The organism is Phaeodactylibacter xiamenensis (assembly GCF_965229835.1).
In the GTDB taxonomy this organism is placed as follows: Bacteria; Bacteroidota; Bacteroidia; order Chitinophagales; family Saprospiraceae; genus Phaeodactylibacter; species Phaeodactylibacter xiamenensis.
In genome coordinates this window covers 6944386-7175071 of sequence record NZ_OZ245931.1, presented here as the reverse complement: position 1 = coordinate 7175071, position 230686 = coordinate 6944386, and the positions used below count along the sequence as shown (strand labels likewise).

Below are 230686 nucleotides of genomic sequence, written 5' to 3'. Positions count from 1 at the left end.
ATTTTTTCACCCGATAATACAAGATTCATGAAAAACCTTACCATTCTTCTGGCATTCCTCCTTTCGGTTCAGCTCCTGGCCCACAACGATGACGATCCCGTGATTGGCTTTCAGTCCAGCGAAATCAGCCCGGAAAAAGCGAAAAAACTGGGTTACTCCCTACCCTATGGCAGCCGCGTTGACCGACTCTACCCGGGGACGCCGGCACAGGTGGCTGGGCTTCAGCCCCTGGACTATGTTTATGCTGTTAACGGACAAACCGTCAGTAAGCAAAAGGGCCTGAGTGACCTGCTCGAAGATTTTGTACCGGGCGACAAAGTCAATATTGATTTCTACCGTAAAGGCGAAGCACTAAGCCGAACTTTGTTTTTGAGCCGCCGTGGAGATTTGGATATGCCGCACCAACCAAATTCAGAAGATCCCTTTCTCGGCATCAGCCAGGTTCATGATGAACTTCCAGAGGGCGTAGCCGGTGTGCCGGTCAGCGTAGTGCATAACTCTACCGCTCAGGCCATGGGGCTGGAGCGCGGCGACATCATTACGGCCATTGATGGCAACCCGGTAGCGGACTGGCACGACCTTAGCCCGATGATCGACATGCGGAAGGTCGGAGACCCCATACAAGTGTCTGTTTACCGCAACGGGGATATATTTACCCGCAGCCGCCCCATTAAATCTCAGGCCGCCACCCATGGCAACCACAGCCGGCCTAACGGACCTGAAATCATTCAGCCTCAGGAAGTTGACCTGCCGCCTGTTGCCCGGATTGAGCTTCAGCCTGTTACGCGGCAGGAGGCGACAGTTCTTCCGATCTCCGTGGCGGATAACCCTTCCAACATGAGCCAGACTATTACTATTGCCCCAGAAGCAGAGATTCAGGAACCGGTAGTTCGTAATTTGGCCATTGAAGCCCTGAATATCTTCCCAAATCCCAATACCGGTATCTTCGATATACAGTTTGAGCTGCCTCAACGGGGTGAGACAGCAGTGTACATTTACAACCCGGCAGGACAAGCGGTTTATTTCAATACACTTGGCGAGTTTACAGGGACTTTCAGCGACCGTATCGATATTGCGAACGGCGTCCGCGGAATTTACTTCCTGGAGATCCGGCAGGGACCGCGCTCGCTTACCCGCAAAGTGGTTTTGCAATAAGGCTACAAATAGCACAGGCTCGCCCCGGAACCGGAGCGAGCCTGCTTATCATTCAGACGTTAACTGTTAAAGCTTAGCTTTTCTTGTCTTCGTCTACTTCTTCAAATTCTACATCAGTGACATCATCCGCACCACCGGCATCAGCACCGGCATTGCCTTGTGCCTGATCAGCAGTAGGGCCTTCGGCACCGCCTGCCTGCTGAGTAGCGTTGTAGATATCCTGGCTGGCTTCCTGCCATGCGGCATTCAGCGCTTCGGTTGCTGCGTCGAGGCGGTCCAAATCTTCAGCTTTGTGGGCTTCGCGAACGTCGGCAACTGCTTTCTCGATTTTCTCTTTCTTATCGGCTGGCAGTTTGTCACCGTATTCCTTCAGCTGCTTTTCGGTTTGGAAAGCCAGGTTGTCGGCAGCATTCATTTTTTCGATGCGCTCCTTCGCCTTTTTGTCCTCGTCGGCATTGGCTTCCGCTTCCGCTTTCATACGTGCGATCTCTTCCTGGGAAAGACCAGTGGAAGCTTCGATGCGGATAGACTGTTCTTTGCCGGTACCCTTGTCTTTGGAAGCCACCGTTAGAATACCGTTAGCGTCCATATCAAAGGTCACTTCAATCTGAGGTACGCCGCGTGGTGCCGGTGGAATACCGTCCAGGATAAAGCGGCCTACTGTACGGTTGTCCTTTGCCATTGGGCGCTCGCCCTGTAGCACGTGGATTTCCACACTTGGCTGATTGTCTGCGGCAGTGGAATAGATTTTCGACTTCTTGGTTGGGATAGTCGAGTTGGATTCGATTACCACATCGTACACACCACCCATGGTTTCAATACCCAGTGAAAGCGGCGTTACGTCAAGCAGGAGTACATCCTGTACATCACCGCTAAGTACACCACCCTGAATGGAAGCACCGATGGCGACTACCTCATCCGGGTTCACCCCTTTGTTAGGCTTCTTGCCGAAGAATTCCTCGACCGCCTGCTGAATGCGTGGGATACGCGTAGATCCACCCACCAGGATAACCTCGTCGATTTCACTTTTGCTAAGGCCCGCATCATTCAAAGCTTTCTTACAAGGCTCAAGGGTACGTTGTACCAGTTCATCTGCCAGTTGCTCGAACTTGGAGCGGGTCAGCTTCAGCACCAGGTGCTTGGGCACACCGTCCACAGCCGTAATATAAGGCAGGTTAATTTCCGTTTCGGAAGAAGAAGAAAGCTCAATCTTTGCTTTCTCCGCTGCATCCTTCAGGCGCTGCAGGGCCATAGGGTCTTTGCGCAGGTCGATATTTTCCTGCTCCTTGAAAGAAGCTGCCAGGTGATCAATAATCACGCGGTCGAAGTCATCACCACCAAGGTGCGTATCACCATTGGTAGACTTCACTTCGAAAACGCCTTCGCCCAGTTCCAGGATGGAAATATCGAAGGTACCACCACCGAGGTCGTATACAGCAATTGTGGCATCCTGATCGCGCTTGTCCAGGCCATAGGCCAGTGCAGCCGCAGTAGGCTCATTGATGATTCGGCTAACCTTAAGGCCGGCGATTTCGCCCGCTTCTTTAGTTGCCTGACGCTGAGAGTCATTGAAGTAGGCAGGAACAGTCACGACTGCTTCTGTCACTTCGCTACCCAGGAAGTCTTCAGCTACTTTCTTCATCTTCTGAAGTACCATCGCTGAAATCTCCTGCGCGGTGTACATCCGTCCGTCAATATCTACACGAATGGTATCGTTATCTCCTTTGACAACCTTATAAGAGGAGCGATCTACTTCACCTGCCACCTCGCTATACCGTTGTCCCATGAAACGCTTGATGGAAGAGATGGTACGCTGTGGGTTAGTAATCGCCTGGCGCTTAGCCGGGTCACCAATTTTGCGCTCACCATTATCCATGAATGCAACTACCGAGGGGGTCGTGCGCCGGCCTTCGTCATTCGGAATGACAACGGGCTCGTTACCCTCCATCACAGCCACACAAGAGTTGGTCGTACCTAAGTCGATCCCAATAATTTTACCCATATTATGTGCTTTTGAATTTTGTTCTTTTAGTTTTCAGTCATCGTAACATCAAGCTACATGCCAAGCCGGGCAGCCTGACACTTTCGCTGAAATCATGGGCTTTTTACTGACAAGTATTCCCGCTATGCCCCGGCGGGGACTGACAGAATGACAAAACGGCAGGAAATGGCAGTGACGATTCTCATCTGCCGGGGGCGGAGACCGGCTTATCTTTGCGCAACTTTTAAAATCCGACCTGTATGCTGATCTTCAAGGAATTCACTTTCGATGCCGCCCACTTTCTGCCTAAGGTGCCGCAGGAGCACAAATGCCGCAACCTGCACGGCCACACTTACCGGCTAAAGCTCTTTCTGGAAGGGGAAGCAGACCCGGAAATGGGTTGGGTGGTGGACTTTGGAGACGTAAAAAAAGCCTGGAAAAAGGTAGAACCGCTGGTCGACCATCAATATTTAAATGATGTGCCGGGGCTGGAAAACCCTACTGTGGAAAATATTGCGCCCTGGATTTGGCGAAAGCTCAAGCCCGAGCTGCCCCAACTGGCAAAAATAGAACTTTGGGAAACGCCTACGGCAGGGGTGATTTATGAAGGAGAGCGCTCAAAAGGTTAGTACGTAGCCAATGGCCAATAATAAGGTATAGCTTCCCCACCAACCTACCGGTGTATAAGCTGCCGGAGCAATACCAAAGCGATAGTACAGGTAAAGGCAAAGCAGCAGTTTATCGGCAGTGTAGGCTATGACGGTTGCCCAGGCCACGCCCAAAAGGCCGAAGGGCACCACCAGCCAAAAGCCCAGCGCTACATTCAAGAACAGCTCCACCAGCGAAAAGTAGAAGACCGCCCGGTTGGCGTCCAGCCCAATGAGCACGGTGCGTGGGAAAAGCATCCGGCTGATCAGGATCAGCAGAAAGGTATTGAATACCGGAACACTGTCTTCAAATGCAGCACTGAATACCCAGGTAAACCAGTATGGGCTGCTTAGCATCAATGCCAGGGTAAGCGGAAAAAGCAGATGGTAAAGCCGCAACGACTTCCGGCGCATCACCGGCAGCGCTTCCTGCAAATTAGCGGAGACGGCAGGCAGCATGGCCGTCCCAAAGGCAGCAGCCAGCGCCATGGCGAGCGGCAACTCCCTTGCCCCATACCGAAAAATGGCGAAGATGTCCGGGTCGCCATCAAAATGGTAATTGACCAGCCAGGGGTCGAATGCCAAACTCATTGTGCCCACAGCTGCGTAAAGGACCAATGGCCAGGCGGACCGCAGCCATCTCCTCACCGCTTCCCTCTGCCAGCCCCATTGCCCCAGTTTGCTCAGCCGGATCAACAACCAGAGGAAACGCAACCCGCCCAGCCCTGCCAGCGCCCAGATGGCCGGGCCCAGCCCCCACCCCATCCATGCCGGATAAACCACCACGGCGATTTGTGCAGCATAGGTCAGCCCGGCAAACCAAAGTAGCTCACCGGGGCGGTCCCAGAGCAGGTAAAAATTTTCCAGCAGGAAGGTTGCCAGGTTGAGCCAGAGAAACAATAGAAAAGGAAACAGAAAGGGCAGGTCCGCCTGACCAGTCAGCAGCGGTACCAGCCAATGCCGCCCCCACCAGAAGCCAAGCGTCAGGGCAGCACCGATACTCCCGAAAATCAGGGCTACATTGGTTAGGAAAACTGCCCGCTGTCCTGTTTCCACTTTGCTGAAGCGGGACAGCAGGGCCTGCATGAGCCCCGTTACCCAAAAAGAGGTTAGCACATAGCCCAGGTACAATAACTGCTCGTACCAGCCAATGCTTTCCTTGGGCAGTGCTGTTTTGGCCAGTAGAATAGAGATTAGGATGGCGCTGCCCTGCCGGGACAAAGCATTGCCCTGCATAGCCCTTACGTTATCAATTTGGAACAGCGCCTTCAACATCCGGGCTTAGAGGTCCCGGACCTCATCCTTAAATACCACCCCGAACTGTTCCAGCTCATCCAATACGGGCTCGTATACTTCAGGGATAACGGGGATATTCACGCCTTTGGACTCAATACGGCCTTCCATGACCAGCTTAACGAATATGCCCAGGGGCAATCCTACCAGTTTGGCCATGGCGGTATCGTTGGAATTCGTCCCTTTCATTACCAAAGTGGAGATCAGTTCTTTCTTTTTACCCTCCAGCTCGTATTCAAACTCGTGCTGCATGATAATCATGTCCTTATCCCTGGGTTCGAGCTTCCACTTTTCCATGAGCAGGTTTTCCAGAATCAGCGCCGGCGTCGCGTTAGCCAGCCCTACTTTCTTCTTGCGGAAAAGCCCCAGCCAGTCCAGTTTCTGCATAACCTCATCATCGGGGTCCAGCTTCAGCAGATCAGCAATACGGTCGCGCACGGATCCTGACTTATTCTGAGGGCTGAGATAGCCTTCCATCAGTTCGTGGTAGCTCACCTGCTCACTTTCCAGAATGGGATAAGAACCATCGGTCAGCCCAATCTTCACCAGGGCATTCCATGCATCACAGAACCCCCGGTAGCGGATGGTGCCCCGAAGGATGTTGGGAATATCTGAAAGCCCGTAAACCTCACGGTAGAGCAGGGAATCACGGTTGGCATAAACTTCGAACTCGCCCATACCAGGAATATCAACCACCCGGTATTCCTTAAATAGGCGGTTGTAGGGAATGTACTTGTACTTGCCGTTTTCCAGGTACTGTGCAGTACCCTGCCCGGCGAGGACTACGTTGCGTGGGTTCCATGTAAATTTATAGTGCCAGGGGTTATTGTCGCTTTCGGGCGCAATCAGTCCTCCTGTATAAGACCGGAAAGCCGTGATTTTCCCGCCCTTTTCCTTAATCTCATTAATTTGCCGCATGGCCGACATATGATCGATGCCAGGGTCCAGCCCCATTTCCCCCATGAAGATGAGCTCCCGGTCGCGGGCTTCATCCCCAAGGCGGTAGAGCTCCTGGGAGACATAGGAAGCTGTAATGAGGTGTTTTTTGAGCTTAATGCAATCGTGAGCCACCTCAAGGTGCAGGTGGGCAGGCAGGAGAGAGACCACCAAATCGGCACGCCCGATCAGGTCGCGGCGGTCATTTACTTTGGTAACATCAAGCCAGGCGGGGCGGCCGTTGGGGTGCCCTTTTACCCGCGCCTCAGCCAGCTGCGGGTCTGCATCTGCAACGGTCACAAACCAGTTTTTTTCCAGTGCCTGTCCAAGCACATAATTGATACAGGCACTGGAAGAGCGTCCGGCTCCGATGATCAATATATTAGTCATGGTTGGTTTTTTCTGTTTATTGAGGTAATTTGCCGATTCGCGCAAGATAAAACTTTGCCTGAAACTGTAAAGCGGGTCCTGCCGCTAAATTCCAAATTGTATATAACGCTATGCGACTTCGAAAGCTGGAAACCAATATCCGTATCTACGATAGTGTTGATGAGTTATCAGCAGCAGATCAGACATTGCTGCAATCGGCAGGCCAGGCCATGGATTTGGCTTATGCTCCTTATTCTAACTTTAAAGTTGGTGCCGCTGCACAACTATCCAACGGGACCATCGTACAGGGTGCCAATCAGGAAAACGCGGCTTATCCGATGTGCCTGTGTGCCGAGCGGGTGGCTTTGGGCAACGCCTCCCTCAACTACCCGGAGCAAAAACTGGAAGTCATTGCGATCCGTGTACGCAACGAAAATAAAGCGGTGCCGGAACCCGCTGCCCCATGTGGCTCCTGCCGGCAGGCGATATCTGAAATGGAAGACCGGCAACAGCAGCCCATCCGTATTCTTATGCAGGGTGACGATAGCACGGTTTATGAGGTGGAAAGCGGGCAGGCTCTTTTGCCCCTGGGTTTCAATCGCGATTTTTTGTAGCAGAACCGGGGTAGTCCAGCTGGCCTAAGTGCAACTGATGGTGCCCCCGTTTGCGATCGGTGAAGTAGCGTTGCAAACTAAATATTGAAGAAGTGAATGCGATTTCGTCCCAGGGGATTTCCGCTTCGGTAAATAAGCGTACCTCCAGGCTCTCCTCTCCCACTCCAAAGGCATCCGGTCCTTCCAACTCACCCAGAAAGTGCATATACACCTGATTGATGTGGGGTATACTATATATGGTGTGCATTCCGGTAATTTTCACTTGCGCCCTGGCTTCTTCGCGTACTTCCCGCAGCGCGCCTTCTTCCACCGTTTCGCCATTTTCCATGTAGCCGCTGGGAACATTCCAGTAGCCAAGGCGGGGCTCAATAGAGCGCTTAGCCAGAAGCACTTTGTCTTCCCAAATGGGCAGGCAGCCCGCTACAATTTTGGGATTGGAGTAGTGAATACGGCCGCAGCTGCCGCATACATAGCGTGGGCGGTTATCTCCGTTTGGAATGGTAAACCTTAGCCTGTCAGACCCGCAGTGGCTGCAATAATTCATGCTTCCGTCTCTTTTTCCAGGGCTCGCTCGTACCTTACCCGCTGCAATATAGCATCGCCAAAGATGCTCAGCCCGCTGTTGAAGACCACCAGGGCCAGTGTTCCATAGGCTACCCAATGCCAGGCAGAGGCGCCATCGTATTTATCCATAGCCGCTTCGGCAATCAGACAGGCACCAAAACCAATGAGCACCAATCCGATGGGCGCGCGGAGCAGCCAGCGGCGATAGTATTTTTGTTTATCCATATTAATTGCTTTCGTTCCAAAGGCGTTCGGCAGCTTCCAGGTCTTCGGGGGTGTCTATGCCCACTGTTTCGGTCCGGGTAGTGCCAATGTGAATGCGATAGCCAGCTTCCAGCCAGCGGAGTTGTTCCAGGGACTCCATTTGTTCGTAATGCCCGGGTGGCAGTTGGGCTACCTCAAGCAGTACGGACCGTTGAAACCCGTAAATACCCAGGTGCTTGAAAAAAACACCATGCTCCATCCATTGTTCAGCGGGTACGCCCCTCAGGTAGGGGATGGGCGAACGGCTGAAATACAAGGCCTGCCCGGTAGCGGACTTTACCGCCTTCACGACGTTGGGGTTGTGCAGGGCCTCCGCATCTCTGAGCCGGACGACAAGGGTACTGATATCTGCAGGATCATTGCCCATCAGCGGTGCCACCACGAGATCGATCTGCGCCGGGTCGATAAACGGCTCATCTCCCTGTATATTGACAATCAGGCTACCTTCCGGGTATTGCAGGGCCACTTCCGCACAACGGTCGGTCCCGCTGAGGTGGCTGGCATCCGTCAGTACTGCTTTCCCTCCAAACCGTGCAGCAGCGTCCAGGATACGCTCGTCATCGGTGGCGATGCATACCTCGTCAATTTGGCGGGCCTTTTGCGCCCGTTCGTAGACATGCTGTATCACAGGTTTGCCTCCCAGTAAAGCCAGAGGTTTGCCCGGAAAACGCGTACTTGCGTAACGGGCTGGAATCACCGCTATTGATTTCATATATTTGTTTATATTGCTCTTCTGGTTCAGCAAAATATGAACCCCAAACAGGAAACCTAAACTATGAGGAAAACGACTGGTGCGACTATACTGGCAGGGACTGGCCTTGCCCCATTCACAATTAAAGCCACTGTGCTGTGCGCTTTCCTGAGCCTGCCGCTGCTGGCCAAAGCTACCGGGGACAGCCTCAGTTACCTTACCCCCAAAGATACCATATTTCTGTCGGTGGGCCAGTTTAATGAAAAATACTTCAACCACTACCTGGAGCCAAAGCAGACGTTGTTTTCGCTGGCAAAATTTTACGGGCTTTCCCTTGAGGAGCTCTATTTTCATAACCCGGGGCTTAGCCCTCAGACGATGCGGGTGGGCATGCCGGTCCGTATCCCTATCCCCAAACAGGCCATTGAACAGTATCAGGAGAAGGACATTATACCCGGCCGGTTCGCACCGGTGTACTATGTGGTACGCAAGGGCGATACCCTCTATAAAATATCCAAATCCTACTTTGATATCCCCATGGAGGATATCATGATGCGTAATGGCTTACTGGACCATACCCTGAAAAGCAATCAAACCCTGCATGTGGGGTGGCTGAGCCTCAATGGCATTCCGGACAGCCTCCGTGCCTACGCAGGTGGGGAGCTGGGCAAACGCAACGCTGCCTACCGTAAGCTTTTTCAATATGACATGGCGGGCGAACGGGAGCGGGAGCATCAGGGGGTAGCCTTCTGGCCAAAAGACATGAAGGATGAAACAGACCTCATGGCGATGCACCGAAAGGCAGCAATCGGATCTGTGGTGTCCATCTACAACCCGATGAGCCGCCGTACCGTTTACGCTAAAGTGGTAGGCCGGATACCCGACACGGTTTACAAGGATGATGTGATCGTGGTCGTCTCTCCCCTCGTGGCAAAGTTGCTGGGCGCCATCGACCCCCGATTCTTCGTGAAGGTGAAATACCATCGATGAATTTTATACCTTTGCGGCAAACCAAGTAAAACCCATGGAATACTACGAAAATATCCTGCATACCATTGGAAATACACCGCTTGTCAAGCTCCATAAAGTCGTTAAAGACATCCCGGCAACGGTACTGATGAAAGTGGAGACCTTCAATCCGGGACACTCTATCAAAGACCGGATGGCAATGAAGATGCTACAAGATGCAGAAGCCCGGGGGGACATCAAACCCGGAGGGACCATCATTGAATGTACTTCCGGCAATACGGGCATGGGCCTGGCCCTCGCGGCAGCAGTCAAAGGCTACAAATGTATTTTCACCACCACCGATAAGCAGTCGAAGGAAAAAATAGACCTCCTCCGCGCAGTGGGTGGCGAAGTCATTGTTTGCCCTACTAATGTAGAGGCCGATGACCCTCGTTCTTACTACAGCGTAGCCCGCCGCCTGAGCACGGAAATCCCTAACAGCTACTGGTGCAATCAGTATGACAATCTGTCCAACCGCACCGCTCACTACGAAAGCACCGGCCCTGAAATCTGGAAACAGACCGATGGTAAAATCACTCACATGATAGTGGGTGTGGGCACCGGCGGCACCATTTCCGGCACCGGGCGCTACCTCAAGGAGCAAAACCCGGATGTTAAAATCTGGGGCATTGACACTTATGGCTCCGTTTTTAAGAAGTACCACGAGACGGGCGAGTTTGACGAAAAGGAAATCTACCCTTATATCACAGAAGGCATAGGCGAAGATATTATCCCCGAGAATGTGGACTTCAAAGTAATTGACCGCTTCGAAAAGGTGACCGATAAGGACGGTGCCCTCATGGCCCGGCGCCTGGCCCGCGAAGAAGGCCTACTGCTGGGCTATTCTGCAGGTTCTGCTGTTGCCGGACTGTTGCAGCTTAAGGATGAACTTACGCCTGAAGATGTGGTGGTGGTGGTTATCCACGATCACGGAAGCCGCTACGTCGGTAAAATCTATAATGATGAATGGATGCGGGAACGGGGCTTCCTGGAGCGCGAACTTTGTGTGCGCGACTTGCTGAATATGAAGCATGACGACCGTTTCATTACCCTTAGCGAAACGGATACCGTTCAGGCTGCCTTCAAAATGATGAAGGACCACGATATTTCTCAGTTGCCAGTCATGCGGGAAGGTGAAATGGTCGGCTCGATCACGGAAACTGCTGTCTTGTCCTACTTATTGGAAAATCCCATGAACCACGCTGAGCAAACCGTTGCGGCGATCATGGGCGCTCCGTTCCCACTGGTAGAGGAAGATCTGCCTTTTTCTCAGCTGAGCAAATACGTAGACCGGACTATTCCGGCCGTTATTGCGAAAGACAAGGCGGGCACTCTGCACATTCTGACACAGTACGATATTATCCGGGCAGTGTAAATAAGGTTAGGCAAGGCATTCGCTTTCGGGAGAGGAATGCCTGCTAATCCATCCGGCCTAGAAGAGCTCCACCTGATTAGGGATATGCCCGCTCACCCGGCGTTTCACCTGCTTGGGAGTGGCCTCCGTCTTCAGCATTCTGCGGACGACGCGCAGGCGATGGGTATATCGTTTTTCAGACCGGTCATAAATACCGTAGTGGTCAATCTTATCAATGCGTACGCTACCAAAAGCGTGAATCACCTCCGCATCCGGCAAAATAATACCGCAATGGGTAATCCGGCCGGTACGGTTTTCAAAGAAAGCCACATCACCAGGCATAGACTGCTCCACAAAATCTACGGCTGTACCGATGTAGACCTGTTGGGCTGCTTCACGGGGCAAAGCAATATTGGCAATTTTGAACACCATTTGTATGAAGCCGGCAGCATCTATACCCATGGGGGAACGCCCACCGTGGAGGAAGGGCGCATGCAGATAACGCCGCGCAATTTTGAGGATAAATTCGGCAGAAGGCTTGATGTGCTCCGGAAAAACTGCCTGGCCACTGAAGGTATAGACCGTATTGTCAAGTGCGAAGCGCATGCCATCGAAGTTGGGCAGACGTGCGCCCATAACCACAGGTATCACTTCATTATCCGCCATTAGAGGTTGAAAAAGCTCCAGGCTGTAGGCAAAGTGCTCCCGGAAAACCGACAATTCACTGGGTGTAATGGCTTTGAGCTGATTGGCAGCCACCCAGCCAACGTAATTGTCCCAGATACAGCGTATTTTTGCCCATTGCCGGCCTTTGGTTTCCAGCACCTCAGCCAGCTCACCAAACAGTAGTTGGGACACGATCTCGCTCTTGTCCGAAGAATTGCTCCGGATAGGCACGTTGCTCAATGGGCAAATAGCGTAAGAGGGCATGCATGCGGGTTTACGGAAATCAAGATATTTTCAAAAATAATAAATATCAGCCAATTCCGTTCCTATTTCTGACTTATCAGCGCGAAATACTCGTTTTAGTCCGGCGGCCTGTTTAACTTTGGCCGCACAATCACATGAACCGATTCTATGAAGAAGCTATTCCTGCTCCTTTTTTGTTTTACTTTGCTGAGTGGCCTGCGCCTTACCGCGCAAGACCAGCACTTTACTCAATTCTTCGCAGCACCGCTCACCCTTAACCCGGCTCTGAGCGGCACCTTCAACGGAAAATACCGGGTGGCGCTCGTCTACCGGGACCAAAACCCGTATCAGACTTATGCCGGAGCTGTTGACCTGCGCTTCGGGCTCAACAGCATTGGCAAGCGGTATAAGGATGCCTTTGGTGTGGGTGTGGTTTTTTACAATGATCGGGTGCCCAAATTCGGCTTTTCCAATAATCAGATCAATGTCGCCGGGGCTTTTCACAAAAGCCTGAGCAAATCCAACGATCAGTTCTTAAGCGCCGGCTTCCAGGCAGGGCTGGCACAGCGCAACTTCGGCTACGAGCGCTTCAATTTTGAAGATCAGTTCGGTGGCGATGATGGGTATACCAATCCAAGCGCTGAAATCCTTCCTGCCAATAACTTTGCCTATGGCGATATTTCGGCGGGTATTAATTACACCTATGCGCCCAAGAAAGGAGTTTCTGTCTATGCGGGTGCCGCGATGCACCATATTTTGGAGCCGCAGATCAGTTTCTTTTATAACGAGGATCAGCCCGAACTGGGCAATTCCGACTTTCTGCACCGCAAATACACCGCTTATGTCAATGTGAATATCCCGGTAGGCCTGGGTATTCAGATTCAGCCTCGGGCGCTGCTGTATGCACAGGGCCCTCACCTGGCGGCTAATGCGGGCAGCAATATCCGCTTCCTGATTGATGAAATTTCAGGCGTAGCCCTGCATACCGGAGGCTGGGTACGCCCGGTCCGGGACGAGCTGGATAACTTCATGCTCGATGCCGTTGTGGGCATGGTAGGTATTGAGTTCAGCAACTTCCTGCTGGGGCTGAGCTATGATGCCCGCATTGACGGTATAGGCTCCCTGCGCAAACAACGGGGCGCTTTTGAGCTCTCTCTGGCTTATCTGGGCGAGTACGAGGACGAGGTGGTGCTTTGCCCTAAGTTTTAACCGTAACAGAGGTTGATGCCGGTTACAAATTTGGAGTTCTTACTCAACCGGAAAGGCAAGTGCTGCAGGATGAATGCCGTACCCTCGTCTTCCTGCTGATCGTATTTGACTTCAATTACAGTAGCGGAATCCGTAAAAGGCAGGGCAGGCTCCCGGTGCGCCTGATAGGGCCCGAACCGCAGCCCGGTATCCATTGTGAGCCGGAAAGGCAGCGCGGGTGCCCCCCAGTAAGAACGCTGGTAAGTATTGAACAAAACGGGTTGTAAGTCCAGTCCCTTTCCCAGGGTTTCCCGGCACAGGCTGACCAGCTTTTCCCAGTCCAAAGCACTGTACCTGCCTTCCGGTAAGGGGTAATGCTTTTTCCACCCTACCAGATTGTCTTTGATTTTTACCTCCAGCACCGGATTGCGGATGCAGGAGAAATCGTCCCCGTACCAGCGAAGGCGATACTTCAGGCGTTGGGGCGTACCGGTGACATTATCCTGAAAAGCAGCAAAATCAGGCGTATCAAAATATAAATTATTAATCTGCCGGGGTGGGAACAGCGGCCGAAAGCCCGCCGGGTGCTGCCGGATGACCACCTGGACCACCTGCGGGTGAGCATGCTCTATGCGGTACTTGCGTTCGTACCGCATACCTACATCGTAATATTCTCCACTACTTCCAAACCGTACCCGATCAGTCCCACCCGTTTACGGGGCGTATTGGTGATGAGCCGCAGCTTGGTCACATTCATATCGTGCAGGATTTGTGCACCTACACCAAAGTCCCGCTGGGTCATTTCGGCTCGTTTGCTGAGCTCAGGGTTTTCGCCATTATACTGCCGCTTCTGATAATCTGCAAGGTGGTGAAGAATAGCATCTGATTTCTCGCTGTGGCGCATGTAGAGCAGCAAACCCTGATCTTCTTCAGCAATCATCTCAACGGCTTTTTGCAGCTGTACACCGTAGCTATTGAAAAGACCGCCCAAAATTTCACCAGTTTCGGTAGAGGAATGCACACGTACCAGGACGGGGTCATTTACTTTCCAGTCGCCTCTTTTTATAGCCAGGTGGATATCATCCGTGGTGAGTTGGCGGAATGCGATGACTTCGAAGGGCCCGTATTGGGTATCAATGGAAACAGATAGCTCCCGCTTGATCAGGCGCTCGTTGCGCATCCGGTAAGCCACCAAATCTTTGATGGCGATGACTTTGAGGTCGAAGCGCTCTGCAATTTTCATGAGTTCCGGCAGGCGGGCCATCGTCCCGTCTTCGTTAAGGATCTCCACCAGTACACCTGCTGGCTCAAAGCCGGCAAGACGAGCCAGGTCGATGGCTGCTTCAGTATGCCCGGTACGGCGGAGGACGCCCCCGGTCTTGGCCCGCAGCGGGAAAATATGCCCCGGGCGGGCGTAATCAGTAGACTTGGTAGCCGGGTCCACTAATTTTCGGATACCGGTAGCCCGGTCGTAAGCCGAAATACCTGTAGTACAACCATGCCCAATCAGGTCGATCGATACGGTAAAAGCCGTTTCATGCAGGGCGGTATTGGAAGAGACCATCATTTTGAGGTCCAGCTCATCTGCCCGCTTTTCATCAATAGGCGAACAGATCAACCCACGCCCATGAGTGGCCATAAAATTAATGATCTCTGGCGTCACACACTCGGCTGCACAGATAAAATCGCCTTCATTTTCGCGGTCTTCGTCATCCACCACAATGATTACCTTTCCCGCTTTAATATCACGGATGGCCTCATCAATGGTATTGAGTTGAAAACCCTGTTGCTTAGTTACGTTTAGTTGGTTGCCAGACATTTGAGCGTACTCCTTTAATAAATTTGAAAAAACCGGTAAGCAAAGCCAGGTTCATTGCCAAAAAATAATGGGCACCCCGCAGGGGCAGCCAATGCAAGCCTGCTTTCCGAAGCAGCTGATCCAGGACGGGCACCAGGATGATACCACCCGTCAATACGGCAAACAACCACTGCCAGAATAAGTTGCCCAATGCTGCGAGGACAGCACTGCCCGCCAGGATCAAAAGTAGGAAAAACGGGCCAAGCCACCGAAGGGCTTTATGAGAAAAAAACGCAAACTGCAGCGGATTTACCGGTGGCCACCACAAATGCGGGAATGTCGTCAGGTTTTGAAAATTGCCGGCTGAGATACGGGCTTTCCGGCGGTATTCCTCTTGTATTTCATGAGAAACAGCTTCGTAACAGATGGCGTCCAGTTCGTTAATGGCTAGCCCGCCCTGCTCAAACATACGCATGGTGATGTAAAAGTCATCCACCAGATAGGTTGGAGGCACTCTGCTGAAATAGCGGGCCCGGATCGCATAAAAGCCGCCAAAGGGGCCCATCATTCGACCCCAGACCAGCCCTTCGTAGTGTTTCAGGCGGACCTCACCGGAGATGTAAGTATTCTCCGCTTCGGAAATGCCCTGTTGCTGCATACCCGTATGCAATATGTGTGCATCGACCAGCCCGATTTCCGGATTTTGGAAGTGCTGTACGAGCTTGAACAGCACCTCGGGAGCAGGCATAACGCTTGCATCCGTTACCACAAAAATGGGGTCGATACCGTCTGATGCGAATTGCTGCCGGGCGTACCCTGCCAGTTCATTGATAACTTCGGGCTTGCCCCGCCTTTGCTGAAACGGGAAAAAGTGGATGTGCTTTTTCTCCGCAGCGATGGGCGCAATGATATCATTTGTGCGGTCATCTGAACAGTCCGAACCAATAAAAATGGACAGCCGCCCCTCCGGATAACGAAGGTCAAGCAGGTGAGCCATTTTCTCTTCGATAACTGCTTCCTCATTGTAGGCCGACATGATCACCGCTACCTGCGGCCAGTTAGATTCGGGATGGTAGACATCCTGATTGGGTGATTTCCCGCGTGCCAGCCAGCGCATCAGCGAAGGGTAAATCAGGTATGTATGTAACAGCGCCAGTGCGCTCAGCCCAACCATGATATGTAGCGCCCATTGCCCCATGCATCAGAGCGCTTCAACGCTTAATTCCGCATAAGCCTGTACCAAACGGCGGGCCACCTCCATGCTGTCATACTGCTCCAGTACGAAGCGGCGGGCTTCACGCCCGAGGGTTTCGAGTTCTTTTTGCTCCTGAAGCTTGGAAGCTTCTGCTATCTGCCGGGCGAATTCCTCAGGGCTGTTAGCGATCAGGGCGTGGATACCTGGCTCCGCGCTAATGCCTTCCATCCCCATTTGCGTACTAAGGACCGCTTTGCCCAGAGCCATACCTTCCAGAATTTTGGCACGCATGCCGCTACCGGAAAGCAAAGGCACCACCATCAGGCTGTGCTGATTGATGAAGGCGCTTGCACTTGGGACTTCTCCTTCTACTACGATTCCCGGGCGGTTCATCCGGTATAGCCATTTGGGCGTATTCCGACCGGCAATATGGAGCGTCAGGCCCGGCTGTTGTGCCTGTACCAGCGGCCAGACCTTGTCCAAAAACCACTGCAAACCTTCCAGATTAGGCATCCAGTCCAGAGAACCAATGAAAGAAAGGGACAATGGCTTCTGAAAACTGGAATAGTCTGGCTGATAAGATTGGCTGTCCACCCCGATTGGCGTGATCGTAGCTGACCCCTCGTAGCCCAGTTCCCGGAAACGCTCCAGGTCTCCCCGGGTAATAGCGGCCAGGTGGTCATAGGCTTTCAGTTGGCTGATTTCGTATTGCCGAAGCCGCCCGGTCAGATGGCGGAGGTACCATCGCTTGGGCCAGAGGGCTGTATTTTGGCTGATGCGCTCCCAGATTTCAAATTCTACGTTATGCGCCCGCATGCTCACTACCGCATCCGAATATTTTCGAATAGCCGGAATGTAGGGCGATAAATAGGGTGTTTCAAGCTGTATAACATCGAACTCGGTTTGCCGGAGCAGTTTTACTAGTTTTTTTTCAAAGTCAGAAGAACAAAAACGGGCAATATGATAGGACGCTGTACCCCGAAGGTGCCACAATGCCTGCAGAGGCTTCACCCGGTTGTCGACTTTCACATCGTGAATACTGGCGTAATGATTAAAAGCCTTTGGCAATTTCTCTTTTGGAAAATAGTGCTTGCTCGTATTCATAGCCAACAGATGCACTTCGTGCCCAAGTGCTTTCATTGACCGGCTCAGGGCGGTCACGGCGATAGATTCACCATCTTTTAGCGGAAAAGGAAATTTTTTACACAGCTGAAGAATTCTCATTCATCCTTTTTTTCCGGCGGCTTGACCTGGAATTGATTCGTAAATAGCTCAACATGTGGGGCCTGGCAACAGTGGTGGGCCGACAGCCAGTAAAAATTCAGACTCGCTTCACTGGCGGTCAAAGGTCTGCAAAAATAACGTTTTTTTCCAAAATGCGGGGTGAATATGGCTTGGGCTTTGGGGTATGGATTGCACGCAAAGAAGCGGAGGGGGAGCGCAAAGGGCGCAAAGAGTACAAGAGAAAGGGCTCGCAAAGACGCGAAGAGGTAGGGCAAAGGGCGTAAGCAACAGGACATCAATCGACCTCTTCTGTTTCTGCGGTCCAGGGTGGGCAGACCACGCACCAGAAGTGGAGCGGTTCTTCGCCCGTGTTTTTAATGTATTGCTCAGCGCCGGGTGGAATGAAAATGACGCTGCCTGGTCGGGCTTCCATGATTTGCCCGGCAACGAAGGCCTTGCCCTGTCCCTGCACTATGATGTAAGTCTCTGAACGCCCGTGCAGGACGTGTGGCCGGGAAGCTTCTCCGGGCTGCAAAGCGGCGTGTGCCAGACTGAAGCCAAAGTCAACTCCATCGTTCTTGGGGTGCAGGACTTCCCGGATTTCGGTGTCGTCTCCGGCTGTAAAGGAAGCAATGGACTGTAGCTGCTTATGAATAGGATGCATAGTAAGTAGGGGATAAAACCGGGCGGTTAATGCCACCGCCCGGTGATGGTTTTTTATTCGTCGCTGATCATTTCGTAAGTGTTGTTCTCCCGGTCAATATCGGCCATGCCAAAATCGGGATCGATCACCACCTTTTCGATGTCTTTGGCTTTCACACCCAGGTCCAGCTCATACTGAGGGTGCGTCCATGGCCAGTCTTCAGCCAGCTCCATATCATTCAGTGGTTTGTGGCCACGCATGATACGCAGCGGCACGAGTATCCGCTTGCTCGTGCCATCGGTAAGCACCACTTCCACCTCCACAGGCATAGGCATAATGCCTACCCGGTTCAGTACAGCTACGGCGGTACGCCCATCGACCTTCACGTTCTCAATGCCGTAGTCTATGGTATGTGTGGTGTTAATCCAATATTCGCGGTACCAGTCCAGCTCTATCATGGATTGCTTCTCCATGATACGGATGAAGTCATTGGAGTTGGGGTGCTTGAACTTCCAGGTATCAAAGTAGCGGAGCATGCCCTGATCGAAGGCATCTTCCCCGATGATGTACTTGAGTTGCTCCAGGAAAACAGCGCCTTTGACATAAGAAGCCACGCCGTAAGCGGAATTAGTATTAAAGTGGTCCGAATGGGTGATCAGGGGTTCCTCCAGCCCGCTTTGGGAGAAATTAGCGTAGCCCATGTAGGAGCCCAGGTGAGGATTATCGGAAGCTTCGCCGGGAATCAAACCCTTTTCGCGCAGGTGGTTCATCACATTACTACTGGCCCAGCTGGTGAAGCCTTCGTCCATCCAGGCGTACAGGGCTTCGTTGGTACCCAGCAGCATTTGGTACCAGCTATGCATGAGCTCGTGTACCGATACGCCTACCAGACTGGGCAGGCTGCGCTCGCCGGTAATCAGGGTCGCCATTGGATATTCCATACCGCCATCGCCTCCCTGAATGAAGGAGTATTGTTCGTAAGGGTACTGCCCGTAATTTTCATTGATGAATGCAAATGCCTCGTCCATGATAGCGGGCAGGGCTTCCCAGTTCTCTTTGGTGCGCTCGTTCTCCTGGTAGAAGAAGTGCATCACCATACCATCTTCCCGCTCGTAGGTGGTATGGGTGTAGTCAGGATCGGCACCCCAGACAAAGTCGTGCACATCCGGAGCGACAAAATTCCAGGAAAGTTTTTTGCCTTTTTTCACCTTCACAGCTTTATCGGTATACCCGTGACCGATTTCTTTCGGATTTTGCAGGTAGCCCGTAGCACCGATGATGTACTCGCTGTCGATATGAATGGTCACGTCAAAATCGCCCCAGATGCCGTAAAACTCCCGGCCTACATAGGGATTGGCATGCCACCCCTGATAGTCGTATTCTGCCATCTTGGGGTACCACTGAGCCATGGAGTAGGAAATCCCCTCGGCATTATCGCGTCCGGAACGGCGGATTTGTACCGGCACCTGCGACTCGAACTCCATTTCAAAAACGGCTTTCGAATTAGGCAGAATGGGCTGAGGCAATTGTACTTCCAGGATGGTGCCCACGACTTCAAAGGTGGCCTTTTTCCCATCCACGGTAAGGCTGTTGATTTCATGGTAGCCGATCTCATCCGGCTCCAACTCACCAATCCGGCCTCCTACCCGTGGGTCCGAGTCCTTCAGGTTTTGGGAGCGTACATCCATCATGCTGTTCGGCTGGAACGCATTGAAGTACAGGTGGTAAAAGGCCCGGTGCAGGGTGTCCGGGGAATTATTGGTGTAAACCAGCATTTGCTTACCATCGAACTGATGTTTCTTGACATCAAAGTCGATATCCATCGTATATTTTGCAGCCTGCTGCCATCGGTCGGGTTGTGCCTGCAAAGCGGCCATTGTGATGCAACAGAAAAAAAGAGAATACCAAATTTTCATATAGTCAATTGATTGTGTTTCTAAAGCCTAAGTCATTGGCAAAGGTAACAAGCCATCCCTGATCATCCGGGTGCAAAAATTGGGAGCTATTCCTCAGATTGCTGCTCTTCCGGGTACTCAATGCGCACATGGTGTACACTGCGCATGAGTTGCTGAAAAACCGTTTTGCAGGTTTCCAGCTCAGAGAAGGTCAGCTCAGAGTCTTCCAGTTGCCCCATCGCCATTTTACCGGCTATGATTTTATCGATCAGTTCCAGCAGTGCCTCCTCTGTTGGGTTTTTCAGGCTTTTGCAAGCCGCCTCTATACTGTCCGCCAGCATGAGAATGGTCTCTTCCTTGGTGACGGGCTTGGGGCCGGGATAGCGAAAATCCTGTTCGTCCACTTCCTCGTCCGGATGATCTTTAATGTAATTGCGGTAGAAGTATTCTACCCGGGTCGTGCCGTGATGGGAGGTGATGAAGTCGATTAAAACGTTGGGGAGGCGGGCTTTTTTAGCCATTTTCACGCCCTCTGTGACGTGGCTGATAATGATTTCAGCACTTTCCTTATCAGAAATATCCAGGTGCGGGCTTTTATTACTTTGGTTTTCAATAAAAAAGGAAGGCTGTAGGGTCTTTCCTATATCGTGGTACAGGGCAGCGACTTTCACCAGCAGGTGGTTTGCACCGATGGCACGGGCGGCTTCTTCTGATAAGTTAGCGACCTGAAGGGAATGCTGAAGGGTGCCCGGTGCTTTATTGGCTAACTGCCGGAGCAACGGCCGGTTCATATCAGACAACTCCACCAGCGAGATCGATGAAGTAAAACCAAAGAACCGTTCCAGCAACGGGATGAGCGGATAGGCCAGCAGGGTCATGAACGCGCTGATCGCTAACCAGGACAATACCGACAAGTCAATATCCTGATAATTACCTTCCTGAATTAGTGAGAGCCCGACATATCCGAGCAGGTACACTACAAAAATATACAGGATGGAATAGAAGAACCGGGTCCAGTCCCTCGTGTCCACATCGCTGAGCAGTACGACAATACCGGCAAGAATCTGAAGGAAAGTAAACTCATACCCCAGAGAAGACAGGAAACTCGCCAGTAATATCACTACCAGATGGGTGAATAAAGCCAGCTGCTCATCATAAAAGTTTTTGATGACAATCGGCACGATACAAAACGGGATCATGTAGGTACTGAGCAATGCCACCTGTTCTACTGCGTACACCAGATAACTGAACGCCACCAGCCAGAGCATGATGAAGACCAGCTTATTGAAGCGGGAGAAGACCGCCTGAGCATACAAGCGCACATACAACAGGAAGATGCCAATAATAAGAGTGGACAGCAGGGCGTATCCTGCCAGAACACCAGTATAAGACTGCTCCTCCGTTACTTCCTCCCGGTACTTGGCTTTGAAGGATTGGAGCTTTAGATAGATTTCTTCAGTGATATAGCCGTTTTCGGTTACGATGAGGTCGCCCTTGGATACTCGTCCCCGGTAGAGGCCCACCTGGCTTAGCTCTTCTGCCAGCAAGCGCTGGCTAAGAGTGTCATTGTAGATAACATTGGGAGCGATAGACGACTCCAGCAGGCCGTAGAGAAAGTCAGACTCCGCCAGTTTACTGTACGGCAAGGACTCCGACAGAGAGGCTTCTGCTTCCGGCACCGTAGTCAGGTTTTCCAAAGTCTGGGGGTGAGTGGTATTGCCCCTAAGCACATTCACTACAAAGTCCGCCGGTTTGTCTTTGTGCGCTTTGTCCAGCTCTGCGATGCCTGCCTTATACAAATCCTGCAGCAGGTTTTTGCCGTAGGTACGGTATTTATCCGGATTGCGGGTGACATCCGGAAACTGCTCTTCGTTGATTTCCTCCAATTGCGCCGTAAACCGGTCCTCAAAGCCCGTAATCTGCATTTCAGTGATGGAAGGCAGCTGCTCGTAATAAGGTGAAAAGCTATCCTTTATACGGGCTCTCTCTTGTTCAATTTCCTGGTCCGGTTTGAGAATAGCGAAGTCAAAGGGTGCCCGAAGGTCCTCATAGCGCCAGCGCTGCCCCTTGTCAAATTCGTATTTGAACTTTACATTGTTCGGGAACAGGAAGCTGATGATGGCTACCACACCAGCCACCATGAGGTATTTGACCAATGTAGGAAGCCCTTCTATCGTCGTTTTCCATGCACTCATAGGGGTAAAGATACGGTTTTAGGGCTTATGAACCACGCCTTTGCTCAATGTAGGGCGGCGCGCTCCGGTCAACCTTTTTTACGCGGTGCCCACACCACCTCATCAATCCCTTTGGAGTAGCCAATAAAACGGGCCAGGATAAACAGGTAGTCCGACAGGCGGTTGAGGTACTGCACAACAACAGGCTCTACCCGGGATTCCTGAGACAGGGCTACCACGAGTCGCTCTGTCCGGCGACAGACACAGCGGGCGATGTGCGCACTCGAAACGGCAGGGTGCCCACCCGGCAGAATGAAGTTCTTTAGTTCAGGAAGCACTTCGTCCATTTCATCCATAGCCTTTTCCAGGGCTTCAATATCGGTAGCCTGAATATCGGGCACGGGCATATCTTTATCCGGATCGGAAGCCAGGTTGGCCCCGATGGTGAACAGGCGGTCCTGAATGTCTTTGAGCAATGCCCGTACAGCAGGCTCTGTGAACTGATCCCGGACCATACCAATGTGCGCATTCAGTTCATCAACAGTACCGTATGCTTCAATTCGGAGGTGGCTCTTAGGCAGGCGTTTGCCACCGAAAAGGCCAGTGGTGCCGGCATCACCTGTCTTTGTATAGATTTTGAAACCCATAATTGGTTGTCGTTTTCATGGGTCAACAAGCAGCAGGAGCCGGAGGTTTTAAAAAAATATCATTCTTGGTTGTAGCGGTGGGTAGGATCGCTGGCTTTAACAATATTTTCGTTGCGCTGATCGACTTCCACTTCACCGTCCCGAAGACGGACCATACGATGGCAGTGCTCGGCAATATCAGGTTCGTGGGTGACGAGAATCACGGTGTTGCCCATTTCATGGATGCGCTCGAAGATGCCCATAATCTCAATGGAGGTTTTCGTGTCGAGGTTACCGGTAGGCTCATCCGCGAGAATGATGGAAGGCCTGTTTACCAGCGCCCTGGCAATAGCGACCCGCTGCCGCTGACCGCCGGAGAGCTCATTGGGCTTATGGTCCACCCGGTCGCCCAGCCCTACTTCAGTGAGGACCTCACGGGCGCGGTCAAGACGGGCAGACTTGGATTGCCCGGCGTATACTAGAGGCAGCGCTACATTCTCCAAAGCTGACAATCGCGGGAGCAGGTTGAAGGTCTGGAAAACGAAGCCAATCTCCTTATTACGGACTTCGGCAAGCTCATCATCGTCCATAGTGGATACATTCGTGCTGTTGAGCCAGTATTCGCCACTTGTAGGCGTATCGAGGCAGCCCAGCAAATTCATCAGGGTAGACTTTCCCGAACCGGAAGGCCCCATTAAGGCCAGGTATTCATTGGCTTGGATATCCAGATCTACACCGCGCAGGGCATGGACCTTGGTGGTACCCATGGTATAGGTTTTGGTAAGTCCCTTAACGGCGATGATGGGCTGCATAAATTTTTATTTTTTTGAAGGTATCACTTTGGGTACCCGAAAATACTCGCTGTCCTGATCCGGTGCGTTCCGGAGCGCATCAGCACGACCGGTTTGCCCGCGTACCACATCTTCCCGCAGGACATTTACGTCCTCATTGATGTAGGTCAGGGGCTCAATGCCTTCGGTATCCAGTTCTTCCAGCTTTTCGACCATCTCCAGGATCCGGTTCAAATCCTCCTGAATGGCCGTGCGCTCAGTAGTGGATAATTGCAAACGAGCCAGTTGTTCCAGCTTCAATATTAAGGACTCGTCAATTTTCATGATAAAATATTAGATGTTTGGCGCTAAATCATCGGTAAACAACCATTTACCATCGAAGGAGCGGATTGGTCCCGATTATTTCCGCTATCTTTTATATTTTCGCAGGAAATCCTGAAGAAAATGAGCGAAAACAGCGCGAAGTCGCCGCCAAATATAAAACATATTGCTATAGCGGGTAACATCGGAGCGGGCAAAACCACCCTTTCAGAAAAATTGGGCCATCATTTTGGCTGGGATGTCCACTACGAATCTGCCAACGACAACCCCTACCTGAGCGATTTTTACGAAGACATGCAGCGGTGGTCCTTCAATCTGCAGGTGTTTTTCCTGAATAACCGTTACCAGCAGGTCCTGAAAATCCTGTCCGGTGACCGCACCGTAGTACAGGACCGCACCATTTACGAAGATGCCTATATCTTTGCGCCCAACCTGCACGATATGGGGCTGATGTCCACCCGGGACTTCCAAAATTACTTTGATCTGTTCAAGACCATGTCTTCACAGATTCAGCCGCCAGACCTGCTGATTTACCTTAAAGCCAGTATTCCCACCCTTGTGGAGCATATTCAGGAGCGTGGCCGGGACTACGAAGGCAATATGAGCCTGGATTACCTCAAGCGGCTCAACGAACGCTACGAAAACTGGATCAGCAGCTACAAAGAGGGAAGGCTCCTCGTCATCAACGCTGATCATATTGACTTTATGCGCAATCCGGAGGATATGGGCAATATTGTCAATCAGGTTAACGGAGAGCTGCACGGTTTATTCTAACCAATTGCTTACCTTTGCGGCCTTGTTAAATATTGGGCAGGCGGCGGTAATGCCGGTTGCCAGTTACGTTTACTTTCAATCAAATACAGCATATGGCACTAAAGGCGGGTATCGTGGGGCTTCCCAATGTTGGAAAATCTACCCTGTTTAATGCGCTGACCTCAGCCAAAGCACTGGCAGCCAATTATCCATTCGCAACCAAAGACCCCAACGTGGGCATCATCACTGTTCCTGACCCCCGCCTTGACAAACTGGCGGAGCTGGTCAATCCACAAAAGGTACAGCCTACCACGATTGAGATTGTTGATATTGCCGGCCTGATCAAAGGCGCGAGTCAGGGGGAAGGCCTGGGCAATCAGTTCCTGGCCAATATTCGGGAAGTGGATGCGATAGTGCATGTGGTGCGCTGCTTTGATGAAGGCAATGTGGTCCACGTGGATGGCAATGTAGACCCGGTGCGCGATAAGGAAACGATTGATACTGAGCTGCTGCTCAAGGATATTGAGACTGTCGAAAAACAGGTAGACCGCTTCAAGCGGCAGGCTAAAAGCAATAATAAGGAAGACCTGAGGAACCTGGAAATCAGCCAGAAAATACTGGCCCACCTGGAGGATGAAAAACCTGCCCGGGCTATTGAGCTGGACGAAGCCGGACAAGCCCTGCTGAAGGAGATGTTCCTGCTTACGGCTAAACCTATCCTTTACGTGTGCAACGTGGAAGAGGACGCTGTGAATGATGGCAATGAGCACTCCGAGCGTTTTAAAGCGGCTGTAGCCGGTGAGCCTGCGGAGGTCATTCTCGTCAGTGCGGCTATTGAAGCTGATATTGCTGAACTGGAAACCAAAGAAGAGCGCCTTGAGTTTCTAAACGACATGGGGCTGGACGAGCCGGGTGTTAACCGGGTGATTCGTGCCACCTATAAGCTCCTCAACCTCATCACTTACTTTACTGCCGGTGTTAAAGAAGTCCGTGCCTGGACCATTCAGGATGGCTGGAAAGCCCCACAGGCAGCAGGCGTCATTCACACCGATTTTGAAAAAGGCTTCATCCGGGCCGAGGTTATCAAGTACAACGACTATGTAAGCCTGGGCTCAGAGCAGGCGGTCAAGGAAGCTGGCAAAATGGCAGTGGAAGGCAAAGAGTACGTGGTAACCGATGGCGATGTCATGCACTTCCGTTTCAACGTATAATGTCCGACCTCCGATACTATATCCTTAATAAACCTTACGGGGTGCTCAGTCAGTTTACGCGGGAGCACCCTGATCATCGCGTGCTCGGGGACCTCTATGATTTCCCCGGGGATGTTTATCCGGTAGGGCGGCTTGATAAGGACAGCGAAGGCTTGCTCATCATTACCAATGACAAGGCACTGACCCACCGGCTGCTTGACCCAAAATTTGAGCACCCCCGCACTTACTGGGTGCAGGTCGAAGGTATTCCGGACCGCGAAGCGTTGTCTCAATTGCGAAAGGGCGTTGCCATACGCATCAAAAAGCAAACCCACCGCACGCGGCCTGCCAGAGTAGAGCTTTTCACCTCTCCTCCTCCCCTCCCGGAACGCGACCCGCCCGTCCGATTCCGCAAAACCGTGCCGGATAGCTGGCTGTCCATCCAACTGACTGAGGGTAAGAATCGTCAGGTGCGGCGGATGTGTGCAGCAGTTGGGTTTCCGGTACTGCGCCTTGTCCGTACCCAGATTCAACAGCTGAACCTTAGCGGGTTGGCCCCCGGGCAGGTCAAAGTGCTGGACCACTCTACCATTCTTAGCAAGCTAAAAATCGCTCCGCAGTAAACTCATTTCCTGCAAGGTTTATACTGACGATTAAGTGGTTTGCCCGCGATGTCGCAAATCCAAGATCCCGACATTTATCGTCGGTGACCACTTCGTATTGCGCATAATCATCATGCAACTCGTATACAGACCGTAAATCTCTAAAAAGGATTTGGAAGGAGTCTACACTTGCCCGGATACCGAACGCTCCATGCCTAAACATCTGTAAAAATATCCGAGATAGAATCGATGGATGCCTAACAAGCCAAAAAAATACAAAGGATCGCGACAATCTGACTCCTGCCAGCGAGCGGGTTTATTCGCTGATTCGCCAGTCGACAGGGTTTTTACCTTTCGACTTGAGGTATTCATTGGCTTTGGAAAAGTGGGCGCTGCCAAAGTAAGCACCTCCTGCAAGCGGAGAAGGGTGTGCAGCTTCAAGGACCAGGTGTTTGTCCGCGTCAATCAGCGTTTTTTTCTTGCGGGCAAAACCACCCCACAGCATAAATACCAGCCCCTCGCGCTTTTCTGATAATTTACGGATGACCGCATCTGTAAAATCCTGCCAGCCAATTTTCTGGTGTGCGCCGGCCGTTTTATGCTCTACAGTCAGCATGGCGTTCAGCAGGAAGACGCCCTGCGCTGCCCATGCCGTCAGGTCGCCGTGACTGGGCGGAGCAATGCCAAGATCGGACTGCAGTTCTTTGTAAATATTGCGCAGGGAAGGCGGCACCCGGACGCCTTTAGGCACTGAGAATGACAGCCCCATAGCTTCCCCCGGGTTGTGGTAGGGGTCCTGCCCCAAAATCACTACTTTGACTTTATCGAAAGGCGTGGTATTAAAGGCATTGAAGATGAGACTTCCGGGCGGATAAATCTTTTTCCCGGCGGCCTTTTCCTTTTTCAAAAAAGTGGCAATACTTTGGAAATAAGGTTGTTGGAACTCCTGCTCCAGGACTGCTTTCCAACTTTCTTCGATTTTTACCTGGCTCATGCGCTTAGCTGATCATTGTTTAGTCCTGCACGGAAGATAATCCGTCTATTCCGGCATATTTTCCGGAAGTGATCTGTATAAGTTTCTCCAGCGACTGCTCCAGCAATTGCCGTTTGGTCCAAAGCAGGTCATGCTTGCGCCCCTCCAGCAGTTTGAATTCTAAAAACGACGCATTGACCAGCCGCTCGTTGGCGAATATAGCATTTTCGGGGTAGATGAGGTTGTCGGCATCGCCGTGCAGAATGATAGCTGCGCTTTTAATACGATCCCATAGCCCGGCCATCGAATCCAGCTGCATCTTATGGCTCAGCTTTTCCATGTTTGCCACGTGAATGGAGCCAGGCAAAAGCCAGCGAAATGGCCAGTGCTTAGTGATATGGGTGAAGGTGAAAGTCTTTTCCTTACCGGGCATGAGAGATGCCGATTGCAGCAGAATTCCATCAACGAGGTCCGGGAAATCCATAGCAATACGAGCCGCCACGGTACCACCGTAACTCGAACCATGCAGAATAACCGAGGGATGCTGCCCCCGCTTTTCTCTGATCACTTCGGCGATCAGAGCCGCCTGTTTCTTTACTGATATTTCAGGCTTTCCGTAACCGGAATAACCATAGCCTGGCCGGTCAACTGCCATCAGCTTGGCTTTTGCCAAAAGGCTCGTGTCTTTTAGAAAAGTCCGCCAAAAAGAAGAAGAACTGGGCGCACCGTGAATAAAGACGACTAGGGGCAGAGAGTCCCGCCCAATTTCCAGGTAGCGCAAATCCCGACCTTCGGTGGACAGGGTACCAAACTCCGCCTGCAGACCGAGTGGGTTTTCGGCCAAAATTTTCTGGTAGGTTGGCGTACTGATCCGCATTTCCATAAAGTCATATCCATAAATAAGGAGGAGGAGGAATGCGAAGGAGAAGTAGATTCTTTTCTTCTTGACAATTTTTTTCACGGGATGTCCAATTATGAGCTAATGCATTAACGTACAACCTTATAAACAGATAAGGCCAGTTGATGGTTGCCTCTATTTGCTTTCATCTTGCACTCTAATGAAAAAAACTGTAGCTTTGCAACCGCTAAAAATGGTCCCGTAGCTCCTCCACCTTCGCCTCTCAAATGGCTTCGGCGGACAGCGGGGGATCTCATTTGGCCATAACGGGCAGATTGTTTTTCTTTTTGCCCAATCACTTGGTCCCGTAGCTCAGGGGATAGAGCATCTGACTTTAAGCAGCCTGCCATAAGAGGCGGGCAACAGGAGCCTTTGCGGGGAAACAAAACCTGCAGAGTGGACGCCACTGTATCGGGGAAACCTTCTTTGCTGCGGCAAAATGGCAATCCCGAGGAAACTTGAGGCTTTCTTAGTATTTTTAGTGTTATGTACAAGCATCACACTAAAATCAAAGGAGACCTGGGTATTCTGAAGGCTAAGCTGGATTTATTTTAGCTAGGCTATTTGATCCTTAATCCGGAGACGGAACATGCCCCTTTTGATATCGTTGCCTACAAAGAGGGCATCTTTAAAAGAGTGCAGATCAAATACAGAAAGCTAAAGAAAATGATACTGTTGAAATCACTTTCCGAAGTTCTTATGCATACTCCGGAGGTGCAGTCAACAAGGCAGTAGATAAAAACGAGATTGATATCTATGCAATCTATTGCCCAGAAACGGATCAATGCTACTGCATAGATCCCAGTCATTTTTCCCAATCCGTTTCGCTTAGGGTAGGAATACCTCGAAATAACCAGTCCAATGGAGTGCATTGGGCAGAGGACTTTCGCAAGGTTCCGTAGAGACTATACGTGGCGCGCCTGAAATGGCGAAGAGATAGTCCAGACCACAAATCCTGACATTGATCGTCAGGAGCGGCGAAAGCCGTAGTTGGTAAGCTAATCAGACGGTCGCAGGTTCGAATCCTGCCGGGATCACCAGAGAAAGCAGCAGCCTGTGCCCCAGAGGGGTGCAGGCTGTTGCATTTGGCAGCGGTGCAAAACCCTTTTGCAGGAGCAGACAAATGCAATAGCCTGCATGAGCGCAGCGAGCAGGCTGCAGGTTTTTGACCTTGGAGCCCAAAGGAAGGGCGCAGCCAACACTGCCGGGATCACCAGAGAAAGCAGCAGCCTGTGCCCCAGAGGGGTGCAGGCTGTTGCATTTGGCAGCGGTGCAAAACCCTTTTGCAGGAGCAGACAAATGCAATAGCCTGCATGAGCGCAGCGAGCAGGCTGCAGGTTTTTGACCTTGGAGCCCAAAGGAAGGGCGCAGCCAACCCTGCCGGGATCACCCCTCCTACCCCACGACCGGCAATTTCACCGTAAAAACACTCCCATTGCCTATCTGGCTTTCCAACTCAATGGTCCCATTATGCCGATGGACTATATTCCGGCATATCGCCAGGCCAAGCCCTGAACCCTCGTACTTCGACCGGTCGTGAAGCCGGGTGAACATTTCGAATACCTTTTGCTGATATTGGGGCTCAATACCAATACCATTATCTGCAAACTTCAGGATGTGCCAGCAGCTGCTTTTTTCATAACTCAACTGTACTTCCGGATCAGGAGCCGAATTGTATTTCAGCCCATTAGAAATCAGATTTTTAAACAGGAGAAAGAGTTGAGTTTTATTACCGGTAATGACGGGCAGCTTTTCTGTAGCAACGATCCTACCCGCTGCGGGGTCTCCTTCTCTGACTAAAGTGCTAACCTCCTCCAAAACGGCATGCAAGTCAACCCGTTCTTTTAAATGGTCAACATTAGCCAAACGGCTGTATTCCAAAAGGTCTTCAATCAGGGTGTTCATCCGCTTTGCATTGCTTTGAATGATTTGCAGGTACTCCAGGGCCTCAGCTTTTGGATTAGGCAGGTACCGGCTCAGCAAGCCCGCAAAACTAGATATGTTGCGCAAGGGTTCTTTCAGGTCATGGGAAGCAATGTAGTTGAAACGCTCCATTTCGGCATTCTTCTGCATAAGGCTGCGGTTGTTTTCCTCCAGGGCCTGCGTACGGGCCTCCACCTGCTTCTCCAATTCATCATTTTGTTTTTGAAGCAGCTCGTTTAACTCCTCGATTTCTTCAGTCCGTTGATTAATCTTTGCTTCCAGCCTCGTATTTTGAAGCCTTACATTCCGGTTGCGCAGAAGCACCAGCAGAAACGGCAAAATAAGCCCCACCAAAACCACTAAAAACTGGAATGGACGGCTTTTCCACCATGGTGGAATGACCTTCACTTTCAACTGCCGCCCTTCTCCTGAGCGGTCACCACTGAATACTTCAAAAGTAAATTCTCCATACGGCAGATTCAGATAAGTTACCTGATTTTGCCCGATCATCCGGTTCCAGTCCTCGTCTACGCCTGACAGTTTGTAAATAAAGTTGCGGTAATTGTACTGCTGGAAATTCAGCTCAGAAAAGCCAATAGTAAAGGCATTGTCCGGATGAGATAAGGTAATCTCTTTTTGGTAGGTAATCGAGCTGTCCATAACAGCAGCGCTGTTGGGTATGCTAAAATCAGTCAGCACTACGTTGCCCTTGTAGTGATTGCTGATCAAACTATCCGGGTGGAAGACAATCATGCCAAAGGTCCCTCCAAAAGCAATGCGCCCATCTTCAAGCGCCTGCCCTCCGCAAAAGAAGAAATCTACCACGCCAATACCATCCTCTTTATCGAAGCTGCGAATAGTGTACGTGGAATCGATGCTGAACAGCCCAAAATTAGTACTCCCCCATATGCGCCCCTTCTGGTCCTCAACCAGGGAAAAAATCCGGTTGCCTGGCAGGCCATCCGAAATACTGAAGCGGCGGAAAACCGCAGGCAGCCCGGCCGAATCTCTGGCTATAGCTTTTGCCAGACCGCCTTCAAAAGTACCAACCCAAAGGGCGCCGGAGTGATCTACAAGCAGAGAGGTCACTTCGTTTTTGGGAATCGTGCGCGGGTCTCCCCGTTCTGTTTTCCATACCCGGAACGTCGTATCGCCGGGCAGCAGGCAATTGACTCCTCCGCCCCATGTCCCCAGCCAAAGCCGGTTGTCCGCATCAAAGACCATTGCATTGCTTTGTATGCGGTTATCTGAAAGTGAACCGGGATTGGATGGGTCCTGCTTGTAGTGCTCCCAATACTGTGCCTGCGGGTCGTAGTAATCCAGCCCCTTTTCCGTTCCAATCCAATACCCTTTTCGATAGGGGTCCTTGATTACGCCCTGCACAAAACTACTGCTTAAACCCTCCTGCGTTTCAGTGGCTACCGGGACAGATCCTGGCCTTTCCTCTCCATACTTCCAGCGCAGCAGCCCGTCATCAAAAGTGCTAATCCATAACTCCTGATCAGGGTCCAGATAAAGCTGAGCCACGTCCAACCCTTCCTGCAGCAACCTGATTATTTCAGATTGTTCCGGCTTTTCTGAAGGATTGACATCCCATTCAAACAAACCGCCATTGATCCAGGTACCCAGCCATAACCGGCCATTCGGAGCCTGCACCAGAGACTTCACCCACTTGCCCTGTAAAGCATCCTTTCCGGTATTGGTGGGCACAAAATCGACATTCCTGTTCAAGGTCAGTTTTTTGATGCGCCCCTCACTAAGGGCCACCCAGAGGTTCTCTTCACGGTCCATATAGGCAGAACTGACCTGATAGTCTTCTGTTCCCTTTACAAGTTCAATCTCAAATGCTCCTGATACTGTTTCTCGTAATTGATAGCCCCCCCTCTCCGTTCCCAGCAACAGAAAACCATACGGATGGGCTTCCAGGGAAGTAATGTAATTTTCCGGTGCACGGGGCGAACCGGGGTTCACAAGCCCGCAGTGCTGCATCTCCAGGCTCCCGGGGCTGATCTTCTTTACGCCATACCGGGTAGTTGCTACCCAGACATTCCCAGCCTCATCTTCAGCAATATCATAAATAAAATTGCCCCGCTGCGGTGAATCGCCCGGGCCCGCACAGTCGTATTCCCGCTCAATCTTAGAGGCATTAAGGTCTTTCCGGTTGATATGCCCTTTTATGATGCTACCATCTGTAACGCCTGTCCAAAAGCAGTTGCGGCTGTCTACCATGATGGAGAACAAACGGGTGCCGGCCAATATTTCCAGGGTCTCAAATTTGGGATTAGGCTTACTTTTTTCGCTGGCAGGAAGTATGGATATCCCTCCTCCATTGGTCGCCATCCAAATGTTCCCGTCCTGGTCGATGTCAAGCCCGAAAATATTATTGTTCGATATGGACGTCTCATCATCCGGATCCGCCTGGAAAGACCGAAAGGCTTCTGTTTTGGGATCAAACCGGCAGAGCCCGCCGGCTAAGGTCCCCATCCACATTATTCCGTCATCATCCTGGCAAATCGAATGCACATGATTGGCAGAAATAGAGGTGGAATCATTTGTGATATTAAAAAAAGACTTGACATCAAACCCGTCATAACGAAATAAACCGGCATTGCTGCCAATCCAGATGAACCCGAGGTCATCTTTAAAAATGGTTTGTGCAATCCGACCGTTGAGTGGCCGGAGGTTGACATCATCAATGATAAAATCCTGGTTATAACCTGGTGTATTTGCCCCGCTAAAGACCCATAGAAGGATCATCAAAATAGAGCGGAGTAATCCAGGTTGTTTACCACAGCCTTGCTTCATCTGGAAACGAATATTTCCATAAAACTAAAAAAAACAGCCAAATAACTTTTCAAGTTAGCTGTTTTTCCAGAATCAACAGGTCAATCCGTTTAGCTATTTTTTCACTTCACTCAAAAAGAAAGCAGTATTTTTTTTAGACTAATCTAAAATTTTTATTAAACCAAGCACATATCTTTGTTAGCTTTAGCTAAAAAAAGAGCACAACTGCGAACTCATAGCGCTTTTAAGGTGTAATACCTCGTAAAAAACAGAGAGCAAAATGAATAGATGGATGGGGTTTTGTATGAGTTTTATGCTCCTTGGAGTGTTGTCGGTACATGCTCAGGACAGCCGGGTGTCCGGTACGATTATAACCGGCGACGGACCGCTCGCGGGCGTACAGGTACTACTATTAGGCACTTCCAATGGCACTGTTACTGACGAACACGGCAATTACCAATTGGCCAACCTGCCTGCCGGCCCCGCCCGCCTGCGCTTTTCCTTCCTGGGCTACCGTACTAAAGAGGTGGAGCTATTTCTGGAAAAAGGGCAAAACCAATCCCTGTCAGCAGAGCTGGAAAAGGATGTGCTGCGGCTGGAGGATATCGTTGTTTCCGCTACCCGAAATGGCGTGCCGGCTCACCGCGCGCCGGTTATGGTCAACCGCATCGATGACCGAATTTTTGAACAAACGCAATCGCTGAGCCTGTCCGAAGGGCTGAGCTTTTCGCCCGGGCTGCGGTTGGAAAACAACTGCCAGAACTGTGGCTTTACTCAATTAAGAATGAATGGGCTGGATGGACCGTACACCCAAATTCTCATCAACAGCCGCCCGGTATTTTCCGCACTCGCCGGCGTTTACGGGCTTGAGATGATCCCCTCCAATATGGTTGACCGGGTAGAAGTGGTCCGGGGCGGTGGTTCCGCCTTATTTGGGGGCAACGCGATTGCCGGAACGGTCAATATCATTACTAAAGACCCCACAGACAATACCTTTGAAGCAGGCACAAACCTGGCGCTAATCAATGGTGAAACGCCTGAGTATACGCTATCTGCCAATGGGACTATAGTGGACGAACAACTCAAAAAGGGCATGAGTTTTTTCGCCTTCAACCGCAACCGTGAACCCTGGGATGCCAATGGTGATGGCTTTTCCGAGATTACGCAGCTACAAAACACCACCTTTGGGTTCGATGCCTTCTACAACCCAACCGAGCTGAGCAAAATCAAAGTCAACCTGTTTAATATCAGCGAATTCCGGAGAGGAGGCAACCAATTCGACCTGCCAGCTCATCAAACAGACATCACGGAGCAACTGGACCACCGAATTCTGGGGGGCGGGCTATCGTATGAGCAGTTTTCAAAAGACAAACGGCACAAATTTGCACTTTACGGATCCGCCACCCACGTCAACCGGCAAAGCTACTACGGTGGCGGGGGCCGGGTGCTGGGCCCTCAGGATACGCTGACTGAAAGCGATATTCTGGCGCTCAATGCCTATGGCGAATCGGAGGATCTGTCGCTGGCATCTGGCGTGCAATACACCTACAACATCAGTTCGGAATGGATGCTTACCGCCGGAACCGAGTATCAATACAATGATGTTTTGGACGCCATGCCCGGCTACAGCCGTGAGATAGACCAACAGGTCAGTACCTGGGGTACTTACGCTCAGGTGGAATGGAAGCCTACAGACAAATGGTCGCTGCTGGCGGGGGGGCGATATGACAACCTCCGAATTGACGGTATGTACCGCCTTGGCGTGGAAGACCTGAGGACAGACCAGGACTTCAGCATTTTTGTGCCCAGAGCGACGGCTATGTATTTCATCAATCCGGACCTGAAACTACGGCTTTCCTACGCTCAGGGCTACCGGGCGCCGCAGGCTTTTGACGAGGATCTGCATATTGAAACCGTAGGGGGAGCAGCCCTGTTCACCCGTTTATCCCCAGACCTTCAGGAGGAACGTTCGCACAGCTACAGTGCAGCGCTGGATTACACCTACCGCGCGGGAAGCTTTGAATCCAACTTTGTAGTGGATGGCTTTTTTACCCGGCTGGACAATCCTTTCATCACGGCTAATGCCATGGAACTCCCAAGCGGCGTCGCTACCGTGACCAAGCGCAATGGTGACGGTGCTACTGTAGCCGGAGCCAATTTTGAGGCCAACCTTGCTTTCGGCCCCAAATGGATGCTTCAAATGGGTGGCACCCTGCAAACTGCGCAGTATGACACGCCGGAAGAAATCTGGGCACCGGAAGAAGTCAATGATACCAATCAGGATAGTATAGTCTCCTCCGGATACTTGCTACGTACCCCTGCAGCTTATGGCTATTTCATGGCCAATTACAATCCGGTACAGCCCCTGCAGCTGTCCCTGTCCGGTATCTTTACAGGTACCATGGACGTGCCGCATATCATAAACCCGGAAACTGAATTTACCGTATTGGAAAGCACGCCTTCATTTTTTGAGCTAAACTCCAAGATCACTTACGAACTGAAGCTCGATGACCGCTTCCACCTTGATATTTTCGGGGGCGTCCAAAACATCTTCAACAGCTTCCAGGAAGACTTTGACCGGGGGGCTGACCGCGATGCCGGGTACGTGTACGGACCAGTACGCCCGAGGACTTTTTTTGCCGGTGTAAAGGTGCATTTTGAGTAAGCGCCCCGCCCTAAACCTACAAATGCCCCGGCAGATCTTTGTCTCCCGGGGCATTTGCTGGTATCGAGTACCTGAGAAACCCTATGGATAAACCTTCTCCAGGCTGCCATTCGTATCCCGGACGACATAGGCGGTATTGTAACCGTTAGACTTGACTTGCTGCCAGGCCCGAATAGCCTGCTCCATAGTCGTATACCCTGAGAGATACATGACTGTCAGTCCATCATCTCTTCGGGACTGCCGGATTTCCCCCAGACCACGAACTGTAGCCGGGTCAAACCAGCGGATATCCTGATAGGCGGCCAGTTGGATCATGTAATCACCGGTAGCAGGCCGGGCTTCAGCGGCACGTGCCGGAGGGTTTTGATTATAGGACTGTGGAGGGGTATTTCCTCTTGGGGTAAAGCCCGTACCCGGTGCATCATAGCCTTTGGGACGGATGCTCTGCCCGGTGCCCTGCTCGGTAACGATGAAGGCTTCCTTATAGCCCTCTGTCTTGATAGACTTTAGCGCCTGATCAGCCTGAGCACGGGTGCTGAACACGCCCACTCTGATTTTGTATACGCCATTCTCTACCTTGGAATAGACCTGCCCGATTGAAGTAAGCTCGCTAAACTGATCCAGGCCAGGCTTGCTTAAGGCAGCTACCTGTACCGAAAAGCCACTTGTGGTGGGCAAGGCATCCTCAGGGCCTTCTGCCTGAGTACCCGGGCGGGTATCGATACCGGGCTGCATAGGGGCTGCAGGGGCCGAGTCGGTTGGCAGGATGGAAATAACCCCCAGAATAGAACGGTCATTCCCTTCATTGGTATTGATGTTGCGGTTGATGTCCCGGAAACCAGGCCGGGAGTACCGCACGCTGTAAGCCGAATTAGGGCTGAGTGCCAGGGCATACTCCCCGTTGGCATCAGTCTGTGCTTCCATACTGGTATTAGTGGCCAGATTGGTAGCGGTAACCTGTACGCCAGCCACCGGCATACGCGACTGATAGTTTAGCACCTGCCCCCCGTACTGCTCACCTTGCTTGGCCAGCATAATATCATGCTCCCGGTTTTGGCGTAAGCCTAATGTAGACACCCGAAACACCGCATCGGAGTAACCATCAGCGCGGACTACGATCTCACAGTCCAGCCCTTCGACCGCCTGAAAGCTGTATTGCCCCCGGCTGTCTGCCTTGAAGAGCCCTTCCCCACAATTGATGAAGTCGATAGTAGCGTAAGGGATAGGCGTGCCATCGGAGGCGTTGCGAACTTTCAACACAATATTGTCAGCCGATTTGAAAACTTTATAGATATCCTCATGCCCGCGCCCACCAGGGCGGTTGGACACCATATAGCCCAGGTTGCGGAAACCATCGTAGATGAAGCCATAATCGTCGCGGCTGCTATTGATTAAATTGCCGAGGTGGAAAATCCTGGCATACCGGCCATTGGCTTGTTCAGCACGGAAGATATCGTACCCTCCCATGCCCTGATGGTAGTTGCTGGAGAAGTACAGATAGTCTCCATCATGGAAAGGAGAAATCTCATCGCCGGGCGAATTCACGACCGGGCCGAGATTTTCAGGTGCGCTCCAGGTGTTGCCCATCCGGTAGGAGACGTAGATGTCGAACCCACCAAAGCCATCGGGACGGTCAGAAGCAAAATAAAGTGTATTTCCATCCGGAGAGATGTTAGGCCAGCCAGTGGAGAAGCCCGAGCCGTTGTAGGGAAAAGGAATTTCCTCTGTCCATTCACCATTCTGATTAATGGGCGACATGGCCATGCTTAATTCCAGCCCTCCGGTTGGCATGTGGCGGGTACCATCGATAAAGTTGTTTTTGGTATAGACCACTTCCCTCAATTCAGGGCCATAGGTAAGCGGGCCGAGGTTGACGAAATTTTCCCGCATGCGGCTCTGCAGAGGCACTTCGGCTTCCAGGAAACCGTTGCCCCCCAGGCGGGCCATGTAGAGCTGATTATTAGAACGCCCGGTCCAGGACGCTCCCGGCTGCTGCCGGTTATTGCGCGCGGAAGAAAAAACCACCTGATCGCCGTAAAAGGTTGGTGCAAAATCTGAGGCATTGGAATTGATAAACTCATTGCTTACCAAATAGGAGGAGGACTGCCCGATCTGATTGCGGGCAAAACGGCAACTCTGGGCAAAATGGTTGCCCCGTTCCTGGTCATCTTTATTGGCACGGGCATAGGCAAGGAACCACTGTTCAGCCTTTTCGTAGCTCCCCAGCGCCTTTAGCACCTGCGCATACTGAAACATCTGTTCGCCTTCCAGCCGATGCTCGCGGATGACCTTCTCGAACCAGCTACGGGCTTCTTCCATTTGGTTGAGGTACCGGTAGGAGTCTGCCAGCTTCACCATAGCTTCGTAATTAGCCGGGCGTTTTTCCAGCAATTCCAGGTAAGAACGGACAGCCAGGTTGAAGGCGCCTAATTCGTAGTCTTTGTTCGCCCGCCCCAGTTGTGCCTCTGCCGGCAAAATAGCTGTCAATAAAAAGGCTGCCGTGAGGGCATTGAGCAATAGTTTCATAGTCGTGTGTTTTCAATTTCGGATTTGAGGATGCCGAAAGTCTGCAATCAAAGGTAAAGAAAAATTAAATATCACAATTTGTGCCATATTCCCCCTACTGCTTTTGTTGAACACTTTTTCAAAATGTCGCATTCTAAGCATCAACAGGGGTTTATCGACAGAAATCAGCCCAGCTGCATAACGGCCACCCTTTTTGTTTTGTTGTGTTCACAAAATCTGACTGGCCTATGAGATGCGCCCGGCGCAAAAAAAATTACTGTTTTCTGATCTGTTGCGTGCTATTTGCTTCCGCTTACGGACAGAGTGTGCCCGGTGAACTCATCGTGCAGTTGAACAGCGAAAAGGCCCTGGACAAAGACGCTTTCCCCACAGGCTTCGTTTACAAAAAAACGCTTTCCCGGCGTACTTTCATACACCTGCTGGCTTATGACACCCTGCACTACGGCCCGGCCGAAGCCATTCAGCAGCTCTCCAAATCTCCTGACGTAAACCTTGTACAACTCAACCACCGCTTGCAAATCCGGGACACTATACCCGCTGATCCGTTCTTCCCGCAGCAGTGGCAGTGGCAAAACCTGTCCGCCCAAAACAGCGTGCCCGATGCAGATGTAGACGCCGAACTAGCCTGGAGCCTCCCCTCCTATGGCCCGGCTACAGCATTTGGGGACACCATCGTCATCGCTATGCTGGACGATGGCATTCAGGCCAACCACCCTGACCTTGCCCCTAAGCTATGGCATAACCGGAAGGAAATACCTAATAACCATATCGATGACGACCAAAACGGCTACGTAGACGACTACCATGGCTGGAACCCTGTTTTGGAAAGCGACCACATCCATCAGGGGCACCACGGCACACCGGTAGCAGGTATGATTGGTGCCGCCTGGCAAAATGGCAACGGAGGCACAGGCATAGCTCCTCAGATTAAAATCATGGTGGTAGCCGGCAGCAGCCAAACTGAAGCAGATGCTATCGCCGCCTATGCGTATGTACTGGAACAAAGACTACGCTACAACGAAACACAAGGGGAAGCTGGCGCATTTGTAGTAGCCACTAATACATCATGGGGCGTCAACGGCCTTTCTCCCTCGGAAGCGCCGGTATGGTGTCAGATTTACGATGACCTGGGGGAAGCAGGTATCCTAAATTGTGCTGCTACTTCCAACTCAGGCTGGAACATTGATGAAGTAGGCGATATGCCTACCGCCTGCAGCAGCCCCTATCTGATTACCGTCACTGCTTCTGACCGCATGGATGAATGCACAGGTGCCTATGGCCCGATATCTGTAGACCTGGCGGCACCTGGAAAAGACGTTTTTACTACACACCCGGGCGGAAGTTACGGCTGGAGCTCCGGCACTTCCTTTGCCAGCCCTATCGCAGCAGGCACCATTGGGTTGCTGTACAGTGCCACCTGCCCTGACTTAAGCAGCCTTGCCCATACTGATCCCGGCGCTGCAGCACTGGAAGCCAAGTCTATACTGCTCAACACCACGGATGCCCTTTCATCCATGGCCGGACAAACAGTTACCGGAGGACGGCTTAATACCTTCCGGGCCCTTCAGGAGCTTGCGCTCAACTGTGCCCCTTGTGCTCCGGTTTACAATCTGAACCTTACCCCCAATGGAACACAGGAAGCCCTCGCCCAATGGACTACCGCAGACAGCAGCCTTTCGGTTACCCTCGATTGGCGCCCTGCTGGTTCTGCCGAATGGGAATCAGCCCCTAATGCATCTTCCCCATTCCTGCTGACCGGCCTGGACACCTGCACCGGATATGAAGTCAGGCTGGTCCGCCAATGTACAGACGGCCTGACTTCAGTATCTCCGATAGCTGAGGTACGCACGCTGGGATGCTGCCTTCCTCCTGCCCAATTCACTGCCACATCAGTTGGCAATACCAGTGCCGCCTTAAGCTGGGAAGTTTCTGAAAACAATACGGCCTACCAAATTCGGGTGCAGGATGACTCAGGCTGGATTTTCAACACCACCCACAGTGGGCATAGCCTGCAGCTGAGTGGGCTCTCCCCCTGCACCGCTTACGAAGCCTACCTCACTACAACTTGTGCAGAAGACAGTAACAGCTTTTCCAGTTTGCGTTTTGTGACCACAGGTTGCGGTAGTTGTACCGACTTTGAGTACTGTACTTCCTACGGTGGTACCTCCGGGACGGAATGGATCGATGCGGTGAGTTTCGGTACACAATACCACCACAGTGGGCTGAATGAAGGTAACCCCTTATTTCCGGGAGCAGGCTTTTCAGCTTCACGTGGGCAGATCGTCCCGGTTAGTGTACGCCCGGGTTTTCAGCATATTGCCTATCCGGAATACATTCGGATTTGGATCGACCTGAATCAGGACGGGCATTTTGCACCAACTGCTGAGCTCTTGGTAGATACCATACTACTTCCGGGACATGACAGTCTGGGCACAGAACTGTTTATCCCTGACGGTGCAGCGACCGGCAATACCCGGATGCGTATTAGCCTTAAATGGGCCGGTTTTGGCAGCATGCGCCCCCAGCCCTGTGAGCCTCATATCCACTTTGGAGAAGTGGAAGATTATTGTGTGGATATTCAGGAGCAACCGCTGATCAGTAGTGCAGATGCGCCGAAAAGAACCGGAAATACACTGCAAGCCTGGCCCAACCCCTTTGGAAGCCAATTGCAACTGAAAATTACTACTGCTGCGCCAGAGGCAGAGATACAATTACTCGGTGTGGATGGCCGGCTAATTTTGCAAAGGACAATGCGCCTGCGCTCCGATCAACCGGTCAGTTTATCCATTCCCCCATCTCTGCCCCCGGGCTGGTACCTGCTTCGCGCCAACGCAGGCACCGAGGTCTTCCAGCAGCCAGTCCTGCACCATTTGGCCGAATAAAGTGCCGGGCTTTTGGAGCGTGTCGGGAATTATCGGATATACCGCTGATCCAGCGCAAACTGCTCCGGGTGCTTACCAGAAATATCTTTGTAAAAATCCATGATTTTTTTCAGGTCTGCTTCGATGTCACCGGATGGATAAACCGTGCCGCCAACACCAGCTTCTTTTTTGACATAGTCGAGATAGCCCAGGCATATGGGTGCTTTGGCCTGAAGAGCAGCGTAGTAAAAGCCTGTTTTCCACTTATCGCGCTTTGCGCGGGTCCCCTCCGGTGTGACCATGATGGCAATTTTATCGTGCTTTTCCAACAGCTCTGCCATCAACTGAGTGTAGCTGGGCCGTTCGCCGGAAGCTCCCCGCGGCCGGCGGTCGATGGCTAAACCTCCGAGCGGGCCAATAATCAGGTTGAGCGGAAAACGCATCCACTCCCGTTTGATGGTAAACTTCAGGGGCACGCCCATGACGTAAAAACCCAGCCGGGCATAGTAGATATCCCAGTTGGACGTATGCGGCGCCGCAATGATTATACAATGCCCGACCTCCTCAGGTACAGAAGGGTTTAGGCGCCAGCCGGACAACCCGAGCAAAAATTCTGCAAGTCGCTTTCCCATTTCATTAAGTTCTGCCGCAAATATGGGAAATATTGCTGAACAGGAAACTTATCTCCACAGACAAACGTTTAATGTTAACTGTATGTTAACTTACTATTAATTTAACGTTACCCTGTGGTGTTTTTGGACAGGGCAACGTGTGGAAAAGATGAGAAGAGATGAAGAAACTACTTACCACACTAATATTTGCTGCGTTCTGCAGCCATACTGTACTTCCACAAAGCAACGACTTCAAGAAGATACCTTTTCGCCTGGTCAATAACATGGTCATTGTAGAGGCCCGTATGAATGGAGAAACGGGCAGTTTTATTCTGGATACCGGCTTCCCCCAATCGGTAGTCAACCCCCAACAAGTGAATGGCCTGGTAAGGGTTCCAGCCCAACAGCAGCGGTCTGTGTTTAGCGGTATTCCGGTAAGTGTGGACCAATTTGAATGGGCAGGCATGGAACGTCAGGACATGAAAGCCGTGGCGATGAACATCAGCCATCTTGAGTCAACGGCCAATCAGGAGATCATGGGGATTATCGGGGCAGAGCTGTTGCGGCAATCTGAAGTTATGTTTGACTTCCGCAATCAGGTCGTCCTGCTCTATGACCGCAGGGACACCTGGCTGCACGAACAACACAAACCACAGTTTAGCCTGCCTTTTGACCTTGAACAGGGGCTGCCGGTACTGCAAGCTGAAATTGGTGGGAAAACCTATCGGCTGGGGCTGGACATTGGTGGCCGTTACAACCTGATGCGGGAGCACCTCCTGCCACAACTTCCCAAAGAAGTTTTGGGCCGGGTGACGCAACAAAAGTTGCTGGACTTTGCCAATATGCCGGACTACTTCGACAAAGCACCAGTGTCAGGAATGGAAATCGAAGACCGGCCTTTTGATGCGACCACCTTCGTTTTCGCTACCCTAAAAAAAGGGATATCCTCGAATATTGATGGTATTCTGGGACTGGAGTTTTTGGCACGTTACCGCTTTGCAATCAACTACCACAAAAAAACCATCTACTTCTGGCCCCACGGTTCAGAGATCAATCATCGTCAGATTTAGGAGGCTCCAGCCCAGATGACCGGGCAGCTTCCACGATATCTTCAGGCAGCTGCCGGGAAGTCCGGGCCCCCAGTTCCCGGATGCGTTCTGCCCGGCCTACTAATGTGTCACCGTACTTTTTTGAATCCACGAGTTTGTTCATAGCATCATCGTAGGCGTGTTGTGCCTGTTGAATGCGCTGCCCCACCCCTTTCAGATCATCCACAAAGTTGACAAACTTATCGTAGAGCATACCGCTCTGCCGGGCAATCTCCAACACGCTACTTTTCTGTTTCTCCTGCTTCCAGATATAACTAACGGTGCGCATCGTGGCCAGTAAGGTGGAATTCGATACGACCACCACGTTGGCATCGAGGGCATCCACAAATAGCTGTGGGTCCTGCTGCACAGCCAGGGCGAAAGCTGGTTCTATGGGAATGTAAAGCAAGAGGTAATCCGGTGTGTGGACCTGGTACAGATTGGTATAATTCTTACTGCTAAGGTCACGGATATGGCGCCGTATGCTGTCAATATGGGCTTTCAGATGGCGCTCCCTTTCCTGTTTGTCCTCGGTACTGAAGCAGCGGTCATAGGCTTTCAGGGAAACCTTGGAGTCGATAATCAGGGTTTTATCTTCTGGCAGATTGATAATAAAGTCAGGGCGTTTCGCTTTGCCGTTTTCATCCCGGAAAGTAGGCTGCACCTGGAAGTGTACATTTTTCTGTAGCCCTGCTTTTTCCAGCAGAAGTTCCAACTGTATTTCTCCCCAGTCGCCTTGCGCTTTGTTGTCTCCCTTGAGTGCGCTGGCCAGGTTGTTGGCATCTTCGCTCAGTTGCTGATTGAGTGCCCGCAGCCCTTCAATTTCCTTTTTCAGGCTGATGCGGTCCCGGGTTTCTTCCACGAACCGCTTTTCGATCCCCTCCTCAAAGGTTTTAATACGTTCCCTGAGTGGGGACAGCAACTGATCCAACTGCTGATGGTTTTGTACGGTAAACTTCCGGCTCTTTTCCTCCAGCAGGCGGTTGGCCAGGTTTTCAAATTCAGCCTGGAAGCGTTGCTGCAACTGCACCGACTCTTCCTTTTGGTGGCGAAGGGTATCTTCCAGCTGCAGGTTAGCCTGCTCCAGGCGGGCAGCTTTTTCGGATGCCAGGCGGTAGGCTTCCTGTAGCTCAAACAGGTCTTCCCGTTGCGCATCGGACTGCTGCTCCAGCTGTTGGTACAAGCTGCGATGTACGTATTGCACGTTAATGTCCTCCTGAGAGAAAGTATCGCGCTGAAACCGTAATTTGGCAGCAAGCCAGCCCCCCAGCCCACCAGCAAACAGCCCGATGAGCAAAAACAGAAGGCTCAGCAATAATTCGTCTGGCATAACAATAGGTTATCAACAAAATAATGGAACTCTATCGCCAATAAAGTTACACCATTTGATTAAAACCTGCACCTTTAACCTATCTTTTTGCACCAATTTGCCGCAGCAACCCACAGTAAGGAATAGCTTCCCATCCCCGGTTCTGTTGCAGCTCGAAGCCCAGTTCGTAGAGGTGCCGCTCCAACTGGAAAGTATGCATGAGCAGCTCCCAGTCTTCATCTGAGGATGGCAGGAGCCCGGCCTCCCGGGCCACTGGCAAATACCCTTCCAGGAAGGCACTGTGGATCGCATCATACCAGGCCTCTGCATACGCCAGCAATTGACTTTCGTTGGGCTGCACGGGCTTAATCTGGGTAATCAGAGCGCCCAGAGCAGCATAGTAGAGTGAGCTCGACAGACTGGCCAGGTCACGGACAGGAGACTTCCGGAGCCTAAGTTCGCTAAAGCTGCGCGTCCGGTCCCCTTCAAAATTAAACAGCACAAAGGAATTACCCGTAAACAGGACTTTTTCCAGCTGCAGGTCGCCGTGTACCCGGATTTTTACTGCATCGAGTTTGTGGTCGTAAATCTGGCGCAGCTCGTCTGTGATTCGTTTTTTATGCTCCAGCAGCATGGCCTTTTGGTGGTCGGGCATCCGGTTGGACTTATTCATTAGCTGAAAACCAGACCGCAATTGAGAGTTCCATGCCGAAAACAGCGACCGCTGGTAGTGGAGCGAGAAGGCCTCCGGCTGAAAGTCAGGCAGGTCATTTTCTGTTAGCCCTTTGTGGAAGGCTGCCACGGTTTGCCCCAGCAAGTGGGCGCGGGTCAGGGGGATATCCCCAAAGAATTGTGCCTGAATTCCTTCGTTCAAAGGTGGCAGGTTCTCCTGTTCGACGCTGATGTATTCCAGGAAGCGCCTGGCATTATCATAAAAATACGTCCATGCTGTACCCTGATTGGCTACATAAGGCTCCAGGACCGCGAGGACATAAGGGTGTTTATTTTTGTCCTGATACTCCAGGTGGCTCAGGTAGCCTGGCACCGGCAAGTCAGAGTCATGCCCGTATTTGTTGATTTCCAGTTCCGGGTTGGGCGTGTCTTCCAACCGGCGGAACACCTTCAGGAAGTACTGGTCGCCAAAGGCCAGGGCCCGGTGATTGCTTTGAGTGGCAATGACCCGGGCGGGCGGCAGCGGCTGATCGGAAGTATCGCCATTCAGGCGGTTGCTCAGCTGGAAGCTAAAGCCTTCAGGGAGTTCTGTTTTGCCTTCGAGCAGATAGCGCAGCAGGTAGTTTCGGAAACCGGTGCTCTCATCAGCTTCAAAAATATAGCCTTCCTGCTCCATGCCGGTGAGGCAGCAAAGGATTTGATTGGCTGCCGGAGCGTTGGGCTGCCGCTGATAGTCGCCTTTGCGCATAGCCAGTGGCATGAAGTACAACTCAGGGAAACCTTCCGTGTAGTGGGTCCGCAGAATCATCAGCAGGGAACGGCCACCTTCGTAGCGAAGCGGGTCTACCTTGACGATTTCCACACTGTCCAGCTTACGCCCATCGATGTTGTATTTCTGGGTCCGGCTAAGGAATTTGCGTACCACCTCCCGGAATTCCGGATGGTACTTCTTGTCCTGAATAAAATCCGTCCATCGCTCGGGGCTCCACTGCAGCTCCGGTATTTTAACGTTGGAGCGGCCATTTTGGTAGGCCGGTTCCAATTCAAACCAATAGTAGCCAAATGGCCCGATAGTGAAGCGATTCTGCCCGCGGGTAATGGGCGGGAACTGTGCCTGCCCGAAGGTTTCGATTGGCTGATAGCGCTCAAACTCGGGAAGCTCGAGGTCGACTGCCTGAGCATGCCTCGACAGGTTGGCAATAACCAGCAAATGCTCGTCTTCAAACGAACGGGTGAAAGCCAGCACCTTCGCATTTTCCGGCGAAAGGAATTTGATGTCCCCCCGCCCAAATGCTTTATACCGCCGCCTCACATTGATGATACGGCGCATCCACCACAGCAAGGAAGAGGAATTGTTTTGCTGTACCTCCACGTTGATGGTGGAATACTGGTACTCGGGGTCGTTGATCAGGGGGAGGTAAAGTTTGTGCGGATGGGTATTGGAAAATCCGGCATTGCGGTCCACATTCCACTGCATGGGCGTTCGCACCCCGTCCCGGTCACCGAGGTGAACGTTATCGCCCATCCCGATCTCATCGCCGTAGTAAAGGACCGGCGTGCCGGGCAGGCTGAGGAGCAGGGAATTCATCAGCTCAATCTTCTGCCGGTTGTTGTCCAGCAGTGGGGCCAGGCGGTGACGGATCCCCAGATTGATGCGGGAAGCAGAATCTTTATTGTAAGCCCGGTACATGTAGTCCCGCTCTTCATCAGTCACCATTTCCAGAGTAAGCTCATCGTGGTTGCGCAGGAAAATGCCCCACTGACAGTTTTCCGGAATTTCCGGTGTCTGTTCGATGATATCGATGATCGGATACCGGTCCTCCATCTTAATCGCCATAAACATGCGGGGCATGATGGGGAAGTGGTAGTTCATATGGCATTCGTCCCCATCCCCGAAGTAAGAGGCAGAGTCTTCCGGCCACATATTGGCTTCTGCCAGAAGCATAACGTTGGGGTTGCGGGCTTCAACGTGGGCGCGAAGTTTTTTCAGGAAAACATGGGTCTCCGGCAGGTTTTCGCAATTGGTCCCGTCCCGTTCAAACAGGTAAGGGATGGCATCGAGGCGGAAGCCATCTACGCCCATGTCCGTCCAGAAGTCAATCATCTTAAAGATTTCCCCCTGCACGGCGGGATTGTCGAAATTCAGGTCGGGCTGATGACTGTAAAAGCGGTGCCAATAGTAGGCTTGGGCCTGATCGTCCCAGGTCCAGTTAGACTTTTCAAAATCCTGGAAAATGATCCGGACATCTTTGTACCGGTCAGTCGTTTCGCTCCAAACGTAATAGTCGCGCTCGGGGCTGCCGGCCGGTGCCTTGCGTGCGCGCTGAAACCAGGGGTGCTGATCGGAGGTATGGTTGATGACCAGCTCTGTAATCACCTTCAGCCCGCGTTTGTGGGCTTCATCCAGCAGTGTTTTGAATTGCCGGACCGTGCCGTAGTCGGGATTGATGGAGTAATAATCTGAGATATCGTAGCCGCCGTCCCGTTGAGGTGACGGATAAAAGGGCAAGAGCCAGATAGCAGTAATACCAAGGTCCTGCAGGTAATCCAGCCGCTGTATTAGCCCGTTAAAGTCGCCGATCCCATCGGCGTTGCTGTCCTGAAAGGCTTTAATGTGGAGTTCGTAAATGATGGCGTCCTTAAACCAGAGGGGGTCCTGCGGTGTCTTGTTTTGCTGCGGCATGAAGTTAAATTAGTGCGGTTTTAAGATGGAATTGCCTAAAATCAGAGACCTTTTGGGTACAGGACAGGATAGCACCTGCCCCTTTGCCATCATCAATGATTTCAGTGCGGTCTTCGGATAGGAAACGGCACGCGCACTGTCTTTGTGCAGCTATGCTACCGGATTTCCTGCTTTGGTCTTATGGTAGGGAAAGCGATAATAAGCATATCTGCTGAGAAAAGAAAATCTGCCGCACAGAGATAATGACTAATGCATGCGGTCGCCCCGCAGGTCCAGCTCTTCCATAATCTCTGCTTCGCGCTCCAGGAATTCCTTCCAGCGGGCACGGACCCTGGCTTCATCGCAGTATTGTTTGGCTAAGTCAATAAACAAGCGGTAATGCCCGGCTTCAGCCACCATGAATTTGTGGTACCATTCTTTCAATTCTTCTTCCCGGATGTTCAGGGATAGCAGGCGAAAGCGTTCACAGCTGCGGGCTTCAATCAGTGCGCAGGTGAGGAGTTTATCCAGCAGGCGGTCTTCTCTGCTTCCGCCCTTTTTGTGAAAAGCCAGTAGTTTATTGACGTATTCGTCTTTGCGCTGCCGCCCCAGCTTGAGCCCGCGTTTGTCCAGCTCTTTGAGGACCATACGGAAATGCCCCCACTCTTCGGTAACGATTGGGGCCAGTTCCCGGACCAGGTCCTCATGTTCCGGATAGCCCTGAATCAGGGAGATGCAAGAGGTCGCCGCCTTCTGCTCGCAGTAAGCGTGGTCGGTGAGAATTTCCCCGAGTTCCATTTCCGCCATATTGACCCAACGTGGATCAGTAGGCAGCTTCAGCCCAAGCATTTGCACGGCTCTCAGTTCTTCTTCGCGGGTTCTAACGTCCATAAGCGGGTATCATGATTATTGCGGGATGCAAATATAGCCAATCAGCGGGACTCCAGGCACTGAATCTGATGCATAAACAGACCCGGATGGTAAGTTTCATACTCTTCATAGCCACTGCTCCACCCCAGAATGATCTTATCCAGCTCAAAACGTTTCAGCAAATTCATCTGGCTTTGGTCTATCGGATAGATAACCCGATAGGTCAGCTCACCGGTCTTTTCGTTGAGCACACCACTGCTCCCGTTGCCGGCCAGCAGCTTAACATACTGATTGTTGAGCGTCATCATAACCAGAAAAGAGCTCTTCTGAATCGTACCGTACAACTGTTTGGCATTGTCCATGGCGAAGGTGAAATCCATAGAGATATACCGGTAGCCGCCCAGCTGATTGAAAGCTGCCCGGCAGGTGAGGTACTCCTTTCCTCCCAACACTGGCCGGAGGCGCTCGGTTGGGGTATGGGTAAACAACAACTCTTCCTTTTGGCTGACCTGGTACTTTCCGCCGGAGTTGACGCCCTCAAACTCAAAGACGCAGTTGTAGTCGGGGAATTGCACCACTTCATTGGTATGGCCGAAGGGGCGGTAGTCATCATCAAGCAGTACATTTTCGTAGGAATCCGAAGAGATCACATCCACCCCTTCAAATTGCTGCAGTTCCAGCCTTTTGCGGTCCTGCTCGCGCTGATAAGCTTCCACATAGGTTTGATTATCTCGAATCTGCCTGGCATTAGCGGCTTCCTGCTGTGCCATACGGGCCTCCCTGATGGCAATCGATTCGATTTCCCGGGCATTTTTCAGCCGTTCCTCCAGCTGCAGGATTTGTTCTGTATTATTTTCCCTTGTCATAGCTGAATCCAGCTGCTCCTGAAGAGAAAGGGTATGGTCCCGTGCCTCGTCTGCACGCTGACGGGCGATTGCAGCAGCCTGCTGCGCAAGTTGAGCTTTCCGGTCTGCAATACGGCGCAAATCTTCAGAAGTGATAATTGTGGCTCCGGGCAGAGGAGTTACCTCAACGTCAAGTACAGCATGGTCAGGGCCCACTGCTTCTCCTTCCGGGATAGGCACGAGGTACGCACGTTTGCCTTCCTTATTCAGCACATAAGGCCGTTCTTTTTCATCATATAAAACCTCATCCTGAGCATAAGCATTGCTGATTAGCAGCCCGGAAAACATCAGGATGGCGAAAAATGCTTTAATTTGCATGCTATGAAGTTTTTATGCCGTTGCAAATGGTCTGAAAGATTGGGCTTTCCTCCCTATATTGCCAATAGCGAAACGAGTAAAACGGGCAGGCTACGGCTTTGCTGTCTGCTATGGATGGCCCATGTAGCCCCAATGTTTCAACCGGGTACGAGTCAAGCCCGGGAAACAATCACCAGCCTGCAGCCTGGAAAGCTCAAGATAGCTATTAATTGAGATTCGGGTCAGGCAAAAAGGACAAACCAAAATTATAACCTAATGAAAAATACGGGCTTATTGCTTTTATGTTGCACAGCATTGCTGCTATTTGGTTGTCAATCCAGCTCACCAGATCAGGCTTATGATTTTCCGCACATCCCGGTTAGCTACCCCGATACGCCAAGAGATACAGCCGCGATCAATGATTTTTCTGGTTATAAAGTGCCCGCGCCTTACCAGTGGCTGGAACAATCCGATTCTGCGCAAACGAAAGCATGGACTGCCGCCCAGTCAGAGGTAGCCCGTGCCTATCTCAGTCAGCTACCGGGGCGTGATTTGCTGAGACAGGAAATCGCACAGCTGAGCGACTATACCTCAATCAGCCCGCCCCGGCTTATCAAAGGTGCCTACTATTACCTCAAGTCAGAGCGAGGCGTGTGCAAAGGCCTTTTCCGTAGAGACAGCCTAAATGCTCCGGAAAAACAACTAATCAACCCGCAAAGCCTGGGCTGGCCAACCGCATCTGACATTACCAGCTTTACACCTTCTCCGGATGGCACATTACTGGCCCTGAAGCGGTCCTTAGCCCATTCTGAATGGGAAGACCTTCTCCTGTTCGATCTTGAGCAGGAGAAGTTCATTTCAGACACCCTTCGGTTTGTTCGCCACAGCAATATCACCTGGTACGGCAGCGGTTTTTTCTACAGCCGCTACGCCCGCCCGGGCAGCCCCACCGAGCCTTATCTTTTCCAGCAGGTCTGCTACCATCGACCGGGCACTGACCAATCAGAAGACGAGCTCATTTATGCAGATCGCAGCGACCCCAGGTTCAGGTTTGAGGTGCACCTGAGCCCGGTGCAGGACTACCTGGTACTACTGTCCACTGATGCCGATGGGCATCAGGCGATATACGGGCGGCCTGCCGGGGAAACAGACGCGGGCTTTACAACCATTGCTGAGGGGCTGGAACATCAACTGGAATGGGCAGGAGCTGATGCAGCCGGGTTTTATCTTATTACCAACCTTGATGCCCCGAACCGCCGCCTGATACGGGTTGACCCAGACCTGTCTGCCCCTAACTACTGGGAGACTATTTTGCCGGAAAGCTCCTCACCACTGTCATCCGTGCATTGGGTAAATGGCAACCTTCTGGCTGTATATCAGGGAGAAGCCGGCAGCGCCATGGCGATATACGATACGAAAGGTAAGCTGCTCAAACGCCCGAAACTGCCTGAAAACGGCCATATACTTGATATCAGCAGTCAGTACGATGACCCAAATGTTTTCATTAGCTATGGTAATATTCTGGAGCCGCCTCAGGTTTACCACCTCGATCTTGAAGCAGAACGGATGACGGCTTTCCATACCCCCGTCACTATCCTGAAGCCCGGTAATTTTGAAACCCGCCTGGTGCGGTTGGAAAGTTACGATGGGACACCAATCAGCATGTACGTGATTCACACGAGAGAGCTAAAGCTGAATGGCCAGCACCCCACCCTTATTTTCGCCGGCGGGCGTCAGGAGGGGCCTTTTGCGCCCATGTACAATACGCAGGAACGGCTGATAGCACAGCTCATGCTGAGGCAGGGCGGCATTTGTGCGATTCCCGCCCTCAGAGGGGGCAGTGCACTGAACACCAAACTCCGCCGGGCAGGACAGCGGGAATATAAGCAAAATACGTTTGACGACTTCCAGGCAGCTGCCGAGTATCTGATCGCCAATCAATACACAAAGGCAAGCCGCCTTGGGGTATACGGCGAAGGCCATGGCGGGCTGATTGCCAGTGCAAGCCTGGCGCAACGCCCTGATCTCTTCGGAGCTGTTGCAGGCATTGACGGGCTCTATGACCTGCTCCGTTATCCGGAGTTTGGGTCCGGGTGGAAGTGGCTACCTGAATTTGGAGCCCCCGATGCCCCCAAACAGTTTGATCCTATTTTCGCCTATTCGCCTGTGCATAAACTACCGGCAGACCAGTATCCGGCCACGATGCTCGCTGCACATCTCAACAGTGATGTTGTAATGCCTGTGCATACCTGGAAAATGGGTGCTGCGTTACAGTATCAACAAACTGCCCAGGCACCGGCAATCATTTACCCGGTACCGCAGGCACAAGCATTTGATGAAACAGCAGCAGATATAATGGCGTTTCTATTGTACCACTTGAAAACGCCCGTACGGGATTAAACCGCGTACATGATTTACCTCTTCGATATTGGTTTTTTGCCAGTCAGAATCTGGGATGTGCTCGACATCATCATTGTCGGGTACCTGATGTACCAGATTTACAAGTTGCTGCGCGGCAATATTGCCTTCAATATCTTTGTGGGGGTACTAACCCTGTATGTGGTATGGTGGCTGGTCAATCAGCTGGAAATGGACCTGCTTTCGGCTGTTCTGGACCAGTTTGTGAGCGTGGGCGTCATCATAATCATCATTATTTTCCAGCCTGAGGTGAGGCGCTTTTTGTTATTCCTGGGCAATACCACACTTCGGCAACGCTCTAACTTTCTGGGGCGGATTCTGGATCGCAACCTGGAAAGTACGGAGGAAAAAGTGCGGCAGTTGCGCGCCCTGCGCTCTGCAATAGTGCGCATGAGCAAACGCAAAACAGGAGCACTGATCGTACTGGCCGGCAATCTTGACCTTGACGGGCTGGTCAGCTCCGGAGTGGCTATGGATGCAGATATTACGGAGCCCTTGCTGGAAAGTATCTTTAATAAACACAGCCCTCTGCACGATGGAGCTGTTATTGTGAGCAATGGCCGGCTGCAATCTGCCAGCTGTGTCCTGCCCGTATCCGAAAACCCTAACCTGCCGAGCAGTGCGGGCTTACGGCACCGGGCAGCAGTGGGCATCACGGAGCGGGCGAATGTAGCGGCTTTTATCGTCTCAGAAGAAACCGGGCAAATATCTATTGCCGTAGAGGGCGAGCTGCGCCGCAAACTTGATGAGCAGGAACTGAAATCGTTATTGAGTGAGTACTACTAAATTACCTGAGGGAATACAACTGGAACGGGTGGAAGAGTTTGCGCTGACCAACCTTCAGCATCAGCATATTCAACAGCTGTTGAAGATGGCTTTCCCGGGTTATCCGGACCGGACATTCTACAGGCAGCTGCCTGATTTCCGCTATCTCGGCTATCAGGAAGGTCATTTGATGGCGCACATGGCCGTTGAGCACCGCCTCATGCACAATGCCGGGCAGGTATATCCTGTTTTTGGGGTCATTGATCTTTGTGTGGATCCACTTTTTCAACGCCGGCGCATAGCGAGCTACCTTTTGAATCAACTCTCCGCACTTGGGCAGGCTCATCAGATAGACTTTTTGGTACTGCTAGCCAGTCAGCACCAGCTTTACCTGGACAATGGTTTCCAGCTTGTAAGCAACCCCTGCGTGTGGATGATGATCTCCGGTGAGCAGTCTATGGGGCTGACGCGGCGCTCAGTAAAACACTCCCTGATGGTCAAGCCGTTAGGGGATAAACATTGGAAAGAAGGATTAGTCGACTTTTTGGGCCCTATCTTTTGACCCTTGCTAAATATCAATCTTGGCCACCTGTTCGTGCAGCTCATTGACTTTCATTAAGGCTGCCGAACCATACCAGGGCCGGAGCTCCATGCGCAGCGTCCCTGCCTTGATTGCCGGATCTGTATTGGTCAGCGCCTCCGCTTCAGCAACAGTTCTGACGTCAAATACGTAGATGCCCCGAAGATCCTGCCCATCCATAAACGGGCCGGCCAGGACCAGGTCGCCGGCTTCTGCCATGCGGGTAATATTATCGAGATGGGCGCGCTGCAGCTCAGCCCGTCGCAGGGAATCCAGTCCTGTAGCCTCTCCCCGGTACAGAAAAGCCATCACATAGACCTTCATACCGTAGTCATCCGCACCCAGCTCCTGAGCGAGCAGACTGTCGTAAGCGGCACCCACCGGCCGGTTGGCTTCTTCGGGGCTTGCCGGTGTTTCAGAAGCGGTTTCCACAGGCCCCTGCCCGCAGGATAAAGCCAAGACTAAGAGCAGGGACAGCGAGGGAAGTTGTTTTTTCATCTGCAGTCTTTTTTATTCAGTAAGTTAAGGCTTTTCTTTAATAGTTATATTCAAGCACTTCATCGTACCCTTCCAACTGAAGAAGGACGGTAGAATGCGCCCCGGAGCGAAGAGGCGTCAAGTCAAAAGTCTTGGTGTAGACAAGCAACGCCTCACAGTCATCGTCGTCCTGAAAACCTACCCTGATGAAACGGGAAGGTGGCAGGCTATCACCTTCACCTGTACTGGCAAACAGATGAGCTTCCACTTCTCCGCACCCACCTCCGTATCGGAAGGTCACGTCCAGGCAATCGTCAGAAATGAAGGCGTTGGAAATCATGTGTTCGTCGTCCGGCCCATTCTCATAAAGGTCGTCACTCACCTGCACCTGATCCTCACAGGTCCCCGTTGGGCAAAGGATTAATCCATCGCCCTCTGACTGCTCACAAGCCCCAAAAATGGTGGAGAAGATCAGCACGGCAGTCAAAATTTTTAGGATTTTCATCGGATGATTGTTTTCGTGTACAGACGAAAAGCCAGCCCGGAGGGTTGGGAGTCAATCCGATAAAAACCACTTTCCGGCAAGTTTATGCTGTGGGCACCTCCTTACGGCGCATGACCGGCACATCCTTCACTACCATTTGAATGGTGGTGTCCTTAATGCGTTCTTCCAGCAGGACAATTTTGCCTTTGCGCAGTTCTTCCATAATTGCGGGTTGATGATGCCGGACGGTAATGAGTTCGAGCCCGCGGTCCATCATCACTTTGAAGTCCTGCTCAATGCGCTGGGCGAAACGGTCGGCTTTATCGTCCACATCATTGACGCACAGGCTGAAACTGATGGCTGAGTTTTGCATCATATTCACCTGAATGCGAAGATCAGCGATAATGTTGAACAGTTCCCGGATGTGGTGCTCTGCAACGAAGGAAAAATCGCGGGTGCTGATCTGCAGCAATACCTGATCGCCTTCGATGGCGACCATTGGCGGGTAGTTGTCCTCCACTTCGTCGGAAATGTAGGTGCCCGCGCCTTCCGGGTTGATGTAAGACTTGACCATCAGCGGAATGCTCTTGTTCTGAAGCGGCTTGATGGTTTTGGGGTGAATGACCTTAGCACCGTAGTAGGTCATCTCGATGGCTTCCTTGTAGGAGAGGCGGTCGAGCAGGGTGACATTCTCAAACTTTCGGGGATCTGCCGTCAGGACACCGGGGACATCCTTCCATATGGTCATATCCTGGGCATCCATGCAAAAGCTAAAAATCGCAGCGGTATAGTCGGAGCCTTCCCGTCCGAGAGTAGTGGTGAAGTTTTCAGTAGTACTGCCTATGAAGCCCTGTGTCAGCACAAAGCCCGGCTTTTCCAGCAGTGGGGTTACCAGTTTTGTGGCGCGTTCCTGTGTTTGTTCCCACTGTACCCAGCCTTCCCGGAAGATATCGTCGGTCAGAATCACGTCTCTTGCATCGAGCCAGGCGGTCGGCAATTCCATTTGATTCAGGAAAGCACTCACAATTTTGGAGGAGACCAGTTCGCCGATCGAGACAATCTGATCATACATGTAGTCGTAGTTGTCATGCGGCGGTTCTTCCAGCACCCACTCCACTTCTACGAATACATCATTAACCGCAGCATAGACCTCCTCATTTTGAGAAGGGAAAAGCTCGTCCATAATCCGGTAATGCTGGGCTTTGATTTCGTTGAGCAGATCAAAGGCTTTACCGTTCTGAGCGGCATGGGCTTCGACTACGGTTTCCATGGCATTGGTCGTTTTGCCCATTGCAGAAACCACCACCACCAGGCTTTCGTCTTTAAAGTCACGAAGGATATTAGCTACATTTTGAATAGCCGCTGCATCTTTGAGTGAGGATCCTCCAAATTTAAAAACCCGAACTGGACGCTTCATGATTATCGAACTGTATTAATTGGTTACATCAAAATTTTCAGAAATTGCGCAAGGTAAAAAATATCAGGCAATAGCGTCTGCCTATTTCTTTCACTTCCTCATTTTTTACAACATGCGTACAGAAAAAGAGAAAATGATCGCCGGGGAAATGTATGTGCCCCTTGACCCGATCCTCACTGAAGAACGCCAAAAAGCCCGCCTTTTGTTCAAAGCCCTGAACGAGACCGGGGATAACGAAAAAGACAAGCGTCAGGAAATACTGCAACAACTGCTGCCCAACAGTCAGCCTGACCTCTGGATTGAACCGCCGTTCTACTGTGACTACGGCTATAACATTTATGCCGGCGAGCGGGTCTTTTTCAATTTCAACTGCGTAGTGCTGGATGTGGCACCGGTGTACATTGGCAGCCGGGTCATGTGCGCCCCCAATGTGCAGCTCTACACGGCTACTCACCCGCTGAACGCAGAAGCCCGAAGCAGTGGAAAAGAGTATGCCAAGCCGATCCGTATCGGGGATGATGTGTGGCTGGGGGGCGGTGTTATCGTGTGCCCTGGCGTGACGATTGGCGACCGGGCAGTGATTGGAGCCGGGAGCGTGGTCACCCGTGACATTCCGGCAGATAGCTTTGCCGCGGGGAACCCCTGCCGGGTCATTCGGGCCATTGACCAGCAAGACGACGTATAAAAAATGCCCGGACAACAACAGCGTTGCCCGGGCATTTTATGTTACCCTATAAAAGCTAACTTACTTATCAAAGTAGGCATCCTCAATCGTCTCACCCGCCTGAATGCGGTCGATACGCTCCTTGAAGACGTTGGACTTCTCCAGGTCGTCTTTACGAGCGTAGATTTCCTTGAGGGCGATAAGTGTGTTCAGATCACCAGGGTTGATTGACTCCGCTTTCTGGAAGAATGGCAAAGCGTTGTCAAACTCCTCGAAGATACTCTTTTTGAGCTCTTCGTACTTCTTCAGACCTTCCTTGGAGTAGTCATCAGCGTACTTGTTGAGGTCCTGTGTCATAACCGCTGCCTTGTTGTAGTACAACGCGCCAATACTGTAGATGGCATCAACATAATCGGGCTCTTTGCCTACCGCCTGCTGATAGTACTTCATGGCACTGTTGAAATTCTCTTCTGCGGCTGCTTCGTCATTCGCTTTCAAAGCCTTCTGATACAGGTTGTCATACACATTGCCCAGTGTGGAGTAAAGGGAAACGTTGTCCGGCTCTTTTTCGATAGCCGTTTGCAGCTTGGTAATCAGCACATCGAGTTTACCAATACGGAGGAAGTGGTTGATTTCTGCGAACAGCAGAGATACATCATCCGGGAAAAGCTTACGGCCCTCTTCGAGATAGGCATAGGCTTCATCCATTTTGGACTCATCCGCTGCTGTAATCTTGTACAGCGATTCGTAGATAACCGGCTTGTCATATTTCTTTTCGTAGAGCTGATCAAAGTACGCCTTGGCCGCGTCCATTTCGTTGGCATTAATAGCAGAGAGGCCTGTGATGTACAGCTGATTGAGGTAGTCCTCTTCATTCTTCAGATTGCTGTCTTCCTTCTCATCAGTCAGGACCTTATGCAGATCAAGCACCATTTTGAAGTCATTGTAAGCCTTCTCATAGTTCTGCTCATCCTGGAAAGCCATCACACCGCTGTTGGAAAGGTGGCCCTGAGCCTGCGCCATTCCTTTGGTAGCGTCTTTGGTTTCCCATTTTTTCTCGGCCAGCTCATAAGCCTTAAGGAAAGCTTCAGCAGCGATCATAGCAGGATCGTCAACTTGTGGAAGTTTTTTCGCTGCTACCGTGTCTCCTAGCTGGCTTGCAATCAGATACTGATTCGCGATTTCATTGTAGATCTCACCTTTAGTCAGGAAAGTTTTGGCCTCCTTTGAGGATTCCGGATCTGAAGCGCCCTCCTCGATAAGGTCAATAGCCTCTTGCAGCTTTTCTTTGTTGTTGGTAGGGTCCAGATTAAAAGCACCCAGAGCACTTGATGCCTTACGAACCGCCTTCTTACCGTCCTGTGCCTGTACTGCAAATACCATCAATACAGCAGTCAGTGCTAAGATCAGTTTTTTCATGTTGTATGCAATTTTCATTTTTGGTTTGTATTCAAATAACCCGAAAAACGGGGCTTAAGATCAAAAAAGACCCCAAAATCCCCAATTTTTCACTCTATTAGACGAATTTCCGGAAAGAATCGGTATTTACAAAATGTTAAAACCAGTTCCTATTCCTCTTCATCGAATGCCGGAGGCGTCGTTGGCTCATCTTCATCCTCTGACTTATGAATCACGGCGATATCGGCCATTTCATCGTGCTTATCCAGCTTAATGAGGCGCACACCCTGTGTGGCACGGCCCATCACCCTGATATCGCTAACGGCCATACGAATCACAATGCCGTCACGGGTGGTGATCATCAGGTCACTATCCTCGCTCACTGCTTTGATGGAGAACACCCCACCTGTTTTATCTGTGATTTGCATATTCTTGACCCCCTTACCACCGCGGTTGGTCAAACGATAGTCACTGTACAACGTACGTTTGCCCATCCCCTTTTCAGAAAGGACCATAATGGCTGTTTCGGCTTCTTCCGGATCAATGATGACCATGCCTACCGCGATATCTTTGCCATCTTCATTCAGACTAATGCCCCGGACACCGGCAGCGGTACGGCCCATAGCCCGCACTTTGGATTCTTCAAAGCGGATCGCCCGCCCGGAACGGCTGGCGATAAATACCTCTTGGTTACCGTTGGTTAGTTTCGCCTCTATCAGCTGATCGCCTTCGTTGATAGTAATAGCGTTAATGCCACCTGCCCGTGGACGGGAGTAGGCTTCGACCAGCGTCTTTTTGATCAGGCCATTGCGGGTGCAGAAAACAATATTATTATTGTTGATGAACTCCTCATCCGTCAGGTCCTGAATATTAATATAGGCTTTGATACTATCGTCTTTTGGAATAGCCAGGATATTCTGAATCACCCGGCCGCTTGAGGTCTTATTCGCTTCCGGTATTTCATAGACTCTTAACCAATGACAACGCCCGGACTCCGTGAAGAGCAGCAGGTAATTGTGAGTACTTGCAATGAACAAGTGCTCCACAAAATCCGCATCCCGGGTCTTACTGCCACGGGAGCCACGCCCGCCCGGCTTTGCTTACGGTATTCAGAGACCGGTGTCCGCTTGATGTAGCCTAAACTGGAAATCGTAACCACAACCTCCTCATTGGCAATCAGGTCTTCAATGCTGATTTCGCCATCAGCAGCTGTGATATCAGTACGGCGTTCATCTCCGTATTTTTCTTTGATCTCCTGCAATTCCTCTGCGGCAATTTCACGCTGCAGCTCTTCGCTTTCCAGGATAGATTTCAAATAGGCGATACGCTCCTGCAGTTCATCGTACTCCTCCTTCACCTTATCCCGCTCCAGGCCAGTCAGCTTTTGCAGCCGCATATCCAGAATCGCGCGCGCCTGAGCTTCTGAAAGCGCATTGCCCTCTTCTCTCGGATATTCATCGGTGTCCGCCTGTTCAATTAGCGGGCCAAACTGCTTCCAGAACTTGTCTCTATCCTCAATAAACGCGCCCTCCATCAGGCCATTACGGGCGTCTTCCGGCGTAGCGGAGCCACGGATGAGGTCAATGACCATATCTATGTAGTCCAGCGCAATGAGCAGGCCAACCAGGATATGCGCACGGGCAATCGCTTTGCGCAAATCATACTGTGTACGGCGCACAATGACTTCGATTCGGAACTTGATAAACTCCGAGATGATATCTTTCAGGTTGAGCAGCTCAGGCCTGCCGTTGACCAGGGCCACATTATTCACACCGTAAGAGGTCTGCAGCGCTGTATATTTATAAAGCATGCTCAGCACTACGCTGGCCATAGCATCCCGCTTCACATCCACTACGATGCGCAGGCCATCCCGGTCGGACTCATCCCGGATATCGCTGATACCGATGATCTTTTTGTCATTCACCAGCTCGGCGATCTTGGCGACCAGGTTGGCTTTATTAACCTGATAGGGGATTTCTGTTACCACAATGGTTTCCCGGCCATTATCAGCCACCTGAATCTCGGCCCGTCCCCGGACCACGACCCGGCCACGGCCGGTTTCGAAAGCCTCGCGTACACCACTCGTACCATAGATGATGCCACCCGTTGGAAAATCCGGCGCTTTGATGTACTGCATCAATTCTTCGATGGTAATATCCGGATTGGCAATTTGCGCCACAATGCCATTGACCACTTCCGTGAGGTTGTGCGGCAGCATATTGGTCGCCATACCTACGGCAATACCGGAAGCGCCATTGACCAGCAGGTTGGGGATTCTGGCAGGCAGTACCGTTGGCTCCTTTAGCGTATCATCAAAGTTGAAGGCAAAGTCAACGGTTTCCTTACCGATATCTGCCAGCATCTCATCAGAGATACGCTCCAGGCGGGCCTCTGTGTAACGCATGGCGGCCGGGCTGTCGCCGTCCATAGAGCCAAAGTTGCCCTGTCCGTCTACCAGTGGGTAGCGCAGGGACCAGTTCTGTGCCATACGTACCATCGTATCGTAAACGGAAGAGTCACCATGAGGGTGGTATTTACCCAGCACCTCTCCAACGATACGCGCTGACTTTTTATAGCTTTTGTTGTAGGTTAGCCCTAAATCTGACATACCGTACAGGACCCGTCGGTGCACCGGCTTGAGGCCGTCCCGTACATCCGGAAGAGCCCGTGAAACGATTACTGACATAGAGTAATCGATGTAGGCCGACTTCATTTGGTCCTCGATATTAACGGGGATAATTCGCTGTTTCAAAGACATGTAAGCGGTTTATTCTTGTATTTTCTTGCCCTTTTTTCAAAGACAGGCAAAGATAAGAAAAAAACAGGATTTTGCTTTACTATGACGGCCACTCCCTTCCCAAAATATATCTTTGCAAAAATTTTGAAATTACTATGGCAGAGGAAGTAAAGCCGTATGATCAGTCGGGCAGTAAGAAAGAGCAGGTGTCGAAGATGTTTGATGGCATCGCGCCCTACTATGATTTCCTGAACCGCCTGTTGTCTCTGGGTATTGATGTGTACTGGCGCAAGCGTGCCATTAAGCTCTTGAAGGAGGATGCGCCTAAGATGGTGCTCGATGTGGCTACCGGCACGGCAGACGTGGCACTGGAGACCGCACGGCAATTGCAGCCTGAGAAAATCATCGGCATTGATATTGCCAATGAGATGCTTGAAATTGGCCGGACTAAAATCGATAAACGTGGCTTAAGCACCACCATTGAGCTGCAGCAGGGCGACTCGGAGAATTTGCCGTTTTCAGACAATACGTTTGATGCCATCACCGTTGCTTTTGGTGTGCGCAATTTTGAACACCTGGAAAAGGGGCTCGAAGAAATGCATCGGGTGCTAAAGCCGGGCGGCAAGCTTGTGGTGCTGGAGTTTTCCAAACCCCGGGTTTTCCCGTTCAAGCAACTATACAACTTTTATTTCCGGAACATCCTGCCCACCGTGGGCCGGCTGACCTCCAAAGACCCCAGGGCTTACAGTTATCTTTACGAATCGGTACAGGCATTTCCTGACCGCGAACAGTTTACCGATATTCTTAGCAAAATTGGCTTCAAATCAAATCAATGCATACCACTAACTCTTGGCGTTTGCGCGATTTATTCCGGTGGCAAAGCGTAAGCTTAGCGCTAGCCCTGCTCTTTCAGCTCTCCACACAGGAGGCTTCAGCTCAGGCTACCGGCAACTATAATTTCTTTGACTTCCAGCAGAAGCCTTATTACTTTGGGATTACCCTGGGGTACAACTCCTCCCGGTTCACGCCCTTCAACTCTGATCAGTTCCTGCAAAGCGACTCCATCCGCGTGGTCGAGTCCGCCTCAGGACCGGGCTTCAATCTGGGTATTGTCACCAACCTGAAAATGGGCGATCATTTCGATTTTCGCTTCCTCCCCACCCTATCTTTTGCTGAGCGAACGATTAGCTACACCCGTTTTGGGCGGCGGTCTAATTTTTCTGAACGGCGGGTAGAGTCTGTCCTCGTGGAAATGCCCTTCCACCTGCGCTACAAATCGGCCCCCTACAAGGATATGCGGCTTTTTGTCATCGCTGGTGTAAAGTATGCCTTTGATGTGGCCAGCGATTCGCAAACCCGGCAGGCGGAGACCCTCGTGCGTATCGCCCCCAATGAATTTGCACTGGAATACGGCGCAGGCGTGCAGTTCTTCTTCCCTTTCTTCATTTTCTCCCCGGAGATCAAAATCTCTCATGGCATCGGCAATACGCTGATCTACAATGAGAATATCGAGGAGTCTACCGTTTTGGAAAAGATACTTTCCCGCACCTTTACGCTTTCCTTCCACTTTGAGGGGTAAAAGCTGGTTTCGGGGGCAGTAAAAGCAAGCCTTAGCGATATACGCTCTGTCGGCACAATAGAAAAGGCTGCGGGTACTACCGCAGCCTTTTGCCTAAATATCCATTGAAGGCCCTAAGGCACTTAATTAATCCCGTTCGTGTTGTTATTGTGTTTGAATGTGGTGTTTGTTCATCGGCGATAAACGCCCGTGCATATTCCCCTAATGTCTAATTACCGGGATATGTGTAGTGTTTGTTTTTGGGTGAAAAAGCTACAGCCTTAACAACCCGTTAAAGGCTGTAGCGTAAAGGTTCCCCATAAAATTCTTAAGGCTAAAGGTTAAGTATGCCAACTGCATGGACCTTCTACTTGAAATGGCCCATCTGGGTTTAGCTTCATTAATCGGTAGGTGGGATCGTTTCGATAACTCAAATCTAAAGAAGAAGAGAAAGGGGATTTGAAATATGTGGTGAACGCCATAATATTTGCCGTGAACGATCCATAGCGAGGGGTAAACACTATTGTGACATGCTATTGTGACAAACAAAAGGGGGCAGCGCTCATCACTGCCCCCTTCCGGTATCTTTTGAATGCCGCTGCTGCCTTACCGGCTGATTAGCAACCGCTGTGCGCCCGGCTGCCCGTCAACCTTCAACCAGTATAAGCCATTCGGCAGGCCGCTTACGACCAGCGGATGCTCCGTTAAGCCCACTTCGAGTGCCCATGCCCTCACAGCCCGCCCCAGCCCGTCCATCAGGCGGGCCTGCGCCGGTGCTTCCAGCGGGGCGCCCAGCGATAAAGTAACTGACCGGGAGGCCGGATTGGGCCAAAGCGCCAGCTGCCCTGTGCCAGAAGCACCAGTAAGCTCCATGGCCGGGCTGCCCCCAAATTCGGTGCTGTTAGAAGCGCCTATGGTGCTCACCGGGCCAATAACGGCGGTAGCCGCTCCGCCAGGCGTGCTCGTGAAAGCCCCAAAGCCCACTTCCACGCACTCCTCCAGGTGGTCCTGCATCTGTGTGATCAACTGCCAGCCACTCCCGCCGGGGATGCGGTAGAAAGCCTGCAGCAGGCCGTTGTGCCGCCGCATGCCCAGCGTTACCGGGGTTGCTACCGCCTGAAAGGGCGTAAAGCTCTTGCCGCCGTTCGGCTGCAGGCGGCTCTCCCAGCGCAGCAAAGGCGTCAGGTTGGTGAACAGCCCGGCCATGGGCGACCCGGCCGCGCTGCTGTTGCGCATGAATATGCCCGCATACGTACCCGGGCCCACCGACTGTACCTCCGCGCGGATGCCGGACCCTTCGCACAGCTCCTGCACTACGCCCGCCAGCTGGTCCGTATTTCCGGAAATGGGGTTGTAGCCCGGGCTGTTGAGGGTGAAATGCCCTTTGGACGGGTCGCCCGTGGCACAGGGGTCGTAAGCATAACTGCTGCTGCCCGGCACCATGCCGATATCGGCTGTGCCCCAGGGCGGCGGGATGCTCTCGCTGATGAGCACTTCCACCTGCGCCGTGCAGCTGCTGCTGTTGCCATGTATATCAGAACCCGTCAGCTCTACGCTCTGTATGCCCAGGCCGCTGCAGTCAAAAGCCGTTTGGCTGATCATCAGCGTGCTGTAGTCCAGCCCGCAGTTGTCGCTGCTGTTGACAAAGTCCAGCACCTCGTCGGCCAGCAGCTCCCCGGTGCCGTCGTAGCTCAGGGCTACTTCTACATCAAGGCAGGCCAGCTGCGGCGCTTCCTCATCCGTTACAATGAAGGTGTAGGTGAAATCCTCCGCGTTGCCATAATCGTCTGTGGCAACCACTTCCAGCTCATAGGTGCCCTGAGGCACGGTGAGGTAGAGGGCATACTGCCCGGTGGCCGCATCAATCAGCACCGTTTCCAGCTGCCCGGCCGAGGGGCCGTCCTGGTTTTCCAGGGCAGCCTCTACCGTCACGCCCGAGCAGTCTTCTATGGAAAAAGCCCGCCAGATAGCCGAGTAGTGGCAATCGCCGGGGTCCGTGCCCACTTCCAGCACGCCTTTGCTCGTGAGCGTGTCCCCATTGCTGTCCAGCACGTGCAGGGGCGGCGCTTCGTAATCCGGGAAGCAGGGGTCGAAGGGCGCCGGGTCGAGCGTATTGCACAGCCCGTCCTGATCGCTGTCGATGTCATAGCACAGCTGTGTGGACACCGTGTCCTGCAGCACCTCCGGATAATCGCAGTCCGCGGCCAGGAAGGTGTACGGGTGCGCCCCCCGGAAGGCCGTGTCCTGTGGCGTGATGCCCAGCTGCCCGGCTTCGTCCAGCTCAAAGAAGAAGGGGGAGAAATCAAGCAGCAGCGGCTCGTCCGGGCTGCCCAGCTGCCCGTTGCCGCCAAATCTGAGCGTGACAGGCAAGGTGAAGAGGGCTTCGTGGGCTGCGCTGTAGTAGCGCACCTCCATTTCCCCTTCCGGCATGGCATGGTACACGGTGGCAAAGTAGTACGCCTGCCCGTTGACCAGCTCCGGGGCCGCTGTGCCGCTCAGCTGGCCGTTGATGAAGAAAGCCAGGCGGTCGGCTTCATCGCCCAACGGCAGCCAGGGGGTATACTGCGCCCGGGCAGAGAGGTTCATGCTGAACGGCTGTTGCAAAAGAGGAGTGCTCCAGCTGGCGGGCAACTGTGGCTGGCTGCCTGCCGTAGCCAGTACAGGTGTCAGGCTGTAGTCCAGGCAGGGGCCGCCATAGGCCGCCTCGAAGCCGGGCAGGCTCAGCAGCTCAAAGCCGGCCTGCGGCTCCGCGCTCTGTGTTGGGATATCCTCCCACTGCGGCCCGGCGTAGCCTTCCTCAATGGTGACACTGAGTGCTGCCGTGGCAAAGTAAGCGTTGGCTGTCTGCTCGGTGGCGCGCACTGTGACTGTGGTGGAACCAAACCAGGCGGGGTCCGTTGGGATCAGCGTCAGCTCTGCCCCGTTAAAAAAAGTCAGGACGTGCGGGTTGAAATCCGCCGACCAGGTAATACCGTCGTTGTCCTGCCGCTCCAGGAACGGCAGGAGGCCCAGGGGCGCGAAGGGCACGCCCTGCAAGGTCTGTTGTGCCGGCAATGCCTGAAGCCCGATGGGCGCATCACCGTCCGTGAAGACTTCAATTTCGTAGGGCGCATCAAAACTGCCGCTCACGCCCTGATGCACGAAAGCGTAGGGCTGCTGCGCGATGTAAACAGCATCGGTGGCCGCATGGTAGACCCGCACCTGCAGCTCCTCCCCGGTAGCGGTATTGGAGAAAACCGTAGACAGGTGGAAGACCTGATTTCCTATGCTTACCGGCGTGCTCACGCCCCGCAGCTCCCCGTTGGAGAAGAAAGCGATGAGGTCATTGGCATTCGCCGTCAGCGCTCCATCGATGACCAGGGCTGCATTGATGCTTGCCGAGTAGCCGTAGCCCCCGGGCTCCGGCGCCGCCCAGTCGGGCGGGCCTGCGGATGCCCTGAAGGCAACAGCCATCAATAGGATAATAAATATATATCGCATTGGATTATGCTTTTGGGCTGCTGCCCGCGCAAGGTAACCCCGCGACAGGCAGCAGGCTTATTTAAGGTCGTAGATTCAATTTCGCAGACTGTACCTGGCCATTACCGTGCAGGGTAACGAAGTACAGCCCGGCAGCCAGGTTATTAGGCCGCCATTCCAGCAAGTTGCCTCCGGCAGCAGCTTCTGTCCCGATACGTGCCACTTCCCGGCCCGTTGCATCGCTGACGACCACGATAATCTCAGCAGCAGCAGGTGCATCGAAGCTTAGGTACACCCGCTCTGTGGCCGGGTTGGGGAAGAGCTCGAAGCGGGGCGCCGTGCCGGTAAGGGCCGCAGCGTCCGTCACGCTCTGCAGCGTCAGCGGCTCCGGCAGGTTGACCGTGCCCAGGATGTCGTTCGCAATGAAGACAAAAGACTCTTCCACGGCTTTGATTTCACCGTCTGTACCATCGTAGTACTTGAAGGTGGCCGTGCCGCCCTCGGCGTTGCCGTAGACGGTCATAAAGAGCAGGTAAGCATCCACCGCCTCTACGTAGATCGGCTGCGCGCTGCCGCGCACCTCACCGTTGATGAAGGCGCCGACCTCGTCCCCTTCGTGCAGCAGGTTGCCCGTTTCGGCATCCGTGACCACTGCGATCAGGTTCATGCTGTGCTCATAATCGTGGGGGTCCACTTCCCACTGCGAAGCGCTGCGGCCTTCGATGCCATCCTGATTGCGGAAGGCTTCCTCATTAGGCCCGTTGAAGCTCTCCGGGTAGGTGAGCGTGCCCGCCTCGCCCAGGTTGATCAGGTAGCCGTTCGGCGAGCTCATGAAGTCCAGGTTGCCCACCCAGCCTACGCCGGCCACATACTGCGCAAAGCCAGCCTGGCTTTTGATGATATCGCCATTGAGCGGGCTGAGGGATGCCAGGGCCTGATTGACCGGCATGCCCGCCTGCGGCAGGTAGCCGATCCAGTTCCAGCCCGCGGACAAGCTCATGGGCGTAGCCGGGTCTATCGGGTTGCCCAGGATCACCAGGCTGTCGAAAGCGGTGCCGTTGTACTGGTACATCGTCAGGTGGGACAGCGCCGTAAGCGATCCGGCCCAGACACTGCCGCCGTTGAAGTACTGGCTGAAGCTTGTCTGCCCCTTGATGGTGGCATCTTCCGGGCGCGTCAGGCTCGAAAGGGCCGCATTGATGCTCGGGTCTGGCAGCTCCAGGTTGTAGGAGATCCAGTTCCAGCCCGGGAAGATCGGGATCTTGCGCAGCAGCAGGTTGTTCGTGTGGATGACCTGCGGCACGATGGGCGAACCGATGAGGTCGTCGGCTACAAAATCGAAACTTTCGTTTGTGCTGCCGTAGAGCGTGCACTCCCGGGCATCCCAGATCTGGAAGGTCACCGTCTCCCCAACCAGGTTGTTGCTGTAGATGGTCAGGAAGGCCAGGTGTTTGTCGATCTCGGCTACGTACTCCACGGCTGCCACACCGCGCAGCTCGCTGCCGACAAAGGCGCCGATGAGGTCAAGGTTGTCTGTGGACACCTCTCCTTCAATATTCAGCTCGGCGGTCATCGTCATCGAGTAGGCAAAATTGCCCGGGTTGATCTCCCAGCCCGGCCCTTCACAGGCCACCCGCAGGTCGACATCAATGTCCTTGTTGCCGTCTGTGCCGACCACATTGACTTGAGTTGCATATTCGTTTTGCGGGAGGTTATCTGCAAAAACAAAAGTAATCTCTTCCTGCTCGCCGGGGTCTAGCGTGCCGTCTGTGGGCGCTATGGTCACCCAGGCAGGGATGCTGCCGTAGGAAACTGAGCCGTCCGGGTTGTCGATGCGCGGGCCAGTGATGCTGAAATTCATCGGGGCACCGCTTTGGTTGACAATATCCCGGGTAACGACCAGCCCATTGCCTTCGTTTACGACTTCGTCTATGTCCGAGCCGGCCGTCCAGCGCAGTGGGTTAAGGTCGACGAGAAACTCCCAGGATTCAAAGTTTACGGTCGGGCTGCCGGGAGCGCCGATGGGCACTTCCATGGGGTTGCCGGCCAGGTCCTCGATATCGGTAGCTACCGCACGGAGGGTCTTGCCATTGATAAAGCGGGACTGTATCTCGGGCGTGATGATGATCTTGTCGCCCACGCATTGGCTGCTGAAGGGTACGAGCGCGCCGGTTTCGGTATCGATCAGCGCGATGTTGTTCAGGTTGATATTCGTGCCGATGCCATCCGCATCAAAGACTTTATTGCAATTGATCGGCTCATTGAAGGTGATGGAGATCTCATCGCCACGGCTCAGGATGCCATCGGCGGGCTGTGGCGCGCCGAACAGCTCGGGGGCCTCGGTCTCCTTGACCACCCTGATGACTTCAGAGATGCCTGGCGAAAGGTCGCCGCCTATCGTGCCCCCGCAATCGGCGATTGCTCTTAGCTCGTAGGCGCCGTCCTTCAGCTCCATCATGTCCCACTGCACGATCTTAAAGACCGGGTCATTGGCAAAGCTGTCTGCCGGCAATTCCAGGATATTGACCCAGGAGCCATCGCCCGGGATCGGGCGGTACTGCAGGCGGACAATGTCCAGGTCCGGGTCCTCGTTATCGTACTCGCTCAGGGTGACAAAGAGGTTTTCGTTGCCCGGCGTTACCACATGGTTCTGCAACGGGAAGGAGATATCGATCGGTGAACAAGGCTCGATAAAATACACGTCGAGCTCCAGGGGCAGGTAAAAGCGGCTGTACACCTCCTTTTCCCCATTCGACTGGGCGATGGACTGGTAATCATCGTAAATGAGGAAACCGCCGACCCCGGCATCAAAGCCTACAGACTCGGAGTGGTCTATTTGGCAGGTAGAGGCAAAATACAGCCCCAGGTCTTCAAAGGTGAACTGCCCGGTATTGGGGTATTCCACCGTGACCGTTTTGTTGAAAGACTGATTGCCGATAAACTGGAACTCCACGGGGTTAATCAATGGCTCCCCGTCCAGCTTGATCAATGCGCCATCGGGGTTGCCGCCTTCGTCTACGCCCAGCTCATAAACCAGCCCGTCCGTGCCATTGGGGCCGATGCTGCCCAGGGTCACCTGGAAGACCGCCGGGGTGTTGTCCGGCACATTAATGGCTACGTTTTCGGCCACCTGAATGGATACTTCCTCCCGGTTGCGGGTGCCAGGTATCCAGGGGCACATGGATTCCCCGCCTGCTAGCTTGAACATCGGGGCAGTAGCAAATGGAGCCTTGTTCAGGCTTGATACCTGGTAATTGGTATTAGTGATGGTATTGTCAAATTCATACAAGGTAGAAATCTGGTCTTCCAAAGCATCGACTTCATCCTCCATGGCTTCCAGGTCATCAAACCCGATATTCGGCTGCGGGCCGGATGCAATGCCCACAGAGTAAAAGTCATTCAGGTCATCATCAGCGAGGGTGAAGGAGGTTTCCACGAAGTTGCTGGTAGAGACCCCCTCGGTGGTTTCGTTGGTATGGTTGTAAGCGATCTCTACAGTCCAGTCCACACCAAAGCCTCCCACATCAAAACCAGTTTCATTCTGAACACCTCCACCGCCACCAAGCGTGGTAGTAAACGTATTGGTACCCGTCATCGTACTTGAGGTCGTCTCCGTATAGGTAGTCGCCGCGTCGAATGTGATGTTCCTATCATACTGCGCTTCTCTTTGGCGATAGCGCTTATTGGTTACCTCTGTCACCCACTTGTCTCTCGAAAGCTTTGCCTGATCTCTTTGCACCTGTGGCACGCTTTCGTTGGCAGCGATCGAATCCAACAATGGAATCACTTCAGTCAGGATTTGCCATTCTGAGAACACAAAGTCCGTGGCAAATCCAACAGGTGAAATCGTCAAAATCTGATCGAACGTAAATCCACAATTATCAAAATCATAATCCAAAATATCCCGGGCACCAACTTCGAAGTTCATAGCCGCTCCAAAATACACATCAGCGTACGTACCCCAGATATCGTCCCCATCTGAAGTACTAATCTCTTTAGTTGTGGTGAAACAAAACTCCGCCTCGTTGGAATTCGATTGGCTAGCCTCAAAAGTGCCAGAAATCGTAGTTGTATTTGAGGCTTCGAGGGAGGTGATTACCCCGGCGACTACACCGCCCTTTAAAATCTCTGTTTTCTTCCCTTTCTTAATTGCAACATCTAAACTTCCATTTTCAGTATTGACATTTACGTCTCCCCAGGTCACACAGGTCTCAGTGCCCTGAGTCAGGGTGGCATAGGAACCGTCCCCCGGAGGGTCGTACACAATACCAAAGACTTCTGATGGCCCGGAAGTGGAAATGGTACCGGGCAACTGCCGCTCACCCAATACAATTGCCTGATAGGTTTCTGTAGCCTGCAGCCCATCGACCTCCGTAGTCACCTGTAGGTTTTTGGTGTGAGGGGGCAGCATATTCGGGTTATTGGCATACCACTCGTATACGTAAGTGCTGGTATCGCTTAGGATTTGCTCCTGATCGCTTTCCTGAATGCCATTGTTGATCGTCAGCGCAAACGTATCCAGATAACACTTTCCACCATCATAATCCTGAAAGACCCGAATGTTATTGGAATATAGCTTGGGTGTCGAAAACTCCTGGGAGTCATTGACCAGTGGCAGGTTGCAATCGTTAGCCAGCAGCCCGTCATTGATCTCGCCCAACTCTACATTGGGCGGGCTGATGTACATGAAGTCCACCGTATCCTTTTGCGTATTGCGGAGGTCGACTTCCGTACCGCCCTGTACCTGGAAGTAATTGTAAATTACACTATTGGAGTGCTCGGTCACCGATACGGCAACCGGGATGGGCGGGACATTATCAAACTTGAACTTGCCGTCCACCGTCTGTAGCTGTAGTTCTTCTTCGTAGCAGCCGTTCAATGCGGCCAGCTTGACCTTTACGATGGCGGCCGGGTCGCCATTGCCGTCTTCCGGAATAACAGACTTACGGCAAAGCCCTCCGAACACCTGACCTTCCACCTCCCGCTTGGTCAGGTTTTGGAAGAGCACATTGGCAATGGGCGTATTCAGCTTGCGGGCCTCGAAAAAGGCAGGGAAAAAGCTATGGGCTGTACTATCTTCCCCATACCTTGGTGTCAGCACCACATTGGCACCCGGCTCAAAATCAGCCACAAAGCGGCCTTCTTCATTGGTGAAAATAGGTGGGAAATAGGGTGCCCCGTTAACCAAAATCTCCACGCTGTCCTGAAAGCAGAAGGTATTCTGGAAGCGGATCACCCCAGAGATGGGCACGGTGGAAATGTCCGTAAAGTCCACATCGCTCACGGCCGTCGCACTGTTGTTGATATTCACGAAACGGTTATTAGGCTGGAACTCATGCGGGAACTCCTCCTGCCGCAACGTGATGAAGGAATAGGATGCGCCCTTGATCGCCCCTACTCCGGTAGCCGCCGGGCCGCTGTCAAATACCTCCGTGCCTTCGCTTTCATTGAAGTTGAAGTAGGAAGTCAGGCTGCCGTGGCCTACATCCGTGCCCCCATCGCCAAAGGCGGTAGCGTGCAGCTGTATTTCCTGCAGGGTCAGCAGAGAGTCGGCGTAAAAGGCGACTTCATCTACCAGGCCCGTAAAAAAATCTGTGGGCGTAGTGATATCCCGGGCACCCACCTGCCAGGCTTCTGCTTGCCAGCTTCCGGCCAGATTGCCGTAGCTCAGGCTGGCTTCTTCGTTCCCGTTCAGATAAAACGTCACTGTGCCGGCTGTGCTGTTCAGGCTCAGGGCCAGGTGCTGGTATTCACCAACGGCATCGCCCAGTTCCTGGGTCTCTCCGTTGACCGTCAGCTTGTACTTGCCATTTTCCAGGAAGAGGTTAAAGGCATCACTGCCGCCTTCCACTTTGCTCAAAATACTCTGCGTGCTGTTCAGGTCGAAAGGGTGTACCGTGACTTCAATGTGGCTCGTATCAGACAGGCCAAAATTGGTCAGTACTGCCGAGGACTCATAGGCTGCATTGAATTCCAGCGCATAGTTATTGTAAAACAACTTCGAGGGCCGGGCCGTGAAGTTCTGTTCCTGGCTGTAGTTGATGCCTTCCATGAAGTAAAACCCGGTGCCATCGGTGATCGCTCCATTCAGAATATCCGGCGTGTCATCCGAAAAAGTGGCCCCGTTTAGGGTTCCGTCTATCCCGGTTTTGGAGATATCAAAAACTTTGGAGCCGAGGCCCTCGTCAAATTTCCAGTAGCCGACCAGGCCTTCTGTAAACTTGTTCGCGGTGATGTCTTTGGTAGAGACAATCTCCGTCTGTGTAAGCAAGCGGTTGTAAATGCGGATGTCATCGAGATTCCCTTCAAAGAAGCCCGATTGGTCCCGCCGGCTGCCGATGGAAAACAGGGCGGGTTCATTGACAATAGCCGCTTGTATGGAGCGCTTGAATTTTCCGTCAACGTACAGGATCATGGAGCCCCCTCCGTAAACCACTGCTACGTGGTGCCATTCGTCCCGCTCATCGGTGCCAACCGTATTGGGGTCGTCCTCAAACTCGTATGCCATTTCATGCGCGGTGCCATCGCCAACGCCGGCTACCACGCCTTTCGCCATATTGGACGGGGTGGTATGAATCCAGAAGTTTTTGTTCAAATCACTGCCGAGGTCAATGATGCCGTCTGAGTCGTGGCTGTCCCCGATTTTCACCCAGGCAGATACGGTGAACATATCAGTTGGCAGGGCTTCATCGTAGGAAATGCAGATGTTTTCGCCCTCGCCCCCGAAAGCCAGCGATTGGCCTATGGTGGGCGTCAGGGTTACCATAGCGCCGGGCACCGGATTGCCGTTGGAAGTCTGGATCTTCCCAGAGACCACTCCATTAGGATTGACAAAACCGACGCTCACGCCTGCTACGCCATCGCCAAAGGTGTTTTTACCGATGATTTTGTACTCATAGAACTCACCGGCTTGCACATTGAAGTCAATGAACTGGGAAATACCGGGATCAACGCTAGTCAGATAGGCATCGTCCCGGAGCACGATAAAGCCTTCAGAAGATGTAGGGCCAAGTGGGTCTTCTGACCAGTTGATAAGTACCCGGTCCGGGAAATCCCCCTGTGAAGCCATTACGGCAGGAGCCTGAGGGGGCATCCTCAAGATAGACCATATCCCGTACTCGCTGGTGTAGGGTTGCGAAGTGATGGAACCGACTAGTGGCTGCCCGACAATGATGTCAGATTTGTTGATGTTGCTGAAAGCATTGGTCGTTGTACCGTATATGAAGTTGACTTCCCCTTCAGCTACCGGTAGCCCTTCCAGCGGGTTGCAATCTGTTTCCACCTGAGCATGAAGCCAATGGCTCATCCCTATGCAGCAGAACAGACATAGCAATAGTGTATATCTATAGTTCATGTTTTATTCTTTTGATGTTCCGTCTTCAAACCAAGGCTGATTTGAGAAAGACAATATTGAAAGCCAACCAAGCCACCCTTTGCAGGGCAGAATCCTGGACTCCCGCCTTATTTTTTGATAATGTACAGCACAGCGATGTTCTTGGAGCGGGTTTCGTTGCCGCCACTGCTACTTATGGTGTGCGTGTGTGAACCGGCTGACTGCATGGTGTGAGAGTGAGTACCTGCTGAGGCTGTACTGGATACCCTAGCACCTGCTCCATCTCCTCCATTTCCCTCAGCGCCTTCACCACTGAAGGACATAACCCCATCTGTTCCGTTTAGACCATGACTATGGCTTCCTCCGTCGTTTATGGTATGTGTATGGCCACCTGCAGAACCCATTGTGTGGTTATGGCTTTCAAATTCATCCCCTTGATAAGTACCTACATTATCTCCCGTAGCACCACCAGCAGCAGATGCACTTCTGGAACTGCGATCAGGGTCAGTAGATTCTCCGTTCGCCCAGCCCCGCAAAAAGACGCCGCGGGAGTCCGGTACATTGAAATCCGTATTTCCATTTTGTGAACCAATACCCGTTGTGCCATTGCCCCAGGCGGTGCCAATAGCGGCAAAAAGCTCAGGATATTCGCTACTGCTCAGCGCCCGGCCGTCGCAGGGTATATAATCATCAGGCACCCTGTTAAGCGGGCCGGCAAAAGGCATCATGGAACCGGCAGGCACACCGTTGCCCGCCCGGGCGGCAAATTGTGTATTCAGGGTGTAAGGAGCATAGGTCAGTTCCGTACGCGGGGAAAGCTCCACGCCATTGACCTCCACGCCTACAAATAGAGTTTCCGAAAAATCTGAAGCATCCAAAGCTTCGACGCTGCCCAGGCGGTGGCTGTATACACCACCTGAGACCTGCACATTAGCAGTCTCTTCCCATACGGCTGTACCTCCGGAGTTGGTGTTGTACAGGCGGAAGGTGACATCATAGGCACCATCGTCTACTGCGGAGCTGTTGGCGTCTTTGAGGGTACCTTGTATGCTTATCTTAATATCGCTTTGCGCGAAAGCAAAAACTGCTGAGGCCAGTACAAGAGCCATAGCAATAAAGAACCGAACGGAGTTTTTCATGGACTTCATGATGGAACATTTTTTACAGCGCAGCGGGGTTGTTTTTCCGCATTACTGCCTGGAAAAGAATAGAAGAGTTGATGAATGAATAGTGTGAAAATGAAGATGATTCAAAGTAGAGTGACATCTACATTGATTTAGCAATTGATTGATAAAGTGATCGTAAGTGAAAGATTTGGTGCAAGGGTTGAGGACTGTTTTTCATGAGTATAACTGGTTGTGAATTAAACAAGGGTTTAGCAGGTGTACGATGGTCGTTACCGTACACAAAGGGTTCGTACCGTTGTAGTTATTGGGACGATGCTGCCAGGTATCAACAGCAAGGATTTAGTGAGGGTACACTACTACGCTTGAGTTGAATGGGCAGTCTTAGCTTTTGGGATGAATTTTCTATTGTAAAAGTAGTTTTTAGATATTTAAAAAAACCGTAAATGTGGCGAACGCAGGAAATGCTGTGGTGAACGCCTGCAAACCCGTGGCGAATAAAGTTGTGACAGGGCACGTCGATCCCTACCCGTTTTTCTCTTCTGGTTTTTTCCAGCAAAAGGCCCTATTTTCACCTTCAATAAATGCACTTAAAAATGAAAATCGGAAGGTGGGCCTGCCTCATGGGGCTACTACTTTGGCAGTTTGCGCTGCAGGGGCAAAGCAGCACAAACGCAGCGGACAGCCTGGCGCAGATGCTGCAACAGGCTAACAGCCCTCAGGAGCGGGCCACAGTCCTGCAAAATCTGGTGCAGGCCAATTGGAGCAGTGATAGAGATCAGGCCAAAGCCTACCTCAGGGAGCTGGAAGATGTGGCCGGCCAACTGGAATCAGACAGCATCACCGCTTTTGTGTACCTGCATCAGGGGCACCTCCGCTATCAGGCCGGGGAGTATGAAGCGGCCAGAGCGCTTTACAAGCAAGCCAGCCAGTTGTACGAAAAGTCAGGGCTGCTCTCCCCTGCCCTCCAATGCCAGGCCAGGATGGGCATCATGCATAGCCTGCAGGGCGCCTATTCTGAAGCAGAAGCTCTCTACCGGCCTGCGCTCCGGAAGGCCCGTCAGGTGGGCGCAGCCGATGCAGAGGTTTTTATCATAGCACAACTGGGCACGCTTTTTCACTATCAGGGTGCCTTTGATTCTGCGCAGCAGTACTATAATGCCGCTATTGCCCATTATCGGGAGAGCGGCGACTCCCTGTATATGACCCGCCCGATGTATAATCTGGCGGTTTTACAGATGGATGCCGGCAAATTTGAAAACAGTCTGCAGACTTATACCGCCATTTATGATTTCCAAATGAGCCGAAAGGCTTATGAGGATGCGATGATCACGCTGGAAGGCTTGTCTAAGGTCAATAAAAACCTCGGCCGCTTGAGTGATGCCGCGGACAATTTGCTGGAAGCCTACCACCTCAGCGAACAACTGGGCGACGTCCGTATGAAGGTGCAGGCATTATTGGGCATGGCCCTCATTGAAGGGGAACGCGAAGCTTACGACCTTTGCAAATCCTATCTCAGGGAGGCGCTGAGCCTGAGCCTCAGGCTCGAAAATGCCGATCTGATCATGGCCGCCTATTACCGGCTGGGGCAGTTGTACCATGGGCTGAAGGAGTATGACTCCGCTGCGGTTTATATTACAGAGGCAATCTCCAGGTTGGATGAATTCGGTACACAGCGCTATGCTCCAAGCTTTCTCCTGCAACTCGGGCAGGTTTATGCCAATGCCGGGAAGCTTGAACGGGCAGAGGAGACGGTACGGCAGTTAGGTGCCTATCAACCGTCTACCTTCGAAGGGCAGGATCTTGTTTCCTATTACCGCTTACAGGGTGTCATCAGCGAGGCGAAGGGAGACCATCAGGGTGTCATTCAGTACCTCTCCCCTTCTTATGAAGCTTACCGGAAAAACCGTATCTACGAGCAAGCCAAAGAGGATGCCCTGACGCTTATGAATGCCCACAAGGCACTGGGTCAGACAGATGAAGCCCTGTACTATGCGGAAGCTATCCACGAACTCCGGGACACCCTTGACCAAAGCAAGGACCTGGAGCGCCTGGCCGAACAGCGAAAAGATTTTGAGTTTCAGCTGGAAAAACAAAAACTGGAGGTGGAGCAAGCCAAAGAAGCCGCCATCCTCAAGGCTCAGGCCACACAAAACCTGATACTTGCCATTGGAGGGCTACTGCTTGCCGTGCTTGCCTCCAGCTTTTTCTGGTACACCCGCCGCAAAAATCAGACGATTGAATTGCAAAACCAGCAGCTGCAACAGCTCAACGAGACCAAAGACCGCCTCTTTGCCATCATCGGGCATGACCTGCGCAAGCCGGCCATCGCCTTCCGGGGGATTACCAAAAAGGTCAACTATCTGCTGCGCAAAAAAGACTTCACCACGCTGGAAAGACTGGGGGCAGAAATCGAGCAGGACGCTGCCGGGCTCAGTCAGCTTACCGAAAACCTCCTCAACTGGGCCCTCACGCAACGGGACGTTATGCCTTATCAGCCTACCCAACTGAAGCTGCTGCCGCTGCTGGAAGATACGGCCGCGCCATTCCAAACCGCGCTCCAAAACAAGCACCTGGATTTGGAATGGGCCATACCCGAAGATACGGTCATCTTCAGTGATGCCAATGCGCTGAGCACGATTGTGCGTAACTTGCTCGATAACGCCATTAAATTCACACCGGAAGGAGGCCGGATTACCCTCGAAGGCACCTCCGATGAGGGCTTGTTCCGGCTCAAGGTGCGGGACACCGGAGCAGGCATGCCGCCCGAACAGCTGAAGGAACTTTTCCTGCTCAAAAAAGGCCGCACTCAGCCCGGCACTGCTGGCGAAAAAGGGTCAGGGCTGGGGCTCCACCTGGCCCATGAGCTTTCAAAACTCAACCAATCTACCCTTGGTGTGAGCAGTAATATTGGAAAAGGCACTATATTTACCCTTAGCCTGCCCCTGAAAGCTACTTAACCTAAACACCTGCTATGTCTTTAGCACCTCTTAAAATCCTGATTGTTGAGGATAACCTCTCTTTCGCCCTTGAGCTGGAGATGCTCCTCGATGAAATGGGCTACACCGACACCCTTCGCGCCGACCACTCCGGCACCGCACTCGACTATATCTACAGTCAGGAGCCCGACCTCATCCTGATGGACATCGACATCAACGGCAATCTCAGCGGGCTGCAACTGGGGGAAAAGATCGCCCACCTCGACATTCCCGTCCTCTACATCACTGCCCTGCAGGATGCCCCCTATCAGGAAGCTTCCCGGCAGTCCAACACCATTGGCTATCTGGTGAAGCCGGTACAACCACTGACCCTGCGCTCCGCCATTGACCTGACCATCGCCAAAGTGCGGATGCTGAAAGACAGTGAAAAGAATGACGCTCTTGAGAACCGGGAACACTTTATCACACAGCAGTTTTTCTTCTTCAAAAAGCGGCATATTTACTACAAAGTCGCCATCAATGACATCCTCTACGCACAGTCCGACGACAACTACGTACAAGTGCAGGTGCGCAATGCAGAAACCTTCACCCTCCGCATCACGCTGAAAAACCTGGAGGAACTACTGCCTTCTGAAGCCTTCCTGCGCACCCACCGCCGGTTCATTGTTGCCGTAGAGCATATTGAGGCCATCAACTTTCAGGACAGCACCCTGCTGATTGATGGCATGGAACTCCCTGTCAGCCAAACCAAACGGCAGGAACTGGAAGCCCACATCCAAAAACTAGGCTGAGGGGAAAACAGCGTGTGTACAACAAACTTCACAAAACAGAAAACCATACCACATTTAAGTGCTATGGCTGCTGGGGTAGAGCTTCCCGCTCTGCTCCAGCTTATCCAGGATTTTTAGGCGATGCACCAAAATAGGCTAATAGCAAATGCTGCCAGGCGATAAAGAGCTTGTTGTTATACGCACGAAAACAGCACTATCTACTCTCTGTCCTCACAGGCGCCTTCTTCCCAGTAGGTGACACCACCATAATTTTCGGCATAGCAGGAGTTCGAGTAGGTTTTGCCGTCACAACCACAGACGGGCTGATAGATTTCGATACAGGCAGCTGCCTTGTCGATCTTAGAAGAGTCAACACAATCATCGGCTACAGCACCGTTGCGGTTGCAGGTAGCGCTCATCAGGATTAAAGCCAAAGCTGAGATCAAAAATGAATACTTCATTGGTAATGAGGTTTTGCAAAGAAACGCAGCATTGAGCTTCTGAGTTGCATGCCCGCTACCGGGAATCGCTTTTGGGGCTGCCCAGCGCGCGCAGTATCAGAAAACCCGTCAAGCCAGCAATCAGTGAACCGATCAGGATGCCCACTTTTGCGGAGTCCAGTAGTGCGGGGTTATCCTTAAAGGCAAGGTTGGCAATAAAAATAGACATGGTAAAGCCTACTCCGGCAAGGAAGGACACGCCAAGTATTTGCATCCTGCTCACGCCATCGGGCAGTTTGGAAATACCCAGCCGGAGCGCCAGATTGGACATCAGGAAAATACCAACAGCTTTACCCACAATCAGGGCCAGGGCAATGCCCAGAATGAGGTTCATATTCAAGGCCGTGTCCGTGCTCACTGTGACACCGGCATTGGACAGGGCAAATACGGGCATGATCACGTAAGCCACCCAGTCGTGCAGCTTATGCTCCATGCGCTGCAGGGGCGACTGCACCTCCGTGGTCCATTCATCCAGGTTGTCAATATGCTCTATCTGTGCTTTGGACAGGAGGCCATTTTCCTGACGCGGGGCTTTAATGATCTTTTCCTGCAACTCGTCCAGCGCCTCCATAAACTCAGGTATCTTCACCTTTCGGTGAATGGGAACGGTAAAGGCCAGCAGCACGCCGGCAATAGTCGGGTGGATACCTGCCTTAAGGAACAGCAGCCAGACCACCACGCCCAGCACCACGAGCAGATATTTGGAGTACAAGCCCCGCATGGTCAGCAGGAATAATACCCCCAGAATAGCAAAAGCAATCAGGATCAGCATCCACTTGATGCCCGAGCTGTAGAAAAGGGCGATGATGAGTACGGCCCCCAGGTCATCCACGATCGCAAAAGCCGTGAGAAAGACCTTGAGGTTGAGCGGCACCCGGTCGCCCAGCAATTTCATAATGGCCAGGGAGAAGGCAATATCTGTTGCCATGGGAATCGCCCAGCCGGCCAGGGCCTCCGGGTCGTTATTAGACAGCACAAAGACCAATGCCGGGAAAGCAATACCTCCAATAGCTGCGAATAAGGGGAAAATGGCCTTTTTGGGCGCGTTTAACTCTCCAACGGAAAGCTCCCGCTTAATTTCCAGCCCGATCAGGAAAAAGAAGAGCGCCATGAGCCCATCATTGATCCAGAGGATGACGGGCTTGACCAGCTCAAAGTTGGTCATTTTCACACCGAGCTCGTACCCCCAAACCGCCTGATAGGAGTCGCCGAATGGAGAATTAGCCCAGACTACGGCTATAATCGTCGCTGCAAAGAGCAATACCCCACTGAGGCTTTCAATCTTTATGAACTTCTCCATCGGGGAAGTCAGCAGTTGCTTTAACATGGTTTTTCGTTTTTGGACGAAAAATCAACACGGTTCCGGGCATTGCGTTCGCAGTTTTGGGGGCTTTTTTCAGCTTCCGCGAAGAGATGCCTGCATATCCGATGTGCGATGCGTCAAAACAGCTGGCAAAATCACCTTCCCGGTAAAAACCGATAGGTGCTGTAATACAGGGTTACAAGTTTAAAAAACCGTCTCTGCTACCTGTACGAAATAGAGTGGCCTACCCGCCTTTTAACATCAAATCCATTCTCTAACTAAGGAGAATTGCAGTGCTCCCGACGCTCCATGCATTGCCACATGCTTCAATTTTCCCTACCTTCGTTACAAAAAGTGAGCCCCGGAAAAGTTCTGATATGCTATGACGAAATCGTTTCTTACGCTGGCTTGTTTATGTCTACTGGCTATACCTGCACTGCATGCCCAGACCCTTACGCTGACCAATTCAGCGAGCACTCCACTGCCGGGCGCTACGGTGATCGGGCAGCCCAGCAGTAATTTCGCTGTTACAGACCAGAACGGCCAGGCCGACCTAAGCCTTTTCGCTTCTTCTGACACCCTGTACATACAGCTCCTGGGCTACACGACTCACCGGATACCCTACACAGATGCTCAGGCACAAGGCTTCCGAGTACAACTCGAGATGACCGCCCTGGCACTGGATCAGGTCGTCATTTCCGCCAGCCGCTGGGCTCAAAATGCCAGCCGCGTCCCCAACCGGATTTCCGTCATCCAATCGGAGGAAGTGCTGCTGCGCAATCCGCAAACTGCTGCCGACCTGTTGGGCAGCTCGGGCGAAGTGTTCATTCAAAAAAGCCAGCAGGGAGGCGGCAGCCCGATGATCCGGGGCTTCGCTACCAACCGGCTGCTGATTGCTGTGGATGGCGTGCGGATGAATACGGCTATTTTCCGAAGCGGCAACCTGCAGAATGTGATTTCCCTCGACCCCTTCGCCACCGAGCAAACGGAATTGCTCTTCGGGCCCGGCTCTGTGCTCTACGGCAGCGATGCCATCGGGGGCGTTATGGCCTTTTACACCCTCACCCCTACCCTTGCCGATAGTCAGGAACGGCAGTCTTCGGGTAGCGCCGCCCTGCGCTATGCTTCCGCCAATGAGGAGCTGACCGGGCACTTCGACATCAATATCGGCGGGCAAAAATGGGCAGCAGTGAGCAGCTTTTCCCACAACCGCTACGGTGATCTCCGGATGGGCCAAAATGGGCCCGAAGATTACCTGCGGCCTTTTTATGTGGAACGCATTGATGGCATTGACCGGGTGGTTTCCAACGCCGACCCGCTGTTGCAAACGCCTACGGGGTACGAACAGACCAACCTGATGCAGAAGGTGCGGTTCCGCCCCAATGCTGCCTGGGACTTCACCTACGCCTTTCACTATTCTGCCACGACTGATTATGCCCGGTACGACCGCCTGGTCCGAGACCGCAATGGCGTGCCCCGAAGTGCGGAATGGTCCTATGGCCCACAGATATGGCAAATGAATCAGCTGCAGGCTTCACATACCGGGCAAAATACGTTTTACGACGAAGCCCGGCTAAGCCTCGCCCATCAGTTTTTTGAGGAAAGCCGTATTGACCGGGATTTTGGCGATCCGGTCCGGCGCACCCGCACCGAAGCGGTGGATGCGCTTTCGGCCAATCTGGATTTCACCAAACGTCCCGGGCGGCACCAACGGTTGCTATACGGATTCGAAGCCCTTTACAACAAAGTGGCCTCAGAAGGGCAGCTCAATCATCTGGACACAGGAGCGGAAGATGCCGGCCCGGCCCGGTATCCTCAGGCCAACTGGCAATCCTATGCGGCCTATCTGACGTATCAGCTTGAAGTAAACCCTAAGCTCCGTTTGCAGGCTGGGGCACGTTACAACCACTTTCTGCTTGACGCTGATTTTGATACCACGTTTTTTCCCTTCCCCTTCACCAACGCAAGCCTGAATAACGGAGCCCTTACCGGCAGCCTGGGTGCGGTGTGCCGGCCCGCGCCATTGTGGGGGATACGTGCCAACCTCTCCACCGGGTTCCGTTCGCCCAATGTCGATGATATTGGCAAGGTATTTGACTCCGAACCCGGCTCTGTAGTCGTGCCCAATCCCAACCTGGGGGCGGAATATGCCTACAATGCAGAGCTGGGCTTTTCCAGAGTGATTGGGGATGGCATACAGCTCGACCTTACAGGCTATTACACGTTGCTGGACAATGCTTTAGTTCGTCGGGATTTTTCACTTTCCGGACAAGACAGTATTTTTTATGATGGCACCTTAAGCCGGGTGCAGGCTGTGCAAAATGCCGCACAAGCAAGGGTTTACGGACTACAGGCAGGGGTGGACGCGCAGTGGGCTAACGGCTTAGGCATGCACGCCCGCTTCAACGTTCAGGAAGGGGAGGAAGAACTGGAGGAAGGGGGCACCACCCCGCTGCGCCATGCGGCACCCTGGTTCGGGGTATTCCGGTTGCAATACGAGCAGGAGGCCTTCCGGTTGGAACTGAACGCGCAGTACCACAGTGCTTTCGATTTCGAAGACCTGCCGCTCACAGAGCAGGATAAGCCGTACTTATACGCCGCTGATGCTAATGGCAATCCTTATGCACCGGCCTGGTACACGCTGGACTTCCGGGCGCTTTACCGGATCAGCGAGACCTTTACCCTCAGTGCCGGAGTGGAAAACCTGACCGATCAGCGGTACCGGCCTTACTCTTCAGGGCTGGCAGGCGCCGGACGGAATGTGGTGCTGAGCGGGCGGGTTGGGTTTTAGGAGGGTGTACCGCCTATAGTCAAGCCTGCCTATTCCCGGAAAAAGGCGGGAAGGATGGAAAATGGCTTTATTTTTGAGCTATCCTCCTGCCCCAACCTACCCACTTTGAAAACTCATGATCCATGGTTGCAACACCTCACTTTAAATCTTTTGAGCGGCAGACAGAACAGCTGCGGGCAATTGCCCATCCGGTACGGCTCGCCATACTCAACCTGCTCCACCGGCAGGCGCCCCTTACGGTAACCAATATCCACGAAGCCCTGAGCATTGAGCAGGCCACGGCTTCCCACCACCTGAAGATTTTGCGGCAGGCGGGAATACTGCGTCCACGGCGGGACGGGCGCTATGCGTACTATGAACTCACAAGCGATGCCATGGGGGAAATCCTGGAATTACTGGAAAACTCATGATTTGTTCCTATTTTTGCGCACGCAAAAATCAAGGACGTTATGCTCACCGCTATTTCCCCTGTCGACGGGCGCTATGCCGCCAAGACTCAAGATCTTTCTCATTTTTTCTCCGAATTTGCCCTGATCAAGTACCGGGTGCTGGTGGAGGTTCAGTATTTCACGGCACTGGTCAACCACCCGCTGCCCCAGCTGCAGGACTTCCCAACAGCCAAGCTCGATGACTTGCTGCGGATGGCCAACCGGTTCTCCATGGAAGACGCGGAACGCATCAAGGCCATCGAAAAGGTCACCAACCACGATGTCAAGGCGGTGGAGTACTTCCTCAAGGAGCAATTTGATGCGCTTGGGCTGGAAAAATACAAAGAGTTCATCCACTTTGGGCTGACCTCTCAGGATATCAACAATACGGCGACCCCCCTGATGATCAAGCACGCCCTGTATCAGGTATGGCTGCCGGCGCTCAAGGAGGTCCGTAGCCAACTGTCGGGCCTTGCAGAAGAATGGTCGGGCATCCCCATGCTGGCGCGCACCCACGGGCAGCCCGCTTCCCCCACTGCCCTGGGTAAGGAAGTTCAGGTGTTTGTAGCCCGTATTGATGAGCAACTGGAGCAGCTGGACCGCATCCCGTTCAAAGCCAAGTTTGGGGGCGCTACCGGTAATTTCAATGCCCACTATGTCGCTTATCCGGATATCGACTGGCACGCCTTTGGGCACGCTTTTGTGGAAGAAGCCCTGGGCATCCACCGGGCTTTCCCCACCACGCAGATTGAGCATTACGACAACCTCGCTGCCATTTTCATGGCTCAAAAGCGGATCAACACCATCCTGCTCGACCTTTGCCGGGATATCTGGACGTACATTTCCATGGACTACTTCGGGCAAAAGGTGGTGGAAGGCGAGGTCGGCTCCTCGGCTATGCCGCACAAAGTCAACCCCATTGATTTTGAGAACGCGGAAGGCAATCTGGGCATTGCTAATGCGCTGTTCACCCATCTGGCGGATAAGCTACCCGTTTCCCGTCTGCAACGCGACCTGACGGACAGCACCGTACTGCGCAACGTTGGAGTACCCTTTGCGCATGCCCTGATTGCGTTCAAGTCCATCGAAAAAGGCCTTGGCAAGCTCCTCCTGAACCGCGCCAAACTGGAGGCCGACCTGGAGAAAAACTGGATGGTCGTTGCTGAAGGCATCCAAAACATCCTGCGCCGGGAAGGCTACCCACAACCCTACGAAGCCCTAAAAGCCCTGACCCGGGGCAAGACGGCCATTAGCAAAGCAGATATCCACACCTTCGTGGACGGGCTGCAGGTAGCTGATGCCATCAAGGCGGAGCTGAAGCAGATTACGCCACAGAATTATGTTGGGAAATAAGCTTAAAGGGTGTGGCTTCGCCTGTTAATCTGCTCTTCGTGGCACCGCTTTTATACGGACTGGGCTTTGCTGTATTCCTTGGAGTGATGCACATTACGTACCTACGGCGCGGGGAAGCGGCAGCAGATTGGAGGGTTACCCACATACAGCTCCTAACGGAGCTCCAAAGGGTTGCCTACACCTTCTCTTCTCTTGAGCCTTGATAGCGGACTAAAGCTGTATACTGCTTTGTGTACAACTCAGCCATCCCGGCCCCAGTGCCCCATTAGGGGCATAATGTGGGTAACTCCAAGAGATCGAACTGGCTCCGCGCCGTAGGTGCGGGATGTGAACTACTCAGAGCGGCTAGCCTGGAAACGATGCGCTATCGCTTACGTTTGACACCGAACCTTTTGACATAGGCACATTGCGCACCTACGGCGCGGAGAAGCGGCAGCAGATTGGGGTTACCCACATACAGGTCCTAACGGAGCTTCAGGGGTTGCTTACAAGTTTCCTTGAGCCTTGATAGCGGACTAAAGCTGTATACTGCTTTGTGTACAACTCAACCATCTCGGCCCCAGTGCCCCATTAGGGGTATAATGTGGGTAACTCCAAGAGATCGAACTGACTCCGCGCTGTAGGTGCGGAATGTAACTTGAATCTTTTTGTCGTAAAAGAACGAAATGGTTGGTCTGCTACCTCCTGTTCAGTTGAGATAAATTGGGAGGTAGAGCTTATATTTGTCAGGTAACCTCTTTCTTAACTTTTGCTAATCCCCCTAAACCAATGCCAAATACCTACACACAAATTCATATACAATCCGTCTTTGCCGTACGCTATCGTCAAGCTGCCATACAAAAAGAATGGCAGGAAGAATTATATCGTTACATCACCGGCATTGTACAAAACCACAACCATAAGGTTCTTCAAATTGGAGGTATGCCAGACCACGTACACCTGTTCTTTGGCATGCGCCCTACTCAATCTCTATCTGACCTGATGCGGGATGTTAAAGGAGAGTCCTCGGAATGGATAAACAAGAGCGGTTTTTGTAAAAATTATTTTTCCTGGCAGACCGGTTATGGCGCGTTTTCTTATGCCAAATCCCAAGTGCCGAGGGTAATCCGGTATATCCAAAAGCAAGAGGAGCACCATCGGAAAAAGACTTTTCTGGAAGAGTATGAAGACTTCCTGAAAGCCTTCGAGGTGGAGTATGATGAACGTTTTATCTTTAAACCCTTGGAGTGATGCACATTACGCACCTACGGCGCGGGGAAGCGGCAACAGATTAGAGGGTTACCCACATACAGCTCCTAACGGAGCTCCAGGGGTTGCTTACACTTTCCCTTGAGCCTAAATAGCGGACTAGAGCTGTATACTGCTTGGTTTACAGCCCAGCTATAGCTACCCCAATGCCCCATTAGGGGCATAATGTGGGTAACTCCAAGAGATCGAACTGGCTCCGCGCCGTAGGTGCGGAATGTGAACTACTCAGAGCGGCTAGCCTCGAAACGATGCGCTATCGCTCACGTCTGGCACCAAACCTTTCCACATAGGCACATTACGCACCTACGGCGCGGGGAAGCGGCAACAGATTAGAGGGTTACCCACATACAGCTCCTAACGGAGCTCCAGGGGTTGCTTACACTTTCCCTTGAGCCTAAAATAGCGGACTAGAGCTGTATACTGCTTGGTTTACAGCCCAGCTATAGCTACCCCAATGCCCCATTAGGGGCATAATGTGGGTAACTCCAAGAGATCGAACTGGCTCCGCGCCGTAGGTGCGGAATGTGAACTACTCAGAGCGGCTAGCCTCGAAACGATGCGCTATCGCTCACGTCTGGCACCAAACCTTTCCACATAGGCACATTACGCACCTACGGCGCGGGGAAGCGGCAACAGATTGGAGGGTTACCCACATACAGCTCCTAACGGAGCTCCAAAGGGTTGCCTACACTTTCCCTTCAGCCTTGATAGCGGACTAGAGCTTTAACTGCTTTGTGTACACCCAGGTATAGCTGCCCCAATGCCCCGCTAGGGGCATAATGTGGGTAACCCCTAGGCATCGCGCTGGCTCCGCGCCATAGGTGCGGAATGTGAACTACTCAGGGCGGCTAGCCTGGAAACGATGCCCTATCGCTTACGTTCGGCACCAAACCTTTCCACATAGGCACATTACGCACCTACGGCGCGGGGAAGCGGCAGCAGATTGGGGTTACCCACATACAGCTCTTAACGGAGCTTCAGGGGTTGCTTACAAGTTTCCTTGAGCCTAAAATAGCGGACTAGAGCTGTATACTGCTTGGTTTACAGCCCAGCTATAGCTACCCCAATGCCCCATTAGGGGCATAATGTGGGTAACTCCAAGAGATCGAACTGGCTCCGCGCCGTAGGTGCGGAATGTGAACTACTCAGAGCGGCTAGCCTCGAAACGATGCGCTATCGCTCACGTCTGGCACCAAACCTTTCCACATAGGCACATTACGCACCTACGGCGCGGGGAAGCGGCAACAGATTGGAGGGTTACCCACATACAGCTCCTAACGGAGCTCCAAAGGGTTGCCTACACTTTCCCTTCAGCCTTGATAGCGGACTAGAGCTTTAACTGCTTTGTGTACACCCAGGTATAGCTGCCCCAATGCCCCGCTAGGGGCATAATGTGGGTAACCCCTAGGCATCGCGCTGGCTCCGCGCCATAGGTGCGGAATGTGAGCTACTCAGGGCGGCTAGCCTGGAAACGATGCCCTATCGCTTACGTTCGGCACCAAACCTTTCCACATAGGCACATTACGCACCTACGGCGCGGGGAAGCGGCAGCAGATTGGGGTTACCCACATACAGCTCTTAACGGAGCTTCAGGGGTTGCTTACAAGTTTCCTTGAGCCTTGATAGCGGACTAGAGCTGTATACTGCTTTGTGTACAACTCAGCCATCCCAGCCCCAGTGCCCCATTAGGGGTATAATGTGGGTAACTCCTAGGCATCGCGCTGGCTCCGCGCCGTAGGTGCGGGATGTGAACTACTCAGAGCGGCTAGCCTGGAAACGATGCGCTATCGCTTACGTTCGGCACCAAACCTTTCCACATAGGCACATTGCGCACCTACGGCGCGGAGAAGCGGCAACAGGTTATCGATCGTTGCCCTTGACCATACATCCAGCTTTTGATTATGACTCACGGCTTTCGGCAGAGAAGCCCCGCCAAACCCTCCTTAACGTTTCATTAGGAAGGCAGACTAAGCAATTGTCCCAAATACGCGTTAACTTAGGACAAATATTTTCCAAGTTATGCGTGGATACTCCGGATTACTGGCAGCTTTGGTGCTGGGGCTTATGGTTAGCTGTTCGCAGCCTGAACCTGAGGCGGCGGCAGCTGGTCAGGCCGGGTCTTTGCCCATACACGAGGCGCCCGTTGCACCAAGCGACTACCGGGTTCAGTGGGGGGCTTTGAGCATCCCGCTGTCCAAATTCGCTAATCCGGAAGTTTACAAGGGCGAGGCAGCACTTCCGCTGGATGAGTTTAAAATGCTGATCGGGCAGCCGCTAAAGGTTTTCAGGGAAGCCCGGTCGCTGCCCTTTGAAGTGGTACAGCTGCACCGGGAGCCTTATCAGCGGTTTGGGCCCTTCTGGTTTTCCTATCCTGCTTATTCCCCTCAACAGGGATTCGATGCATCGGTGGTGTCTGCTTATCAAAATGGCATTCGCCCGGGAGATATTATCAGCCTGCGGATTGATGTTGCAGACAGTATCCGGATCCAATCCCTGCACATCCGGGTCATTGACCCCATGCTGCCGTACAGTCCTGCTGTAAAGGTCCCGCACCCCCGGCATACACAGGAAGCTTTTGGGTTTCAGGTGATACAGGAAACCGGGCAGCGCCCCATCCTCCGTATTGATACTTCCGCAACCGGAACCCGACATATTTATGAGCTGTACCAGCAAAACGCCCTTTACAAAATCATTCACATACCAGGCTTCCGGACTTACAACCGCTTACTGGCCGACCGCGATCAGCTCTTTTCCACACAGGAAATCCGGCGTACGACCACGCTTACAGAGCCATTGGACTGGAAAGCCCTGCCCGATTATATGGACTACCGCGGGCCTGAGGTAGAGCTACGCTGGGGGCCACTAAGCGCCAATCCGATGAGCACGAATTATCATCTTTGGCAAATTGAAGGACAGTTGGCAGAGCCTGTTCGACTGTTTGTAGGGGCTGAAGAGCTACCCATTCACAGTTTTCAGATGATCATTGCGGGCACCTCCCAACAACCGGAGATGTGGGTCGCCAACAGCCTGCAGCAGTCTGAGCTGGCTAAGCGGCTCTGGCAGTTACAGCCGGCCCAGACCATCTATTTCAACCGAATGATCGTAGAGCCTGAACCCGGTTGCCTGCAACTTTTCCCGCAGGCTTTCGCCTTCAATATTGAATCTGCCCGGCCCTTCCGGCTCACAATAAAGGAGACCGGTGCCGCTCAGCCCTTCTTTGTTTCCGGCCAGGATACAACCGAATCCCCGGTTCGATTGTCTGTTATGGGAATGCGGCTTTCAGAAGTCCTGCCGAAACTGCTGGAAGTGGATAGCAATCAAGTGCACTGGAGTGGCCTGTATCAGGATCCCCGGCTCGACATAATCTTTGCTTCAAGCCGGTACTCCCTTTCTGACGGAAAAGCGATGATCCTGGAGCAACTGGAAGAAGCATACCGGTTGGAAATCGACTGGCGGCCTACGCCTCCGCAGTATGACTTGCAACTCAAAGACAGCCTGCTGCTGCAGGAGCACCTGACCACGGAAGACCCCGGGCGCATCATCTGGGACCAGCAGGAACGAACGGCACTGGTCCTGCGGGCACCGCTTTCGGAAGTCCTGCAGCTGATGCAGCGCGAGTTGGGCGTACCGGTGCACAACAACCTGTCTGTTTCGGAAAGGGCGCTGTTACGGGGGCATCTGGATTTTAGCAGCATAGCGGCCGCCCGGTCTTCACTGGCGCAATTTGGGTTGTCTTTGCAACGTTCGAAAGCCTGTTCGCAGGTCGTCATCCGACAAAGGCCATTGCAATAGAGCTTTCAGGGCGGGCTTGCGGTCATTTTTTTATAGTTTTGCGGACTAAAATTTGAATGCTATGTCGGTAGTGGTGCAGAACCTGACCAAGATATACGGGGAACAAAAGGCGGTCAATAATATTTCCTTCGAGGCGAAGCCCGGGCAGGTTCTTGGTTTTCTGGGCCCCAACGGTGCCGGAAAGACCACCACGATGAAAGTGCTGACCTGCTATATCCCCCAAAGCAGCGGTCAGGCAACCGTTTGCGGGTACGATGTGCAGGAAGCGCCCATGGAGGTCCGCAAAAATATTGGCTACCTGCCGGAGCACAACCCGCTTTATCTCGACATGTACGTGCGGGAATACCTCCGGTTTATTGCCGGGCTCCACAAGATCAGCAAACCCAATCAGCGCATCAGCGAGATGATTGAAATGACCGGGCTGGAGCGGGAGCAGCGCAAGCCTATTGGTGCGCTTTCCAAAGGCTACCGGCAACGGGTAGGCCTGGCGCAGGCCCTGCTGCATGACCCGCAAGTGCTGATTCTGGATGAGCCCACCGCCGGGCTTGACCCCAATCAGCTGGCTGATATCCGGGCGCTGATCAAACAACTGGGCGAGGAGAAAACGGTGATTTTTTCCACCCACATCATGCAGGAGGTTAAAGCCATCTGCGACCGGGTGGTGATCATCAACCGGGGAAATCTCGTAGCAGATGACACCATCGACCACCTGCAGTCCGTCACTACCGGAGAGTCGGTGATTACGGTGGAGTTCCAGAGCAAAATCCCGCAGCAGCAGCTCAAAAAGATCAACGGCGTTAAGGAAGTCCGCCAACTTAATGGCTATCGTTATCAAATCCTGGCGGATGCGGAGGAGGACCTGCGGGCATCCGTCTTTGATTTCGCGGTAGACCAGAAAGTAAAGCTGCTGGAAATGCGCAAAGAAGTATTTGAGATGGACGAGGTATTCCAGCGCCTCACAAAGTAACCCCTATGCCTGTACTACAACGACTCCTTATTGGTTTGCTGCTTGCACTGCCTGTCTGGGTAGGCGCCCAGGCAGACTCTGCCCAGCTCAAGGCGGCTTTCCGGTTTCAGGATGGGGCCTACCTTACCCTGGAAGCCCTGCGTAACAATCAGCCCGACTACCTTTGGAGTGACCTTAATGCAAAACTGGCTGCCAATGCGGAATCTTACCGGGCACAGGCCGAATATATCCGCTCTAAAGACGGTATGGAGCTACCGGAAGAGCTCTGGGGAATCGTACTCGATGGACTGCCTTATATCAAGTTACCGAATGAAATCATGAAAGATACGGCAGTACTGCACTTCGCCGGTTTGCGGGTGCGGGGCCGTATTTGCTATTACGAATTCGAGCGCGAAGAGGAGCGATTAGTAGAAATCAAAGCCTACAACCCACTGACCGGGCGCCCGTTCCGGCGGGGCAATATTTCCAAGCGGGAAATCATCAATGAGGCGCGTATCCTGCACCTGCTTTCCGGGCAGCACGGCCCGCTCGATCAGCCTACCCTGATTGGCATGATTGGGGATGATACCAAGATGTACCGAACGGTTGATGAGCTGCCTGAGACGGCAAGTACCGACATGCTCTACAAATGTGTATTGATTTATGATGATCGCAATCCGGTTTATATCCCCGTACCGGAAGAAGAAGCAAAAAAATCCAAAAAGTAAGCCTACATGCAAAGTATTTTCCTAAAGGAAGTCAACGCATTTTTCAGTTCCCTGATCGGCTATATTGTCGTTGGGGTTTTTCTGGTCATTACCGGGCTCATTTTGTTTGTCTTCCCAGACACGAGCCTGTTGAATGTTAATTATGCCAGCCTGGGGCCACTTTTTGAAATCGGCCCGATGGTGTTTCTATTCCTGATCCCTGCTGTGACGATGCGGTCTTTTGCAGAAGAATACCAAAGCGGCACCATAGAGCTGCTGGCGACCCGGCCTATTACCAGCCTGCAGATTATCCTGGGCAAATATCTGGCCTGTATAGTGCTGGTGCTTTTTGCCCTCATCCCCACCCTGCTGTACTATTACACCGTTTACCAATTGGGGTCTCCGGTTGGGAATATTGACGGCGGTGCGGTGCTGGGCTCTTACATCGGGCTGTTCTTCCTGGCAGCTGCGTACGTGGCTATCGGGCTATTTGCATCTTCCCTGTCTAACAACCAGATTGTCGCCTTTCTGCTGGCCACCTTCCTGGCCTTCTTCCTGTACTACGGCTTTGATTTCCTGAGCCGGCTTCCAGGCCTGGTAGGAAAAGTGGACGACGTGGTGCAGATGTTTGGCATTGACTACCACTACCGGTCTATCAGCCGGGGGTTAATCGATAGCCGGGATATCGTCTACTTCCTTTCGGTCATTGCCTTGTTCCTGGGGCTTACCCTGTTTTCCATGGAACGCCGGAAATGGTAAATCAACAAAAGGCAGGATTCACGTGCTCAGAGGCAACCCTCGCACAGTTCTGATTGTATCATAGACTCAAGATCGTAACCTTTACGCTCCAATGGCTAAGCAACAACAAAAGACACAATTCGTCCTTCAGCTCCTGCTGTTCTTCGGCATTCTGCTGTTCCTCAATATCCTGGCTAATGCCCGGATAGCCGGTAAGCCTTTATACAGCTTCCTGGATATGACGGAGGAGAAACGGTTTACCCTCACCGAGCCTACCCGTGAACTACTCGAAGGCCTGGATGATGTAGTGTACATCCGGGTATTGCTGGAAGGGGAATTCCCCGCCGGGTTTAAGCGTTTACGCAATGCTACGCAAGACCTCCTGGACGACTTCCGGGGCGTCTCCGGCTATGTGGAGTACGAATTTGAAAACCCCAACCGGGGCACGACCCAGGAAATCAATGAGCGGCGGCAAAACCTTCGTGATCAGGGCATTACGCCCACTCAACTGACCGTAAAGGGCGTGGAAGGCACCGAGCGTAAGATGATCTATCCCTACGCTATCATTTTCTACAAAAACCGGGAAATAGCGGTCAATCTGCTGGAAAATGAAGTGCCGGGCATGCCGCAGGAGCTCACCCTCAACAACTCAGTGGGCCTGCTGGAGTATAAGCTGGCCAATGCCATACAACGGCTGGGCAGTACAGTGCAGCCCAACGTGCTGTTCACGACCGGCCATGGCGAGCTGGAACGCATCGAAACCGCCGATCTGCAGAAGACGCTGGAGGGGTACTATGAGTTTGGGCGCGTCAATCTTGACAGCGTTGTGCACATCGGTGAAGCAGCCGACTTGCTGATCGTAGCCAAGCCTACCCGCCCCTTTTCCGAAAAGGACAAATTTAAAATTGACCAGTACGTGATGCAGGGCGGCAAGGTCCTGTGGCTACTGGACAAAGTGCGGGTAGACCTGGACAGCCTGCAGGGCCGGGCACAGTACTATCCCAACGAATATGATCTCAACCTGGATGACCTGCTGTTTCGCTATGGCATCCGTATTCAGCCCAATCTGGTCCTTGATTTGCAGTGTTCCAGCATCCCGTTGGTGGTAGGCATGCAGGGCAATGCTCCGCAGTTTGACAACTTCCGGTATCCTTACCATCCGGTCGTCGCCCCGAAAGCGGACCACCCCATCGTCAACAACCTGGGGCTGGTTAACTTCAAATACCCCAGTACTGTCGACCTGGATGTGACCACCAAGACCGAAGTGGAAAAGATCCCCTTACTGCAGTCTTCCGATAATACCCGGGTGCAGTACATCCCGGTGGAGATGAACTTTGAATTCCTGCGCTACGACCTGGACCCCGACAAGTTCAATGCCGAGCCCCAAACGCTGGGGCTTCTGCTGGAAGGTACTTTTCCTTCCTTATATGAGAACCGGGTGACCGAGAGTATGCTGCAGGGCATGCGAGACCTGGGCCTGGAGTTCCGCACCCAAAGCGAACCGACCAAAATGGTGGTGATCGCGGATGGCGATATAGCCCGTAATAAAGTTGGCCGGGATGGCAAACAATTCAGCCCGCTGGGCTTTAATGAATTTGATAAATACCTTTTTGCCAACAAAGATTTGCTGGTCAATACTCTGGAGTACCTGATCAATGAGCAAGGGGTCATTCAGGCCCGGGGCAAAGAAGTGAAACTCAGGCTGCTGGACACTGTTGAGGCCCAGGAGCGCAAGGGTTTTTGGCAGTTTTTAAATATTGGAGTGCCGCTGTTGTTTCTGGCACTTTTCGGATTTGCATACAACTTGGTACGGCGGCGCCGGTTTGCAGCTTAATAAAACTCAGAGATGAAAAGAACTTTAATTTTGCTGGTTGTTTTCCTGCTGCTCGGCGGCGGGGCTTTCTGGTACCTTTCTACGGATGATGAACGCAATAAAATGACATTGGCAGGCTCCGACCGGGATTTCGCCCTGGAAGACATGAGCCAGCTGCACAAAATCTTTATTGCTGGCCGGAAAGGCGAACGTTCGACTCTGGTGCGCAATGAAAACGGCGGTTGGGACCTGGAAGGCGCCGGCCCAGCTAACCCGCACGTGATGGAGCCCTTGCTTGAAGCCATCAGGAACGTTCGTATTAAGTACAAACCTTCCGATAATGCAGTGAAAAATATGGTCAATGTCCTGGCTACTCAGGGCAAAAAGGTGGAGCTGTACGATAAAGCAGGGAATCTGCTCAAGGCTTACTACATTGGCGGCTCTACAGCAGATGAGCGCGGCACCTACATCATCATGGATGGTGCGGAGCAGCCCTACGTCGCAGAAATGCCAGGCTTCTCAGGCAACCTTAGTGTCCGCTTTGACCGATACGGTGACGAATGGCGGGACAAGATGCTGTTTTCAGAAAAGGTAGAAGACATCAAATATCTCTCCGTCGAATACCCAAAGCAAAAGAACCAGTCTTTTATTCTGGAAGCAACGGGCAGCGACTATACGGTAAAGCCTTTCTACGATATTACGCCTGAGATTCAGCGCCCCTTTAAGGAAGGCAGTGTGGAAGCTTACCTGGTCAACTTTGAAAGTGTGGGCGCGGAGGCTTTCCGCAATGAGTACTCCAGCCGTGACTCCATTATGCAGACCATCCCCTTTTGCAGCATCACCCTTGTCAATACCAATGAGGATACCACCCGTGCCGTATTCTACCCTATTATTAAGGAGAAAGTCACGACACAGGACCGCAAAACAGGGGACTATGTTACCACAGGTGGCTACCTCGACCGCTACTTTGTGTTGCGCAACCAACAGGACTTCATGTTGGCGCAGCATCTTGTGATGGAAAAGATATTTTGGGGCTACGCTTCCTTTTATCAGGATACCAACCTGTTAAACTGACAGTTATGAGGTTATTCTAAGCCCGTTAAAGCTTAATTTTACCTCATTTCCCAATATAACCGAGCCGGAACATGAACCATCAAAAGCCACTTCGCTCCAGGCAAACGAGCAGGAACCTCCTCATTGCCACACTATTATTGCTCATTGGGCTGGGCGCTGCGCCTTCTGAGCGCTGGGGGTTCTGGGGGCACCGCCGGCTCAACCGGATGGCCGTCTTCACCCTCCCACCGGAGATGATTGTGTTCTACAAGAAAAACCTGGAGTACGTCACTGAGCATGCCGTAGACCCCGACAAGCGCCGCTACGCCACCCGCCACGAAGCTGTACGCCACTATATTGACATCGACCACTGGGGTACCTACCCTTTCCCGGAAGTACCGAGGGACTGGACGGAAGCCCTAATGAAGTTTACGGAAGTAGGCGTTGTGGACTCCGATGGGGATACGACACTGCTCTACCGGGACACAATAGGCCGTCAGGTGCTCATCAGCCTGGATACAGATGGTGGGGCGATCAAGGTGCCCTATCAGTCGGACTACAAGACCTATTTCATTCAGGAAATCATGCCGCAGTACTATGAAGAAGAATGGAACCTGAGCTGTGATACCCTGGCCATGCTTTTTGGGCTAAGCCCGGGCGCGATTGATTGCGAAAAAGCCTACGCGGTGGACCACTTCTCGGAGTACGGCATTGTGCCTTACCACTTGCCCGCTATGCAGCGCCGCCTTACTGCTGCCTTTCGCAACCGGGATATACCCCGAATACTGCGTATCTCAGCAGAGTTCGGGCATTATATCGGAGATGCACATGTACCCCTTCACACCACCACCAATTACAACGGGCAGCTTACCGATCAGGTGGGTATTCACGCCTTTTGGGAAAGCCGGATACCCGAGCTGTTTGCCGATCAGGAGTACGACTACTTTGTAGGCAAAGCCGAGTACATCGCCAATCCCAAAGACTATTATTGGGATGTGGTGCTCGCCAGCCATCTCCTTGTTGACAGTGTCCTTCAGATTGAGCGGGACCTGAGCAAAACGTTCCCGGAAGACAAACAATATTGCTACGAAGAACGCCTCGGCCGCACTATTCGCACCCAGTGCCAGGAATATGCCAAAGCTTATCAGGAGCGGATGAAGGGCATGGTGGAAGACCGGATGCGGGCAACAATCCTTTCTATTGGCAGCGCATGGTATACTGCCTGGGTGGATGCCGGGCAGCCTGACCTTGACAATATTGACCAATACCGGCTGTCGCCGGAAGAGTTGGAGGAACTGCAAGTCCTTGAGGAGAAGGCGCGCAGCGGAAGTCAGAAGGGGCGTGCACATGAATAAAATCAGTTACAAACGAGGATTTACCTTTCCATACGTCCACACATCTAGTATCCGTCCATTCTTCACAATCGCTTTACGGGCAATGCCTTCCCGTTCGAAACCAGCTTTCTCCAGTACCCGCCGGGAAGCAGGATTGGTGTGAAAGACATTAGCATACACCCGGCTGTGCTGTAAGTCTTCAAAGGCGTGTTTGACAATCAAACCTATAGCTTCAGGCATGATCCCCTGCCCCCAGAAAGGCTCGCCCAGCCAGTACCCTAACTCTACTGAGGCTGCGTAAATATCGGGCTTGAAAATGAGGCTGATGACGCCTATGAGCCCTTCTCCCCAATCGATAGCGAAAACCGATTCTCCTTCATTTTCTGCTGCGTAGTTGATAAACCAATGCGCACTTTCCAGGGTGTAGGGGTTTGGAAAGCGGTCCATCAGGTTAGCAGCAATTTTTGGGTTATTGGCGTAAGTGGTCAGTTTTGGGGCGTCTGCTGCGGTCAGGCGGCGCAACTTTAGGTCTCGTCCCTGCAATGCTTTTTGCCGGAAGGCTGTCTGGAAATTGGGTATGGGTATTGTTGGCATGGTCCTTAGATTTCAAGGAGAAACGTCAAGCCTCGTGTAATCGTTCCTCCGGAGGATATACCGACAGCCCATTCTCAGTCCGGGATCTCAGAATTGCTGTATATTGAAAGCCAGAATTGGGAACCTCTGAATACCCGCCCATACGGGCAAGGAAAACACGGAAGGTATTGCCCCCTCTACTCATCAAACAAAGTCCCTGCACGGCCAGGCGGCACTACACCCAAATGCTTGTAGGCTTTCTCTGTAGCCTCTCTACCCCGGGGCGTACGCTGAATGTAGCCTTCCATAATCAGGAAGGGTTCATGTACTTCCTCAATTGTACCGGCCTCCTCTCCTACTGCAGTGCCGATAGTGGTGATGCCCACCGGGCCGCCTTTGAATTTATGGATAATGGTGGAAAGGATTTTGTTATCCATTTCATCCAGGCCGCCTTCGTCTACATTGAGGGCGGATAGGCCATATTCGGCGATCTTGCGGTCGATGGTACCATTCCCTTTAATCTGCGCGAAATCCCGGATACGACGCAACAAGGCATTGGCAATACGCGGTGTACCCCGGCTGCGGCGGGCGATTTCCTTAGCGCCATCTTCCGTGATTGGCACATCCAGTATACCGGCCGATCGTTTGATGATGCGGTTGAGGGTCTTGGCGTCGTAATAGTCGAGGTGGCAGTTGATGCCGAAGCGGGCCCGCATAGGGGCGGTCAGCAGGCCCATTCGGGTCGTTGCCCCAATGAGGGTAAAGGGGTTAAGGTCAATTTGTATACTCCGCGCATTAGGGCCGCTGTCGATCATAATGTCAATCCGGTAGTCTTCCATAGCGGAGTAGAGGTATTCCTCCACCACCGTATTCAGGCGATGGATTTCGTCTATGAAGAGTACATCGCCTTCTTCCAGGTTGGTGAGCAAGCCTGCCAGATCGCCGGGTTTTTCCAGTACAGGGCCGGAAGTCATCTTCAGCTCTGCCTGCAGCTCATTGGCGATAATGTGGGAAAGGGTCGTTTTGCCCAATCCGGGAGGGCCATGTAGCAGTACATGGTCCAAAGCCTCTCCCCTGCCCAGGGCTGCCTGAATGAAGATTTGCAGGTTCTCCACGATTTTAGGCTGACCGCTGAAGTCATCCAGGGCCTGCGGGCGCAGCTGCACTTCGGCGCTCTGCTCGTCCGGCGTAAATTCGTCACCTGTAGGATCCAGATAGGGATTGCTCATGTATACCGTTTTCTTGTCCTGACAAAGATGGCATTTTTCCGGGAATCAAAAGCCATATTTAGGCAATCGCCAACGGCAACGACCGGAGCCGCTCACCGGTAAGCCGGAAGACTGCATTGGCAATCGCCGCGCCTATCGGGCCCAACGGGGGCTCACCGACCGCACCGGGGGCATCTGCATTTTCCAGGATGACCACGTCAATTTCCTTTGGTGCATCCCGCATTAGTGCCATCCGGTAGGGGCCGTAGATGGTAGGCAGCAGCTGCCCGTCTTTCACGAACATACGCTCGTACATGGCCGCACTCTGCCCCATGATGATACTGCCCTCGCACTGTGCCCGCACCTGATCAGGGTTGACCGCTAGGCCGGGGTCGATCGCGCAGGTTACTTTGTGCACTTTGATTTCGCCATTTTCAATCGAGACCTCTGCCACCTGCGCACAGGGTGTCCGCGCATCTGTAGAAGCCGCAAAGCCCATCGCCCGACCGTTGAGGACCTCATCTTTCCAGCCCGCTTTTTCAGCTGCAGCTTTGATGACTTCGCGCAGGCGGTGCCCGGCTTCATCTTCCTGAATGTGCTCCAGGCGGAACTGAACAGGATCCTTACCGGCTTTCAGTGCCAGCTCGTCCATAAAACTTTCGATGGCAAAGGTATTAGCCAGTAAGCCCAGGCTCCGCCACCAGCTTGTGGCAAAAGGGAGCTTCACCCGCCAGGATACCGTCCGGAAATTGGGAATAGCTCCGTACTGAATCATCCCGCCCCGCCAGGCACCGGCATCCGCCCCCAGTACAGGCTCTGCAATACCAGGGAACATGGGAGAGCCAAACATGACATCGCCACTTGATAGATTGTGCTCGATGGCTTTGATCTTCCCTTGCTTATCCAACACACCCCGCAATACGTGATGAGTGGGCGGCCGGAAGGTATCATTTTGAAACTCCTCCCGACGGTTGAAAAAGCACTTCACGGGCTTGCCTACGGCTTTTGAGAGTACGGCAGCCTGCACCGCATTGGGCGTATGCAAACGGCGGCCAAAGCCTCCGCCAAGATACGTAGGAATGATGTTGACATCCTCCGGGGCTAACCCGAGCCGGTCAGCAACTTCCTTCCGGGTCAGATTCACCACCTGTGTGGACATAATGATCGTGGCCTTGTCATCTTCCACATGGGCAACCGCTCCGTTGGGCTCCATTTGGGCATGTGCACCGATCGGGCTGGTAAATTCTGCCGTAACTACATCCTCTTCGTTGTCAAGGATACGCTTCGCCCGCCCGGTCTTCTGAATCGTTACCGGGTCGCCCTGCCCTACTTTGATCATCGCCTCAATGTCTTCTGATTGCCAGTTGCGCTCGGTTGCCCATTCGGCTTTGATGGCTTGTTTGGCCTGTTCGGCTGCCATTTGGGAGGTGGCGACTACGCCAACGAAGTCCGGTTCTTTGACCACCTTGACGACGCCCGGCATATTTTCAGCTGCACTCGTATCAGCCCCCACGAAGGTGGCTCCAATGCGCTCCGAGCGCACCACAGCGCCATACAGCATATCAGGCAGGCTCGCGTCCATGCCAAACATAGGCGCACCGATCACCTTGTCTTTTAAGTCGACCCGGGGCACCGGCTTGCCCACAAATTTATAGGTCGAAACATCCTTGAGCGGAGGCGTTTCGGGTATTTCCCACTCGGTTACGTTCTTCACGATCTCGCCGTAGGTTAAGGTCTGCCCGTTGTGGGTAACCACCCCGTCTTTGACCGTAAGTGCAGCGGCATCCGTGCCCAACTGTTTGGCAGCTTCGATTTTCAGCATCTCCCGCATCGTGGCAGCCAGTTCGCGCAGGGGTTGCCACAGGCTGGAAATGGAGGTACTGCCGCCCGTGGAAGTGCCATCGATATTGCCGGAAGCGGTTGGCGCATGAATAACTTTGATTTGTTGGATGTCTACCTCCAGTTCGTCGGCTGCAATCTGCGCCAGCCCGGTAAAGGTACCCTGCCCCATCTCTACTTTGGGCGAGTTGAGAATGACCTCATTATCAGCCGTGACTTCAAACCACAGGCGGGGCTCATCAGTACTGCCGTTGTAGGGGAGTTCTGCGGAATTGACAAAGCCGGCAATGGAGCGCCGCCACAGCGGGCGGGTAAAGTAGGTCGCGCCAATGGCTACGCCCACGCCTACCGTTGAACGGACAATGAATTTTCTCCGGGAGAATTTCTTTTTGGGTTTTGGAGTGCTCATGAGGGCTGGTTTTTAGCGTTTTGGGATTGGATATCGGCTGCCCGGTGGATGGCTTTACGCATCCGGTAGTAAGTGGCGCAGCGGCAGACGTTGACGATGTTGTTGTCGATATCCTCATCCGTGGGATTGGGGATTTCCGACAGAAGGGCTGCCGTTGCCATCATGAAGCCAGGCTGACAGTAGCCGCACTGAGGTACGATTTCCTCCATCCAGGCCTGCTGTACCGGATGGAGCTGATCGCCGTTGGAAAGCCCTTCGATGGTGGTGATATTTTTGCCCTCAGCGTACTTCACGGCGTAGGAACAGGAGCGGATGGCCTTGCCATCCACATGGAGGGTGCAGGCGCCACAGGCCGCCTTGCCGCAGCCAAATTTAGTGCCTTTCAGGTCGAGCATGTCCCGAACGACCCACAGCAGGGGCGTATCGCCGTCCACGTCAAGGGAGGTGGGCTGCCCGTTTATGTTGAATGAAATAGTCATATTTTTTTGTTTTCCAGTTGATCAGATTATTCTTCGGGGATCGGAGCGCCGCCCGCTGCCCAGGCTTTCACAGCTTTGATGTATTCCGCCTTGGGCACCGGCGGTTTTTCACGGGGTGTACCGTTGGCGTCCACGCCCGGCTCCCAGGCCCAGAGAACCAGTTCGTGTTCGGTGAGGTGGTGGACGGTTTCTTCAAGGGTGCGGCCGCCGTTGTTGTCGGGATTAAGCATAGACCGGGCAATTTCCACCCGCGTCAGCCCCTGCCAGGCCATTTTACGGGGGGCAAGGCTCCATTCCGGGGCACCGGGCACACCGGCGTGGTTGTTGTTTTCTTGCTGATGGCAGGTTTGGCATTGCAGGGCGGCGACCCCGTGATTGTCCGGTCCGCGCTGTACGCCAAAATTGTGAATATGGCTGTCTTCTCCCTGCCGTGGATAATCATCGGAAGGGTGGCAATTGACACAGCGTTTGTGGGTCAGAACCTCCATCATAAGATCGAAAGCTTGCTCGGGGGTGAGTTCAGCGGCAGTGCTTTTGCTCTTTTCAGGTAGTTTAGGTTCAGGAGGGTGCGATTTTGGGGTACTGAAGCCAAAAACCAGAATGCCCAGCAGTAAGGAGGATGCCAGATAAGCCCGGTATGTTTTTTTCATCTTTGTTTAGCGGTTTAGTTGTTGGTCAAAGTTGATCCAAATCAACCGGATTTATGCATGCCTGTTCCCGGAAATACTAACACAAAACCCGGAATGCAGCTGAAATCCGGACCAAAGTCTAAGATAACTCATTCTGTTTAGCTTTCTTTGACGATTCCCTTTTGATTCAAAATCTTATACCTCTTGACAATTATTATCCTTCTTTCCATCCTGCTTTGTCTTGGCGTGGCGCTCTGGGCTTACCTTACATTCCACCCGCAGTTTGGCGGAAAAATCACACCCGAAGACCGGCACAACTACGCCCGCTCCCCGCATTGGAACGGCAAGATTTTTGAAAACCTGAGCCCTACCGGCGATGATGTGAGCCTGTCCAATCTGCCGGGGCTCATTCAGGATAACCTGAAAGATGCCAAGCTCAAAATCCCGCAGCGCCCGATCCCGGTGGTTCCTTTTGATCAAAAGGCTTGGGAGAATAGCAGTGCGCCTTTTCAGTTCATCTGGTACGGGCATGCCGTATGCCTGATGCGGCTGGGTGGTCAAAACCTGCTGATTGACCCCATGCTGGGGCCGGATGCCTCCCCGGTTGGCCCCATTCGCACTAAGCGCTTTAGCGATAACACCCTCTCGGTTATCGATCAGCTGCCTGATCTTGATGCGGTTTTTCTGACACACGACCACTACGACCACCTGGATTATAGCAGCATTCAGCGCCTGAAAGGCAAAGCCGCGCATTTTTACGTTGCCCTTGGCGTGAAGCGCCACCTCCGCCGATGGGGCATTGCCCCGGAACGAATCACAGAAATGGACTGGTGGGACGAGGGGCAGGTTGGCAAAGTACAGTTCACCTTCACCCCATCGCGGCACTTTTCCGGCCGCGGGCTGACCGACCGCACGAAATGCCTCTGGGGAGGCTTGGTGCTGCAAACACCGGATTACAAGGTCTACTGGAGCGGCGACGGTGGTTATGACACCCACTTCCGGGAAATTGGGGAGCGCTTCGGCCCGTTCGACTGGGCCTTTATGGAATGTGGGCAGTACTACAAGCTCTGGACTCAGATACATGCCCTGCCGGAGGAAGCGGTGCAGGGGGCGATTGAGACCGGCGCGAAAGTGAGCACGCCCGTACACTGGGGCGGCTTCAAGCTTGCCCCTCACGACTGGCGGGCCCCGGTGCAGCGGTTTGTGGAGGCAGCAGCGCAGGAAAAACTGGATATTGTGGTACCGAAGATTGGGGAAAGGGTGAGCAATGAGGCAAGGCCACCGGTTGTGCACTGGTGGGAGGATTATAACTGAGGATTGGACTCAATCCGACTTCTAATGGGTTAAATTCCAAATCTCTGATCATGCAAAATACAGCATTGGCGAAGGCTTTAAGAATAACCCTTGCTAACAGAGGTTCAGCAGCCATAATCGATATGCGTTCCTGCCTGCTGTCATTTTATCATCAATCCTTTGTTATTCTCATTGGGTTCAATCAAATCCCACAAATTTCCATATAAGTCCTTGAATACTGCCACAGTTCCATATTCAAACTCAGCTGGTGGCCTTACAAAGCTTACTTCTCTGGCCGTCAATTTATTATAATCTCTCCAAAAATCATCTGTGAAGAGAAAAAATCCAACTCGTCCCCCCGTTTGATTACCTATACTTTTTGTTTGCTGTTCATTCGCTGCCTTGGCAAGTAACAGGGAGCATTCTTTTGCTCCTGGTGGTGCAACCATTACCCATCTTTTCTTTTCACTTATTCTCGTGTCCTCAAGCAATATGAAATCCAATTTTTGGGTATAAAATTCAATCGCGTCATCATAATCTTTCACAAGTAAAGCAATATGTGCTATTCTTTGAGTCATTTTTTTTTCGTTCTAATTGCAGACTGCCGGGCAATACACACAAAGTACAACACAAAGTGGAATCTTTCCATTAGTGCCGGTTCTTCAACGAAGAGTAGGCGGAAAAGAACGAAACTTGGGGTGTCAAGGATTTATGGCTTGAGGCACTGTATTCCGAATTACCTGCCCAAAACAGACTAAACTTTGCACCTGCTACAATGAAAAAAGGGACACCGACAGGCTCCTTAGTAGGGGGGGCAAAAATAAGTTCTCCAATTGATCTGGTAGCTTTTGCCTTGATAAGTCCCAAAACCCGCCCGATGGTTGGTTTTATGCCTTCTCAATGCAAAACCCAATTGGAAAACTTATTTTTCGGGAAGCCCTTAGCCATCAGTACCCCCTTTAAGCGCTTTTACCAATCGTTAAAAAACTCCCGCCTCAATCAGTGCAGCAAAAGAGTCTTCCATCGTTTCCTGCATAGGCCGGTAAGTGACGCCCAGCTTCTCGCGGCTCTTGCTGTTATCGGCGCGCCAGACGTGGTTGACGTTATTGCGCAGGAACTTGCGGTCCAGAGATTTGTCCAGCAACGGACCGGCAAGGACCACCAGCCACTTAGGCAGGGCATTCTTAGGCACCGGATAGTCTTTGCCGTATTTGGGCTGTAAAGCCTGGGCTAATGCCAGAAAGTTGGTATTGTGCCCGCAGGTGATATGCCGGCCTTCTGCCTCCGGGCGGAACCCCGCCTGAAAGTGAGCATCAGCGACATCGCGTACATCCACCAGGCCGATACCGACATTAGGTACACCGGTCTTAAGGGTACCATCGCCCAGTTGCTTAAGCAGGTTGAAGCTTTCGGAAGTTGTGGCTTTAGGGTTGAGGGGCGGGCCCATCACCAGGCAGGGGTTGATGACCACGAGGTCCCAGCGGCTTTGCTTTTCGTTGATCTCCCATGCGGCGCGCTCCGCCATGGTCTTGGAGTAGGAATAGGGCTGATACTCCAGGGAAGCGGTGGTGTTCCAGATGTCTTCCGTTAGCATACCTTTTGGGGTATCTTTCACCTCGCTGGCATCGGTGTAGATGGAAGCGCAGCTGCTGGTGAGGACCACCCGCTTGACGGAGTTGGTTTTATTGGCTTGCTCCAGCACGTTTTTTGTACCCAGGACCGCAGGGTCTACGAGGTCTTTTTGTGCGTCTTCAAAGTTGGAGGTAAAGGGGGAAGCGGTGTGGTAAACCAGTTCACAGCCCTCCATAGCCTCGGCGTAGGAACCGTCCTCCAGCAAGTCCGCTTTAAAGTATTTGATGGAGCCTTTTGATGCGGCAGCAATCTGCTCCAGGTGGGCAATTTTTTCGGTTTTTGAAGGGTTCCTGACGGCAGCGTGGACTGTCAGGCCTGCTTCGAGGAGTTGCTTCACCAGCCATCCGGCTACGTATCCGGTTGCGCCGGTTACCATTACGGGTTTGCTTTGATCTATCGTGGTCATGTAGTCTGAATTTTAAATTGATATAGAATGGGCAGCAGCAGAAATGGTGCTTAATTCAACGAACGGAATTCCTGTGGTGTTTGTCCGGTCTTTGCTTTAAACAGGCGGCTGAAGTAGTGCGGGTAGTTAAAGCCCAGCTCATAGGCAATACCGCTGATGGTATCCTGACTGTTGAGCAGGAGGTACTTGGCTTTTTCCACTACAAAGTCATTGATGTGGTCTTTGGCAGACCGGCCCGTCTCCTTTTTGAGCAAATCGCTGAGGTAGTCAGCGGACAGGTGGACCTCCCCGGCCAGGTCCTGCACTGTGGGTATGCCCTTTTTAATGAGCTGATCCGAGTCGAAATAGTCCTTCAACACCCGCTCAAAACGGGTCAGTATGTCCTTGTTGGCAGTCGTCCGGGTATTGAACTGCCGGGCGTAGTAGCGGCTGCAGTAATTGAGCAACAGCTCAACATTGGAAACAATTACACTTTGGCTGTGATCGTCAATGCGCTGTTCGTACTCGTCTTTGATGTTATGAATACACTGAGTGATCGTAGCTTTCTCTGCATCCGACAGGTGCAGGGCTTCGTGTATCTCATAGGAGAAGAAGGTATACTGGTCAATTTTCTCACCGAGCCCCGTGGACCGGATCAGGTCGGGGTGAAAAAACAGCATCCAGCCGTCTTCATCCTCTGCGACTTCCCCGCTTACCGATACGACTTGCTGCGGAGCGGTGAAGACCAGTGCGCCTTCCTCGAAATCGTAGTGGTTGCGCCCGTACTCTATTCCGCAATCGGTTGTTTTCAGCCAGACGGCGTAGAAGCTGGAAACTACGCGTACATTATGCATCTGGGCAGGCACCTGCAATTGCTGCGGGTCAAGCACGGTGATGAGCGGGTGCTTGGGCTTATCACAGCCCAGTAGCTCATGGAGCTGGGAAATGGATTCGATCTTCAGAAACTGGTCAGACATTATTACTGCATTTCTTTAGTGCAAAGGTGAGCACATTCCAGCTTTGCGAAGAACACAATTTAGCGAATCGGCAACACATTTCCGGGAATTCAGTTTCCAACGCATGCTCTAAAGATTGCGCAAAGCCTTTTTGACCTCACGTACCACCATTCTGATCAGCTGTTCGGGGTCATTTGCAGGTGGGATATCCAGAAGCACCGGCTTTTCTCCTCCAAACAGCTTTGCAGTTAGCGTGATACGGCCTCCCTCCACAGCATACTGCCCTTTAACAGACCAGGCAGCCAGATAGTCACTGGCCGTTACATACATAAAATCTGCAGACCTCCCTTTTTCGGACTCCCGGTCCAGAGCTTGTTCCAGAAGCGGCATGAGCTTCAGATCATCATCAAGCGTGTTGGAGTTCAGGAAGACAGGTCGGGTGAAGACCGGCTTCTTTTGCCCAATTGGGATATTGCGCTGGTCTTTTACAATACCAATGTCAAAACTTGCTCCACTTGATGGGAACCCCAGCATCGGAGTTTGTATACCTTTGATGGAGGCGGCCAGTTTAGGTACTTCATTCCGGGCGTACTGGAACAGCCGCATCACATCCACATAATGCCCTTCAGCAGAGCGGCGGGCATCCATGCCCATCATGCCTTGCAGCAGCGCGTAGGTCAGCAAGCCCTGCCCGTATTCACTTGCTTCGTAACTGACTTTATCCGCCGCACTCCCAGACAGGACGAACATGCCCGTCCGGTCCTTCATACGATCGAAAGCCCTGATCTGACTGGAGTTTAAATTCCGGGTATTGCCCGTCAGTTCTTCCACCACTTTTCCGGAGTTGCAGGCATCTACCACCAATACCTGCTTCAGTGCCGGTATGGCATTGATCCAAGCTGTTAATTCACCACTCGATACTGCGTATGCTTCGCGTACCTGCTGATCGCTGATCATCCCTTCATCGGACACACTGGCCGTGAGGTAGTAAAACTGCGATTCCTCTCCTATGCCATAGGTGACCCCATGCCCGGACAAATAGATCAATACGATATCTTCTGCTTTGGCCTTCTTTTGGATGGCTTGCAAAGTGGCCTTTATATTGGTCTTATCCGCAAACTGCCAGCTGACCGTTCTGCCATTTACTTCAGGGAAGGTTTCCTGTGTTGTAGTGAGTGCATACACTTCTATGCTATCTCCATTGGCGAAAAGGTTGGCACCGGCATACTGTAGTGCTTTGGCCATCGCATTCGCATCCTGAGTAGCATATTTCAGGTCCAGGTTGGTACCGGAATAATCCGATGTGCCAATACAAACCACAAACATTTTTGGGTCTAAAGTCCCCGTCCAGTCTGTACGGCCCTGGCCACTGCCCCGTGCCCATGCAGCAGGCTCGTATTCCAGCCCTTTGGCGGAGCTCTTTAGCCACCCTGCTGCATTGAAAGTCCGGATGCTCACGATGTTGATACTGTCCGGATGCCGAAGCAGATAGCTTTGAAATGGCTTTAAATCGAAGACCAGGCGAGTGGCACGGTCGGGGTTGGCATCAGCGGCTACTTCCTTCCCATTGACAGAAATGGCAACAGCACCTATTCCGCCGGACCGTTCAGTGAGAGTTACCTGCAACTCGTCTTTATCAATACGCAGCGCTGATTTTGGAAAGAGCGGCAGAGCAGCAAGGTGCTCCACCGGGCGCAGCCGTTCCGTAGAATGCCCCAGAAGCTTTTGCAGTAATCCCGGCTCATAGTAGCGGCTCTTTAACTGTTCCAGCTCGATGATTTCTGTTTCGGACTGTTCCTCGACTTTGTAAAAAATGAGCTTCATTGCTTCGGGTGAGGCATCAAACAGGCCTCCAGGCATGGTTACCACCCAGTCTTCTGTGCCCAGATTGAACAAAGTAGCTATGGGCGCCTTCTTGCTGATGTCCCACAGGATTGCCCTTCCATCCTGATTTTCATCAAAAGACAGGAACTGATTGGTGTTTGCCGGGTTGATGGCAAAACCTCTAATGCTGTTTTCGTGCCCGTATAACTCAAGCAAAAACGCTCCTGAACGCTGATCGTAAACTGAAATTTCTCCTGACCTATGCCCCAGGAGCAGGTACCTGCCATCCGGGGAAAATACCCTGGCAGAAACGCCTTTATTGATAGACACCCTGATGTCCGCCACCTTTTGGTTGTTTTCCAAATCCCAAAGGATGTTGGTGGCGGCATCTCTTCTAGCAATAAGATATGTTGATAAAAACAACCGTTTACGGTTAGGACTGATGACCGCACCTGCAATTCTGTTGCCAGTCTCAGTAATCGACTCAGGGTCTCCAATCACCTGTACCCGCTCTCCGGCCTCTCTATCCCAAAGCTCCAGCTGATTGTCTTCGCTAATGACTACAGCTAATCGCCCATCCGGTATCCCACCTATTTCAGGAGCTTCGTAGGAGACAACAGGTTCTGATGACAAGTAAGAGCCTGCCTTAATCAGCTGGTTTTTCAAATCCCAGGTACGGGCAGGCAATTGATCAAAGGCAAAGTGTAATTCCTCCCCGTCCGGGCTAAACTTTGCCTGCCTGATACCCGAGGTGTAGCCTTCAAGTTTTCTGATCAACACCCCACGCTCGTAATCATACAGGTAAATCACGCCATCTTCTCCTCCCAGGGCAAGCAGGCGCCCGTATGGTGAAAAGGAGGCCTGATTATAAATGATAATTTCAGGGCGTGGTACCTCCTTGCGTAACTTTACCCGGGACAAGCCCACCGGTAGTTCTGCCAGCTGTTGTTCTTGAAGGTCAAACAGGGCAACCTTCCCACTTTCGTGAAACAACAGCGCCTTTGTTCCATCTGAATTGATGTCTGCCAAAAGGTATCCGGCGGGTACCGTTAAGGAAAACGGCGCCCCCTTCCCGTCAACAGGCCAAATAGTAAAGTCTTTTCCATTCGGGCCCTCCGGACTGCCCATGAGGAAGTGGCCTCCGCTACTTTGGGAAAAGACCGAGCTCAGACCGTCGTAAATCCTAACCGTAGAATCTATTGGAGCCCAGATATTTCGAAAAACCAGTGTATCGCCCCGGCGTTTATAATACCGCTGCCCATCCCGGCGTAAGCCATTGTGCTGAAGACCAATACCACTTGTGAAGTAAATGAACTCGCCCGAGGCTGAGAAGTCTGACTCAACGGCTTTTTTCAGTTCGGCTGTATAGTTACGGCCAGAGGGCTCAGCATCAGGTTCCATCCCGTCGAAAGACAAGGATAAAGATTCATCCATAGGTCGGGCCATCATATCTCTTCCGTCCGAAAGCTGGTTATCCTGGAGATTCCAGGTCCAGGTAAACCAGTTGCTCAGCGCGCCGGTGTTTTGATAAGCAACCAGTTCCTGCTCCGAAAAGAAAAACAGATGCCGGGCGAAGGGCGGGTATGGGTTCACCGGGGAGGTTTCCAAAAGATGCCCTCCCTGCACATCCCAAACCTTCATGGTATTGTCCTCTGCACTGGAAACCAGGTATTCGCCACTGGGCGAAAAGGTCAGGCCGGTAACCGGTCCGGTATGGCCCAGGTTGAGGCTGAAATCCGGTTTTTGTGCAGATAAATAGAAGGGCAACAAGGCAAGAAGAGAAACAATTTGCAATCTCATTTCGGTGGGTTTAGGTGAATCGGATTTGCTTTTGATGGATTTGAGTAGCTCATAAAAGGTTCCCCAGAGGCCTGCCTAAGTGTAAGCCACGAGCAAACACTTTGGACTGTTGGAGCGTGAGCTTTGCACAGTATTCAATCCGAACACAAATTAGCCAATCGGCAACACATATCGGGGAAATTGTTTCTACAGCAATGCAACCTGACAGTAAAAGCAGACCGCAGGCCAGCTTTGTGAAAATCTTAGAAAGGCATATAATAACTATTGAGGCTGCCTCTTGATATAGAGACAGCCTCATCATCAGGTTTCAAAAACTAAAATGTTTTGGAAATGCCGGGTGTTCCTTAGTGCTGTTTCCGGACAATTTTCAGTATTTCCCGGTTACCATCTTCATGTTGCACTTCGAGATAGTACAGACCGGCAGCGAGGTAGACGTTGGCCCACCTGTGGTCTTTCGTACCCTCAGTTAGCGTAACCTGACTGATGACCTGCCCCAGTTCATTGCGGAGTATCGCGTGGGCCGGAGCTTGAAGCGGCTGCTCAAAGCGCAGGGTGAAAACGCCAAGCGTCGGGTTCGGGAAGACTTTAGCCTGGTAGCGCACACTTGAATCCTTACTTTGGCTACGGTTGCTTTCTATGCCTCCGGTTGGGGGTGCGAAGTTGTTCTCTACAGTTACGGTAGCAGTACAAGTGCTGCTATTGTCATTATCGTCAGTTACGGTGAGCGTAACAGTATTATCACCTACATCAGCAATACCAAAAGTAGTGATATCCAAAGCCAGCCCTGATACCCCACAGGCATCCGTGGAGCCATTTTCAATATCTGCAACGGTGATACTGGCCGAACCATTCATACCCAGCTGAATCGTCAGGTCCTGGCACTGGGCAACCGGAGCGATATTGTCCTCTACAGTAATATTGGCCGTACAGGAACTGCTATTGCCATTGACATCGGTGGCGGTGAGCGTGACGGTCGGAGCCCCTACATCGTCACAGCTAAACTCCGTTTTATCAAGACTTAGTGTAGCGATTTGGCATGCATCGTTGGAGCCGTCATTGACCTGTCCGGCGGTAAGGAAACCTTCGCCAAAGTCATCCAACTGAACGGTGAGGTCCTGGCACAGGGCCTGAGGGGCTACGTTGTCTGCTACCGTTACAGTGGCCGTACAACTGTTGCTGTTGCCATTATTGTCTACTACAGTCAGCGTAATGGGTTGTGTTCCAATATCACCACAATCAAAGCCTGTCGCATTGAGGCTATGGCTGGCAATGCCACACGCATCCGACGAACCACCGTCCACCTGGGCAGCCGTCAGACTAGCATTGCCGGAAGCATCAAGCTGCACTGTCACATCTTCACACAGCGCCTGTGGAGCGACGTTGTCAACGACCGTTACATTGGCCGTGCAGGTGCTGCTATTGCCATTGAGGTCAGTCACGGTCAGCTCAACACTCGCGCTGCCCACATCTTCACAATCGAAGCTCGTCTGGCTCAGGCTTAGGCTGGAAATGTCGCCCGGTACGGGCCCGTATGGGCAGGCATCGTTGGAACCGCCATCTATCTGGTCTGTGTTCAGGGCACCATTGCCAAAGGCATCAAGCTGTACCGTCACATCTTCACACAGCGCTTCTGGTGCGATGTTGTCTTCCACCGTGACCGTAGAAGTACAAGTGCTGCTGTTACCGTTGAGGTCAGTTACGGTCAGGGTAACAGTCTGGCTGCCCACATCCCCACAACCAAAGCTCGTCTGGCTCAGGCTTAGGCTGGAAAGGCCACAAGGGTCGCCGGAACCACTATCTACCTGTGCGGCACTCAGGGCACCGTTACCGGAGGCATCAAGCTGTACCGTCACATCTTCACACAGCGCTTCCGGTGCGATGTTATCTTCCACCATGACCGTAGAAGTACAAGTGCTGCTATTGCCATTGAGGTCAGTCGCAGTCAACGTAACGCTCTGGATGCCCACATCCCCACAATCGAAGCTCGTCTGGCTCAGGCTTAGGCTGGAAATACCACACCCATCATCGGAACCGCCATCTATCTGGTCTGTGTTCAGGGCACCGATGCCAAAGGCATCGAGCTGTACCGTAACGTCCTGGCAAAGCGCCTGTGGAGCTACATTGTCCACTACCGTGACCGTAGAAGTACAAGTGCTGCTGTTGCCATTAACGTCTGTTGCGGTAAGGGTAACGATCTGACTGCCCACATCCCCGCAATCGAAGCTCGTCTGGCTCAGGCTTAGGCTGGAAACGTTGCACGGATCGCCGGAACCGCCATCGACCTGTTCGGCACTCAGGGCACCATTGCCAAAGGCATCAAGCTGTACCGTCACATCTTCACACAGCGCTTCCGGTGCGATGTTATCTTCCACCGTGACCGTAGACGTACAAGTGCTGCTGTTACCGTTGAGGTCAGTCACGGTCAGGGTAACAGTCTGACTACCCACATCCCCGCAATCGAAGCTCGTCTGGCTTAAGTCAGTAGAGGAAAGGCCACAAGCGTCATTCGATCCGTCATTTACCAGTATAACGGACAAGCTGCCAGATCCTGCTGCATCCAACTGCACCGTCACATCCTGGCAAAGCGCTTGGGGTGCAATATTATCCACCACTGTTACTGCAGACGTACAAGTGCTCGTATTGCCGTTAACATCCGTTGCGGTAAGCGTGACTGTATTTGTACCTACATCACCGCAATCAAAAGTGGTCTTGTCCAGGCTTAGGCTGGCGAGCCCGCAAGGATCAATCTCGCCTTCGAAGACCTGACCGGGTGTAATACTTCCTGCACCGGAAGCGTCAAGTTGTACGGTCCGGTCTTCGCAGAGTGCCGCGGGAATCGTATTATCCTCCACCGAAACCGTAGCGGTGCAGGTGCTGAGATTGCCATTTATATCCGTTACGGAAAGCGTGACCGTATTTTCACCAACATCACTACAATCAAATACGGTCTGATCGAGGCTGAGTTGCAGAACGCTGCAGGCATCATTCGATCCATTATCAATTTGACCGGCAGTAATTACAGCATTTCCGGAGGCATCCAGCGCCACTGTGATGTCCTGGCAAAGCGCCTGAGGAGCAACGTTGTCCTCAACGGTTACCGTGGCGGTACAGGTGCTGCTGTTGCCGCTGTTGTCTGTAACCGTAAGTACTACTGGATTGGCTCCCACATCAGTGCAGTCAAATTCGGATTGGCCGATTTCGACTTCTGCAATACTACAGGCATCATTGGAGCCAGCATTTACTTCAGTAGCAGACAAGCTAGCTATTCCCGCAGCATCCAACTGAACCGTCACATCCTGGCATAAGGCTTCAGGAGCCGTGTTGTCTACCACGGTGACTACGGCTATACAGGCACTCATGTTGCCACTGAAGTCCTCTACGGTGAGTAGCACGTTGTTGGGTCCGATATCCCCACAATCAAAGCTGGCAATATTTAGCCCTCGTTCCGCTATGCCACAAGCATCAAATGAGCCGTTGTCAATCTGACTGACGGAGATGAAGGCCATTCCACTTGCATCCAACTCAACGGTCAGGTTCTGGCAAACGGCTACAGGTGCGGTGTTGTCCTCAACCGTAACCTCGGCAGTGCACGTGCTGGTATTTCCGTTCTCGTCTTCTACGGTAAGGGTGACGCTTTGTCCACCTACATCACTGCAGTCCAGATTACTGATGTCCAGGCTCAGGCTCTCGATACCACCCGGTACGGGCCCGTATGGGCAGGCATCGTTAGAACCATTATCGACCTGATCAGCGGAAAGCATTACATTGCCTTCCGCATCCAGTTCCACGGTCACATCCTGACAGAGCGCAACTGGTACTACGTTGTCTTCAATGGTTATACTAGACACACAGGTGCTTGTGTTGCCGTTGGCATCGGTGACCAATAGCGGCACGGGCTGTACGCCGACTTCTCCACAGCCAAACTCAATGGTAGATGGAAGGTCGTCTCCAAAATCCAACGTAACACCACAGGCATCGCCGGAACCGCCATCCAATTGTGCAGGGGTAAGCAATACCGCGCCGCCGGCATCCAACTGCAGGGTAAGGTCGTGACAGGAGGCTACGGGCGGGATGTTGTCTTCCACCGTGACCATTGCCGTGCAAGAGCTTGTATTGCTATTATCATCTGTTGCGGTAACCACTACCGTATTCTGACCAACATCCGCACAGTCGAACGCGCTGATATCCAGCGTAGTGCTTGCCAGGCCGCAGCCCTCGGATGGCGTGCCCACAATCTGGGCAGGCGTGATGCTTACCAATCCATCGTTATCCAGCTGTACGGTAATGTCCTGGCAGTCCAGGCTTGGTGCGGTATTGTCCTCAACGGTGACTGTTGCGGTGCAGGTGCTCGTATTTCCGTGCTCATCTTCCACAGTAAGGGTGACTATTTGAGTACCAACATCAGCACAAGTGAAGGAAGTAATGTCAAGGCTCAGGGCATCAATTCCACAGGCATCATTGGATTCATCATCGATCTGAGCGGGCGTTAAGATAGCGCTGCCCAGTGCATTCAGTTCTACCGTTACATCCTGACACAGAGCTACAGGGTCTACATTGTCTTCAATTGTAATATTAGACACGCAGCTGCTGCTGTTGCCATTGGCATCAGTAACGACAAGCGGAATACTCTGTACGCCCACTTCGCCACAACCGAATTCAATCACTGAAGGGAGATCATCCCCAAATGCGAAGGACAAACCACAAGCGTCACTTGACCCCGCATCTAATTGTGCCGGAGTGAGAATGACCGCGCCGCCCGCATCCAACTGCAGGGTAAGGTCGTGACAGGAGGCTACGGGCGGGATGTTGTCTTCCACCGTGACCATTACCGTGCAAGAGCTTGTATTGCCATTCTCATCTTCTGCGGTAACCACTACCGTATTCTGACCAATATCCGAGCAGTCGAACGCGCTGATATCCAGCGTAGTGCTTGCCAGGCCGCAGCCCTCGGATGGCGTGCCCACAATCTGGGCAGGCGTGATGCTTACCAATCCATCGTTATCCAGCTGTACGGTAATGTCCTGGCAGTCCAGGCTTGGTGCGGTATTGTCCTCAACGGTGACTGTTGCGGTGCAGGTGCTCGTATTTCCGTGCTCATCTTCCACAGTAAGGGTGACTATTTGAGTACCAACATCAGCACAAGTGAAGGAAGTAATGTCAAGGCTCAGGGCATCAATTCCACAGGCATCATTGGATTCATCATCGATCTGAGCGGGCGTTAAGATAGCGCTGCCCAGTGCATTCAGTTCTACCGTTACATCCTGACACAGAGCTACAGGGTCTACATTGTCTTCAATTGTAATATTAGACACGCAGCTGCTGCTGTTGCCATTGGCATCAGTAACGACAAGCGGAATACTCTGTACGCCCACTTCGCCACAACCGAATTCAATCACTGAAGGGAGATCATCCCCAAATGCGAAGGACAAACCACAAGCGTCACTTGACCCCGCATCTAATTGTGCCGGAGTGAGAATGACCGCGCCGCCCGCATCCAACTGCAGGGTAAGGTCGTGACAGGAGGCTACGGGCGGGATGTTGTCTTCCACTGTGACCGCTGCCGTGCAGGTGCTCGTATTGCCATTCTCATCTTCTGCGGTAACCACTACCGTATTCTGCCCAACATCCGCACAGTCGAACGCGCTGATATCCAGCGTAGTGCTTGCCAGGTCGCAGCCCTCGGATGGCGTGCCCACAATCTGGGCAGGCGTGATGCTTGCCAATCCATCATTATCCAGCTGTACGGTAATGTCCTGGCAGTCCAGGCTTGGTGCGGTATTGTCCTCAACGGTGACTGTTGCCGTGCAGGTGTTGGTATTGCCGTTGTTGTCTTCCACGGTCAGCGTGACTTCTTGGGAGCCAACATCCGCACAGTCGAAACTGCCGATATCTATGGCTACACTTGCCAGACCGCAAGCATCGCTGGAACCATTATTTACCTGAGCTGGCGTAAGGCTGGCATTGCCCAGAACATCTAACTCCACCGTCACATCCTGACAAAGCGCAACCGGCACCACGTCATCGATAATGGTGATATTCGAAATGCAGCTACTGCTGTTACTATTGTTGTCTGTAACCGTAAGGGTAGCTGCTTGCGTACCCACATCGCCGCAGCCAAAGGCGGTAACGTCAAGGCTTAAGACACCAATGCCACAAGCATCGTAGGAACCTGCGTCTACCTGGGCAGTGGTAAGTTCAGCCACGCCATCTTCGTCCAGCAGCAATACCACATCCTGACAAACAGCAGCCGGTGCTACAGTATCAGCAACGGTCACTACGGCACTGCATTGGCTGGAATTCCCTGCGTTGTCTTCTGCGGTAACAGTTACAGTCTGCGGACCAACAGCGCTGCAGTCAAATGTAGTAACATCCAGATTCACACTTGCCAGCCCACAGGCATCGCTGAGGGTGGTGGCCACCTGAGCTGCAGTAAGTTCAGCAGTACCATTGGCATCCAACTGCACCGTGATATCCTCGCAGAACAATTCCGGCGCTACCATATCCAATACGGTAGCGGTGAAGGTACAGGTGCTGCTGTTGCCGTTGTAGTCCGTTGCCGAAATGGTCAGGGTGTTCTCACCCAGATCACCGCAATCAAAGGTCCCAAATTCCCAGGACCAGGAAGCAATACCGCAGGCATCACTGGAGCCGTTGTCGACTTCCTCCTGTGTGATGATGGCAGTACCGGAGGCATCTAATTGCACCGTCACATCCTGGCACACCATATCAGGTCCGATGTTGTCTTCAATGGTTACCGTAGCCGCGCAGGTGTTGGTATTTCCGCTATTGTCCTCCACAGTCAGGGTGAGGACCTGTTCGCCCACATCACCGCAACCAAAGATGGTGGTATCAGAAGTGATACTCAGTAGGACACCCGGCAATCCGTTACCGGAACAGGCATCATTAGAGCCCGCATCAATTTGTTCCGGGAAGACTTCAGCTGCGCCATCATTATCCAATTCTATGGTAATGTCCTGGCATAAAGCCACCGGAGCAATATCATCGACAACGGTGACGATGGTTTCGCAGGTAGTGGTATTCCCACTTGGATCGGTAGCCGTCAGCAAGACCGGGTTAGGCCCTACATTCGTACAGTCGAATGCTGCTGTACTCAGAGACAACTGATCGTTCGGTATTGGATTACTACAGGCATCGGTTGCTGAAACCAGTACATCATCGATACTGATAGCCGCTGTGCCATTCTGATCCAAAGAAAGGGTTAGGCTTTCGCAATTCACCACTGGAGCGATGGTGTCGAGGACGGTGACCAAAGCCACACATTGGCCGGTATTTCCATAGACATCCTCGGCCGTGAGCGTCACTTCATTAGTGCCCACATCTGCACATCCAAAGGTGGTTTGATCTGCGCTCAGCGAGGCAAGTCCACCAGGGCCATTACCGGATGGGCAGTTATCAGAAACGCCCCCATTGAGTGCTGCCAGGGTAGTGCTGCCGTTGCCGGAAGCATCCAGCCAAACCGTATCCGGCAGGCAGGTGACCACCGGTACTTCATTGTCTGCTACAGTAATATCAAAAGTGCATACATCGGTATTGCCGTGGTAGTCGGTGGCGGTGTAAGCCAGCGTAGTCGTCCCAATCGGGAACGTACTGCCCGAGCTCAACCCTGTGATATCGATTTGATTGATGTAAACCGTTGCGAGGGCATCCCAGGACAGGATAACCTTTCCGTGCCCGTAGTTGAGCCCTGTGACGTTATTTTGTGAAGTGCCGCTATTGAAAGAGCCGCCGCCGCCACCGGCACCGTACTGATCACCACCGCCGGCAGCACCGCCACCGGAGTAGCCGCCACCACCGCCACCGGGACCATAGCTTAAACCGCAGTTGTAACCACCGCCACCGCCGCCGAAGCCGCCGTAGGCATCAATCGTTCCTCCAGACTGCCCGCCGAAGCCGCCGGTCTGATAAGAACGGCCGCCGGTAGAGGAACAATCGCCATTGGCGCCATCCGAAAAGAAGCCACCGCCGGCTCCGCTCATCTGTGTAGCGGTACCTGCTTCACCGCCGTTACCGGAATTACCACCGGCTCCTACCCCACCGGAAGCATTAATACCGGCAGAGCCAAATGGAGCAACTTGTCCGGGCGCGCCATCGTGGATGGTACCACAGCAGAACCCGGCACCGCCGCCACCGCCACCAGCGATAATCAGCGGCATACCGGTATCGTGGTCTACCACAAAGGTGCCGCCGCCACCACCGTTGGATACGGCTGGTTTTTCTCCAACCAATACATCAATGACTTGCCCTGGCGTTACCACGAAAGTACCGCTCATGTAAGCCCCCAGGCCACCAAATCCTACATTGGCGTCGCCGCCCTGTGCACCGTAGGCTTCAATCTTTAGGGAAGTCACTCCTTCCGGCACAACGAAAGTCTGAATCGTCCCGTTGAACTCCAGCGTATCGGAAGATACGGCTTCATCACAAACAAAAACAGCCTCGGGCAGATCGTAGGCCACTATGGCATCGCAAACACCGGGATCCGTATCTGTTGTGATGTCCCCGGGACAGATCGCTGTGGGCCCGTTGGCATCCTGAACGATGGCCATAGCGGTACAGGTGCTTGTATTGCCGTTGTTGTCCATGACCGTCAGGGTTACCGGATTAGGGCCAAAATCTTCGCAGCTAAGCGTTTCAATATTCAGTGAAAAACTACCAATGCCGCAGGCATCGGTGGAGCCATTATCAAAATCCTCAGGTACCAGCCCGTAGGCAACATCTGAGACTGGCTCTACCACAACATTTTGACATTGGGCAACGGGTGCGATGTTGTCCTCAACGGTAGCTACTGCCGTACAGGTGCTCAGGTTACCATTGATATCCGCAACGGTGAGCGTCACCGTATTTTGACCCACATCCTCACAATCAAATTGAGTCTGATTGAGGGAAATCCAGTCAATCCCACACACATCATTAGAACCCGCATCAACCAAGGCAGGAGGCAATACCCCTTCACCCGATGCATTCAGCTGAACGGTAACGTTTTGGCAAAGCGCTTGTGGTGGGGTTTGGTCCTCCACCGTTACGGTAGCCGTGCAGGTGCCGCTATTCCCATTAACATCCGTTTGAGTGAGTGTAACGGTATTCTCACCGATATCAGCGCAATCGAAATCGCCGCGGTCAAGCGTCAGTGTTTCGGGCCCACAGGCATCAATAAAGCCGCTACTGACTTGTGCCGGTGTGACGCTGCCCAGCCCATCTGCATCCAGCGCAATCGTCACATCCTGGCATAGAGGCACGGGTGGGGTGTTGTCTTCCACGGTGACGGTGGCACTGCAGAAACTGCTGTTGCCGTTCACATCGGTAACGGTAAGTACCACCAGGTTCTCGCCTACATTTTCGCAGTTAAATGTAGTGCTGCTCAGTACCATATCTTCAATGCCGCATGCATCGGTAGAACCAGCATTTATTTCATTCACAGTGAGGCTTCCCAATCCTGTACCAGACAGCACAACAGTTGCATTCTGGCAAAGCGCAGTGGGCGCTACATTATCTTCAACGGTCACCTGGCTGGTACAACTGCTGCTGTTGCCATTAGCATCAGAGACCGTCAGAATGACGGTATTCGGACCAAGGTCATTACATCCGAAAGCGTCAATGTCGAGCAACAAGCTTTCAACACCACCCGGTACGGGCCCGTATGGGCAGGCATCTGAGGATCCGTTATCAATTTGAGCCGGCGAAAGGATGACCTCCCCGTTTTCATCCAATTGTGCGGTTATGTCAGCGCAGGAAGCAACCGGCGCGATATTGTCTTCTACCATGACCGTAGCATTGCAGGTACTGCTGTTGCCGTTCACATCAGTGAGCGTGAGGATGACCAGGTTAGGCCCTACATCATCGCAATCAAATGTAGTGATATTCAATCCCTGAGTAGCAATGCCACAAGCATCAATGGAGCCGGCATTGACTTGAGCCGGAGACAAAATGGCACCACCATCAGCATCCAGCTGAATGGTAGCATTTTGGCAAAGCGCGAGAGGGGCTTCAGTGTCTTCTACCGTGACGATAGCGGTGCAGGTGCTGCTATTGCCGTTCACATCCGTTACAGTGAGGGTGACTTCATTTAGACCGGTGTCCGAGCAATCGAATGTAGTAACATCCAGGGAAAGCCCCGATAGCCCGCAGGCGTCTTCTGATCCATTATCGACCTGCGCGGGGGTAAGCGAGCCGCTGCCACCGGCATCCAGCTGTACCGTCACATCCTGGCAAAGCGCCTGAGGCGGCACATTATCTTCCACAGTGACTACAGCGGTACAGGAACTGGCATTGCCATTAGCATCTACAACGGTAAGTGCTACGGTATTGGCACCGACATCCTCGCAGTAAAATGTAGTGATGTTCAATCCCTGAGTAGCAATGCCACAAGCATCATTAGAGCCCGCATCAATCTGAGCGGGTACAAGACTGGCGACACCATCTGCATTGAGTTGGATCGCAATGTCCTGGCAGAGGGCCTGCGGTGCGATGTTGTCCTCCACAATGACTGAGGCAGTACAGGTATTGCTGTTTCCGTTGTTGTCTATACCGATCAATGTTATGGTGTTGACCCCAACGTCACTACAACTAAAGGTATGCTGGTCAAGAGCAAGACTGGAAATGCTACCCGGTACTGGCCCGCCCGGGCAGGCATCGGTTGATCCACCATCAATCTGATTGACGGTTATGCTACTAGCGCCATCCGCATCAAGCTGTACCGTCAGGTCGTTACACACCATCGTTGGAGGTACATTGTCTTCAACCGTCACAATAGCTGTACAGGTACTGCTGTTGCCGCTGGAGTCTGTTACCGTAAGGGTGACTTCATTCAAGCCTATATCTGAGCAGTCAAAATCTGTTAGATTGAGGGACAGGTTTTCTACGCTACCCGGTACGGGCCCGTATGGGCAGGCATCACTTGAACCCGCGTCTACCTGAATAGCGGTGAGACTGCCTAAGCCATCAGTATCCAATTGTACGGTTACGTCCTGGCAGAGGGCTATTGGTGCAACATTATCCTCCACTGTAATCAGGGCGGAGCAGGTACTGTGGTTACCGTAAATATCGGTAGCAGTCAGGGTAACGGCATTCGGCCCAATATCGGCACAATCAAAGGTTTCGGTATCTATAGTCAGGTTGTCCAGACCACAGGCGTCACTAGAGCCATTATCCACCTGAGCGGCCGTGAGGCTGCCGGAGCCATTGGCATCCAATTGAACAGTCACGTCCTGGCAAAGGGCTTCCGGAGGTACATTATCCTCAACGGTAACCGTTGAGGTGCAGGTGCTGGCGTTGCCGTTCACGTCTATGACGATCAGGGTGACCACGTTTGGGCCGATATCCGAGCAGTCAAAGCTATCGTCACTAAGTACCAGGCTGGAGATACCGCAGGCGCCGGCAGAGCCACCGTCCAGATCAGTGGGGGAAAGGCTGGCTTCGCCATTGGCATCCAATTGGATGGTCACGTCCTGGCAAAGGGCGGTAGGTACTATATTATCCTCTATGGTAATCTGGGCAGTACAACTATCGGTATTACCATTGACGTCAGTAACCGTCAGGGTAACGATTTGTGTACCCACATCATCGCAGTCAAAAACATTCCCGCTAAGGGTAAAATCACCTAGGCCACAAGCGTCCTCTGACTCTGCATTTACTTCTTCAGGGGTAAGCTGCCCTGTGCCTGAGCCATCGAGCTGTACGGTCACATTCTGGCAAAGGGCCTGAGGGGCTACGTTATCTTCCACAGTGACTACAGCCGTGCAGGTACTGCTGTTGCCGTTGACATCGGTGACCGTTAAGACCACGTTGTTTTGACCAACTGCATCGCAGCCGAAAGCCGTAATATCTAAAGAAAGGTTATCAAGGCCACCCGGTACGGGCCCGTATGGGCAGGCATCATTAGAGCCATTATCGATTTGGGCAGCGGCAAGGCTACCATTGCCAGCGGCGTCGAGCTGAACCGTAATACTCTGACACAGCGCCTGAGGTGGCACATTGTCTTCTACGGTAACTATAGCGGTACAGGTACTGCTGTTGCCGTGGGTATCTGTTGCTGTAAGAATAACGGAATTTTCACCTACATCGTTACAACCAAAAGTGTCGGTATTGAGTGATAACCCAGCCAGCCCGCAGGCATCATTAGAACCATTGTCAACCTGTGCAGCGGTGAGCGTGGCGGTACCGGAATCATCCAGCTGTACCGTAACGTCCTGACACAGGGTAGTAGGTGTTAAATTGTCTTCAACGGTTACTTCTGCGTCACAGGAGCTGCTATTGCCATTTACATCGGTAACGGTAAGGGTGACGGTCTGAATACCAATATCCCCACAACCAAATGAAGCCTGGCTAAGACTAAAGCCATCTAGCCCGCAGGCGTCGGTTGAGCCGCCATCTACCTGAGCAGCGGTTAGCGTACCTACTCCATTGGCCGCTAACTGTACAGTCGCGTTCTGACAAATAGCTTCCGGAGCGACATTGTCTTCTACAGTTACGGTAGCGGTGCAGGAACTGCTGTTGCCATTAACATCCGTTGCAGTGAGGAGGACTGCGTTTTCTCCAATATTAGAGCAATCAAAAATCGCAATATTCAGGCTTAGGTTATCCAACACGCAGGCATCTGAGGAACCTCCGTCCACGGCGGCAGGAGTGATACCGCCTGTACCGTTTTCATCAAGCTGAACGGTGACCGGCTGGCACTGCGCATCGGGCGCGATATTATCTTCTACGGTAACGAGTGCCGTACAGGTACTGCTGTTGCCATACTCATCTTCAGCCGTAAGGGTAACGGTTTGCGTGCCCACCTGATCACAATCAAAGGCAGTGAAGTCAAGGGAAAGGGAAACCTCACCACAGACGTCACCGGAGCCCGCATCGACTTCAGCGGGTGTCAGCGTGCCCAAACCATCGGCATCGAGCTGTACGGTAACATCCTGGCAAAGCGCTTGTGGAGCAACGTTATCCACTACAGTGGCCAACGCAGAGCAACTACTTTCATTGCCACTGGGGTCCGTTACGGTTAGAATGACCGGATTAGGCCCAATATCTTCACAATCAAAATCGGTAACATCAATAGTCAACAGGTCTGCGCTGCAATTATCTGTTGAACCGGCATCTACTTCAGTAGCAGTCAGGCTGACCAGGCCATCCGCGTTCAACTGTACCGTCACGTCCTGGCAGCTGGCGATTGGAGCGATGACATCCGTTACGGTGACGATGGCTGTGCAGGTATCGCTGTTGTTGTTTTCATCTTCCACAGTAAGGGTGACCAGGTTGGTACCCAGATCCCCACAATCAAACATATCCTGATCAAGCAGGAAGGGGCCTACCCCGCCCGGTACGGGCCCGTATGGGCACGCATCGGTAGAACCATTCTCCACATCGGCTGGCGGAAGCACGGCAAACCCGAGGGAATCCAGTTGTATGGAAACATCCTGGCAGCCGGCTACCGGAGGTACGTTATCTTCCACGGTTACGGTGGCGGTGCAATTACTGCTGTTGCCTGCCAGATCGGTGACCGTGAGCGTGACCGTATTAGTACCGACATTACCACAACCGAAGGTGGTTTCATCCAGTATTAGTGTATCCAGACAGGCATCACCCGAGCCGGCATCGATCTCCTCAGCGTCGAGGATCCCTACACCAAAAACATCAAGCTGTACCGTGGCGTCCTGACAGAGGGCCACCGGCATGATGTTATCTTCAATAGTAACTGTTGCGGTGCAGGTACTGACGTTACCGTTATTGTCCGTTACGGTAAGGGTTACCGTATTGGCACCTATATCTGTACAATCGAAAAGGGTCTGATCCAAAACAGAACTGGCGATCCCACAGAAGTCCAGAGAACTGGCGTTGAGGTCTGCCTGGCTCAGGGTCGCTTGCCCGGAGCCATCGAGTTGCAAGATAGTGGATGCGCATTGTACCTGAGGTGCAATATTGTCTTCTACGGTGATGGTAGCGGTACAGCTATTCATGTTTCCATTCAGGTCCACTGCGGTTAGCGTGATGGTATGCTCGCCAACATCCGCGCAATCAAAAGCGGTTTGACTAATATATAAGGTATCGAGGCCGCACGCATCACTGCTGCCGCCGTCCAAATCTGCCACACTAAGAGCGCCCTGCCCGTTGGCATTGAGCTGCACGGTGACAGCCTGACAGAGCACTTCGGGCACTACCGTGTCGGCTACGGTGACGATTGCGGTACAGGTTGCCGTATTCCCGTTGGTGTCCTCTGCAGTCAGGGTTACCGGATTAGCTCCAATAGAACCGCAGTCAAAATTTGTAATATCAAGTTCCAGGCTTGTTAGCCCGCCCGATACGGGCAAGGATGGGCAGGCATCTGAGGAGCCAGCATCTATGGTTGAGGCAGTGATGCTTCCCAAGCCATCAGCATCCAACTGAACGGTTACGTCCTGACATAGCGCCTGTGGGGCAATGGTATCCGCTACGGTTACTGTAGCGCTACAGGTATTGAGGTTACCATACTGGTCTTCAACGGTAAGGGTTACGGTATTTTGACCCACGTCCGCACAGTTGAATACAGTGGTGTCTGCGCTAAGGCTCAAAATTCCGCAAGCGTCGGTTGAACCGTTATCGATATCTTCGGGTACAATACTTCCCAGCCCACCAGCGTCTAACTGAATGGTGATATCCTGACAAACAGCGGTAGGCAGGACATTGTCCTCCACAATGACTTTAGCAATACAGGTATCGGTATTGCCGCCAACATCTTCCACGGTTAGCGTCACAGGGTTTGTGCCGATGTTGTCGCAATCGAAATCCGTTTCGGACAGGGAAAGACTAGCCAATCCGTTGGGGCAATCGTCAGTGGACCCTGCGTCCAGGTCATCTGTGGAAATTGTGACGAATCCATTCTCATCCAGCTGCACGGTAATATCCTGACACACCGCAACCGGTGCAGAGGTATCGGCAACGGTAACGGTCCACGATCCCAGAGATACTTCAGGGCTGGTATTACAGGTACTATCGCTGGCGTAGCGCCGGAAGGTGGTGGTTTGCGGCAGCTCATCCGCAGGTGTGTAGGTTGAATTATCAGCACCCGGGATAGCCGCTGTAAAGTTATCAGCGGAAGAACGCCAGGTGTAAGAAAGCTGTCCATCCCCACCCGTTGCCAGGAATTCATTTGGAATAGTGGATGGCGTGCCACCGGGGCAAATCGTTTCACCTTCATCAGCGATTTGACCGGGGTCGAAGGCGGGCAGTACGGTGACGGTCCATTCTCCAATGGCGGGAGTGGGGTCTGTACTGCAGGTCTCGTCTATAGCGTAGCGGCGGAAAGTGGTGGTTTGTGTCATGCCATCGGCCGGCGTATAGGTAAGGCCATCGGCCCCGGGTATTGGGCTGGAAAAGTTGTCTGCAGAGGAGCGCCAGGTGTAGGTGATTTGCCCATCCCCACCGGTAGCAGGAGCGGTACTTCCTATTTCCGAGGGCGTACCTTCAAAACAAATAGTCTCCCCTTCATTAGCGAGGTGTCCCGGATGAAATTCGTCGAGTACGGTGACGGTCCATTCCCCATCTGATGGTGTAGGCGTGGTGCTGTAGGTCCCATCGTTGGCATAGCGCCGGTAGGTGGTGGTTTGTGTTAACCCAGCCGGCGGGATAAAAATGGGCGCGGTTGCAATAGGAAGCGGATTCGTGAAGTTGTCAGCGGAGGAGCGCCAGGTGTAGCTGATGTTTTCATCCCCTCCACTCGCCAGGGTCACGTTGCCGATCATCATGGAAGGTGTACCACCGTAGCAGATGGTTTCCCCTCCGCTCACGATCACGCCCGGATCCAATGGGTATATACAAATATTCTCAAACCAGTATACTTCATCATCATAGTTGGCCGCGCCAAGCACATCCGGGTCGCCGTCTCCATCCAGGTCGGCTGCATAGACCGAGATGGCACCATCGGCATTGCCTTCGATGATGCTTTGCGGAGCGAATGTACCGTCTCCCAAATTTTCGTACCAGGCGATTTCATCATCATACTGAGAGGCAGACAGGACGTCAGGGTCCCCATCGTTGTCCATATCCACCGCATAAACCGACAGCGCACCATTAGCAGCAAAGGAGATAATCTTCTGAGCGGAAAACGTACCGCCGCCCAGGTTTTCGTACCAGGCGATTTTATCATCCTGAAAGGAGGCGGAGATCACATCCATATGCCCGTCGAGGTTGATATCCGCCGCGTAGACGGATCGGGCCAGATTGGCTGAAGAAGTGATGACCTGCTTACTGCCAAAGGTACCGCTCCCCAGATTTTCATACCAGGCAATCTGATCGTCGAAACCAGAGGCGGTAAGTACGTCCACATCACCATCATTATCCAGGTCCGCAGCATAGGCATCGTAAGCACCATCTGCATCCGTTGCAATGATTTGCTCTCCGGAGAAAGCGCCACCGCCCAGGTTCTCAAACCAGGCAATTTTGTCATCGAAAACCGAAGCCGAAAGAATGTCCAGATCGCCATCCCCGTCCAGGTCTGAAGCATTGACAGATATGGCGCCATTAGCGTTAGTAGTCAGGACTTGCTGTGGTCCAAAACTTCCACCCCCCAGATTTTCGTACCAGGCTACTTTATCATCATACCCGGAGGCAGAAAGGACATCCACATCGCCATCGCCATCCAGGTCAGCGGCATGTACAGAGAGCGTGCCGTTCATGATGGTGGAAATGACCTGCTGCGGGCCGAAGTTGCCGCCGCCAAGGTTTTCGTACCAGGCGATTTTATTGTCGTTGAAGGAGGCTGAAAGCACATCCATATCGCCATCGCCGTCGAGGTCCTCAGCAAAGACCGCGTAAGCTCCATCGGCGAGACCGCCAGCGACAGGGGCACCCGAAAACGTGGGCTGCGGGCAGGGCTGCGCAAAAATAAGGATTGGGCTAACTAACACGAGAAAGGATGCCAGGCGCATACCTTTACTTGGTACCTTGGGTAGTAATTGTGTAAACATGTTTAACGTTTTCTCTGATCAGACCCTTTCCTAAGCGATAAGTGCCTGAAAATGAAATAAGCCCGTTCAGGTTCCCGGTACACGGGCATCCTGAGGACCAATTCAATAGTATGTTCCGAAAAGCAGGCAACACTAAGGTGTATAAGCTCCTTCGGTATGTTTGTTGAAAAATTTACGATCCAACCGAACGGATTAAAGGTTCGGCCTAAAGAACATGAATACCAAAATCCACCGGAAAAAAGAACGACTCTGCGGGGTGACACACAAACAGCACCCCACAGGCGTTGCGTAACGCGGTGGAAATCAGAAAAGGTATCAAGTTAAAGTATCAAGGCTCAGGTTTCTGCTGTTTGGAAAAGCATTACTGTTTACCAATATCAGCAGAGGGTCGGAAGCGACCAAAAATCGGTTTACCAGATAAATCAGCACTTCTAACTGAAAAGTGCCGGAAGCCAGCAAGGATGGGAATGCATATTTGTTCCCTGTTATTACGCTTTAATCCCGAAGAGGATCAAGGCAAACCCGTTGGATAAGACAGACCAACCTATGAAGTTAGTTTGGTATTCATCGTTTCGGGGTTAGCTTGCTGCATGTTTGTTTGCTTAAAACTTCTACGAACTTATTAAATATTTTTGGGATATCCTAGGATGGAATTCCAGTATTTACATGCTAAGCAACAGATTTTTAGAACTTAAATATGGAAAAACTGATATATAACAGATGACGTGCCTTGGTTTATTCCCTCCATACAATGCTAAAGCTGGCTGTAAATAATGAATTATGTGGGCAATGTGCATTTACTTTTTTATTAAGTATTTCTCATGCACATTGCCCACCGTTGCTACTAAATGGCAGAGCGCTGAATTCGTAAATCCGCCGATTTATTTGGCATTTTGGAAAGCATTATGGTGTTGATGGATATCTACTGCCCGCTCAGCCTGCTCCATATGCCGCTGATTGTGGTAAATGACCACCCGAAAGGTATCGCCCAGCCGAAGCCTGATCCATGAAGAAATAGAGATACTGGTCTTTGTCCGGGTCAGGTCCACCGTTTCGGCCTGCTCAAGCAACCGCAGCATCTCCTGCTGCTGCTTCAGAAAAGTAGTGAGAACGGATTTATCCAGTTGACTGCCGGCCGGGTCCATAGAGGAAAAAGTCTTCATTTTATTAAGCTTCGGTTTGGGCAGCAGGCTTTTGGCGAAGTAATTGCCGAGCCAGCCCGTCTTAAACCGCCCTGTGGTGTTTTCGGGGGCTTTGTCCATGCGCTGCTGTATTTCCGGCAGGTAGAAATCGCCATATCGGTTGAGGTGTTCGATACACTCCAGCGCACTCCAGCTGTCTGCTGAAGGCTTGGTGTTGAGGTTAGCTTCGGATTGCTCCAGTAGCTGTTGGGCACGCAGTATCATATCTTCGGTGCGTGCAGTGAGGTCAGAAATCAAGTCAGTTGATCGCATAAGTCCTTTTACCTGCAAAGATGTAGGGATAAAGCCTTCTTTTCCTTGATTGAAATCAAGATTTCTTAATCCGGGAAAGGGTTTCCGGGGTCATGCGCAGGTAGGCGGCGATGTATTTGTGGGGGACTTCCTGAAAAAGCATAGGGCTGCGCTCCAGCACCCGCTGATAGCGCTCCACCGGAGAGGTGATCAATAAATCCTGTTCGCGCTCCATTTGCTGCAGTATCAACTGTTCCAGCAAAAAGTTGTACAATTCCGCCACTTCCGGAGCTCTTTCCTTCAGTTCGGCGAAGCTCGACTTGCGGAGTGCCTTCAGCTCACATTGCCGGAGCGCCTGTAGATAATAGGCAGAAGGCTGCCCGTGAATAAAGCTGTCCAGGGCCGCAATAAAATGCCCGGGGTACCCGAAACGGATCGTATACTCCTCCACCTCATGCTGCCAGTACACCCGGATGCTGCCTGACTCAATGAAGTACAGCCGGTCATCGACCTGTCCTTCCATGGTGAGGAACTGATTGCGGTCGAGTAAAATGGACTCATCCCAGCCCTGATGCTGACTGATGAGGTGGTGGAGGGTTTGGATAGGGTTGTTGGTCATTAAGAGTAGTTTTAAAAAAGCAAATGACTACCGCAACGCCCCCAGCGCCGCTTCCACCGCCCCCAAGAGCGCTTTTTCCTGCCCGGGGATCTTGCCCACCACTTTCACACCATTGTATAAGGTGAAGAAGAGGTTGGCTGTAGCTTCCAAATCCTGATCTGCTGACAACTCGCCGGAGGCTACGCCTTGCTGCAAAAACTGATGGAATACCGCCGTGAAGCCTTCCTTATTCGCCCGGATCACCCCTTCCATAGACCGGTCTTCGGGCAGAAGCTCCGTCGTCACATTGACCACAAAGCAGCCTTTTTGGCCAGCTTCGGATTGCGTTTCTGCTATGGCCATGGCGAATAACTGCCGAAAACCGTCGCGTACGCTGTCTTGCTGCTCCAGAAAACGCTGCAGGCCCTGAGCATTGGTCTTTCGATAGAGCTCAAAGGCCTGATCAAACAAGTCCTTTTTGCCCCCAAAGGTGTCGTACAGGCTCGCGCGGTTGATCCCCATCGCGTCTACCAGGTCCTGCATGGAAGTGGCATGGTAGCCTTTGCGCCAAAAGGTGTGCATGGCTTTCTCCAAAGCTTGTTGTTCGTCAAAGGTTTTTGTGCGTGGCATAGCTAAAAAAATTAAGGGGAACGGTAAGCCGCTCCCCTCTTATAACCCCATTTTGGAATTATCGTTCCGTTTTAGAGCAAAAAAAATTAGTTGGCTGCCAGCAGCGGGTTTACATTAATACCGCCGTCGATGTTGTACTCTCCGCCGGTGATGAAGGAGGCATCATCGGACGCCAGGAAGACAACCAGATTAGCAATATCCCTGGGCTGCCCAAACCGCTTAAGGGGCACCCGGTTTTGCATGGCCGTCGCAAAACCATTGAGCTGTTCATCCGGCATACCAGTCTTGCTGAAAATAGGGGTGGCTACAGGGCCGGGGTTGACAGCATTGACGCGGATCTGACGAGGGGCGAGCTCGGTGGCTGCTGTTCGGGTGTAGGCGTTCAGTGCGGCCTTTGAAGCGGCATACACGGCCGTATTCGGCATGCCGGTGTAGGCGTTTACAGAAGACAGATTAATGACGGAAGCCCCATCGTTGAGCAGGGGCAGAAACTTCTCAATGGTAAAGACCGCGCCTTTGAAATTGATCCCCATCTGATGGTCAAACATCTCTTCGCTGATCTGCCCGATTGGTGCGGGGGCGAAAATCCCGGCGTTCACAAACAGGATGTCTACCTTGCCGTAACCTGCCTCCACCTGCTCTACCAGGCGGTCAATGGCACTGAGCTGACTCACATCAGCGACTATGCCCTCCACCTGCAGAGCCTCGGCCGCTTCTGCCACTTTCTCCGCTGAGCGGCCGGTGATGATGACCTGTGCGCCCGCTGCCTTCAGGCTTTCTGCGCTTGCGTATCCAATGCCGCTGTTACCGCCGGTGACTACGGCTACTTTTCCAGTTAATTTACTCATGATGGTTGTTGTTTTATAGTTTTAGAATGAACGTTCCAATTAAAGAGCAAATACAAGAACGATCGTTCCAAATAAAAGTTGAGCGCTTTGTTATTTTTTTTCAAAAACCCAAGGCAACACGGTTCAGGTGGCATGGAATAGTAAGAAAGGGTACTTGGATAACAGGGTGGGCGCGGGTGAGAAAAGCTTCATTTAAGAATGAAACAGAAGTTGGCAATGCCGTAAGCAACAATCTGACCACTTCAAAGTATCAGACCCAACTCAACAGCAACAGCGCCCTCAAACTCCAGATAATGGTGCGTATCCAGTTGGTTTGGACCAGGCGGGCGTGGTTTTTCGGATCAAATGCCTGGCTTAGCGCATTGTGCAATGGTACCTGAATGAAAAAGGTGGAGCCCCAGAGCCCTAACAGCCCTGCTGCATTTACCCACCAAAGCCAGCTATCGGTATGCTGAAACAGCAGCCACAGCCCACTCCCCAGCTCAATCAGCATAGGCGGCGCAGTAACCCAGGAGGTGAAGCGGGTGTGCGCCCGTTCGTATTCGATAAAACTGGAATTGCCTACTTTGCCCATGAGCGGGTAATGCACGACCTGCACAAACCAGATCAGCCCCAGCATATATAGCGTAAATAAGAGGTGGATTTTATATACCCAGTCCATTAGCAAAAGTTAACATTAATCAATGCCTATCATGAAGTCACGCTGCCAAAACGCTTGCAAGTCCAGGCTTATACCCACTAATAATAAGCTGATTTAACTCAGCGGGGATCGCATTCAGCAACTGTTAACCAATCTTGTTATTCCACGTGCAAATCCCAAAATAGGGCCCAAAAGCGTCTCAAAGATAAATCTCCTTCTGGGATCGATGTGAGATATAGGTTTATTCCCCATAGAGTTATAAGGAGAAAGCCCATAGAACTTTTCAGCGGCAGGATCCACCTGGCCAACGCTCTTTGATCCACCGGATCAAGCCAGCCCAGACCACCGCCCCAAACTCGGGTCCAGCGTCCGGTAAAAGGCATTGTACACATCCAGCCCCAGGTTGCTTGTCTGCTCGATACCGTTGTACCGATACTTATTTTTAGGAATGGAAGTGCTCAGCCAGCTGCCTTGCATTGCCATGCCGAAGGGGTAAAAGTGTGCATCTTGGCTCACCTCTGATGTGGACACAACCCCATCTTCGTTTGTGTCGCTGTAAAAGGCTTGTCAGACTTTTTGAGGATGCCCTGGTTAACCACGCAGAGATGCGATCGTCTTGCATCGTTGCGCTTAAGTACTGAGCATGAGCTGATTCAGGTGTTTTCCGCTTAGTAGATCACCACTTTACATTTTGTTGCTGATATACTGAGCTGAAAACCTCAAATATTTTCAACTTGTATTATCTCACCCTCGCCTAAAGGGGGACCGCCTTCACTGAATAAAAACTTGCTCCCCTTGCCAAAAGAAGCCCCTAAATACTTCTTGCTGATAAATACAATCTCGACTTCACCTTCATCGCCAGGGTGAAATTCATCCTTCTCGATTAGTGTTATACTGCCTGAGGCCTTCATCTTTTCAGTAAAGCTGAATAACGGTCTATACCCACTTTCGAAAGGTGTTTTTCGCCCGGACTCAAATAACTTAATATGTGCTTTTGTCTTTATCATAGCTTACCGAAATAAAGGCGTGTAATTTAATGGCGATCCTTTTAAAAGGTGCAGCTTATTTGCTGGTATTGAGATGGCATTCATGCCATCTGCCCCAAATCTGTAAGAACTATTTAATAAACTATTGGGCACACGGACCTTCATGATGTGATTTGGAACTCCATCAAACATAAAGTTATTTCTTCCAAATTGTGCAGCCTCTTTAGCTGTGGGCGCAAATAACTTCCCTGTTTCATATGCCCCTGCCTTATTTCTGAAACCAAACTTCGCAATATCGTCTAATTCTGCTCTGGAAACAGCTCTGTAAATTGTCGAACTCACCCCCTTAGCGGCAACCCCCTTCCCACCAAGCTTACTAGCAGTGACTACTACCTCATCAGACAAGCTGACACTAAAGGCTATATCATCAACGCTACCGCCTACCCCTGTCTTTATGATGGAGCCACCGCCGGAAGCAATAGAAGAACCGTAGCTGCCAGCCAGCTTCTGTAGGCCGCTCGCTAGATTACTACCGATCTTCGCAGCAGGCGCCACGCCGAAGTAATCTGTGGCGATGTCCAGGCCAAGGTAAGCCACATCCCCCACAGAATTAATCTCCGTAACGTCAAACCTGCCGGTGGCGATTTGGATGCCTTTGTTCCCGACCACTTGCACGCTGCCTGCAACAGCCTGTCCGCCGGGTGTCAAATATAAGGCACCGGCAGCGGCTCCGACGCCAAAGTAGCCGAGGCCTGCGCCTAAGCTAGTCACATTACCTTTTAACGCCTGAGAACCCAAATTGATTAGTCCTCCGACTATTGCAGCGCCCAGGTGGAGCGGCGTGTCCCCGTTTGGGTCATCAAATAGAATGGACTACGAATAGTTCTTAATCATCTCAGCAAAAAAGGTACGAACATTTTTGGCGGTAACTAAATCAGAAGTAAGCTCCATTTTGTATTGAGCCAATTCGTCAATGTCCCAATACAAATTCTTGAAATGGTCATCGCTTTTCATGTCAGTTGTAAAAACTTCGAACTGCGATTCTTCATTAAAACCTATAATCACCAGCTCCCAACCGACCTCGTAATAAACAGAACAACAAGTAGCGTCAAGCCTGCCTCTTAAATATTCTTCTGATCGCTTGCACCAGACATCTACTGATTGAGTATACTGAGTGCTCTCATCAGAAAAATCTAGCTGGCTGTTTACGCCATAAACATGCTCAAAATGTTGTACCCCAGACTTGGCTAATACTACCTTCATCTCTTCACTAGAAAGAGGACCTTCTAAAAAGGCAAAGAAAAGGTGAGGGGTATCAAAAACGTAATTTGGGAGCATATCTAGAAATTTAAGAACCTTAATTTTATAATCCCTTTTTCGCCGTTTAGTCTTATCGTTGGACCACCATAAGATTTATCAATGTATGTCTGAATAGTTCCGCCGCTTGGAAGTCTATAAGTCTGTTGCCCTCCGGCATTAGGAGCGTAGCGGGTTCCCGTCAGAGACTCCCAACCTTCATTCACAGACTTATCCCATATCTCGATATTCTGCCCACCCTTCTTTCCAAACTGCCCACCACGCTTCGTAGTTTCTCTCGTTTGCTCCGCTCGGAATTGGCGGAGCGAATTTTGGTCAGATACTATAGTCCTAGGGCCCCATTCAGAACCTTTCGGAGTGTTAATCAATGACCATGGACTACGACCAGGAGCTACCCGATTGCCGTTCCAAATATTTTCAGGTAGATTTCCTGGTTTGGAGTTTTGAATACCCGTTCTTATACCTCCTGCAAAGCCACCAATAGCACCACCTATAACTAAACCAACTGCCCCTTCTTTAAATCCTTGATTAAGCGCATTTCCAAGGTTTTCATTTTCAAAGTATAGTGCGTTTCCGGTTCCTTGGAAAAAGCCACCAATTGCGCCACCGGAAGATCCCGCAATCACGCCACCTAAAACACCTCCTGTACCGCTAATAATTCCGGCACTTCCTGCTGCTGCAAATGCTGCGCCACCAGTGGCCGCGCCAAGAGCTCCTGCCCCAGCACCGATTCCAAAAGCAGCCAGCCCATCGCCAAAGGACCCTATATTTCCGCTAACTCCTTGATAAATTAAGTTTCCGACTCCACCTATCGCAGCCCCCACCACGATATGAATAAACCCGCCTTCTGAATCAGAATAAACTAAAGGTGAGTTGCCCATTCCGCAATACGGAGACATAGAGTAGAAACTTTCAGCGTATGGATCCACCTGCCACCACCGCCCCAAGCTCGGGTCTAGCGTCCGGTAAAAAGCATTATACACATCCAGCCCAAGGTTGGCCGTCTGTTCGATACCGTTGTACCGATACTTATTTTTAGGAATGGAAGTGCTCAGCCAGCTGCCTTGCATCGTCATGCCGAAAGGGTAATAGTGTGCCTCTTGGCTGACCTCCGACATAGAAATGAAACCATTTCCATTGGTATCGCTAAAGAAGACCCGGTTATTGCCCAGATGGTCTCTGATAACATACTCATGGTGCCAATTGCTGCCATTTTTGACATAGCGGCCTTCTTCGTGGTAGATGGACTGCAGTGTGCCGTTTACATACTCCATTCGCTGACGTACCATTATCTACGGATACTCTATCGTCCAATTCATTGCCTCCAAGTCCTCCAAAGTCAGGTCATAACGTCGAAGTATAAGGTACTCGTCTCGGATACGATCCCATGGCACTTGATCAATAGTGTCTTTGGAAAAAAGAAAAATCATGAGTACCTCATTTTCTAAACTTTCAAATAAACTAACGTACGGCCCCTCGATGAAAACTACGTCGTCAGCTGGAATAGAAGCCATTTCAATTTGCTGGGAAGTTGGAAAATAACTATTTGAATTTAGAGCGGTGTCGTTTGGTTTTTTAAACTCTTCATAGTAAATGATGACTTCATCCGAATTATTGGTAAACTCAATCGTAGAGTCAATTTCCAACTCTCTATCCGGACACCCATAGAAAGAGGTTATTATGCATACAAACAGCGTAAATCTTTTCAGTGCTTTCATAAGTAATACTTTAGAGATAACCAAATAACCCTAGTCCTCCATTAAATATGAGGCTGATTGGGATATCTGTCCAGTGGAACCTTGAGTTAATAGGGTTTCCCCCAGGGTTTCCTCTTCCGAATACATTATTTCCTCTTGGATTGGGATATGGGCTCCTTAGCCCCCTATTTATAAAAGAATTTCGATCAAAATGATTTGGACTATTAGGGAAATACGTATCCAGCCCACTTCCAAACTCCTGGTCAAAATAATTAGCAGCCAATCTGCTCGCCTGAGCTTCATACCAACGGGTTTCGTTAAGGTTTTGATTGAATACTTCGTCTACCGCCCAGAACCCGGCTACGCTTGGCAAGGCGACAAAGTTCAGGTACAAAGGGCCTAGGCGCTTACTTTGAAGGTAATGGCCAAACTCATGTACGAACAAATGATCCTCAAAATTAGGTCCAAACCCCTCAGGGCCGATTAAGTAGGATCCGGCGGCAAAAGCCCCGCCATCCAAGTCGGTGTCTAGCACCGTAGCCCCCCTGAAATAATTGACGTCATTTACTGCTGTACCGATGTTCAGACCCTGCGCTACAGTCAGCCCGACCAGGGTTTGTGGCAATTCCCAGGTAAGTTTGGAAAACGTATTCCATAGGTTTTGGCCAAAACTAAGGTCATTGCTGTATTGAAACAGACCACCGGTTATTTCCCAGGACTGAGTCCAGCCCTGTGCAAAACCCTCAAAAAAGCTCTCCCCCTGAAATAAGTTTCGGAGGCCATTGGATAGTCCGGCAATTTCAGCAATTCCAGGTAAATCCCCTTCCGGATCCGACATGGCAATTGGGTTGTTAAACATCGAATTATAGGGGGTATGGGAATATGCGCTCTCTGCTTTCGGATCCACCTGCCACCATCTGCCAAGGCTCGGGTCCAGCGTCCGGTAAAAGGCATTATACACATCCAGCCCCAGGTTGCTCGTCTGCTCGATACCGTTGTACCGATACTTATTTTTGGGCATGGAAGTGCTCAGCCAGCTGCCTTGCATTGCCATGCCGAAAGGATAATAGTGTGCCTCCTGGCTTACTTCCGACATAGAAATAAAACCATTTCCATTGGTATCGCTGAAGAAGACACGGTTATTGCCCAGATGGTCTCTAATCACATATTCATGGTACCAGTTGCTGCCATTTTTGACGTAGCGGCCTTCTTCGTGGTAGATGGATTGCAGCGTGCCGTTTACATATTCTATGCCGCCGGCATATTCAGTGGTTACGGATAAAGCAGAGGGGCTGCTTTGGCTGACTACCCGCTTGAGCAGGTTGCCGTCGTAATCGTAGGTGAAGGTGAGGGTTCCAGAGAAGCTGCTGTTGTTTACAGTGATCTGCTCCGGTAGGTTCAGGCGGTTGTAGGTGGTTGTGATGCCGCGAGAGGGGTCATTGGTTAGGTTACCGTTATTATCATATCCCATTTGCCCAGAGCTGCCTTTGAAGCCTTTGTTCTGCAGGCTATTCTCCGTAGCAAATTTGATCCGGTTTTTTTCATTCACCAAAGTGATTTGATCAATCGCCCCAAAATTAGTGGCCCCGCTGATCAGCCCGTTCCGGTCGATGGAAGAAATGTTACCGCGGTGGTCATCGTACTCAATATTCACATCATAGCGCCCGTAATTTAGATATTCTGGGCATTCCTGAGCATAGTCATACTCTGCAAACCTTGCATCGGTAAGCCGGTCCATATTGTCGTAAGTAAACCCATAGTTTTGGATGATCCGGCTGCCCACTCTCCAACGGAGAACGGAAGAGATAAATCGTTGTAAAGGCTTTCAGAGTTTACGCGTTTGTTCACCCACAATATGAAGGTAAATTCTGTGAGAAGCAAATGACACAATGTTAAAAGCGGAATTATGGACAAATCGAATACATGGTTGGGCTCTTTGAGACTTCTTCAGTTTGATTAGTACAGGTACTATCGCTACTTGAATTTAATCGTACCGCCTTTTAGAGTTCGTCAGGGGTATGATATCATTTCCTCTTCCGCGAACTAAGTGTATGTTTGGAGGTGCACTTCGGCTGATAACCAAAGCCTTGTGAACAGTGGCGTCATGGAAAAATACTTATTTGACCCGCCAAACGCGCATTTTTCCATTTAGCCATAACCACAACTCTTTGGTTATCAGCTCTCGTTTGCTCCAAACATACACTAAATGATTCACAAAGTTTTTGATCAGCATGGCTTAACTTTTCACCAGCTACAAACATGACATTTAGTTAGAATTTGGGCGGCTGAAGGTTCTTAAAATGCCCGTTCATCCGCGCCCGCTCCTGCAGGTTATTCATTTCCCGGACTACCGGCAGCATCTTTTCCAGATGGGCGCGCATGTATTCCTGCCGGGCCAGCTCATTCGGGATGCAGAGGAACTGATACTCCTGCTCAATGGAAAAGCCAACGTGGTGGGCTACATCAAACGTTTGCAGCGTTGCCGGGTCTTCCGGGACCGGCTTGTCGATGCTCAGCAGGGCAAACAGCTCGCCGATGAGCTCAATCAACTGCATGCTTATGGTAATATCGCCCTCAATGCTCGTATACTCCAACCAGTCTATCTGTGCCCCGGCGTACAGCTTCCCCGGTGCCTGCCTGAAAAACTGTTCGATCCGGAACGGGCGGATGCCTTTGGTCCTGATGTCCAGTTCGCCATTGGGATACCGCTTTTCGACCGCGACCAGCCGCATCTCCGTACCGACCTCCATGACTTTGCCGTTGATATAGGCAGGAATGCCAAATGTGGCCCCCTCTTCTTCGCACGCTTTGGCCAGCTGACGGTAGCGGGGCTCAAAAATGTGGAGATTGAGGGACTCGCCCGGGAAGGCAACCAGTTGCAGCGGAAATAAAGGCAGCATTTCGTTCATGGAATCCGGTCGTTTAGATTTTCCCGTAATAACGCCATTTACCGGCAGGTGTTGAAGGGATTGAATATTTTTTCTTTGGAACGAAATGCAAAACCTGCTATCTTACGTGAGTTCATTTCAAACCCAAAAACCAGCCACCATGTCCAGGTCTTTTCTACTCCCCTTGGTCGTTTTCATGCATACGCTTGCTATTGTAGCGGTATTATCCTCCTGCGGTTCTAAAGAGCAACGCGCTGCCCCCATGCCGGAGAGCGCCAATGCCTACCTCTACAGCTACACGTCCGGTGTGGTTTCCAGAACAAGCCCGGTGCGGGTACGGTTTGCCAGTGCAGTGGCGGCCGAAGAGCAGATCGGGCAGCCGGCCAACGGGCTCCTGCAGCTTCAGCCCGCTACAAAAGGCCAAGCGATTTGGGAAGATGCCCAAACCCTGGTTTTCCAACCGGAACAACACCTGGCTTCCGGAACGGCTTATGTGGCTACCGTACAGCTTGGCGAGTTGTTTTCCAATGTGCCCAGGGAAGCGCAGGCCTTCGAATTCGACTTTCGCACCTACGACCTGCAGCTTTCCGCAAATATCGGCGGGCTGCGCACCCCGGACATCCGCGACCTTTCCAAACAGGAACTTTCCGGCACCGCCCATACAACTGACTTCGGCAGCAGTGAGCTCGTCGAGCAGGCCATCTCTGCTACTCAGAATGGCGAATCCCTGCCCATCCGCTGGGAACATGGCGGGCGTGGGACCGAGCACTACTTCTACGTTGAAAAGATTACCCGCACAGACCAACCCAGTACCGTTGCCGTGGCGCTGGACTACGATGGCTTTGATCAGTCAGGCAGCCAAACCCTGGAATTTGTTGTCCCCGCCCTGGGCGACTTCACCCTGACCAACGTACAGGTCAATCAGGGACAGGAGCTATTCCTGGAATTGTTCTTTTCGGACCCCCTCGATGCTGCACAGGACTTCAACGGGCTCGTGACTATTGAAAACTACAGCGGCACCCTCCGCTTCCTGGCGGACGGCAACCGGCTAAGGGTTTATCCGTCCTCCGGCATCATCGGCACCCGCAAGGTCACCGTCAGCAAAGGGCTAAAGAACAGCATGGGAGCGCCCATGAAAAAAGCCGGGCTTTGGGAGGTGGACATTCAGGACGCCAAGCCGCAGGTCCGCCTGGCTGGCAATGGCGTGATTTTGCCCAATACGGAAGGCCTGGCTTTCCCGTTTGAAGCCATCAACTTGCATTCGGTGGTGGTCGAGGTCTTCAAGATCTACCACAACAACATCTTACAGTTTTTACAGGACAACACCATTGACGGAGGCTACAATCTCCGGCAAGTAGGCCGTCTGGTCAAACAGGTGGATGTCCCGCTGCAGGCCCTCAACGCGGAATCCAACCTCAATACCTGGTCCCGCTATGCCATCAGCCTGGACGAGCTCGTTCAGTCCGATCCACAGGCCATCTACCAGATCCGTATCGGATTCCGCCCGGAGCATACCGCCTACACCTGCACGGAAGAGCTGAGCAGCAAGGACGATAATGCTGATCCTAATGACAGCGAATTAGAAAGCATCATGGAAAACTGGTACGGCTTTGCTGGCTATTACGATGGCTTTAGCTGGTCAGACCGGGATGACCCCTGCAAGCCTGCCTATTACAATTCCGACCGGTTTGTGCAGCGCAACGTCATCGCCTCCAACATCGGCCTGCTGGCCAAATCAGCTGATGCGCGCAACTGTATGGTTTACGCCACCGACCTCCGCACCGCAAAGCCATTAAGCAGTGTCAACCTCGAGTTTTACGACTTCCAGCAGCAGCTCATCGGCTCCGGCACTACCGACGGGGACGGGCGTTTTCAGGCAGACCTGCCCCGCGAGCCTTTTGTGTTGGTCGCTAAACAGGGATCAGAGCGCGGCTACCTCCGCTTGCAGGACGGCGATGCCCTATCGCTAAGTAAGTTTGACGTAGAAGGCGCTGTGGCGCAAAAGGGCCTGAAGGGCTTCCTATACGCCGACCGGGGTGTGTGGCGCCCGGGCGATTCGGTTTACCTTAATTTCGTGCTCGAAGATGCGCTGGGAAAACTTCCGGCAAACTATCCCGTCACCTTCGAACTGCGCGACCCACGCGGTCAACTAAGGGAAACCCGGACGGTCACTAACCGGGTGCCTAAAGTCTACCCCCTCCACTTTGCCACCGCCTCTGATGCCTTTACCGGTATCTGGAGGGCTACGGTGAAAGCCGGAGGAGCAACTTTTACAAAAAACCTCCGCATTGAAACGGTCAAGCCCAACCGGATCAAGATCAATTTCGATTTTGGTACGGAACAGCTGAGCGTAGCCAATGCGCCCTTCTCCCCTACCCTTCAGGCCAATTGGCTGCACGGGGCGCCGGCCTCCAATCTGGAAGCACGCATAGAAGCGCAGCTGCAATCCACGAATACCGCCTTTTCCAGCCGGCCGGATTATGAATTTGACGACCCCGCCCGCTCCTTCAGCATGGAGCCGCGTATGGTTTGGGAAGGCAAGCTCAATGAGGAAGGCACCGGTTCGCCCGCTTTCGATCTGGGAGACCAACAGGAACTCCCCGGCCGGCTAACCGCCAACTTCCAAACCCGGGTATTCGAACGCGGTGGCGGGTTCAGCACCGACAATTTCAGCCTGCCCTATGACCCCTACAGCGCCTACGCCGGACTATCCATCCCCAAAAACAAGTATGGCAGCAAGCGAATCAATATGAACGAGCGCACCGATATTCCCATGACCGTGGTGGACACCAAAGGCAAACCGGTGGCTAACCGCAAAATCAATGTGGGGCTCTACCGCGTAGACTGGCGCTGGTGGTGGGACCGCAGCAATGGCAATATCTCCCGCTACAATACGGCTACCCACTACGGTGCCGAAGAAAAAACCACCCTCACCACCGGCTCCGACGGCAAAGTATCCTGGCCCATAACAGTCAGGGACTGGGGTCGCTATATGGTCCGGGTTTGTGATACCGAGACCGGGCACTGCTCCGGTGACTTTTTCTACGCTGGCAGCCCGTGGTACGGCGATCAGGAAGGCAACCGGGAAGCTGCCGCTATGCTCCCCTTCACGGCCGACAAGGAGCGGTATGATGTTGGAGAGCAAGTGACGCTGCGCCTGCCCGAAGCCCGTGCCGGAAGAATCCTGGTCAGCCTGGAAACCGGCAGTGAAGTGCTGCGGTCTTTCTGGGTAGACGCCAAGCCGGGTGAAAATACCATCTCTTTCGAAGCTACGCCCGACATGGCCCCTACCGCCTACGCCCACATGACGTTGCTGCAGCCTCATGGTAAAGTGGAAAACGACTTGCCCATCCGGCTTTACGGGGTCATTCCGGTCAATGTGGAAGACCCGGCCACCCATCTTAAGCCAGAAATAAAAGTCGCCGAAGAGCTCCGCCCGAAACAGGACTTTACGGTGAAGGTCAGCGAAAAATCCGGCCGCCCCATGGCCTACACCCTTGCAGTCGTCGACGAAGGGCTGCTCGGGCTGACCCGCTTCGAAACCCCAGACCCGTGGAAGCATTTCTACGCGCGGGAAGCGCTCGGCGTGCGCACCTGGGACCTTTACGACGAGGTGCTGGGCGCTCAAAGCGGGCAACTGGACCGGATGTTGAGTATTGGCGGGGATGCTGCTGCAAAAGTGCAGGCGGCTAAAAAGGCCAACCGTTTCGAACCTGTGGCCATGCACCTCGGGCCTTTCTACCTCGAAAAAGGGAAAACGGTATCCCATACCCTGCAGATGCCCAACTATGTGGGAGCAGTGCGGGTCATGGTCGTTGCTGCCGAACAGCAAGCCTACGGGCACGCTGACAAATCTGTCCCCGTCCGACAGCCGCTGATGATCCTAGGCACCCTCCCCAGGGTACTCGGCCCCGGCGAATCCCTGCAACTCCCGGTCAATGTATTTGCCATGAAGGACGGTATACGGGATGTCAAAGTCACGGTGAAGTCGCCCGGCAGCCTGATTGAACTGCCGGAGCCTTCCCAGCGCATCCAATTCCAGCGGACGGGCGATCAGCTGGTCAATTTCCCGGTACGGGTCGCCGAGCGCATCGGTATAGCGAAGTTTACAATCACAGCAGAAGGCGGCGGCCACATGGCCACTCAGGAAATCGAAATCGAGGTCCGAAACCCTAATCCGGTGGTAACGGATGTGGATGAAAAAGCCCTTGACCCCGGACAAACCCATGCCTACAATTTTGAAAGCCCGGGCATGCCTGGCACCAATGAGGTAGTTCTGGAAGTCAGTAGTCTCCCACCAATCAATCTGGAGCAACGGCTCAATTACCTGATCCGCTACCCCTACGGCTGCCTGGAACAAACCCTCTCCGGCGGCTTCCCTCAGCTCTATGTCAATGACCTGCTCAACGTGGAGGAGGGCCAACGCCAGCAAACCACCAAAAACATCAAAGCCACCATTAACCGGCTGGGCTTATTCCAGCTGGGCAATGGGGGCATGGCCTACTGGCCCGGCGGCAGCACCGCCAGCACCTGGTCCACCACCTACGCCGGGCACTTTCTGCTCGAAGCCAAAGCGCAGGGGTACTTTGTGCCGCCCACTATGCTTGACCAATGGATACGCTATCAGCAGGAGACCGCACGGCTCTGGTCTGCTGATGCAGCATCGTACGGGCTGTACTACGCTGGTAATCAGGCACTGGATCAGGCCTACCGGCTCTACACCCTGGCTTTAGCCAAGGCGCCTGACCTGGCCGCCATGAACCGCCTGCGCTCCAATGACAACCTGAATACCGCTGCGAAATGGCGGCTCGCTGCTGCCTACGCGCTTACCGGCAAAATGGATATGGCCCGGCAGATGGTGCGCAGTGCGGACCGCAATATCGGAACCTATCAGGAAATGGGTTCCACTTTCGGATCCAGGCTGAGAGACCAGGCCATGATCCTGGAGACCCTTGTGCTGATGGAACAAACAGACGAAGCGGCCGAACTCCTGCGGGATATCGCCAGCGAGCTCAGCAGCCTGGACTGGCTCAGCACCCAGGAAACCGCTTACAGTCTCCTGGCTATCGGCAAATTTGTAAAAGCCAAAGGCACTGAAGCTAATCAGCCCATCGCCTTCGAGTACACCGCCGATGGCAAGACAACGGCCGCCGGATCGGACCATCCGGTAATGCTTATCCAACTATCGGAAGACAGTAAACAGGTTACGGTCAAGAATACCGGCAAGGGCCTACTCTTCACCCGGGTGATCCGGAGCGGGCAGCCCCTGACCGGCGAGGAGACCGCCCTGAACAGTAAGCTGCAAATGGATATTGCTTATAAAAATATGGCAGGCGAGCCGATCAGCCCGGCGAATCTGCCGCAGGGCGCCGATTTCATTGCCGAAGTCACCCTTACGCACCCCGCCAACCAGAACTACCGGATCTACGAAGAGCTGGCCCTGGAACAGATTTTCCCCTCAGGGTGGGAAATCAGGAACACCCGCATGTCCGGTTTCTCCGATGAGGCCGATACGCCGGAATACCAGGATATCCGGGATGACCGGGTACACAGCTTTTTTGACCTGGGCTGGAAGAAAACCAAGACCTTCCGTGTACAGCTGAACGCGGCCTATCAGGGGCGTTTTTACCTGCCGGCCACCCGGTGTGCGGCCATGTATAAAGCGGATATTGAAGCCCGGACAGCGGGCCAATGGGTGGAAGTGGGACTGCCGGGCGCGATTTAGATTTCGGAGAATCATTTTAAGCCGGATCAAAAAAAGTTCAGGTGGCAGGAAACGTTTTGGGGGGGCGGTATCGTTATGGTGTTTTAACACTTTTTAACAACTACTGCCATCGAAAGCCTCAACCGCCGCCTGACCTTTATCGACCTGTTGCGGGCCTATGCCATCCTAATGATGCTGCAGGGGCATTTTACGGATACGTTACTGGGGGATGCCTTTCGCGACCCTGACAATCTGCTGTTTTCCACCTGGAAGTACCTGAGGGGCATGACGGCTCCATTGTTCTTTTTTGCCAGCGGCTTGATTTTCACGTTTTTGCTGCTCCGGGACGGGCGCCCGCTGTCTGCCAACAAGCGCGTTCACAAAGGCCTGCGCCGCGGATTGCAGCTTATTGTTATTGGCTATGCACTCCGGCTTTGCTTTCCACAACTGCTGAGTGGCTATATTTCGCCCAACCTGTTCCGGGTGGATGTACTGCATTGCATAGGGCTGGCGCTAATTGGCCTTGTGGCAATATACGCGGTAAGCCGTTGGAGCCGTCTACCTTACGCCCTACTGCTGACAGCTGCCGGCGGACTGGCTTTTTTCTTCTACTTTGAAGTGCGGGACGGACAATACGCCTCCTTTCCGGTTGTCCTCCAAAACTACCTCATCAGGGACCATGGGTCTGTTTTCACGCCGGTACCCTGGATAGGCTACACTTTTTTGGGCGGCACCCTGGGCACACTGCTGCACTATAAGCCCGACTGGGCATTTAGCTATGTCCTCCCCGCTTCCCTCGTTGCCTTTGGTATCCTGCTGGACCAATATTCCTCCGACTGGCTGATGAGCCTCTATCGTTGGACCGGAGTACAGGGGTTTAAAGACCATGCTTATTTCAACTTCCTTTTGATGCGGCTGGGGCACGTCCTTGTTGTTGTTGCACTATTTATTTGGCTCGCACAGGCCTGGCGCAATATCCCTCCCCTCCTGCTGAAAATCGGAAGCGAAACGCTGGCGATTTACGAGGTGCACTACATCCTCTTGTACAGTACCTGGTTTGGCATTGGGCTTTCAGCCCTGTGGGCGCATTCACTTACGCCTGTGCAAACGTTTATAGGTGCGCTAACCTTCCTGGTCTTTTTCGTCGTCCTCATTGCCTACATCGACCGCATCCGGGCCATTTGGCGCTCCAAGTCCCGCTGGGCCTTCCGACTTTCACGGGTGGCGATCCGGCGGCGCTACAACCGCTGGGCTTACCGTTGAGCCTCTTTCACTGCCCAACGGTACATATCGTGATAAAGTAATGGGAGTGCCTCTGCTACCGGCAGCCATAGCAAGGTGTGGTCTGCTTCTGTCTTTTGAGCCGGGTCTTGTCCGGTGATCACCACCTTATAGAAGTGCCCGATTTTTTCATAGTACCTGGATTCAATCTCATCCAGATAAAACTCTTTGGCGATGCCAATAGGCGCTTCGATCGTCGCCAACAGCCCCGTTTCTTCCAGCACTTCACGCATGAGCGCCTCTTCTTTCTCCTCTCCGGCTTCGATGCCTCCACCCACCAGAAAGTAGCGCTCATCGTCTGTGCGTACCAGGCCCAGTTCCTGTATTTCGTTAAAAAATACCGCGTAGGCACCCGGACGGGTAATATAAGCCGCATCCACAGGCGGCGTTCCGAAAGTCAGTAAAGCAGACATTGATTACAGATTGTTGGAAGAGGGTAATCCTGAAAGGGGCAAAAAGGTTCCTGATCGTATATTTTTTTCGGGCATTTAATTTTTGGCATACCTTTTGCAAAGGAGTAAGAGTAACACAAAATCGTCCCCCCGATGATAAGAGCCTGCTGAACCGCTCCCTTTGCTGTAACCCGGTGAAGGTCAACTATTCAGGCTCGTAGTTTTCATGAAACGCTTAAAGAAAAGAACAAATGTTTGCCAAAATCAACTTCATCACACTTGTACTAACCTTGATGACTACGCTGGGGGCCACTCAAGACGCTGAGTTCGCGCTCGATGTAGAATTCCGGAACCACCTTATTTACACCCAGATCCCATCGGCAGGCGGGACGCTTAGCTTCCTGGCCAACACTACAGGCGGCGCTTTCGTCGCAGAGTCTGCTATGCAGGAACACGCTTTACCAGGAATAGTAGACGATAGCGGCAACGCCTTCGTCGCCATCAATGAAGTCCTCGAACTGGGCGCCCTTCCAACATTAAACCGAAATTCAGCTCTGGTCCTGCCGGATGAGCAGACCAACCTGGGCAAAGATGTGCACGGCTCACTGGGGCAGTCCTGGTTCGGGCAATACTGCTGGACCTTCGACTTCCGGTCAGAAGAACTCCTTTGCCATTCGCCGGCCTTATCGCCCCTCGAACCTAATATCGTACCGGTTACTTTCAAGGAAAGTGCAAGTGGCAACCGGATTTCCAGCCTGCCCCGTATCTTCATTGAGGTAGATGGAGAGCAGATTCCCGTATTGATTGACTCGGGCGCAAAAATGCTGCCCTCAAAAGCTGCTGCGAGCGCGTTGGGAGAAACCGGTGCAGAGCCTGTCGCTACCTCCTTTATCGTGGAATCGCTCTTTGAGCAATGGCACCAACTGCATCCAGACTGGAAGATGGTGGAACAGGCCGATGCAGAGCTGGGCAACGTACGGATGATCGAGGTACCTCAGATCGTTATTGCAGGACAGAAAGCGGGGCCGGTTTGGTTCTGCTCCCGCCCGGATGCCAACTACACCCAATACTATTCGCGTTTAGCGGGTGGCCAGGTGGAAGGCGCTATTGGCGGTAACGCCCTGCAGTTTTTCCGGATGACCATCGACTATCCCAATAAACTGGCCCGATTCGATCAGTAAGGGCAAGCAAAAAATCTTTGAAACACTATACCTTTTTGGTGCTGCCACAGCACTGACTATCTACCTGCCAAACCTACAACTACATCAAAATCACACTTTTTATCCTGCCCGGATTGCTCCATCGGAGTGGTCCGGGCAGGATTTTCCAGGCAGTAGCGGGCATTCAATTTTAGAGCGGATGCAACCCAAAGTGCAAAATCCAATCATAGTATTACAGCAAGGCAACAAGCAGAAACTGCAAGACCATCATACCATCCACCAACCCGGTAAAAAAGTAGTCGTGGCGGGTACGGTCAGAAAGGAAAATCAACAAACCGGACAGACAAGCGGAAACCACGATGGCGACTAAATCATTGAGGGTATATACATCCCAATAGTAATTGAGAGCTGCCAGCAGAAGCATTAGTCCCAGGCTCAACCCACCCAGCCGCTGACTACTGCGCACGCCGAGGGCAGCCGGTAGGGTTTTGACCTTATTAAAGGCATCAATGTCCAGATCCCTGATGTCGAAGGGGATAGTAATAGCGAATACAAAAAATGCCCGCTCCAGCAGCATCACATACATCGGGGTGCTCCAGGCCATACCGAGCTCCAGGGCAACCAGAAAAACAGTAATCCAGCTCCAGGTAATCGCAATGAGGAAAATCTTTACATAATGCAGGTCACGCAGCCGGTAGCCTTTCCAAACTGGCAATACATAAAGCAGGGCCAGAAAACAGGGAGCCGTTAGCCCGGCAATCAACGCCCGGGGCATTTGCAACAGGAACAACCCGGCACAAAGCCCCGCCATCCCGGCGTAGAATACAATGTGGTTCCTGAACCGGGCGATGACGGCGTAGCGGCCGGATGCCGTAAAGGGCTCAGACTTGCGCAACCCGATAATCCGGTGCACCGCATACAGGAAAAGAGTGGCAAAAAATATAAAACCAAGCAATGCCGTAGGCTCACCCGTACCCAGAAGCAGCAGTTGTGACTGCGCAGCCATGCCTACAGCAGCCAGCGCAATCCAGAAGTTGCTGTACAGAAGAAGATCCAGCAGGGCAATGAGCAGGGCTCGCAATCTTTAGAAGTACTTGAAGTTATGATTCTTTTCGATGCGTTGCAGTACCTCGTAAATGAGGCGGATCACCGCGTCCACATCGTCCTTATGCGACATCTCCACCGTGGTATGCATGTAGCGCAGAGGCAGTGAGATCAAAGCACTGGGCACGCCGCCGTTGGAGTAGGCAAATGCATCGGTATCTGTTCCGGTACGCCGGGAGGCCGCCTCTCGCTGTATCGGTATTTCTTTGGCTTCAGCCGTCTCAATGATGAGGTTGAGCAGCTTATTGTGAACCGCCGGTGCGTAAGTAACAGAAGGCCCTTTCCCTGACTTCACATCCCCGAGCTTTTTACTGCTCACAAGTGGGGTATGCGTATCGTGGGTCACATCCGTAACGATGGCGACATCCGGCTTAATGGTTTGCGTAATCATTTCTGCCCCACGCAGACCGACTTCTTCCTGTACGGAATTGACAACATACAGGCTGTACGGCAGTTTCACGTTGTTTTCCTTAATCAGGCGCGCCACTTCAGCGATACAAAATCCGCCCATACGATTGTCCAGTGCACGGCCCACATAGTACCGGTCGTTGAGGATTTCCATTTCATCCTCGTAGGTAATAACGCAACCGACATGTACGCCCATCGCCAGTACCTCCTCCTTGTTTTCAGCACCGACATCAATGAAAATATTACTGATTTTCGGTGCCAGTTTGGCGTCTTCACCATGACGGGTATGAATTGCCGGCCAGCCGAAAACACCTCGTACAATACCTTTTTTGGTATGGATATTGACCCGTTTGGAGGGGGCGATCATATGGTCAGACCCACCGTTGCGAATTACATTGATAAAGCCATCGTCCGAAATATGGTGAACGAACCAGGAAATCTCATCGGCATGCCCTTCGATCACGACTTTGTAGTCCTGTCCGGGGTTAATAACGCCATAGACGGTACCGTAGTTGTCTAACTGCCATTCGTCAATGAAAGGCTTAATATATTCCAGCCACAGCTGCTGCCCCGGGGCTTCAAAACCGGTAGGCGAAGCATTATTAAGGTAAGCTTTCAGGAATGCTTCGGATTTGGGTGTAATTACGGACATGTGAAGTATTTATTGATGAGCGGTTTTTGGATAACGCTTGGCCAGCTAATATAGAGATTGCCCCCAAAATAATGATAGCTAAGGCAGAAATAATTAGCATTGTTAGCGGACCTTTAACCATTGACGAGAGCAAAAGCCCGAAAAGCAAGCTCGGTCAATGACGGTACAGCCTATTATTTCCCCCAGGTTTCCGGGGATTTTCGCCAGGCTTCGAGGGTGTCCATCTCTTCCGGTGCAATGTACTCTGCCTCAGCCGCAGCTTTAAGCAGAGCATCATAGGTGGAAAGCGTGGCAAAGGAGGTACCGGCAGCTTCAAAAGCAGTGCGGGCTTTGTCAAAGCCATAGCTGAAAATGGCCATTACGCCAACAACATCAGCATTCGCCTCCCGCAACGCCTCAACGGCCTTAAGCGCGCTTCCTCCGGTGCTGATCAGGTCTTCAATAACCAGGACCCGCGCACCTTCCGGCAAAACACCTTCAATTTGATTCTGTCGGCCATGGGATTTAGCCTTTGACCGCACATAAACAAAAGGCAGCCCCAGTTCTTCGGCCAGCAGCGCCCCATGCGGAATACCTGCGGTAGCTACGCCGGCTACTACATTGAATGGCTGAAAAATCGCCGATGCCTGCGCAAACCCTTTGATGATAAATCGCCGTACCTCAGGAAAGGAGAGCGCTGTGCGGTTGTCGCAGTAAATCGGTGACTGCATGCCGCTGGCCCAGGTAAAAGGCTTTTGCGGACTCAACTTAATTGCATTTATTTGCAAAAGCCTGTGGGCTACTTCAGCTGCTAAATCCATATCGCGAATTAATTTTCGGCAAATGTACAAAATCTATGTTAACGGCAGGCCCATGGTCCTCGCCACTCTTCCCGAACAAGGCTTTCAGCCTTCCAGCAATCCGGATGACTTCATCACCATTTACACCGGCAACCCTAAAAGCCTGCTGGGCTATGTGGACATGCTGGAAAAAAACAGTGATTTCAGGCAAGTCACTATTTACGGTAAGGACGGAGAACGCCTGTTCCGGGAGTTCTGTACCCAGTTTAAAATCCTGGAAGCAGCAGGCGGCCTGGTGTTCAACACAGAAGGGCAGGCGCTGTTCATCTACCGTCTTGATACCTGGGATTTACCGAAGGGGAAAATTGATCCCGGCGAAACCCCGGAAATGGCAGCGGTAAGGGAAGTACAGGAGGAAACCGGGCTGACAGAGGTACAACTGGGAGCGTTTCTCCAAATGACTTATCATACCTACCGGCATTTGAAAAAAGGGCGTATCCTGAAGCCTACTTACTGGTACCGGATGACTACCCCGGAAACACAGTTAACACCTCAGGCTGAAGAAAGCATCGAAAAGGCCGAGTGGAAGTCCGTCCCTGATTTTCTCGAAAGCGATTTGCCCGTCTACCCAAATATCCGGCTGGTGCTTGAACAGGCCGTTAAATAAGAGCACTTACAAAATCTTAACATTTCCTTAACGGAAAATTTATCCAAAGTCACGCAACAAAAACCGGGCTGCAGCGCTACAAATGAAGGCGAAAAGCCCGATCCAGTCCAGAAAATTTCAAATATCCCTAATACCCGACACTTTTTAACCGTGTGGTCCAAGAATTAGACTTCTTTGTACCGCAGGCTTTTTATATTTTTGTCCAGCCTTTCATCCCCATGGCGTACCTAATTAAAAAACACACTATGCTTAAAAAGCTAAGTTTCCTGCTCGCACTGTTCCTAACAGGCAGCTTGTCTGCAGTGGTTGCTCAAACCGCTAACCTTCAGACTTCAACCCTTCCCGAACCGGAAAATATGACCGTCAGCAGCAGCCTCCTGAATATGGATACGGAAAGCTGGTCGCTCTATTCCGATGAGGAGAACAACCTCTACTATGTGGATTTCGCTACCCTTAGCGTAAACTTGAACGATATCGTCGTGACCCGGGATGACGGCGAGGTGGTACTGCGGGAGCAGGTCTTCGACTTGCCGGTAGATACCATATACGAGATTGACTTCAACCAATACGGTGGAGGCAATTATACCATAGAGCTGCGCTCTTTTACCGATGTTATCCGGCGGAAGGTGTCGATTTAGTACCTTCTTTCCATTCTTTTACTGCGCTGCGTAATGCCCTGAGGATGTCCTCGACCGGATAATCCTCTTCAGATAGTGCATGGGTTTTGCCATCTTTCTCGATGATCGCAAGGATGCGGATGCTTTTCTGGCTAAGGTTTGAGAAAGGGCTGTTCTGCTGATCCAGCATGATCTTAGCATTGCCCAAATCTTCAAAAGCCAACTTACCGTAGGAGGTTACCACGGCATTTGAATAAATCAGTACAGGCTCCAGCCGGTTGGTCCGCATCCAGGTAAAGAAAGCGGTACTTGCACCGATCAGAAACATAAAGAACAAAAGCATCGCGATTAGCATACGCTGATTGTGCTGCCCGCGGGGAGCGGGCTTTCTCAGCAACAAGACGGTCCCCGCAAGCCCTGCGAATGTTGCGAGCAAAGCCAGTATAAGGGTAACATTTGAGGCGGCGCCTGCCGCCTCAAATGTTTTCAGTAAAGTAGTCTCCATTATTTATTCGGATTAGCGTCCTCTTGCTCCCGCATTTCGATGATGCGGTCCATCACTTCCTCCAACTGCTCTGCCCCAATCCGCTTGGAAAGGATTTCCTTGTTACGGTCCAGTACGTAGAGCTGCGGGGTCGACTTAATGTTATAGACTTTCATATACCGGCTACGGTGATAAGGGTCTACCAGATGCATCCAATCCCCGATTTCATTCTCATCAATATAGTCCCAGCAACCTTCGATCTCATCGGTAAACTTCGTACAAACGGATACCAGCTTTACGCCTTTGTCTTTATACTTTTCGTAAAATTCTTTCATGTGCGGAGTCGACTTCTTACAGTGCCCGCAGTCATAACGCCAGAAGTACAGAATGGTATACTCCGATTCAATTTCATGCAACGACCTGGGCTCCCCCTCTTTGGTCTGCAGCTGAATATCAGGCGCAATTTTGCCAATCAGCAGTGGTTTGAGGGTTTTGGCGTTGTCGATGATTTTCTCGAGTTGTTCTTCATCGGTCCAGGAGGCCTGCCCGGTTGCATAGTACTTGTCGACCAGGTAAACGTAGGCGGCATCCATGCCCACCATTTTGGACTTGGCAGCTTCATTGAGGAAGTGGATGAGGTAGTATTTGAAGCTCTCCTCAGCCGGGCGCATTTGCTCCAGCACATACTCAACGGCCCGGGCGACGGTATCCGGATGCTGTACCTGTAGCTTATTCACATAGTGGTCCACCCGCTGAAACAGAAATGGCGTACGCAGCATACGGGGGTCGGCCAGGTCAATATTGTCGAAATAGTGCTTTTGAGAATAGCGCCACCGCTTGCGTTGTACTTCCTCCTCTGTACCTTCAAATTCGGGCATTTCCAGAGGCAGGTTGGCTTTGATGATTGCTGCGGTCAGGGTGTTCGGATGTTTGGCAATCAGAGTCTCCTGATAGTTTTTCACCTTTTCGTCCAGTTTTGCACGTTTGGCTTCCAGGCGTTCCTTTTCCTTATCTGAAGAGGCGGCTTCCATTGCTTTCCCGATTTCTTCCGCAGCCGGTTTTTGCTCGTCCAGGAAGTTCATATAGGAATAGAAAAGCTGATTGTCTGGTGCCTGCTCCAGTTTCATATCCTCAGATGGTGCATCTTTGCTTGTCCGGAAAGCAAACTGTTGCTCGTCTTCGGTAATCAGGATTTGAAAGAAGTTGTTGTCGGGCGCCATGACCACCAGATAAACACCAGGCTCCAGCGGCTCATCATCTTCAAAGAGGAACTTACCGCCTTTGATCTGCGCAGTATCCACGAGGTACTGCTTGTTGCCATAGTAGTAACCGAGGTAGAGCTCTTCTTCCTCATAACCATCAATTTCAGCCTTGATAGCATAGCCCCCCTGGGCATTTAATGAACAAACCGCCACAAGGGCAAGAGAAAAGACCAATAGCAATGATCGCATATCGAAAGATTGATTTATACAGGTTCAAAAAGAAACACCCCAAATATCACGATTTGCGGGGTGTTCTCTTTAAAAATACAGCACCTTAACGAATTGTTTAATTTTCACCCTCCGCTTTTAGTGCTTTCAGACGGGCTTCGGCCGCTTTGATTTCTGCCCGGAGGTCTTCCAGCTGCTTTTCTGCAGCTTTGCGCTCCTGCTGCGCAGCCATTGCCCGCTCGCGTTCTGCCTGAACTTTGGCTTCGATTTCCGCTTTGGTGGCGGCAAAATCCTGCTGTAAGTCACGGATTTTCTCTGCATTCGCCGTTTTGACGGCCGTCACCTGCTCCACTGCATTTTGCTTAGCGGTGTAGATAGCATCGGAAGCTTCCTTTTTAGCCTGATTGATTTCGGCGAGCGACTGTTCGCGGGCAGCTTCAGTATTGGCCAGATACTCTGCCCGTTTAGCAGCAGATTCTTCCCGGGCTTTGGCAACCGCCGCTTGTTCTTCTTCCCGTACTGTTGCAATCCGCTGCCGGGCAGCTTGCTCCGATTCAGCTACCTGAGCCCGAAGCTCTTCCTGCCGGCTTTGAGTTTCGGCACGTGCCTGAGCGATGGCTTCAGAGGCTTCCCGCTGCGCGGTAGCGACTTCGCTGGCAGCTTTTTCACGGGCTTCGGCAATGGCATCTGCGGACTCTTCCCGTGCCTTGAGGACTTGCAAAGTCAGACGCTCCTGCTCGGCACTGGCGCGTTCGCGGGCAGCCTTGATGGCTTCAGCGGCCTCCTTATTGGCGGTGGACTGTTCGGCAGCCGCGCGCTCTTTGGCTGCAGCCACTTCAGCAGCAAGGCGCTCCCGTTCGGCTGCGCTGCGCTCCCGGGCTTCCCGCACCGCCGTAGCTTCTTCTTTTTGGATCGCCGCCAGCTGCTCGGCTGACTTTCGCTTAGCTTCTGCAATCTGATTAGCAGCCTCCTGTTGGGCAAGTGCAGCTTTTTCTTTAGCGGTGCCAATCTCCTGAGCCGTGCGTTCCTGAAGGGCGAGCAGTTCGGCCTCGGCTTTTTCCCGGGCAGAAACGATTTCTTCAGCCGACATATTCTTCACTTCCTCCTCTCTGGAGCGGGCAGCAGCTACAGCGGCGGCGGCCTCCTCCTGTATTTTCCGGATGCGGGTTTCGGCAGCTTTTTGTGCAGCAGCCACCTCCTCTGCATACGTTGTTGAAGCCTGATCGGCATTGGCTGTAGCCTCTGCTACCTTCTGAGCGGCTGTTTCGCGCGCTTTTTGAATTTCAGCTTCCGCTCTTTCCTTGGCAGCCTTAACATCGGCAGCAGCGGCTTCCTGTACTTCTTTCTTGCGGGCTTCAGCCGCAGCAACAGCCTCTTTTAGTTCTTCCTGTATACGTGCCTTTTCGGCAGCAGCCCGCTCCCGGGCACCGGTCACCTCCCCGGCAATTGCCGACTTCTCAGCAGCGGCTTTCTTCTGCGCTTCCGCGACCTTTGCCGCCTCCTGCTCTGATATCTCCTTAATAGTCATGGCAGCTTTCTCCCGGGAAGCCGCTACCTCTGCTGCAGATGCTGCCTTAGCAGATTCCACTTCCTGGCCTGCCTTTTGCTTCTCCGTGACAACCTGTTCCTGGATCGAACTCAGCTCTTCCGATGCCCGGCGCCGCGCTTCGGCCACTTCCTGTGCGGTCGCTTCCTTCTCCCGGGCTGCATTTTCCTTAATATCAGCCAGTTCAGAAGCTGCATTCTCCTGCACCAGTGCTTTTTCTTCGGCGGCCCGGCGGCGGGACTCTGCCAACTCAAAAGCCAGCTTTTCCTTTTCCAAAACCGCATTTTCCCGGATCTGGGCGATTTCCTCTGCCTTCTCTTCCTGAATTTTCAGGATTTGCTGAGCGGCTGTTTCTTTGGTGCCCACTACTTCCTCAAGAGTGCGGCCCCTTTCCTCCTTCGCTTCTTCCCGGGCTTTGGTGATCATGGCAGCTGTTTCTTCCCGGATGCGCTTTAATTCGGCAGCGGAGTTTTCCCTTGCCACAGATATTTCATCCGCATACTCCAATTTGGCCAGTTCCAGCTTGTCCTGCACCTTCTTGATCTCAGCTGCCGCTTTGTCCCGGATGGCAGCCACCTCCCTGGCCGATTCCAGCTCAGCCTGCTGAATCGCTTCACTGGCTTTGCGGCGGGCTTCCTGTACATCGAGAGCTATTTTTTCCAGTTCTGTGCCTGCTTTATCACGGGCAGCCTTCACTTCATCGGCAATCTGAGTACGGGAGGCTTCTATCTCCTTATTGGCAGCTTCGCGGGCAGCCACCACCTCATCGGCATACTTTTTCTTTTGCTCGGCAGCCTGCTCACGGGCCAGGTTCACTTCTTCCTGTAAACGGGACTTGATGCCTTCTGCTCTTTCTTTCTCGGCCTGAATTTCGGCTTTGAGGCGGGCTTTCGTATCGGCCAGCTCTTTTCTCAGGTCCGCTATCTCCTGATTATCAGCAGCCGGGGCCTGTGGCTTACCCGTAGTTGAAGCTGAGGCAGGCGGAGGTGTTCCGATGGAGGTCGTCGCAGCAGTAGGTTGGGATGCAGAAGGGTTAACGACGATCACATTATCCAGTGTATTATCATTGACTTTGTCTACTTTAAGGCGTTCCTTAAAGCAGGCCAGCATCGTCTTGAACTCCGTTTGCCGGCTGCCGTTGATGGTAAATTTCCGAATCTGGTTGCTTACATTATTTTTAGTGTACATGACTTCCACGTCTGTCTCCAGCATCCAGTCAATGGCCGCGAGGTCCATCTGCAGTACATTTTGGTAAACCGGCGTACCTGACTCACGGACCATTTCCCCCATTTCGATGAACCGGTAAAATCGTCGCTCCCCACTCTTGTTGAGGAAGATGATTTCATCATCCTGATTGAATTCCACCCCTGCTTTAGAATACATTTTGGCCGTAATGCCCTGCCGCCCGCTGTGCAGCTCCAGGCTATAGGTATAGTTACCACGGACCACCAGAGTCTGATTGGTCGTTTTCAGCACATGGATATCGTTAAGGATACGATCATCCGTGATCAGGCTTTCGCACTGTGCCTGCAAAGTGGATGGGGCAAAAAGAGATAAGATAAGGAAGGCAAGAAGAGCATACCTCATAGTAATTCAGAGTTTTGTCCTGTGTAAGATAACCTTTTTCGATACACCTTAAAAAATAAACCAGTGATTACCTGACGGTATAGCCAAATATTTTTTGGGAGTTGCCAGTGCGTGGTTTATCAAAAGGAATACGTTGGTTTAAAGATCAGAGTACCAACGTCTCTGCCGGAATAATAATTGTTTAGCTATTCCTGCTGAGAGAAACAGGCTACCGCCCAGCCGCCAGCAGATAGAGCACTGCCATCCGGACGGCCACGCCATTTTCTACCTGTTTGAGGATGATGGAGTGGTCGGAGTCAGCCACATCGCTGGAAATCTCCACTCCCCGGTTGATAGGCCCGGGATGCATGATGACGATTGGCTTGTCGAGGCTGTCCAAAAGCGTTTTATTGATCCCAAAGTATTGACTGTACTCGCGCAGGGAAGGGAAGTATTTGATGTCCTGCCGCTCCAGCTGAATACGGAGCACATTGGCGATATCGCACCACTTCAGGGAATCCCAAACGTCATGCGATACCTCGACCCCGAGGCTTTGAATATGCTTGGGGATAAGCGTTGGCGGGCCGCACACCCTTACTTTTGCGCCCAGCTTGGTCAGGCAGTAGATATTGCTCAGCGCAACGCGGGAGTGGAGTATATCTCCGAAAATCACCACCCGCTTGCCGGCCAGGTCGCCCACCTGTTCCTGCATCGAAAAGGCATCGAGCAGCGCCTGTGTGGGGTGCTCGTGGGTGCCGTCTCCGGCGTTGATGATATTGGCATCAATGTGCTGAGCGAGGAAGTGGTGTGCTCCGGGAGCCGGGTGGCGCATCACGACCATATCGACCTTCATGGCCAGGATGTTATTCACCGTATCCAGCAGGGTCTCCCCTTTCTTCACAGAAGAGGAAGAGGCGGAGAAGTTGACCACATCCGCAGAAAGGCGCTTTTCAGCCAGTTCGAAAGAAATGCGGGTGCGGGTGGAGTTCTCAAAGAAAAGATTCGCAACGGTAACATCTCGCAGGGAAGGTACCTTCTTAATCGGCCGGTTAATGACTTCCTTGAAACTTTCAGCAGTTTCGAAAATCAGCCGGATATCCTCTGCTGTGAGGTATTTGATCCCCAACACATGCTTGGTGCTCAGTTGCTGTACCGTAGCCATTCGATATAATTAAGTGCCGTTTGGCAATTTGTCTGTTGACCTATTCTTCTGCCTCGCTCTTATCAGCAAAAATCAAAACGCGATCTTCGTTGCTCTGCTCTTTCCATTCCACACGGACGAACGCCTTGTCCACAGCATCTACCGTCATGCCAATATAGTCTCCCTGAATAGGCAAATGCCGGTTGAAGCGGCGGTCGACAAGAGCCAGCAATTCCACCTTCTTTGGCCGGCCGTAGTGGTTGAGCGCCGTCAGTGCGGCCTGTACGGTCCGCCCGGTATAGAGCACATCATCCACCAAAATAACTTTCTTGCCTTCCACGAGGAAATCCAGCTCAGTGGGGCTGGCAGAAAGCGGCTTAGCCCGGGTACGGAAATCATCCCGGTAGAACGTGATATCCAGCTTGCCATACTCCACTGCAGGTCCACCGAGCAGATCTTCCAGCCTTTGGTGCAAGCGGTCCCCCAGAAATACGCCACGGGGCTGAATCCCAATGAGGCAGGTATCCTCAAAGGCACCATGCTGCTCAATCAGTTGCTGACAGAGCCGCTCAATGGTCAGCGCAAAGCGCTTTTGACCTGCTATGACGCGTCCTTTTTCCATGCAAAAGCAAATATAGCGGTTCCCGGCCGGATTGCAACAATCTCATTTACGGAATACCTTAGCAGTGGGGCAAAACCTTTTTAAAGGTTGTGTATTTCATTTTTCAAGAAGCCCTTATGCAGCCAGGAATTTAATGAGGAACACCAACAAAATGCTGACCACAAGACCGAAGAATACTTTGCCAAGATCAGAAAGGATCATCCGGAAGACTTCCCGGGAGACCTTCTTATCCAGCTGATAGCGGATGGCAATTTCCCGGCCGGCCAGCAAACCGATAAACACCCAGGTGGTGCTCATAGGGATGTTGCTTAGCTCCTTGAAGAAATACAGGACCACGCCATAGGTCGCATCAATGATGGTAGCCGAACGGATGTCTACCGTATTGGTCTTCGCTTTTACGATTTTCTGGATCGCGCCCCCTTTACTGTAGAAAATGTAAGCCAGCAACGCCAGCAGTATGGTAAGGGAGACCGCCAGAGTGGTAGCACTTGTAGACCGGGGCAGGTATACATATATATTGGCAAAATCCTGAATCAGCCACTGCGACCAGAGAAAGCCGGTCGAGAGCCACTGCAGGGGCACCCAGATGCGGCGGTCGGCATCCGTAGGCCGGGTTTCGATAAAGCGGCGCTCTATCGTTTTGGTAATCAGCAGGTAGATAATGATGGCTACCGAGAAGGCAACAACATAACCCAGGAGCGACTTCACCGTCATATCCACCAGGTTCTTCTCATTGAAGAAAGTGAGGATAAGGAAAGAGGTACTCACCGGAATACCCGTTCGGGTCAGCGACATCAGCACCAAAGGCGGCAGCAGGTAGTACCAGGCAAAAGGTTGCGGCAAGGGGTACTTTTCCAGTCGGCCGTAGGAAACGTCGCCACCATAATTCATCCAGCCGTATATTAAGGTGGCGGACAGAATGCTCCCGGCAAAAAGCCAGAGGACGAACCAGGAGCGCTCCTCATTGGAAGAAAGAAAGGTACCCAGGGTTTGGATACTATCATTGCCGACTACCGAATACCCTGCGAGGATAAAACCCGCCCACATAAAAATCAGGGATGGATCCATGTGTTGTTTGCTTCTAAAATAGTGAGCGACAAAATTAGCGACTACTCCTGCAGGTGGTGTTAAGCCAAGGTTAAGTTTAAATTTTATCCGCCCCTGATTAGGCATTGCTGAAATGTCCTGACTAAAAACAGCCTATCCTGCTGGCTACGCACCCAAAAACAAGTTAATCATTAATTAACACCCTTTTAATCTTCGGTTATCAACTGGCCCCGACATTTGCGGCAGATTACACTTACACAAAAAAACTTTTGTTTATGAACTTTCGACTGTTAGCAATGCTTTTTGTGGTCTCTGCCCTTTTCTTCACAGCTTGTGGAGAAGATGATGACCCCGTAACACCAACTCCTGAGCCAGTTGACGAATCAACCATCATCCTGCGGGAGAACATCACTTCTGATGTAACCTGGGAATCTGACAAAGTTTATGTTTTGGGCGGCCGCATCACGGTTGAGTCCGGTGCAACCCTGACGATTCAGCCTGGTACCGTCATCAAAGCTGAGGCAGGTACAGGCGCTAACGCAACGGCGCTGCTCGTAGCCCGCGGCGGCACACTGATTGCTGAAGGCACGGCTGATGCACCCATCATTTTCACTTCAATCGCTGACGAGATCACGCCTGAGCAGGTAGCTGGCGGTGACTTCGCAAGCCCGAACCTCGACCCGGACATCAACGGTCTTTGGGGTGGTGTGATTGTGCTTGGCAATGCGACCATCTCTGCTTCAAATGAAGATACAGATGAAGACCTGAATGAAGTGCAGATTGAAGGCATCCCTTCAACCGACACCAATGGTCTTTACGGTGGCAATGACGATGGCGACAACTCTGGCGTTATCTCCCACATCTCTATCCGCCACGGTGGTGCAAACATCGGTGCTGGTAACGAAATCAACGGCCTTACCCTCGGTGGTGTAGGTTCTGCTACCACAATCAACAACGTTGAGGTAGTCGCTAATCAGGATGACGGCATCGAATGGTTCGGTGGTACAGTTGACGTAACTGACGTTGTAGTTTGGAACGCAGGTGACGACGCAATCGATACCGATCAGTCTTGGGCTGGTACTCTTGACAACTTCTTCGTAGTTACGCCTGTTGGTAGCTGCTTCGAGCTAGACGGTCCTGAAGGTTCTTACATTGCCCGCCATACCATCAAAAACGGTACTGTTGTTGCTGGCATCTTCGAACTCAACGATGATGATGAGCTAGAGCTCGTTGCCGGTGCAACTGGTTTCCTTATTGATGTAGATGCAGGAGATAGCCCGACTCCAGTTGACATGAGCAACATTCACTTTGTTGGTCCATTCGCTTCAGGACAAACAGTTACTGATGATGAAGCTGTAGAAGCGACTTTTTCTGACGTAACTTTTGATGTTGACCCAGCAGACCTTGAAGGACTAATGGAAGAAGGCACTGTACCTGCAGGTATCTCTGCTGGTGGTGCTCCGGTTGCTGACAAGTCTGGCCTCGGTTGGACCTGGGCTTCTATCAGAGGCGGACTGGACGGTCTCTAAGCCGAATGGCAGACTATTATTTTGATCTTAATTCTCTACATCATTTTCGATAAATGATACTGAAAAGATTCATGGCTTCCGGGCCGTGAATCTTTTCACATTAAAATTGCCCTAAATAATTTAAGCACATGAGGCAGCTTTTAACTATCCTATTCATACTCACTGCACTATTTGCAACCGCTCAAAATGGCACCATCCGGGGCACCGTAATTGAAGACGAAAGTGGCTTTACGGTAATCGGAGCAAACGTATTGGTTAAGGATTCCGACCGTGGTACCGTTACCGACCTTGATGGACAGTTTTCCATCTCTATTGCACCTGGGACTTATTCCATACAGATTTCCTACATCGGTTTTCAGACCCTGACCGTTTCTGATGTTGAAGTAGTGGCCGGTGAAGTCAACGCCCTCGGTGAAATCCGCCTGGGAGATGACACCAAGCAGCTACAGGAGGTCGTCGTCACCGGCAAAGCCATCCGCACAACGGAGGCGGCTCTGATGACCATCAAGAAAAAAGCGCCTGCCATGCTGGACGGTATCTCTTCTGCCCGTATGCAGCTGACGGGGGATGCAACAGCAGTGGAAGCGGCCAAGCGTGTAACCGGTGTTTCCATTGAAGGTGGCAAGTACGTCTACGTTCGTGGACTGGGGGACCGCTACTCCAAGACGACCCTTAATGGTGTGGATATACCGGGGCTGGACCCTGACCGGAACACCATTCAGATGGACATCTTCCCTACCAGCCTGATCGACAACCTGGTCGTGAGCAAAAACTTCACGGCTGATATGCCGGCCGACTTTACCGGGGGGCTGCTGAACATAGAAACCAAGGATTTCCCCGAGGAAAAACTCATTTCTGCATCTGTCAGCCTGGGTTATAACCCCCAGATGAACCTCACCAATGACTTCCTCACTTACGATGGTGGCGGTACCGACTTCCTCGGCTTTGACGATGGCTCCCGGGCTTTGCCTAACGGGGCAGGCAGCGCCAATATCCCCACTCCTATCAGCGGTAACTCCTCTGAAGAAGTCGGCCAGTTTATCCGCAGCTTCAACCCTGAGCTGGGCGCAAGGCGTGAAACCAGCTTCCTCGACTACAGCGCCAGTGTGTCTCTTGCCAATCAGCTAACACTGAACAACGAAAAAGAAGGCAAACTCGGCTACATCTTGTCTCTCTCCTATCGCAATGACTACACTTACTATGATGATGTATTTTATGGAGAATACCAGCGGGTAACCGACCCGGCAGATTACGAGATGATATATGCCAACGACCAGTTCGGACAACTCGGAGAACAAAGTATTCTCATCGGCGGACTTGCAGGCCTGGCGTATAAAACTCAACGCTCCAAGTACCGCCTGACCGCTATGCGCCTTCAAAATGGGGAAAAGCGTGCGGGCCAGTTCGTAATCGACAACAACGGAGATGCAATTGGCCAGTCCGGTTTCATCGCGTTGTCTGACAACCTGGAATACAATCAGCGTTCCCTGACCAACTTCCTGCTGAACGGTACACACGTGCTGGGCGATAAAGGATGGGAAGTGGACTGGCGTACTGCTGCGACTATTTCCACATCGGATGATCCGGATATCCGTAAGACGGCCTTCACCGTATCTCCGGTTGACACCAACTTCGTAGCCGGTGCAGGAGGCAACCCTTCACGGATCTGGCGCTACCTGGATGAAGTCAATCTGGTAGGCAAAGTAGATGTCACCAAGCAGTACACCTTCCGAGGTGAAAATGCCCGGCTGAAGTTTGGAGGTGCCTATACCTTCAAAGAGCGGGATTACGAAATCCTCTTCTATGATGTTCAGTTCTTCGGCGGCAGCACTTCTTTTGATCCGGCCCCAAATGATGTACTTGTTGATGAGAATCTGTTCCCAACCGGAAACATCTACTATCAATCGGGTAATAATATACCTAACCCGAACCAGTATAATTCGACGGTAAGCAATACAGGAGTATACGTTTCCAACGAAGCCGACCTGTTCCCAGGCCTTAAAACTATTGTTGGAATACGTGCAGAAAACTACGTTCAGCGCCATACCGGCCGGGATCAACGTTTTTCCAGTGGAGACATGGGAGGGAACAACCTGGAAAATGAAAAGGTACTGGATGATCTGGACTTTTTCCCTTCCGTCAATTTAATTTACAGCCTGCAGGAAGAGCAGAACCTGCGCGCGGCTTATTCCCGGACTATTGCCCGGCCTTCTTTCAAAGAGCTGTCTTTTGCCCAGATTCTCGACCCTGTAACCAACCGGATCTTTAACGGTAGCTTGTTTAGCCTCGGGGGCTGGGACGGTAACCTGGTGGCGACTCGCATAGACAATATCGACCTTCGATGGGAGCTTTTCATGGAAGGCGGACAAATTTTCTCAGTTAGTGGTTTTTACAAGCGCTTCGACCAGCCCATCGAATTGGTACGGCTTCCTCAGGCGGCGACCAGTGCGGAGTTTCAGCCCCGGAACGTGGGTGACGGGCAACTCTTCGGATTGGAATTTGAAGTGCGCAAGAGCCTGAACTTCATTACTCCTGCGCTGGCGGACTTCTCCTTTAGCGGTAATGTCACAGTGGTAGAATCTCAAATTGACATGACCGATGCAGAGTTTAATAACCGTCAGTTATTTGAGCGCGAAGGGCAAACCATCGAGAATACCCGCCAAATGGCCGGGCAGGCACCTTACGTCATCAACGCAGGCCTGACCTACGGCAACCGCGATAACGGAATCGACGCTGGCCTGTTTTATAACGTAAAAGGGGAAACGCTGCAGATTGTAGGCACCGGTTTGTACCCGGACGTCTACTTCCAGCCCTTTCACAGCCTAAACTTCAGCTTCAACAAAAAGTTGGGCGCAGAGCAGAATACGACCCTCGACTTTGGTATCAACAATATTCTGAATGACGAAGTGGAAAGCTTCTACCAGTCTTTTGAGGCGACACCACAGGTCTTCAACCGGGTGAACCCAGGCGTTTCCGTAAGCGTGGGCATCAGCCACAAGTTTTAAGTGTAACGATTTACCTAACAGTCTCCCATACTTTTTTAGTTAAATGCCGAGCGGCATGTTCCCACACCGGGAGCATGCCGCTTCTCTTTATACTACAGGCTTAAAAGGTCAGGCACTTTCGTATTTGGGCTTGAGGTTGTTGTACAGCTCCATCACCTGTGCCCGCCGTTGCAGCAGGGCTTCCAGCTGCTTTTCCGGAACGATTTTCAGGCGTTGGTGCTGACGGTACTCGTCCCGGTATTCGAGGTAGTACAAAGAAAAATACCCGGTCAGCAACAAGCCCATATAGGCCAGGGGCAACCATCGCCACTGCGTAGCCAGGGTTACAATAGCCACGGCCATAGTTACAACAAGGTACACCCCAAGGCTCACAGCCCAGCGTACCGGCATGATAAATTCATGGGTTTTCACCCGTGTCTCAGAAATATACCTGCCCGGCAGGGTCAGGGGTTTATTGAATGCATACCCCAGCAAGAAAACAGGGAAACCCAGCCACAGCGGCCAGGCGGGGGGAGGCTGTTTGCGCTGCATCAGCGTTCGGTCTTCCAAACCGAATTGCCCCAGGTGCTCCATATAGTCCGCTACTGCTTCCCGCAGTTCTGGCAAGGCATCCGGGTCAGATTCATTTACTTTCTTAGACACACCTTTTTCCATTTCAAAACGGCCCGGATCTATAGAAAAAACAGGAAAGCGTGGTTCTGGAAAAGTGCTCCGGTGCATTTGCAGCAGGCCTTCCACCAGCTCGTCATTTTCAGGGCTTTCCACGTGGACCAGGCAGTCCTCCAAAGCCGGGCGGATAGCATTGGTGAGGTCCATAATCGCTTTATTAGCGTTGTGGACATAATCCTCAAGATAGTCCTTTGCCTTTACCGGCTCACCGATTTCAATCATTACTTCAGAGCGGGGGCGATCAGCGTAAGTGAAGTTCACGCCACCGGGCACGATATACACTTCCTCCAGATCATAGGCCTCAATAGCCCCGAAAGCCATGCGGGCGGTCCCCTTTTTGAGCGGTCGCAGCCGCTTGACCTGAATGGTACTGCCCTCGATGAGGATCATGACGGTACGATTGTCATGCAACGCACTGAATACGGACTGGAACGTCTCATAGTTGTTCTTCAACTTGCTGTAACCCCCATCTTTACGGCGGTAAATGGGAAGCATATTCAGGCTGCGCAGGAGCTGATCAAAGATTTTCTTCTGAAACAGGTTGCCGCGTACCAGAAAAAAGAGCGGACGGTCCAGAAAACAGGCCATCAAACAAGGCTCGATGAAGGCTGTCGGATGATTAGAAGCCAGGAAAACCGGCTTATCCCTGGGTATGCGCTCCGCGTTAGAGACATAGATTTTTCGATAAAAGGCTTTTAGCCCCAAACGGGCAATCGGCCGCACGAACGAGTACAACATGTAGGCTCTCCGTTGGTGAATGAGGGGGTAAAGTTAACGATATTTCAAAAGCCTGCAGTAGGTATTGGCCAATCGCTCCTGAGAAAAGCCCATCCGGTACATATTGAATACGATTAAATTGGCGAGCTGCACCCGCATGTAGTTGTTTTCTTCGTACTTGCGCGCAGAGATCAGCGTAGCCTTGGGCATAATTTTGAACGGATACTTTTCGCGTACCCGTTGCATGAAATCGTACTCCTCCATGATTTGATAATCCTCCCGGTAACCGCCAAAGGCTTCAAAAACAGAGCGGTCCACATAGATCGACTGATCGCCGCCACGGCACCACATAAAATCAAAGCGCGTGAAGTAGGCATTGATTTTTAAAAGCCGGTGATCCGTATCGTAAACCGATTGGTAAGACCCAATAGGGTAGCCTTCTGATCTGGCCGCCGCAATATCATCCAGGTAAGTAGCCGGGGGCAGGGTGTCCGCATGCACAAAATAAAGCACCTCTCCCCTACTCTGCCCCGCCCCGTAGTTCATTTGCCGGGACCGCCCTTTCTCAGGAGCGGCTAGTACAGTTGCACCGGCTGCATCGGCAATAGCTGCGGTACCGTCTGTGCTGCCGGCATCAACGACCAGCAAGTCTGCCAGGCGTTGGTCGGCATTTTCACACAGATGAGTGACTACCTTTCCGATTTCCTCCGCTTCATTGAGTGCGGGAATAATGATGCTTACCGTCATAGTCTCTTTTTAAAAGGCTTCCCCCACCGTGAGGTAAAAGCCGCTGCTGCCTGCTGCAAAGCCATAGTCGAGGCGCACGTGTACCTGCTCCGCTTCCAGCAGCAAAAACCGCAGCCCCAGCCCGGCTGTCCATCGGGTATTTTGCAGCTGAAAACCAGACACTTCACCAGACACGTTACCCAGTCCTCCAAAAACGGCACCCTTAAGCCGCCAGAATAGCGGAAAGCGGTAACCGCCCTGCAATATTGCCATTTGCCGGTCGCGGTAACGCCCTTCGTAGTAGCCCCTCATACGCCGGGTGCCACCCATGAGGGCTAAATGGGTAAAAGGAGGCGCTCCGGTATTGAACTCCAGATAGGCATTAAGCGCAAAGACGGCATCCTCACCTGTGGACCAGTACTTTCGGGCATCCAAAGCAAATTTGGTAAAATCAAACCGGCTCCCGGTGCGGGAACCGCTGTTGATGGCACCAAGTTCAAAATAATGCCCGGCCGTGGGGTAAAAAACGTTATTCCGCTGGTCCAGTAGCACAAAACCACCCGCAGCGGAAAGCAATCCACCCGATTGGCCTACGGTTGACGCTCCGTCCAGCAAGCCTCCGGGTTGCAGCCCGCCTACCTGCATATCATCCAGCCAATAGCGAAAGCCAACGTACCAGTCGCCCCAAAATTTACGCGCCACATTGAGACGTACTCTTGGGAAGCTTAGGTCAAATAGCTCGCCCTCGTAGTCTTCAAAACCATTCCCAATACCATAATAGAAATAGGTATACCGGTAATAGCCCAGTTCCCCGTAGATATTATAGGTTTCGTCTTTGGCGAAGATTTGAAACGGCAGGTACGATAAGATCTGATTTTCCAGCGTATACGCTCCGCCCAGTTGCAGCTGCGAAGGCCGGCTGTCCGGCGCCTCTCCCGGTAGCCTAAAGGTATAAATCCCGGCTGCCCCAAAGCCCCAGCTCGTCTCCGGGGTGAGGAAGACAATGGGCAGGGCCACCAAACGGGAATCGGATTGCTGCGTAGTGTCCTCCTGAGCTTGCGCAGGCAGCAGGCATGCCCCCAGGCAAAGCATTGTGAGTACGGCTGTCTTCATACGGACAAGATACGAAGTTTGGTGGGGGTGTGGATGTGCCTGGCTAAGAGCCCTTGTCAGAATGTCTTTGTTACTTCATCAAAATCAGCACTTAATCCCCCAACAACAGCCTGAACAGGCAGCGTGTGACCCTGTGAAATTTACGATAAGCCATTCACAACTACTTTCCGTGCCCATACGGGCGGGTATTCCGTGGCCCCCCCCCTGCCTGAGTTTGTTGCGGATAGAGGACCACTGAACACACAGAATACACAGACGATGTTTCTTGCCCCCAAAGCGCCACAATAAAGCCGCCTTCTGTGTATTCCGTGCCCATACGGGCGGGTATTCCGTGTATTCCGTGGTTGGAAAGGCAGGTTATCCCGCCCTCATACGGGTAGGCCATTCCGGGTATTCCGTGGTGCCGTGGTGCCCCCCAGCCTGAGTGTGTTGCGGATAAGAGGACCACTGAACACACAGAATACACAGACGATGTTTCTTGCCCCCCAATGCGCCACAATAATGCCGCCTTCCGTGTATTCCGTGCCCATACGGGTAGGCCATTCCGGGTATTCCGTGGTGCCGTGGTGCCCCCCAGCCTGAGTGTGTTGCGGATAAGAGGACCACTGAACACACAGAATACACAGACGATGTTTCTTGCCTCCCAATGCGCCACAATAATGCCGCCTTCCGGGTATTCCGTGCCCATACGGGCGGGTATTCCGTGTATTCCGTGTATTCCGTGGTTCCGTGGTTCCGTGGTTCCGTGGTTCCATGGTTGGAAAGGCAGGTTATCCCGCACCCATACGGGCAGGCCATTCCGGGTATTCCGTGGTGCCGTGGTGCCCCCCAGCCTGAATATGTTGCGGATAGAGGACCACTGAACACACAGAATACACAGACGATGTTTCTTGCCTCCCAATGCACCACAATAATGCCGCCTTCCGGGTATTCCGTGCCCATACGGGCGGGTATTCCGTGTATTCCGTGTATTCCGTGGTTCCGTGGTTCCGTGGTTCCATGGTTGGAAAGGCAGGTTATCCCGCACCCATACGGGCAGGCCATTCCGGGTATTCCGTGGTGCCGTGGTGCCCCCCAGCCTGAGTGTGTTGCGGATAGAGGACCACTGAACACACAGAATACACAGACGATGTTTCTTGCCCCCAATGCGCCACAATAATGCCGCCTTCCGTGTATTCCGTGCCCATACGGGCGGGTATTCCGTGTATTCCGTGTATTCCGTGGTTCCGTGGTTCCGTGGTTGGAAAGGCAGGTTATACCGCCCCCATACAGGCAGGCCATTCCGTGTATTCCGTGCCCATACGGGCGGGTATTCCGTGGTGCCATGGTTGGAAAGGCAGGTTATACCGTGGTCTATAAAATAAAACTCAAAGCTTCACCCCCAACTGATAAGCCCCAACAAACAAATCCTCCAGGTATGCTTCGCCCTGATTGGTCAGAATAATGACGCCGGTTTTTGCAGAACGGTTAAAGCCCATGATGGTGGCCACACCCTGTTCGCCTCCGTCGTGCCCCCAAAGGGCATCAGGTTTGTACAATTCAAAGAGGTGCAGCCCGACCTCATCGTCTATGTCGGCGATCTGAGGGGTCATCATAGCTTGGGCAGTGGCGGGCTTCAGCAGGCTGACGCCCGCGAGCTGACCATCGCTGGCAAGTGCAGCAGCGATCTTGTGAAGATCTCTTGCGGTAGTCCGGAGCCCGCCGTTGGGGTAATCGGCATTGGTGTAATGAGCGATAGGTTCGTTCTGCCCACCGATATCATCGTAGGGAGTGACAATCCGCCCTAAGATTTCGTCCAGCCGCCAGGAAGTGTGCGACAGCTCCAAAGGGCTGAAAATTGCTGCCTTGCAATAGTCGTTGAAATCGAGCCCCGAGATTTCTTCCACCAATACACCGATCAGGGCGCTACCAATATTGCTGTATTCATAATCGGTGCCCGGTTCGAAGTCATAAAAGTTTTCATCGGCATCGTAAAACTGCCCACCCTGCGACAGGTAATTTTCGATAAAGAAAGACAAAGATACTGGCGGGTCCTCACCATAATAATACTGCTCGTCCATAACAGAGTCGTTATCGGCTATGCCGGAGGTATGCGTAAGCAGCATCCGGAATGTGATGGATTGAGTATAACCCGGCACATTGACTTCGAAAGGGAGGTAGTCGTTGACCGGGGCGTCGAGTTCAAAAGCGCCTTCATCATATAGCTTCAGGAGAGCGATTGCAGTAACGACCTTGGAAATGGAAGCCGTCAGGAACAGATGGTCCGGTTGTAAAGCAACCTCTTGTTCGAGGTTCGAAAAACCAGCATACTTCTCATATAGGACCTCTTCTCCCCTAAAAATCAGCACCGCGGCTGCCGGGATGTTCTGCTCGTCCATTTCCGCTTCCAGGAAGGCTTCGAAATCCTCGATGCTGTTGATTTCTATGGCTTCTTCACGGCAGCCTACCGCGAGAAGAAGGAGTGAAAGAGCGGAAATTATGCCTAATTTTTTCATTAAACAGGGTTTGATTGAATAGCAGAACGAAAAAAATAATAGCTGTGGTGCCTATTACGCTCCATCAAAGCCATAAAATCCCCACCCCCCCTGTAACCAATCCCCACTCCTGCATTATGAAAGCAACGAACCAAAATTTAGGGACAGGTTTTTCCGATGTTCCTAATTTATTGGATGCCCCGGGGCTCTTTAAAACCCAATTGGACCATTAGCCTGACTGTAAGCGCCAGGCTTTCGGAAAAAATGTATGATAGATGCTATCGAATTTGCAATTAAGCCGTTCTTTTGCAAAAACCATTCCTATGAGTGCGCCCAAGCGGACGGTCTCAGAAGCAGACATGCAGGAAGAGTGGCTTGAAGTGCAGGCTGCTCAAAAGGATCCCGCTATGTTCAGGCCCCTCTATGAGCGCTACCACGAGCCCATTTATATCTACATTTTTCGCCGGACTACGGATGAGATGCTGACGGCAGACCTTTGCTCACAGGTGTTCCTCAAAGCCATGCAGAAAATCCACCGCTACGAATACCAGGGTGTACCTTTCTCGGCATGGCTGTACCGGATTGCCAGCAATGAAATCGCTCAGCATTTTCGCAAAGCAAACAAAACAAGGGTAGTCACTATCGAGGATGCCCCCCTGTCGCACCTGTCCGAAGAAATCGGCAGGGAAATACCGGAAGACCTCACCCCACTGCTCGTTCAGGCACTGGACTCGCTGAAGGAGGAGGATCTCCAAATTATTGAATTGCGTTTCTTCGAGGAGCGCCCATATAAGGAAGTTGGCGAAATATTGGGAATTACGGAAAACTACGCCAAAGTGAAGACTTTCCGGATTCTGAACCGTATAAAGAAAAATCTGGGCGAATGATGTATCCCCTGACTACAAAACCGAGCAGAAATGCAGTGCCTGGACATTATGCCTGTTGGACGCCCCTGACCGGGCTGCAAAACCAGCAACTATGAGTAAAAATTACAATTTCAAATTCAACCCGGATCTGCCTTCCAAATCAGACATCGATAAGCACCGCGACTTCGATGCGCTATTGGGGCAGTACCATGCTGCACAACGGGCACAGCAAACGGCAAAAGTCCGAAAGCTCGTCATTCGGAGCCTGAGTGCCGCTGCCGCTGTAGCTTTGCTCGCGATCGGGGTCCGGGCAGTCTTTTTCTCTGGTGAAACAGCACCTCCAATAAGCAATACAGCTTTCCTGGCGGAGCAGCCGTTCATCGATCAGCCCATAGAATCTCTTGCCGCACCGGCTTTCGCCAATTTCCGTGTGAATACCGCCAAAGGTGGCGTTTATGAGTACCCCAGCGGGTCAAAATTGGTTGTCCCGGCCGCAGCCTTCGCTAATGATTACGGACAGCTCATTGGGGGAGAGGTGGACGTGTTTTACCGCGAGATGCATGACTATGTGGACTTTTTCACTTCGGGCATTCCCATGCGCTACGATTCTGCCGGCAATGCTTATCAGCTGGAATCTTCCGGCATGATTGAACTTTACGCCGAGCAGGATGGGCAACGGGTTCAGCTGGCGGTAGGTAAGAAAATTGATATCGAACTCGCTTCTGAAATCCTGATCCGGGCAGATCAGCTCAACGCCCCGCCCCGCTACAACGTATATTTCCTGGACACCCTGATCAATCAATGGCGCTATCAGGATGTCGATCAGCTGCAATTGATGGCTAACGGGCAGACGATGACGAACGATCCTTATCAAAAGGAAAAAAATACCCTGCTTAGCGAATTACAGGCCATCGAAGCCCGTAAGGAGAAGCGGTTGTCTGCACTCGAAGGCAGTATTCCCTCTCTGGTGAAGCCCCTGCGCCCTGTACAGGCAAGCGGCGACCGGCCTACCTTGGAGCTCAACTTCCTGGATGGCTCCGTACAGGTGGAAGATTCCCGGAACGGGCAGGTACAAAGTGAGCTGGCGCAATTACAACAAATGTATCAAAATGTCATCTGGCAAATTTCGGAAGACAGCCCGGCCTATGATTCCAGAGCCTTTGCCGTGGAATGGGAGTCCGTTAGCATTCGCCCCATCAACAACCGGGACTACGAGCTGACACTGATTCATCCGAAAAACCAGGTTACCCTGATCGTCAGCCCGGTCCTCATGGGTGAGGATTACCAAAATGCCCTTAACCGGTACAGTCAGGAGCTAACCACCTACCAAAAAACAATGACAGAACGCGAAGCCCGGCTAAGCGAAGAAAGGGAAGCTATCATTGAAACGGCTGAGCAGGAAAAGCAAGCCGCCATTGCCAGCTATGATGAAACGATTGTCGGGGAGGAAAGTGCCCGGGACCTGCAACATTTGGTACGCAGCAAGGTGATGAATCGTTTCAAGGCAGACAAGCTCGGCGTTTGGAACTGCGCCCGCCCTGTGCCAGTCACCATTCAGCCCCTTAAAGCAAAGTACAAGGACCAATACGGCAATACTTACCAAAAGGAAAAAATGTACCTGGTAGATAAAAGCAAAAACACGATTTACCAGTTCTACTCGGGCAGTGAGGTGGTGGAAGGCCTCAACCAGAACGCCGATAACCTGATTTGGGTGGTTACGCCCGATAATGAAATAGCGGTACTCCGGTCCGCTCAGCTCCGCCGCATCAATCAGAAGCCAGGAAAGCCTGCAACCCTTGAGATGGAAGTACTTGGGCAGCCTGCTGATGCACACGAAGCACGGGAAATGTTACAGTTTTAGTGCAGATTTCAAAGCGTTTGCCAAGACCATTTATTCTGCCATTTCGCCAAACAAGCCCACTTCACGCTCGCCCGGGCGGGCATACCCACGATACATGCCGGGGGTGTTAAATGGCATCGTAATGTTGCCGTTTCTGTCGATGGCAATAAGCCCCCCGGCACCGCCCGCCTCCCTGAGTTTTTCATGGATGATATGCTGTCCTGCCGCTTCCAGACTCATGCCCTTGTAAGACATTAGTGCCGTCATATCGTGCCCAACGGCGTACCGGATGAAATACTCTCCGTGCCCGGTACAGGACACCCCACAGGTTGCATTATCCGCGTAGGTGCCAGCGCCGATCACCGGGACATCCCCGAAACGGCCGTAGCGTTTATTGGTCATTCCTCCGGTGGAGGTGCCCGCCGTGATGTTGCCATCTTTATCCAGTGCCACACAGCCCACCGTACCGTATTTGTAATCCACAGGCAGCAAAGCGCCACTTTTTTGATCCTCCTTTGCCCGGGCGCGCTCAAGGGCTTCCCACCGGCTTTCGGTATAGAAATAATCCGCAGCGACCGTATCCAGCCCCTGCTCAATGGCAAAGGTTTCTGCGCCCGCCCCCGTCAGGAGTACGTGCCTGGAATGCTCCAGTACCGCCCGCGCTGCCCGGATGGGGTTGCGAACGTGGTGCAATCCACCCACGGCACCTGCGTTCCGGGTAGCCCCATCCATGATGGAGGCGTCGAGTTCATTTTGCCCATCGCTGGTGAAAACCGCTCCTTTTCCGGCATTGAACAGGGGAGAATCTTCCAGATAGATGATGGTTTGCTCCACCGCGTCCCGGCTGCTGCCTCCGGCGTTGAGGATGTCTTCCCCAATCGTCAGGGCGGTATTCAGGGCTTCCCGGTAAGCGGCTTCCTGTTCTCCGGTGATGTTTTCCGGCAGGATTGTCCCTGCCCCACCGTGGATGACGATGGCGTAAGCTGGCTTTTCAGCATTAGCCACCGTCTCTGAATCCGACGTAGGGTTCTTGGAACAAAAAGCGGCGCTCAAAGCCATTAGGATGATTAGAATGCGGTTCATAACTCACTTTTTTAGCGGATAAGAGTTGTCTGCCCTTTAAAGACCTCCGTAAGCCCATCTGCATATTCCACTTCCACCACCCACAGGTATACGCCGGGCTGTGCCGGTGCCCCGCGGTAGTCGCCGTCCCAGCCTTCCGCCGGCTGATTGGGCTGTATATCCTTTCGCTCAAAGATCAACTCGCCCCAGCGGTTGAAAATGCGGAAAGTCAGAATGTCTACTTCGATGTCTTCGCGCGCCAGCACATTTAGAACGTCGTTGTTGCCATCGCCATTGGGCGTGAAGCCGGTTGGCAGCTCAACGGGGCGGAACTTTTTGGCGTACAGCGTCATAATATCTTCTCCGGTACACCCGGCAATATCGGTGACAATTACTTGTATGCTCCGCTGAAACTCGACGGTAGCCAGAGGCGCACTGCAGCGGAAGCAGCTCAGTACAGAGGAATCCTTAGGGAACCACTCAAAGCCAAAGGGCGACAACCCACCGGTAATCTCCGGATTGATCCGAACGGTATCCCCGTAGTTGATAGATTGGGTACCTCCAAGGTCTACGATGATTTCATCCGGCTCACCTACAACAGCATCTTCTGCAAAGAAGCGGCAGCCATTAGCATCAGTGACCTGCACATCATAAGTACCGGGGTCCAGCCCAATGAAAGTGGAATTCCCGGAGAAAAAGGCACCGCCATCAATAGAATAGCGGTAAGTAGGCGTTCCACCAGCGGCCGCAATTTCAATACGCCCGTCCCTGTCGCCAAAACAACTCACATCCAGCCCTTCTACTGTGGCGGTTAATGCCGTATCGGGCTGTTCAATGACTATGGTCTCCGTTTGGGTGCAGTTGGCGGCATCTGTGATGGATACCGTATATGCCCCCGCAGCCACACCGGTGATCAGAGAGTCCGTCCCTCCGTTTGACCAGAGATAGGTATAGGGAGGTAGTCCACCGGATACATTAATGGAGGCACCACCGCTACGCTCGCCGAAACACTCCACCTCCGTCATCCCGCTAGACAGGCTGATTGGGCTGGATTCTGCTACGGCTACATCTAAAGTAGCGACACAGTTATTGGCATCCCGAACGGTTGCGGTGTAGGTACCCAAGCCAAGATTGTCAATATTCAGGCCCATTGCGCCGTTGCTCCAGGTAGTGGTGTAAGGTGGGGTGCCGCCGGTAACGGTCAGGGCAATTTGCCCGTCTTCGCCACCTGAGCAGGTTACCCGGTCAACATCAGCAGTAATGACAATCGCCGAAGGTTGGGCGACAGTGATAGAAGCCGTCACTTCACACCCCAAGCCGTCCGTAAGCGTCATGCCGTAAATCCCGCTTTCCAAACCCGTTTGGCCAGGCTGTGCAGGCAGCCCGTTGCTCCAGCTGTACGTGTAGTTGCCATCGCCCCCACTTGGGGTAATGGTGATTGATCCATCTGCAGCGCCATTGCAGGAAGTCTGAGCCGTTGTAAAATCCAGGCCCAACTCTGGAATACCATCCACATAAGCCGTATCGACGATCGCACAATCATTGGCATCAGAAACGGTAACCATATACATGCCTTCATCTAACCCCTGAGCCACCGGTACGGTCTGACCATTGCTCCATTCATACTCATAGCCAGGGGTTCCTCCCCCTACGACTACCGTGGCAGAACCATCGGGTTCCGGCAAACAGGTAGCCATTGTCGAATTGGTGGAAGAACTTAGCGCCTCAGGGTCTTGCAGAGTCACGGAGTCTGTTAAGGTACACCCATTGGCATCCGTGAGGGTGAGGGTGTAGGTTCCCGCCAACAAGTTTGAAGCCGTAGCCGTGCTTTGCTGATCGCTCCAGGCAAAGGTGTAGCCCCCTGCTCCTCCTTCCGGAGTTACGGTGATGCTACCTGTAGGCGTACCCTGACAAAGCGGGTCATTGGGCGCAAAGGATAAGGCCAGTTCAGTGGCTTCTGCAACAACGACTGTATCCAATGCCGTACAACCGTTGGCATCTGTCACCGTCACCTCAATGGGTCCCGACAGCAGCCCCGTGGCAATGGAATCCTGTTGCCCATCTGCCCAAAGGTAAGTATAGGGCCCGGTGCCTCCTGCCGGCGTCACCGTTGCCGTACCTGAGGCATCACCGTTACACTGTGTAGGGGTTGTCTCTGTGGTATTCAGCAGAATTTCCGGTTGTGTTACCGAGAAGCTATCCGCTACCGTGCAATTATTGTCGTCCGTGATAGTCAGAAAATAAGTACCGCTACTGAGATCGTCCCTGTCCTCTGGCCCCGCTCCAATATCACTCCAGCTGTAAATCAGCGTACCTGTGCCGCCGGAAGCGTTTACTTCTACGCCACCGTCTGACAAGCCAGCACAACTGGCTGGGAAAGGCAGCAGTTCATAAGCGATGCTGTCGGGCTCACCAATACTTATAGAATCGGTAACAAGGCAGCCGTTAGCATCGGTCAGCTCCAGGGTGTAAGTGCCGGCCGGCACCTCTGCGATGATGGAATCCGTACCGATAAGCGTCCCATCGTTTCGCCACAGGTAGCTGTATCCGGCTGTGCCCCCACCGGGGACCACAACTGCGCGACCGCTGAGGCTGTCCGCACATAACGCATCTGTACCTGATAATTGCAGGGTGAGCGGTGCGGGTTCCTGAATTTCAAAGGGTACTGAAAGGGTACAGCCATTGGCATCCTGAATATTCGCAGCATAGCTACCGGCAGGGATCTCAGTCACCACTGAGCTATCCGAAACCGCCACCAACCCACCGTCATAGGCAATTTGATACGGCAGGGTGCCGCCGGTAAGATCAAGGCTGACCACACCCGAGGAATCGCCGGCACAACTGATATCCGTAACCATTGCGGTGGCCAAAAGACTGTCGGGCTCCGGAACCGTAAGGGTATCCAAAGCCACACAACCTGTCACATCTGTAATTGCTACCGGGTAATCGCCGGCAGATAAGCCCGTTTGCAGGGAGTCCGTGCCCAGCCCTTCCCAGTTGAAACTGTAGGGGCCATTGGGTGCTGGAAGTTCCAGTGCAATAGCGCCATCAGCAGCATCTTTGCAGCTAACCGGCGTGATTTGCCCGATGATTTCCAGCGGTGCAGGTTCGGTGACCGTTATACTTAGGGTGGTACCGCAATTAGCGCCGTCCACTACTGCTACCTGATAGGTCCCGGCAGCTAAGCCATTGAATATACCGGTCGTGTTTTCCACCCCATTCAGTGCAAACTGATACGGGCCGACGGTGCCGGAAGCACTCACTTCAACGCCTCCGTCGCTGCCCCCGTTACAGGTGATGGGCGTGGTGTCCAACAGGGTGACATTTGGAGGCACGCAATCCAGTGTCTGACAGGTGATGGTGCTGGAGAAACCAGGGCAATCGCCCACCCCGCGTACTTCAATGGTCACATCGGTCAGGAAGCCCAGGTTGTTAACGGTATGGTCGGAAGGGCCATTGGCCGGCATCCAGGGCCCGCCATCCACACTGACTTCATATCCACCGGTAGCACCGGCTACTTCTTCCCAGTCTACCGTGACACTGCTGCCCGTTACATTCGCACAGTTCAATGCCGGCGCCTCGGGGCCCTCAATGACTTCAACCGTAATCGTATCTGATGTGGTACAGCCGTAGGAATCGGTGGCATTCAGAATGTAGGTGGTGGTAGTATCCGGTGTGGCAACCGGATTGGGGCAGTCCGCACAACTCAGCCCGGCGGCAGGCTGCCATTCGTAGGTAATCTCGTAGACCGGATTGAAAGTGATGGTCCAGCTGTGCAGCGTACCACCGGCACTTGGCGTATCGTCAATCATCAGTAGCTGCCAGGTGCCGTTGGAATTCTTATCGTCTCCGTAGAGGTCGGACCAAACGCCCTCCGGTGCCCAGCTGCCGGTGAATGGCAAATCGCTGACCGGCAGAGTGTTGATGTTGGTGGTGGCCTCCGGCGTAAAGCACATGTCGATGAAAAAGTCCTGCCCCAGGGCATTTCCTCCATCTGCGCCCACATCTGTCGCCAGCTCCATAAACTGATCGTTGGGCCCAATGAGGAAAAAGTCCATATCATCAATCCAGCGGTGGTCGAAGCTATCAATACAAACCGATTGGATGACCCCCGGGCCAAGCGTGGGCGGGATGACCCCGATGGCCGTCACCGGGGAAAACAACTGCACATTTGGCGGGTTGGCCGGGATACTAACGGGGGAGGTACTGGTAAAGGAAGGCGGTGGCGGCAGAGGCACTGGCAGCTCGCCCATCAGTTCCAGGCTATCGCCAAGGCACAACTGTACATCCGGACCTAAATCAGCCGGTATCAATGGGTTCTCACGTATGAGGATTGGAATGGTATCGCGGTTGCAGGGGTCCCGCTGCACGTCGATTAGAATGGTCTCTTCCCCCTCATCAATACCATCTTCAAAGGCGATGATTGGAATACTGATGGTACTGTCTCCAGCAGGAATGAACAGATCGGAAGGGATAAAAGCATAGTCCACGCCATTCTCAGCTGAGCCCAAAATCTGGTAGTCGATCGGATAATCCGACTCTACCGGACCAGGCAAACTAAAGGTCAGCAAACCTTCCGCACAACCCTCCGCTACCGATCCGTCCAGGCTAACGGTCGCGGCTTCAACATTCAGGGAGCCCGTACCGAAGCTCTTGGCCTCAAGGAAAACACCGGAGTCGAAAGCCCCATCGCTCACATCAGCAATAACCAGCTTGATGGTATAAGTGCTGCATGGCTGTACCACCGCTTCAGCCGTAAAGACATTGGAGAAACCATCGAATACCGGTTGGTTATTGGAGTTGTCGTTGTCGTTGTAGAATTCGGAATAGTCCAGGCTGCCCTCCGGAGGCGTACAGTTGCCGATGCTACCATTCGACCCTACTGTACCGGAATTGAGGTTGTTAATCGTCACCGGCAGGTCAGTACCGGGCAGGAGGGCAATATTTTCTGCGTTATTGGTAAATGGTCCGTTGATGCCTGGCCCACTGATGAAAAACCCGAAGACGTCGTTGAAGTTAGAGCAGGCATACTCCGGGTATTCCTCGGACCCAAAGATGTAGTTGAAGCGGAGGGTATCCGATATCGGAATAAAGGTAATGGTGTACCGCACCAGGTCATTCACCTCTACCCCACCGGTGATGGCCAGCAGATCAGGGTCGGCGAGATTCGTGCCCATATTGGAATTGGAGAAGTCATCTCCCACCTGATCTACGCCAGTACCCGCATTAGACGCCGCAAAACCAGTAGACATAACTATGCCCCGGTCGATCCCGATTTCGTCCTGTGCCTGATTGAAGAAACCAACGGACTGAGGGTTGCCGTTGAATTGTATATCCAGCACTTCCACACCTTCGCCCAGGAAGATATTAGAGATGAGGTTTTGGGGCGTAAAAGGGCCGCCGGTAGCGACACTCATATCCTGGGCAAAAGCGGTGAGGCTCAACATAAGGAAAGCCGATGCGCTCAGTAGTTTTCTGGTAATGGTGCTCATAGTATGCGGTGTAACACTTTTGGAAGCCTGCCAGGCCGGGTGATTCATAAATTGTAGTCTCAGTAAAATAAAGCAAAAATGGCAGCGTGGGCATTCCTAAGAATGAGTTTCCCCATTTCCGCCACTCATCAAAACAGAAATGCACTGCAATGATCTTTGGCAATATTTATCAAAAATAAGGTGTTTGCGCCAAAATGAAGTGTTCCGCCCTCATCAATTCGCCGGAGGGTTCTGAATTTGACATTTTACTCTATATTTTGGGGCTGTTAATCTAAAAAGTACGGCATTCTTTCCAAATGCCAGGTATTTTCGGACGTTGTTAAGAACACTCACCCGTAAAACGACTGTTATACCCCCTGTAAAACCGGGCTGTTCTGTTGAGTATGGAAGGGCTTTTGGCAAGCTTTGGGAAAGACCAAAATGCCAGATCGCTTCGCATAATTCAGCCAAACGCACCGGAAAGCCACAACGACAAACGATTATAATCATACCATTCTATGGGACAATTTCTGAAATTCTTATTAGCCTCCTGCCTGGGCCTGTTCATTGGTTTCTTCCTGCTCATGGGCATTGGTGCCCTTGTGATCGGGCAGGCAATCAGCGCATCCGAAAAAGTAAAGGATGTAGAGGCCAACTCGGTGCTCCACCTAACCCTCGACCGCCCCATTCCGGAGCAGACCAACAACCTGGAAATCGACCCCTTCGCTTTCGAAACGGAGAGTACCCTTGGCCTGACCGCAATCGTAGATGCCATTGACCGGGCAGCTGAGGACGACGACATCAAAGGTATATTTCTGGAGCCGGAGCAGCTAAGCGCTATCGGGCTCGCCTCCTCAGGAGTGATCCGCGATGCGCTTGTGGATTTCAAGAAAAAAGGCAAATTCATCATTGCCTACGGCGACTACTACACGCAGGCCGGCTACTACCTGGCGGCTACTGCTGATGAGGTCTTACTCAATCCACTGGGCATCGTGGACTTACGTGGCTTCTCCACGCAGATCCCGTTCTTTAAAGATATGCTGGACCGTATCGGTGTCAATATGCAGGTCTACTACGCTGGCAAATTCAAAGGCGCTACCGAGCCCTACCGCCTTAATGAACTGAGCGATGCCAACCGGCAGCAAATCCGCACTTACCTGGATGATGTGTACAACCACTTTCTGATGGGGCTGAGCGACGCCCGCGGACTAAGTGTACCGGAGCTCCGGCAGATTGCCAACGACTACGAAGGTATTGACCCCAACAGCGCGCTGAGCAGCGGCCTCGTCGACGTAATCGACCACCGGGACGCTGCCCTGAACCGCCTGCGCGACCGCCTCGGACTGGAAGAAGATGAAGACATCAAGCGGGTTAGCCTGAGCGCCTATGCCAAAGCCAGCAAGGCAGACAAAGATTACTCTGTTAAAGACAAGATTGCCATTATTTATGCAGAAGGCGCTATTGTGGATGGCAATGGGACACCGGGCACAATAGGTGACGAGCAGTACGTGAAATACATCAAAGAGGCCCGCAAAAGCGACCGCATCAAAGCCGTTGTGCTCCGGGTCAACTCACCGGGCGGCAGTGCCATGGCTTCCGAGAATATCTGGAAGGAAATCCGCCTGACGCAGGAAGCCGGCAAACCGGTGGTGGTATCTATGGGCGACTACGCCGCCTCCGGAGGTTACTATATCTCCGCAGCGGCCGACTCGATTTTCGCTGAGCCCAATACCCTGACCGGCTCCATCGGCGTCTTTTCCCTGATTCCGGACGCCAGCGATCTGATGAACGAGAAACTCGGTATCCACTTCGATACGGTGAAGACCGGCGATTTCTCCCTCGGCATCACACCATTCTTCCCGATGTCCCCACAGGGTGCCCGTTTGATGCAAATCCGTACCGATAGTATGTATGAGACTTTCCTGCAGCGGGTAAGCGAAGGCCGCGGGCTACCCAGAGATTCCGTCCACGCGATTGCACAGGGACGGGTCTGGACCGGCAATGCAGGCCTCAAAATCGGGCTGGTGGACGCCCTCGGCGGGCTGGACCGCGCCATTGATGCTGCCGCCACGCTGGCAGAACTGGACGAATACCGCACCACCGATTACCCAAAGGTCAAGGACCCTTTTCAGCAACTAATGGAACAGTGGCTGGGCGAAGAAAACGTCCGTGCACAGGCGATGCTGAAGTATCAGCTGGGTGACCAATACAAACATTACCGGCTGGTGAAAGACCTGGCGGAAAGTAAGGGTGTGCAGGCGCGTATGCCTTATTTGCTGTCGTATTAAGCAAGGCTGAGGCTAAGGTTGAGGTTGAGGGCGCTCCGATGGATTCCCGGAGGCGACAGTTCACTGTCGCTCCCTGCAGAGGGCCCCGGCTGGTCTCAACCTCATCCTCCCATAGGACTGGCACAGGACCAACCTGAGCCTGAGCCAAGACAAAACCATAACACCACAACCCTAATACCCCACAAACTCCCGGGCATGCGCCTCCATCACCTTCAGGGTATCCGCATCAGCGATCTCGCCGTTGCCGTTTTTTAGTTTAAAAATGCTGGAAATGGGCAGTTTGTTGGGCATTACCGTCATACCCAGGTAGTTGAGGACGCCGGTCAGATGGTCCATCCCGCGCAGGTTGCCTGCCCTGCCCGAAGCGATACCCACCAAAGCGGCTTTTTTATTCTGGAAGTTGCGGCTGTATTCCCGCACCGAGCAGGCATCAATGAAGAGCTTCACTGAGCCCGGGTAGCTACCGTTGTACTCTGGCATTACGAACACCATTTTATCCGCCGGCAGTACGTACTCGTCCTGCAGGGCGGCAACAGAAGGCGACTGTTCGGAATACATCGCCGCATGGAACCAGTCGTGCGGGATTTGCTCCAGCGCCAGTAGCTTCACTTCTTCTTCCGTATGCTTTTGCAGCAAGTCTGCGTACAATTTCGCAAAATTCAGGCATTCGCTGCCCTTTCGGTTGGTACCGGATATAACGGTTATCATAATTTTGTTTAGCGGCTCGTTTAAAATACAGACATAGTTTACGCAATATGAAGTGGTCTGCAACATTCAAGCAAGCCACTTCTCAGCGTAAATGCTGACATTAAGTAGGTTTGCTGTGGCAAACCACTTAATCGTCAGTATACACAGTTGGAGCCCTAAAAATGTTTAACACTTTCCAATTCTAGGCAATTTTCCTATCTTAATGCCTATATAAAATCAAGTAATCACCAAAAGCAAAAAATAGTGAAACTAACGTACTACGGCCACTCCGCCTTCGGGCTGGAAACCATGGGCAAACACATCCTCTTCGACCCCTTTATTTCACCCAACGAATTAGCGGCTGAGGTGGATGTGGACAAGATAAAAGCCGACTACATCCTCGTTTCTCACGGGCATCAGGACCATGTGGTGGATGTGGAGTCTATTGCCAAACGTACCGGCGCCAAAATCATTTCCAACTTTGAGATCGTCAGCTGGTACGGAGAAAAGGGGCTGGAGGGCCACCCTATGAACCACGGTGGCAAGGTCAAATTCGACTTTGGTATCGTCAAGTATGTCAATGCTGTCCATTCCAGTGTGTTGCCTGATGGCACCTACGGCGGCAACCCCGGCGGCTTCGTTATCTGGAATGAGGAAGGCTGCCTTTACTTTGCCGGCGACACCGCCCTGACCATGGACATGAAGCTTATTCCTATGACCTGCCCGGCCCTTGACGTGGCTATTTTGCCTGTAGGTGATAACTTCACCATGGGGTATGAAGATGCCCTGATTGCCTGCGATTTCATCGACTGTGACCGGGTAGTCGGCTGTCACTACGACACCTTTGGGTATATTAAAATAGACCATAAGGCCGCGCAAAAAGCTTTTGATGCTAAAGGAAAAGCGTTAATTTTGCCAGCAATCGGCGAAAGCCTTGAACTATGATGCGGTTTTAACCTGTATCATTCACAGCAGGGTGAAGTACGTTTTTGTTCTTCCGGCCAGGTAACCAATATTTTCGCAGCATACCAGTAACGGTACTGTGAGGTTACTAAGGTGTTACAACCACCAAGCAGCCGAAGCACACTACTTCACCCTTCATTTTTTTAGCGGGCCGGACAGTATTGCCGGGCCATCAACACGGATTCAGATTATGGGAAAAGTCGTAGCTATAGCCAACCAAAAAGGTGGCGTAGGCAAAACCACCACCGCCATCAACCTGGCCGCCAGCCTGGCCATCCTGGAAAAAAAGGTCCTGCTCATTGATGCAGACCCGCAGGGCAACGCCACCTCCGGCGTGGGTGTGATGCCGGAAGATATTGAAACGACAATCTACGATTGCCTCGTGGGCGGACTGGAAACGGAGGAGGCCATCTACGAAACTGATACCCCCAACCTGCATATCATCCCTTCCACCATTGACCTGGTCGGGGCCGAAATCGAACTGGTCAGCCAGATGAAACGAGAGTTCCTGATGCAAGACGTGGTGAATCAGGTACGGGACGACTACGACTACATCTTCATCGACTGCCTGCCGTCCCTGGGCCTCATCACCGTGAATGCCCTGACGGCTGCTGACTCCATTCTCATACCCGTACAGTGCGAGTTTTTTGCGCTGGAAGGCCTGTCTAAGCTCCGGGAGACCATTGACCTGGTGCAAAAGAAAATCAACCCCAATCTGCAAATTGAAGGCATTCTGCTATCCATGTACGACACCCGTCTGCGCCTGGCCAATATTGTGGTGGAAGAAGTGCAAAAGATGTTTAAAGATGAAGTCTTTGACACCATTATCCACCGCAACTCCAAAATTGGCGAAGCGCCCAACCTGCATATGCCGGTAGTCATGCTCAACGCTGGCAGCCGGGGCAGCATCAACTTCCTCAATTTGGCCCGGGAGTTTCTGACCAACAATAACGATCAAATGGAAGGTGTGCCCACTCTGCAGGCAGATTAGTCACGTTCCCAAAACCAAATAACCTATGGCCAAACGCATCAGCAAGAAGAAAAAGCCCAGTGCAGATGATTTGCGAAGCTCCCTGCGTACCGTTGCCGGTAAAGGCACAGGCAGCGGCGGGCGGCTGTCGTACTTCAACATCACCGAAGAAGATATCCAAAATGACCCGGCAGGCGTCAGCAAAGAGCTCGCCAACACCGTAGCGATGATCCCCGTGGTGCAAATCGCCCCCAACCCAGACCAGCCGCGTAAGGAGTTCGAGCCGGAAGCCCTGCAGGAACTGGCCGATTCCCTAAAGACCTACGGGCTCATTCAGCCCATCACCGTGCGCCGCTTCAACGACCACGAATACCAGATCATCTCCGGAGAACGCCGCTGGCGCGCCGCCCAACTCGCCAAACTGGAGGAGATTCCCACCTACATCCGCATCGCCAGCGACCAGGAAATGACCGAGATGGCACTGGTGGAAAATATTCAGCGTGAAAACCTCAACCCCATGGAGGTTGCCTTCTCCTACCACCGCCTGATTGAGGAATTCAACCTCTCCCACGAGATGCTGGCCGAGCGTGTTGGTAAAAAGCGGGCTACCATCACCAACTACCTCCGCCTCCTCGACGTCCACCTCGAAGTCATGCAAGCCCTGAAGTCGGGCGGCATCAGCATGGGCCACGGCCGCGCACTGGCCGGCATTGCAGACAAGCTGCTGCAAAAGAAAGTCCTCGATAAGGTTCTGGAAAGCCGCCTTAGTGTCCGGGACACCGAGCGCATGGTCCGCGAATATAGCAAGCAGACCAAAAAGAAAAAGGCCCTGCCCGACAACTATCAGCGCATCCTCAATGAGCTCCGCGCCAAGCTGGGCTCCAAACGCATTGACCTCAAGCTGAAGGACGCAGCCGCCGGTAAGGGGCAGATTGTGGTGCCCTTTGGCTCTGTGGAGGAGCTGAATGCGTTACTAGAGGAGTTGGAGGTGCGAATATAGGGGGCTGCGGAAGCTGGAAAAATCAATCGATCTAATGTTCGAACGAGGAGACTTTGTACGCGTAAAACCGGAAACAATACTGGATACCGGAGAAATCGCCGAAAATTGGGGCGGTGAGATATTTCATGTAGATGAGGAAAATGGGCTTTATGGTATGGGGGTTGACCTGTCAAGCGAAGAGGCTATCGAAGCCTACCTTATGAAAAAGCAGATGGCGGCCTTTGCGCAACAGCCCCGGGAGCCCCGTTACCCGACACCGCCCGAAGACCCTTTCAAGAAAAGATTTAGAGCAAAACTTTGGGGCTGGGCTGGGGCATTCATGAGGACTTGAAATATATCTACGAAGAGTATGTGGAACAATAACCGCCACACGCACCTCACCCAAAAGGCCCTCAAAAGCCTTCCCTCAAACGTTAACCCTTTCCCAATACCCGCCCTTTTTTCAATGCCAGAGCGTTTTTTGCGTTACTTTTGTAGTTTCAAACCTGGAAAAAGCGCAGCTTAAGATATGGCTCCGATAAAAATATCAGAAAAGTATGACTTACTGAAGGGCAAGCTTGACATCTTCCGCCTGTTTCTTGCACCGGCTCTCTTCTTTTGGGCAACAACCCTCACCGGGCAGGTCCCGCCTTCCAGCCTGGAGTACCCAGACACCGCTATCGTTGCCGCAGATGCAACCGCTACGGATACGGTGCAACGGCCCAAACGGAAAAACTGGTTCACCCAGGACTACCCTTCTCCCCGCAAAGCCGCCATCCTCTCCCTGGCTATTCCCGGGGGCGGTCAGATTTACAACAAGCGCTGGTGGAAACTGCCCCTGGTCTACGGTGCTGTGGTGGGCATGGGGCTCACCATCGACTACAATCAGTCTAACTACCGGCGGCTGCGGGATGCTTTGGAGCTGAAACGGGATACCATGGAGCATGAATTTTCGGGTACTTCCATAGACAATGAACGGGCCTTGCGGTCCCTGCGCGACGAGTTTGACAAAAACACACAGATGGCTTATGTGGGCATGTTCCTCGTCTACACCCTGCAGGCCCTGGAAGCTTTCGTGGACGCTCACCTCAAAACCTTTGATATAGACGACGACATCGGAATGGAAATCAAGCCTACCCTGGACTTTAATGGCTTCAATACACCAACCATCGGGCTGGGGGTCACGATTCCGCTCAACCGAAAAGCCCCTCCTCCCCTGCCCGTTGCCCGGTAACAAAAATCAGTGCGCCGATAGCGATGATCCACTAATATTGCGGCAGACTAACCGATACACAAGATGACGCAGTATATCTCCAATGGCCGCCCTGACCTGCCCCCTGGCACCTGGAAAAAATGGGTACTCGCCTGTGGCACGGGAGAATTTCTGGGCATTACCGCAGCCGCTGCTATCGCTATTGCCCACCGTTTATTATTGGGGGAACCGGCAAGTAATTCCGACCGTATGCTCAACCTGTTCTTCATGCTGATGGCGGGTGCCCTGGAAGGCAGCATCCTCGCTTACTTCCAGTATCGCCTTATCGGCAAAATTTTCCCGGAAATTGCCTGGAAGCAGTGGCTGGCGTATACAATTGCCGCAGCTGTCACCGCGTGGATGCTGGGTATGCTGCCCTCCCTTTTCCTTACAGGAAATGGCGCTACCGATCCCGGCATGGAACCGTCTCCCCTCGTTTACTACAGCATGGCAGCTTTGATGGGGCTATTGCTCGGTGCTTTATTCGGTTACTTTCAGTGGCTGCCGCTGAAGGGGCTGCGCAAAGAGGCTATGCTTTGGATCCCCGCCAATGCCCTCGGCTGGGCAGTCGGCATGGTGTTCATCTTCCTGGGCGCAAGCTGGCCGAATGCTAACACAGGCTGGCCGCTTATCCTGCTGGCGGGTGCGCTGGGTGGCATTGCCGGAGGACTTAGCGTGGGCGTCATCACGGGATTTTTCCTGCTTCGGATCGCCCGTTCTGCTCCCTAAGACCATGTTAGGACTTTAGTAATCGGCCTGCAAATGTCCCTTTTTTGCTAATACTTCGTTACAGAACCGGGCTTCATAGCGCTGCTATGATCCCGAACCTGCGCCTCGTCTAAGCAAAAAATGAATCATTTTCGACTAAGAGACCAAAATCCCAACATGGTCTAAATAAAACTGATGGAAAAGTACTATTGCCGCTTACAAAGCAGCCGCTAATGCAAACTAATCTGCTCGCTCGTTGGGTGTCGTTGAGGGTGTAGGCGCAGGATTGGAAGTAGCAAGATCAGCCGCATTTATGGGCAACGTAACCCTGAAAGTGGTGCCTTTGCCAACTTCACTGTCCAGCTCTATCTGCCCGCCCAGGCCTTCAATCTGATTTTTAGTCATGTACAACCCTAAACCCTGCCCCTCGGCACTCGCAACATGCAGCCTGGAGCCCAGCTGAAAGAGTTTATCGCGGAAACGGTCCAGATCAATACCCAAACCAAAATCTTTTACAGAAACCGTAACGGTATCGTTATGCAAGTGAGCTTCGATTATAATGTTTTTGGAGGTCTTTGTCGTACCATATTTGATCGCATTTGTAAGGAGGTTGTGAAAGATGCTGTCTAAATGAGCGGGTATCGCGCTCACCGTTATTTTTCCAGGTACATTGACAGACACCTTTACGTTATGCTTTTTGATAATTTGGTTGTTCAGGTCAATCACACGCCCAATAGTTTCCGCCAGGTTGCAGTCTTCCTTATCTTTTTGGTTGATTTCCTTTTCGAAATTCAGCAGGTGATTGATGTTCGAGATGGTCGTATCCAGCTTTTTAGTCGTCAAATCGAGCATTTCGAGGTATTCCCGGTTATCAGGCTCTGCTTTGATCATTTCGTTTAGCGCGAGCAGGTTGGCGACGGAAGCCCGGATGTTGTGGGAAGTCATGAAGGAAAATTCCCGAAGGCGCTCGTTCTGATCCGTTGTTTTCTCAAGCAGCTGCTCCAGGTCCCTTTGCTTTTGGGTACGCATCTGAATATTGACCAGCATCTGGCCGAAAAGCTTCAAAAGGGTGATCTCCCGCTGGGTGTACTGATGCCAGTGCCGGACCGAATCGAAACCTACGAAACCAATGCACATTTCCCCATTCATAAGCGGTACGGCCAAGAGGCTTTTGATCCCCTGTGGCTCCAATACCTGCCTGATACCCGAATCCTTTGGCAAATCGAATACATCCGGAATATACATTGGGAGTCCTTTGGTGTGCGTATCCACCCAATCGGGCAGCAATTCAAGCGGAACATCCTGCAGGTTATCGATCTCCGGCTCAATGCCCACCCGGCACCATTCGTAAGTATTGGTGCAAATCTCCCGCTCAAAGTGATAATCAAAAATGTAGACCCGGTCCGCATCTACAAACTCGCCCATCTGCTGTAAGGAAATATTGATAGCGGAAGCGACCTCTCCAAGCGGCAGATTGATATACTTGGAAGAGATATCCATCAGGATTTTCTGCATCTGCGTTAGGCTCTGCAGGCGTTGCTCTGAAATCTTGCGCTCCGTAATTTCCCTGCTGATCAGTACAATTTCTCCGGAGCGGGGCTCCAGCTCACCTTTGGTCTCCACCCAAAGCCATTTTCCGTTACGGTGCTTAAAACGGTGCTCCAACTCAAAAGAGCTTTGGCTATCATCGTCTTTGAGTGCCTCCAGGGCGAGGATGGTTTTCTCTATGTCCTCCGGGTGCAGGAACAAGGACAAGCGGTGCCCATCGGTCTCCTCAGAGGTATACCCGTAGTTGTCCAGCCAGCTGGGCGAGGTATAAAGCACTTCGCCTTCGGTGTTGACTTTCAGCACGCTATCCCCAATATAGTTGACCAGCATCTGGTAATCCTGCCGGCCCGCTTCCACTTTCTTTTCCAGTTCCTGGTTGTACTGGCTCAGGCGTTTGCTTTGCCGTTCGTAGTGGGTCTGCCGTACCATATTGACAAAAAAGGCTACTGCCCCCAGAGCTGCGAGTAACCCCAGAATACCGTACCAGGACTTATACCAAACCGTAGAAATTTGCAGGTCAAATTTTAAGGGTTCACTCCAGCGGTGAGCCGAAGACTGACGGCCCTGAACGGTGATCTCAGACACCCCTTTGCTAAGGTCAGAAAAAGACAATTCATTATTCCGGGTATAGATCGTCCGGGGGGCTTCCTGCCCTCCTGCTATTTGGATGCGGTATTCGGTGAGCGTGGACGGATAACCTACGCTGAGGTAGCGTACCGAAAGGTAGTCATCCATATCTGCTTCAAAGCGGTTGCTGGCCTTTTCGTATACTACCCCTTTGGAGGACTCCACCTGCAGCAGCAATGGCTGATCGGTATTATTATCGGGCATAGGCCGAGCAGAAACAGCTAGCCCGTTGGGCGTGCCCACCCATATACTTCCTGAGCCATCAGCCTTGATATTCCTCCAGTTAATAGCTTTGGAAGGCAAGCCATGCATAGTCGTGTAGGTGAGCAGCACATTATCCTGCAGCAGGTTCAGCCCATTTGCAGTAGCAAACCAGATCTCATTGTCAGCACCAATGGAGACTGCTGAGACAGAAATACCATTGGTTTCTTCAGAAGCGATAGCTGAGTATTCTCCTTCTTTGTATTGAAACAGGCCAAGAGACGCCCCCAGTACCACCCCCTGATCTGTGCTGTACGCCAGGTCAATAACCCGGAAGTCTTGCTCCTTATCGACGTCAAGCTGTCCTTCTACCGGCAGGAAACGCCCCTGAGCTTCGTCAAACCGGAAAAGCGGCTGATCTGCGCTTGTTCCTCCAAGGTACAACTGACTGTCCTGAGGGTTAAAAAGGAGAGCCTCAGGATTGTCGGGCCAGCCATTCTCCTGTTCCTGGTATACTTTCACGCTACCATCAGGCTCAAGGCTGAGCAGCCCCAAAGACTGTGCCTGACAGATCCATATCCGACCCTTCGGATCAACAGCCATATTAAAAACCTCCCTGCCGTAACCCGATAGGTCATAAGTCTTTTGTGAGCGCTTATCCCAACTAAGCATTAACACCCTGCCTCCGGCTCCGCCCAGCCATAACCCGAAAGGCGTGGCCACCATGGTATATACCTCAAAGGGAGGGCGAAAAAAAGGCAGAAGGCTGCTGTCCTCCGCCCTGTTTGTAGCGGTAACAAAAACCTGTCCTCCATCTGAAAGATAGGTCTTCCCCTCAAAGTGGGTTATATTCTGAATATAGCGGTTGCCCAGCTGACGAGGAAAAGCTGATTCAAACGACTTGGGCTTGAGCAGCAGTAATCCATTATCGGTACCTACCCACAGATCTCCGTTCATGCCTTCACTTAAAGAGGAGAATGAGGAGACTTCCCAATCTTGTTTGAGCGCATAAGCCTGCCCATTTTCGTCCAATCGGAAAATACCATCATTGCGCACCGCTACCACTACATGGCCATCCCTGAGCCGTCTCATGGCAATCGGCCCTATGCCGTTAAGCTGTTCAACACGCTCCAGCGTACCTGTTTCACTTAGCAATACCTGATAAACACCACCATAAGTGGCCACCCAGATTTTTCCACGGCCCACTTGCAATGCAGCATTAGCCCCGACCGGAAGCTGATGTAGCGGCCCGGAGAATGCGTCATTCTCCTTATCATACCGGAAAAGGGCACCATTCTTGGACACGGTGAATAAATGTCCCCGGCCATCTTCAGCAAAACTGAAGGAGAGCGTGAAATCCTCACTGTGATGCTCCGCGCTGAAGGGGTGGATTTTTATCGCCTTGCCTTCTATACAGAAGACGTTATTGTTGTTGCTGCCCCAGATACGGCCCTGCTCATCCTTGAATAATTTTTTGGTCAGCCGGATGCGCTGATCGGGAAAGGCTTTTCTAATAACAGCTGACTGCAGGGAAGGCTCAACCCAATACAAGCCCTCGTCTGTGGAAACCAGGAGCCGTTCTCCCACTAGCTGAATATCTTTGATAAAGGGCGTGGGGATCTTATCACGAAAGGAATTGAACTGATTACCGTCGTACCGGATGAGCCCGCCGTCTGTAGCCAGCCAAATCAGCCCAAACGGGTCTACAGCAGTGGCTTTGATCAGGGTATTTTGCATGCCATCCAGCTCATTGTAACTAAACACCTTATACTGCTGTGCCAACAATGAGCTCCCCGAAAGGGAGAGGAAAAAAAATAAAAGTATAGTTAACGGGCTGCGCATATCCAGGGTTTTGTCAGAGGTGCCTCCGTACAGACCTGTAATATCGAACTCCATGCGCTTATTTGCAAGAAATAACTAAAAAATAAGAACGCCTGAGGCCCATTAATCCTAAATCATTGTTTGCCCTATGCGCTGAATCCGCAAATGATCTTTTAACTTTAGGAGTTAGCAAATATCCAACAAACGGAAACCAAACATCATGAGAGGCTGCATGACCATCCTTATTTTTTTATTCATCCTGGGCTCCGGCTGCGGGGGCGATTCCCCACAGCCTGATTCCGCCGAAACCACCAGCCGAATCCCACCCGACTCCCTGCGCCAACTGTACCGGCAATACCGTTTGATGCGCACCGACACCCTGCCTGCAAGACAGGTACAGGAACGCCAAAAACTTTATCCGGTAGACGAAGCCTCTATGGACACTGCATTCTTCGTTTTCCGCGAACAACTGCTGCAAGCCGTGCAGGAACGCGATGTTTTTGCGCTGCTGGATGCCGTGGACAAAGACATCAAGGTTTCAGGAGCAAAAGAACCGGGCGTAGCAGGCCTGGTGAGCCACTACGGGCTTACTCCTACCGCCGCCGACAGTCTCCCTATCTGGCCCATACTGGAGGAACTGCTAAAAGCCGGAGGAGCCTTCAGCAACAACGGCCGGGTATTCACAGCCCCCTACTACGCTGCCACCTGGCCGGAGGAACTTTCCAAAAACGAGTATGCCGCTATCACAGGGAGTGGTGTACGCATACGCAGTGAGCCGAGGCTCAACAGCGATATTGTCAAAACCGTTTCCTACGAACTGGTCCAATACCTCGAAACCACTGATCAAACCGAAATAATCGGCGGGGAAACCCACCCCTGGTACCGTATTGAACTATCCGGGGGGAAAGTGGGGTTTGTATATGGTAAATTTGCGGCACGCCCTACCGGCTACCGCGCCCAATTTGAAAAAACAGGGCCACAGCAATGGGCAATGACACAGTTGATCCACGGAGAGTAACCTAAATTGGCTACCTTGCCCTCAAACGCAATCCCTTTGGAAGAACAACTACACCCGGCACCGGCCACGCAAACCTACGTCACGGTCATCCTTCCGCTGGCGGTACCTAAACCGTTTACCTACGAAGTACCGGAGCCCCTGGTACCGGAAGCCGAATTCGGCAAACGGGTGGAGGTGGAGTTCGGAAAAGCCAAACGGTACAGCGCACTCATCCTGGAAGTTACCAATCAGCCACCGGCCGCCTATCAGCCCAAGCTGCTGCTGTCCGTTATTGATGAATCTCCGATCGTCAACGAAACACAGGTGAGGCTCTGGCGCTGGATTGCGGATTATTACCTCTGCTCCCTGGGGGAAGTGATGAATGCAGCTCTGCCGGCCAACCTCAAGCTCAGCAGCGAGACGATCCTCAGCCTCAGCCCGCTCTTTGGGCAGGACTTCAGCGGTCTAAGCGACCAGGAATACCTTATTGCCGAAGCACTGACAATTCAAAAGGAGATCACGATTGATGATGTGCGCGGCATCCTTCAGCGCAAAACGGTCTACCCCCTCATCCGCCGGATGCTTGACAAGCGTATTCTTTACCTCAAGGAAGACCTCAAACAAAAATACAAGCCCAAGACCATAGGCTGTGTCCGCCTGCAGGAGCCCTATGCCTCTCAGCCCAAGCTGCTGGAGGAGGCCTTCGCCAAACTGAGCCGCTCTACCCGTCAGGTGGAAGCCCTGATGGCCTACGTTCAGATTTCAAGAGGGCTGGACCATGTGCGCAAACAAGATGTCTATGACAAAGCGGGTGTGGATAGCACCGTGCTGCGAGCCATTGAGAAAAAAGGCATTTTTGAACTGTATGAGCATGAGGTCAGCCGAATTGGCGGATATGAAGAAACGACCATCGAAGCCAGCACCCTTTCTGACCAACAGACCCGGGCAATGGCTGAAATACGCGCCGGATTTGAAGACAACAAACCGGTATTGCTGCATGGGGTGACCGGTAGTGGCAAGACCCGGGTCTATATTGAGCTGATTCAGGAAACCATTGACCGGGGCGAGCAGGTGTTGTACCTCTTGCCGGAAATTGCCCTGACTACGCAGATTGTTTCCCGCCTGGAGCGGGTTTTTGGCGATGATATTACTGTTTACCACAGCCGCCTCAACAACAACGAGCGGGTGGAGCTTTGGAACAGCGTGCTCAATGGCAAACCCGTACTTCTGGGGGCACGTTCCGCCCTCTTTCTGCCTTTTTCCAAACTGGGGCTCATTGTGGTCGACGAAGAGCATGACCCCTCCTTTAAGCAATACGACCCCAACCCGCGGTATAATGCCCGGGATGCGGCCGTCTTTTTGGCACATCTGCACGGCGCAAAGGTCATTCTGGGCACCGCCACGCCATCGCTGGAGTCCTTTGCCAATACCAAAAAAGACAAGTACCGGCTGGTGGAAATGCCGGAGCGCTTTGGAGGGCTGCAACTGCCTGAAATGAAAATTGTCGATGCCAAGCAGGAACTAAAGGAGCGCAAATTGCAATCCCACTTCACCTCCGTGCTTATCGATGCCCTGAAAAACACGCTGGAGCAGGGGCAACAAGCTATTTTGTTCCAAAACCGGCGCGGCTATTCCCCAACCTACCGCTGCACGACCTGCGGCTGGCATGCGGAGTGTATTCAGTGCGATGTCAGCCTGACCTACCACAAATACCACAACAACCTGCGCTGCCATTACTGCGGCTATCAGACCAACCTGCCCTCGGCCTGCCCGGCCTGCGGCGACAAAAAGCTGGTCATCAAGGGGTTTGGTACCGAGAAAATTGAGGATGAGCTTAAGATTTACCTGCCGGATGCACGCATAGCCCGCATGGACCTCGACACGGTGCGCGGCAAACATGCTCACGCCCGGCTTATTAATGATTTCGAGGAGGGCCGTACCGATATCCTGGTGGGCACACAGATGGTGACCAAGGGGCTCGACTTTGAGAAGGTGGCAGTGGTGGGCGTGCTTAGTGCCGATCAGCTGTTGCAGTTCCCGGATTTTCGGGCGGGGGAGCGGGCCTTTCAGCTCATGTTGCAGGTGGCTGGCCGGGCCGGGCGCAAGCACAAGCGCGGACAGGTCATCATACAAGCCTTCAATACCACAAGCCCGGTGCTACGGGAAGTCCTGGCCGGAGATTATCCCGGCTTTTTCACCCGGGAAATGATGGAGCGCAATCAGTTTCAGTACCCGCCCTATGTGCGCCTGATCCGCATCACGCTTAAGCACACCAAGCCCGCTACCGTCAACGATGGAGCCAAGCTATTCGAAAAAGTACTGAAAAAGCGGCTGGGCGACTGGGCTATGGGCCCGGCGGTACCTTATGTGTCGAGGATACGAAGCTACTACCTGCTGGATTTTATGATCAAGGTACCAAAAGACCCCAAAAAGCTGGCTTATGCCAAGGCCAGCATCCGGGAAGCTACTGAATACCTCAACCAAGCCAAAGGGCTGAGCAATGTGCGGGTGAGCGTGGACGTAGACCCGTACTGATATCAAAAACAATGGACATGAGCCTGAAACAGCAAACTTATGAAATCCTAAACGTCTCCCGGGAAAAAGGAGACCTGAGCTGGTGGGTAGACATGCTGCTCATCGCCCTCATCAGCTTGAATGCACTGGCGCTAATCCTGGAAACCGTAGAGCCCATCTACCAGCAACATGCCACCTTTTTCTATTACTTCGAGCTCGTTTCGGTGATCATTTTCTCGGTGGAATATGTGCTGAGGGTCTGGTCTGCCAATGCCGCTCCTGAATACCGACAGCCCTTCACCGGCAATCTCCGCTACGCCCTGACGCCCCTGGCGCTTATAGACCTTTTAGCCGTGCTCCCCTTTTACCTGCCCCTGCTCGGCTTTGATTTCCGTATTGCACGCACACTGCGGTTATTCCGGCTGTTGCGGTTATTCAAAATCTCCCGCTACACCAAAGCCCTGCACCACATCAGCATCGTCTTCCGCGACAAGCGGGAAGAACTCGGCATTTCCCTGACTTTCACCACGCTACTTTTGTTGCTCGCCTCCACCCTTATGTACTATGCTGAGCACGAAGCCCAACCCGAAGCTTTCTCCAGCATACCCGAGACCATGTGGTGGGGCATTGCGACCCTCACGACCGTAGGCTACGGAGATGTGTACCCAGTCACTGCCCTGGGCAAGTTGCTGGGCGGCATAATTGCGGTCATCGGTATCGGGCTGTTTGCACTGCCCACCGGCATCCTCGCCTCCGGCTTTTCGGAGGAGCTCTCGAAAAAGGAGGAGACGGCCTGCCCGCACTGTGGGAAGGATTTAGCGGGAGGTGGGGATTTGTAGCAGCCAGTCTTTGTTGGCCAGAGTGACCATGAAGTGATAAATAAAAGCGGCCAGTTGCTCCTTAAAGGTTCCACAACTGGCCAGCTCATTCCGTTGTCTGTAGCACAATTCCCGGCAGGCTTTTATCAACTAAGTCTGATTACGCCAGACCGGGCGTATCTGATGAAATTCATCAAACAATAGGTGCTGTATGTTTATTTTGACTCAAGGCTTTATCCCTGGCTCGTGGGCCGCATCTGCAGCTCATTAACATGCACGTCATCTGGTTGGGAGACAGCGTAATGTATCGCCTGAGCAATCGCATCACTGTTCAGAAAATCCAGGTCGCCCATAGCATCCTTAAAGTCTTCGACCAGTTCCTTATCGGTGATGGTGTTGGTCAGCTCCGTGTCCACGGCACCGGGCTCTATGCAGGTTACCCTGATGTTATGGCTGGGTGCCAGTTCCTGCCGCAGGCCATCGCTAATGGCTCGTACCGCAAACTTAGTGCCTGAATATACCGCACCGCCCGGCATGACCTCACGGCCTGCAACACTGGAAATATTCACAATATGTCCTTTTTTGCGCTCCACCATATCAGGCAGCGTTTCTGCAAGGCAGTGGAGGACGCCGTTTACATTGACATCCACCATCTTTAGCCATTCTTCCAAATGCATGTTTTTCATGTAGCTGAGCGGCATGATACCAGCGTTGTTCACCAGTACATCGCAGGGACCGAAGGTATCATTCGTTTTTTGGACGAGGTTTTTGATATCCCCGCGCTTTGTCACGTCTGCCTCGACAGCCAATGCTGTGCCGCCTGCTTTTTCGATATCGCTTTTGAGTGCTTCCAGACGGTCCTTACGGCGGGCAGCCAAAACGACTTTAGCACCATCGCCGGCGAGTTTTTTAGCGGTAGCTTCGCCTATGCCGCTACTGGCACCGGTGATGATGACGACTTGATCTTGTAAGTTCATAGGTTGTATATTTTTCTTTTATTGAAATAATTGGCGCTAGGCTAGTTCCATAATTGCTTTGGCATTGACAAATTCCCGGACTCCAAAGCCACCGTGCTCACGCCCGTAGCCTGAATCTTTCACGCCACCGAAAGGCATGTTGGGCTGTGCCAGGCCGAAGGAATTGATGAAAACCATACCGGTATCAAAATGGTCGCGGGCCAACTGCCGTGCCCGGTCCGGATTTTTGGAAAATATACCTCCGCCGAGCCCAAAGCGGCTGTCGTTGGCGATGCGGAGGGCATCCTCATCATCTTTAGCGCGGATGAGTGAGGCCACCGGCCCAAATAATTCTTCTTCATAAGCGGGCTGGCCGGGCTTTACATTATCCAGGACAGTTGCCGGATAGAAATAACCGGGACCATCTGGCATTTCACCACCACAAAGGATTTTGGCGCCTTTTTGAACGCTTTTCTGAAGTTGTTCGTGCAGTTCATCCCGAAGGTCTTTCCGAGCCATGGGACCGAGCTGGTAATCATCATTGGTGGGGTCCCCGTAGGTGAGGCTTTGCATTTGGGCGACGAAAGCATCCCGGAAGTCCTCATACATGCTGTCCACCACGATGAAGCGTTTGGCAGCCACGCAGGTTTCGCCGTTGTTGTATACCCGCCCCATCACACAGGCTTTCACGGCGGTATCGAGGTCTGCATCTGAAAGCACGATATAAGCATCATTGGAGCCCAGTTCCATTACGGTTTTCTTAAGGGCTTCTCCGGCTTTTTTAGCTACAACTCTGCCGGCACCGGGGCTACCGGTCAGGGTGACGCCACGTACCAGTTCGTGTTCAATCACCTTGTCCGACTGATCGTGGTCAATAAGCAATACCTTAAAAATATCGGCTGGCAAGCCTGCTTTTTGGAATAGTTTCTCGAGCAACAGCGCGGAGCCTGTTACATTCTCAGCATGCTTGAGCAATACGCCGTTTCCAGCCATAAGGCTGGCTACTGCGTAGCGGATTACCTGATAAGCCGGGAAATTCCAGGGCTGAATGCCGTAGACAACTCCGATAGGGCTATAGGTTACCAGACCGTTGCCGCCGTTGGGCAGTTCCCGCTCTTCATCCTGCAGCAGTTCAGGAGCAGACTGGGCAGTGTATTCGCAAATGCCGGCGCAAAGTTCAATTTCCTGACGCCCCTGCCGGTGGAGCTTGCCCATTTCCCGGGTCATGGTTTCCATCAGTTCGTCCTTATGGTCGCGCAGGGTCTGAGCCAGATTCTGAAGGTGCTCGCCGCGTTCGGCGTAAGAAAGGGTTTTCCATTTCAGAAAAGCAGCATGACAGGCCCGGATGGTCTCATCAACCTGTTGATCGGAAAATTGCTCATACGATTGGATAGCTTCGCCAGTGGCGGGATTAGTGGTTGTTAACATAGGTTACTTTTGGGTTTGGATTTATGGAACGGGAAGCCTGATATGATGTTCGCCAGAACCCTGGAAGGTTACTTTTTTAACAATAGCCACACCGCCCGGGTACAGACATTGCCTGCTTTCAGCTGAAAATGCTAATGATTTTCCAATACCTTCCCTTTTAGCACTACCCACTTTTAACCATTTCTTACTATCTTTAGCATACCAAAAACTTAAAAAAAACGGACTTCAAAACCCGGGGCTAAGTGCCTTGGGTTCTGTACGGTTCCGCATTCGGTAATTTGCTTTTGCGGGATCGCAACAACAGATTTCACGAATACATAATCCTAAAAACGACGACAATGATTAGGTCCCTGATGCTGCTCCTTGGCAGCTTGTTGTGCAGCCCGATTTGGGCGCAGCACCCCCTCGACAATTGTGAACAGGCCCTGCCTATCGAACTTAGCCTGCCTTCCACCTGTCCTGAATCTTCCATTGAAACAGACACCTTCACCTTCAGCCTGGAAGAAGCCCTGCCCTCGGCTTATCTGAATGCCAGCAACTGTGCCAATCCGGATGTGGCTACTGCCAATGGCGACATCTGGGTCACGTTCCTGCCCAAAGGCAATACCCTGACCCTGACGCTTTCCGGCATTGACCAGCCCCATATGGTGTTGCTCCGGGGAACTTCCTGCGAGCAGCTGATACCCATTGGGTGCGCTTCGGGTGCAACTGAGGCGACCCTGCAGGCCAGCGTGAGCCCAAATGAAGTGTACTACCTCCTGATTGCAGGTGGGGCGGGCTCTGCTCAACTCACGGTTACCTCCACTACCGATTGCAGCCCCTGCAGCCTGGTCCGGGATGGCTACTTTACGGCCTCCCCTGCTCCGGTCAACGGCAGCTATCCGGGCGGACAGGAAGTGCAGATGTGCTTTACCGTTGACCGCTGGTCCAGCACGCCCAACAGCGAGTTGCTGCACGCGCTGGAGCTTGACTTCGACGAAGGCTGGGACATGGCCACTTTCCTGCCGCAGCCCCCCGTTTCCTGCTCTGACAACGGCGCCTGGGGCTGGTACAACGGCTGGCTCAGCGAGGCGACCGGCGATGCTTTTGGCCCTGGCTTTGCCTTTGACGAGATCAAAAATGGCATTCAGGACGGCAATCCGGGCAACAACCGCGGCATGGACGGGCTCGGCTGCGCGGATATTGGCGGTGTGGGAAATGACAACACCCTGCAGTTTTGCTGGACCATAACTACTGCAGATTGCCCGACGGCAGAATTTGGCTATCCTGCCACCCTGAATATGGGCGCAAGGTTACTGGGCGATGGCCTTTCCGGGGCGTGGGGGCAAACGGCCTGTTATAACCCCGTGACCGAGACCTTCAGTGCCAGCCTGTACTGCCCGGACGATTTTGCACCTGAGATCAACATTAGTGATGCCAGCTGTGGTGAAAACTGCGACGGCAGCCTGGCGCTTACCGGCGCAGGGGCAGGCCCCTGGGATTATGTCCTGTCTGACACCAGCGGCAATCTTTTATACCTGGCCACCAGCATTCCCGGACCGGATACCATTTCCGGATTGTGCCCGGGCTTATACGAAATACTGATTGTGGACAACACCAGTAATGAAACCCGTAGGCAATTGGTAGAAATCAGTATTGGTATTGTACCTGCGGCTACTGCCAGCTTCACTTTGCCCTGTTTCGAAGGGGAGCCCATTCCACTAAACGCCACAGTAGAGCCAGCAAATGGCGATATCACTTACCTGTGGACCGGCCCGAATGGCTACGTGCGGACCACGCCTGACCCGTTTGCCCTGTTCCCCGGTGGTTACACCCTGGAGGTTACCGTTAATGGCTGCCCGGCAGCGCCCTACCACTTCACGATACCGGTAATCAGCGATATAGAAATTGTGCAGCTTGGCCCGGATACCCTGACCATCTGCCCGGGAGAAAGCATCACCCTGACTTCCACTGGCACCGCTGAAAGCCTGACCTGGACAGAAGCAGGCAGTGACGCCGTTTTGTCCACGGCTGATTCTGTGACGGTTACACCAACTGATGGGGCCATTTATCAGGTGGAAGGAGTTAGCCCGAATGGCTGTACCGGGATGGACTATGTAGTTTTCCGGATTGCCTTATCCCCTACCCTGTCCGTATTGCCCGGCGGCACACTTTGTCCTGGAGAAGCCGCCTCCTTGTCCGTTGATCAGGGCACTAGCTGGAGCTGGAGTACCGGAGACACCACTCAGCAGATTTCCGTAAGCCCCTCCGGCAACACTACCTATACAGTGACAGTGACGGATGACAATGGCTGCAGCACTGTATTGTCAGCCAATGTGGCGGTTGCTTCCGGCAATGGTTTTTTCGTGTTCCAGGACCAGGAACTTTGCGCAGGCGAAAGTGCTATGCTTGGTGCAAGCGGTGGCGAAAGCTTTCTTTGGAGCACTGGAGATACGACCAACAGCATTACCGTGACACCTGATACCACTCAGACTTATACCGTTACCCAAACCGATGCTTTTGGCTGTACCCATACCGATTCCGTAACAGTCACCGTCAATCCCGATCCTCAGCTCACCTATAATCCCGCAGAGGTACTGATTTGCGCGGGCGATGAGGTCCTGCTTGAGCTGTATCAGGGCGACACTTTGCTGTGGGATACCCTCGTCAGCCCACCGGCAGACGCAGCCTATCTGCCACCTTTCGATTTTGGCTGCCAGTCTGTTCCTGCCTTTCAGGTTTATGTAAGCCCCTTGCCTGATGTTGCAATAGCCGGCCCGGACACACTTTGTGGGCTGGACAGCGTCTGGCTGACGGGCACAGGGGCAGGACAATTGCAATGGGGAGATGGCACCCTGGGGGACAGTCTTCTTGCTGTTCCTATTGGCACAACCACTTACTATCTCACCGCTACGGATACGATAACCGGTTGCAGCAACGTGGATAGCCTTACCATCACGCCTGTTTCTGAGCCGGTTGCCCCAGTCATCAGTTGCGAATCCCGCCTGGGCGCGGTGCGTTTTTCCTGGGCACTGGACACCAATTATTCCTATACAGTCACCGTAGTGGACGGACCGGAAGGATTTTTCCAAAGTGACCATCAATATGCTATCATTGGTCTGACTCCCGGACAAACCGTAAGCATCAATCTGGAGGTCAGCCAGAACGCCGGTTGCTCAACCACAGTCGCAGCGAGTTGTACGACTCCTGATTGTAGTGTACTGGACCTCTTTACGCTCGTTCCAGAATCCGTTTGCATCAGCGATGGGACGATTGCTTTGCTGGCAGACGTTGCCGGTGGGACTAATCAGGGCGAAGGCCAATGGTCTGGCCCCGGTCTGGACAGTACCGGGCTGATTTTTGACCCGGAAGTAGCTGGTGCGGGTTTGCACGAGCTGATTTACACCTACACGGACCAGGGCTGTACCGTAAGTGACACCTCTCTCATTGAGGTCGCCGGTCAATTGTCCCCGGGACAAATCAGCTGTACTTCCGTGGCGGACACGCTGGTCTTCTCCTGGCCCGCAATGGATCAGGATATTGGTTACAGCGTAATTGTCACCTCCGGTCAGGATGGCGTTGTAGAAGGCAATAGCTTTAACATTCCGGGATTAAGCACCGGAGATACGGTTGAGATTCTCCTTACCGTACACACGGATGGTCCCTGTGGCGAATACGAGGTCGCTGCCGGATGCAGCCTGACCACCCCTGTATGCCCGGAGATCAATGTGCCGGCAGACACTTTCATTTGCAACGGAGCTTCGGTCATCCTGGATTTTGCAGATACCCCTGAATGGAGTACCTACAGCTGGTCCCCAGCTACTGGCCTGAGTTGTACCGATTGCCCGGCCCCTGCCGCAGCGCCGGGCTCAACGACGACCTATCAGCTGATTGCTTCCGATGCTGGAGGCTGCACGGATACCATTGAGTATACCATTTACGTGCAGCAGCTTCCCAACAGCTATATACCGGACGGGCCAATTACCTTCTGTCCCGGCGAGGCTTTCGAGTTGTGCATGCCGGACGGAGACATCCACTACTGGATTGGGCCGAATGCCTTTATCGCGACCGATCAGTGTTTGAGCTTTAGCAACATTACAGTGGCTGATGCCGGGAATTACTACGCTTTCATGCGGAGCAATGGTTGCCGGTTCATTAAGGCATTTACATTAGTAGCTGCACCGGAACCGGAGGTAAAGATCATCCCCGAATTGCAAACGGTTTGCCCGAATGATACCTTCAGCATTACCGCGATTGCACCGGATGCCAACAGCCTGAGCTGGTCGCCTGCAGCTTACCTCGACTGTTCGACCTGCTCAACGGTAACGGGCAGCGTGCCTCAGACGGCAACCTTTGTCCTGACGGCTACGGACACCTTTGGCTGTACAGCAACCGCCCAGGCTGTGGTCTTTGTCGACGACTGCGCCCCCGCTCCTCGTCCGGGCAATGACGTTTCCGGGCTCAGCATGATGAAAGCCTTTCCTAACCCGGCTACGCACGAGGTCAATGTGCTTACCCCACTGCAAGGACTTAAAACGCTGCAACTCTGGAGCGCTACCGGACAAATGGTAGCCTCCCATCAGTTTGAGGGGCAACAGTGGGCCTTTCCGGTAGAGCAACTCCCTGCCGGAGCCTATTTCCTGAAGGTGTTCACGCCGGAAAAGACGGAGCAGGTACGACTGATCATCAGCCGGTAAGGCTATTTTGATATACCGAATGGAAAGGGCAACTGATAGGTTTGGTTGCCCTTTTCTGATTATTGAGACCTCTTCCCTGCCTGATTCCTGCCAACACAGCTATTCAAAAGGTCTTTCAGAGCAAATATCGCCACTATAATTTTGCCACACCCAAAGCACTAATAACCAAAGCTTTATTAGCTCAACAGTGTACGCATGCCCCCGTAATCAGGAAAAAACCACAAACAGCGGGCAGCACAAAGCAGCTATCCCGGGTCTTAATTGCAAATGAACACAACCGGACAAACACTAAGGAGTAATTACAAGTAATCTACCCAAACATCCAGAACACAAATGCAGCCCCCCTATTCAAGCCCCCCTTAGCTGGTATTGAGCCCATTGTGAATTTACCACAATAGCCCGGTGCAGGGCATTAAGCCAATACCTTTCCAATTAGCTCACTAATATTTGTCTGGACAATGAGAAGATTCTTTACGCTTCTTTGCCTTTTCGCTTCGGTCATCACCAATGCTTTCGGACAGCCGGAAAACGATTTATGCGCAACTGCCATCCCCATTGACCTGGGACAGGTTATCAACTGCCCTAATGATGCGTCTTTCGAGACGGGGCTATCGGGCACAACACTGGCAGCTACGCCTACGCAACCTGCCCTGCGCCTCAGCCAACCGGTGCAGGGGCTTACCTTTAACAGCAACAGTGCAGATGTCTGGTACACCTTTACCGCTGCAGCCAATCAAACCGTTATTTCTATTAGCGGCGGGCTGGAACAGCCGGTGCTCGTCCTTTTTGAAGGAAATGCCTGCAATGCAAAATTCCCCGTCGCGCTGCAAAGCGGAGCCCCCGGAGCACTGGGCACTACGCTGAGCGCCCGAACCGAACCCGGATCCCAGTACTACCTGCTGGTCAGTACCGGAGACTTTGGAGCGGAGGGCAGCTTCAGCCTGAAAATCAAATCTCAAAACGACTGCAGTATATGCGGAGAGCGCCGTGGCCAACTCTCAGCAACCCCAGCCCCGGTAAACGGCACTTATGAAACCGGACAGGAAGTCACGTTTTGCTATACGCCTACGCTCTGGGCACCGGGTTTTAGCCTGGAATGGCTGCATGGGCTGGACATTGACTTTGGGCCAGGCTGGGACCTGACTACGCTGGAGACCACCGCCCCCACCGCCTGTACGGCACCGGACGGCAACTGGAACTGGTACGAAAACTGGGAAAGCTGCAATACCAACGATACCTTTGGGCCAGGCTTTGCCTTTGATAGCAAAAGGGGGCTGCTGTGCCCCGGCGCAACCGCCTACGACGGGCTGCCCGGCAATAATTTCGGCGACGGCCCCTGTGGCAACCTTGCACCTGCACCTATAGATCTTGAATTTTGCTGGACGGTCCGCGTCCGGTCGACTTTCAATAGTGCCGAAGAAGCCAATCTTAACCTGAGCATCATGATGCTCGGCGATGGCACGTCCGGTTCATGGATGATGGAAAGCTGCGCTCCGACCACCACAAGTGCCTTTTTTGCTACCGCTGTGCCGCCGGTCAGTGCTCAGCCTGGCATAACCGTTGTACAGCCTGCCTGCCCTGCCCTCTGCAATGGCCGCCTGAGCTTATCTGGAGGCAACAATAGCAACATTACCCTCCTCGGCCCCGATGGGCAGCCCGTATTCAGTGGTGCCGGGCCCATCGTCAACACCCTGATTAGTGACCTTTGCCCGGGCACCTACCAGTTTGTTATTGAAACAGGGGGCAATGAACAAGCGCTGAGCGTGGAAGTACCAGCTACCGATCTACCGGACGTGGCTGCCACTTTCCTGCCTGCCTGCTTTGCCGACGATCCTTATCAACTGCAGGCTAATGTGGGTGGGAGTGTTACCGGAATGACCTACAACTGGTCGGGCCCAGACAACTATGCTTCTGGCCTGCAAAACCCGACAGTGCTCCAAACGGGCACTTATCTTCTGGAATCTTTCTTCAACAATTGCCCCATCCCGGCGGCGGAGGTTGAAGTAGTAAACACCCTGCCTGAGATTTATTGCAGCACTACCGAAAACAGTATCGCATTCTCCTGGGCGGCTCAGGCAGCTGACACGACATACCTTCCCACCCTGCTTACCGGGCAGATCGGTCAAATGACGGGAAATTCAACTTTTACAGTCGACAATCTCTCTCCCGGTGAAACTGCCACGCTGGAACTGACGATAGAGGGGCAAGGCGACTGCCCGCTCAAGGTAGTGGAAAAGACATGCGTGACCAATAGCTGCCCGCAACCGGATGCCGGACCAGATACGCTGCTTTGCAGTGCTGCCGGAATAGCCTTAGCTATCGAGGCTGAAGCAGACGCAGTCATTAGCTGGTTGCCAGCTGCCGGGCTGGACTGTACGGACTGCCCAAACCCGGTAGCCACCCCTTCGCAAACGACTACTTATGAGGTAACGGTAACCAATACTCAGGGCTGCACCGGAGTGGATGCAGTGACTATTTTTGTAGATGAAGTACCAGGAGATGTCATCCCGGACGAACCCCTGGCTTTTTGTCCGGGCGAAGCTTTTAGTTTTTGCCTGCCTGACGATAATCATTACCTCTGGATCAGCCCCATAGGGTTTATACAGACAGGCAATTGCCTGACCTTTCCCTACACTTCTCCCAGTGTGGCGGGCGAGTATGCCCTCCGGATAAAACTCCCTAATGGCTGCCGGGTATCGGAAACGATAACCTTAAACGCCGACCCGGCCTGCCATTCGTTTAGTGCTCCCGGAGCAACGACCGGACAGCAGGTACCGATGGACAGGCTACAGGTTTTTCCTAATCCGGCCAGAACAAAAGTCCAGCTGCGCACTACGCTGGAAGGGCACAAGATTTTCCAACTCTGGTCTGTGGATGGCAGGTCTGTTGCCCGGCAGGAGAACGCTGAAATGTCAGTGACTTTTAATTTGGAAGGCATCGCCAGCGGCACCTATGTAGTAGAAATGACCGGAGCAGGCGGAACGGAACGGAAACTGCTGTCTGTTCGGTAGATTTGCAAAAGGCATAGGGAGCACTAGTGGGAAAACGACATGCAATTGGAGGGGAAAGTCTGGCTCCGGCCCGCAAAACAGTTGCGGGGAACTGCTGTAAAAGATCTTCTTTTTGCCTGTAATTAGTCTAAAATCAGCAGTTTAGCCCGTAAACGAACCAAGTATTAGGCTGTTGTTGTTATATTGTAGTAATTTTAGCGTTTTATTCCCGTAAAGGTCAATATGCAATCTAAACAACAGGGCAGACTGCTCCTACATTACGAAACCCACTTACTGGACCCCAAAGCAGAATGGGTGGTGTTTATACATGGTGCCGGCGGCAGCATTGTAACCTGGAAATATCAGGTAGATGCCTTCAAGCCTTTTTTCAATTTGTTATTGCTTGATTTACGCGATCATGGAAAGTCCAAGAATATAGAGCCGGCCTACGAAGAGTACAATTTTGATATTGTGACCTCTGATGTGTTAAAGGTCATTGACCACCTTCAAATCAAGCGGGCGCATTTCCTTTCGGTCTCCCTGGGCAGTGTTGTCCTGCAAAAGCTGGATGAACTACGCCCTGAGCTGGTAAACAAGATGATCATGGCAGGCGGGGTTTTCCGGGCCACTTTCACCATCAAGTTGTTTGTACATTCCGCAAAGTTCCTCAACCACTTCCTGCCGTATCGTGCTATTTATAATCTGTTCTCCTGGGTCGTACTGCCCCGGCGCAACCACCGCCGGTCCCGCCGGATGTTCCGCATGCAATCTCAGAAACTGAGCCCAAAGGAATACCTGAAATGGGTAGGGCTCTACAAGGATTTCTTTCGCCTCTTGCGGCAGTTTTTCAACCGGGAGCTCCGCAACCTTAGCCTGGTTGTGATGGGTGATCAGGACCATGTTTTCTTCAATGCTGCCAAGCGTTTTGCACAAACCCATCAGCGGGCGCAACTCGTTATCGTTGAAAAGTGCGGGCATGTATGCAACATTGAGCAGTATGAAACCTTCAACCGTACTGCCCTTGCCTTCTTGCTGGGCAGCCGGCCGGAAGAGCTGCACGCTCCAACCAGCCTTGAAACCTAAAGCTTCCGAATCATCTTATTCACCCCAAAACCTGTGACCATGAGTGACAAATCTGCATTCCGCAAACTGATCGACGCTATCATTGATTTTTTCAAGTATTTCCTCTCCAAAAAGGAAAAGCCCGAAAAAAAATAGCCCTCCACCCAACCCTTTCCCATGCAGGCTGCGACTGTAAGGTAAATCGCAGTAATGGACTTCGCCTTAGGACCAAAATCGTTGCCCAGCATGTCCACCACCATTGTTTGCAAGCCCGACAGTTCTGATGAGGTGCTCCGGCAGGGGTGCATCAAAGGGGACCGTCTGGCGCAAAAGTACGTGTACGACCGATACGGGGGGTATATGATGGGGGTTTGTATGCGCTACGCCAACGGAAAAGAGGAAGCTATGGACATGCTTAATGCCGGGTTTTTCAAGGTTTTCCAAAAGGTAGGGCAATTTGAAGGCCGGGGGTCATTTAAAGCCTGGATTGCCAAAGTCATCATGTACACCTGCATTGACTGGTTAAGGCGGCAAGCCAGCTACCGCAAGCGTATGGATTTTGAAACCTCAGGAGATATACCGGTCGATAACGAAGCCATGCAAAACCTGGCGCTGGAAGAATTACTGAAACTGGTACAGCAACTACCCGCCGCCACACGAGCGGTCTTTTCCCTCTACACCCTGGACGGGTATAATCACCGGGAAATTGCCGATATGCTGGGCATCAGCGAGGGCACCTCAAAATGGCACCTGTCCGATGGAAAGAAAAAACTTCGTGAAATGATTAAATTGAGCGAGCATGAAGGAGCGTAAAGACGGATTTCAGCACTTACGGAAGCAGTTGGAGGACTTTGAGCACGAAGTGCCTTCCACTGGCTGGAAGGAAATGTCTGCCATCCTCGATGGTGAGCGCCCTGTCCCTCAGCCCGCTGTGCCCGAAAAAACCCGACGCAGGTTTGCAGGTTGGATCTGGTTTGCCGGCGCTTTAATGCTGGTCGGCAGCGGAGTCTGGCTTAGCGCTCAACAGGAGCAGCGGCTGGCGTTCCGTACCAATAGCCAGGTGCTATTGTCTGCCATGCCAGTTCCTCTGCCGAGCCTGTCCCATGCTTCCAATGCGAAGCATACGGTAGCAACGGCAGCATCGATTCAGGAGGAAACGGTGAATAGCCCGGCACTGGTATCAGCACCTCCTATGCCCCCTTCCCGTACTGCGCAAACCGAAAGCAGAACTGCCCCTGCCCCTGTGCGCCGTATGCCGGCACCTCTTACGGACCTTTCCAACAATCCGTTAGATACGATCACCCAAATCCCAGTCAACGACATCATCCCTAATCCGGAAGCCCCCGACACCATTTCCACAAGCGATGATGAACGGGTTTTTGCAGCAATAGCACCTGTCCCTACATTGCCTCCGGATACACTAATGGGGCAGCAGGCAGTGGCGGATATGCCGGAAATTAATCCAGCCAAGCTGCACAGATGGAGCTTTGGGCTAAAAGCGGGAGCCGATTATCAGTCCCTGCAAACCAATGCGCTGCTTGGTGGATTTGCTCAATTCAGGCTTAACCGGAAATGGGTATTGGAAGCCGGCCTGCAGTACAAGCGGCGTTCGGAAAACAACGGCAGCGGGCTGGGCATTTCACCGCCACGTGGAGATACCATCTATCTGCCTGCCTTTGCCAGCATTTCCCCTTACCACCGGTCAATTACCCGGGTGCATTTCCTGGAAGTACCGGTAACGTTGCAGTATCAAATTGGGAAGCGGTTAAGGGTGATGGGAGGAATGCAAGTGGCCTACCTGCGCAGTACAGACCAACCGGTAGGCAGCTGGAATGATGAAAGTAACAGGAACAGCCTGGAAAACACTGCTGATTTCACCTTAGCAGGAGCAGCAGGAGCGGCTCCGGTGAATGCGGCGCGGTTTGAGCGGTGGGACCTTGGTCTAATTGCCGGGCTTGATTACCGTATTGCCAGTCACTGGTCAGTAGATCTCAGATGGCAGCAGGGGCTGCGCGACCTGACCCCGGAGCCCTACTACCAAAACAACGAAATTTACAATAATACCAGTTTACAATTTGCACTCAAATGGCATTGGTAAGTGATCTAAAATATGGGTTGTGGGGCAGTTTGTGCTTCCTTTTTGCCTGTAGCAGTGATGATACAGCGCTACAGGACTTCGCGCCCGGTGAGCCCGGCTTTGCGACCTCCGCTTACTTTATTGACGCCACACTTACCCTTTCCGGTGCCGTAGCCACCACTGAACACATCGAGCTATATGCCGACCTCGACCCGGATACCCCCGAGGGCCGCAATGAATTCCAGGTTATCGAAAGCGGCGCAACCACAGAAGTCTATTCTGTTTTCTTCAATGACAGCACCCTTATCGACACCAATTTTCAAGACGAAGCGGTCTTCAACAACGCCGATCAGTTTTACGGTTCGGCCAGTTACCGGGGGGTGGGATTCTGTTTTTACCTACCCGCACCGGATGCCTCCTCTTCTCTCACCCTTGAGCTGGAAGATCTGCTGCAGCCCGGGCAAACGCTATCCCTAGGTCAAGCGCCGGGTATGGTGGAGATAGGGTATTTTAAAAACCACCCCACTGCCGTCGACCGGGCTGACCGGGGGCTGGTGACGACTGCGACGGAAAGCGCGAGTGGGTATTTAAAAATCCTCCAGGTTGTTTCCGATATACAGTCTGGTTTCGGAGATACCGGCTATCAGGTAACGGTTGAGTTTAGCGCCCCGTTGGGACATCAGCTTGGGCTAAACGAAGGCGGAGCAATAACCGGACAGGGACGGATTTTTATCCCGAAGCCCTAACCGAAACTATGTACTGATCTGCAACACATTCACGCACCTATCCCGAAAGAAGTTTGAAAAGATCTCAAAATAAATGTACTTTTATATTTAGTTATAAGGACTGTCCTTCTTCTCTACCCAGACTTACCCTTTCTTCAAACCGTTTCCAGGTTCATCATTCTTAAGTTTTAACCGGTCTGTACCGACCCGTTGATGTCTGTTTGTTTGCTTATCCCCCCTACAGCATCCTGATATTGTATCCTGTCCACACCGGGCAGGGGTATATTTCTATTCACCTACAAACCCGAAAACATGAGAATTCAATTCACTTTTTTGCTGTTGCTAATCTTGCCAAATCTTTATGCGCAGGACAAAGGGAGCCCCCTTCAGATTGAGGGGACTCCGGTTTCACTGGAAACTGATGCACTTGACCGTACCTTTTCAAACTATGAGGTTTTCCGCTTGGACATTTCTCCAATGGTCGTAAACCGGGAAACGAAAGGCGGCCTGCATGTAGCATTAAAACTTGGAAATGCGTACAACTGGAACGTACAGCTCCATCCTGCACCTTTGTTCAAGCCTGGATTTAAATACAAGGTACTGACAGAGCGGGGGATAACGTACCAGGCACCTCCCCAAAATGCCATATTCAAAGGGCGGTTCACATCACAGGATGCTGGCATGGTCAGGATGAGCATCCACGAAAGCTACATCCGGGGGGTATTAAAGTCCCGGGATGCCGAATACTATATTGAACCTTTGTCTGTTTTTTTGAAGGGTGCTAACCCAGCCCATTATGTAGTTTACCAAGCCAGTGATGTGCTTAAGGACCCTGAGCTGCACTGTGGGATGTCAGAGGCCCGTGAGCATGCTCCGAAAAAGGAAACGCCTACCGATTCCCCCACCAGAATGATGGACCCCTGTGTGAAGGAAGTGGAGCTGGCTTTGGCGGGCGCGTTTGATATGGTCACCAAGTTTGGTTCTGTCAATGCTGTCCAAAACCATATCCTCGATATTACGAATATCATGGAAGGGCTTTACACACCTTTTAATATCGACTATGTTATTGTAGATATGGTCATTCCTGCTTCTTCCGGTGCTGACCCCTGGTCTGGGAGTGCCTTTATGGATATCCTGCTGCCTGATTTTGCAACATGGGGGAATACAGCCGGGAACTTCGCAACGCATGATATCGGCCAGTTGTGGGTAGCGCGGAATGTTTTCAGGGGGTCTGAAGCCGAACCGGAATTCGGACTAATTGGCCGGGCAGACGGGCTTGGTGTGGTCTGCACCGGGGACAGGTACAACGTATGTGAGGATTTTAATCCGGCTCTGAGTTGTCTTTCCTCGCTGAGTGCACATGAAATCGGGCACCTTTGGAATGGCTTGCATAGCCTTGCTACTGAAAACGTCACCATCATGTCTGCATTCATTGTTTGTGCGGCCACTGAGTTTACAGCAGACAATACCAATAATATCCAATCCCATATTGACTCCCGTGGCTGCCTGTCTGACTGCGTGGTCCCGGACAATGACCTTTGCGCCAACGCCATCCCGGTGGAGTGTGGGCGCAACTACTCTGGCAATACGATTAATGCCACTGAAAATGATGCTCCTATGGCATGTACAGGAGGCGGGACACCCAATGAAGGGGTATGGTATCGTTTCAGCGGGAATGGCCAAATTGTTACGGTTAGTACAGCAGGGTCTGCTTTCGATACCCAGATTAATATTTACAGCGGCAACTGTGGAGCCTTAGTTTGCGAAGCAGGTGACGATGATGGAGGCTCAGGATCTACTTCTGAAGCTACCTTTTGCACCGCCGCCGGAACAGATTACTGGATCTACGTTGATGGCTTTGGCGGGGATGAGGGTTACTTTTTGCTTACCGTTACCTGTGAGGATGATATTACTCCTCCATCGATCTCCTGCCCTTCCAATCTTGTACTTAGCAATGATACGGGAGACTGCGGTGCTATCGTCAACTACGCGGCTGCCACTGCCTCCGATTTCTGCGGCATCGCCTCTGTCACCTACAGCCAAAGCAGCGGCACCTTTTTCCCGGTGGGCACCACAACCGTCACGGCTACCGCTACCGATAACTCCAACCTGAAAAGTGACTGCTCTTTCACCATCACGGTAAATGATACTGAAGATCCGGTTGCATTGTGCCAGGATGTGGAGGTCTACCTAAATAGTGACGGAGAGGGCTCTATTACTACAGCGCAGGTCAATGACGGATCATCTGACAATTGTGGCATAAAGAGCGTTTCATTAGATAAGGTTGACTTTGACTGTGATGACCTGGATGATAATACTGTGACCCTGACCGTTACAGATGATAGCGACAACACGGACCAATGCGAAGCTACAGTTACTGTTATTGACGATATCCCACCAGTCGCGGTATGTCTGAATTCAACCGTTGAGATACAGTGGGACGGATTTTACACCCTGCAGGAGTCAGATGTCTTTGATGCGATAAACAGTTTTGATAATTGTTTCATTACGGAAATCGACTTCCCGGCCACAGTATTCGATTGTGATGATAAGTTTATGACCTTTGAATTTCCGGTTACCATCAGTGACCAATCTGGCAACACCGATGACTGCACGGCTTCCGTGTATGTGGACGTGAGTAATGCCCTCCCCCCACAGTGGTCTACCGGCAGTATCGGCAACTCAAGCAATACCTATGCTTTCGATCCCTGCTCCAAACCTGCCCCTGAAGACGGGGACTATACCCTGACGAGCACCGGACGGACTACTCCGGACAACAATTTTGACAACATGGGCTACATGTACCAACCACTCTGCGGAAACAGTGGCATGCAGTTCAAGGTAGAAGATGTGGACAATGGCTACGTGGGGCTCATGATGCGGGAATCCGGCAATCCGGGGTCGAAAATGGCAGGTGTTTTCTCCAATCTCACTAGCCTCCTGCGGTGGCATACCCGCTATCAAACCGGTGGCAATGCCAACAGTATTCTCTTGTACAAGCCTTTCCCATACTGGCTGCGGCTGGTACGTCAGGGCAACTGGATCAGGGGCTACTTCAGCCAGTATGGTACCAACTGGCAGCTGATCCATCAGGTATATCTGCCGATGAATAACTGTATTGGCGTGGGCGTTGCCGTTTACACGACTGATCCCAACGGAACAGCAGAAGCCGTGGTCAGCCACGTCTCAACGGTCACCAATCCTATATTCCTGAATGGGGGCCATACACCACAAGGCATTAGTATGGAAAACCCTGAGGGGCAGCTGAGCATGCAGGCCTATCCTAATCCTGCCAGCGAAGAGCTGTTCATCGAACTGGAAACCCGGGAAGACCTCCCGGTTACTTATCAGCTCTACAATGCGCTGGGCCAGGCCATGCAGACCCAGGAGCAGAAATCCTCCAAAACCACAGCCCGATGGGATATCAGCCAGCTCAGGCCCGGCACTTATCTCATGGAAGCCCGACTGGAAAACGGGCAGCGGCAAGTGATTCGGTTTGTAAAAGCTAACCGGCCGTAAATTCAGGTTACCCTGAAACGAATTAAGCCCGGCAGGCTAAATGCTTGCCGGGCTTTTCTTTTTTTTGATCGAAGCCCAGGTGCCAGGCTCCAAATTTCTTTTCGATCACGAAACAGGCGTTAAAACGAAGTCCGCCGCTGAACCGGTTCCTCTTTCGAAAACAAGTTGCTGTCGCGCCCAATATTGAAGGAAACAGACAGATAAAACAGGCGGCTATCGACATCCTGGTAAGGCATTACATTTACACCATCTACGCGCTCCGTATAATCCTGATTCAGAAAGTTGGTCAGGTAATACTTGAACTGCAAATTGACCCCACCCGGGAACTGCATGCCGCCAAAAACAGAAGGCATGAGCAGGTTGGTACGGTCACTGAACCACTCATTGAATTTTTCCTCCTTATCGTCATCAATAAACAGTTTCTCTTTGTAGTTGAACAGAAAATCAACCTCAGCCCCTCCGTACACGAAAGTGTTCCGGTCGAAGTTTCCAATTTTAAACGCTACGGGTACGCCCAGCGAATAAGCCCGCCGCTTGACTTTCACGTCGTCGCCGGGTTCTATTGCGTTGGCAAATTCTGCGATGCTGATGCCATCATTTTCAGTGATAAAGCCGATATTTCGAATACCGTAGCCGGTAAACAAACCGAAGTTATTCCCGAAATCAAAGTGCCACTTTTGGCCAACATGAAAAAAGGCAGAAAAGCGAAGGATGCCTGAGGCATCTGCATCGTTCACATCTACATCAGCAAAAGAGAAAATGAATTCACCGCCATTGGTGGAGTAAATTTCCACGGATTGGGCAGTGGTGTCCTGCGCCAGTACAAAAAAAGCGCTGCACAGGAAAGCAAGAGTAAACAGGTATTTCATAGGAAGTGGATTTAGGGTGGCAAGTTAAGGATAAGCGCCCAACGGAGCAACTTCCACTGCTATGGATACCCGGCAATTTCGCTCTAGCTTAACAACTGATAGGCCAGCAAAGCGCTCAGGTAGGCCAGCCCGGTCATAAAGGCAAACTGAATCGCCGGCCATTTCCAGCTTTTGGTCTCCCGCTTTACGACCGCCACCGTACTCATACACTGCATGGCGAAAACGTAAAACAGCAGCAGAGACAGTGCCGTGGCGAGGTTATAGACCGGCTCGCCCGTCAGCGGGTTCCGTTCCTGCGCCATCCGTTCCCGGACCGTAAATTCATCATCGGCCGACCCGATACTGTAGATAGTGGCCATAGTGCCCACAAAGACTTCACGGGCTGCAAATGAAGTGATGAGTGCAATGCCGATTTTCCAGTCATAGCCCAATGGCCGGATGACGGGTTCCACGGCTTTGCCAATATGCCCGGCAAAGGAAGCTTCGATTTTGCGGGAAGCCACCAGGTTGTCTGTTTCGGTTTCATCGAGCTGAAGCTGTTCGGCAGCAGACAGGGCTTCCGTTTCGGCAGCAGCCATTTCACCCGGAGGCCCATAGCTGGCCAGGAACCAGAGGATGATAGAAACGCCCAGAATAATTTTCCCGGCTTCCACCACAAAGGACTGCACCTTTTCCCAAACCGTCAGTCCCACATTACGGACCACAGGCACCCGGTATTCAGGCAGTTCGAGCATAAGAAAGCTCTGTTCGCGGGTCTTCAGGATGAGCTTGAATATATAGGCCGCCCCCAGGGCGCTTACGATGCCGAGCAGGTACAAGCCCATAAATGCCAGCCCCTGCATATTGAAAATGCCGAGCACCGTCCTGGGGGGTACTACAAACCCGACCAGCACCGTGTAGACCGGAATCCGGGCCGAGCAACTGATAAACGGCGTCACCAGAATCGTAATCAGCCGTTCCTTCCAGTTGCCAATCGTGCGGGTACTCATGATGGCAGGAATGGCGCAGGCCCCACCCGATACCAAGGCAACGATACTCCGGCCGTTCAGCCCAAAGGATTGCATGACCTGATCAAACATGAAAGCAGCCCGGGCCATGTAGCCCACTTCTTCCAGTATGGCAATGAGCAAAAACAGTATAGTGATCTGTGGGATAAAAACCAGGACCCCTCCCAGCCCGGCAATGATGCCGTCCGTCAACAAATCAGTAAACCAGCCCGCAGGCAGAATTTCCCGCACCTGATCGCCCACAAAGGTAAAAAAGGTCTCAATCCACTCCATAGGTGTGCCTGCCCATGCGAAGATAGCCTGAAACACCAGCAGCATTAGCCCGAAAAAGATGAGCGGGCCGAAAAAACGATGCGTCAGTACGGCATCCAGGCGCTCAGTGATACCCTTTTCCTCGCTATCGCCGGACTTAAGTGCCGACTTGACCACCGGCGTAAAGCGGTCGAAGCGCTGCATCGTTTCCCCAACCTGTGAGCTAAGGGATACAAACCCATGTTCTTCGCTTGTATCCTTCAGCAAAGCCCGTTGGGCTTCCGACAAAAAGGGCAGCCACTCATAATGATGAGCGATCAGAAGCCCCTGATAGGTATTAGCGCCCGGCACTATGGCTCTGGCAGCATCGGCCAATGCTTTTTCCTGTCCGCTCATGCTGAAGAAGGGGGAGGAAGCCTTATACGAGCCTGGCTTCGCAATCATTTCTTCAAGCAGGCGCTTTAAATCGTCCACTCCTGCACCGGTCCGCCCACTGAGCATCACCACAGGGACGCCCAGGCCTTTGCGCAGCAGTTCAGTGGATACTTCCAGCCCCTGTTGCTCAGCTACATCAGACATATTCAGTGCCAGTACAAGCGGCAGCCCAAGATCCCGTAGTTGAGTGAGCAGCAACAAATGTTTCTCCAGCTTCGTCACATCCGCCACGTATACCACGGCATCCGGGTAATTCTCGTCATTAGGATTGGAAAGAGACTGTACGACAATACGCTCGTCGATGGATGTGGGGTAAAAGCTATAGGTGCCCGGGAAGTCAATGATACTGACCTCCTGCCTGTTCCCGAGCACAAGCTTTCCGACTTTCTTATCGACGGTAACGCCTGGAAAGTTGCCCACTTTCTGCCGCAGTCCGGTAAGCTGATTAAAGAGTGATGATTTGCCGCAGTTGGGGTTTCCCAACAGGGCGATAGTGAACGTCTTTGTCATTGGAAAGGGATACCTGATTACTTCAACACAATACTCGCTGCCTCTGCCTTACGTAGCCCCAGCAAAACATTATCAACTTTAACGTAGCAACCACCGCCAAAGGGCGCTTTACGGATGTATTCGATCCGGCTGCCCGGCAAAACCCCCATCGCCATTAACTTACTGCCGATGCGCTCATTGGAAAAATGAGAGACTTCGCCCTTTAAGCCAGGCTTGGCTTGGTTGAGTTCGTTTTGCTGCCCTACTGTTGCTACCACGCCCTTTCTTTTTATTTAATCCAAATAATAAAACACAAAAGTAACACCAAATTAAAGGGCGAGATCAGCACAGGAAGTGATTATTATCACTTGAAGGTCAAAAATACCTAATCGGGGTGTTTTTTATACCTAATACTAGGTACTTTCTCTCTCTTTTTGGTCACTAGTACCTCAAGCCACTTAATTCTGTGCAAACCCGAAATCTTCCATCGATACTTTCAGAGGGATACACTGATCACAGGCGCACAAACGGCATTTGTAAGAGGCGATGATCTCGGCAATCTTGCGGTTGCGGCACACCCGTACCGGCACCCGAAGCAGCACAGTAGGGTCTTCAATGCTAACGTAGACCAGATTCACGATAAACAACCCATCCCGTTCCACCACTTCGGTATGAACGGTGGTGAATTCAGGCATCAGGTCTTCCGGGCGGTCCGGTAGCGCTGCGAGCCGTTCCTCCTCGTATTGCGCCTCAATGAAGTCATTGATCAGTGCACTGTACCCTATTCCTTTTTCTTTGTCCATAGCCTTTCATAAGTTTTATTGGCAGCAAGTATTCGCCTGCTATCGCAATCATGCTTTCCTTACTGACAACGCGAAAATGGCAAAAGTTTTATTTAGACTACGTCCAGATAGTAAGATTAACCAAAAAATACCGAATGGTAGGGAGGTAGGGTACCGAATGCCCTGCATGCTCAGGCTGCCAGGGTTTACGCCAGCCTGCCGAGGCTTTAAGCTGAAGCCAGCTGCCAGCTTCGGAGCTGTTGAGGAGACGGTTGGATCTCGCGGTTTTTTGTTAACTTACTGCATCTTAAATCATTCACTCAACCCTACATCCATCCTTTATGAAATACCTGCCCTTGCTTTTGCCGCTATTTTTCCTCTTTGCCTGCACAGATAGTGGCAGCGATGCCCAAATCACCGGTACGTGGCAGGGTGTCAGCTGGATCGTAAACGGGGAGACATCCGGCCGCAACGCCAATCAGGTTACGTTTACATTTGAGCCCACCGGTACTTATACTGGCGCTTTTGGCACACAGGAAGAAGCGGGGACCTACCGCGTGGAAGGCAATAAGCTGTACACGCATGCTGAGGGTCAGGCTGAGAAAATGGTAGAAGTTGCCGTTTCAGGCGCAGATACGCTCCGGATGAATATGAACCGGGCCGGTACGCCGGAGGAATTAGTGCTGGTAAAAGAGTAAGCTATGCCGTGAGCCAGTGTACAACGTGTAAGAGGCAGATCTGACTTTTTACTGTTCCTTTCTGATAAAGATTGGCTGCTTTGCTTTACACTTACAAAAAGGATTTTCTGAGCGCTTTCGCCCGACAGCCGCCCAAGAGACCTAAATCCCCAGAAAAGCATTAAGGCTTTCCCGATACTGTTTCCCCAACGGCACATCAAAGGCCCCAACATGAACAATAGCGTCTACGAAATTAGCAGACCGGAAGTGCCGGAGCCCAATCACATACTGCCGGTGCACCTGCAGGAAATCCCGGGGCGGCAGCGTAGCGAGAAACTCCTTAAATGTGGAGCGGATAAAGAAACGCTCGGATAGCGTATAAACCCAGACATAATTACCATCAGACTGAGCGTAGACGATATCTGTCAGTCCCACTTTGTAGTAGGTCTGCTCCTGTTTGAGGAGAATAAAAGGTGAAGTAATTTCCCTCTTTGCCACCTTTAGGCTGTCCTTCTCCAGTCCGGAAAGTGCAAGTTCAATGGCAGACCTTAGCGTTATGGGATGTACAGGCTTTACCAGATAGCCAATGCTGTTAGGCAACTGCTGTGTTCTGTTGTATAAAGCCTCACCGGCAACGGAAATAAATAGTATGGGGATAGAAAGGTGCGCAACTGCCTCTGCAACATCTATCCCTAACAGTTTTCCCTTTAGGTGCATATCCAGTATAATCAGATCAGGGGGCAACGTCAATATCCGCTGTAGAGCCTTCTCCCCATTTTCCAGATGGGAGATATTGTGGTATCCCAACTCCTTAAGTAACATCTCCAGCTCCAGGGCGAAAGAGTAATTATCTTCAACAATGAGGATTTCAACCGGTTTGCCTCCCATAAATTATAAGTATTGACGCTGTGCAAATGAACTGCTCCCTTTAGCCTCTGCCAACGGAATCTGAACCGTAAACTGCGCTCCGCCCCCCTCGCCTTTGCGCCAGCCCACCGGAGTTTTATTGACCTCGGCCAGGGAAAAAACAAGCTGCAGCCCCAGCCCAAAGCCTTTTTCCTGTGCAGTACCCGGTGTGGAGGTTTTCAAGCCCTCCCCTGCTTCTATTTGCGCTATGATGGCTGCGGGCAATCCAGGCCCGGTGTCTGCCACACAGAGCAAGGCATGCATAGGGTCAGCCTGCTCCGTCCATACCCTGACCCGCCCGCCTTCGGGCGTAAACTTGATAGCGTTGTCCAGCAGGTTGCGGAGGATGACGCCCAACATGTCCCGGTCGCAATGACAGCGCAAATCCTGCAGTTGGCTATCCTCAAGGGTAATACCTTTGGCACTCGCCCGAATGATGAAGAAAGCCAGGGTATCCTGTACAGCCTGCCTGAGGTAAATATCCACCGGGCGGTATTTCCGGCCCTTTTGCTGGTTGAGCGACCAGTGCAGCAAATTTTCCACGAGATGCAGGAGCTGACTCGCGTCCTCCTCTATTTTGCGCCCAAATTTCTGCAGCCCCTCGTAGTTCTGCTCTCCCAACAGGTAGTTCACCTTCCTGGCAATACCCCGGAAGCCCATTGCCGGTACTCGCAGGTCGTGGCCAAGGATAGAAAAAAGCTGATCTTTCGTTTGGTTGAGCACTTGCAAATCGTCCCGCTGCTGCTCAATAATTTGCCGCTGCCGCCGGGTGTAGAAGGCAAAAACCACGCCTGTTATCCCGAGCAATGCGGTGGCCAGGGCGATCGCAAGGTTACGGCTTGACTCTGCTTTGAGCACCGCTTCCCGTTTTATTTGCTCTGCTTCAAGTTCCTGTTTCTCCAGCTCAAATTCGAACTCCTGGTTTTGCACCTTCAAGTCCGTAATACTTCGGATTTGATTAACCGTATCGGACAGCCAGCGGTAGTCCCCGAACAGGGCTACTGCCTGAGTGTATTGCTTATTGCCTTCGTAGGCTTCCAGCAGCACGTTCAAGGCACCCAACGCATCCCCGTAGCGCTTGACATTCAAAAAAGCCTGATAAGATTCGCGGGCCAGCGTTGACGCTTCTTCATATTGCTCGGTGCGAAGTGCCCAACGGGCTTTGGTATCTTTGAAAAAAAGCAAGTGCTCCTTTCCTATTCCACTGTCTATTTGAGACGCTGCCTCCTGTAGGGCCAGACCAGCCTCTACGGCCCGCCCCATTTCCGTAAGAATAAGGGCGCGCTTGATCAAAGCCTGTACCGTGAATCCCAGAAAACCATTACTTGCCGCAGTGCTTAGCACTTCCTCGAGCACCTTCAGCGCCTGCTCTTTATCCCCGAAGTAATACCAGGCAGAGGCTTGAATCGACAAAGCATTGAGCAGTCCTTCCACCTGCCCGGACTCTTTCGCAGTACCGACTGCTTCTTCAGCGTAGGATAAGGCTTCATTATGAGCGTACTGATCCATTTTGAGACTCGCCAGGCCTGTGAGAATATTCGGCAAAGCGGTCTTATAGCCGTAGGCTTTACACAAGCGGTAAGCTTGCTCGTAACTTTGAAAAGCACTAACCAATTCGCTATTGTTCTCCTGTAGATCTGCAATCGCCTGAAGCGTTGTAATCATTTCCGGTATAGCTCCCTGCCTTTCCCGAATGCTATATACGCGCTTGTAGGTAGCCAGGCTCTCTTCAGGATTGCTTCTTTTCAACAGCACGGCTTTGTTGAATAGCGGGCGCAGCAGGTTTGTCGTGTCTTTCAGCTCGCTATACATTTTCGCACTAATGTCATAGTAGACAATCGCAGAATCCGAAGTCCCCTGATAATGATAAAGGGTACCCAGCTGATTGTTAATGTAAGCCTGCTGAGGCTTTAGGTTTTTTGCCCGGGCTGCTCCCAATTGTTCCTGATAAACAGCCTTGGCTTCGACCTGTTTGCCCATCAGGCTGAGCATCACACCACTTTTAGTGCACGCCATGATGGAAAGGTCATACAAGCCTGCCCTTTCATAATATCGGCAGGCCTCCTCAAAGCCTTGGCTTGCCTGCTGATGATCGCCGCTCAGATAGGACAAACTGGCCTCTTTCTCACAGACATAACCGATAGTAGCGGTATCTTTAACGGCAGTGGCCAGTTGCCGGAGTGCTTCGATGTACTCACGCGCCAGCGCCTGATCGGTTTGCAGCTTCTGGTCTATCGCTGTTTTGTACAGGTCGATTTTAGCTTCCGGGCTACCCGCTCGTTCAATCACGTTATATAGGCTATCCCTGAATGTGTTTGAAGTGTTTTGGCTACTGATTGGGAAGACCATCAGTAGCAGAAGTACTGTAGTTAGTAACTGGTGCATATTGTTTAGTTTCTGCGGGCGTCCTTGATTTAAGCTCGTAGACAGTCCTGCCAGAGCTGTGAAACTAAGAAACAGGAAGGGAATTCACTACTTTGAGAAAGAAACCAGCGCGTTTTCTGTTCTGGCTACTCTTCAGTAAACACAGACCGTACTGTTTCTCATTTCCACTGACTATTTACAAAGCAAACGAAATACCACAACTGATGATTTGTAGAACCGCTGGTCTAAAAAAGAGTTGATTTTTACCTCGGGATTTTACTACTAGAAAGATACTCATTTGCTTCCAAAGTGCCAATTCTACATTCTTCTTTTATCACAAAAATCCGAATATTCGTCACCAATAACAGTGCATACATCACAATGCTGCTGCTTGCCCTCAGGTTAATTATAAACTGACCTTTCGCACGCGAAAGATTTGGAAAATTGATTAATAATGTTGGGGCAGTTATCTTGCAGCTCAAAGGAGCGCAAGATGAAAGACCCAAAGTTACTTGACTTGTATTCGGACTACCTGCTGGCATCGTTTCGCATGGCGACAGCCACCGGCTTGTCCGAGCTGACCGATCAGGCACTGAGCCATGACAAGATCAGCCGTTTTTTAGGGCAGGAAGCCTTCACGGCAAAGGACTATTGGCGTTGCATAAAGCCTTTGGTACGTAAAGTGGAGCACCCGGACGCGGTCATCAAGATAGATGACACGATCGAGGAGAAGCCGCACTCTACGGAGAATGAAGTGGTCACTTGGCACTGGGACCACTCCAAGAAGCCGAAAGCGGGGCACACCAAAGGGATCAACATCCTGAATTTCCTTTACCAGAGCCCACAGGGCATAGAGCTGCCTGTTGCTTTTGAGATCGTGCGCAAGTCGCAAGAATACGTGGATGCCAAAAGCGGGCAGGTAAAGAAGCGCAGCCCCCGCAGCAAGAACGAGATGCTGCGCGACCAGCTTTTTGCACTTGTCAAATACAACCGCGTGCCCTTCCGCTATGTGGTATGGGACACTTGGTTTGCTGCCAAGGAGAACTTCGAGTTCGTGCATTATGAGCTGGGCAAGCATTTCATCAGTGCCTTGAAGAGCAACCGCAAGGTCGCCCTTAGCATGGAAGACAAGCTGGAAGGCAAGTTCCACCGAGTCGACGGGCTAGAACTGCAAGCAGGCCAGGCCATTACTGTTTACCTCAAAGGGCTGGATTTCCAAGTCCAGTTGGTCAAGCAGGTCTTTATAAACCAAGACGGCTCAACTGGAGACTTGTACCTGGTCACCAACGATCTGGAGCTAAGCGGCCCAGCTATCTGCACAACCTACGGGACACGCTGGGGAGTGGAGGTATTCCACAAATCGCTCAAACAAAACGTGGGGCTGGAAAAGTCCCCCACCAAGCACGAGACATCCCAGTGCAACCATGTTTTTGCTGCCATGATTGCCTGGACTAAACTCGAACTGCTGGCTGCAAAAGAGCAGACCAACCACTTTGCCCTAAAAACCAAAATTTATGTCAATGCCCTCAGGGCGGCTTTTCAAGAGGTGCAAAGGCTCAAAGCCTATGTCCCTAAAATTGGACCGCCGGATGGGCTAGCCACCCCTCTTTTGGGGTAAGGCCTTGATTAACTTGTTCATGCGAGTGCTTTTTCAGTGCCATGCACTGAGTGGGCTTGCTGTGCCAAGCACCCTGAGTACTGCTAATTTTTTCAATTATCATAACCTTTCGCGTGCGAAAGGTCAGTTATAAATTGCCGGAGCAATCATAACAAAAAGGATTGGGCACTAAACATAAAATTATAACATATATGAAGGAGTGTTCTATTTTTAAGTCCGCAGTAAAAGCAGCATTAACTATTTCCATAGGTTTCGATTTGTTTTTCAAAAATGAGTTTCTCATTTTTTGCGACGTAGCGAGCGATTCAATTTAAGCTACATGATCCGGTTGGTCAGGCACCTGAAAATGGTGCAATTCTCCCATTACTTTGCTAAGCTATGTACCGATAACCCCAATAACAATCCATACTTCCCATCATAGCTCTCCATCAGGTATGCCTGATCACCGGATTTTTTGACCTAAGGAACTAAACTTAGCAGAGTGTTGTAAGTGTTGAGACATCGAAAAACCCCGAAAAAAGTCAATATGAATGTTTCTGCAGTTAACAAATCCCCGGCAATTCTTTTTTCGTGACATACAAACAATGCAAATTCAAACATAGTGTTATAAACCCGTCACAAATAGATATCCAATTGACAATATTTTTTCTTAGCAGGCAGGCAACCCGGAAACGATGGTTTTCGCCAGGCAATAAAAACCGTTTTGTATCTTTCCGGGAAAAAGCATATGTTCCGGTTTCTTTTCCTTAGTGCGGTTTGCTTACCGTTGCTATCCAATGCACAAATCATCAACAAGGGCATCGACCTCAGCGGCTTCTCTTTGGACTACCACAGCCTTCCTTTTATCGACCTGGATACAATGAGTAGCCGGCAGGTAACCGTAGACCGGGAGCCCGGTGTATACCTTGGGCATCCAACCACGGTACTCCTGGAAGACGGGCAAACCCTCTACTGCACCTATCCCAAAGGGCATGGCCGCGGGCCTATCGTACTCAAGCGCAGCGATGACGGTGGCCAAACCTGGAGCGAGCGCCTGCCCGTGCCCGCAAGCTGGGAAAGTTCGCTGGAAGTGCCCACCCTTTACCCCGCCGAAGGCCCGGATGGCACCCAACGGCTGCTGCTCTTTTCCGGTCTCTACCCCGCCCGAATGGCTTACTCCGAAGATCAGGGCAGCACCTGGACCGAACTGCAACCGCTGGGCAACTGGGGCGGTATTGTAGTCATGGGCGACCTGGTCCCACTGCGTTCCGGCAAGGGGCACTACATGGCCGTCTTCCACGACGATGGGCGCTACTTCAGCCACCGCGGCAGATCCGAAGAACCTTCGGCTGAAAGGGCCAACAATCAGGCCGAATTCACCCTCTACAAAACCTTTTCCTACGATGGCGGGCTGACCTGGACGGAGCCGGAAGCCATGCTGCAATCCCGTTTCCTCCATCTCTGCGAGCCCGGACTTATCCGCTCGCCGGATGGCGGGCAAATTGCTATGCTGCTGCGGGAAAACAGCCGCCGGATGAACAGCCAGATTATGTTCTCCAATGACGAAGGCCAAACCTGGACCCGCCCCCGCGCCCTGCCCAACAGCCTCAACGGCGACCGGCATCAGGCCATCTATACCCCCGACGGGCGGCTGCTGATTTCCTTCCGCGATATGGCACCAGCCTACTGGCGCTATCAGGCGCTGAAAGCCGAATGTCAGGATTGCGGTACGGCTCAGCTGAAAGCTCAGGCCGGTCCTGCCAGCCCCACCACCGGCGACTGGGTCGCCTGGATAGGCACCTACGAAGATCTCGTGGAAGGCAGGGAGGGGCAGTACCGTATCCGGCTGAAGGACAATACCAAAGGCAGTGACTGTGCCTATCCTGCGCTGGAATGCCTGCCGGATGGTACCATCGTGGCGACTACCTACGGGCACTGGGCGGAAGGGGAAGCGCCTTATATTTTGAGCGTACGAATGAATATGGAAACACTAGTGCCTCATTAGTTAAAACCAGCTACTCACAAAAAAACACCTGTTAGTCACTCCAGAGACAGCGTTGATCACAAATTCCAAATCCAACATGGGAAGATTATTATTTTTGTTATATCAAATGCTAAAGCTTCCTACTCCTAATCAATTAACAATTCAAAGACAATGAAATTAGTGCGATTTAAATCTACTTCTAAATTGTCTGTCTACCTTATCAGCGGTCTAACCCTGGTTTTTTGTATATTTGGGTTTATCGGAAAAACCTCTGCTAACAAATGGGCAATCTCCCAAAGTCAGTTCACCTACGTCAAATATGCGGGAGACTCCGTTTTTGTCCCGTTGGGCAACTCAGATATTCCCATGCCAGGTCAGGAGGGAAAAGTGGCTGATAAAAAAATGCTCTATACCAATAGCTCGCGCAGCGGAGTAGCTGGTTGTCCCTTTGCTGAGGAAGACTCCGAAACGGAGGTATCTTCCTCTTCGAAATGGCTCGACGCTGACTTCCTGATCAAAACTACTATCATTACAGCAATGGCACTGTTTTTGTATTTAAAGCTGCCCCCTAACCAAATATAAAAGCACTACATTTCCATAAGTTCAATAACGTTTGTTTATCAAGCGATTTCAGTTTTCCATTCATTTTTCGCTGCTAAGCTATACCGACGACGAAGTAGTTTGGGACCAAACATGACTTCGTGTCGGCATATACTCGTGCGTCGGGTTTGTGCCTTACGCCCAAACCTCTCCGTTCCGAGTATATTTACACCTATTTGCCCTAGTTTGGTCAATCCGGTCGATCAGATGTTACACCTGACTGCTGTTCTCACTCAGCAATATTGCAAAAGTCGCAGAACAGCTGATTCTACCCAGCACTCAGTTAAATTCCTCTGCCAAATCCTTGCTGCATGTATCGGGTAACACTGATCGCCGGTTTTTTCTCCTTTGTTAATGCCCCCTCCAGAGCATTAATAGTTCTAAGAATCATAGGTACTGTTACTGATCGTGTTCAGTGTAAGAATGCACCTGCTGACTGGTTTCTTTCGGTAGAGTATCTATGTGCGATTTTTCGTATTCCCCCACTCTGGGACCAAATGAAACCGGGTCCTCAATAGTACCACCAATGCAACTAAATTGCTCATATGGAAGCTGGTGCGCATGGAGAACCCTTGTAAATGCGGCTCTCGCCCCTTCATTAAAATTAAAGGAAGGCTCATTAACCCTTCCGTTTTTCTCGCTCCTGTCTGCGATAAAACGTACGGCTGCGCAAAACCTGTCCATGCTATTCGCACCCTCTTTCAGGGATGCTTCCAATATTCCTAAGAGAAAATCTCTTTCGGGGGTGCCGATATAACTCTGAAAGATCTTATCGTTTCTGATTGCTTTCAATACTTCATAGAAAATATCACGGGATCTCTTCGACCTTACTTCATGGTAATCATAATAGCTAAGCGCCCCCAACCTCCGAAGCCCTTCCTTACGGGCATCAGTAGTTAACAGCTCTTTCTTAAGACAATAAGCGTATAATTCTAACAGTTCATCAAGATATTTGTAATTGAGCCCTTCTTTGCAAACCTCAACCATAGCACCAAAAACCAGTTCCGGGAAATCTTCTTCTGTTACGTCTGAGAATAAGGCAGACCTCACGAGGTCGGTCTTTCCCTTCTTATTCACAACAGACGCCATGAAAAGGTAGTTTCTGATCTCCAGCTGGTAATAACGCTTTCTGCTATCCGGCCCTGAATTGCGGGCTTCGCTCTCTAAGTCAAGCTTATCACTCCTAAAAAAGTCATCGTAAAGGGCGGCTGCCCGATTTACCATGGTCGTATCCCCCTCATTAAACAAAGCAGGCTCCTCTAATGCTGACCGAAGGAACTGGTTGACAGCATCTATTTCCTGATCCAAACCACAGCGGCCTGCACCAGGCTTACCTTCTAAAATAGCCTTCCAGGAGTCCATGGTCTCCGTCCAGATTTGTTCTTTATAAAGCTGAACCAGACTCTGCTTTGGGGTATCGCAGATATGCATCAGGTTGATGCTATTAGGATCTTCTATCAATTTCCCCCTTTTCCAAATTAGTTTGGGCAACAGCTGCTTTAAGTCATCACTGCCGTCAATTCGTTGCTTCGTCTTCTCAATCGAATGGTAATCATACATGGCATAGCCTACATTATTACTCAGCAATCCATTGAGCTGCCGGGTGAGTTCGGAAAAGCCCGTACCGGAAACATTATTTTCACTCATGGGACCTTTGCTGCCCAGAACAAATCTCCTGACCGGTACATACTGTCCTTTGCCGTTGGTGTCTCCCAGAGCGTAATCAGGTAGGTCCCGGAAGAAGCACTTTGAGCGGTCTGTGGCTTCCCATTGCCTACCATCGTTATGTATCAAAGTCACCCCAATCTCTTCTTGCTGTAAAGATTTGGGCAACTCCAAAGTGACGGGATAATACTGATATACGCCTGCCATGACCAGACCACACAGTGTCATAGCCCCTGCTGCGACCCTTCCATTTCGGATAAAATGCCAGGTCTTGGGGGCAATATACAGGGTAGGGGCAAACCATATATCCTTGGTATTAAACCAATTGGACAAAGAAGCTAACTTCCAGACCTTCGCCAGGCTTACGCCTAAAAACCCCATACCCGCTGCTACTATGCCTTCTGCAGCATATTGCATCCAGGAAAAAAAGGCTCCGCTTCCATTCATACCCTGTGAAGCGTTAAGCCAGTGCCGACCCATCAATGTCATCACTGCGATAGCTGATATGAAACCAATCGCCCACCCATTGGACTCTGTCTTTTTCAGGGTTTGTTTCTTAAACCGTAATTTTCGCTGCCCATTATGAGCCTTACCCAGGTAATCAATGGCAGGAAATTGATAACTAAAGGCATATTCTAAATCCTGGCCCTCTTCAGGTTTGATTACAAAGGAAAATGACTTGAGTGCCCGAATCCCCACATGATCTGCATATTGAAGGGGAAGATCGCACTGCAGGCGATACGTACGCCGAATGCCCGGATCCAGTACTTGTCCCGTGCAGCTACTCGAGCGGTCTTCATCCATTAGCTGAGCGGGGATATCGACTGACTCCGCTTTCTTACCGAAATGGATCACCATCCGCTTCAGATAATAGGAAGGATCCTCTCTGAGCGTGGAAATCTCAAGTGGAATTTCCAGAACTGTATGGTTATCGAAATAACGAATACCAGCTCCTCCTGATTTGGCGATTTGGATGTGCATAAATGTCTAACTTTATGGAAATTTCGTATCAGTCCCAACTGCGCTTTTGAAACCAGCGGGATAGATGCTAATTCAATAGCAGCGCTCAAGGTAAAAGGAAAAGACAGATAAGCCACAAACCCCATTGTAGTACTTCGCGGACCTGCAACATGAAGTTAGTACGGAATTTTATCTTTTTTGTTTCATTATCTTGTTTTGTCTGCCCAAATTACAGCATAAAGGCGGCAGAGTGCCTGTGCCCTAAGGGTAATCGCCTTACGCAGGGACAGTGGGGAAAGCACCTCCACCGTTTCCCCAAAGGACAAAAGCTGATTTTCCAGCTCTACATTATGCACGAGGTAGTAAGCAAAGATCACGCTTCCATCAGCAGCCTGTTCATGCACATGCTGTGACGGGTGGAGCGGCTTGGTCTCAATGTAACGAGCCCGCTCCGGAGTCGCCTTGAGCAGTACAGGCTCCGGTTGCCGGCCGGTAGGAACGGACACTCCAATGACCGCCTCGAAGAATTGCTGTGGCTGAAAACCCGGATTTTCGATAAAATCAGCGAGCAGGTAAACCTCTGCCTGCCGGATACGGTCAAAGGCATAGGTCCGGATGCATTGCGCCTCATGGTCGTGAGCAAACAAAAACCAGCGGTTGTTATACTCCTTGACCAGGTGCGGGCTGACGATACGGCGAAACTTATACCCTTCCGGCACCTTAAACGGGTGATAGTCGAGCAACAGGCAGCGCTGATCGCGGCAGGCGCGGTACAGCAGATCAAGCCATTCCAGTCCAAGCCCCACCATATTGTCCTCCAACTGCAGCACGGTGCGCTCCGAGGCCGGCCGGACCCGCAGGGCCTCCGAGACTTTGGCAACCACCTGCTCCACGCCCTGCACCTGTGGGAAGCCACGGAACTGCCGCAGCAAACTCATAGCCTCCCGCAGTGCTTCCACGTCTGCCGTGCCCAGTGGCATTTGAGTGATGGAAAAACCCGGGTCGCTGTACGCATAGCCTGCCTCCCTCGGGTCCCATTGGATGGGGGCCCGGTATCCGAGTATACCACTCCGCATATTTCGAATATCCTTTTTGATGGTATCTCTCGATGGAGCGGCGCGGTCTTCGCCTTCGTACTCCCGCAGTTCCTCCCCACAGGCTTGTGCCAGCTCTTGCCAGGTCCAGTAGCGCTTATTGCGGCGGCTCAGGCACCGGTCGATTGTCCGGTAGCGGATCATTGCGTGCCGATTGGTTGCCATATATTCTTATTTGGGCCGATAACTTAACACTTTTTTCGCAGACCATTGCATCCCGCGTACCTACAGTACGCAGGGCCGGGGTAGGTTTGTGGAAAAACAAAAAGACATGCGTATCATTCACTCTGTTTTTGCGCTGTTTGCGCTGCTGATGATCGTCTCCTTTACCCCTTCTATTGATGGCTCCAGCGAGGAAAACTTTCAGGCTTCTGTCAAAAAAATGAAGGAAGGGCTTTCTGATGAAGACAAAGCGGCCTTTGAAGAAGCCCTGCAACTCATGGCTATGGATGGCTTCAGTTTTGCTGACCTCCTGCAAGGAGAAAAAGGCGCGGAAAAAATACTCGAGGACTACACCGAGGCTTTGGATGGGCTCACTGCCAGCGAAGTCATTGCCAAAGGTGAAGCCATTAAAGCGGAACAGGAACGCAAAAAGAAAGAACAGGCCCGATTGGAGATCGAAGAACTCTACCAAAAAAAGCAGGATGCCGAAACGCAAAAGGAACAATTACAGGGTTTTGAAGTAACACAATCTAAATTTTACAAACGCAAAGACTACTTCGGCTCCCCGGAACCCATCATCGAGCTTACCGTAAAAAATGGCACTTCATCTGCCATATCCCGGGCATACTTTAAAGGTACACTGGCGAGCCCTAACCGATCTGTGCCCTGGCTTACAGATGACTTCAACTACCAAATAGCCGGTGGGCTGGAGCCGGGAGAAAGTACGACCTGGAACCTGGCGCCCAATCAGTTCTCCGACTGGGGTACGGTAAATGCGCCCAAGGATGCGATACTTACGGTGGAAGTCCTCCAAATTGACGGCCCAGATGGGGAAGCCCTATATTCCACCCTGGAGTTCGGAGCAGAAGAGGCGGAACGGCTCCATACCCTTCTGGAAAACTACCCCGAATTCCAACAGTAATCTTTGCGTATGTAACACGCAATTTTCTATGGCTGCCGGCGGTTGGCTGGCAGCTACTTTATTATCTTAACGGTTCAAACACGATCCAAACCTATGACCCCACAATTGAGTTTCTCAGAGGCTTTCGTGCAGGAACAGGTCATCAATTACCTAAAACAGTATTACGAAAGCCGAAGCAGTAATGGAATAGTTTATGCCGGATCAGAAGCCTTTACTCAAAATAAAGCCTTCCGGGCCGATGGTCTGATCGTTTTCCATCAGCGACCCTCCAAAATAGTTACGGCCTCTCTGGAAGTCAAACGCGACCTTGGCAAAGGGGACCTCAATAAGTCCATTGACTATGGCCGGGCCCGTACCACTGCTTATATAGTTTCTTCCCTGATCGGATTACTCGCCTCCATATTGCTCTTCAAGTTGTGGAGACCTTTGCTTCTGGAACCACTTTGGTATATAGCACACGTGCTAACAACGGTCACTCTTGGTTACATTTTCTACCAAATACTAAAGCAAAAGAAACTCTTCTTCACTCAACGAATCAGAGCCCTGCAGCAGCTAGCCAATTATCCTGCCAATGAGCGCTGGCTTGCCTTTGCCTATGATAGCCGGATTCACTCGAGGGATAAACTAAAGCAGGTTATCCTTGCCTGCAGACAGGAAGGTGCAGGCTTAATCGTGATGCGCCCTGATAAAGGCTGGCGGATCGAAAAGGAGGTCGAACCCCGGTACAACAACAGCCCCGGAAAACAAATCCTAAAAAAATACCTGGAAGAAAGTAGCATTGCCCAGCATATCCAATCCAAAAAGCACCGGCCAATATGGTGGTTCCGTAAAACACCTGCCCAGAGAAAATACTATTCCAAAATAATGCTATCCGTCACCCTGGTTTTCCTGGTTTTCGTATTTGTACTCGGTGCCCAAAAAGAAAGCCGAAGTCATCAACCCAAGGTAGCCAACCCCGAAATTGTACCTACCGAACCCCCACAAAACGCACCTACACCCGAAGGTAATTCAGGGGAGCCCGCTCCTACGCCACCCGCAATAACAGCCGATACAACCTGCAACCTGCCCACACAAGGATACCTGATCATTGAAGGTCAGTTTCAATCTGCTGCTGAAGCCAGCCAACGCGCTACTGACTTTGAAAGCCTCCGACTGGCTGAATGCCGGCCACTATGGCTACCTTGTACTGGTGCGGAAGCATCAATATGGACGGTTCAGATCGGTTCGCCTGTCCATGATCAATCGGAAGCCAGGAGACAATTGGATTACCACGTAAAAAATCTGAGCCGCGCCGGTGCTTACCGTCAGTCACCAAAGATTATTCCATTGCACTAGCATACCCAGCGCCGACAGCTTGCTGTCACTCCCAGGAAAGTAACCCGGGCAGCCTCATCCTCATCCTCATCCTCATCCTCAATCTTGACCTGAACCTCAACCCTGCCCCTAAACCTCAGCCTCAACCTCCCTCTACCCCCCATTTCCCAAAATTCCCTATCTTCCCACCCAAACCAAAACACCGCGCATGCTCACCGGACAACTCCGCAACGAAGTCGACAAACTCTGGGAAACCTTCTGGACCGGAGGCATCACCAACCCGCTCACCGTCATCGAGCAGATCACCTACCTGCTCTTCCTGCGGCGGCTCGACCAACAGCAGCTGCTCAAGGAAAAACAGGCGAGCGAACTCGACATGCCGATCACCGACCCCATCTACCCGGAAGCCGCCACGCCCCTGCGCTGGAGCAGCTTCAAAAACCTGGACCCGGAGGCCATGATCGACCGCTTCACCCGTGGCATCACCCTCAATGGGGAGCAGACCAATGTCTTCGACTATATGAAGCAGCTGGCCCCGGAGGATACGGCTTTCGCCAACCACATGAAGGGGGCGACGTTTATGATCTCCACGCCCCGCCTGCTCGACCGGGCGGTGCAGCTCATCGATAAGCTCGATATGGACGACCGCGATACCAAGGGCGACCTGTACGAGTACCTGCTGTCCAAAATCGCCTCGGCCGGGCAAAACGGGCAGTTCCGCACGCCCCGCCACATCATACAGCTGATGGTGGACATGACCCTGCCCACGCCCACCGATACCATCTGCGACCCCTCGGCCGGTACCTGCGGCTTCCTCGTGGCTGCCGATGAGTACCTGAGGCGGGAGCACCAAGACGAATTCTACAAAAAGGAATTCCGCGCCCACTACAACAGCGCGATGTTCAACGGGCTGGAATTCGACAGCAGCATGATGCGCATCGGCGCGATGAACCTGATGCTGCACGGCATTGAGCGCCCCAATCTGCTGCACGTGGACGCCCTGAGCGAACAGAACGCCGGCATTACCGACCGCTACAGCCTGATGCTCGCCAATCCGCCCTTCAAGGGCAGCCTCGACTACGACTTTGTGGAGCCCAGCCTGCTCAAGGTGGCCAAGACCAAAAAGACCGAGCTGCTCTTCCTGGCCCTAATGCTGCGGATGATGCGCCCGGGCGGGCGGGCCGCCGTGATTGTGCCCGATGGGGTGCTCTTCGGCTCGAGCCGCGCCCATAAAGCCATACGGGAAGCAATCGTGGAGGAGCACCAACTGCAGGGCGTGGTGAGCATGCCCTCCGGGGTGTTCAAGCCCTACGCCGGGGTGAGCACCGCCATACTGCTGTTCACCAAGACCAATTCCGGCGGTACGGATCAGGTCTGGTTTTACGATATGCAGGCCGATGGCTACAGCCTGGACGACAAGCGCAGCGAACTGGGCCGACGCATGCCGGAGCAGCCCGACGAGCTGGCCAAGGACGAGCACCTCTCCACCCTCACCGACCCCCACGGGCAGGTATTGGAGTACCGGGTGCAAAAGCACGAAGAGAACAACATCCCCGACATCCTCCACCGCTGGCGCACCCCCGAAGGCGAGGCCGAACGCCCCCGCACCGCCCAATCCTTCTACGTGCCCGTGCAGGAGATACGCGATAACGCCTACGATCTCAGCATCAACCGCTACAAGGAGATCGAGTACGAAGCCGTGGACTACGACCCGCCGCAGGAGCTGCTGGCCCGCATCCGCCAAATGGAGGCCGAGCGCGCACAGCTGATGCAGGACCTGGAACAAATGCTGGATTAGCCCGCATTTGCGCCCATTAGTGCCAAAAATTTGTGAACATCTGTGGACCAAAACAACAGCAATATGAAATGGGAAAGGGTGGAATTGGGTAATCTTACAAAAATCACATCCGGAGGTACGCCCAGTAGAAAAAAGCCCGAATACTACTCAAATGGTGATATCCCTTGGGTAAAAACAGGGGATTTAAAAAGAAGAGAGATATTTGAATCCTCAGAATTCATTACTGAGTTAGGCTTGAAAAGCTCTTCGGCAAAACTATTCCCAAAAAATACAGTCTTAGTAGCCCTCTATGGAGCCACCATCGGAGCTTGTTCGATTTTGAGAATATCTGCATCTACAAATCAAGCATGCGCTGCCATTCTTCCCTCTGAAAAACTAGACGAAAATTACCTTTTCTACTTCTTGTCCTATTTTAAACCCCAACTTATCGAAGCAGGAGTTGGCGGAGCCCAACCTAATATTTCCGGGAAAATCATCAAAGAAACCCAAATCCCACTCCCGCCCCTCTCCGAGCAGCGCCGCCTGGCCGCCCGCCTGGACAAAGCCGATGCGGTGCGCCA

The 230686-nt window shown here is 52.2% G+C and carries 153 protein-coding genes and 2 pseudogenes (1 of these 155 cut by a window edge); 67 read left to right on the top strand and 88 right to left on the bottom strand.

Going from position 1 to position 230686, the window contains the following annotated elements; all coding sequences use genetic code 11:
• The first annotated feature begins 27 nt into the window (after window positions 1–27).
• A complete protein-coding gene (locus ACO08I_RS27635) occupies window positions 28–1155 on the top strand; it encodes a PDZ domain-containing protein (protein WP_421947735.1) in 1128 nt (375 codons plus the stop codon).
• Window positions 1156–1228: 73 nt separating this feature from the next.
• Here ACO08I_RS27635 and dnaK read toward each other — a convergent pair whose 3' ends face one another.
• Window positions 1229–3157, bottom strand: a complete 1929-nt coding sequence (dnaK, locus tag ACO08I_RS27630) for a molecular chaperone DnaK (RefSeq protein WP_421947734.1) — start codon at window positions 3155–3157, stop codon at window positions 1229–1231.
• A 239-nt stretch (window positions 3158–3396) separates the two neighbouring features.
• Between dnaK and queD the strand changes: the two genes are divergently transcribed.
• Window positions 3397–3765 (top strand): 6-carboxytetrahydropterin synthase QueD, encoded by a 369-nt coding sequence (queD, locus tag ACO08I_RS27625; protein WP_282776034.1) that lies wholly within the window; start codon window positions 3397–3399, stop codon window positions 3763–3765.
• On the opposite strand, the gene ACO08I_RS27620 is transcribed toward queD, so the two are convergent.
• Window positions 3754–5058 (bottom strand): lipopolysaccharide biosynthesis protein, encoded by a 1305-nt coding sequence (locus ACO08I_RS27620; protein ID WP_421947733.1) that lies wholly within the window; start codon window positions 5056–5058, stop codon window positions 3754–3756. The genes queD and ACO08I_RS27620 overlap by 12 nt on opposite strands.
• A 6-nt stretch (window positions 5059–5064) precedes the next feature.
• Window positions 5065–6402 carry a saccharopine dehydrogenase C-terminal domain-containing protein gene (locus ACO08I_RS27615; RefSeq protein WP_044224206.1) on the bottom strand — a complete coding sequence of 446 codons (1338 nt, stop codon included), beginning with the start codon at window positions 6400–6402 and terminating at the stop codon, window positions 5065–5067.
• 110 nt (window positions 6403–6512) lie between these two features.
• On the opposite strand from ACO08I_RS27615, the gene ACO08I_RS27610 reads away from it, so the two are divergent.
• Window positions 6513–6995, top strand: a complete 483-nt coding sequence (locus tag ACO08I_RS27610) for a cytidine deaminase (RefSeq protein WP_282776038.1) — start codon at window positions 6513–6515, stop codon at window positions 6993–6995.
• Here the strand turns inward: ACO08I_RS27610 and ACO08I_RS27605 are convergent.
• The 3 genes from ACO08I_RS27605 to kdsB are packed head-to-tail and all read right to left on the bottom strand — an operon-like array spanning window position 6976 to window position 8535.
• Window positions 6976–7539 carry an NUDIX hydrolase gene (locus tag ACO08I_RS27605; RefSeq protein ID WP_421947732.1) on the bottom strand — a complete coding sequence of 188 codons (564 nt, stop codon included), beginning with the start codon at window positions 7537–7539 and terminating at the stop codon, window positions 6976–6978. The genes ACO08I_RS27610 and ACO08I_RS27605 overlap by 20 nt on opposite strands.
• On the bottom strand, window positions 7536–7784 hold the full coding sequence (locus ACO08I_RS27600; RefSeq protein ID WP_282776042.1) for a hypothetical protein: 249 nt from the start codon (window positions 7782–7784) through the stop codon (window positions 7536–7538). Before ACO08I_RS27600 ends, ACO08I_RS27605 begins: the two co-directional genes overlap by 4 nt.
• 1 nt (window position 7785) lies before the next feature.
• On the bottom strand, window positions 7786–8535 hold the full coding sequence (gene kdsB, locus ACO08I_RS27595) for a 3-deoxy-manno-octulosonate cytidylyltransferase (protein ID WP_282776043.1): 750 nt from the start codon (window positions 8533–8535) through the stop codon (window positions 7786–7788).
• Between the two features lie 63 nt (window positions 8536–8598).
• On the opposite strand from kdsB, the gene ACO08I_RS27590 reads away from it, so the two are divergent.
• A complete protein-coding gene (locus ACO08I_RS27590; RefSeq protein ID WP_421947731.1) occupies window positions 8599–9504 on the top strand; it encodes a LysM peptidoglycan-binding domain-containing protein in 906 nt (301 codons plus the stop codon).
• 34 nt (window positions 9505–9538) lie between these two features.
• A complete protein-coding gene (locus ACO08I_RS27585) occupies window positions 9539–10897 on the top strand; it encodes a pyridoxal-phosphate dependent enzyme (RefSeq protein ID WP_282776045.1) in 1359 nt (452 codons plus the stop codon).
• A gap of 57 nt (window positions 10898–10954) precedes the next feature.
• Here ACO08I_RS27585 and ACO08I_RS27580 read toward each other — a convergent pair whose 3' ends face one another.
• Window positions 10955–11806 (bottom strand): NlpC/P60 family protein, encoded by an 852-nt coding sequence (locus tag ACO08I_RS27580; RefSeq protein ID WP_282776047.1) that lies wholly within the window; start codon window positions 11804–11806, stop codon window positions 10955–10957.
• Between the two features lie 147 nt (window positions 11807–11953).
• On the opposite strand from ACO08I_RS27580, the gene ACO08I_RS27575 reads away from it, so the two are divergent.
• The gene (locus ACO08I_RS27575; RefSeq protein WP_044224189.1) at window positions 11954–12994 is read left to right on the top strand and encodes a PorP/SprF family type IX secretion system membrane protein; all 1041 of its coding nucleotides are present in this window, start codon (window positions 11954–11956) and stop codon (window positions 12992–12994) included.
• Here the strand turns inward: ACO08I_RS27575 and ACO08I_RS27570 are convergent.
• The 10 genes from ACO08I_RS27570 to gatC form a co-directional block, all read right to left on the bottom strand.
• Window positions 12991–13629 (bottom strand): polyphosphate polymerase domain-containing protein, encoded by a 639-nt coding sequence (locus ACO08I_RS27570; RefSeq protein WP_044224187.1) that lies wholly within the window; start codon window positions 13627–13629, stop codon window positions 12991–12993. The genes ACO08I_RS27575 and ACO08I_RS27570 overlap by 4 nt on opposite strands.
• Window positions 13630–13631: 2 nt before the next feature.
• Window positions 13632–14792 carry a 3,4-dihydroxy-2-butanone-4-phosphate synthase gene (ribB, locus tag ACO08I_RS27565; protein WP_044224185.1) on the bottom strand — a complete coding sequence of 387 codons (1161 nt, stop codon included), beginning with the start codon at window positions 14790–14792 and terminating at the stop codon, window positions 13632–13634.
• On the bottom strand, window positions 14764–15969 hold the full coding sequence (locus ACO08I_RS27560) for a glycosyltransferase (RefSeq protein WP_421947730.1): 1206 nt from the start codon (window positions 15967–15969) through the stop codon (window positions 14764–14766). The genes ribB and ACO08I_RS27560 overlap by 29 nt, the downstream gene beginning before the upstream one ends.
• Before the next feature lie 3 nt (window positions 15970–15972).
• The gene (locus ACO08I_RS27555) at window positions 15973–17190 is read right to left on the bottom strand and encodes a glycosyltransferase family 4 protein (RefSeq protein ID WP_421947729.1); all 1218 of its coding nucleotides are present in this window, start codon (window positions 17188–17190) and stop codon (window positions 15973–15975) included.
• 295 nt (window positions 17191–17485) lie between these two features.
• Window positions 17486–17854, bottom strand: coding sequence for a cupin domain-containing protein (locus ACO08I_RS27550; protein WP_044224177.1), 369 nt, complete (start codon window positions 17852–17854; stop codon window positions 17486–17488).
• 53 nt (window positions 17855–17907) lie between these two features.
• The gene (locus ACO08I_RS27545) at window positions 17908–19749 is read right to left on the bottom strand and encodes a M1 family metallopeptidase (RefSeq protein ID WP_421947728.1); all 1842 of its coding nucleotides are present in this window, start codon (window positions 19747–19749) and stop codon (window positions 17908–17910) included.
• An 86-nt stretch (window positions 19750–19835) separates the two neighbouring features.
• Window positions 19836–21923 carry an HD family phosphohydrolase gene (locus ACO08I_RS27540; protein ID WP_044224172.1) on the bottom strand — a complete coding sequence of 696 codons (2088 nt, stop codon included), beginning with the start codon at window positions 21921–21923 and terminating at the stop codon, window positions 19836–19838.
• Between the two features lie 68 nt (window positions 21924–21991).
• The gene (locus ACO08I_RS27535; RefSeq protein WP_044224171.1) at window positions 21992–22549 is read right to left on the bottom strand and encodes a cob(I)yrinic acid a,c-diamide adenosyltransferase; all 558 of its coding nucleotides are present in this window, start codon (window positions 22547–22549) and stop codon (window positions 21992–21994) included.
• A 59-nt stretch (window positions 22550–22608) separates the two neighbouring features.
• Window positions 22609–23340, bottom strand: coding sequence for an ABC transporter ATP-binding protein (locus ACO08I_RS27530; RefSeq protein ID WP_044224169.1), 732 nt, complete (start codon window positions 23338–23340; stop codon window positions 22609–22611).
• A 6-nt stretch (window positions 23341–23346) separates the two neighbouring features.
• The gene (gene gatC / locus ACO08I_RS27525; protein ID WP_421947727.1) at window positions 23347–23643 is read right to left on the bottom strand and encodes an Asp-tRNA(Asn)/Glu-tRNA(Gln) amidotransferase subunit GatC; all 297 of its coding nucleotides are present in this window, start codon (window positions 23641–23643) and stop codon (window positions 23347–23349) included.
• Between the two features lie 120 nt (window positions 23644–23763).
• Between gatC and ACO08I_RS27520 the strand changes: the two genes are divergently transcribed.
• The 3 genes from ACO08I_RS27520 (at window position 23764) to ACO08I_RS27510 (ending at window position 26206) form a co-directional block, all read left to right on the top strand.
• Window positions 23764–24414, top strand: coding sequence for a deoxynucleoside kinase (locus tag ACO08I_RS27520; RefSeq protein ID WP_044224165.1), 651 nt, complete (start codon window positions 23764–23766; stop codon window positions 24412–24414).
• A gap of 92 nt (window positions 24415–24506) precedes the next feature.
• Complete coding sequence (ychF, locus tag ACO08I_RS27515; RefSeq protein WP_044224162.1) at window positions 24507–25604, top strand: redox-regulated ATPase YchF; 1098 nt, start codon at window positions 24507–24509, stop codon at window positions 25602–25604.
• Complete coding sequence (locus tag ACO08I_RS27510; protein WP_282776063.1) at window positions 25604–26206, top strand: pseudouridine synthase; 603 nt, start codon at window positions 25604–25606, stop codon at window positions 26204–26206. The genes ychF and ACO08I_RS27510 overlap by 1 nt, the downstream gene beginning before the upstream one ends.
• Window positions 26207–26501: 295 nt before the next feature.
• Here the strand turns inward: ACO08I_RS27510 and ung are convergent, their stop codons facing one another.
• Together ung and ACO08I_RS27500 are read right to left on the bottom strand one after the other, a co-directional pair.
• Complete coding sequence (gene ung / locus ACO08I_RS27505) at window positions 26502–27179, bottom strand: uracil-DNA glycosylase (RefSeq protein WP_044224158.1); 678 nt, start codon at window positions 27177–27179, stop codon at window positions 26502–26504.
• 19 nt (window positions 27180–27198) lie between these two features.
• A complete protein-coding gene (locus tag ACO08I_RS27500; RefSeq protein ID WP_282776066.1) occupies window positions 27199–28119 on the bottom strand; it encodes an alpha/beta fold hydrolase in 921 nt (306 codons plus the stop codon).
• A 501-nt stretch (window positions 28120–28620) separates the two neighbouring features.
• Here ACO08I_RS27500 and ACO08I_RS27495 point away from each other — a divergent pair.
• Window positions 28621–28958 (top strand): annotated as a pseudogene (locus ACO08I_RS27495) (group I intron-associated PD-(D/E)XK endonuclease).
• A gap of 493 nt (window positions 28959–29451) precedes the next feature.
• Here the strand turns inward: ACO08I_RS27495 and ACO08I_RS27490 are convergent.
• On the bottom strand, window positions 29452–32784 hold the full coding sequence (locus ACO08I_RS27490; RefSeq protein WP_421947726.1) for a two-component regulator propeller domain-containing protein: 3333 nt from the start codon (window positions 32782–32784) through the stop codon (window positions 29452–29454).
• Window positions 32785–33043: 259 nt separating this feature from the next.
• Between ACO08I_RS27490 and ACO08I_RS27485 the strand changes: the two genes are divergently transcribed.
• Window positions 33044–35428 (top strand): TonB-dependent receptor, encoded by a 2385-nt coding sequence (locus tag ACO08I_RS27485; protein WP_421947725.1) that lies wholly within the window; start codon window positions 33044–33046, stop codon window positions 35426–35428.
• Window positions 35429–35509: 81 nt separating this feature from the next.
• On the opposite strand, the gene ACO08I_RS27480 is transcribed toward ACO08I_RS27485, so the two are convergent.
• Window positions 35510–37954 carry a carboxypeptidase regulatory-like domain-containing protein gene (locus ACO08I_RS27480; protein ID WP_282774763.1) on the bottom strand — a complete coding sequence of 815 codons (2445 nt, stop codon included), beginning with the start codon at window positions 37952–37954 and terminating at the stop codon, window positions 35510–35512.
• A gap of 227 nt (window positions 37955–38181) precedes the next feature.
• Between ACO08I_RS27480 and ACO08I_RS27475 the strand changes: the two genes are divergently transcribed.
• Entirely contained in the window at window positions 38182–40836 is a 2655-nt protein-coding gene (locus ACO08I_RS27475) for a S8 family serine peptidase (protein WP_421947724.1), read from the top strand.
• Window positions 40837–40865: 29 nt separating this feature from the next.
• Here ACO08I_RS27475 and ACO08I_RS27470 read toward each other — a convergent pair whose 3' ends face one another.
• On the bottom strand, window positions 40866–41447 hold the full coding sequence (locus tag ACO08I_RS27470; protein WP_282774767.1) for a 1-acyl-sn-glycerol-3-phosphate acyltransferase: 582 nt from the start codon (window positions 41445–41447) through the stop codon (window positions 40866–40868).
• A 158-nt stretch (window positions 41448–41605) separates the two neighbouring features.
• Between ACO08I_RS27470 and ACO08I_RS27465 the strand changes: the two genes are divergently transcribed.
• Window positions 41606–42496: a hypothetical protein gene (locus ACO08I_RS27465; protein WP_282774769.1), complete on the top strand. Its 891-nt coding sequence runs from the start codon at window positions 41606–41608 to the stop codon at window positions 42494–42496.
• Here the strand turns inward: ACO08I_RS27465 and ACO08I_RS27460 are convergent.
• The 4 genes from ACO08I_RS27460 to ACO08I_RS27445 form a co-directional block, all read right to left on the bottom strand.
• On the bottom strand, window positions 42477–43844 hold the full coding sequence (locus ACO08I_RS27460) for a DNA recombination protein RmuC (RefSeq protein WP_421947723.1): 1368 nt from the start codon (window positions 43842–43844) through the stop codon (window positions 42477–42479). The genes ACO08I_RS27465 and ACO08I_RS27460 overlap by 20 nt on opposite strands.
• Window positions 43845–43923: 79 nt before the next feature.
• Entirely contained in the window at window positions 43924–47178 is a 3255-nt protein-coding gene (gene treS / locus ACO08I_RS27455) for a maltose alpha-D-glucosyltransferase (protein ID WP_282774773.1), read from the bottom strand.
• A gap of 246 nt (window positions 47179–47424) precedes the next feature.
• A complete protein-coding gene (locus tag ACO08I_RS27450; protein ID WP_282774775.1) occupies window positions 47425–48048 on the bottom strand; it encodes a tRNA-(ms[2]io[6]A)-hydroxylase in 624 nt (207 codons plus the stop codon).
• 41 nt (window positions 48049–48089) lie between these two features.
• Complete coding sequence (locus ACO08I_RS27445) at window positions 48090–49250, bottom strand: hypothetical protein (protein ID WP_282774777.1); 1161 nt, start codon at window positions 49248–49250, stop codon at window positions 48090–48092.
• A gap of 255 nt (window positions 49251–49505) precedes the next feature.
• On the opposite strand from ACO08I_RS27445, the gene ACO08I_RS27440 reads away from it, so the two are divergent.
• The 3 genes from ACO08I_RS27440 to ACO08I_RS27430 are packed head-to-tail and all read left to right on the top strand — an operon-like array spanning window position 49506 to window position 52974.
• A complete protein-coding gene (locus ACO08I_RS27440; RefSeq protein WP_421947722.1) occupies window positions 49506–51629 on the top strand; it encodes a prolyl oligopeptidase family serine peptidase in 2124 nt (707 codons plus the stop codon).
• A gap of 9 nt (window positions 51630–51638) precedes the next feature.
• Window positions 51639–52433, top strand: a complete 795-nt coding sequence (gene cdaA / locus ACO08I_RS27435; RefSeq protein WP_282774781.1) for a diadenylate cyclase CdaA — start codon at window positions 51639–51641, stop codon at window positions 52431–52433.
• Window positions 52420–52974 (top strand): GNAT family N-acetyltransferase, encoded by a 555-nt coding sequence (locus tag ACO08I_RS27430; RefSeq protein WP_282774783.1) that lies wholly within the window; start codon window positions 52420–52422, stop codon window positions 52972–52974. Before cdaA ends, ACO08I_RS27430 begins: the two co-directional genes overlap by 14 nt.
• A gap of 6 nt (window positions 52975–52980) precedes the next feature.
• On the opposite strand, the gene ACO08I_RS27425 is transcribed toward ACO08I_RS27430, so the two are convergent.
• The 3 genes from ACO08I_RS27425 to ACO08I_RS27415 form a co-directional block, all read right to left on the bottom strand.
• A complete protein-coding gene (locus tag ACO08I_RS27425) occupies window positions 52981–53490 on the bottom strand; it encodes a YciI family protein (protein ID WP_421947721.1) in 510 nt (169 codons plus the stop codon).
• A 37-nt stretch (window positions 53491–53527) separates the two neighbouring features.
• Window positions 53528–53974 (bottom strand): hypothetical protein, encoded by a 447-nt coding sequence (locus ACO08I_RS27420; RefSeq protein ID WP_421947720.1) that lies wholly within the window; start codon window positions 53972–53974, stop codon window positions 53528–53530.
• Window positions 53975–54056: 82 nt separating this feature from the next.
• A complete protein-coding gene (locus ACO08I_RS27415) occupies window positions 54057–55370 on the bottom strand; it encodes an aspartate kinase (protein ID WP_282774789.1) in 1314 nt (437 codons plus the stop codon).
• Between the two features lie 112 nt (window positions 55371–55482).
• Between ACO08I_RS27415 and ACO08I_RS27410 the strand changes: the two genes are divergently transcribed.
• Window positions 55483–56055: a sugar O-acetyltransferase gene (locus tag ACO08I_RS27410; RefSeq protein ID WP_282774791.1), complete on the top strand. Its 573-nt coding sequence runs from the start codon at window positions 55483–55485 to the stop codon at window positions 56053–56055.
• A 60-nt stretch (window positions 56056–56115) separates the two neighbouring features.
• Here ACO08I_RS27410 and ACO08I_RS27405 read toward each other — a convergent pair whose 3' ends face one another.
• Window positions 56116–57453 (bottom strand): tetratricopeptide repeat protein, encoded by a 1338-nt coding sequence (locus ACO08I_RS27405; protein WP_282774793.1) that lies wholly within the window; start codon window positions 57451–57453, stop codon window positions 56116–56118.
• A 149-nt stretch (window positions 57454–57602) separates the two neighbouring features.
• A pseudogene (gyrA, locus tag ACO08I_RS27400) lies at window positions 57603–60190 on the bottom strand (DNA gyrase subunit A).
• Between the two features lie 134 nt (window positions 60191–60324).
• Between gyrA and ubiE the strand changes: the two are divergent.
• Window positions 60325–61056 carry a bifunctional demethylmenaquinone methyltransferase/2-methoxy-6-polyprenyl-1,4-benzoquinol methylase UbiE gene (ubiE, locus tag ACO08I_RS27395; protein ID WP_421947719.1) on the top strand — a complete coding sequence of 244 codons (732 nt, stop codon included), beginning with the start codon at window positions 60325–60327 and terminating at the stop codon, window positions 61054–61056.
• The gene (locus tag ACO08I_RS27390) at window positions 61026–61748 is read left to right on the top strand and encodes an outer membrane beta-barrel protein (protein WP_421947718.1); all 723 of its coding nucleotides are present in this window, start codon (window positions 61026–61028) and stop codon (window positions 61746–61748) included. The genes ubiE and ACO08I_RS27390 overlap by 31 nt, the downstream gene beginning before the upstream one ends.
• 585 nt (window positions 61749–62333) lie before the next feature.
• Here ACO08I_RS27390 and ACO08I_RS27385 read toward each other — a convergent pair.
• The 3 genes from ACO08I_RS27385 to ACO08I_RS27375 all read right to left on the bottom strand — a co-directional run bounded on the left by ACO08I_RS27385 (window position 62334) and on the right by ACO08I_RS27375 (window position 73667).
• Window positions 62334–65207, bottom strand: a complete 2874-nt coding sequence (locus ACO08I_RS27385; RefSeq protein ID WP_421947717.1) for a hypothetical protein — start codon at window positions 65205–65207, stop codon at window positions 62334–62336.
• Window positions 65208–65268: 61 nt separating this feature from the next.
• Window positions 65269–72540 (bottom strand): LamG-like jellyroll fold domain-containing protein, encoded by a 7272-nt coding sequence (locus tag ACO08I_RS27380; RefSeq protein WP_421947716.1) that lies wholly within the window; start codon window positions 72538–72540, stop codon window positions 65269–65271.
• A gap of 107 nt (window positions 72541–72647) precedes the next feature.
• The gene (locus tag ACO08I_RS27375; protein ID WP_421947715.1) at window positions 72648–73667 is read right to left on the bottom strand and encodes a tail fiber protein; all 1020 of its coding nucleotides are present in this window, start codon (window positions 73665–73667) and stop codon (window positions 72648–72650) included.
• 572 nt (window positions 73668–74239) lie between these two features.
• Here ACO08I_RS27375 and ACO08I_RS27370 point away from each other — a divergent pair.
• Both ACO08I_RS27370 and ACO08I_RS27365 read left to right on the top strand, forming a co-directional pair.
• The gene (locus ACO08I_RS27370; protein ID WP_421947714.1) at window positions 74240–76603 is read left to right on the top strand and encodes a tetratricopeptide repeat-containing sensor histidine kinase; all 2364 of its coding nucleotides are present in this window, start codon (window positions 74240–74242) and stop codon (window positions 76601–76603) included.
• A 14-nt stretch (window positions 76604–76617) separates the two neighbouring features.
• On the top strand, window positions 76618–77373 hold the full coding sequence (locus ACO08I_RS27365) for a LytR/AlgR family response regulator transcription factor (protein ID WP_421947713.1): 756 nt from the start codon (window positions 76618–76620) through the stop codon (window positions 77371–77373).
• A 197-nt stretch (window positions 77374–77570) separates the two neighbouring features.
• Here the strand turns inward: ACO08I_RS27365 and ACO08I_RS27360 are convergent, their stop codons facing one another.
• Together ACO08I_RS27360 and nhaA are read right to left on the bottom strand one after the other, a co-directional pair.
• Window positions 77571–77813, bottom strand: a complete 243-nt coding sequence (locus ACO08I_RS27360) for a Kazal-type serine protease inhibitor family protein (protein WP_421947712.1) — start codon at window positions 77811–77813, stop codon at window positions 77571–77573.
• Between the two features lie 55 nt (window positions 77814–77868).
• Window positions 77869–79179 (bottom strand): Na+/H+ antiporter NhaA, encoded by a 1311-nt coding sequence (nhaA, locus tag ACO08I_RS27355; protein ID WP_421947711.1) that lies wholly within the window; start codon window positions 79177–79179, stop codon window positions 77869–77871.
• Window positions 79180–79537: 358 nt separating this feature from the next.
• Between nhaA and ACO08I_RS27350 the strand changes: the two genes are divergently transcribed.
• From ACO08I_RS27350 to ACO08I_RS27300, 11 genes are all read left to right on the top strand, one after another.
• Window positions 79538–81946 (top strand): TonB-dependent receptor, encoded by a 2409-nt coding sequence (locus ACO08I_RS27350; RefSeq protein WP_421947710.1) that lies wholly within the window; start codon window positions 79538–79540, stop codon window positions 81944–81946.
• A 122-nt stretch (window positions 81947–82068) separates the two neighbouring features.
• The gene (locus ACO08I_RS27345) at window positions 82069–82356 is read left to right on the top strand and encodes an ArsR/SmtB family transcription factor (RefSeq protein WP_421947709.1); all 288 of its coding nucleotides are present in this window, start codon (window positions 82069–82071) and stop codon (window positions 82354–82356) included.
• Between the two features lie 39 nt (window positions 82357–82395).
• The gene (gene purB, locus ACO08I_RS27340; protein WP_421947708.1) at window positions 82396–83727 is read left to right on the top strand and encodes an adenylosuccinate lyase; all 1332 of its coding nucleotides are present in this window, start codon (window positions 82396–82398) and stop codon (window positions 83725–83727) included.
• A 768-nt stretch (window positions 83728–84495) separates the two neighbouring features.
• Complete coding sequence (gene tnpA / locus ACO08I_RS27335) at window positions 84496–84957, top strand: IS200/IS605 family transposase (RefSeq protein WP_282778685.1); 462 nt, start codon at window positions 84496–84498, stop codon at window positions 84955–84957.
• A 2037-nt stretch (window positions 84958–86994) separates the two neighbouring features.
• Window positions 86995–88767, top strand: a complete 1773-nt coding sequence (locus ACO08I_RS27330; RefSeq protein ID WP_421947707.1) for a hypothetical protein — start codon at window positions 86995–86997, stop codon at window positions 88765–88767.
• A 61-nt stretch (window positions 88768–88828) separates the two neighbouring features.
• The gene (gene gldA, locus ACO08I_RS27325) at window positions 88829–89734 is read left to right on the top strand and encodes a gliding motility-associated ABC transporter ATP-binding subunit GldA (protein ID WP_282778883.1); all 906 of its coding nucleotides are present in this window, start codon (window positions 88829–88831) and stop codon (window positions 89732–89734) included.
• A gap of 5 nt (window positions 89735–89739) precedes the next feature.
• Window positions 89740–90441: a hypothetical protein gene (locus tag ACO08I_RS27320; protein WP_421947706.1), complete on the top strand. Its 702-nt coding sequence runs from the start codon at window positions 89740–89742 to the stop codon at window positions 90439–90441.
• A 6-nt stretch (window positions 90442–90447) separates the two neighbouring features.
• Window positions 90448–91179 (top strand): gliding motility-associated ABC transporter permease subunit GldF, encoded by a 732-nt coding sequence (gene gldF, locus ACO08I_RS27315; protein ID WP_044224004.1) that lies wholly within the window; start codon window positions 90448–90450, stop codon window positions 91177–91179.
• 91 nt (window positions 91180–91270) lie between these two features.
• Window positions 91271–92992 carry a gliding motility-associated ABC transporter substrate-binding protein GldG gene (gldG, locus tag ACO08I_RS27310; protein WP_282778888.1) on the top strand — a complete coding sequence of 574 codons (1722 nt, stop codon included), beginning with the start codon at window positions 91271–91273 and terminating at the stop codon, window positions 92990–92992.
• 12 nt (window positions 92993–93004) lie between these two features.
• Window positions 93005–94045 (top strand): DUF4340 domain-containing protein, encoded by a 1041-nt coding sequence (locus tag ACO08I_RS27305; protein ID WP_421947705.1) that lies wholly within the window; start codon window positions 93005–93007, stop codon window positions 94043–94045.
• Window positions 94046–94116: 71 nt separating this feature from the next.
• A complete protein-coding gene (locus tag ACO08I_RS27300; protein WP_282778892.1) occupies window positions 94117–95379 on the top strand; it encodes a zinc dependent phospholipase C family protein in 1263 nt (420 codons plus the stop codon).
• A gap of 6 nt (window positions 95380–95385) precedes the next feature.
• Here ACO08I_RS27300 and ACO08I_RS27295 read toward each other — a convergent pair whose 3' ends face one another.
• From ACO08I_RS27295 to ACO08I_RS27275, 5 genes are all read right to left on the bottom strand, one after another.
• Window positions 95386–95952: a GNAT family N-acetyltransferase gene (locus ACO08I_RS27295; RefSeq protein WP_052516187.1), complete on the bottom strand. Its 567-nt coding sequence runs from the start codon at window positions 95950–95952 to the stop codon at window positions 95386–95388.
• 176 nt (window positions 95953–96128) lie between these two features.
• The gene (gene ruvB, locus ACO08I_RS27290) at window positions 96129–97160 is read right to left on the bottom strand and encodes a Holliday junction branch migration DNA helicase RuvB (protein WP_282778896.1); all 1032 of its coding nucleotides are present in this window, start codon (window positions 97158–97160) and stop codon (window positions 96129–96131) included.
• Window positions 97161–97218: 58 nt separating this feature from the next.
• Window positions 97219–99387, bottom strand: a complete 2169-nt coding sequence (locus ACO08I_RS27285) for a molybdopterin cofactor-binding domain-containing protein (RefSeq protein ID WP_421947704.1) — start codon at window positions 99385–99387, stop codon at window positions 97219–97221.
• Entirely contained in the window at window positions 99384–99866 is a 483-nt protein-coding gene (locus ACO08I_RS27280; protein WP_282778900.1) for a (2Fe-2S)-binding protein, read from the bottom strand. Before ACO08I_RS27280 ends, ACO08I_RS27285 begins: the two co-directional genes overlap by 4 nt.
• Before the next feature lie 26 nt (window positions 99867–99892).
• Window positions 99893–100516, bottom strand: a complete 624-nt coding sequence (locus ACO08I_RS27275; RefSeq protein WP_421947703.1) for a hypothetical protein — start codon at window positions 100514–100516, stop codon at window positions 99893–99895.
• 183 nt (window positions 100517–100699) lie between these two features.
• On the opposite strand from ACO08I_RS27275, the gene ACO08I_RS27270 reads away from it, so the two are divergent.
• Window positions 100700–101809, top strand: coding sequence for an MBL fold metallo-hydrolase (locus ACO08I_RS27270; RefSeq protein WP_421947702.1), 1110 nt, complete (start codon window positions 100700–100702; stop codon window positions 101807–101809).
• A 140-nt stretch (window positions 101810–101949) separates the two neighbouring features.
• On the opposite strand, the gene ACO08I_RS27265 is transcribed toward ACO08I_RS27270, so the two are convergent.
• The 19 genes from ACO08I_RS27265 to ACO08I_RS27175 form a co-directional block, all read right to left on the bottom strand.
• Window positions 101950–102366 (bottom strand): VOC family protein, encoded by a 417-nt coding sequence (locus ACO08I_RS27265; RefSeq protein WP_282778906.1) that lies wholly within the window; start codon window positions 102364–102366, stop codon window positions 101950–101952.
• Window positions 102367–102767: 401 nt separating this feature from the next.
• Window positions 102768–103826 (bottom strand): NAD-dependent epimerase/dehydratase family protein, encoded by a 1059-nt coding sequence (locus tag ACO08I_RS27260; protein ID WP_282778907.1) that lies wholly within the window; start codon window positions 103824–103826, stop codon window positions 102768–102770.
• A gap of 50 nt (window positions 103827–103876) precedes the next feature.
• A complete protein-coding gene (locus ACO08I_RS27255; RefSeq protein ID WP_421947701.1) occupies window positions 103877–104782 on the bottom strand; it encodes a helix-turn-helix domain-containing protein in 906 nt (301 codons plus the stop codon).
• 108 nt (window positions 104783–104890) lie between these two features.
• The gene (locus tag ACO08I_RS27250) at window positions 104891–108385 is read right to left on the bottom strand and encodes a caspase family protein (RefSeq protein ID WP_421947700.1); all 3495 of its coding nucleotides are present in this window, start codon (window positions 108383–108385) and stop codon (window positions 104891–104893) included.
• 344 nt (window positions 108386–108729) lie between these two features.
• Window positions 108730–125334 (bottom strand): HYR domain-containing protein, encoded by a 16605-nt coding sequence (locus tag ACO08I_RS27245; RefSeq protein WP_421947699.1) that lies wholly within the window; start codon window positions 125332–125334, stop codon window positions 108730–108732.
• 881 nt (window positions 125335–126215) lie between these two features.
• Entirely contained in the window at window positions 126216–126788 is a 573-nt protein-coding gene (locus tag ACO08I_RS27240; RefSeq protein ID WP_421947698.1) for a DinB family protein, read from the bottom strand.
• Window positions 126789–126843: 55 nt separating this feature from the next.
• Window positions 126844–127386, bottom strand: coding sequence for a Crp/Fnr family transcriptional regulator (locus ACO08I_RS27235; RefSeq protein ID WP_421947697.1), 543 nt, complete (start codon window positions 127384–127386; stop codon window positions 126844–126846).
• A 27-nt stretch (window positions 127387–127413) separates the two neighbouring features.
• Entirely contained in the window at window positions 127414–127995 is a 582-nt protein-coding gene (locus tag ACO08I_RS27230) for a TetR/AcrR family transcriptional regulator (RefSeq protein WP_282777789.1), read from the bottom strand.
• 86 nt (window positions 127996–128081) lie between these two features.
• Window positions 128082–128843, bottom strand: coding sequence for an SDR family oxidoreductase (locus tag ACO08I_RS27225; RefSeq protein WP_044146288.1), 762 nt, complete (start codon window positions 128841–128843; stop codon window positions 128082–128084).
• A 250-nt stretch (window positions 128844–129093) separates the two neighbouring features.
• On the bottom strand, window positions 129094–129504 hold the full coding sequence (locus ACO08I_RS27220; RefSeq protein WP_421947696.1) for a hypothetical protein: 411 nt from the start codon (window positions 129502–129504) through the stop codon (window positions 129094–129096).
• 306 nt (window positions 129505–129810) lie between these two features.
• On the bottom strand, window positions 129811–130014 hold the full coding sequence (locus ACO08I_RS27215; protein ID WP_421947695.1) for a hypothetical protein: 204 nt from the start codon (window positions 130012–130014) through the stop codon (window positions 129811–129813).
• A 188-nt stretch (window positions 130015–130202) separates the two neighbouring features.
• Window positions 130203–130490, bottom strand: a complete 288-nt coding sequence (locus tag ACO08I_RS27210) for a hypothetical protein (protein WP_421947694.1) — start codon at window positions 130488–130490, stop codon at window positions 130203–130205.
• Window positions 130491–130493: 3 nt separating this feature from the next.
• On the bottom strand, window positions 130494–131267 hold the full coding sequence (locus tag ACO08I_RS27205) for a hypothetical protein (RefSeq protein ID WP_421947693.1): 774 nt from the start codon (window positions 131265–131267) through the stop codon (window positions 130494–130496).
• Between the two features lie 75 nt (window positions 131268–131342).
• Window positions 131343–131807 carry a hypothetical protein gene (locus ACO08I_RS27200; RefSeq protein ID WP_421947692.1) on the bottom strand — a complete coding sequence of 155 codons (465 nt, stop codon included), beginning with the start codon at window positions 131805–131807 and terminating at the stop codon, window positions 131343–131345.
• A gap of 2 nt (window positions 131808–131809) precedes the next feature.
• Window positions 131810–133060, bottom strand: a complete 1251-nt coding sequence (locus tag ACO08I_RS27195) for an RHS repeat-associated core domain-containing protein (RefSeq protein WP_421947691.1) — start codon at window positions 133058–133060, stop codon at window positions 131810–131812.
• Window positions 133061–133078: 18 nt separating this feature from the next.
• On the bottom strand, window positions 133079–133504 hold the full coding sequence (locus ACO08I_RS27190; protein ID WP_421947690.1) for a hypothetical protein: 426 nt from the start codon (window positions 133502–133504) through the stop codon (window positions 133079–133081).
• Between the two features lie 10 nt (window positions 133505–133514).
• Window positions 133515–135221, bottom strand: coding sequence for an RHS repeat domain-containing protein (locus ACO08I_RS27185; protein WP_421947689.1), 1707 nt, complete (start codon window positions 135219–135221; stop codon window positions 133515–133517).
• Between the two features lie 364 nt (window positions 135222–135585).
• Window positions 135586–135744 (bottom strand): hypothetical protein, encoded by a 159-nt coding sequence (locus ACO08I_RS27180; protein ID WP_421947688.1) that lies wholly within the window; start codon window positions 135742–135744, stop codon window positions 135586–135588.
• Between the two features lie 9 nt (window positions 135745–135753).
• A complete protein-coding gene (locus tag ACO08I_RS27175; protein ID WP_421947687.1) occupies window positions 135754–136392 on the bottom strand; it encodes an LON peptidase substrate-binding domain-containing protein in 639 nt (212 codons plus the stop codon).
• Window positions 136393–136531: 139 nt separating this feature from the next.
• Between ACO08I_RS27175 and ACO08I_RS27170 the strand changes: the two genes are divergently transcribed.
• Window positions 136532–142096: an alpha-2-macroglobulin family protein gene (locus ACO08I_RS27170; RefSeq protein ID WP_421947686.1), complete on the top strand. Its 5565-nt coding sequence runs from the start codon at window positions 136532–136534 to the stop codon at window positions 142094–142096.
• 108 nt (window positions 142097–142204) lie between these two features.
• Window positions 142205–143338, top strand: a complete 1134-nt coding sequence (locus tag ACO08I_RS27165; protein WP_421949735.1) for a heparan-alpha-glucosaminide N-acetyltransferase domain-containing protein — start codon at window positions 142205–142207, stop codon at window positions 143336–143338.
• Here ACO08I_RS27165 and ACO08I_RS27160 read toward each other — a convergent pair.
• On the bottom strand, window positions 143329–143769 hold the full coding sequence (locus ACO08I_RS27160; RefSeq protein WP_282777811.1) for an NUDIX domain-containing protein: 441 nt from the start codon (window positions 143767–143769) through the stop codon (window positions 143329–143331). The genes ACO08I_RS27165 and ACO08I_RS27160 overlap by 10 nt on opposite strands.
• 230 nt (window positions 143770–143999) lie before the next feature.
• Between ACO08I_RS27160 and ACO08I_RS27155 the strand changes: the two genes are divergently transcribed.
• Window positions 144000–144929, top strand: a complete 930-nt coding sequence (locus ACO08I_RS27155) for a hypothetical protein (protein WP_282777813.1) — start codon at window positions 144000–144002, stop codon at window positions 144927–144929.
• Window positions 144930–145140: 211 nt separating this feature from the next.
• Here ACO08I_RS27155 and ACO08I_RS27150 read toward each other — a convergent pair whose 3' ends face one another.
• The 3 genes from ACO08I_RS27150 to pyrE form a co-directional block, all read right to left on the bottom strand.
• Entirely contained in the window at window positions 145141–145989 is an 849-nt protein-coding gene (locus tag ACO08I_RS27150) for a hypothetical protein (protein WP_282777814.1), read from the bottom strand.
• A gap of 3 nt (window positions 145990–145992) precedes the next feature.
• Window positions 145993–147072: a M42 family metallopeptidase gene (locus ACO08I_RS27145; RefSeq protein ID WP_282777816.1), complete on the bottom strand. Its 1080-nt coding sequence runs from the start codon at window positions 147070–147072 to the stop codon at window positions 145993–145995.
• A 173-nt stretch (window positions 147073–147245) separates the two neighbouring features.
• The gene (gene pyrE / locus ACO08I_RS27140) at window positions 147246–147872 is read right to left on the bottom strand and encodes an orotate phosphoribosyltransferase (protein ID WP_282777818.1); all 627 of its coding nucleotides are present in this window, start codon (window positions 147870–147872) and stop codon (window positions 147246–147248) included.
• Window positions 147873–147894: 22 nt separating this feature from the next.
• Here pyrE and ACO08I_RS27135 point away from each other — a divergent pair, with 22 nt between their 5' ends.
• Both ACO08I_RS27135 and ACO08I_RS27130 read left to right on the top strand, forming a co-directional pair.
• On the top strand, window positions 147895–148518 hold the full coding sequence (locus ACO08I_RS27135) for an NUDIX hydrolase (RefSeq protein ID WP_282777819.1): 624 nt from the start codon (window positions 147895–147897) through the stop codon (window positions 148516–148518).
• A 245-nt stretch (window positions 148519–148763) separates the two neighbouring features.
• Complete coding sequence (locus ACO08I_RS27130) at window positions 148764–149156, top strand: hypothetical protein (RefSeq protein WP_282777821.1); 393 nt, start codon at window positions 148764–148766, stop codon at window positions 149154–149156.
• Here the strand turns inward: ACO08I_RS27130 and ACO08I_RS27125 are convergent.
• The 6 genes from ACO08I_RS27125 to ACO08I_RS27100 form a co-directional block, all read right to left on the bottom strand.
• Entirely contained in the window at window positions 149131–149640 is a 510-nt protein-coding gene (locus tag ACO08I_RS27125) for a hypothetical protein (protein WP_421947685.1), read from the bottom strand. The genes ACO08I_RS27130 and ACO08I_RS27125 overlap by 26 nt on opposite strands.
• On the bottom strand, window positions 149640–151070 hold the full coding sequence (locus ACO08I_RS27120; RefSeq protein WP_282777823.1) for a TlpA family protein disulfide reductase: 1431 nt from the start codon (window positions 151068–151070) through the stop codon (window positions 149640–149642). The genes ACO08I_RS27125 and ACO08I_RS27120 overlap by 1 nt, the downstream gene beginning before the upstream one ends.
• Window positions 151071–151167: 97 nt before the next feature.
• The gene (locus ACO08I_RS27115) at window positions 151168–154182 is read right to left on the bottom strand and encodes a hypothetical protein (RefSeq protein ID WP_421947684.1); all 3015 of its coding nucleotides are present in this window, start codon (window positions 154180–154182) and stop codon (window positions 151168–151170) included.
• A gap of 208 nt (window positions 154183–154390) precedes the next feature.
• Window positions 154391–155323, bottom strand: a complete 933-nt coding sequence (locus ACO08I_RS27110) for an aspartate carbamoyltransferase catalytic subunit (protein ID WP_421947683.1) — start codon at window positions 155321–155323, stop codon at window positions 154391–154393.
• 40 nt (window positions 155324–155363) lie between these two features.
• A complete protein-coding gene (gene pyrR, locus ACO08I_RS27105) occupies window positions 155364–155924 on the bottom strand; it encodes a bifunctional pyr operon transcriptional regulator/uracil phosphoribosyltransferase PyrR (protein ID WP_044223773.1) in 561 nt (186 codons plus the stop codon).
• A gap of 114 nt (window positions 155925–156038) precedes the next feature.
• Window positions 156039–156992, bottom strand: coding sequence for a hypothetical protein (locus ACO08I_RS27100; RefSeq protein WP_282777827.1), 954 nt, complete (start codon window positions 156990–156992; stop codon window positions 156039–156041).
• Between the two features lie 254 nt (window positions 156993–157246).
• On the opposite strand from ACO08I_RS27100, the gene ACO08I_RS27095 reads away from it, so the two are divergent.
• A complete protein-coding gene (locus ACO08I_RS27095) occupies window positions 157247–158500 on the top strand; it encodes a hypothetical protein (protein ID WP_421947682.1) in 1254 nt (417 codons plus the stop codon).
• Between the two features lie 128 nt (window positions 158501–158628).
• Window positions 158629–161505, top strand: coding sequence for a TonB-dependent receptor domain-containing protein (locus ACO08I_RS27090; RefSeq protein ID WP_421947681.1), 2877 nt, complete (start codon window positions 158629–158631; stop codon window positions 161503–161505).
• 108 nt (window positions 161506–161613) lie between these two features.
• Here ACO08I_RS27090 and ACO08I_RS27085 read toward each other — a convergent pair whose 3' ends face one another.
• The 4 genes from ACO08I_RS27085 to ACO08I_RS27070 all read right to left on the bottom strand — a co-directional run bounded on the left by ACO08I_RS27085 (window position 161614) and on the right by ACO08I_RS27070 (window position 167225).
• Window positions 161614–162912, bottom strand: coding sequence for a 1-acyl-sn-glycerol-3-phosphate acyltransferase (locus ACO08I_RS27085; RefSeq protein ID WP_282777834.1), 1299 nt, complete (start codon window positions 162910–162912; stop codon window positions 161614–161616).
• Window positions 162913–162945: 33 nt separating this feature from the next.
• Window positions 162946–163638: a TIGR04283 family arsenosugar biosynthesis glycosyltransferase gene (locus ACO08I_RS27080; RefSeq protein WP_421947680.1), complete on the bottom strand. Its 693-nt coding sequence runs from the start codon at window positions 163636–163638 to the stop codon at window positions 162946–162948.
• A 9-nt stretch (window positions 163639–163647) separates the two neighbouring features.
• On the bottom strand, window positions 163648–164730 hold the full coding sequence (locus ACO08I_RS27075; RefSeq protein WP_282777837.1) for a BamA/TamA family outer membrane protein: 1083 nt from the start codon (window positions 164728–164730) through the stop codon (window positions 163648–163650).
• Window positions 164731–166097: 1367 nt separating this feature from the next.
• Window positions 166098–167225 (bottom strand): serine hydrolase domain-containing protein, encoded by a 1128-nt coding sequence (locus ACO08I_RS27070; RefSeq protein WP_421947679.1) that lies wholly within the window; start codon window positions 167223–167225, stop codon window positions 166098–166100.
• Between the two features lie 302 nt (window positions 167226–167527).
• Between ACO08I_RS27070 and ACO08I_RS27065 the strand changes: the two genes are divergently transcribed.
• Together ACO08I_RS27065 and ACO08I_RS27060 are read left to right on the top strand one after the other, a co-directional pair.
• Window positions 167528–168091, top strand: coding sequence for an RNA polymerase sigma factor (locus ACO08I_RS27065; protein ID WP_282776618.1), 564 nt, complete (start codon window positions 167528–167530; stop codon window positions 168089–168091).
• Window positions 168092–168182: 91 nt separating this feature from the next.
• Window positions 168183–169931: a hypothetical protein gene (locus ACO08I_RS27060; RefSeq protein ID WP_282776616.1), complete on the top strand. Its 1749-nt coding sequence runs from the start codon at window positions 168183–168185 to the stop codon at window positions 169929–169931.
• A gap of 30 nt (window positions 169932–169961) precedes the next feature.
• On the opposite strand, the gene ACO08I_RS27055 is transcribed toward ACO08I_RS27060, so the two are convergent.
• Window positions 169962–170993 (bottom strand): isoaspartyl peptidase/L-asparaginase family protein, encoded by a 1032-nt coding sequence (locus ACO08I_RS27055; protein WP_421947678.1) that lies wholly within the window; start codon window positions 170991–170993, stop codon window positions 169962–169964.
• Between the two features lie 11 nt (window positions 170994–171004).
• Window positions 171005–176464 carry a choice-of-anchor L domain-containing protein gene (locus ACO08I_RS27050; RefSeq protein WP_421947677.1) on the bottom strand — a complete coding sequence of 1820 codons (5460 nt, stop codon included), beginning with the start codon at window positions 176462–176464 and terminating at the stop codon, window positions 171005–171007.
• Window positions 176465–176961: 497 nt separating this feature from the next.
• On the opposite strand from ACO08I_RS27050, the gene sppA reads away from it, so the two are divergent.
• On the top strand, window positions 176962–178731 hold the full coding sequence (gene sppA / locus ACO08I_RS27045; protein ID WP_282776611.1) for a signal peptide peptidase SppA: 1770 nt from the start codon (window positions 176962–176964) through the stop codon (window positions 178729–178731).
• 171 nt (window positions 178732–178902) lie between these two features.
• On the opposite strand, the gene ACO08I_RS27040 is transcribed toward sppA, so the two are convergent.
• Window positions 178903–179439 (bottom strand): NADPH-dependent FMN reductase, encoded by a 537-nt coding sequence (locus tag ACO08I_RS27040; protein WP_044223749.1) that lies wholly within the window; start codon window positions 179437–179439, stop codon window positions 178903–178905.
• Between the two features lie 243 nt (window positions 179440–179682).
• Between ACO08I_RS27040 and ACO08I_RS27035 the strand changes: the two genes are divergently transcribed.
• The 6 genes from ACO08I_RS27035 to ACO08I_RS27010 all read left to right on the top strand — a co-directional run bounded on the left by ACO08I_RS27035 (window position 179683) and on the right by ACO08I_RS27010 (window position 184311).
• Window positions 179683–180363: a metal-dependent hydrolase gene (locus ACO08I_RS27035; RefSeq protein ID WP_421947676.1), complete on the top strand. Its 681-nt coding sequence runs from the start codon at window positions 179683–179685 to the stop codon at window positions 180361–180363.
• A 208-nt stretch (window positions 180364–180571) separates the two neighbouring features.
• The gene (locus ACO08I_RS27030) at window positions 180572–181372 is read left to right on the top strand and encodes a ParA family protein (RefSeq protein ID WP_282776605.1); all 801 of its coding nucleotides are present in this window, start codon (window positions 180572–180574) and stop codon (window positions 181370–181372) included.
• A 25-nt stretch (window positions 181373–181397) separates the two neighbouring features.
• Window positions 181398–182351, top strand: a complete 954-nt coding sequence (locus ACO08I_RS27025) for a ParB/RepB/Spo0J family partition protein (protein WP_421947675.1) — start codon at window positions 181398–181400, stop codon at window positions 182349–182351.
• Between the two features lie 34 nt (window positions 182352–182385).
• Complete coding sequence (locus ACO08I_RS27020) at window positions 182386–182682, top strand: hypothetical protein (RefSeq protein ID WP_421947674.1); 297 nt, start codon at window positions 182386–182388, stop codon at window positions 182680–182682.
• A 177-nt stretch (window positions 182683–182859) separates the two neighbouring features.
• A complete protein-coding gene (locus ACO08I_RS27015; RefSeq protein WP_421947673.1) occupies window positions 182860–183564 on the top strand; it encodes a DUF5683 domain-containing protein in 705 nt (234 codons plus the stop codon).
• Window positions 183565–183627: 63 nt separating this feature from the next.
• Entirely contained in the window at window positions 183628–184311 is a 684-nt protein-coding gene (locus ACO08I_RS27010; protein ID WP_421947672.1) for a hypothetical protein, read from the top strand.
• Between the two features lie 219 nt (window positions 184312–184530).
• Here the strand turns inward: ACO08I_RS27010 and ACO08I_RS27005 are convergent, their stop codons facing one another.
• A complete protein-coding gene (locus ACO08I_RS27005; protein WP_421947671.1) occupies window positions 184531–188562 on the bottom strand; it encodes a sensor histidine kinase in 4032 nt (1343 codons plus the stop codon).
• Window positions 188563–188719: 157 nt separating this feature from the next.
• Between ACO08I_RS27005 and ACO08I_RS27000 the strand changes: the two genes are divergently transcribed.
• The 3 genes from ACO08I_RS27000 to ACO08I_RS26990 are packed head-to-tail and all read left to right on the top strand — an operon-like array spanning window position 188720 to window position 192837.
• A complete protein-coding gene (locus ACO08I_RS27000) occupies window positions 188720–189505 on the top strand; it encodes an SH3 domain-containing protein (protein WP_421947670.1) in 786 nt (261 codons plus the stop codon).
• A 36-nt stretch (window positions 189506–189541) separates the two neighbouring features.
• Window positions 189542–192019 (top strand): replication restart helicase PriA, encoded by a 2478-nt coding sequence (priA, locus tag ACO08I_RS26995; protein WP_421947669.1) that lies wholly within the window; start codon window positions 189542–189544, stop codon window positions 192017–192019.
• A gap of 17 nt (window positions 192020–192036) precedes the next feature.
• Window positions 192037–192837, top strand: a complete 801-nt coding sequence (locus ACO08I_RS26990) for an ion transporter (protein WP_282776591.1) — start codon at window positions 192037–192039, stop codon at window positions 192835–192837.
• Between the two features lie 212 nt (window positions 192838–193049).
• Here the strand turns inward: ACO08I_RS26990 and ACO08I_RS26985 are convergent, their stop codons facing one another.
• Window positions 193050–193793 carry an SDR family oxidoreductase gene (locus ACO08I_RS26985; protein WP_421947668.1) on the bottom strand — a complete coding sequence of 248 codons (744 nt, stop codon included), beginning with the start codon at window positions 193791–193793 and terminating at the stop codon, window positions 193050–193052.
• A 36-nt stretch (window positions 193794–193829) separates the two neighbouring features.
• Window positions 193830–195200: an NAD-dependent succinate-semialdehyde dehydrogenase gene (locus ACO08I_RS26980; RefSeq protein WP_293570006.1), complete on the bottom strand. Its 1371-nt coding sequence runs from the start codon at window positions 195198–195200 to the stop codon at window positions 193830–193832.
• A gap of 338 nt (window positions 195201–195538) precedes the next feature.
• On the opposite strand from ACO08I_RS26980, the gene ACO08I_RS26975 reads away from it, so the two are divergent.
• The 7 genes from ACO08I_RS26975 (at window position 195539) to ACO08I_RS26945 (ending at window position 210249) form a co-directional block, all read left to right on the top strand.
• Window positions 195539–199876 carry a T9SS type A sorting domain-containing protein gene (locus ACO08I_RS26975; RefSeq protein WP_421947667.1) on the top strand — a complete coding sequence of 1446 codons (4338 nt, stop codon included), beginning with the start codon at window positions 195539–195541 and terminating at the stop codon, window positions 199874–199876.
• Between the two features lie 458 nt (window positions 199877–200334).
• Entirely contained in the window at window positions 200335–202887 is a 2553-nt protein-coding gene (locus ACO08I_RS26970) for a T9SS type A sorting domain-containing protein (protein ID WP_421947666.1), read from the top strand.
• Between the two features lie 222 nt (window positions 202888–203109).
• Window positions 203110–203949 carry an alpha/beta fold hydrolase gene (locus tag ACO08I_RS26965; protein ID WP_282776582.1) on the top strand — a complete coding sequence of 280 codons (840 nt, stop codon included), beginning with the start codon at window positions 203110–203112 and terminating at the stop codon, window positions 203947–203949.
• 225 nt (window positions 203950–204174) lie between these two features.
• The gene (locus ACO08I_RS26960) at window positions 204175–204741 is read left to right on the top strand and encodes an RNA polymerase sigma factor (RefSeq protein ID WP_282776580.1); all 567 of its coding nucleotides are present in this window, start codon (window positions 204175–204177) and stop codon (window positions 204739–204741) included.
• Window positions 204728–206026 (top strand): porin family protein, encoded by a 1299-nt coding sequence (locus tag ACO08I_RS26955; protein WP_282776578.1) that lies wholly within the window; start codon window positions 204728–204730, stop codon window positions 206024–206026. The genes ACO08I_RS26960 and ACO08I_RS26955 overlap by 14 nt, the downstream gene beginning before the upstream one ends.
• Window positions 206014–206751, top strand: a complete 738-nt coding sequence (locus ACO08I_RS26950; protein WP_152605124.1) for a hypothetical protein — start codon at window positions 206014–206016, stop codon at window positions 206749–206751. The genes ACO08I_RS26955 and ACO08I_RS26950 overlap by 13 nt, the downstream gene beginning before the upstream one ends.
• Before the next feature lie 291 nt (window positions 206752–207042).
• The gene (locus ACO08I_RS26945; protein WP_421947665.1) at window positions 207043–210249 is read left to right on the top strand and encodes an HYR domain-containing protein; all 3207 of its coding nucleotides are present in this window, start codon (window positions 207043–207045) and stop codon (window positions 210247–210249) included.
• A 119-nt stretch (window positions 210250–210368) separates the two neighbouring features.
• On the opposite strand, the gene ACO08I_RS26940 is transcribed toward ACO08I_RS26945, so the two are convergent.
• From ACO08I_RS26940 to ACO08I_RS26925, 4 genes are all read right to left on the bottom strand, one after another.
• Window positions 210369–211118: a hypothetical protein gene (locus ACO08I_RS26940; RefSeq protein WP_052516157.1), complete on the bottom strand. Its 750-nt coding sequence runs from the start codon at window positions 211116–211118 to the stop codon at window positions 210369–210371.
• Window positions 211119–211201: 83 nt separating this feature from the next.
• Window positions 211202–213322, bottom strand: coding sequence for a ferrous iron transport protein B (gene feoB / locus ACO08I_RS26935; protein WP_044223713.1), 2121 nt, complete (start codon window positions 213320–213322; stop codon window positions 211202–211204).
• A 17-nt stretch (window positions 213323–213339) separates the two neighbouring features.
• Window positions 213340–213579 carry a FeoA family protein gene (locus tag ACO08I_RS26930; protein WP_044223711.1) on the bottom strand — a complete coding sequence of 80 codons (240 nt, stop codon included), beginning with the start codon at window positions 213577–213579 and terminating at the stop codon, window positions 213340–213342.
• Window positions 213580–213759: 180 nt separating this feature from the next.
• Window positions 213760–214104, bottom strand: coding sequence for a hypothetical protein (locus ACO08I_RS26925; RefSeq protein WP_044223709.1), 345 nt, complete (start codon window positions 214102–214104; stop codon window positions 213760–213762).
• 320 nt (window positions 214105–214424) lie between these two features.
• Between ACO08I_RS26925 and ACO08I_RS26920 the strand changes: the two genes are divergently transcribed.
• Entirely contained in the window at window positions 214425–214781 is a 357-nt protein-coding gene (locus ACO08I_RS26920) for a lipocalin family protein (protein WP_044223707.1), read from the top strand.
• A 141-nt stretch (window positions 214782–214922) separates the two neighbouring features.
• On the opposite strand, the gene ACO08I_RS26915 is transcribed toward ACO08I_RS26920, so the two are convergent.
• Together ACO08I_RS26915 and ACO08I_RS26910 are read right to left on the bottom strand one after the other, a co-directional pair.
• Window positions 214923–215648, bottom strand: a complete 726-nt coding sequence (locus ACO08I_RS26915) for a LytR/AlgR family response regulator transcription factor (RefSeq protein ID WP_044223705.1) — start codon at window positions 215646–215648, stop codon at window positions 214923–214925.
• Window positions 215649–215651: 3 nt separating this feature from the next.
• Window positions 215652–218051, bottom strand: coding sequence for an ATP-binding protein (locus tag ACO08I_RS26910; RefSeq protein WP_081968820.1), 2400 nt, complete (start codon window positions 218049–218051; stop codon window positions 215652–215654).
• Window positions 218052–218523: 472 nt separating this feature from the next.
• On the opposite strand from ACO08I_RS26910, the gene ACO08I_RS26905 reads away from it, so the two are divergent.
• From ACO08I_RS26905 to ACO08I_RS26895, 3 genes are all read left to right on the top strand, one after another.
• Window positions 218524–219648: an IS701 family transposase gene (locus ACO08I_RS26905; RefSeq protein ID WP_421946784.1), complete on the top strand. Its 1125-nt coding sequence runs from the start codon at window positions 218524–218526 to the stop codon at window positions 219646–219648.
• 727 nt (window positions 219649–220375) lie between these two features.
• The gene (locus ACO08I_RS26900; RefSeq protein WP_421947664.1) at window positions 220376–221632 is read left to right on the top strand and encodes a sialidase family protein; all 1257 of its coding nucleotides are present in this window, start codon (window positions 220376–220378) and stop codon (window positions 221630–221632) included.
• 150 nt (window positions 221633–221782) lie between these two features.
• The gene (locus ACO08I_RS26895; RefSeq protein ID WP_421947663.1) at window positions 221783–222193 is read left to right on the top strand and encodes a hypothetical protein; all 411 of its coding nucleotides are present in this window, start codon (window positions 221783–221785) and stop codon (window positions 222191–222193) included.
• A gap of 417 nt (window positions 222194–222610) precedes the next feature.
• Here ACO08I_RS26895 and ACO08I_RS26890 read toward each other — a convergent pair whose 3' ends face one another.
• Both ACO08I_RS26890 and ACO08I_RS26885 read right to left on the bottom strand, forming a co-directional pair.
• Window positions 222611–224857: a hypothetical protein gene (locus ACO08I_RS26890; protein WP_421947662.1), complete on the bottom strand. Its 2247-nt coding sequence runs from the start codon at window positions 224855–224857 to the stop codon at window positions 222611–222613.
• A 185-nt stretch (window positions 224858–225042) separates the two neighbouring features.
• Window positions 225043–226095: a helix-turn-helix transcriptional regulator gene (locus tag ACO08I_RS26885; protein ID WP_421947661.1), complete on the bottom strand. Its 1053-nt coding sequence runs from the start codon at window positions 226093–226095 to the stop codon at window positions 225043–225045.
• A 106-nt stretch (window positions 226096–226201) separates the two neighbouring features.
• On the opposite strand from ACO08I_RS26885, the gene ACO08I_RS26880 reads away from it, so the two are divergent.
• The 4 genes from ACO08I_RS26880 to ACO08I_RS26865 form a co-directional block, all read left to right on the top strand.
• Window positions 226202–227014: a DUF6694 family lipoprotein gene (locus ACO08I_RS26880; protein ID WP_421947660.1), complete on the top strand. Its 813-nt coding sequence runs from the start codon at window positions 226202–226204 to the stop codon at window positions 227012–227014.
• A gap of 93 nt (window positions 227015–227107) precedes the next feature.
• Entirely contained in the window at window positions 227108–228349 is a 1242-nt protein-coding gene (locus ACO08I_RS26875; RefSeq protein ID WP_421947659.1) for a hypothetical protein, read from the top strand.
• A gap of 187 nt (window positions 228350–228536) precedes the next feature.
• The gene (locus tag ACO08I_RS26870; RefSeq protein ID WP_421947658.1) at window positions 228537–230126 is read left to right on the top strand and encodes a type I restriction-modification system subunit M; all 1590 of its coding nucleotides are present in this window, start codon (window positions 228537–228539) and stop codon (window positions 230124–230126) included.
• Between the two features lie 63 nt (window positions 230127–230189).
• A protein-coding gene (locus ACO08I_RS26865; RefSeq protein ID WP_421947657.1) for a restriction endonuclease subunit S crosses the window boundary here: on the top strand, window positions 230190–230686 show its 5' end (the start). Its footprint extends 664 nt past the window's final position; the window shows 497 of its 1161 coding nt (coding positions 1–497); its start codon is at window positions 230190–230192; its stop codon lies beyond the right edge, outside the window.

Bases quoted from the DNA above. Each gene is read 5' to 3' on its own strand.
- ACO08I_RS27635 (WP_421947735.1), top strand. From the start codon at position 28: ATGAAAAACCTTACCATTCTTCTGGCATTCCTCCTTTCGGTTCAGCTC.
- dnaK (WP_421947734.1), bottom strand. From the start codon at position 3,157: ATGGGTAAAATTATTGGGATCGACTTAGGTACGACCAACTCTTGTGTG.
- queD (WP_282776034.1), top strand. From the start codon at position 3,397: ATGCTGATCTTCAAGGAATTCACTTTCGATGCCGCCCACTTTCTGCCT.
- ACO08I_RS27620 (WP_421947733.1), bottom strand. From the start codon at position 5,058: ATGTTGAAGGCGCTGTTCCAAATTGATAACGTAAGGGCTATGCAGGGC.
- ACO08I_RS27615 (WP_044224206.1), bottom strand. From the start codon at position 6,402: ATGACTAATATATTGATCATCGGAGCCGGACGCTCTTCCAGTGCCTGT.
- ACO08I_RS27610 (WP_282776038.1), top strand. From the start codon at position 6,513: ATGCGACTTCGAAAGCTGGAAACCAATATCCGTATCTACGATAGTGTT.
- ACO08I_RS27605 (WP_421947732.1), bottom strand. From the start codon at position 7,539: ATGAATTATTGCAGCCACTGCGGGTCTGACAGGCTAAGGTTTACCATT.
- ACO08I_RS27600 (WP_282776042.1), bottom strand. From the start codon at position 7,784: ATGGATAAACAAAAATACTATCGCCGCTGGCTGCTCCGCGCGCCCATC.
- kdsB (WP_282776043.1), bottom strand. From the start codon at position 8,535: ATGAAATCAATAGCGGTGATTCCAGCCCGTTACGCAAGTACGCGTTTT.
- ACO08I_RS27590 (WP_421947731.1), top strand. From the start codon at position 8,599: ATGAGGAAAACGACTGGTGCGACTATACTGGCAGGGACTGGCCTTGCC.
- ACO08I_RS27585 (WP_282776045.1), top strand. From the start codon at position 9,539: ATGGAATACTACGAAAATATCCTGCATACCATTGGAAATACACCGCTT.
- ACO08I_RS27580 (WP_282776047.1), bottom strand. From the start codon at position 11,806: ATGCCCTCTTACGCTATTTGCCCATTGAGCAACGTGCCTATCCGGAGC.
- ACO08I_RS27575 (WP_044224189.1), top strand. From the start codon at position 11,954: ATGAAGAAGCTATTCCTGCTCCTTTTTTGTTTTACTTTGCTGAGTGGC.
- ACO08I_RS27570 (WP_044224187.1), bottom strand. From the start codon at position 13,629: ATGCGGTACGAACGCAAGTACCGCATAGAGCATGCTCACCCGCAGGTG.
- ribB (WP_044224185.1), bottom strand. From the start codon at position 14,792: ATGTCTGGCAACCAACTAAACGTAACTAAGCAACAGGGTTTTCAACTC.
- ACO08I_RS27560 (WP_421947730.1), bottom strand. From the start codon at position 15,969: ATGGGGCAATGGGCGCTACATATCATGGTTGGGCTGAGCGCACTGGCG.
- ACO08I_RS27555 (WP_421947729.1), bottom strand. From the start codon at position 17,190: ATGAGAATTCTTCAGCTGTGTAAAAAATTTCCTTTTCCGCTAAAAGAT.
- ACO08I_RS27550 (WP_044224177.1), bottom strand. From the start codon at position 17,854: ATGCATCCTATTCATAAGCAGCTACAGTCCATTGCTTCCTTTACAGCC.
- ACO08I_RS27545 (WP_421947728.1), bottom strand. From the start codon at position 19,749: ATGAAAATTTGGTATTCTCTTTTTTTCTGTTGCATCACAATGGCCGCT.
- ACO08I_RS27540 (WP_044224172.1), bottom strand. From the start codon at position 21,923: ATGAGTGCATGGAAAACGACGATAGAAGGGCTTCCTACATTGGTCAAA.
- ACO08I_RS27535 (WP_044224171.1), bottom strand. From the start codon at position 22,549: ATGGGTTTCAAAATCTATACAAAGACAGGTGATGCCGGCACCACTGGC.
- ACO08I_RS27530 (WP_044224169.1), bottom strand. From the start codon at position 23,340: ATGCAGCCCATCATCGCCGTTAAGGGACTTACCAAAACCTATACCATG.
- gatC (WP_421947727.1), bottom strand. From the start codon at position 23,643: ATGAAAATTGACGAGTCCTTAATATTGAAGCTGGAACAACTGGCTCGT.
- ACO08I_RS27520 (WP_044224165.1), top strand. From the start codon at position 23,764: ATGAGCGAAAACAGCGCGAAGTCGCCGCCAAATATAAAACATATTGCT.
- ychF (WP_044224162.1), top strand. From the start codon at position 24,507: ATGGCACTAAAGGCGGGTATCGTGGGGCTTCCCAATGTTGGAAAATCT.
- ACO08I_RS27510 (WP_282776063.1), top strand. From the start codon at position 25,604: ATGTCCGACCTCCGATACTATATCCTTAATAAACCTTACGGGGTGCTC.
- ung (WP_044224158.1), bottom strand. From the start codon at position 27,179: ATGAGCCAGGTAAAAATCGAAGAAAGTTGGAAAGCAGTCCTGGAGCAG.
- ACO08I_RS27490 (WP_421947726.1), bottom strand. From the start codon at position 32,784: ATGAAGCAAGGCTGTGGTAAACAACCTGGATTACTCCGCTCTATTTTG.
- ACO08I_RS27485 (WP_421947725.1), top strand. From the start codon at position 33,044: ATGAATAGATGGATGGGGTTTTGTATGAGTTTTATGCTCCTTGGAGTG.
- ACO08I_RS27480 (WP_282774763.1), bottom strand. From the start codon at position 37,954: ATGAAACTATTGCTCAATGCCCTCACGGCAGCCTTTTTATTGACAGCT.
- ACO08I_RS27475 (WP_421947724.1), top strand. From the start codon at position 38,182: ATGAGATGCGCCCGGCGCAAAAAAAATTACTGTTTTCTGATCTGTTGC.
- ACO08I_RS27470 (WP_282774767.1), bottom strand. From the start codon at position 41,447: ATGGGAAAGCGACTTGCAGAATTTTTGCTCGGGTTGTCCGGCTGGCGC.
- ACO08I_RS27465 (WP_282774769.1), top strand. From the start codon at position 41,606: ATGAAGAAACTACTTACCACACTAATATTTGCTGCGTTCTGCAGCCAT.
- ACO08I_RS27460 (WP_421947723.1), bottom strand. From the start codon at position 43,844: ATGCCAGACGAATTATTGCTGAGCCTTCTGTTTTTGCTCATCGGGCTG.
- treS (WP_282774773.1), bottom strand. From the start codon at position 47,178: ATGCCGCAGCAAAACAAGACACCGCAGGACCCCCTCTGGTTTAAGGAC.
- ACO08I_RS27450 (WP_282774775.1), bottom strand. From the start codon at position 48,048: ATGGACGTTAGAACCCGCGAAGAAGAACTGAGAGCCGTGCAAATGCTT.
- ACO08I_RS27445 (WP_282774777.1), bottom strand. From the start codon at position 49,250: ATGCAAATTAAAGCATTTTTCGCCATCCTGATGTTTTCCGGGCTGCTA.
- ACO08I_RS27440 (WP_421947722.1), top strand. From the start codon at position 49,506: ATGAAAAATACGGGCTTATTGCTTTTATGTTGCACAGCATTGCTGCTA.
- cdaA (WP_282774781.1), top strand. From the start codon at position 51,639: ATGATTTACCTCTTCGATATTGGTTTTTTGCCAGTCAGAATCTGGGAT.
- ACO08I_RS27425 (WP_421947721.1), bottom strand. From the start codon at position 53,490: ATGAAAAAACAACTTCCCTCGCTGTCCCTGCTCTTAGTCTTGGCTTTA.
- ACO08I_RS27420 (WP_421947720.1), bottom strand. From the start codon at position 53,974: ATGAAAATCCTAAAAATTTTGACTGCCGTGCTGATCTTCTCCACCATT.
- ACO08I_RS27415 (WP_282774789.1), bottom strand. From the start codon at position 55,370: ATGAAGCGTCCAGTTCGGGTTTTTAAATTTGGAGGATCCTCACTCAAA.
- ACO08I_RS27410 (WP_282774791.1), top strand. From the start codon at position 55,483: ATGCGTACAGAAAAAGAGAAAATGATCGCCGGGGAAATGTATGTGCCC.
- ACO08I_RS27405 (WP_282774793.1), bottom strand. From the start codon at position 57,453: ATGAAAAAACTGATCTTAGCACTGACTGCTGTATTGATGGTATTTGCA.
- ubiE (WP_421947719.1), top strand. From the start codon at position 60,325: ATGGCAGAGGAAGTAAAGCCGTATGATCAGTCGGGCAGTAAGAAAGAG.
- ACO08I_RS27385 (WP_421947717.1), bottom strand. From the start codon at position 65,207: ATGCGATATATATTTATTATCCTATTGATGGCTGTTGCCTTCAGGGCA.
- ACO08I_RS27380 (WP_421947716.1), bottom strand. From the start codon at position 72,540: ATGAACTATAGATATACACTATTGCTATGTCTGTTCTGCTGCATAGGG.
- ACO08I_RS27375 (WP_421947715.1), bottom strand. From the start codon at position 73,667: ATGAAGTCCATGAAAAACTCCGTTCGGTTCTTTATTGCTATGGCTCTT.
- ACO08I_RS27370 (WP_421947714.1), top strand. From the start codon at position 74,240: ATGAAAATCGGAAGGTGGGCCTGCCTCATGGGGCTACTACTTTGGCAG.
- ACO08I_RS27365 (WP_421947713.1), top strand. From the start codon at position 76,618: ATGTCTTTAGCACCTCTTAAAATCCTGATTGTTGAGGATAACCTCTCT.
- ACO08I_RS27360 (WP_421947712.1), bottom strand. From the start codon at position 77,813: ATGAAGTATTCATTTTTGATCTCAGCTTTGGCTTTAATCCTGATGAGC.
- nhaA (WP_421947711.1), bottom strand. From the start codon at position 79,179: ATGTTAAAGCAACTGCTGACTTCCCCGATGGAGAAGTTCATAAAGATT.
- ACO08I_RS27350 (WP_421947710.1), top strand. From the start codon at position 79,538: ATGACGAAATCGTTTCTTACGCTGGCTTGTTTATGTCTACTGGCTATA.
- ACO08I_RS27345 (WP_421947709.1), top strand. From the start codon at position 82,069: ATGGTTGCAACACCTCACTTTAAATCTTTTGAGCGGCAGACAGAACAG.
- purB (WP_421947708.1), top strand. From the start codon at position 82,396: ATGCTCACCGCTATTTCCCCTGTCGACGGGCGCTATGCCGCCAAGACT.
- tnpA (WP_282778685.1), top strand. From the start codon at position 84,496: ATGCCAAATACCTACACACAAATTCATATACAATCCGTCTTTGCCGTA.
- ACO08I_RS27330 (WP_421947707.1), top strand. From the start codon at position 86,995: ATGCGTGGATACTCCGGATTACTGGCAGCTTTGGTGCTGGGGCTTATG.
- gldA (WP_282778883.1), top strand. From the start codon at position 88,829: ATGTCGGTAGTGGTGCAGAACCTGACCAAGATATACGGGGAACAAAAG.
- ACO08I_RS27320 (WP_421947706.1), top strand. From the start codon at position 89,740: ATGCCTGTACTACAACGACTCCTTATTGGTTTGCTGCTTGCACTGCCT.
- gldF (WP_044224004.1), top strand. From the start codon at position 90,448: ATGCAAAGTATTTTCCTAAAGGAAGTCAACGCATTTTTCAGTTCCCTG.
- gldG (WP_282778888.1), top strand. From the start codon at position 91,271: ATGGCTAAGCAACAACAAAAGACACAATTCGTCCTTCAGCTCCTGCTG.
- ACO08I_RS27305 (WP_421947705.1), top strand. From the start codon at position 93,005: ATGAAAAGAACTTTAATTTTGCTGGTTGTTTTCCTGCTGCTCGGCGGC.
- ACO08I_RS27300 (WP_282778892.1), top strand. From the start codon at position 94,117: ATGAACCATCAAAAGCCACTTCGCTCCAGGCAAACGAGCAGGAACCTC.
- ACO08I_RS27295 (WP_052516187.1), bottom strand. From the start codon at position 95,952: ATGCCAACAATACCCATACCCAATTTCCAGACAGCCTTCCGGCAAAAA.
- ruvB (WP_282778896.1), bottom strand. From the start codon at position 97,160: ATGAGCAATCCCTATCTGGATCCTACAGGTGACGAATTTACGCCGGAC.
- ACO08I_RS27285 (WP_421947704.1), bottom strand. From the start codon at position 99,387: ATGAGCACTCCAAAACCCAAAAAGAAATTCTCCCGGAGAAAATTCATT.
- ACO08I_RS27280 (WP_282778900.1), bottom strand. From the start codon at position 99,866: ATGACTATTTCATTCAACATAAACGGGCAGCCCACCTCCCTTGACGTG.
- ACO08I_RS27275 (WP_421947703.1), bottom strand. From the start codon at position 100,516: ATGAAAAAAACATACCGGGCTTATCTGGCATCCTCCTTACTGCTGGGC.
- ACO08I_RS27265 (WP_282778906.1), bottom strand. From the start codon at position 102,366: ATGACTCAAAGAATAGCACATATTGCTTTACTTGTGAAAGATTATGAT.
- ACO08I_RS27260 (WP_282778907.1), bottom strand. From the start codon at position 103,826: ATGACCACGATAGATCAAAGCAAACCCGTAATGGTAACCGGCGCAACC.
- ACO08I_RS27255 (WP_421947701.1), bottom strand. From the start codon at position 104,782: ATGTCTGACCAGTTTCTGAAGATCGAATCCATTTCCCAGCTCCATGAG.
- ACO08I_RS27250 (WP_421947700.1), bottom strand. From the start codon at position 108,385: ATGAGATTGCAAATTGTTTCTCTTCTTGCCTTGTTGCCCTTCTATTTA.
- ACO08I_RS27245 (WP_421947699.1), bottom strand. From the start codon at position 125,334: ATGTTTACACAATTACTACCCAAGGTACCAAGTAAAGGTATGCGCCTG.
- ACO08I_RS27240 (WP_421947698.1), bottom strand. From the start codon at position 126,788: ATGCGATCAACTGACTTGATTTCTGACCTCACTGCACGCACCGAAGAT.
- ACO08I_RS27235 (WP_421947697.1), bottom strand. From the start codon at position 127,386: ATGACCAACAACCCTATCCAAACCCTCCACCACCTCATCAGTCAGCAT.
- ACO08I_RS27230 (WP_282777789.1), bottom strand. From the start codon at position 127,995: ATGCCACGCACAAAAACCTTTGACGAACAACAAGCTTTGGAGAAAGCC.
- ACO08I_RS27225 (WP_044146288.1), bottom strand. From the start codon at position 128,843: ATGAGTAAATTAACTGGAAAAGTAGCCGTAGTCACCGGCGGTAACAGC.
- ACO08I_RS27220 (WP_421947696.1), bottom strand. From the start codon at position 129,504: ATGGACTGGGTATATAAAATCCACCTCTTATTTACGCTATATATGCTG.
- ACO08I_RS27210 (WP_421947694.1), bottom strand. From the start codon at position 130,490: ATGATAAAGACAAAAGCACATATTAAGTTATTTGAGTCCGGGCGAAAA.
- ACO08I_RS27200 (WP_421947692.1), bottom strand. From the start codon at position 131,807: ATGCTCCCAAATTACGTTTTTGATACCCCTCACCTTTTCTTTGCCTTT.
- ACO08I_RS27195 (WP_421947691.1), bottom strand. From the start codon at position 133,060: ATGGAGTATGTAAACGGCACACTGCAGTCCATCTACCACGAAGAAGGC.
- ACO08I_RS27190 (WP_421947690.1), bottom strand. From the start codon at position 133,504: ATGAAAGCACTGAAAAGATTTACGCTGTTTGTATGCATAATAACCTCT.
- ACO08I_RS27185 (WP_421947689.1), bottom strand. From the start codon at position 135,221: ATGGACCGGCTTACCGATGCAAGGTTTGCAGAGTATGACTATGCTCAG.
- ACO08I_RS27180 (WP_421947688.1), bottom strand. From the start codon at position 135,744: ATGTTTGTAGCTGGTGAAAAGTTAAGCCATGCTGATCAAAAACTTTGT.
- ACO08I_RS27175 (WP_421947687.1), bottom strand. From the start codon at position 136,392: ATGAACGAAATGCTGCCTTTATTTCCGCTGCAACTGGTTGCCTTCCCG.
- ACO08I_RS27170 (WP_421947686.1), top strand. From the start codon at position 136,532: ATGTCCAGGTCTTTTCTACTCCCCTTGGTCGTTTTCATGCATACGCTT.
- ACO08I_RS27160 (WP_282777811.1), bottom strand. From the start codon at position 143,769: ATGTCTGCTTTACTGACTTTCGGAACGCCGCCTGTGGATGCGGCTTAT.
- ACO08I_RS27155 (WP_282777813.1), top strand. From the start codon at position 144,000: ATGTTTGCCAAAATCAACTTCATCACACTTGTACTAACCTTGATGACT.
- ACO08I_RS27145 (WP_282777816.1), bottom strand. From the start codon at position 147,072: ATGTCCGTAATTACACCCAAATCCGAAGCATTCCTGAAAGCTTACCTT.
- pyrE (WP_282777818.1), bottom strand. From the start codon at position 147,872: ATGGATTTAGCAGCTGAAGTAGCCCACAGGCTTTTGCAAATAAATGCA.
- ACO08I_RS27135 (WP_282777819.1), top strand. From the start codon at position 147,895: ATGTACAAAATCTATGTTAACGGCAGGCCCATGGTCCTCGCCACTCTT.
- ACO08I_RS27130 (WP_282777821.1), top strand. From the start codon at position 148,764: ATGCTTAAAAAGCTAAGTTTCCTGCTCGCACTGTTCCTAACAGGCAGC.
- ACO08I_RS27125 (WP_421947685.1), bottom strand. From the start codon at position 149,640: ATGGAGACTACTTTACTGAAAACATTTGAGGCGGCAGGCGCCGCCTCA.
- ACO08I_RS27120 (WP_282777823.1), bottom strand. From the start codon at position 151,070: ATGCGATCATTGCTATTGGTCTTTTCTCTTGCCCTTGTGGCGGTTTGT.
- ACO08I_RS27115 (WP_421947684.1), bottom strand. From the start codon at position 154,182: ATGAGGTATGCTCTTCTTGCCTTCCTTATCTTATCTCTTTTTGCCCCA.
- ACO08I_RS27110 (WP_421947683.1), bottom strand. From the start codon at position 155,323: ATGGCTACGGTACAGCAACTGAGCACCAAGCATGTGTTGGGGATCAAA.
- pyrR (WP_044223773.1), bottom strand. From the start codon at position 155,924: ATGGAAAAAGGACGCGTCATAGCAGGTCAAAAGCGCTTTGCGCTGACC.
- ACO08I_RS27100 (WP_282777827.1), bottom strand. From the start codon at position 156,992: ATGGATCCATCCCTGATTTTTATGTGGGCGGGTTTTATCCTCGCAGGG.
- ACO08I_RS27095 (WP_421947682.1), top strand. From the start codon at position 157,247: ATGAACTTTCGACTGTTAGCAATGCTTTTTGTGGTCTCTGCCCTTTTC.
- ACO08I_RS27090 (WP_421947681.1), top strand. From the start codon at position 158,629: ATGAGGCAGCTTTTAACTATCCTATTCATACTCACTGCACTATTTGCA.
- ACO08I_RS27085 (WP_282777834.1), bottom strand. From the start codon at position 162,912: ATGTTGTACTCGTTCGTGCGGCCGATTGCCCGTTTGGGGCTAAAAGCC.
- ACO08I_RS27080 (WP_421947680.1), bottom strand. From the start codon at position 163,638: ATGACGGTAAGCATCATTATTCCCGCACTCAATGAAGCGGAGGAAATC.
- ACO08I_RS27075 (WP_282777837.1), bottom strand. From the start codon at position 164,730: ATGAAGACAGCCGTACTCACAATGCTTTGCCTGGGGGCATGCCTGCTG.
- ACO08I_RS27070 (WP_421947679.1), bottom strand. From the start codon at position 167,225: ATGAAAAAATTAGGCATAATTTCCGCTCTTTCACTCCTTCTTCTCGCG.
- ACO08I_RS27065 (WP_282776618.1), top strand. From the start codon at position 167,528: ATGAGTGCGCCCAAGCGGACGGTCTCAGAAGCAGACATGCAGGAAGAG.
- ACO08I_RS27060 (WP_282776616.1), top strand. From the start codon at position 168,183: ATGAGTAAAAATTACAATTTCAAATTCAACCCGGATCTGCCTTCCAAA.
- ACO08I_RS27055 (WP_421947678.1), bottom strand. From the start codon at position 170,993: ATGAACCGCATTCTAATCATCCTAATGGCTTTGAGCGCCGCTTTTTGT.
- ACO08I_RS27050 (WP_421947677.1), bottom strand. From the start codon at position 176,464: ATGAGCACCATTACCAGAAAACTACTGAGCGCATCGGCTTTCCTTATG.
- sppA (WP_282776611.1), top strand. From the start codon at position 176,962: ATGGGACAATTTCTGAAATTCTTATTAGCCTCCTGCCTGGGCCTGTTC.
- ACO08I_RS27040 (WP_044223749.1), bottom strand. From the start codon at position 179,439: ATGATAACCGTTATATCCGGTACCAACCGAAAGGGCAGCGAATGCCTG.
- ACO08I_RS27030 (WP_282776605.1), top strand. From the start codon at position 180,572: ATGGGAAAAGTCGTAGCTATAGCCAACCAAAAAGGTGGCGTAGGCAAA.
- ACO08I_RS27025 (WP_421947675.1), top strand. From the start codon at position 181,398: ATGGCCAAACGCATCAGCAAGAAGAAAAAGCCCAGTGCAGATGATTTG.
- ACO08I_RS27020 (WP_421947674.1), top strand. From the start codon at position 182,386: ATGTTCGAACGAGGAGACTTTGTACGCGTAAAACCGGAAACAATACTG.
- ACO08I_RS27015 (WP_421947673.1), top strand. From the start codon at position 182,860: ATGGCTCCGATAAAAATATCAGAAAAGTATGACTTACTGAAGGGCAAG.
- ACO08I_RS27010 (WP_421947672.1), top strand. From the start codon at position 183,628: ATGACGCAGTATATCTCCAATGGCCGCCCTGACCTGCCCCCTGGCACC.
- ACO08I_RS27005 (WP_421947671.1), bottom strand. From the start codon at position 188,562: ATGGAGTTCGATATTACAGGTCTGTACGGAGGCACCTCTGACAAAACC.
- ACO08I_RS27000 (WP_421947670.1), top strand. From the start codon at position 188,720: ATGACCATCCTTATTTTTTTATTCATCCTGGGCTCCGGCTGCGGGGGC.
- ACO08I_RS26990 (WP_282776591.1), top strand. From the start codon at position 192,037: ATGAGCCTGAAACAGCAAACTTATGAAATCCTAAACGTCTCCCGGGAA.
- ACO08I_RS26985 (WP_421947668.1), bottom strand. From the start codon at position 193,793: ATGAACTTACAAGATCAAGTCGTCATCATCACCGGTGCCAGTAGCGGC.
- ACO08I_RS26980 (WP_293570006.1), bottom strand. From the start codon at position 195,200: ATGTTAACAACCACTAATCCCGCCACTGGCGAAGCTATCCAATCGTAT.
- ACO08I_RS26975 (WP_421947667.1), top strand. From the start codon at position 195,539: ATGATTAGGTCCCTGATGCTGCTCCTTGGCAGCTTGTTGTGCAGCCCG.
- ACO08I_RS26970 (WP_421947666.1), top strand. From the start codon at position 200,335: ATGAGAAGATTCTTTACGCTTCTTTGCCTTTTCGCTTCGGTCATCACC.
- ACO08I_RS26965 (WP_282776582.1), top strand. From the start codon at position 203,110: ATGCAATCTAAACAACAGGGCAGACTGCTCCTACATTACGAAACCCAC.
- ACO08I_RS26960 (WP_282776580.1), top strand. From the start codon at position 204,175: ATGTCCACCACCATTGTTTGCAAGCCCGACAGTTCTGATGAGGTGCTC.
- ACO08I_RS26955 (WP_282776578.1), top strand. From the start codon at position 204,728: ATGAAGGAGCGTAAAGACGGATTTCAGCACTTACGGAAGCAGTTGGAG.
- ACO08I_RS26950 (WP_152605124.1), top strand. From the start codon at position 206,014: ATGGCATTGGTAAGTGATCTAAAATATGGGTTGTGGGGCAGTTTGTGC.
- ACO08I_RS26945 (WP_421947665.1), top strand. From the start codon at position 207,043: ATGAGAATTCAATTCACTTTTTTGCTGTTGCTAATCTTGCCAAATCTT.
- ACO08I_RS26940 (WP_052516157.1), bottom strand. From the start codon at position 211,118: ATGAAATACCTGTTTACTCTTGCTTTCCTGTGCAGCGCTTTTTTTGTA.
- feoB (WP_044223713.1), bottom strand. From the start codon at position 213,322: ATGACAAAGACGTTCACTATCGCCCTGTTGGGAAACCCCAACTGCGGC.
- ACO08I_RS26925 (WP_044223709.1), bottom strand. From the start codon at position 214,104: ATGGACAAAGAAAAAGGAATAGGGTACAGTGCACTGATCAATGACTTC.
- ACO08I_RS26920 (WP_044223707.1), top strand. From the start codon at position 214,425: ATGAAATACCTGCCCTTGCTTTTGCCGCTATTTTTCCTCTTTGCCTGC.
- ACO08I_RS26915 (WP_044223705.1), bottom strand. From the start codon at position 215,648: ATGGGAGGCAAACCGGTTGAAATCCTCATTGTTGAAGATAATTACTCT.
- ACO08I_RS26910 (WP_081968820.1), bottom strand. From the start codon at position 218,051: ATGCACCAGTTACTAACTACAGTACTTCTGCTACTGATGGTCTTCCCA.
- ACO08I_RS26905 (WP_421946784.1), top strand. From the start codon at position 218,524: ATGAAAGACCCAAAGTTACTTGACTTGTATTCGGACTACCTGCTGGCA.
- ACO08I_RS26900 (WP_421947664.1), top strand. From the start codon at position 220,376: ATGTTCCGGTTTCTTTTCCTTAGTGCGGTTTGCTTACCGTTGCTATCC.
- ACO08I_RS26895 (WP_421947663.1), top strand. From the start codon at position 221,783: ATGAAATTAGTGCGATTTAAATCTACTTCTAAATTGTCTGTCTACCTT.
- ACO08I_RS26890 (WP_421947662.1), bottom strand. From the start codon at position 224,857: ATGCACATCCAAATCGCCAAATCAGGAGGAGCTGGTATTCGTTATTTC.
- ACO08I_RS26885 (WP_421947661.1), bottom strand. From the start codon at position 226,095: ATGGCAACCAATCGGCACGCAATGATCCGCTACCGGACAATCGACCGG.
- ACO08I_RS26880 (WP_421947660.1), top strand. From the start codon at position 226,202: ATGCGTATCATTCACTCTGTTTTTGCGCTGTTTGCGCTGCTGATGATC.
- ACO08I_RS26875 (WP_421947659.1), top strand. From the start codon at position 227,108: ATGACCCCACAATTGAGTTTCTCAGAGGCTTTCGTGCAGGAACAGGTC.
- ACO08I_RS26870 (WP_421947658.1), top strand. From the start codon at position 228,537: ATGCTCACCGGACAACTCCGCAACGAAGTCGACAAACTCTGGGAAACC.